Annotated in this window: 180 protein-coding genes, 1 pseudogene and 1 riboswitch (2 of these 182 only partly in view); of the genes and pseudogenes, 89 read left to right on the top strand and 92 right to left on the bottom strand. The window is 71.6% G+C overall.

Annotated features, from left to right (window positions below; translation table 11 throughout):
* Positions 1-610, bottom strand: the 5' portion of a protein-coding gene (gene hemG, locus CP982_RS31745; RefSeq protein ID WP_150513589.1) for a protoporphyrinogen oxidase. It extends 881 nt beyond the left edge of the window; the window shows 610 of its 1,491 coding nt (coding positions 1-610); it begins with the start codon at positions 608-610; its stop codon lies beyond the left edge, outside the window.
* 163 nt (positions 611-773) lie between these two features.
* Between hemG and CP982_RS31740 the strand changes: the two genes are divergently transcribed.
* From CP982_RS31740 to CP982_RS31700, 9 genes are all read left to right on the top strand, one after another.
* Positions 774-1,778 carry a DUF4349 domain-containing protein gene (locus tag CP982_RS31740; protein WP_150513588.1) on the top strand — a complete coding sequence of 335 codons (1,005 nt, stop codon included), beginning with the start codon at positions 774-776 and terminating at the stop codon, positions 1,776-1,778.
* Positions 1,779-1,924: 146 nt separating this feature from the next.
* A complete protein-coding gene (locus CP982_RS31735; protein WP_150513587.1) occupies positions 1,925-3,310 on the top strand; it encodes an FAD-dependent oxidoreductase in 1,386 nt (461 codons plus the stop codon).
* 648 nt (positions 3,311-3,958) lie between these two features.
* Positions 3,959-6,118, top strand: a complete 2,160-nt coding sequence (locus CP982_RS31730; RefSeq protein WP_150513586.1) for a hypothetical protein — start codon at positions 3,959-3,961, stop codon at positions 6,116-6,118.
* Between the two features lie 183 nt (positions 6,119-6,301).
* Entirely contained in the window at positions 6,302-7,867 is a 1,566-nt protein-coding gene (pelF, locus tag CP982_RS31725; RefSeq protein WP_150513585.1) for a GT4 family glycosyltransferase PelF, read from the top strand.
* A complete protein-coding gene (locus tag CP982_RS31720) occupies positions 7,864-9,378 on the top strand; it encodes a hypothetical protein (RefSeq protein WP_229878662.1) in 1,515 nt (504 codons plus the stop codon). Before pelF ends, CP982_RS31720 begins: the two co-directional genes overlap by 4 nt.
* Positions 9,379-9,428: 50 nt before the next feature.
* Positions 9,429-10,430, top strand: coding sequence for an SDR family NAD(P)-dependent oxidoreductase (locus CP982_RS31715; protein WP_150513584.1), 1,002 nt, complete (start codon positions 9,429-9,431; stop codon positions 10,428-10,430).
* Positions 10,431-10,467: 37 nt separating this feature from the next.
* Positions 10,468-11,181 (top strand): nucleotidyltransferase family protein, encoded by a 714-nt coding sequence (locus CP982_RS31710; RefSeq protein WP_150513583.1) that lies wholly within the window; start codon positions 10,468-10,470, stop codon positions 11,179-11,181.
* Positions 11,182-11,184: 3 nt separating this feature from the next.
* Positions 11,185-12,114: an NAD-dependent epimerase/dehydratase family protein gene (locus CP982_RS31705; protein ID WP_150513582.1), complete on the top strand. Its 930-nt coding sequence runs from the start codon at positions 11,185-11,187 to the stop codon at positions 12,112-12,114.
* A complete protein-coding gene (locus CP982_RS31700) occupies positions 12,111-12,821 on the top strand; it encodes a spherulation-specific family 4 protein (protein ID WP_150513581.1) in 711 nt (236 codons plus the stop codon). The genes CP982_RS31705 and CP982_RS31700 overlap by 4 nt, the downstream gene beginning before the upstream one ends.
* 3 nt (positions 12,822-12,824) lie before the next feature.
* On the opposite strand, the gene hemE is transcribed toward CP982_RS31700, so the two are convergent.
* Entirely contained in the window at positions 12,825-13,892 is a 1,068-nt protein-coding gene (gene hemE / locus CP982_RS31695) for a uroporphyrinogen decarboxylase (protein ID WP_150513580.1), read from the bottom strand.
* A 155-nt stretch (positions 13,893-14,047) separates the two neighbouring features.
* On the opposite strand from hemE, the gene CP982_RS31690 reads away from it, so the two are divergent.
* The 5 genes from CP982_RS31690 (at position 14,048) to CP982_RS31670 (ending at position 20,565) form a co-directional block, all read left to right on the top strand.
* The gene (locus CP982_RS31690) at positions 14,048-14,707 is read left to right on the top strand and encodes a DUF3000 domain-containing protein (protein ID WP_150513579.1); all 660 of its coding nucleotides are present in this window, start codon (positions 14,048-14,050) and stop codon (positions 14,705-14,707) included.
* A gap of 287 nt (positions 14,708-14,994) precedes the next feature.
* Positions 14,995-15,657: a response regulator transcription factor gene (locus tag CP982_RS31685; protein ID WP_030687574.1), complete on the top strand. Its 663-nt coding sequence runs from the start codon at positions 14,995-14,997 to the stop codon at positions 15,655-15,657.
* Positions 15,658-15,735: 78 nt separating this feature from the next.
* On the top strand, positions 15,736-17,019 hold the full coding sequence (locus CP982_RS31680) for a ribonuclease D (protein ID WP_150513578.1): 1,284 nt from the start codon (positions 15,736-15,738) through the stop codon (positions 17,017-17,019).
* Between the two features lie 190 nt (positions 17,020-17,209).
* Complete coding sequence (locus tag CP982_RS31675) at positions 17,210-18,436, top strand: thiolase family protein (protein WP_150513577.1); 1,227 nt, start codon at positions 17,210-17,212, stop codon at positions 18,434-18,436.
* The gene (locus CP982_RS31670) at positions 18,433-20,565 is read left to right on the top strand and encodes a 3-hydroxyacyl-CoA dehydrogenase NAD-binding domain-containing protein (protein ID WP_150513576.1); all 2,133 of its coding nucleotides are present in this window, start codon (positions 18,433-18,435) and stop codon (positions 20,563-20,565) included. The genes CP982_RS31675 and CP982_RS31670 overlap by 4 nt, the downstream gene beginning before the upstream one ends.
* 75 nt (positions 20,566-20,640) lie before the next feature.
* On the opposite strand, the gene CP982_RS31665 is transcribed toward CP982_RS31670, so the two are convergent.
* Positions 20,641-21,675 (bottom strand): PLL family lectin, encoded by a 1,035-nt coding sequence (locus CP982_RS31665; protein ID WP_150515805.1) that lies wholly within the window; start codon positions 21,673-21,675, stop codon positions 20,641-20,643.
* Positions 21,676-21,798: 123 nt separating this feature from the next.
* Here CP982_RS31665 and CP982_RS31660 point away from each other — a divergent pair, with 123 nt between their 5' ends.
* A complete protein-coding gene (locus CP982_RS31660; RefSeq protein WP_150513575.1) occupies positions 21,799-22,170 on the top strand; it encodes a PIN domain-containing protein in 372 nt (123 codons plus the stop codon).
* Between the two features lie 364 nt (positions 22,171-22,534).
* On the opposite strand, the gene CP982_RS31655 is transcribed toward CP982_RS31660, so the two are convergent.
* From CP982_RS31655 to CP982_RS31635, 5 genes are all read right to left on the bottom strand, one after another.
* On the bottom strand, positions 22,535-23,608 hold the full coding sequence (locus CP982_RS31655) for a C40 family peptidase (RefSeq protein WP_150513574.1): 1,074 nt from the start codon (positions 23,606-23,608) through the stop codon (positions 22,535-22,537).
* Positions 23,609-23,634: 26 nt separating this feature from the next.
* Positions 23,635-24,117, bottom strand: a complete 483-nt coding sequence (locus CP982_RS31650; RefSeq protein WP_030682587.1) for a poly-gamma-glutamate biosynthesis protein PgsC/CapC — start codon at positions 24,115-24,117, stop codon at positions 23,635-23,637.
* Positions 24,114-25,892 (bottom strand): poly-gamma-glutamate synthase PgsB, encoded by a 1,779-nt coding sequence (gene pgsB / locus CP982_RS31645; protein WP_150513573.1) that lies wholly within the window; start codon positions 25,890-25,892, stop codon positions 24,114-24,116. Before pgsB ends, CP982_RS31650 begins: the two co-directional genes overlap by 4 nt.
* Positions 25,893-25,898: 6 nt before the next feature.
* Positions 25,899-28,136 (bottom strand): HAMP domain-containing protein, encoded by a 2,238-nt coding sequence (locus CP982_RS31640; protein ID WP_150515804.1) that lies wholly within the window; start codon positions 28,134-28,136, stop codon positions 25,899-25,901.
* Between the two features lie 288 nt (positions 28,137-28,424).
* Positions 28,425-29,624, bottom strand: a complete 1,200-nt coding sequence (locus CP982_RS31635) for a CapA family protein (protein ID WP_150513572.1) — start codon at positions 29,622-29,624, stop codon at positions 28,425-28,427.
* Positions 29,625-29,743: 119 nt separating this feature from the next.
* Between CP982_RS31635 and CP982_RS31630 the strand changes: the two genes are divergently transcribed.
* The gene (locus tag CP982_RS31630) at positions 29,744-30,715 is read left to right on the top strand and encodes a hypothetical protein (protein WP_184925294.1); all 972 of its coding nucleotides are present in this window, start codon (positions 29,744-29,746) and stop codon (positions 30,713-30,715) included.
* A 71-nt stretch (positions 30,716-30,786) separates the two neighbouring features.
* Here CP982_RS31630 and CP982_RS31625 read toward each other — a convergent pair whose 3' ends face one another.
* From CP982_RS31625 to CP982_RS31575, 11 genes are all read right to left on the bottom strand, one after another.
* A complete protein-coding gene (locus tag CP982_RS31625; protein WP_150513571.1) occupies positions 30,787-32,310 on the bottom strand; it encodes an amino acid permease in 1,524 nt (507 codons plus the stop codon).
* 157 nt (positions 32,311-32,467) lie between these two features.
* Positions 32,468-34,396 carry a 1-deoxy-D-xylulose-5-phosphate synthase gene (gene dxs / locus CP982_RS31620; protein WP_150515803.1) on the bottom strand — a complete coding sequence of 643 codons (1,929 nt, stop codon included), beginning with the start codon at positions 34,394-34,396 and terminating at the stop codon, positions 32,468-32,470.
* A gap of 236 nt (positions 34,397-34,632) precedes the next feature.
* The gene (locus CP982_RS31615) at positions 34,633-35,934 is read right to left on the bottom strand and encodes a sugar ABC transporter permease (protein WP_150513570.1); all 1,302 of its coding nucleotides are present in this window, start codon (positions 35,932-35,934) and stop codon (positions 34,633-34,635) included.
* Positions 35,931-36,725 carry an ATP-binding cassette domain-containing protein gene (locus tag CP982_RS31610; protein ID WP_150513569.1) on the bottom strand — a complete coding sequence of 265 codons (795 nt, stop codon included), beginning with the start codon at positions 36,723-36,725 and terminating at the stop codon, positions 35,931-35,933. The genes CP982_RS31615 and CP982_RS31610 overlap by 4 nt, the downstream gene beginning before the upstream one ends.
* 99 nt (positions 36,726-36,824) lie before the next feature.
* Positions 36,825-37,925 (bottom strand): substrate-binding domain-containing protein, encoded by a 1,101-nt coding sequence (locus CP982_RS31605; RefSeq protein WP_225987337.1) that lies wholly within the window; start codon positions 37,923-37,925, stop codon positions 36,825-36,827.
* Positions 37,926-38,047: 122 nt separating this feature from the next.
* A complete protein-coding gene (locus CP982_RS31600; protein ID WP_150513568.1) occupies positions 38,048-39,247 on the bottom strand; it encodes an ROK family transcriptional regulator in 1,200 nt (399 codons plus the stop codon).
* Between the two features lie 248 nt (positions 39,248-39,495).
* On the bottom strand, positions 39,496-40,428 hold the full coding sequence (locus CP982_RS31595; RefSeq protein ID WP_150513567.1) for a carbohydrate ABC transporter permease: 933 nt from the start codon (positions 40,426-40,428) through the stop codon (positions 39,496-39,498).
* Positions 40,429-40,443: 15 nt separating this feature from the next.
* Positions 40,444-41,373, bottom strand: coding sequence for a carbohydrate ABC transporter permease (locus CP982_RS31590; RefSeq protein ID WP_150513566.1), 930 nt, complete (start codon positions 41,371-41,373; stop codon positions 40,444-40,446).
* Positions 41,374-41,407: 34 nt separating this feature from the next.
* Positions 41,408-42,850, bottom strand: coding sequence for an N-acetylglucosamine/diacetylchitobiose ABC transporter substrate-binding protein (ngcE, locus tag CP982_RS31585; RefSeq protein WP_150513565.1), 1,443 nt, complete (start codon positions 42,848-42,850; stop codon positions 41,408-41,410).
* 361 nt (positions 42,851-43,211) lie between these two features.
* The gene (locus CP982_RS31580) at positions 43,212-43,937 is read right to left on the bottom strand and encodes a response regulator (RefSeq protein WP_150513564.1); all 726 of its coding nucleotides are present in this window, start codon (positions 43,935-43,937) and stop codon (positions 43,212-43,214) included.
* A complete protein-coding gene (locus CP982_RS31575; protein WP_150513563.1) occupies positions 43,934-45,166 on the bottom strand; it encodes a sensor histidine kinase in 1,233 nt (410 codons plus the stop codon). Before CP982_RS31575 ends, CP982_RS31580 begins: the two co-directional genes overlap by 4 nt.
* A 138-nt stretch (positions 45,167-45,304) precedes the next feature.
* On the opposite strand from CP982_RS31575, the gene CP982_RS31570 reads away from it, so the two are divergent.
* From CP982_RS31570 to CP982_RS31560, 3 genes are read left to right on the top strand one after another with little or no spacing between them, the layout of a single operon-like run.
* Positions 45,305-45,730: a DUF4190 domain-containing protein gene (locus tag CP982_RS31570; protein ID WP_150513562.1), complete on the top strand. Its 426-nt coding sequence runs from the start codon at positions 45,305-45,307 to the stop codon at positions 45,728-45,730.
* An 18-nt stretch (positions 45,731-45,748) separates the two neighbouring features.
* Entirely contained in the window at positions 45,749-47,299 is a 1,551-nt protein-coding gene (locus CP982_RS31565; RefSeq protein ID WP_150513561.1) for an alpha/beta hydrolase, read from the top strand.
* 56 nt (positions 47,300-47,355) lie between these two features.
* Complete coding sequence (locus CP982_RS31560) at positions 47,356-48,540, top strand: serine hydrolase domain-containing protein (protein WP_150513560.1); 1,185 nt, start codon at positions 47,356-47,358, stop codon at positions 48,538-48,540.
* 53 nt (positions 48,541-48,593) lie between these two features.
* On the opposite strand, the gene CP982_RS31555 is transcribed toward CP982_RS31560, so the two are convergent.
* Positions 48,594-49,583: an RNA polymerase sigma-70 factor gene (locus tag CP982_RS31555; protein WP_150513559.1), complete on the bottom strand. Its 990-nt coding sequence runs from the start codon at positions 49,581-49,583 to the stop codon at positions 48,594-48,596.
* 214 nt (positions 49,584-49,797) lie between these two features.
* Here CP982_RS31555 and CP982_RS31550 point away from each other — a divergent pair, with 214 nt between their 5' ends.
* The 3 genes from CP982_RS31550 (at position 49,798) to CP982_RS31540 (ending at position 55,040) form a co-directional block, all read left to right on the top strand.
* Complete coding sequence (locus CP982_RS31550; RefSeq protein WP_150513558.1) at positions 49,798-50,568, top strand: SDR family oxidoreductase; 771 nt, start codon at positions 49,798-49,800, stop codon at positions 50,566-50,568.
* A gap of 30 nt (positions 50,569-50,598) precedes the next feature.
* The gene (locus CP982_RS31545) at positions 50,599-51,087 is read left to right on the top strand and encodes a hypothetical protein (RefSeq protein ID WP_150513557.1); all 489 of its coding nucleotides are present in this window, start codon (positions 50,599-50,601) and stop codon (positions 51,085-51,087) included.
* A gap of 83 nt (positions 51,088-51,170) precedes the next feature.
* Positions 51,171-55,040, top strand: a complete 3,870-nt coding sequence (locus CP982_RS31540; protein WP_184925291.1) for a GH92 family glycosyl hydrolase — start codon at positions 51,171-51,173, stop codon at positions 55,038-55,040.
* On the opposite strand, the gene CP982_RS31535 is transcribed toward CP982_RS31540, so the two are convergent.
* On the bottom strand, positions 54,994-55,440 hold the full coding sequence (locus CP982_RS31535; RefSeq protein ID WP_150513556.1) for an ATP-binding protein: 447 nt from the start codon (positions 55,438-55,440) through the stop codon (positions 54,994-54,996). The genes CP982_RS31540 and CP982_RS31535 overlap by 47 nt on opposite strands.
* A 154-nt stretch (positions 55,441-55,594) precedes the next feature.
* Between CP982_RS31535 and CP982_RS31530 the strand changes: the two genes are divergently transcribed.
* From CP982_RS31530 to CP982_RS31515, 4 genes are read left to right on the top strand one after another with little or no spacing between them, the layout of a single operon-like run.
* Entirely contained in the window at positions 55,595-56,380 is a 786-nt protein-coding gene (locus tag CP982_RS31530; RefSeq protein WP_372503444.1) for a helix-turn-helix domain-containing protein, read from the top strand.
* Complete coding sequence (locus tag CP982_RS31525) at positions 56,377-56,628, top strand: DUF397 domain-containing protein (protein ID WP_150513555.1); 252 nt, start codon at positions 56,377-56,379, stop codon at positions 56,626-56,628. The genes CP982_RS31530 and CP982_RS31525 overlap by 4 nt, the downstream gene beginning before the upstream one ends.
* A 10-nt stretch (positions 56,629-56,638) precedes the next feature.
* Positions 56,639-57,316, top strand: a complete 678-nt coding sequence (locus CP982_RS31520) for a DUF7019 family protein (RefSeq protein WP_150513554.1) — start codon at positions 56,639-56,641, stop codon at positions 57,314-57,316.
* Entirely contained in the window at positions 57,317-59,251 is a 1,935-nt protein-coding gene (locus tag CP982_RS31515) for a HEAT repeat domain-containing protein (protein ID WP_150513553.1), read from the top strand.
* Here CP982_RS31515 and CP982_RS31510 read toward each other — a convergent pair.
* Positions 59,248-60,192 (bottom strand): GlxA family transcriptional regulator, encoded by a 945-nt coding sequence (locus tag CP982_RS31510; protein ID WP_150513552.1) that lies wholly within the window; start codon positions 60,190-60,192, stop codon positions 59,248-59,250. The two genes, CP982_RS31515 and CP982_RS31510, sit on opposite strands and share 4 nt — an antisense overlap.
* A gap of 70 nt (positions 60,193-60,262) precedes the next feature.
* Here CP982_RS31510 and CP982_RS31505 point away from each other — a divergent pair, with 70 nt between their 5' ends.
* The 3 genes from CP982_RS31505 (at position 60,263) to CP982_RS31495 (ending at position 62,789) form a co-directional block, all read left to right on the top strand.
* Positions 60,263-60,610 (top strand): cupin domain-containing protein, encoded by a 348-nt coding sequence (locus tag CP982_RS31505; RefSeq protein WP_150513551.1) that lies wholly within the window; start codon positions 60,263-60,265, stop codon positions 60,608-60,610.
* 136 nt (positions 60,611-60,746) lie between these two features.
* The gene (locus CP982_RS31500) at positions 60,747-61,139 is read left to right on the top strand and encodes a VOC family protein (protein ID WP_150513550.1); all 393 of its coding nucleotides are present in this window, start codon (positions 60,747-60,749) and stop codon (positions 61,137-61,139) included.
* Positions 61,140-62,030: 891 nt separating this feature from the next.
* The gene (locus tag CP982_RS31495) at positions 62,031-62,789 is read left to right on the top strand and encodes a hypothetical protein (protein WP_150513549.1); all 759 of its coding nucleotides are present in this window, start codon (positions 62,031-62,033) and stop codon (positions 62,787-62,789) included.
* On the opposite strand, the gene CP982_RS31490 is transcribed toward CP982_RS31495, so the two are convergent.
* Positions 62,782-63,408, bottom strand: a complete 627-nt coding sequence (locus CP982_RS31490; RefSeq protein ID WP_150513548.1) for a MerR family transcriptional regulator — start codon at positions 63,406-63,408, stop codon at positions 62,782-62,784. The two genes, CP982_RS31495 and CP982_RS31490, sit on opposite strands and share 8 nt — an antisense overlap.
* An 85-nt stretch (positions 63,409-63,493) precedes the next feature.
* Between CP982_RS31490 and CP982_RS31485 the strand changes: the two genes are divergently transcribed.
* The gene (locus CP982_RS31485; protein WP_229878670.1) at positions 63,494-64,804 is read left to right on the top strand and encodes a flavin-containing monooxygenase; all 1,311 of its coding nucleotides are present in this window, start codon (positions 63,494-63,496) and stop codon (positions 64,802-64,804) included.
* A gap of 67 nt (positions 64,805-64,871) precedes the next feature.
* Here CP982_RS31485 and acnA read toward each other — a convergent pair whose 3' ends face one another.
* Positions 64,872-67,586 carry an aconitate hydratase AcnA gene (gene acnA, locus CP982_RS31480; RefSeq protein WP_150513547.1) on the bottom strand — a complete coding sequence of 905 codons (2,715 nt, stop codon included), beginning with the start codon at positions 67,584-67,586 and terminating at the stop codon, positions 64,872-64,874.
* A 492-nt stretch (positions 67,587-68,078) separates the two neighbouring features.
* On the opposite strand from acnA, the gene CP982_RS31475 reads away from it, so the two are divergent.
* Positions 68,079-69,608 carry a helix-turn-helix domain-containing protein gene (locus tag CP982_RS31475; RefSeq protein WP_150513546.1) on the top strand — a complete coding sequence of 510 codons (1,530 nt, stop codon included), beginning with the start codon at positions 68,079-68,081 and terminating at the stop codon, positions 69,606-69,608.
* Between the two features lie 279 nt (positions 69,609-69,887).
* Here the strand turns inward: CP982_RS31475 and CP982_RS31470 are convergent, their stop codons facing one another.
* Both CP982_RS31470 and CP982_RS31465 read right to left on the bottom strand, forming a co-directional pair.
* Positions 69,888-71,132 (bottom strand): McrC family protein, encoded by a 1,245-nt coding sequence (locus CP982_RS31470; protein ID WP_229878677.1) that lies wholly within the window; start codon positions 71,130-71,132, stop codon positions 69,888-69,890.
* Positions 71,129-72,991: a DUF4357 domain-containing protein gene (locus CP982_RS31465; RefSeq protein WP_150513545.1), complete on the bottom strand. Its 1,863-nt coding sequence runs from the start codon at positions 72,989-72,991 to the stop codon at positions 71,129-71,131. Before CP982_RS31465 ends, CP982_RS31470 begins: the two co-directional genes overlap by 4 nt.
* Positions 72,992-73,192: 201 nt before the next feature.
* Between CP982_RS31465 and CP982_RS31460 the strand changes: the two genes are divergently transcribed.
* The 4 genes from CP982_RS31460 (at position 73,193) to CP982_RS31445 (ending at position 83,436) form a co-directional block, all read left to right on the top strand.
* The gene (locus CP982_RS31460) at positions 73,193-73,963 is read left to right on the top strand and encodes a hypothetical protein (protein WP_150513544.1); all 771 of its coding nucleotides are present in this window, start codon (positions 73,193-73,195) and stop codon (positions 73,961-73,963) included.
* A gap of 11 nt (positions 73,964-73,974) precedes the next feature.
* Complete coding sequence (locus tag CP982_RS31455) at positions 73,975-75,207, top strand: serine/threonine-protein kinase (protein WP_150513543.1); 1,233 nt, start codon at positions 73,975-73,977, stop codon at positions 75,205-75,207.
* Positions 75,208-75,290: 83 nt separating this feature from the next.
* Positions 75,291-78,248 carry a DEAD/DEAH box helicase gene (locus CP982_RS31450; protein WP_150513542.1) on the top strand — a complete coding sequence of 986 codons (2,958 nt, stop codon included), beginning with the start codon at positions 75,291-75,293 and terminating at the stop codon, positions 78,246-78,248.
* Between the two features lie 13 nt (positions 78,249-78,261).
* The gene (locus CP982_RS31445) at positions 78,262-83,436 is read left to right on the top strand and encodes a class I SAM-dependent DNA methyltransferase (protein ID WP_150513541.1); all 5,175 of its coding nucleotides are present in this window, start codon (positions 78,262-78,264) and stop codon (positions 83,434-83,436) included.
* 50 nt (positions 83,437-83,486) lie between these two features.
* Here CP982_RS31445 and CP982_RS31440 read toward each other — a convergent pair whose 3' ends face one another.
* Together CP982_RS31440 and CP982_RS31435 are read right to left on the bottom strand one after the other, a co-directional pair.
* Entirely contained in the window at positions 83,487-83,684 is a 198-nt protein-coding gene (locus CP982_RS31440) for a DUF397 domain-containing protein (protein WP_150513540.1), read from the bottom strand.
* Positions 83,685-83,686: 2 nt separating this feature from the next.
* Positions 83,687-84,538 (bottom strand): helix-turn-helix domain-containing protein, encoded by an 852-nt coding sequence (locus tag CP982_RS31435; protein ID WP_150513539.1) that lies wholly within the window; start codon positions 84,536-84,538, stop codon positions 83,687-83,689.
* A gap of 149 nt (positions 84,539-84,687) precedes the next feature.
* Between CP982_RS31435 and CP982_RS31430 the strand changes: the two genes are divergently transcribed.
* From CP982_RS31430 to CP982_RS31420, 3 genes are all read left to right on the top strand, one after another.
* Positions 84,688-85,128 carry an ATP-binding protein gene (locus CP982_RS31430; RefSeq protein ID WP_150513538.1) on the top strand — a complete coding sequence of 147 codons (441 nt, stop codon included), beginning with the start codon at positions 84,688-84,690 and terminating at the stop codon, positions 85,126-85,128.
* A 104-nt stretch (positions 85,129-85,232) separates the two neighbouring features.
* Positions 85,233-85,655, top strand: a complete 423-nt coding sequence (locus CP982_RS31425) for an effector-associated constant component EACC1 (RefSeq protein WP_150513537.1) — start codon at positions 85,233-85,235, stop codon at positions 85,653-85,655.
* On the top strand, positions 85,652-89,521 hold the full coding sequence (locus CP982_RS31420) for a caspase, EACC1-associated type (RefSeq protein ID WP_150513536.1): 3,870 nt from the start codon (positions 85,652-85,654) through the stop codon (positions 89,519-89,521). The genes CP982_RS31425 and CP982_RS31420 overlap by 4 nt, the downstream gene beginning before the upstream one ends.
* Before the next feature lie 18 nt (positions 89,522-89,539).
* On the opposite strand, the gene CP982_RS31415 is transcribed toward CP982_RS31420, so the two are convergent.
* Positions 89,540-90,340 carry a beta family protein gene (locus tag CP982_RS31415; RefSeq protein ID WP_260422959.1) on the bottom strand — a complete coding sequence of 267 codons (801 nt, stop codon included), beginning with the start codon at positions 90,338-90,340 and terminating at the stop codon, positions 89,540-89,542.
* 475 nt (positions 90,341-90,815) lie between these two features.
* Between CP982_RS31415 and CP982_RS31410 the strand changes: the two genes are divergently transcribed.
* The 5 genes from CP982_RS31410 to CP982_RS31390 all read left to right on the top strand — a co-directional run bounded on the left by CP982_RS31410 (position 90,816) and on the right by CP982_RS31390 (position 103,601).
* Entirely contained in the window at positions 90,816-92,090 is a 1,275-nt protein-coding gene (locus tag CP982_RS31410) for an AAA family ATPase (RefSeq protein ID WP_221515270.1), read from the top strand.
* A gap of 44 nt (positions 92,091-92,134) precedes the next feature.
* Positions 92,135-92,737, top strand: coding sequence for a hypothetical protein (locus CP982_RS31405; RefSeq protein ID WP_229878679.1), 603 nt, complete (start codon positions 92,135-92,137; stop codon positions 92,735-92,737).
* Positions 92,738-92,816: 79 nt separating this feature from the next.
* Positions 92,817-99,743: a DEAD/DEAH box helicase gene (locus tag CP982_RS31400; RefSeq protein WP_150513535.1), complete on the top strand. Its 6,927-nt coding sequence runs from the start codon at positions 92,817-92,819 to the stop codon at positions 99,741-99,743.
* Complete coding sequence (locus CP982_RS31395) at positions 99,740-101,977, top strand: UvrD-helicase domain-containing protein (RefSeq protein ID WP_150513534.1); 2,238 nt, start codon at positions 99,740-99,742, stop codon at positions 101,975-101,977. Before CP982_RS31400 ends, CP982_RS31395 begins: the two co-directional genes overlap by 4 nt.
* A 166-nt stretch (positions 101,978-102,143) precedes the next feature.
* Positions 102,144-103,601: a hypothetical protein gene (locus tag CP982_RS31390; RefSeq protein ID WP_150513533.1), complete on the top strand. Its 1,458-nt coding sequence runs from the start codon at positions 102,144-102,146 to the stop codon at positions 103,599-103,601.
* Between the two features lie 75 nt (positions 103,602-103,676).
* Here CP982_RS31390 and CP982_RS31385 read toward each other — a convergent pair whose 3' ends face one another.
* Together CP982_RS31385 and CP982_RS31380 are read right to left on the bottom strand one after the other, a co-directional pair.
* Positions 103,677-104,075 (bottom strand): RidA family protein, encoded by a 399-nt coding sequence (locus tag CP982_RS31385; RefSeq protein WP_150513532.1) that lies wholly within the window; start codon positions 104,073-104,075, stop codon positions 103,677-103,679.
* Positions 104,072-105,226: an acyl-CoA dehydrogenase family protein gene (locus tag CP982_RS31380; protein ID WP_229878687.1), complete on the bottom strand. Its 1,155-nt coding sequence runs from the start codon at positions 105,224-105,226 to the stop codon at positions 104,072-104,074. The genes CP982_RS31385 and CP982_RS31380 overlap by 4 nt, the downstream gene beginning before the upstream one ends.
* Positions 105,227-105,380: 154 nt before the next feature.
* Here CP982_RS31380 and CP982_RS31375 point away from each other — a divergent pair, with 154 nt between their 5' ends.
* Complete coding sequence (locus CP982_RS31375) at positions 105,381-107,090, top strand: AMP-binding protein (RefSeq protein WP_150513530.1); 1,710 nt, start codon at positions 105,381-105,383, stop codon at positions 107,088-107,090.
* Between the two features lie 9 nt (positions 107,091-107,099).
* On the top strand, positions 107,100-107,909 hold the full coding sequence (locus CP982_RS31370; protein ID WP_150513529.1) for a PaaX family transcriptional regulator: 810 nt from the start codon (positions 107,100-107,102) through the stop codon (positions 107,907-107,909).
* Here CP982_RS31370 and CP982_RS31365 read toward each other — a convergent pair.
* Together CP982_RS31365 and CP982_RS31360 are read right to left on the bottom strand one after the other, a co-directional pair.
* Positions 107,899-110,193, bottom strand: a complete 2,295-nt coding sequence (locus CP982_RS31365) for a bifunctional salicylyl-CoA 5-hydroxylase/oxidoreductase (protein ID WP_229878689.1) — start codon at positions 110,191-110,193, stop codon at positions 107,899-107,901. The two genes, CP982_RS31370 and CP982_RS31365, sit on opposite strands and share 11 nt — an antisense overlap.
* A 2-nt stretch (positions 110,194-110,195) precedes the next feature.
* Positions 110,196-111,023, bottom strand: a complete 828-nt coding sequence (locus CP982_RS31360) for an enoyl-CoA hydratase family protein (protein WP_030682496.1) — start codon at positions 111,021-111,023, stop codon at positions 110,196-110,198.
* Between the two features lie 242 nt (positions 111,024-111,265).
* Here CP982_RS31360 and CP982_RS31355 point away from each other — a divergent pair, with 242 nt between their 5' ends.
* Positions 111,266-111,685: an ATP-binding protein gene (locus CP982_RS31355; RefSeq protein ID WP_170316519.1), complete on the top strand. Its 420-nt coding sequence runs from the start codon at positions 111,266-111,268 to the stop codon at positions 111,683-111,685.
* A 177-nt stretch (positions 111,686-111,862) separates the two neighbouring features.
* On the opposite strand, the gene argF is transcribed toward CP982_RS31355, so the two are convergent.
* The 6 genes from argF to CP982_RS31325 all read right to left on the bottom strand — a co-directional run bounded on the left by argF (position 111,863) and on the right by CP982_RS31325 (position 120,570).
* Complete coding sequence (argF, locus tag CP982_RS31350) at positions 111,863-112,900, bottom strand: ornithine carbamoyltransferase (protein ID WP_150513528.1); 1,038 nt, start codon at positions 112,898-112,900, stop codon at positions 111,863-111,865.
* A 138-nt stretch (positions 112,901-113,038) separates the two neighbouring features.
* Entirely contained in the window at positions 113,039-114,268 is a 1,230-nt protein-coding gene (locus CP982_RS31345; RefSeq protein WP_150513527.1) for an arginine deiminase, read from the bottom strand.
* A gap of 143 nt (positions 114,269-114,411) precedes the next feature.
* The gene (locus CP982_RS31340) at positions 114,412-116,937 is read right to left on the bottom strand and encodes a polynucleotide kinase-phosphatase (RefSeq protein ID WP_150513526.1); all 2,526 of its coding nucleotides are present in this window, start codon (positions 116,935-116,937) and stop codon (positions 114,412-114,414) included.
* A complete protein-coding gene (locus CP982_RS31335) occupies positions 116,934-118,463 on the bottom strand; it encodes a 3' terminal RNA ribose 2'-O-methyltransferase Hen1 (protein ID WP_150513525.1) in 1,530 nt (509 codons plus the stop codon). Before CP982_RS31335 ends, CP982_RS31340 begins: the two co-directional genes overlap by 4 nt.
* A gap of 333 nt (positions 118,464-118,796) precedes the next feature.
* Entirely contained in the window at positions 118,797-119,882 is a 1,086-nt protein-coding gene (locus CP982_RS31330; protein WP_150513524.1) for a sensor histidine kinase, read from the bottom strand.
* A complete protein-coding gene (locus tag CP982_RS31325) occupies positions 119,875-120,570 on the bottom strand; it encodes a response regulator transcription factor (RefSeq protein ID WP_150513523.1) in 696 nt (231 codons plus the stop codon). The genes CP982_RS31330 and CP982_RS31325 overlap by 8 nt, the downstream gene beginning before the upstream one ends.
* 87 nt (positions 120,571-120,657) lie before the next feature.
* On the opposite strand from CP982_RS31325, the gene CP982_RS31320 reads away from it, so the two are divergent.
* Positions 120,658-121,818, top strand: coding sequence for a lipid II:glycine glycyltransferase FemX (locus tag CP982_RS31320; protein WP_150513522.1), 1,161 nt, complete (start codon positions 120,658-120,660; stop codon positions 121,816-121,818).
* 119 nt (positions 121,819-121,937) lie between these two features.
* On the opposite strand, the pseudogene CP982_RS31315 reads toward CP982_RS31320, so the two are convergent.
* Positions 121,938-122,120, bottom strand: a pseudogene (locus CP982_RS31315) (Mur ligase family protein); the annotation flags it as partial.
* Between the two features lie 129 nt (positions 122,121-122,249).
* On the opposite strand from CP982_RS31315, the gene CP982_RS31310 reads away from it, so the two are divergent.
* From CP982_RS31310 to vanX, 3 genes are read left to right on the top strand one after another with little or no spacing between them, the layout of a single operon-like run.
* Entirely contained in the window at positions 122,250-123,239 is a 990-nt protein-coding gene (locus CP982_RS31310; RefSeq protein WP_150513521.1) for a D-isomer specific 2-hydroxyacid dehydrogenase family protein, read from the top strand.
* On the top strand, positions 123,232-124,272 hold the full coding sequence (vanA-Sc, locus tag CP982_RS31305) for a D-alanine--(R)-lactate ligase VanA-Sc (RefSeq protein ID WP_150513520.1): 1,041 nt from the start codon (positions 123,232-123,234) through the stop codon (positions 124,270-124,272). Before CP982_RS31310 ends, vanA-Sc begins: the two co-directional genes overlap by 8 nt.
* A gap of 14 nt (positions 124,273-124,286) precedes the next feature.
* A complete protein-coding gene (vanX, locus tag CP982_RS31300) occupies positions 124,287-124,895 on the top strand; it encodes a D-Ala-D-Ala dipeptidase VanX (protein ID WP_150515794.1) in 609 nt (202 codons plus the stop codon).
* Here vanX and CP982_RS31295 read toward each other — a convergent pair.
* From CP982_RS31295 to CP982_RS31285, 3 genes are all read right to left on the bottom strand, one after another.
* Complete coding sequence (locus CP982_RS31295) at positions 124,871-125,845, bottom strand: RNA polymerase sigma-70 factor (RefSeq protein ID WP_150513519.1); 975 nt, start codon at positions 125,843-125,845, stop codon at positions 124,871-124,873. The two genes, vanX and CP982_RS31295, sit on opposite strands and share 25 nt — an antisense overlap.
* A gap of 42 nt (positions 125,846-125,887) precedes the next feature.
* On the bottom strand, positions 125,888-126,361 hold the full coding sequence (locus tag CP982_RS31290) for a carboxymuconolactone decarboxylase family protein (RefSeq protein ID WP_150513518.1): 474 nt from the start codon (positions 126,359-126,361) through the stop codon (positions 125,888-125,890).
* A gap of 115 nt (positions 126,362-126,476) precedes the next feature.
* Complete coding sequence (locus tag CP982_RS31285) at positions 126,477-127,400, bottom strand: LLM class F420-dependent oxidoreductase (RefSeq protein ID WP_150513517.1); 924 nt, start codon at positions 127,398-127,400, stop codon at positions 126,477-126,479.
* Positions 127,401-127,665: 265 nt separating this feature from the next.
* Between CP982_RS31285 and CP982_RS31280 the strand changes: the two genes are divergently transcribed.
* The gene (locus CP982_RS31280) at positions 127,666-127,884 is read left to right on the top strand and encodes a hypothetical protein (RefSeq protein WP_150513516.1); all 219 of its coding nucleotides are present in this window, start codon (positions 127,666-127,668) and stop codon (positions 127,882-127,884) included.
* A gap of 154 nt (positions 127,885-128,038) precedes the next feature.
* Here the strand turns inward: CP982_RS31280 and CP982_RS31275 are convergent, their stop codons facing one another.
* The 4 genes from CP982_RS31275 to CP982_RS31260 form a co-directional block, all read right to left on the bottom strand.
* Positions 128,039-128,536: a DUF6099 family protein gene (locus tag CP982_RS31275; protein WP_150513515.1), complete on the bottom strand. Its 498-nt coding sequence runs from the start codon at positions 128,534-128,536 to the stop codon at positions 128,039-128,041.
* 339 nt (positions 128,537-128,875) lie between these two features.
* Entirely contained in the window at positions 128,876-129,199 is a 324-nt protein-coding gene (locus CP982_RS31270; protein ID WP_150513514.1) for a nucleotide pyrophosphohydrolase, read from the bottom strand.
* Between the two features lie 13 nt (positions 129,200-129,212).
* A complete protein-coding gene (locus CP982_RS31265; protein WP_150513513.1) occupies positions 129,213-130,418 on the bottom strand; it encodes an AAA family ATPase in 1,206 nt (401 codons plus the stop codon).
* 145 nt (positions 130,419-130,563) lie between these two features.
* Positions 130,564-130,944, bottom strand: a complete 381-nt coding sequence (locus CP982_RS31260) for a cell division protein SepF (protein ID WP_030682464.1) — start codon at positions 130,942-130,944, stop codon at positions 130,564-130,566.
* Positions 130,945-131,131: 187 nt separating this feature from the next.
* Between CP982_RS31260 and CP982_RS31255 the strand changes: the two genes are divergently transcribed.
* The 6 genes from CP982_RS31255 to CP982_RS31230 all read left to right on the top strand — a co-directional run bounded on the left by CP982_RS31255 (position 131,132) and on the right by CP982_RS31230 (position 136,584).
* On the top strand, positions 131,132-131,380 hold the full coding sequence (locus tag CP982_RS31255) for a hypothetical protein (RefSeq protein WP_150513512.1): 249 nt from the start codon (positions 131,132-131,134) through the stop codon (positions 131,378-131,380).
* The gene (locus tag CP982_RS31250; RefSeq protein WP_150513511.1) at positions 131,380-133,659 is read left to right on the top strand and encodes a heavy metal translocating P-type ATPase; all 2,280 of its coding nucleotides are present in this window, start codon (positions 131,380-131,382) and stop codon (positions 133,657-133,659) included. Before CP982_RS31255 ends, CP982_RS31250 begins: the two co-directional genes overlap by 1 nt.
* Positions 133,656-134,150 (top strand): copper chaperone PCu(A)C, encoded by a 495-nt coding sequence (locus tag CP982_RS31245; RefSeq protein WP_150513510.1) that lies wholly within the window; start codon positions 133,656-133,658, stop codon positions 134,148-134,150. The genes CP982_RS31250 and CP982_RS31245 overlap by 4 nt, the downstream gene beginning before the upstream one ends.
* Positions 134,151-134,267: 117 nt before the next feature.
* Complete coding sequence (locus CP982_RS31240) at positions 134,268-134,933, top strand: ABC transporter ATP-binding protein (RefSeq protein WP_150513509.1); 666 nt, start codon at positions 134,268-134,270, stop codon at positions 134,931-134,933.
* On the top strand, positions 134,930-135,826 hold the full coding sequence (locus tag CP982_RS31235; protein ID WP_150513508.1) for a metal ABC transporter permease: 897 nt from the start codon (positions 134,930-134,932) through the stop codon (positions 135,824-135,826). Before CP982_RS31240 ends, CP982_RS31235 begins: the two co-directional genes overlap by 4 nt.
* A complete protein-coding gene (locus CP982_RS31230; protein WP_150513507.1) occupies positions 135,754-136,584 on the top strand; it encodes a metal ABC transporter solute-binding protein, Zn/Mn family in 831 nt (276 codons plus the stop codon). The genes CP982_RS31235 and CP982_RS31230 overlap by 73 nt, the downstream gene beginning before the upstream one ends.
* 59 nt (positions 136,585-136,643) lie before the next feature.
* Here CP982_RS31230 and CP982_RS31225 read toward each other — a convergent pair whose 3' ends face one another.
* Positions 136,644-138,299 (bottom strand): class I adenylate-forming enzyme family protein, encoded by a 1,656-nt coding sequence (locus tag CP982_RS31225; RefSeq protein WP_150513506.1) that lies wholly within the window; start codon positions 138,297-138,299, stop codon positions 136,644-136,646.
* A gap of 135 nt (positions 138,300-138,434) precedes the next feature.
* On the bottom strand, positions 138,435-140,258 hold the full coding sequence (locus CP982_RS31220) for a CoA transferase (protein WP_150513505.1): 1,824 nt from the start codon (positions 140,256-140,258) through the stop codon (positions 138,435-138,437).
* A 166-nt stretch (positions 140,259-140,424) separates the two neighbouring features.
* Here CP982_RS31220 and CP982_RS31215 point away from each other — a divergent pair, with 166 nt between their 5' ends.
* The gene (locus CP982_RS31215) at positions 140,425-141,603 is read left to right on the top strand and encodes an acyl-CoA dehydrogenase family protein (RefSeq protein ID WP_260422955.1); all 1,179 of its coding nucleotides are present in this window, start codon (positions 140,425-140,427) and stop codon (positions 141,601-141,603) included.
* A 14-nt stretch (positions 141,604-141,617) separates the two neighbouring features.
* Here the strand turns inward: CP982_RS31215 and CP982_RS31210 are convergent, their stop codons facing one another.
* Entirely contained in the window at positions 141,618-142,712 is a 1,095-nt protein-coding gene (locus tag CP982_RS31210) for a sugar ABC transporter permease (protein WP_150513503.1), read from the bottom strand.
* Positions 142,705-143,844, bottom strand: a complete 1,140-nt coding sequence (locus CP982_RS31205; RefSeq protein ID WP_150515793.1) for an MFS transporter — start codon at positions 143,842-143,844, stop codon at positions 142,705-142,707. Before CP982_RS31205 ends, CP982_RS31210 begins: the two co-directional genes overlap by 8 nt.
* Positions 143,845-144,113: 269 nt before the next feature.
* Here CP982_RS31205 and CP982_RS31200 point away from each other — a divergent pair, with 269 nt between their 5' ends.
* From CP982_RS31200 to CP982_RS31175, 6 genes are all read left to right on the top strand, one after another.
* On the top strand, positions 144,114-144,974 hold the full coding sequence (locus CP982_RS31200) for a hypothetical protein (protein WP_150513502.1): 861 nt from the start codon (positions 144,114-144,116) through the stop codon (positions 144,972-144,974).
* A 230-nt stretch (positions 144,975-145,204) separates the two neighbouring features.
* Positions 145,205-145,825: a sigma-70 family RNA polymerase sigma factor gene (locus tag CP982_RS31195; RefSeq protein ID WP_184925279.1), complete on the top strand. Its 621-nt coding sequence runs from the start codon at positions 145,205-145,207 to the stop codon at positions 145,823-145,825.
* Between the two features lie 140 nt (positions 145,826-145,965).
* Entirely contained in the window at positions 145,966-147,252 is a 1,287-nt protein-coding gene (locus tag CP982_RS31190; RefSeq protein ID WP_150513501.1) for a glycosyltransferase 87 family protein, read from the top strand.
* A gap of 355 nt (positions 147,253-147,607) precedes the next feature.
* Complete coding sequence (locus tag CP982_RS31185) at positions 147,608-148,870, top strand: sensor histidine kinase (protein WP_150515791.1); 1,263 nt, start codon at positions 147,608-147,610, stop codon at positions 148,868-148,870.
* The gene (locus CP982_RS31180; RefSeq protein WP_150513500.1) at positions 148,858-149,529 is read left to right on the top strand and encodes a response regulator transcription factor; all 672 of its coding nucleotides are present in this window, start codon (positions 148,858-148,860) and stop codon (positions 149,527-149,529) included. The genes CP982_RS31185 and CP982_RS31180 overlap by 13 nt, the downstream gene beginning before the upstream one ends.
* A 584-nt stretch (positions 149,530-150,113) precedes the next feature.
* A complete protein-coding gene (locus tag CP982_RS31175; RefSeq protein ID WP_372503442.1) occupies positions 150,114-151,469 on the top strand; it encodes a hypothetical protein in 1,356 nt (451 codons plus the stop codon).
* On the opposite strand, the gene CP982_RS31170 is transcribed toward CP982_RS31175, so the two are convergent.
* The 6 genes from CP982_RS31170 to CP982_RS31145 all read right to left on the bottom strand — a co-directional run bounded on the left by CP982_RS31170 (position 151,466) and on the right by CP982_RS31145 (position 164,319).
* Positions 151,466-153,601: an ATP-binding protein gene (locus tag CP982_RS31170; RefSeq protein WP_150513499.1), complete on the bottom strand. Its 2,136-nt coding sequence runs from the start codon at positions 153,599-153,601 to the stop codon at positions 151,466-151,468. The two genes, CP982_RS31175 and CP982_RS31170, sit on opposite strands and share 4 nt — an antisense overlap.
* A gap of 397 nt (positions 153,602-153,998) precedes the next feature.
* Positions 153,999-154,562: a DUF6907 domain-containing protein gene (locus tag CP982_RS43260; protein WP_372503441.1), complete on the bottom strand. Its 564-nt coding sequence runs from the start codon at positions 154,560-154,562 to the stop codon at positions 153,999-154,001.
* 1,068 nt (positions 154,563-155,630) lie between these two features.
* On the bottom strand, positions 155,631-158,372 hold the full coding sequence (locus tag CP982_RS31160; RefSeq protein ID WP_212669199.1) for a pPIWI_RE module domain-containing protein: 2,742 nt from the start codon (positions 158,370-158,372) through the stop codon (positions 155,631-155,633).
* A 31-nt stretch (positions 158,373-158,403) separates the two neighbouring features.
* On the bottom strand, positions 158,404-161,913 hold the full coding sequence (locus CP982_RS31155) for a pPIWI_RE_Z domain-containing protein (protein ID WP_150513497.1): 3,510 nt from the start codon (positions 161,911-161,913) through the stop codon (positions 158,404-158,406).
* Positions 161,906-162,991 (bottom strand): pPIWI_RE_Y domain-containing protein, encoded by a 1,086-nt coding sequence (locus CP982_RS31150; protein ID WP_150513496.1) that lies wholly within the window; start codon positions 162,989-162,991, stop codon positions 161,906-161,908. The genes CP982_RS31155 and CP982_RS31150 overlap by 8 nt, the downstream gene beginning before the upstream one ends.
* A gap of 56 nt (positions 162,992-163,047) precedes the next feature.
* Positions 163,048-164,319 carry a PD-(D/E)XK nuclease family protein gene (locus tag CP982_RS31145; RefSeq protein ID WP_229878693.1) on the bottom strand — a complete coding sequence of 424 codons (1,272 nt, stop codon included), beginning with the start codon at positions 164,317-164,319 and terminating at the stop codon, positions 163,048-163,050.
* 330 nt (positions 164,320-164,649) lie between these two features.
* Between CP982_RS31145 and CP982_RS31140 the strand changes: the two genes are divergently transcribed.
* Entirely contained in the window at positions 164,650-165,552 is a 903-nt protein-coding gene (locus CP982_RS31140; RefSeq protein WP_170316517.1) for a serine/threonine protein kinase, read from the top strand.
* A gap of 30 nt (positions 165,553-165,582) precedes the next feature.
* On the opposite strand, the gene CP982_RS31135 is transcribed toward CP982_RS31140, so the two are convergent.
* On the bottom strand, positions 165,583-168,342 hold the full coding sequence (locus CP982_RS31135) for an AfsR/SARP family transcriptional regulator (RefSeq protein WP_150513493.1): 2,760 nt from the start codon (positions 168,340-168,342) through the stop codon (positions 165,583-165,585).
* Between the two features lie 244 nt (positions 168,343-168,586).
* Here CP982_RS31135 and CP982_RS41895 point away from each other — a divergent pair, with 244 nt between their 5' ends.
* From CP982_RS41895 to CP982_RS41890, 4 genes are all read left to right on the top strand, one after another.
* On the top strand, positions 168,587-168,745 hold the full coding sequence (locus CP982_RS41895; RefSeq protein ID WP_170316516.1) for a hypothetical protein: 159 nt from the start codon (positions 168,587-168,589) through the stop codon (positions 168,743-168,745).
* A 335-nt stretch (positions 168,746-169,080) separates the two neighbouring features.
* Complete coding sequence (locus tag CP982_RS31130; protein ID WP_150513492.1) at positions 169,081-169,815, top strand: hypothetical protein; 735 nt, start codon at positions 169,081-169,083, stop codon at positions 169,813-169,815.
* Between the two features lie 35 nt (positions 169,816-169,850).
* Positions 169,851-170,087, top strand: coding sequence for a helix-turn-helix domain-containing protein (locus tag CP982_RS31125; protein WP_150515788.1), 237 nt, complete (start codon positions 169,851-169,853; stop codon positions 170,085-170,087).
* A gap of 488 nt (positions 170,088-170,575) precedes the next feature.
* Positions 170,576-170,869 (top strand): hypothetical protein, encoded by a 294-nt coding sequence (locus CP982_RS41890; RefSeq protein ID WP_170316515.1) that lies wholly within the window; start codon positions 170,576-170,578, stop codon positions 170,867-170,869.
* A gap of 553 nt (positions 170,870-171,422) precedes the next feature.
* Here the strand turns inward: CP982_RS41890 and CP982_RS31110 are convergent.
* The 5 genes from CP982_RS31110 to CP982_RS31090 form a co-directional block, all read right to left on the bottom strand.
* Positions 171,423-171,815, bottom strand: a complete 393-nt coding sequence (locus CP982_RS31110) for a type II toxin-antitoxin system death-on-curing family toxin (RefSeq protein WP_030566794.1) — start codon at positions 171,813-171,815, stop codon at positions 171,423-171,425.
* Positions 171,812-172,006, bottom strand: a complete 195-nt coding sequence (locus CP982_RS31105) for a beta-ketoacyl-[acyl-carrier-protein] synthase family protein (protein WP_150513490.1) — start codon at positions 172,004-172,006, stop codon at positions 171,812-171,814. The genes CP982_RS31110 and CP982_RS31105 overlap by 4 nt, the downstream gene beginning before the upstream one ends.
* A gap of 424 nt (positions 172,007-172,430) precedes the next feature.
* Entirely contained in the window at positions 172,431-173,762 is a 1,332-nt protein-coding gene (locus CP982_RS31100; protein ID WP_150513489.1) for a class I SAM-dependent RNA methyltransferase, read from the bottom strand.
* A gap of 121 nt (positions 173,763-173,883) precedes the next feature.
* The gene (locus tag CP982_RS31095) at positions 173,884-175,932 is read right to left on the bottom strand and encodes an APC family permease (RefSeq protein WP_150513488.1); all 2,049 of its coding nucleotides are present in this window, start codon (positions 175,930-175,932) and stop codon (positions 173,884-173,886) included.
* Positions 175,933-176,108: 176 nt separating this feature from the next.
* Positions 176,109-178,385: an MMPL family transporter gene (locus CP982_RS31090; RefSeq protein WP_150513487.1), complete on the bottom strand. Its 2,277-nt coding sequence runs from the start codon at positions 178,383-178,385 to the stop codon at positions 176,109-176,111.
* A 201-nt stretch (positions 178,386-178,586) separates the two neighbouring features.
* Between CP982_RS31090 and CP982_RS31085 the strand changes: the two genes are divergently transcribed.
* The 4 genes from CP982_RS31085 to CP982_RS31070 all read left to right on the top strand — a co-directional run bounded on the left by CP982_RS31085 (position 178,587) and on the right by CP982_RS31070 (position 180,715).
* Positions 178,587-178,922, top strand: a complete 336-nt coding sequence (locus CP982_RS31085) for an ArsR/SmtB family transcription factor (protein WP_150513486.1) — start codon at positions 178,587-178,589, stop codon at positions 178,920-178,922.
* The gene (locus CP982_RS31080) at positions 178,919-179,158 is read left to right on the top strand and encodes a hypothetical protein (protein ID WP_150513485.1); all 240 of its coding nucleotides are present in this window, start codon (positions 178,919-178,921) and stop codon (positions 179,156-179,158) included. Before CP982_RS31085 ends, CP982_RS31080 begins: the two co-directional genes overlap by 4 nt.
* A gap of 226 nt (positions 179,159-179,384) precedes the next feature.
* On the top strand, positions 179,385-180,053 hold the full coding sequence (locus tag CP982_RS31075; RefSeq protein WP_030682402.1) for a potassium channel family protein: 669 nt from the start codon (positions 179,385-179,387) through the stop codon (positions 180,051-180,053).
* Positions 180,053-180,715 (top strand): potassium channel family protein, encoded by a 663-nt coding sequence (locus tag CP982_RS31070; protein WP_030682399.1) that lies wholly within the window; start codon positions 180,053-180,055, stop codon positions 180,713-180,715. The genes CP982_RS31075 and CP982_RS31070 overlap by 1 nt, the downstream gene beginning before the upstream one ends.
* 109 nt (positions 180,716-180,824) lie before the next feature.
* Here the strand turns inward: CP982_RS31070 and CP982_RS31065 are convergent, their stop codons facing one another.
* The 11 genes from CP982_RS31065 to CP982_RS31015 form a co-directional block, all read right to left on the bottom strand.
* Complete coding sequence (locus CP982_RS31065; RefSeq protein ID WP_150513484.1) at positions 180,825-181,571, bottom strand: DUF3159 domain-containing protein; 747 nt, start codon at positions 181,569-181,571, stop codon at positions 180,825-180,827.
* Between the two features lie 3 nt (positions 181,572-181,574).
* Positions 181,575-181,973, bottom strand: coding sequence for an OB-fold nucleic acid binding domain-containing protein (locus tag CP982_RS31060; RefSeq protein ID WP_078869048.1), 399 nt, complete (start codon positions 181,971-181,973; stop codon positions 181,575-181,577).
* A gap of 80 nt (positions 181,974-182,053) precedes the next feature.
* The gene (locus CP982_RS31055) at positions 182,054-182,737 is read right to left on the bottom strand and encodes a response regulator (RefSeq protein ID WP_030682386.1); all 684 of its coding nucleotides are present in this window, start codon (positions 182,735-182,737) and stop codon (positions 182,054-182,056) included.
* A gap of 74 nt (positions 182,738-182,811) precedes the next feature.
* The gene (locus CP982_RS31050; RefSeq protein ID WP_150513483.1) at positions 182,812-185,358 is read right to left on the bottom strand and encodes a sensor histidine kinase; all 2,547 of its coding nucleotides are present in this window, start codon (positions 185,356-185,358) and stop codon (positions 182,812-182,814) included.
* Between the two features lie 201 nt (positions 185,359-185,559).
* Positions 185,560-186,282, bottom strand: coding sequence for a potassium-transporting ATPase subunit C (locus CP982_RS31045; RefSeq protein WP_150513482.1), 723 nt, complete (start codon positions 186,280-186,282; stop codon positions 185,560-185,562).
* 6 nt (positions 186,283-186,288) lie between these two features.
* On the bottom strand, positions 186,289-188,433 hold the full coding sequence (gene kdpB / locus CP982_RS31040) for a potassium-transporting ATPase subunit KdpB (RefSeq protein WP_150513481.1): 2,145 nt from the start codon (positions 188,431-188,433) through the stop codon (positions 186,289-186,291).
* Positions 188,430-190,094: a potassium-transporting ATPase subunit KdpA gene (gene kdpA, locus CP982_RS31035; RefSeq protein WP_150513480.1), complete on the bottom strand. Its 1,665-nt coding sequence runs from the start codon at positions 190,092-190,094 to the stop codon at positions 188,430-188,432. Before kdpA ends, kdpB begins: the two co-directional genes overlap by 4 nt.
* Positions 190,095-190,102: 8 nt before the next feature.
* Positions 190,103-190,192 (bottom strand): K(+)-transporting ATPase subunit F, encoded by a 90-nt coding sequence (kdpF, locus tag CP982_RS31030; RefSeq protein WP_033264828.1) that lies wholly within the window; start codon positions 190,190-190,192, stop codon positions 190,103-190,105.
* Between the two features lie 310 nt (positions 190,193-190,502).
* Positions 190,503-191,267, bottom strand: coding sequence for a DUF3710 domain-containing protein (locus CP982_RS31025; RefSeq protein ID WP_150513479.1), 765 nt, complete (start codon positions 191,265-191,267; stop codon positions 190,503-190,505).
* Between the two features lies 1 nt (position 191,268).
* Complete coding sequence (dut, locus tag CP982_RS31020) at positions 191,269-191,799, bottom strand: dUTP diphosphatase (protein WP_030680277.1); 531 nt, start codon at positions 191,797-191,799, stop codon at positions 191,269-191,271.
* Positions 191,796-192,380 (bottom strand): PaaI family thioesterase, encoded by a 585-nt coding sequence (locus CP982_RS31015; protein WP_150513478.1) that lies wholly within the window; start codon positions 192,378-192,380, stop codon positions 191,796-191,798. The genes dut and CP982_RS31015 overlap by 4 nt, the downstream gene beginning before the upstream one ends.
* Before the next feature lie 58 nt (positions 192,381-192,438).
* Here CP982_RS31015 and CP982_RS31010 point away from each other — a divergent pair, with 58 nt between their 5' ends.
* Positions 192,439-192,885 carry a DUF3093 domain-containing protein gene (locus CP982_RS31010; protein ID WP_150513477.1) on the top strand — a complete coding sequence of 149 codons (447 nt, stop codon included), beginning with the start codon at positions 192,439-192,441 and terminating at the stop codon, positions 192,883-192,885.
* 29 nt (positions 192,886-192,914) lie between these two features.
* Here the strand turns inward: CP982_RS31010 and CP982_RS31005 are convergent, their stop codons facing one another.
* From CP982_RS31005 to CP982_RS30990, 4 genes are all read right to left on the bottom strand, one after another.
* Positions 192,915-193,913 (bottom strand): hypothetical protein, encoded by a 999-nt coding sequence (locus CP982_RS31005; protein ID WP_150513476.1) that lies wholly within the window; start codon positions 193,911-193,913, stop codon positions 192,915-192,917.
* Between the two features lie 13 nt (positions 193,914-193,926).
* Positions 193,927-194,223 (bottom strand): DUF4193 domain-containing protein, encoded by a 297-nt coding sequence (locus tag CP982_RS31000; RefSeq protein ID WP_030680288.1) that lies wholly within the window; start codon positions 194,221-194,223, stop codon positions 193,927-193,929.
* 393 nt (positions 194,224-194,616) lie between these two features.
* Positions 194,617-195,849 carry a sensor histidine kinase gene (locus CP982_RS30995; protein ID WP_150513475.1) on the bottom strand — a complete coding sequence of 411 codons (1,233 nt, stop codon included), beginning with the start codon at positions 195,847-195,849 and terminating at the stop codon, positions 194,617-194,619.
* Positions 195,850-195,855: 6 nt separating this feature from the next.
* A complete protein-coding gene (locus CP982_RS30990; RefSeq protein WP_138962241.1) occupies positions 195,856-196,509 on the bottom strand; it encodes a response regulator transcription factor in 654 nt (217 codons plus the stop codon).
* Positions 196,510-196,839: 330 nt separating this feature from the next.
* On the opposite strand from CP982_RS30990, the gene CP982_RS41885 reads away from it, so the two are divergent.
* On the top strand, positions 196,840-197,013 hold the full coding sequence (locus CP982_RS41885; RefSeq protein WP_170316514.1) for a hypothetical protein: 174 nt from the start codon (positions 196,840-196,842) through the stop codon (positions 197,011-197,013).
* A gap of 88 nt (positions 197,014-197,101) precedes the next feature.
* Here CP982_RS41885 and CP982_RS30985 read toward each other — a convergent pair whose 3' ends face one another.
* Both CP982_RS30985 and CP982_RS30980 read right to left on the bottom strand, forming a co-directional pair.
* Positions 197,102-197,920 (bottom strand): inositol monophosphatase family protein, encoded by an 819-nt coding sequence (locus CP982_RS30985; protein WP_150513474.1) that lies wholly within the window; start codon positions 197,918-197,920, stop codon positions 197,102-197,104.
* 9 nt (positions 197,921-197,929) lie between these two features.
* Positions 197,930-199,069, bottom strand: a complete 1,140-nt coding sequence (locus tag CP982_RS30980; protein ID WP_150513473.1) for a ferrochelatase — start codon at positions 199,067-199,069, stop codon at positions 197,930-197,932.
* Between the two features lie 204 nt (positions 199,070-199,273).
* Between CP982_RS30980 and CP982_RS30975 the strand changes: the two genes are divergently transcribed.
* Both CP982_RS30975 and CP982_RS30970 read left to right on the top strand, forming a co-directional pair.
* Positions 199,274-200,542, top strand: coding sequence for an MFS transporter (locus CP982_RS30975; protein WP_150513472.1), 1,269 nt, complete (start codon positions 199,274-199,276; stop codon positions 200,540-200,542).
* Positions 200,472-201,821, top strand: coding sequence for a D-arabinono-1,4-lactone oxidase (locus tag CP982_RS30970; protein WP_150513471.1), 1,350 nt, complete (start codon positions 200,472-200,474; stop codon positions 201,819-201,821). The genes CP982_RS30975 and CP982_RS30970 overlap by 71 nt, the downstream gene beginning before the upstream one ends.
* Positions 201,822-201,849: 28 nt before the next feature.
* Here CP982_RS30970 and CP982_RS30965 read toward each other — a convergent pair whose 3' ends face one another.
* Positions 201,850-203,088, bottom strand: coding sequence for a hypothetical protein (locus tag CP982_RS30965; RefSeq protein ID WP_150513470.1), 1,239 nt, complete (start codon positions 203,086-203,088; stop codon positions 201,850-201,852).
* A gap of 498 nt (positions 203,089-203,586) precedes the next feature.
* Between CP982_RS30965 and sepH the strand changes: the two genes are divergently transcribed.
* On the top strand, positions 203,587-204,648 hold the full coding sequence (gene sepH, locus CP982_RS30960) for a septation protein SepH (protein WP_150513469.1): 1,062 nt from the start codon (positions 203,587-203,589) through the stop codon (positions 204,646-204,648).
* A gap of 199 nt (positions 204,649-204,847) precedes the next feature.
* Here the strand turns inward: sepH and CP982_RS30955 are convergent, their stop codons facing one another.
* A complete protein-coding gene (locus CP982_RS30955) occupies positions 204,848-205,678 on the bottom strand; it encodes a sulfurtransferase (protein ID WP_150513468.1) in 831 nt (276 codons plus the stop codon).
* Between the two features lie 455 nt (positions 205,679-206,133).
* Here CP982_RS30955 and CP982_RS30950 point away from each other — a divergent pair, with 455 nt between their 5' ends.
* A complete protein-coding gene (locus tag CP982_RS30950) occupies positions 206,134-206,961 on the top strand; it encodes a VOC family protein (RefSeq protein ID WP_150513467.1) in 828 nt (275 codons plus the stop codon).
* A gap of 36 nt (positions 206,962-206,997) precedes the next feature.
* Here the strand turns inward: CP982_RS30950 and CP982_RS30945 are convergent, their stop codons facing one another.
* The 4 genes from CP982_RS30945 to CP982_RS30930 form a co-directional block, all read right to left on the bottom strand.
* Positions 206,998-207,675, bottom strand: coding sequence for a thymidine kinase (locus CP982_RS30945; protein ID WP_150513466.1), 678 nt, complete (start codon positions 207,673-207,675; stop codon positions 206,998-207,000).
* Between the two features lie 63 nt (positions 207,676-207,738).
* Positions 207,739-208,938, bottom strand: a complete 1,200-nt coding sequence (locus CP982_RS30940) for an alkaline phosphatase family protein (RefSeq protein ID WP_150513465.1) — start codon at positions 208,936-208,938, stop codon at positions 207,739-207,741.
* Positions 208,938-209,543: a DUF5998 family protein gene (locus CP982_RS30935; protein ID WP_150513464.1), complete on the bottom strand. Its 606-nt coding sequence runs from the start codon at positions 209,541-209,543 to the stop codon at positions 208,938-208,940. Before CP982_RS30935 ends, CP982_RS30940 begins: the two co-directional genes overlap by 1 nt.
* Before the next feature lie 74 nt (positions 209,544-209,617).
* The gene (locus CP982_RS30930) at positions 209,618-212,476 is read right to left on the bottom strand and encodes a bifunctional acetate--CoA ligase family protein/GNAT family N-acetyltransferase (RefSeq protein WP_150513463.1); all 2,859 of its coding nucleotides are present in this window, start codon (positions 212,474-212,476) and stop codon (positions 209,618-209,620) included.
* Positions 212,477-212,655: 179 nt separating this feature from the next.
* Between CP982_RS30930 and CP982_RS30920 the strand changes: the two genes are divergently transcribed.
* Entirely contained in the window at positions 212,656-212,937 is a 282-nt protein-coding gene (locus tag CP982_RS30920) for an HPr family phosphocarrier protein (RefSeq protein WP_003981826.1), read from the top strand.
* A 320-nt stretch (positions 212,938-213,257) separates the two neighbouring features.
* Here the strand turns inward: CP982_RS30920 and CP982_RS30915 are convergent, their stop codons facing one another.
* The 4 genes from CP982_RS30915 to CP982_RS30900 form a co-directional block, all read right to left on the bottom strand.
* Positions 213,258-213,932, bottom strand: coding sequence for a GntR family transcriptional regulator (locus CP982_RS30915; RefSeq protein WP_150513462.1), 675 nt, complete (start codon positions 213,930-213,932; stop codon positions 213,258-213,260).
* Positions 213,933-214,216: 284 nt separating this feature from the next.
* The gene (locus CP982_RS30910; RefSeq protein WP_150513461.1) at positions 214,217-215,062 is read right to left on the bottom strand and encodes a M23 family metallopeptidase; all 846 of its coding nucleotides are present in this window, start codon (positions 215,060-215,062) and stop codon (positions 214,217-214,219) included.
* Between the two features lie 12 nt (positions 215,063-215,074).
* Positions 215,075-215,236, bottom strand: a riboswitch (cyclic di-AMP (ydaO/yuaA leader).
* A 240-nt stretch (positions 215,237-215,476) separates the two neighbouring features.
* Complete coding sequence (locus CP982_RS30905; protein ID WP_150515787.1) at positions 215,477-216,859, bottom strand: M16 family metallopeptidase; 1,383 nt, start codon at positions 216,857-216,859, stop codon at positions 215,477-215,479.
* Positions 216,860-216,882: 23 nt separating this feature from the next.
* Positions 216,883-218,253: a M16 family metallopeptidase gene (locus CP982_RS30900; RefSeq protein ID WP_150513460.1), complete on the bottom strand. Its 1,371-nt coding sequence runs from the start codon at positions 218,251-218,253 to the stop codon at positions 216,883-216,885.
* A gap of 467 nt (positions 218,254-218,720) precedes the next feature.
* Here CP982_RS30900 and CP982_RS30895 point away from each other — a divergent pair, with 467 nt between their 5' ends.
* Positions 218,721-221,174 carry a DNA gyrase/topoisomerase IV subunit A gene (locus CP982_RS30895; RefSeq protein ID WP_150513459.1) on the top strand — a complete coding sequence of 818 codons (2,454 nt, stop codon included), beginning with the start codon at positions 218,721-218,723 and terminating at the stop codon, positions 221,172-221,174.
* A gap of 3 nt (positions 221,175-221,177) precedes the next feature.
* Here CP982_RS30895 and CP982_RS30890 read toward each other — a convergent pair whose 3' ends face one another.
* Positions 221,178-222,647, bottom strand: coding sequence for a CobW family GTP-binding protein (locus tag CP982_RS30890; RefSeq protein ID WP_229878702.1), 1,470 nt, complete (start codon positions 222,645-222,647; stop codon positions 221,178-221,180).
* Positions 222,648-222,999: 352 nt separating this feature from the next.
* Between CP982_RS30890 and CP982_RS30885 the strand changes: the two genes are divergently transcribed.
* From CP982_RS30885 to CP982_RS30870, 4 genes are all read left to right on the top strand, one after another.
* Positions 223,000-223,500 (top strand): DUF6082 family protein, encoded by a 501-nt coding sequence (locus CP982_RS30885; protein WP_150513458.1) that lies wholly within the window; start codon positions 223,000-223,002, stop codon positions 223,498-223,500.
* A 123-nt stretch (positions 223,501-223,623) separates the two neighbouring features.
* Positions 223,624-223,860, top strand: a complete 237-nt coding sequence (locus CP982_RS30880; RefSeq protein WP_150513457.1) for a hypothetical protein — start codon at positions 223,624-223,626, stop codon at positions 223,858-223,860.
* A gap of 145 nt (positions 223,861-224,005) precedes the next feature.
* Positions 224,006-224,245 carry a hypothetical protein gene (locus CP982_RS30875; protein WP_150513456.1) on the top strand — a complete coding sequence of 80 codons (240 nt, stop codon included), beginning with the start codon at positions 224,006-224,008 and terminating at the stop codon, positions 224,243-224,245.
* A 92-nt stretch (positions 224,246-224,337) separates the two neighbouring features.
* Positions 224,338-225,036, top strand: a complete 699-nt coding sequence (locus CP982_RS30870) for a DUF6082 family protein (protein ID WP_229878703.1) — start codon at positions 224,338-224,340, stop codon at positions 225,034-225,036.
* Positions 225,037-225,114: 78 nt separating this feature from the next.
* On the opposite strand, the gene CP982_RS30865 is transcribed toward CP982_RS30870, so the two are convergent.
* Complete coding sequence (locus CP982_RS30865; RefSeq protein ID WP_150513455.1) at positions 225,115-226,290, bottom strand: citrate synthase/methylcitrate synthase; 1,176 nt, start codon at positions 226,288-226,290, stop codon at positions 225,115-225,117.
* A 120-nt stretch (positions 226,291-226,410) separates the two neighbouring features.
* On the opposite strand from CP982_RS30865, the gene CP982_RS30860 reads away from it, so the two are divergent.
* From CP982_RS30860 to CP982_RS30845, 4 genes are all read left to right on the top strand, one after another.
* On the top strand, positions 226,411-227,679 hold the full coding sequence (locus CP982_RS30860) for a citrate synthase family protein (protein ID WP_150513454.1): 1,269 nt from the start codon (positions 226,411-226,413) through the stop codon (positions 227,677-227,679).
* Between the two features lie 33 nt (positions 227,680-227,712).
* Complete coding sequence (locus CP982_RS30855) at positions 227,713-228,642, top strand: ferredoxin family protein (protein ID WP_150513453.1); 930 nt, start codon at positions 227,713-227,715, stop codon at positions 228,640-228,642.
* Positions 228,643-228,843: 201 nt separating this feature from the next.
* The gene (locus CP982_RS30850; protein ID WP_150513452.1) at positions 228,844-230,592 is read left to right on the top strand and encodes a sensor histidine kinase; all 1,749 of its coding nucleotides are present in this window, start codon (positions 228,844-228,846) and stop codon (positions 230,590-230,592) included.
* Positions 230,589-230,686: the 5' end (the start) of a response regulator gene (locus CP982_RS30845; RefSeq protein WP_150513451.1), read on the top strand. 580 nt of this gene lie beyond the right edge of the window; 98 of the gene's 678 nt are visible here — the first part of the coding sequence; its start codon is at positions 230,589-230,591; the stop codon falls past the right edge of the window. Before CP982_RS30850 ends, CP982_RS30845 begins: the two co-directional genes overlap by 4 nt.

The raw sequence follows: 230,686 nt of genomic DNA, 5'->3' as shown, positions 1-230,686 counted from the left end.
CCTCGTACAGCTGCGGCACGGCCATGCGCATCGACAGGCGGTACGCGTCTCCGGCGTACACCCCGCCGAGCAGCGGCTCCACGAGGCGGTCCACGACCTCGCGGCCGACCCGGGCCGCCACGTACGCGCCGACCGCGACGTCCTCGTCGACCTCGGTGGGCGGCAGCTCCGCGTCCCGCGCGACCCGGCGCAGGCCGTCGTCGGAGAGCACCCCGGCGAGCGCCGACGGGTCGCCGGGCACGCCCATCACATGGCCCTTGGGCATGGGGACGAGGGTGCCGCGCGTCCACAGCGAGGCGGTGGCGCTGGCGGGCGCCTGGAGCGCGTCGGCGAGACCCACCTCGCGGGCCAGCGCGACGGCCTCGGGGCGGCGCGCAAGCATCGACTCGGCGCCGAGGTCGACCCGCGCGCCCTCGATCTCGCCCGGGAGCAGCTTGCCGCCGACGCGGCCGGAGGCCTCAACGACGGTCACGCGGGAGCCGGTCGCGAGCGCCCGGTGCGCGGCGGCGAGTCCAGCGATGCCGCCGCCCACCACCACGACGTGCCCCGCACGTCCCTGACCTGCGTGTCCCGCACGTTCCTGAGCTGTAGGTGTGTCCGCTGCGCGCATGCCCCCACTGTCTCAGACGGGCTCTTGGCGCCCGCGCGGCGTCTCCTTGGGGGCGAGTCCCGTTCGTGACCGCGCCGGGACCGCTTCGGGACCGTACGGGCCGAACCCCCGGGGCGCCAGGACCGTCGTAGGGGCACAGTCACGACGAGCTCGGGGGTACGGCATGCGGAGGAGCAGGACGGGCAACGGCGCGCGGGCGCTGGCCGTGGCGCTGCTCGCGGGGGCGCTCGCGCTCACGGGGTGCGGCGCGGGCGGCGACGACGGCGACGAGAAGGCCTCGGGCGACAGCGCGGCCCGGTCCGGGCGGAGCCACGGGGACGCGGCGCTCGCCGAGGGGGGCGCGGGCGGCGACCAGGACGGCGGGGACGGCAAGGCCGCGGCGCCCGGCGGCAAGGGCGGCAAGGAGGCGGGGCAGGCGAAGAAGCCCGGCGAGCGCCTGCGGATCGACGGGCCGCACATCATCCGCACCGCGTCCCTGACCGTGCGCGTACGGGACGTCCCGAAGGCGCTCGACCGGGCGCGCGCGGCCGCCTCGGCGGCGAACGGCCTGGTCGGCGACGAGACCACGGACCGCGACGGGCACGGCAGGGAGCGCTCGCGCGTCGTGCTCCGGGTGCCGCAGGAGCGGTACACGCAGGTCCTGTCCGATCTGGAGGGCACCGGAAAGCTCGTCTCGCGCACCGCCAAGGCCGAGGACGTCACCGGGGAGGTCGTCGACGTCGAGAGCCGTATCAGGACGCAGCGGGCCAGCGTGGCGCGGGTGCGCGAGCTGATGGACAAGGCCACGAAGATCAGCGACATCGTGTCCCTGGAGGGCGAGTTGAGCACCCGTCAGGCGGATCTGGAGGCGCTGCTCGCGCGGCAGGCCTCGCTCAAGGACCGTACGACGCTCGCCACCATCACGCTGACGCTCACCGAGTCCCCGGCGGGGCGCGAGGACGACGGCGGGGACGACCCGACCGTCGTGGACGCCCTCGCGGGCGGCTGGGGCGCGTTCCTGACGATGCTGCGCTGGGTGGCGGTGGCCCTGGGCGCGGCGCTGCCGTTCGTGGCGGGCGCGGCGCTCCTGGGCGCGGCGTGGCTGCGCTGGGGACGCGGGCGCACGACGGGCGCGCCGCGCACGAGCGGGGCGCCGGAGGCCACGCCCGGGACGCCGGACGGCTCCTGAGGCGGGCCGCCGGGCCCTTCGAGGAGGGCGCGCCGTCCGACGCCACGGGGGTGGGCGTCGGACGGCGCGCCCGCGCGGGCGGGCGGCGGGGCGGCACCAACGCGGGCGTTCGACGGGCGCGTTGACCGGCGACGTAGCGTGGACGCATGAGCGAAAGACTGGTGGTCATCGGCGGCGACGCGGCGGGCATGTCCGCGGCGTCACAGGCACGCAGGCTCAAGGCGCCCGGGGAGCTGGAGATCGTCGCGTTCGAGCGCGGCTCCTTCACCTCCTTCTCCGCCTGCGGCATCCCGTACTGGGTCGGCGGCGAGGTCTCCGAGCGCGCGGAGCTGATCGCGCGCACGCCCGAGGAGCACCGGGCCCGCGGGATCGATCTGCGGACGCGGACGGAGGTCCTGGAGATCGACCCGGCCCGGCGGCGGGTGCGCTCGCGCGACCTCGCGTCGGGCGCCGAGGACTGGACGGCGTACGACAAGCTCGTGATCGCCACCGGTGCGCGGCCGCTGCGGCCGCCGCTGCCCGGCATCGACGCGCCGGGCGTGCACGGGGTGCAGACCCTGGGCGACGGCCAGGCGCTCCTCGACCGCCTCGCCGCCACCGAGGGGCGCAGGGCGGTGGTGATCGGCGCGGGCTACATCGGCGTGGAGATGGCCGAGGCGCTCCTGCGCCGGGGCTACGAGGTGACGGTCGTCAACCGCGGCGAGCAGCCGATGTCCACCCTCGACCCCGACATGGGGCGCCTGGTGCACGACGCGATGTCCGGCATGGGCATCACGATGGTGAACGACGCGGAGGTCACGAAGATCCTCACCGGTGCGGACGGCGCGGTGCGGGCCGTGGCCACCCAGGACGCCGAGTATCCGGCGGACGTGGTGGTGCTCGGCCTCGGCGTCCGGCCCGAGACGGAGCTGGCGCGGGCGGCGGGGCTGCCGCTCGGCGAGCACGGCGGGCTCCTCACGGACCTCTCCATGCGGGTGCGCGGGCCCGTCGCGGACGGGGCGATCTGGGCGGGCGGCGACTGCGTGGAGGTCCTCGACCTGATCTCCGGGCAGCAGCGGCACATCGCGCTCGGCACGCACGCGAACAAGCACGGCCAGGTCATCGGCTCGAACGTGGGCGACGGCTACGCGACCTTCCCCGGCGTCGTCGGCACGGCCGTGAGCAAGGTCTGCGACCTGGAGATCGCCCGCACGGGACTGCGCGAGAAGGACGCGCGGGCGGTGGGCCTGCGCTACGAGACGGTGACCATCGAGTCGACGAGCCGGGCCGGGTACTACCCCGGGGCGGCCCCGATGACGGTGAAGATGCTGGCGGAGCGCCGGACGGGGCGGCTGCTCGGGACGCAGATCGTGGGGCGCGAGGGAGCGGCCAAGCGGGTCGACGTCGCGGCGGTGGCCCTGACGGCCCGGATGACAGTCGAGCAGATGACGGCACTTGACCTCGGGTACGCGCCGCCCTTCTCCCCCGTCTGGGACCCCGTCCTGGTGGCGGCCCGCAAGGCGGTGGCGGCGGTCCGCAGGACCGGCGGCTGACGCGGCTCGCCCCCGTCCTCCCGCCCGTGGTCGCGGGCGGGAGGACGGGCGGGGGCGGGCGGAACCGTCGAAGCGAGGGGGGCTGCGGTCCGTACCAATTCCCGCCGCCCGCCCGGTACGGAGAGCGCGCGCCGCGCCCGCGCAATGGGGCGCCCCCGCAGGACCGGCCCCCGGGGCCGAAGTCCCGTGCCCCGCTTCCGCAGCGCCGCGCAGGTCAGAACGCGCTTTCCGGCATTCCGCACGGTCTCCCGCAACCCCTCGGACGTGGCCGATTCCCGAGCGTGCCGCAGGAGTGCGTCCCTAGCTGAACGCGCCCCGCGCACGCCCCTCGCCTGCACACACCAACCACTTCGGCGGCGAGGCAGAGCCGACCCCGTTGAGCGGCCACGGCTCCCCGGCGACCGTGCAGAAGTCAACGATTCGTCAAACCCCACCCTCCTCATGCGCCCTCTCTCACACCACGCGATGGTTGCCAGCTCTTTTCCGCCAGATCTCACAGAATCGGCACAACACCCCCAACCGAGTCGCACTATGTGACGCGTCAGAGTGGCACGGACACGCACCGCGATCTGTGCGCGTGCCGTTGGGGGGCGGGTCCCGCGGTGTCCACACCGCGGCGGTCCGACCGCGGAGGGGACCACGACCAGAATGAATCGCACCGCGCGGGCGGCGGCACTCGGGGCCGGCGCTCTGCTCATCGCGCTCTCGCTGCCCGCCCCGCCAGGGGCGGCCGCGGAGCAGCCCCGCATCGACCTACGCGTCCTGGTGGTGACCGACGGCGGCCCCGCGACCGCCGCCATCGCCGCCGAACTCGACGCCCAGGGCACCCCGTTCACCACCGTCGACCTGCGCGAGAGCGGCCGGCCGGTGATCGACGCCGCCTTCCTCGCGGACACCGTGGACGGCAGACCGCGCGCCAGGTTCCAGGCCGTCGTGCTGCCGAACGACAACCCGTTCGCCGCGGGGTCGGCCGAGCCTGCCGCGCTCGCCGCGTACGAGCGGACGTACGGCATCCCGCAGGTGGACGCCTACACCTACGCCCGCCCCCAGGCGGGCCTGCGGACACCGGAGTACAGCGGTTCGCTCGACGGCGCCCGCGCCGAGGTCACCGCGGCGGGCAAGGGGGGCCCGTTCGGCTATCTCACCGGCGCCGTGCCGTTCGAGGACAACTCGCCGACGGTCGGCGAGAGTTACGGGCACCTCGCGCAACCGGCGCCGGGCGCCGACTTCACCCCGTACGTGGACACGGCGATCCCGGGCGGCTCAGGGCGCGGCTCGCTCGTCGGGGAGTACCGGCACGACGGACGGCGCGAGCTGGTGGTGACGTTCGTCTACAACCAGCACCAGCAGCAGTTCAAGCTGCTCGCCCGGGGCGTCGTCGACTGGATGACCCAGGGCGTGCGCGTCGGCGCGTCCCGGAACCACTTCGCGGTGCACGTGGACGACGTCTTCGGCTCCGACGACCGCTGGGACACGGAGCTGAACTGCACGCCGGGCGACATCGACTGCCCGCCGGGACAGGGGGAGCAGGACGGCATCCGGATGACGCCCGAGGACGCCGCCCACGCGGCCGAGTGGTCCGAGCGGCGGGGCCTGCCGCTGGACATGGCCTACAACGGCGGCGGCAGCGAGCTGTACCGCGAGGAGAACGACGGCGAGGACCCGCTCGCCGACCACCTCGTCACCGACCGCACCTCCTTCCGCTGGGTCAACCACACCTACGACCACCCGTTCCTCGGCTGCGTGCAGGACGTCTCCGCGGTGCCCTGGACCTGCGCGAAGAACGCGGACGGCAGTACGAAGTACGTGCCACGCACCGAGATCGACGATCAGATCTCCCGCAACCGCCACTGGGGACAGCGCCATCAACTGCCGCTCGACGACGGCGAGTTGGTCACCGGAGAGCACTCGGGCCTGCGCGTCCTGCCGCAGCAGCCCGAGGACAACCCGAACCTGGACCCCGCGCTGCGCGACAACGGCGTGCGCTGGCTCGGCTCCGACAACTCCCGCGAGCCCGGCCAGCGCCGGCTCGGCCCGTCCCTGACGGTGCCGCGCTATCCGATGAACGTCTTCTACAACGCGGGCCGCGTCGAGGAGCAGGTCGACGAGTACAACTGGATCTACACCCGCAAGTCCGACGGCGGCAGCGGCCTGTGCGAGAACTCGCCGGTCACGACCTGTCTGGACGAACCGCTCGACACCACCACCGGGTACGAGGACCACATCGTGCCCGTGGAGTCCGCCATCGCCCTCGGCCACGCCCTCTCGGGCAACCCGCGGCCGCACTTCATCCACCAGTCCAACCTCGCCGAGGACCGCATCGCCTACCCCGTCCTGGACCGGGTGCTCGACGCCTACGACGCGCTGTACACGAAGGCCGCGCCGCTGGTGAACCTGCGCATGGCCGACATCGGGGCGGAGCTGCGCTCGCGCGCGGCCTGGGACGCGGCCCTCGACGCCGGGCGCGTCACGGCGTACCGCGTCGGTGACACGGTGACCGTGCGGGCGCCTGCGGGTGTCGCCGCGACCGCCACCATGCCCACCGGCACGAAGCAGCAACTCGTCGTCGGCACCGAGACGTTCGGCTCCGCGTACGCCGGCAGATCCTCCGGCTGGGTCTCCCCCGGGCTGCTCCAGGACCGGGTGACCCTGACGCTGCCGTCGGCGCCGCAGACGGGCCGGACGGGCGGCCCCGCGCCGAAGGCGGTGCCCCCCGCCGGGCGCGCGCACGTGCCGCCGGGCGCGGCGAAGCACGTGCCGCCGGGGACCGCGGGCAAGACCCCCGAGGCCCTCCCGACAAGCCGCTGACCAGCCGCGGGCCCGGCCGCGGACAGGACCGGGGCCGGGCCCGCACCACCAGCTCCGGCAGTACGCCGGGGCCCGGCGGGCCCTGCCCCGGCCCCTCACGCACCACGGCGACACGGCGAGTCCCCGCCTGCTCCGGCGCCTCGCCGCCCGCCCGCCCGCAACGTCCTTTGGGGAGCCCCACCCATGCCCACACCGTCCGCGACGGTGCCGTTGTCCGCACCCCCGCCCGGACCGTCCGGGCGCACCCGCGTCACGCTCCTGACCGAGGGCACGTACCCGCACAGCCACGGCGGCGTCAGCGTCTGGTGCGACCAGCTGGTGCGCGGGATGCCCGACGTCGACTTCGGCGTGCTCGCGGTGACCGGCACCGGGCGCGAGCCCCTCGCCTGGGAGCTGCCGCCGCACGTGGCCGAGCCGGTCTGCCTGCCCATGTGGGGCCCCGACCCGGCCGGGCGCGCCCCGCGCGGCCGGGCCCGCCGGGCGCTGCTCACCCACTACGAGGCGTTCCTCACCGCCCTGCTCGACCCCACCGCCGAGAGCGCCTTCGCCCCGGCCCTGTACGCCCTGGCGGGGTACGCCAGGGACGGCTTCCTCTCCCCGGCGCTGCGCGGCGACGGCGCGGTCGGCGTGCTCGCCTCGGTGTGGCGCACCCCGGGGCTCGCGGTGGCCGCGTCACGGCCCACGCTGCACGACGCGGTCACCGCCACCCATCTGCTCGAACACGCCCTGCGGCCGCTGGCCGCCCGCCCGCCGGAGCACGGCGTGGCGCACGCGGTGAGCGGCGGCATCGCGGCCCTGCCGGGCCTGATCGCCCGTCATCTCCACGGTGTGCCGCTGCTGTTGACCGAGCACGGCGTGTATCTGCGCGAGCGCTACCTCGGCTACCGCACGGGCCCCTACCGCCGGCCGGTCAAGGCGCTCCTGCTCGGCTTCTTCCGGCTGCTCGCCGAGGAGTCGTACCGCGGCGCGGCCCTGATCACCCCCGGCAACCGCTACAACCGGCTGTGGGAGGAGCGCGGCGGCGCCGACCCGGCGCTGATCCGGACCGTCTACAACGGCGTGGACCCCGAGGCGTTCCCGCCCGCGGGCCCCGAGCCCGGCGCGCCCACCCTGAGCTGGGCCGGGCGGGTGGACCCGATCAAGGACCTGGAGACGCTGATCCGCGCCTTCGCCCTGGTCAAGGAGCGGGTGCCGAACGCCCGCCTGCGCCTGTTCGGTGGCACCCCGCGCGGCGGCGAGGCCTACCGGGAGCGCTGCGAGGTTCTGGCCGCCGCGCTCGGCCACGCGGACTCGGTGGTCTTCGAAGGCCGCGTGGAGCACATCAAGGACGCCTACGCGGCGGGCAGCGTGGTGATGCTCTCCAGCGTCAGCGAGGGCTTCCCCTTCACTCTCATCGAGGCCATGTCGTGCGGCCGCGCCACGGTCTCCACGGACGTCGGCGGCGTCCGGGAGGCCGTGGGCCCGACCGGCCTCGTGGTGCCGCCGCGGGCCCCGGAGGCCATGGCGGACGCCGCCGTGGAGCTGCTGGAGGACCCGGAGCGCCGCGCCGCGATGGGCGCGGCGGCCCGGCTCCGCGTCATCGAGCAGTTCACGCTGCGGCAGACGGTGGACGCGTTCCGGGAGATCTACCGCGAGCTGGCCACCGGCCTGCGCACCGCCCGCGAGGGCCCGCGCGAACCCGCGCGCTCGACCGGGGCCGGGGCGGGCGCGGCGGCGTACGACTTCGCCGGAAGCGAGGCGGCCGGATGAGCGGACCGATGGCGCTGCCGCCCCGGAAGGACGGCGACGGACTCACCGGGCGCCGCCGCCCGTCCTGGGCGCTGCCCGACCGCGCCCCGGAGCCGGGCGCCGCGCCGCGCCGTCGGCGCCCGTCCTGGGCCGGGGCGGAGCCCGAGTCCGCCCCCGCTCCCCGGCGCCCGCGCCCGACGACCTGCCCGCGCACCCCTGGCGGCGGCACCCGGCCCGCGGGCCGCCGCCCCGACCTGCGCCCCGCGCGCCCCCGCGACCCCGTCGACGCGCTCGCGGCCGACCTCGCCGAGGACATCGGGGCGGCCGTGCACGCCTACGAGGTCGCCGCGGTCCTGGAGTCGCAGGGCATGACCGGCGAGCGGATCCAGCGGGAGTACGGGCACCGCGACCTGTTCTCGCTCGCCGCCGCCCTCTACCAGCGGGTGCCGCGCGACCACCCCGAGCCGCCGCTGCCACCCGACCCGTGGCGGCCCGACCACGCCGGGTGCGCGCTGCGCGGGCTGCTGTTCGCGCTGCCCGGCACGGCCTACCTCCTCGCCGCGGGCGCCTGGGGCGATCAGGGCCCGCACGCTCTGATCGCCGCGGCCCTGGTGTCCTGGGCCTGGTCGCAGGCGCTCAGCCACCGGGCGTACGTGCGCCTGGTGACCGGGCGCCACGAGGCGGCGCGCACCCTGCTGCGCGGCTCGACGGCAGGCGTCGGGTGCGCGTCCCTCACCGGGCTCGCGGTGGCGGGCCCCGGGCCCGCCGCCGTGTTCGCCGCCGGGCAGTCCTGCTATCTGGCGGCGGCGGGCGTGCTCCTCGTGCTCGGCCGCGAACGGCAGCTCGCCGGCGCGCTGCTGCCCGTCGCGGCGGGCGCGGCCGCGCTGCCCTGGTGGGACCCTCCGACGGCGCTCGGCCTCGGCCTGCCGGTGCTCACCGTGCTGCTCGCGGCGGGCGCGGCGGGGCTCGCGCTGCGGGCCGCCCTGGCCACCGCCCCGGCGGCCGGGGCCCCGCCGCGGCTCGTCCGCTCGGTGCCCTACGGCCTGTTCGGGCTCGCGGCCGGCACCCTCGTGACCGCCGCGGGCGCACGGGACCCGTACGCCGTCATCGTGCTCACCCTCAGCATGGGCCCCGCCGAGTGGCTGCTCTACCGCTTCCGGGGGCTCGCGGTGGCCGCGCTGCGGGCCTCCACCACACCGCTCGGCTTCCGGCTCCGCGCCGTCCGCGCGCTCGGCCTGTGCGTCGCCGCCTATCTCGCCTCGCTCGCCCCGGGCATCCCGCTGACCGACGCCTCCCCGGCGCCGCTGCTCGCCCTGGGCGCGGCCCTGTGGACGGCGCTGCTGCTCCAGGCCTTCGGCGTGGCCTGGCTGTCCGCGGCCCTGTGCCTGGGCGCGGCGGCCGCGGCCACGGCACTCCCCCGCCTTACGGACCTGCCCGCGAGCACGGCTCAGCTCGTGGGCTGTACGGCGGCGGCGCTCGCCCTGTTCGCCGCCGCCGTACGCCACTTGGGCAGCCCCACCGCCCACTGCTGAACAGCACCTCCCGCACCGCACGAACCGCCACGACCCGCCAGGAGACCCGCATGCCGTCCGCACCGCTCGCCGTCGTCACCGGAGCCGAGGGCTTCATCGGCTCGCACCTCACCGAAGCGCTCGTCGCATCGGGCTACCGCGTGCGCGCGCTCGTCCAGTACAACTCCTTCTCGTCGTACGGCTGGCTGGAGACCCTGCCGGCCGACGTGCTCGCCGGGGTCGAGATCGTCCTGGGCGACGTGCGCGACCCGGGCTCGGTCCGCGCCCTGGTCACCGACGCCGAGATCGTCTACCACCTGGCCGCCCTCATCGCGATCCCGTACTCGTACCAGGCGCCGCACTCCTACGTGGACACGAACGTCACCGGCACCCTCAACGTCCTGGAGGCCGTCCGGCACGCCGAGGTCCCGCGCCTGGTGCACACCTCGACCAGCGAGACGTACGGCACGGCACGGACCGTGCCGATCACCGAGGACCACCCCGTCAACGCCCAGTCGCCGTACGCCGCTTCGAAGGCGGGCGCCGACCTGCTCGCCGACAGCTACTGCGCGAGCTTCGCCACGCCCGTGGTGACGCTCCGGCCGTTCAACACCTACGGCCCGCGCCAGTCCATGCGCGCGGTCATCCCGACGGTGATCGGCCAGGTGGCGGCCGGGGAGCGCGCCATCACGCTCGGCGATCTGCGCCCCACCCGGGACTTCACGTTCGTCGAGGACACCGCCCGCGCCTTCCTCGCCGTCGGCACCGCTCCCGCCGACGCCGTGCTCGGCCGCACCTTCAACGCCGGTACCGGCGGCGAGATCTCCATCGGGGACCTGGTGCGGCTCATCGGCAAGGTGATGGACACGGCCCTGGACGTGACGGCGGACGAAGAGCGCGTGCGGCCCGCCGCCTCGGAGGTGATGCGCCTGGTCGCGGACGCCACCCGGCTGCGCGAGGCCACCGGCTGGAGCCCGGAGCACGGCCTGGAGGACGGCCTCGCCCGCACCGTCGAGTTCTTCCTCGACCCCGCCAATCTGGCCCGCTACAAGACGGACGTCTACAACATCTGACGCTCCATCACCACACGACGCACAGACAGGGGCACCCATGCACGCAGTCATCCTCGCCGGAGGCAAGGGCGTCAGGCTCCGCCCGTACACCACCGCGCTGCCCAAGCCGCTGGTCCCGATCGGCGACCAGCACGCGATCCTGGAGATCGTCCTGCGCCAGCTCTCGGCGGCCGGTTTCACCAGCTGCACCATCGCAATCGGTCACCTCGGCCACATCATCCGCGCCTACGTCGGCAGCGGCTCGCGCTGGCGCCTGCGCATCGGCTACTCCACGGAGGAGAGCCCGCTCGGCACCATGGGCCCGCTGCTGACGATGAGGGACCGCCTGCCCGAGCACTTCCTGGTCATGAACGGCGACATCCTCACCGACCTCGACTTCGCGGACGTCCTGCGCGCACATCAGGAGTCGCGGGCCCCGCTGACCATCGCGACCTATCCGCGCGAGGTGCACATCGACTTCGGCGTCCTGACCACCGAGGAGCGGCGCGTGGTCGCCTTCACCGAGAAGCCGAGCGTGGACTACCGCGTCTCCATGGGCGTCTACGGCGTCTCCCGGGAGACGCTCACCCCGTACACGCCGGGCCTGCCGCTCGGCTTCGACGAGCTGGTCCTGGACCTGCTGAAGGCCGGGAACCCGCCGCACGCCTACGAGTTCGACGGCTACTGGCTGGACATCGGCCGGCCCGACGACTACGACCGCGCCAACGCCGAGTTCACCACCCACCGCTCCCTGCTCCTCAAGGGGGCGTGAGCCGTGCGCATCCTCGTCCTGGGCGCGACCGGCTATCTGGGCGCGCACATCACCGAGCGGCTGCGCGCGCTGCCCGGCGCGCTGCTGCGCACCTGCGGCCGCGCCCCGACCGCGCACCTGCGCTGCGACCTGGCCACGGCCACGCCCGGGGACCTCGTGGAGCTGCTCGTGCGGGCCGCGCCGGACGCGGTCGTGAACTGCGCGGGCGCGGTCGGCGGCACCGCCCTGACCCTCGCGGAGGTCAACTCCCGGGGCCCCGCGGCGCTGTGCGAGGCGGTGCGCGCGGCGGCGCCCGGCGCCCGCCTCGTCCACCTCGGCTCCGCCGCCGAGTACGGCCCCCATCCGCGCGGCGCGCGTACCGCAGAGGAGGATCCGGCGCACCCGGTGGCGCCCTATGGCGCCACCAAGCTGGCGGGCACCCTCGCGGTGACGTCGTCGGGGCTCGACGCGGTGGTCCTGCGCGTGACGAACCCGGTCGGTCCTGGCGCGCCCGCTGCGGGCCTGCCGGGGCGGCTCACCGCCGAACTGCGGCGCGCGGTCGGCGAGTCGCCGCACGGCACGGTCCGCGTCGGCGACCTGTCGGCGTTCCGGGACTTCGTCGACGTCCGTGACGTGGCGCGGGCCGTGGAGCTCGCGGTGGCCGCGCCGGGCCCGGTGCCGCGGCTGCTCAACGTGGGCAGCGGCCGGGCGGTGCCGGTGCGCGACCTGGTGCACGGCCTGGTGCGGGCGGCGGGCTTCCGGGGCCGCGTCGAGGAGTCGCTGCCCGCGGTGGGCCGCTCCGCGGCGGTGCCCTGGCAGTGCGCGGAGGTCGGCGCCGCGGGCCGGGAGCTCGGCTGGGGCCCGCGGTACTCCCTGGCCGACGCGCTCGGCGCGCTGTGGGCCGCGGACGGCGCCGTGGGCGCCGGGGCGCCCGTCCCCGCGGACCGCCGATGAGCTCGCTGCTCGTCCCGCTGTACGTCCATCCGGCCGTGGACCCCGCGGCCTGGCGGGCGCTCGTGGCGGTCGCGCCCCGTCTGTACGGCGTCGTGCTCAACGCCGCCGACGGGCCGGGCGCGGCCCCCGACCCGGCGTTCGCCGCCGTCGCGCACGCGCTGCGCTCGGCGGGGGTGCGGGTGCTCGGGTACGTCGACGCGGCGTACGGGGAGCGCCCGGTGCGCGAGGTCGCCGCCGATCTGGACCGGCACCTGGACTTCTACCGGGTCGACGGCTGCTTCCTCGACCGGATCGCGCCGGGCCGCCGGGAGCTGCGCCACTGCCGGCGCCTGGTGCGCCGCGCGCGCGAGCGGGGCGTCGCGCCGGTGGTCCTGAACCCGGGGACGCATCCGGCGTCGCCGGGCTATGCGCGCGCCGCGGACCTGCTCGTCACCTTCGAGGGGCACTGGACGACGTATCTGCGCTCGTTCGGCGCCCCGCCGTGGACGGCGCGGCACTCCCCCGACCGGTTCTGCCACCTGGTGTACGGGGTGCCGCCCGCCCTGTCCGGCCTCGCGGCGCGCACGGCGGGGCGGCGCGGGGCGGGGGTGCACTGCGCGGTGCCGGGCGCGGGGCCCAACCCATGGACGATGCCGCCGGTGCCGCCGATGCCGCCGGTTCCGCCCATCCCGCCCGGCCCGCCCCGGACCCCGGACTGCTGGGTGTGAGGGTCAGGCGGCGGTGCGGGTGTGCACGTACTCGACGAGCCGGGTCAGCGCGTCCGGGTCCGTGGTCGGCAGCACGCCGTGGCCCAGGTTGAAGACGTGTCCTTCGAGTCCGGCCGCCGCCGCGAGCACCTCGTCGGTCTTGGCCTCGACGGCCTCGCGGGGGGCGAAGAGCACGGCGGGGTCGAGGTTGCCCTGGAGCGCCTTGCCGGGGCCGACGCGGCGGACGGCCTCGTCGAGCGGCACGCGCCAGTCGACGCCGACCACGTCGGCCCCTGCCTCGCCGAGCAGGCCGAGGAGTTCGCCGGTGCCGACGCCGAAGTGGATGCGCGGCACGCCGTACGACGCCACGGCGTCGAAGACCTTCCGCGACGCGGGCATGACCGAGCGGCGGTAGTCGGCGGGCGCGAGGGCGCCCACCCAGGAGTCGAAGAGCTGCACGGCGGAGGCGCCGGCCTCGATCTGCACCTTCAGGAAGGCGCTGGTGATCTCCGCGAGCCGGTCGAGCAGGTCGGCCCAGAGCTGCGGGTCGCCGTACATGAGCGCCTTGGTGTGCTCGTGGTTACGGCTCGGACCGCCCTCGACGAGGTAGCTCGCGAGGGTGAACGGCGCTCCGGCGAACCCGATGAGCGGGGTGCCGCCCAGCTCGCCGGTGAGCAGGCCGATGGCCTCGGTCACGTACGAGACGTCGTCCGGGGTGAGGTCGCGCAGCTGCGCGAGGTCGGCGCGGGAGCGGATGGGCCGCTCCACGACGGGGCCGACGCCCGGCTTGATGTCGAGGTCGACGCCGATGGCCTTGAGCGGCACGACGATGTCGCTGAAGTAGATGGCGGCGTCGACGCCGTGGCGGCGCACCGGCTGGAGGGTGATCTCGGTGACGAGGTCGGGCCGCATGCAGGACTCCAGCATGGCCGTGCCCTCACGGACCTTGCGGTACTCGGGCAGGGAGCGCCCCGCCTGCCGCATGAACCACACGGGCGTGTGCGGCACCGCCTCGCGTCGGCACGCCTTCAGGAAGGCGGAGTCGTACGTCGCTGCGGGCTGCTGGCCGGTGGCCTCGTCGTTGACCGTCACCGGGAAAGTCTCGCACGGCCCCGCCCGGGGCGGGAAAGCCCGTCGGTGTTCGAGGCCCGGCGCGGGCCCCGCGGGCGGCCCGCGGGGGCGGAACACCTCGCCGCGCACCGGCGGGGTGACTGCGCGAAGCCGCTGTTCCCCTTAATGTTCCCCGCATGGCTGCGGCTCAGGGACAACGGTCGGACGGCGCTGGCGAGATGGACGGAGCGCAGGGGACGGTGGCGGACACGGCGCCGCCGCCGTTTCGCGCGGCGGTCGACGCGCTGCGGGAGACACGGCTGCGGCCGCAGGTCGAGATCGACCCGACGCGGCCGCCGCAGCGGCTCGCGCCGTTCGCGTACGCCTTGGAGGCGGCGGTCGTCGACGAGGACGAGGACCTGGCGGACGGGCGTCTGGTGCTGCTGCACGACCCGGCGGGGCACGAGGCCTGGAAGGGCACGTTCCGTCTGGTGACCCTGGTGCGCGCGGAGCTGGAGCCGGAGATGGCGGCGGATCCGCTGCTTCCCGAGGTGTGCTGGTCGTGGCTGACCGGGGCGCTCCAGGCGCGGGGGCTCTCCTGCGGGGAGCCGAGCGGGACGGTCACGCGGGCGGGCTCGCACTACTTCGGCGGGCTCGCGGAGCGGCCGCCCGCCTCGCAGATCGAGATCCGCGCCTCGTGGACGCCGCGGGAGGGCGCGGGGGGCGTACCGGACGCGGGGGCGCATCTCGCGGCGTGGTGCGATCTGCTGTGCCAGGTCGCGGGCCTGCCGCCCGCGGGGCCCGTGGACGGCTCGGTGGTCACGCTGCCGCAGCGCCGGGGTCCGCGCCTCAGCTGAGCCCGCGCGGGCAGTGCCGGGGCGTCACTCGGAGCGGCGGTCGGTCCGTCGCACGGGTTGGGGGCGCGTGCGCCCGCTTGACGCGCCGGGTGCGCCATACGCCCAGGTGAATCGTCGGATGATCGATCGCATGTCCGAATCGCCCCGAATTGTTACTCACCAAATCGTGATCATCCCCTAAAGGCCGAGACAGGAGGTGCCGAAGAGGTCTGTGACCTTGAAACATACGGTTCGCCCCGGCTTCATCCCCGAGCCGCCCCGTCCCGCCGCCATCCCCAGGAGGCCTGGTGTCCGTTCTCCTCGAGCAGCCCGCAAGCCTGGTCGCCTACCGCCCGAACAAGCCGACCGCCATGGTCGTCGTGGCCGACCCCCGAGTCCGCTCCACCGTGACCCGCCATCTGTGGGCCCTCGGAGTACGGGACGTCATCGAGGCCTCGTCCATCGCGGAGGCTCGTCCCCGCATCGGCAACCCCCGCGACATCTGCGTCGCGGACGTCCACCTTCCCGACGGCTCCGGCCTGACCCTCCTGTCCGAGACCCGCGCCGCGGGCTGGCCCAACGGCCTCGCCCTGTCCGCCGCCGATGACATCGGCGCCGTACGCAACGCCCTCGCGGGCGGCGTGAAGGGGTACGTCGTCACCGGCACCCGCACCAACGTCGGGCTCCCCACCCGTCCCGGTGCCGCCCCCATCGGCTCCGCCGCCGCCCGCATGCACCGCCGCCCCCCGGGCGCCCCGAGCCACCCCGGTGGCTACCGCGAGCTGTCGGGCCGTGAGGTCGAGGTCCTGCGGCTCGTCGCCGAGGGCCAGTCCAACAAGGCGATCGGCGTCTCGATGGGCCTGTCCGCACTGACCGTGAAGAGCCACCTCGCCAGGATCGCCCGCAAGCTCGGCACCGGAGACCGAGCCGGAATGGTAGCGGTGGCCCTCCGCACCGGAATCATCCACTGACTGATTTACACCCCCTGCGCGCCCGTCGACGTAACGTTCCGTCGACGGGCGCCGTCCGTTCACAGATACCCTTGACAGGTGACCGACGCCCAAGAGACCGCAGCAGACAGCTCACTGCGAACCACCGGAGGCGCTCCTCCGGACGAAGGCGTCAAAGGCGTCTCCGTCGACGGGACACCCACCCCCCTGCTCGAACCGCGCGACGGCATCCCGCCCGTCGTGGCCGACCAGGACGCGCTCGCGCAGGTCATCGCGGCATTTGCCGCCGGTACGGGACCGGTGGCCGTGGACGCCGAGCGCGCCTCCGGCTACCGCTACGGCCAGCGCGCCTATCTCGTCCAGATGCGCCGCGAAGGCGCCGGGACGGCGCTGATCGACCCCGTCGCCTGCCCCGATCTGTCCGGCCTCGGCGACGCCCTCGCCGACACCGAATGGGTGCTGCACGCAGCCACCCAGGACCTCCCGTGCCTGCGGGAAATAGGCATGATTCCGTCGCTCATCTTCGACACCGAGCTGGCGGGGCGCCTCGCCGGATTCCCGCGCGTCGGACTCGGCGCGATGGTGGAGGGCGTCCTCGGCTACGTCCTGGAGAAGGGCCACTCCGCCGTGGACTGGTCGACCCGTCCGCTGCCCGAGCCCTGGCTGCGGTACGCCGCCCTCGACGTGGAGCTCCTCGTCGACCTGCGCGACGCCCTGGAGAAGGAGCTCGACCGGCAGGGCAAGCTCGACTGGGCCCGCCAGGAGTTCGACGCCATCGCCAGTGCCCCGCCCGCGCCGCCCCGCAAGGATCCGTGGCGGCGCACCTCCGGCATGCACAAGGTGCGGCGCCGCCGTCAGATGGCCGTCGTACGGGAGCTGTGGACGGCCCGCGACCGGATCGCGCAGCGCCGTGACGTCTCGCCCGGCAAGGTGCTCAGCGACGGCGCGATCGTCGAGGCCGCCCTCTCCCTGCCGTCGACCGTGCACGCCCTGACCGCGCTGCCCGGCTTCGGGCACCGCATGGGGCGCCGCCAGCTCGACCAGTGGCAGGCCGCGGTGGAGCGGGCCAAGGCACTGCCCGAGGCGGAGCTGCCGCAGCCCGGTCAGGCCGTGACCGGACCGCCGCCGCCCCGCTCCTGGGCGGACCGGGACCCCGCGGCCGCGGCGCGGCTCTCCGCGGCACGGGCCGCCGTCTCGGAGCTCGCGGAGCGGCTGAACATGCCGCAGGAGAACCTGATCACTCCGGACACGGTGCGGCGCGTGTGCTGGGAGCCGCCCGCGCCGGTCTCGGTGGAGACCGTCTCCGCGGCCCTCGCCGCCCACGGCGCCCGCGCCTGGCAGATCGAACAGGTCGCCCCGGCCCTGGCAGCGGCCCTCGCCTGACCTGCCCTCGCCCGACCCCTTCCGCCCCCTGGCCCGCCGCGACCGCGGCGGGCCTTCTGCCGTCCACCCGTCGGCGGCCCACATGTGACATGGACCTCCCCGGGGCCACCCTTGGCCTACTAGTTACCGGTAAGTAGCATGACCCCAGGAAGCGCGCCGCAGGCGCACCGCACCCTGGAGGAGAGCCATCGTGCCTCGTACCGTCAGGGACGTCGTCTTCGTCGACGGCGTCCGCACCCCGTTCGGCAAGGCGGGCCCGAAGGGCATCTACCACGAGACCCGCGCCGACGACCTGATCGTGAAGTCCATCCGGGAGCTGCTGCGCCGCAACCCGGGCCTGGACCCCGCCAAGATCGACGAGGTCGCCGTCGCCGCCACCACGCAGATCGGTGACCAGGGACTCACCCTCGGCCGCACGGCCGGGATCCTCGCGGGCCTTCCGCAGTCCGTGCCGGGCTACTCCATCGACCGGATGTGCGCGGGCGCGCTCACCGCCGTGACGGCGACCGCCGGGTCGATCGCCTTCGGCGCGTACGACGCCGTGATCGCCGGTGGCGTGGAGCACATGGGCCGCCACCCGATGGGCGAGGGCGTCGACCCGAACCCGCGGTTCGTGAGCGAGAAGCTGGTCGACGAGTCCGCCCTGTTCATGGGCATGACCGCCGAGAACCTGCACGACCGCTACCCCTCCATCACCAAGCTGCGCGCCGACGAATACGCCGTGCGCTCGCAGGAGAAGGCCGCCAAGGCGTACGCCAACGGCAAGATCCAGCAGGACCTGGTGCCGATCTCCATCCGGAACACCAACTCCGAGGTGGGCGAGACCGGTTGGGGCCTGGCCACCCAGGACGAGCCGATGCGTCCGGGCACCACCCTGGAGAACCTCGCGGGCCTGAAGACGCCGTTCCGTACGCACGGCCGCGTCACCGCGGGCAACGCCGCCGGTCTCAACGACGGCGCCACCGCCTCGATCATCGCCTCCGAGGATTTCGCCCGCGAGAACGGCCTGCCGGTCAAGATGCGGCTCGTGTCGTACGCGTTCGCCGGCGTGGAGCCCGAGGTCATGGGCTACGGCCCGATTCCGGCCACGGAGAAGGCCCTCGCCAAGGCCGGGCTCGGCATCGGCGACATCGGCCTGTTCGAGATCAACGAGGCCTTCGCGGTCCAGGTGCTCGCCTTCCTTGAGCACTACGGCATCGCCGACGACGACGCGCGCGTCAACCAGTACGGCGGCGCCATCGCCTTCGGCCACCCGCTCGCCTCCTCCGGCGTCCGTCTGATGACGCAGCTGGCCCGGCAGTTCGAGGAGCAGCCGGAGGTCCGCTACGGCCTCACCACCATGTGCGTCGGCTTCGGCATGGGCGCGACGGTCATCTGGGAGAACCCGCACCACAAGGACGCCGGAGGCGACAAGTGAGCACCACCACCGCTGAGCTCCTGAAGGGCGCCGCCGAGCTGTTCCCGGACGAGGTCGTCACGCAGGCGCACGTACGCCACCTCGACCTGCCGTTCGGTGCCGGGCGCTTCGCCCTGATCACGCTCGACAACGGCTTCGACCACACCAAGCCGACCACCTTCGGCCCGCAGTCGCTCGCGCACCTGAACGCCGCGATCGACCAGGTCGAGCAGGAGGCGGCCGAGGGCACGATCGTCGGCGCCGGCGTCACGGGCAAGCCGTTCATCTTCGCCGTCGGCGCCGACCTCAAGGGCGTCGAGCTGCTGAAGCGGCACGAGGACGCGCTGGCCATCGGCAAGGGCGGCCACGACGTCTTCAAGCGCCTGTCCGCGCTCGCCGTACCGACGTTCGCGTACTACAACGGCGCCGCCATGGGCGGTGGCGTCGAGGTCGGGCTGCACTGCACCTACCGCACGGTGTCGAAGGCGCTGCCCGCCTTCTCGCTGCCCGAGGTCTTCCTCGGCCTGGTGCCGGGCTGGGGCGGCTGCACGCTGCTTCCGAACCTGATCGGCGCCGACCGCGCGGTTTCGGTCATCATCGAGAACTCGCTGAACCAGAACCGGCAGCTCAAGGGCAAGCAGGTCTTCGAGCTCGGCATCGCCGACGCGCTGTTCGAGGGCGCCGACTTCCTGGAGCAGTCGCTGCTGTGGACGGCCTCCGTCCTCAAGGGCGACGTCGAGGTGGCCCGCGCCGACGTCGACCGCGGCGAGGCCTGGGACGCGGCGGTCGCCCGCGGCCGCGCCATCGCCGACTCCAAGGTGCACGGCGCGGCCCCGGCCGCCTACCGCGCCCTGGACATCATCGCCGCCGCGAAGGACGGCGACGCGGCGAAGGGCTTCGACGCCGAGGACACGGCGCTCGCCGACCTCATCATGGGCGGCGAACTGCGCTCCGGCATCTACGCGTTCAACCTGGTGCAGAAGCGCGGCAAGCGCCCCGCGGGCGCGCCGGACAAGAGCCTGGCCCGGCCGGTCACCAAGGTCGGCGTGGTCGGCGCCGGTCTGATGGCCTCGCAGCTCGCCCTGCTCTTCCTGCGCCGCCTGGAGGTGCCGGTCGTCCTGACCGACATCGACCAGGAGCGCGTCGACAAGGGCGTCGGCTACGTCCACGCCGAGATCGACAAGCTCCTCGGCAAGGGCCGGATCAACCAGGACAAGGCCAACCGCCTCAAGGCCCTGGTGACCGGCGTCCTGGACAAGGCCGAGGGATTCGCGGACGCCGACTTCGTCATCGAGGCCGTCTTCGAGGAGATCGGCGTCAAGCAGCAGGTGTTCGCGGAGGTGGAGGCCGTGGCCCCCGCGCACGCGATCCTGGCGACGAACACCTCGTCCCTCTCGGTGTCGGAGATGGCCTCGAAGCTGAAGCACCCCGAGCGGGTCGTCGGCTTCCACTTCTTCAACCCGGTCGCGATCCTCCCGCTCCTGGAGATCGTGCGCGGCGAGCAGACCGACGACGCATCCCTCGCCACGGCCTTCGGCGTCGCCAAGAAGCTGAAGAAGACCGCCGTTCTGGTGAAGGACGCCCCGGCGTTCGTCGTGAACCGCATCCTCACCCGCTTCATGGGCGAGATCCAGAACGTCATCGACGAGGGCACCTCCGTCGAGGTCGCGGAGAAGGCGGTCGAGCCGCTCGGCCTGCCGATGTCCCCGCTGGTGCTCCTGGAGCTGGTCGGCCCGGCCATCGGCCTGCACGTCTCGGAGACGCTGAACCGCGCCTTCCCGGACCGCTTCACGGTCTCGCCGAACCTGAAGGCCGTCGTCGAGGCGGGCAAGCGCGGCTTCTACGTCTACGACAGCGGCAAGCCGGAGCTGGACCCGGAGGTCGCGGCGCTCCTGAAGCAGGGCGAGAAGGTCCTCACCGAGGAGCAGGTCCGTGACCGCGTCCTGGACGCGGTCGCCCAGGAGATCGGCCTCATGCTGGACGAGGGCGTCGTCGCCGAGGCGCAGGACATCGACCTGTGCCTGATCACCGGCGCGGGCTGGCCCTTCCACCTGGGCGGCGTCACGCCGTACCTGGACCGCGAGGGCGTCAGCGAGCGCGTGAACGGCAAGCGGTTCCTGGAGCAGGGAGTCGCCAGCGTCCCCGCGTGACGCGGAGACCTGACAGGGGCCCGGACCGCCGACCGGCGGTCCGGGCCCCTGTGCGTGTGCGGGCGGGCGCGGCCGTCAGCGGCCGGTCAGCGGCCGCTCCCACGCCTTCAGGGCGAGGCCCGGCTCGTCCTTGCGGTAGGTCAGGCGCAGGTCGTCGGTGCCCGGGACGAAGGTGGCGGCGACGATGCGGCCCGCGGCGTCCTCGCCGAGCGCGAGCCGCGCGTCCACCGGCAGGGCCGGGCCCGACTCGGTCCACCAGGCGCCCGCCGACTCCAGCTCGGTCGGGTACGCGGCGAAAGCGACGCGGCCGCTGTCCGCGCGCTGGGCCAGCAACGTGCAGTCGTACCCGTCGAGTTCGCAGCGCAGGGCGGCGACGGGCCCGGGGCCCGCGGCGCGCAGCAGCCGCGCGGGCTCCTCGTCCCCGCGCCAGGCGCACACGTCGCCCTCCTCGTCCGTGAAGAAGAGGGTGGTGTGCTCGGCGGAGGTGGCGAGCGCCCGCAAGGTGCCGGGGCGGGCGCGGACTTCGAGCGGCTCGTCCATGACGGGGACCTTGCCCGGGCCGCTCTGGCGCCAGCGCAGGATCGTGTCCGGCGTGCTCGCGTACGCCACGACGCGGCCCGACTCGGCGGTCACCACGGCGAGTTCGCCCCGGACGTCCTGGCCCTTGAGGTCGCGCCAGGGCCCCCAGCCGCCCGCCTGCTTCTGCCCGCGCATGCTCACTCCGCCGCCCCTGTTGGGTACGAACACATGGGCGCGGCCCTCGGCGTCGACGGTGACGGCGGGGGTGCCGGTGCGGTCGCCCTTCTTGTTCGGGTGGCCCAGCGGGTTCCAGTCCAGGGCGGCGAGGTGCGGCTGGAAGTGCGTGGAGTGGACCAGGCCCGACTCGCCCGGGACGGTGGGGCGCCAGGCGACCAGGTGGGCGTAGGCGTCGGCGCCCTGGGAGACGGCGAGCACCGGGTGCACGCGCTGGTCGCCGCCGACGACGCGCGGGGCGGTCCAGGCGCCGCCCGGGGTGCGCTCGGTGCGGCACTCGACGGCGGTGCCGTCCGGGCCGAAGGCGTACACGCAGAGCCGGCCGTCGCGTCCGCGTGTGAGCCAGTCGCCGTTCACGGCCGATGAGGTGGGGGCGGGGGCTGGGGGCATGCGGCTTCCGGGGCGAGGGGCGGGTGCGGTGAAACCCACTCTAATGGGCGGGGGCCCAGGGGCCGCACCCGGGCGTGCGACCCTTTCCGCATGGAGAGAGTGACCCTGGTGGTCGATGCCGCGAACGTGGTCGGGTCCGTGCCGGACGGGTGGTGGCGGGACCGGAAGGGGGCGGCCGAGCGGTTGCGGGACCGGCTCGTTCCGTATGCCGAGGGCGGTGTGGACGGGGTGCCCGGGCCTCTCGACGTGGTGCTCGTGGTGGAGGGGCAGGCCCGGGGGGTCTCCTCCGTGCCCGGGGTGCGGGTCGAGTCCGCGCCCGGCAGCGGGGACGACCACATCGTGGAACTGGTCGCCGGGGCGGCGGGCCCCTGTGTCGTCGTCACCGCGGACCGGGCCCTGCGCGCCCGGGTCATCCCCCACGGCGCCACCTGCGTGGGCCCCCGCACGGTACGCCCGGCCTGACCGGCCCCTGCCCCACGGCCGAGCGGCACGTGCCGCGCCGCGGGGCGTCCCCCTGCCGACAGCCCCGGCGAACAGCCCCGCGCTGCGCGCGTCCGGCGCAGTCCCACCCACCCGCCCCCACCGGGGCCGCACGGGTGGGCGGGTGGGAAAGAGCCGCCGCGGTAGCGGTGGCACCACCCACCCGCCCGCAGCGCTCCGCGTCGGGGCCAAGCCCGGCAAGGCCGGGGCCGCAGGGCGGGCGGGTGGGAGAGGACCGCCGCGGTAGCGGCGGGGGCGCGCACTGCGCGGTAGCGCCCCGCGCCGGGGCCAGGCCTCGCGGGGCCGGGGTGGCCCCCACCCCGGCCCCGCCGCTCCAGCGCCGCCGCTACAGGCGCTTCGCGCTGCGGAGGGTGGAGGCGTAGTACCCGTTGCCGTCGAGCCGCGACGTCCCGCCCTTGTCGCCGATCGTCGGGCCGTTGACCTCTTCCCGGCTGGAGATGAAGATCTTGTGGCCGTCCGCGTCGTGGCCGAGGAAGATCCCGACGTGGTCGAGCCGCTGCTTCGTACGGGCGTCGAGCTTGAAGAAGACCAGGTCGCCGGGCTGGATGACGTCGATGGTCTTGGGGCGGTCGGCCGCGCCGACGCCCTTCAGCTTGATGACCTCCGTGCCGGCCTTGCCGCGGGCCATGCCGTTGGCCGTGCGGGGCAGGCCGTCACCGGCGGTGTCGGAGGACATCAGGGGGTAGCGCGCGCGGTAGCCGAAGACGGTGCGGATGAAGCCGGAGCAGTCCATGGCGCGGGCCCGCTTGGCCTCGGGCTGGATGGTGGTGCCGTCGCGGAAGGTGTACGGGATGCCGAGGTAGTCGTAGAAGTCGGACTGCTCCTCGCGCAGGTCGTTGCCCGCGCTGCCGTTGGGGTTGAGCGGCCCGAAGTTGGCGTCTCCGCGGTAGGCGATGCCCTCGTCGTCCTTCTTGACGGGCGCGCCCTCGACGTACTGGAAGGCCATGGCGAAGATGTCGTCCTCCTCGCTGCCCGCGAACTGCTTGTACCAGTCCTTGAACCACTTCTCCTTCTCCGCGCCCTTGCGCCAGACCTCCGGCATCAGCCGCACCCAGTCCTCGGTGACGACCCGGGACTTGGTGTTGGCGGGCTCGGTGAAGGTGCGGCTCGGCCCGGTGAGGGTGGCGGCGCGGGCCCCGTCGGTGAAGGTGGCGAGCACCTTGCCGCCCTCGGTGCGCAGCACGGAGCGGTCGGGGTTGCGCAGCCGCTCCCAGGTCTGCTTGCCGCCCTGCGCCGAGGCGCCGTTGCTGAGGCGGCCGGGGCTGTCGGTGACGGCCTGTACCTCGGGCGCCTTGTCCTGTTCGTCCTTGCGCAGTTCGACGGTCAGGAAGGCACTGCCCGCGAGCAGGGCGAGCACGGTCGCGGCGTGGAGGGCGGGACGCTTCTTCTTGGGCGGCATGTGAGGCTCCGGAAGTCAGGCCGAGGTCAGGCGGACGGCATGAAGCCGAGGAGAATCCCGGCGGTGAGGACGACGTAGGCCATGAGCGTCACCGAGCCCGTGGCGAGCAGGGTGGGGCCCTTGGGCTGGCGCACGAGCTGGTAGGCGATCAGGCCCGGCACGATGAAGCCGAGGGTCTGGTTGCTGTACATCAGCGGGAACTCGATGGAGAGCACGATCATCACGGTGGCCTGGAGCACCACGCCGGTCAGGACGACCGCGGCGAACAGGCGCTTGCCGTACAGGATGATGAAGCGCTGCATGAGGAGCGTGCAGACGTACGTCAGGACGGTGACGCCGACGACCATGGCGGCGCGCTGGAGGTCCTCGACGAGGGTCAGGGCGAGCCAGCCCGGCGTGATCATGCCGCCGGGCGAGAGGTTGGTCGTCAGATAGCAGACCAGGGAGAAGAGCAGCCCGAGCGCGATCCCGATCGCGGCGATCTCGGGGGTGAGGACGGAGGGGATCAACGGGGCTCTCCTGGACTGTGCCACTGCTGTGTGTCGTCGGCGGCGGGGGTGACGGGCGGGACGCGCGGCTCGAACAGGCCGCGGGGCTCGGAGGGCTGAGGGGGCTCGGGTGCGTGCGGCACCTGCTGGTGCGGGTACGCCTCGTACGGGGCGGGCTCGTACGCGGCCTCCTGGCCGTAGGGCGCCTGCGGCGCGTAGGCGTCCTGCTGCGCGTGGCCCTGGTGGCCCTGCGCCGCGTACGCGTCGTACTGCTGGTGCTGGTGCTGGTCGTAGCCCTGCTGCCCGTACTGCGCCTGCTGTCCGTGCTGGGCGTACTGCTGCTGGTCGTAGCCCTGGTGCTGCTCGTACTGCTGCTCGTACTGCTGCTGGTACGCCCCGTACGGCTGCTGCTCCGCGGTGCGCTGGGCGGGCACGTGCACGGGCGCGGCCGGGGTGAGCTGGTGGTGGGCGTAGCGGTTCTCGTACGCCTCGGGGTAGTGCTGGTACGGGTCGATGTGCGGCTCGTACATCGGCGTGGGCTGGGTCCGCTCCACGACGCCCTCGGCGGCAGCGGCGGCGGGCGCGGCCGCCGGGGCCTGCGCGGGGTCCTCGCTCTCGTCGGCGGGGAGTTCGGCGAGGTGCTCCAGGAGCACCTCGCCCTGGCCGTGGATGTTGCCGATGGCGACGAGCGAGGAGTCCTGGCCGAGCTGGCCGAGCAGCTGCCCCATGAACTCCTCGGGGTCGCGCCGGTCGCCGCCGAGGTCGACGGCGCGCGAGCGCCACTCGGCGGGGATGGCGTCGATGGCGCTCTTGGCGGGGTGGCCGATGACGAAGACCTTCTCCGGCTGGAGGTCGGGGATGATCTCGCCCATCTGGCCGTTGCGCTCGACGCGGTCGGGGCGGCAGTTGATGACGACGTTGAGCGGCCGGTGGATGGCGCCGAGGTCGAGCAGCTGGTTGATGTTCATCAGCGTCGACTCGGGGTCGTTGGCCGCGAAGACGTTGGCGAAGCGGAGCTTCTTGTTGTCCTCGGTGACGTACCGCTCCACGGAGAGCACACCGGGGTCCGGCGGCGCGTCGTACATGCCCTGGAGGGCGACCTCGCGGCCGACGCCGAGGAGTTCGGCGACCTTGAGCGCGATCGCCACGTTCTCCTTGAAGGTGAACCAGCTGAAGCCGCGCAGCTCGTCGTCGGTGACCGTCTCGGGGTCGGCGTAGATCAGCTCGCAGTTCCGGGCCTCGGCCTCCTCCTTGAGGATGTCGAAGCGGTCCTTCTCCGCGGTGACGCAGATCCCGTTCTCCGGCATGGAGCGGGAGAGGGAGCGCGCCACGTCGTCCAGGGTCGGACCCATCTCGGCGAGGTGGTCCTCGCGGACGTTGCAGAGCACGCCGATGGTGGAGCGGATCAGCTTGGACTGGTTGATCTCCTGGAGCGCGGGCATGACCGCCATGCACTCGATGACCAGGGCGTCCGGGTTGTACGCCGCCGCGCGGCGCACGATGCCGATCTGCTCGACGACGTTGGCGATGCCGAACTTGCGGTAGACCGGCTCCTCGGTGGCGTCCGGGTGGATGAACCGGGCGGCCGTGCCGGTGGTCTTGGCGACGGTGGTCAGGTCGCCGCCGCGCAGCGCGCCCGCGCACAGGCGGGTGATGGAGCTCTTGCCGCGGATGCCGTTGACCAGCACCCGCGTCGGTATGTGCTCCAGGTTCGTGAAGTGCCGCCGCTGCTCGATCACTCCGGCGACGAGCAGGACGGCGCAGCACACCACGAGGACGGTGAAGAGGAAGTACACGGCGGTTCAGTTCCTTCCGGCGAGCGGCGCCGACACGCCGTCCCGCTTGCGCTGCGCGCCCGTGGGCAGCTGCTGCCTGATGAGCTCCAGGCTGCGGGTGACGGCGCCGACCTCGTCGTGGTGGACCGGGTACAGGACGGTCTTGCGGTCGCCGTCGGCCAGTGCCTCCGCCTGGTCCGCGAGCTTGCGCAGCGGCCGTACGACGACGATGTGCAGCCAGCCGAGACAGGCCGCGGCCGCGGTGACGCCGAGCATGCCCGCGAGGACGGTGCGGTTCTGCAGCGTGTACGCGGGGATCGGGAGCTGGGAGGCGGGCTGCCAGCTGACCACGGTCCAGCCGAGCGCCTTGGCGGCGCCGCCGCCGACGAACGGGGCCGCGGCCGCGATCTGGATGTCGCCGCCGTCGCGGTAGAGCACACCGCTCGGCCGGGGGCTGAGGCCGACCTTCTGGCTGGTGCCCTCGACGAGCGCGTTGAGGCGCCCGCCGGGCAGGCCCTCGAACTCGAAGTAGCCGGTGTTGCCGCCGATGACCTTGCGGTCCTTGTCGACGACGCGGACCGCGCCGAGGCCGGGGCGCTTGAGCAGCGAGTTGAGGAAGTCGATGCGGAACTCGCCCACGACGGCGGCGCCGCCGCGGCCCGGCACCTCGGCGGTGCCGATGATCACCGGCTCCTTGCCGCCGTCGTCGAGCACCCGGATGGCCTCGTCGGACGGCTCCTTGCCGGAGGGGCTGCGCGGGTCCTGGCCCGCCTTCGACAGGACCTTGCCGTCCTTGTCGAGGACGTACAGGGACCGGTAGCGGCTGTGCTGGTTCAGGGTGCTTTCGAGGACCTTGCCCATCTGGTCGGGCTCGGTGCGGGCGCCGATGAGGGAGGCCACCGAGGTGAGGTCGGCGTGGCCCTCGTTGAGGGCGCGGCGGACCCGGTCGGTGAGGGTGTCGGTGCGCTCGCGCTGGTCGTTGACGAGCTGCTGCGGCACCTGGACGTCGTCCCCGGCGCGGTTGATCAGGAGCAGCAGCGGTGCCGACCAGAGGAGCAGGAGCACGCCGCAGACCGCGACGAGGGTGCGGCTGCCGAACCTGCGGCGGCGCGCGGGGGTCTCGCCCGCCGCGGCCGGTTCGCCGAGGAGCTGGCGCCGCAGCCGTTCGAGGGCGGCGCCGATGCGGGCGGCCTCGCCGGACTTGGGCACGGTCACCGGGCGGTTCAGGTCGCCGCGGGTCAGGCGGCGGCTCTCCAGGAAGAGCCGGATCAGCGGGCGCTGCACGGTGCGCAGGAGCAGGAAGACCGTGACGCCGCCGATGAGCAGCAGGGCGCCCGCGGCGATCAGGCCGAACGCGGAGCTCTCGGCCCGGTCCTCGTCCTCGGCGACGGGCTGCATGGCGACGACGCTGAGGCCGAGCCGGGTCGCCACGGTCTGCTCGCCCGGCTCGGGGGCGGCCAGGGTGGCGTAGCCGGCGACGGACCGCTCGGAGAGGAAGCTGTCGCCGATGAGGTAGCCGCTGACGCCCTTGTAGCCGCCGGAGCCGGGCTCCTTGGACATCAGCGGGTGCTGGCGCGACTTCTTCGCCGCGGCCTTGGCGAACGCCTTGAGCTGCTTGTTGGACTGCTTGACCTCCTTGCGCTGGAGGTCGGTGAGCACCTGCTCGGGCTCCGGGATGCCGTCGGTGCTCAGGAGGTTGCCGTCCTGGCCGACGACGGCGATGGCGCGGAAGTTGCCGAGGCTGATGCCGGGGAAGCGCAGGCTGGTGGAGGCGACGAGCAGCTGCTGCGGCTGGCCCTTCCAGCTGAGCACGGCGAAGGCGAGCAGACGGGTCTCGCCGTTCTCCAGGCGGACCATGCGCGGCTGGAGGCCGTCGTCGTCCTTGAGCTTGGAGCGGTCGATGGCGGCGAGCGGCACGTTCTCGCCGCGCGCGGCGAGCAGCTTGCCGGACCGGATCTCGACGACGGCGGTGCCCATCCACTTCTGGTAGACGCTGCCGATCTTGTCGAGCACGGCGTCGGCGGGCACCGGGTCGCCGGCGCTGAACAGGCCCGCGGTGCGGGTCAGGTCGGTGACGGACTCGTCGATGGAGGCGCGGAGCGCGATGGCGCCGTCCTCGGCGAAGTGCTGCTGGGACTGCTTGACGGCCTTCGGTACCGCGTCCTGACCGACGCGGCCGAGGGTGAGGGCGGTGATACCCGCCAGGGCGAGGAGCAGGACCGACAGCACGGCGATCGGCGGGCGGATGCCGCCGATGAGTGACATGTCGGTCCTTCGGCGGACCTTGTGCCGCCGCTTCGTGGGCGAAGCGGCCAAGGGGGAGCTCCTCTCCTGGAGTGACACGGTCGTGACACTGAGTACGGAATCGACAGGGCGGGCGCACGGCGGCGCCCGGGCGCACGCGAGTGCGATCGGAAGGTCTTGACCCGCGGGAGGCGGGAATGGATGTACGAGGTTGGCAAGATGTGACCTACGTCAAAGATCACTCTCTTGCCACCTCGTGGGCAGCCGCTCCTCCATGACCTGGCGTTAAACCAGGCTTCACGGAATGTTTCAGTCCGGCAGGTCTTCCAGGGCCTTGAGGCCGTCCTGGCCGGCGCCGCGGTTGAGGAGCGTGCCCTGGGTGCGCTCGAAGGCGAGGCGGTAGCGCGAACGCCGCTCCTCGCTCAAGTCCTTGCCGTCACGCAGCGTGGCCGCGACATCGAGCAGCCGGTGGTCCTTGACGGCGCCCTTGGGCAGTTCCCCGGTCTCGTCCGGGTCCGGCGGGATCTCCGTGAAGGTGGGCACGTACTTGGCGTCGATGTCCCACTTGCCGCCGCGCTTGGAGAAGGTGAACCAGCCGATGGCGCCCTCCTCGGTCAGTCCGCTGGGCACGTCGTGCCGGGCGACCTGGTTGCCGAGTCCGTACGCGATCCAGGTGTCGCCGATCTTCTCCATCGGCTGGACCACGTGCGCGTGGTGGCCGATGACCAGGTTGATCCCGGTCTCCTCCGCGATGCGGCGGGCGAGCTTGATCTGCGGGGTGCTGGCGTTGGGCTGGTTCTCGCGGCCCCAGTGGATGCTGAGGATCACCACGTCGGCACCGGCGGCGCGGGTGGCCTTCTCGGCCGCCGCGATCTTGTCGAAGTCGTTCTGGTTGACGATCCAGGGCTTGTCCTTGGGCACCTCGCGGCCGTTGAAGCCGAAGGCGAAGGCGATCTGCCCGACCTTGACGCCCTTGACGGTGGTGATCAGCGGCTTCTTCGCCTCGGCCGCGCTGCGCGCCGAACCGGTGTGCTTCAGACCCGCCTTGTCCAGGGCGTTCAGGGTGCGCGTGACGCCCTTGGGGCCGTGGTCGAGCGTGTGGTTGGACACACTGGAGCACTGGTCGTAGCCGACGCCCTTGACCGCCGTGGTGATCTGCGGCGGCACCAGGAAGTCCGGGTAGCTCTGGAAGGGCCCCTCCGGCTTGCTCACGACCGGCTCGAAGTGACAGATCCCGAGGTCGGCCTTGCTGATGACGGGCTTGATGCCGGCCAGCATCGGGCCGAAGTCGATGCCCTTCTCACCCTTGCCGGTCACCTTGGCGTCCTTGCGGGCCTGCTCGGTGAGTTGGGGGTGGATGAGGATGTCGCCCGCGGCGGCGACGGTGAACGAGGGGCCGCCGTCGGAGGCCTTGTCGTCATCGCCGCCGAAGGGGCCGCACGCGGTGCCCGCCAGAAGGGCGAGCGAGGCTGCGCAGGTCGTTATTAGCCTGCGGGAGGGACGTGTCATCACGAGGATATCTTTATACAACCATGACTCACCCTCCAATTCGGTCGATAACAAACGCAAAGCGGCGCCGAGTTCGTCCCCTCGGCCGGCTCACCGGGGCCGCCCTCGCGCTCGTCGCCGTGGCGAGCCTCACGCAGTGCGGCTCGCCGTCCGACGAGGAGCGGCGCCCCGCCGCGTCGGACGGGACCCGGTCCCCGGAACACGAGCGCTCCTCCCCCGCGCCCTCGACGCCGGGCGGCCGCCCCACCGACGCGGACGGCAGCGACGAGGAGGACCTGGAGCGCCTGGTCACCGACTACACGTCGGACTTCGCCGCGGACACCGGCTACCGGCGCCCCACGGCCGTCGAGCGCCGCAAGGTCGCCGAGGGCGTCGCCCTGCTCGTCGGCCGGAAGCGGGAGCGGGCCGAGCGCCGTCTCTCCGACGTGGACTTCACGGTGCGGACGATCACCGACGCGGCCACCGGACGCCGGTACGCCGAGGTCACCGACCGCTCCGACCACGCCCCCGCGCCGCGCGGCTGGGGCCGGGTCTACGTGGACCTCGACTCCCCCGTGCGCTGGTCCGCGCAGGTGCCGCACCCCGTGGCCGACAAGAACACCGAGCGGCTCGGCGTCCAGCTCATGCGGCGTTCACCGGGCGGCGTGCTGATCATCGCTGGCGCACATCGCAAAGCGGGCCGCGGCAACGAGGCGGATGTGGCGCACCGGCGGAGGAGCGTGTTCCACGCCATCTGCGACGAGCTGGCGCGGCGCGGTCTGCCCGGCATCCAGATCCACGGCATGGCGGACGACTCGGCGCCGGACCACGACGTGGTCGCCTCCACCGGCAAGGGCCGCGTGGCCGTCGCCGCGGGCCGCGACCTCGCGGACGCGCTGCGCCGCCGGGGCTACGAGGTCTGCCGCGCCTGGGCCCGCTCCTGCCCCCTGGAAGGCCGCACCAATATGCAGGGCCGTGACGCCGCCGAGCAGGAGACCGAGTTCCTGCACGTGGAGTTCGCCCCGAAGCTGCGCGGGGAGCGGAAGCACCGGCGGGCCGCCGTGGCGGCCATGGCCGAGGTGACGCGGGGCTGGCGGCGGGCGGGATCGTAGCCGCACGCACTCCGGCCCCGTAGGTCCCGTTCCGACGGGACCTACGGGGCCGGAGTGCTACGCGGTCCCGGTCACTCGGTGTCGCGGCCCGGCGGGCGCAGGACCTCGCCCACGCTGGTCTCCTCGTGCTGCCCGAGGCGGCTGTGCGAGCGCCCGTAGAGGAAGTAGACGACGACGCCGAGGAGCATCCAGCCGGCGAAGCGGACCCAGGTCTCGGCGGGCAGGTTGAGCATCAGCCACAGCGAGGCGGCGACAGAGGCGATCGGCAGGACCGGCACCCACGGCGTGCGGAAGGAGCGGTGCAGATCGGGGCGGGTGCGCCGGAGGATGATCACGCTGACCGCGACGATCACGAAGGCGAAGAGCGTGCCGATGTTCACCAGCTCGGCGAGTTCGCTCAGGGGGGTGAACCCGGCCACGACGGCGATGATCACACCGAGGAGGATGGTCGGCCGGTGCGGGGTCTTGAAGCGCGGGTGGACGCGGGAGAAGAACCGCGGGAGCAGCCCGTCGCGGCTCATCGCGAAGAACACCCGGGTCTGGCCGAGAAGCAGGATCATGCAGACCGTGGTCAGGCCGACGGCGGCGCCGAAGCTGATGAAGCCCGCGTACCAGGGGTGCCCGGTGGCCTTGAAGGCGTCGGCGAGCGGGGCGTCCACGGACAGCTGGCTGTAGTGCTGCATGCCGGTGACGACGATCGACACGGCCACGTAGAGCGTCGTGCAGATGAGCAGCGAGCCCAGGATGCCGCGCGGCATGTCCCGCTGCGGGTTCTTGGTCTCCTCCGCGGCGGTGGCGACGATGTCGAAGCCGATGAAGGCGAAGAAGACGACCGAGGCGGCGGTGAAGATGCCCAGCACGCCGAAGTTGGACGGCGCCCAGCCGAACATCAGCTGGATCAGCGGGGAGTGCAGGCCGCTGCCCGCCTCCACGGCCTGGGACTCGGGGATGAACGGGTCGTAGTTGTCGCCCTTGATGAAGAAGGCACCCGCGACGATCACCACGAGGACGACGATCACCTTGATGGCGACGACGATCGAGGTGATCCGCGCGGAGAGCTTCATGCCGAGCACGAGGATGCCGGTGAGCACCAGGACCAGGGCCGCGGCGAGGATGTCGAAGCCGAAGCCGTCGGCGCCGTCCCTGCCGCTGAGGGCCTCCGGCAGCTGCCAGCCCGCGTTGTCGAGCAGCGAGGCGATGTACCCGGACCAGCCGACGGCGACCACCGCCGTGCCGAGCGCGAACTCCAGGACCAGGTCCCAGCCGATGATCCAGGCGGGCAGTTCGCCGAGCGAGGCGTACGAGAACGTGTACGCGGACCCGGCCACGGGGAGCGTGGACGCGAACTCGGCGTAGCAGAGCGCGGCGAGGGCGCAGACGACGCCGGCCACGACGAAGGCCAGGGCCACGGAGGGGCCCGCGTTGTTCTTGGCGACGGTGCCGGTGAGCACGAAGATGCCGGTGCCGATGATGACGCCGACGCCGAAGACGGTCAGATCGAGCGCGGACAGGGATTTCTTGAGCGCGTGCTCTGGCTCCTCGGTGTCGAGGATGGACTGCTCGACCTTCTTCGTCCGGAAGAGGGTGCTGCTCACTGGCGTACCTCCCACGCGAGTCGTGTTCGACATCTTCGAGAGGGGAGGTACTCCGAGTGCCCCGGCGCGGGCCGATTCACGCGAAGGGACCCGAAACCTGCGGCTGTCCGGGTGGTTCACCGGGCGGGTGGGGTGATGGCCCACCCGCCCGGGCGGGTCAGTCGCGGACGGGCTCGACGGAGTCCACGGCCGCGCGGCCGCGCTCGACGCGCCCGTCGAGCTTGGCGACGAGGCCGGTGACCTGACGGGCGATGTCCGGCGCGGTCAGCCCGATCTCGGCCATGACCTCCTTGCGCGACGCGTGGTCGAGGAAGCGCGGCGGGATGCCGAAGTCGCGCAGCGGCACGTCCACGCCCGCGTCCCGCAGCGCCTGCGAGATCGCCGAACCGACGCCCCCGGCACGGGAGTTGTCCTCGACGGTGACGACGACCCGGTGCTGCTCCGCCAGCGGCGCCATCGCCTCGTCGACCGGCTTGACCCAGCGCGGGTCGACCACGGTCGTGGAGATGCCCTGCTTGTCGAGCAGGTCGGCGATCTCCAGACACATCGGGGCGAGGGCCCCGACGGAGACCAGGAGCACGTCGGGCCTGGGCGCGTCCGGGCGGCGCAGCACGTCCATGCCGCCGACGCGGGCGACGGCCTTGACGGCCGGGCCGACGGCGCCCTTGGAGTAGCGCACGACGGTCGGGGCGTCGTCGACCTCGACGGCCTCGCGCAGCTGGAGGCGGACCTGGTCGGCGTCGCGCGGCGCGGCGATGCGCAGCGTGGGCACGCACTGGAGGATCGACATGTCCCACATGCCGTTGTGCGAGGCACCGTCCGTGCCGGTGACGCCCGCGCGGTCCAGGACGAAGGTGACGCCGCACTTGTGCAGGGCCACGTCCATCAGGAGCTGGTCGAAGGCGCGGTTGAGGAAGGTGGCGTAGACGGCGAAGACCGGGTGGAGCCCGCCGGTGGCGAGCCCCGCGGCGGACACGGCCGCGTGCTGCTCGGCGATGCCGACGTCGTAGACGCGGTCGGGGAACTCCTCGGCGAAGCCCTTCAGGCCCACGGGCTGGAGCATGGCGGCGGTGATCGCCACGATGTCCTCGCGCTCGCGGCCGAGCTTGACCATCTCCTCGCCGAAGACGGACGTCCAGTCCATGCCGCCGGCCGCGATGGGCAGACCGGTGTCGGGGTGGATGGGGCCGATGCCGTGGAAGTGGTCGGCCTCGTCCTGCTCGGCGGGCTTGTAGCCGCGGCCCTTCTCGGTGATGCAGTGCACGATGACCGGGCCGTTGAAGCGCTTGGCGCGGGCGAGCGCGGACTCCAGGGCCTCCATGTCGTGGCCGTCGATGGGGCCGACGTACTTCAGGCCGAGGTCCTCGAACATGCCCTGCGGGGCGATGAAGTCCTTCAGGCCCTTCTTCGCGCCGTGCAGCGTCTCGTACAGCGGCTTGCCTACGACGGGGGTGCGCTCCAGGAGGTCCTTGCCGCGGGCCAGGAAGCGCTCGTAGCCGTCGGTGGTGCGCAGGGTGGCCAGGTGGTTGGCGAGACCGCCGATGGTGGGGGCGTAGGAACGCTCGTTGTCGTTGACGACGATGACCAGCGGGCGGTCCTTGGCGGCGGCGATGTTGTTCAGCGCCTCCCAGGCCATGCCGCCGGTGAGGGCGCCGTCACCGATGACGGCGACGACGTGGTCGTCCTTCTTGAGGACCTCGTTGGCCTTCGCGATGCCGTCGGCCCAGCCGAGGACGGTGGAGGCGTGGCTGTTCTCGATCACGTCGTGGTCGGACTCGGCGCGCGAGGGGTAGCCGGACAGGCCGCCCTTGCCGCGCAGTCCTTCGAAGTCCTGGCGGCCGGTGAGCAGCTTGTGGACATAGGCCTGGTGGCCGGTGTCCCACAGGACCTTGTCCCGCGGCGAGTCGAAGACGCGGTGCAGGGCGATGGTCAGCTCGACGACGCCGAGGTTGGGGCCGAGGTGGCCGCCGGTCTTGGAGACTGCGTCGACGAGGAAGCCGCGGATCTCGGTGGCCAGCTGGTTCAGCTGCTCCGGGCTGAGCCGGTCCAGATCGCGCGGTCCCGTGATGCGGGTCAGCAGCGGCACCCGTGCCTCCTTGCAGTAGAGCGTGTAGCGCTGTTCGAGCATTGCCGGGCCTGTCGAGTCTAATGTTCCGCCGTTGACGACGGAGTCCGGGCCAGGAGTCCTACGTCACGCGATCGGCCGTAAATCGCCGGGAACACCTGGTCCGGACTGAAACGAACGTTCTATTCAGCGAACAGATGACGGACAGCCCCGTGCCCGGTACCGGAGGGGCCGGTACCGGGCACGGGGCTGTCTGATCAGGCGCGGCCCGCGGACTTCTGGGTGCGCCGGGAGACCGAGTCGATCACGACGGCGGCGAGCAGCACCGCACCGGTGATCATGTACTGGATCTCACTCGCCATGCCTTCCAGGTTCAGACCCTGCTGGATCGACTGGATCACGAGCATGCCGAGCAGCGCGGACCAGATCTTGCCGCGGCCGCCGAAGAGGCTGGTGCCGCCGATGACGGCCGCCGCGATGACGATCATCAGGGTGTTGCCGCTGCCGAGGCTCTTGGTGGCACCGCCGGACAGGCTCGCGATGAAGAGGCCGCCGAAGGCGGCGAGCATGCCGGAGATCGCGAAGACGGTGATCCGTACGCGGTCGACGTTGATGCCCGCGCGGCGCGCGGCCTCCGCGTTGCCGCCGACCGCGAAGACCTGGCGGCCGAAGGTGGTGCGGCGGACCACGAAGTCCGCGATGACGAGCACGGCCAGGAAGAGCACCAGGGCCAGCGGCAGGCCGCGGGCGCCCGACGGCTCGTTCAGGAAGTACGCGACGACGAAGCACAGGACCGCGAGCACGCCGGTGCGCAGCAGGACCTCGCTGAGCGGCCGCGAGGGCAGGCCCGCGGCCTTGCGGCGCTTGGAGTCGAGCAGCTGCGCGGCCCCGTACAGCAACACGGCGACGAGCGCGAGCCCGTAGGCGGCGGCCTTGTCGGCGAAGAAGTGCGCGGTCAGGTCCTCGACGACGGAGCCGGTGGGCGTGTTGATGCTGCCCTCCTTGCCCATCAGCCAGATCTGCAGACCGCTCCAGCCGAGGAATCCGGCGAGGGTGACGACGAAGGCGGGGACGCCGACCTTGGCGAAGAAGACGCCGTGCAGGGCGCCGATGACCGCGCCGCAGGCGACGGCGGTGACCACCGACAGCCAGTCGCCCCAGCCGTGGTTCACGCTGAGCACCGCCCAGACGGCGGCGGCGACGCCCGCGACGGAGCCGACGGACAGGTCGATCTCGCCGAGCAGCAGCACGAAGACGATGCCGACGGACATGATGCCGACGCCGGAGGCGAAGACGGCGATGTTGGCGAGGCTGGAGGCGGACAGGAACTTGTCGTTCTGCAGCTGGAAGACCAGGGCGATGACGATCAGGCCCACGACGACGGGCAGCGAGCCGAGCTCACCGCCGCGCACCTTGCGCAGGAACTCCGTCCAGTACCCGGCGAAGCCCTGCTCGCGCACGAGGAGGCGGGGGTCGACGGCCGCGGCGGGGGCCGCGGACGGCTCGGCGTCCACGGGCGCCGCGGGCTTGTCGGTGGGGGTCTTGGCGAGGTCGCTCACTTCGCGTCCTCCTTCGTGGCGGTACGCGCCCGGCGGCGGGTCACGGCGTTGTCCGTGGCGCCGGTGATGGCGGCGATGATCTCTTCGGGGGAGGTGTCGGCGACGTCGAAGACGCCGTTGTTGCGGCCGAGCCTGAGCACCGCGACGCGGTCGGCGACGGCGCGCACGTCGGCCATGTTGTGGCTGATGAGGATGACGCCGTGGCCGCGCTCGCGCAGCCGCTCCACCAGGTCGAGGACCTGCGCGGTCTGCTCGACGCCGAGGGCGGCGGTGGGCTCGTCGAGGATGACCACCTTGGGGTCGCCGACGAGGGCGCGGGCGATGGCGACGACCTGCCGCTGGCCGCCGGAGAGGGCGGCAATGGGGATGCGGACGCTCGGGATGCGGATGGAGAGGGTCTCCAGGAGCTCCCGGGCGCGCTTCTCCATCCTGATCTCGTCGAGGACGCTCGCGCTCTTCAGCTCGCTGCCGAGGAACAGATTGGCGACGACGTCGAGGTTGTCGCAGAGGGCGAGGTCCTGGTAGACGGTGGCGACGCCGAGGTTCTGGGCGTCGTGGGGACGGCCGACGCGGACCTCGCGGCCCTCCCACTCGATGGCGCCCTCGTCGATGGGGTGCACGCCTGAGATGGTCTTGACGAGCGTGGACTTTCCGGCGCCGTTGTCGCCGACGAGGGCGACCACCTCACCGGTGTGGATCTCGAGGTCTACGTCCGTGAGCGCCTGGACGGCGCCGAACCGCTTGGAGACCCCGCGCAACGCCAGCACGGGCGTAGCGGACACGTGAATCATCTCCTTCGCCGCCTGACCGGCGGGGATGGTGAATCGCTGAAGGACAAGGGGGGTGCCGGTGCCCGCGCTCCGGGCACCGGCGCCGGGGAACGGCCGGGGTTACTTGATCCCGGCCTCGTCGCAGGCGGCCTTGAACTGCTTGGTGCAGATCTCGCTCGCCTTGTAGACCTTGTCCTTGACGATCGTGCCGGCCACGTCGTTCTTGGTGATCGCCTGGGCGTCGTAGAGCTTGGCGGGGATGCCCTTGTAGTCGCCGCTCAGGGAGTCGACCTTGCGGTCGATGAGGTCGTCGATCTTCTTGCCCTTGAGCAGGCGCACCGCGATCTCGGCGGTGGTCTCGGCCTCCGGCTTGATCTGCTTGTAGATCGTGAAGTCCTGCTCGCCGCTCAGCAGCCGCTGGATGCCCGCGAGTTCGGCGTCCTGGCCGCCGACGGGGACGTTGATGCCGCGCTGCTTGAGGGCGGTGATGATGCCGCCGGCCATGCCGTCGTTGGCGGAGTAGACGCCGTCGAAGCCGTCCTTGCCGAGCTTGTCGATGGCGGTGGCCATCTTCTTGTTGGCCTCGTCGGGCGACCAGTCGGGGATGTCCTGCTCGTAGACGACCTTCTTCACGTTCTTGTCGAGCACCGAGTGGGCGCCCTTCTTGAAGAACGGGGCGTTCGGGTCGGTCGGCGAGCCGTTGATCATGACGACGTTGGAGTCCTTGGCCTTGGACCCGAGGGCCTTGACCAGGGCACCGCCCTGGAGGCGGCCGATCTTCTCGTTGTCGTAGCTGACGTACGCGGACAGCGGGCCCTCGGCCAGTCGGTCGTACGCGACGACCTTGACGCCCTCCTTGTCGGCGCGCTCGATCCAGCTCTTCGTGGACTTGTAGTCCACGGAATCCAGAATGATGACCTTGACGCCCTGCGTAATGAGCGCGTCGAATTGCTTCTTCTGGTTCTCGATGTCCTGCGCGGCGTTGTTGTACTTGATCTCGCAGTCGCCGCACAGCGACTTGATCTTCGCCTCCATGATCGGACGGTCGAAGGTCTCATAACGCGTGGTCTTGTTCTCGGGAAGGAGCAGACCAATGGTCTTTCCGTCGCCGCCGCTTCCCTTGTCGTCATCGCCGCCTCCGGCCTCGCCGCAGGCGGCGAGGGTGACGGCCATGGAAAGGGTCGCGGTGCCTATGACGACGCGGCGCGTCCATGCATTCATTTGGGGGTGCCTCCCTGACGTGGCCGCGTCGTTGCGGCCGAGGTGGCTCGAAGTCAACTCGGCCACCCGACACGCGTCAAGGAGTAAATCCTTAACGAGATGACAACGGTGCCATGCGTTATCTAAGTGAAGGCAGGTGTCGCCGTCGGGAGCGACCCGTCCAAAAGCGTCGAATCCCCCATCTCGCTGAGTGCGAGGGCGAGGGCGCCGAGCACCTCGGCGCGCGAGCCAAGTGCCCCGGGAAGCACGGACAGTTGACGGGCCGCGCTCGGGATGGCGTACCGCCCGACCGACTCTCGGATGGGCCCGAGCACCAGCTCCCCGGCCTCCGCGAGGGCGCCGCCGAGGACGACCCGGCTGGGGTTCAGGAGGTTGCAGAGGTTCGCGACACCGCTGCCGATGTGCCGCCCGACGTCGGCGATCACCCGGCGGCAGCCCGGGTCGCCGTCGCGGGCGAGGGCGACCACGCCCTCCATGGTCAGATCGGTGCCGTGGCTGGACTGGAGCAGCGGGAGCACATAGCGCGCGGCGGCGAAGGTCTCCAGGCAGCCGCGGTTGCCGCAGCGGCAGACGGGCCCCGACTCGTCCAGGGTGATGTGCCCGATCTCGCCCGCCGTGCCGCCGGGGCCGCGGTAGATCCGGCCGCTGATCACAAGGCCGGCGCCGACACCGCTCGCGACCTTGATGTACGCGAGGTCCCTGACGCCCTTGCCGCTGCCCCAGACCAGCTCGCCGAGGGCGCCCAGGTTGGCGTCGTTGTCCACGTGCACGGGCACGCCGAGGCGCTCCTTGAGCTCCTCGGCGGGCCTGGTGCCCGCCCAGCCCGGCAGGATCGAGGTGGAGCCGAGGGTGCCGGACTCCACGTCGATGGGCCCGGGCACGCCGAGCCCGACGCCCGCGACCTTGCTCCGGTCCACGCCCGCCCGCTCGATCAGCTGGCCGACCAGGCGCTCGGCCCGGTCGAAGCCCTGCGCGGCGGAGGCGTCCACGTCCAGCGGCTCGGCCTGCTCGGCGAGCACCTTGTGGGCCAGGTTGCCGAGCGCCACGCGCAGGTGGGTGTGGCCGAAGTCGACGCCGATGACCATGCCCGCGTCGCCGCTGAGCGAGACGCTGCGGGCCCGGCGGCCGCCCGCCGACGTGGGCGTGACCTCGACGGTGCCGCCGTCCTTCAGCTCCCGGACGATGTTCGACACGGTCGCGGCGGACAGGCCCGTCGTCCTGGCGATCTCCGCCTGCGTGAGTGATCCCGCGAGCCGTACCGCGCGCACGACCCGCTCGAGGTTTGCTCGGTGCAGTGACGACTGCGACCCCGGAGTCTCCATCGACTCATCCACTCCCGCCTATGGCGGACGGCTCCCTCGCCGCCCGTACAAGTTGTGAACTCCAAGCTCTGCTGAAGGTGTTACCTCAGTCAAGTCCTTGACGGAAATCCAGGGCTGCTCAGGGCGCCTGTCGAGGGTACGCGAGCGGGCCGTGACCGGACGCCGAGGTCACACCCCTCCGTCCGGCCCCGGCCCGCGCACGGGGCACCGTCTTCACTTGATGGGTTGACGCCGCCGGGCGCCGGGGCTCATTTGAGGGTGGCCACCGTGAGGCCCGACTGCACCTGCCGCTGGAAGGACACGTAGACGACGAACACCGGGATCATGGAGATCGTCATGCCCGCGTACAGGGCGGGCAGGTCGGTCTCGTAGTTCCCCTGGTTCATCAGGCTCACCAGGCCCTGGGCGAGCATCGAGCGGTCCGCGTCGCCGCCGCTCTGCTTCTGCATGAGGGTCAGCGGCAGGATGTACTGGTTCCACTGGCCGAGCACGTTGAAGATCCCGACGCTGATCAGGCCGGGCTTGGCCATCGGCACCATGATCTGGAAGAACACCCGGGTGTGCGAGGCGCCGTCGATCACCGCCGCCTCGTGCACGGCCGTGGGCAGCGTCCGGAAGAACGAGTACAGATAGAACACGGTGAAGGGCAGCGAGTACGCCACGTACACGAGGATCAGCCCTTGGTACGTGTTCAGCATGCCCAGGCGGTCGACCATGAAGTACAGCGGGACGAGCGCGAGGAACACCGGGAACATCGACCCGGCGACGAAGAAGTAGTACAGGAACCGGTTGCCGACGAACTCGTAGCGGGCCAGGACATAGGCCGCCATGGCGCCGAGCAGCATCGTGAGCGGGACCGAGAAGATCATCACGATGAGGGTGTTGAGCAGGTAGTCGCCCACGCCCTTCTCCCAGCCGCGCTGGAAGGCGTCGAAGGTCCACTCCGTCGGCCAGGTCCAGGCGCTGGACTTGATCTGCGAGTCGGTCTTGAAGTTGCCGAGCAGGATCCAGAAGAGCGGCAGGACGATCATGATCGCCCACAGGACCAGGAAGCCGTGCGAGAAGGCGTTGAGGGTCTTGCCCTCCATCCCGTCGCGGCGGCCGGGGCCGCCGCGTCCGCCGCCGCGCTGCCCGGGCAGGGCGGCCTTGGTGACGGGGGGTTGCGTCGCGGGAGCCGTCATGTCGCTCGCGCCTCCCTAGTACTCGATGCGCTCGCGGCGGCTGAGCCGCAGCGTGACGATGGACACGATCAGGGTGAGCAGCAGCATCACGACGCCCATGGCGCAGGCGTAGCCGCTCTTGCTGTACGTCTGGAAGTTGCGCATCAGGTACGTCGAGATGACCTCGCTGCTGTGGTCGGGGCCGCCGCCGAAGTCCTGCGAGGTGAGCGTGGAGATCAGCAGGAACGCGTCCATGGAGAGGATCGCGAGGAACACCCAGGCCGTCTGGATGGTCTCCCAGAGCAGCGGGAGCGTGACCCGGAAGAAGGTCTGGACCCGCCCGGCGCCGTCGAGGAGCGCGGCCTCGTAGATGTCCTTCGGGATGGACTGCATGGCGGCGGAGAAGAGGACCATGTAGAAGCCGGCCCCGGCCCAGATCATCACGAAGACGATGCACCACAGGACCAGGTCGGGGTCGTTCAGCCACTCCGTCGGGTTGTTCTTGTCGCCGAGCCCGACGGCCTGGAGGCTGCCGTTGATCAGGCCCGAGTCGTCGCCCCGGTACACCGCCTTGAAGAGGATGGCGAGGATCGCGACGGACAGGACCTGCGGGAAGAAGAAGACGATCCGGTAGAAACCGGAGCCCTTCACGCCGGAGACGCCGCCCGCGCCGCCCCGCCCGCCGACGTTCACCATGAAGGCGAAGAACAGCGAGAGCAGGATGGTCAGGGTCGGTACGAGGACCAGGAGCAGGGCGTTGTGCCGGAGCGCCTTCAGGAAGACGTCGTCGTCGGCCAGGTCCTTGTAGTTGTCGAACCCGACGAAACCGAAGTTCTGGGAGGCGCCGCTCCAGTCGGTGAACGAGTAGCTGATGGTCTGGATGTAGGGCCAGATCACCAGCAGGAGGTAGAGCCCGACGGGAAGGACGAGGAATCCCACGATGAACGGGTACTTTTTCCGATGCATGACACCCTGCTCCTGGCTCGCCTGAACCCCGTCGCTACTTCCTCTTGTTCTTGTCGGTGCCCTTGGCGCGTTCCTTGTCGACGGCCTTCTGGCAGCGCTCCAGCCACTTCTTGGGGGTGAGGCGCTTGGCCATCAGCTCACCGGTGGCGTTCTGGATCTCGACGTCCAGTTCGCCGTACCACTCCGAGTAGCGGAAGTTGAAGCGCTCCGGGACCGGGCAGTCGTCGACGGCGGCGAGCGCGGTCTTGATGCCGGGGCGCAGTTCGACGCTCTTGTCGACGTACTCCGGGCCGAGCACGGAGAGCGAACTGGCCTTCTTGGCGAAGTCGGTGGCGCCTTCCTTCGACAGCATCCGGCGCAGGAATTCGAGGCCGCCGGGGACGTTCTTGGCCTTGGACGGCACGATGAAGGGCTCGTCGGCGCCGACGCGCACGGCGTGCAGCTTCATCTTGGAGTCGGGAAGCAGCGGCAGCGGCAGGAACGTCATCTCGAAGTCCTCGGGCGTCTGCTTGGCCTGCTCGTTCTCCAGCCAGGAGCCGGACGGGATGAAGACCGCCTTGTACTCGTTCCACTTGGTCTGGGCCTCGGTGTGCTCCAGGGAGTTGGTGCCCGGCATCAGCAGGCCCTTCTCCACGATCTCGTAGACCGCCTCGATGGAGCGCTCGGCGGCGTCGTTGCCGACGAACGCCTTGGGGTCGAGGTTGTCGATCGCCTTCACGGCGTCCATGCCGCCGGTCTTGGCGATCAGGTCCATGATCACGATGTTCATGTAGTACGGGTACTTGCCCTGGTGGGCGAGGCCGCCGATGCCCTTGGACTTGGCGTCCTTCATGATGTCCAGGAGCTGGTCCCAGGTCTTGGGGACGTCCCAACCGTGCTTCTTGAAGAGCTTGTTGGAATACCACAGGCCCCAGGCCGCGTAGACGTAGAACAGCGCGTGGAACTTGCCGCCGAACGTGCCCTGTTCGATGGTGCCGGGCAGCATGATGTCGCGGATCTTCTTGCTCGGGTCGTCGATGGACGGCGCGTCGAGCAGCTGGGTCAGGTCGGTCAGGTGGCCTTCCTTGAACAGCGTGTCCAGCTTCATCTTCTTCGACCCGGAGTCGTCGACGACGTCCGGCGGATTGCCCTTGTTGAAGCGGGGCTGGAGCTTGCCGGTCACGTCCTGTTCGCCGCTGTGGGCGACGTCGCCGCCGTACTTCTTCTCGAAGGACGCCTCCCACGCCTTGGCGTACTCGTCGCCGTAGCCGCCCTTGAAGATGAAGACGTCCAGGTCGTTGTCCTTGGCGACGCCGAAGGGGTTGTCCTTGGTCTTCTTGACCGTCTTGGCCTTGTCGTCGTCATCGCCGCCGCCGGAGGCGCACGCGGACAGGAAGCTCATCGTGGGTACGGAGATGATGCCGAGGGCCGCGCTGCGCTTGATCAGATCGCGGCGGCCGACGCCGGACGTGCCGGGCGTTCCAGAGGTGGATCCCATGCTCAAGTCCTCGCTCTCTTCCAGGACTCAGGCGGTGAACCGGATCCTCCCCGGCACCGCGGAGTAGTGAAGCTGGGGTTGTGCGATGGTGCGGGATGTGTCCGGCGGGGGTCGAAGGGGGGAACCCACGGCTTGCCGACCGGGCCGTGCGGACGCGCACAGGTATAGTCCACTCGCCACCGGGCAAGCAAGATCGAATGCAGCTTTGGGCAGGCACCTTTTCCGAGTTGAGACCTCTTTATGGCGCGGGCGCCGCGGAATAGTACGGACCAATTCGGAAAGTCCAATTCCCGCCTGCCGCCTGTGCCTTGACCCCGGGCGGTTCGGGGTGGGCGCGACGGCCCGGGACCGCGGCCCGCGGTCAGCCGGTGAAGCCCGGCACCACCAGGCCGGATTCGTACGCGATGACCACGGCGTGGGTCCTGTTCTGCGCGCCGAGCTTGGTGAGCACGTTCCCCACGTGCGTCTTCACCGTCTCCAGGCTCACCGTGAGCGCCTCGGCGATCTCCGGGTTGGACAGACCGGTGGCCATGAGGCGCAGCACCTCCTCCTCGCGCCCCGTCAGGGCCGCGGCCGGCAGCGCGTCGGCGGAGCCGAGGGGACGGGCGGCGACCATCCTGCGCAGCGCCGAGGGGAAGAGGATCGCGTCGCCCGCCGCCACCACGCGCACGGCCTCCGCGATCTGCGGGACCGGCAGCCGCTTGAGCACGAACCCGCTGGCCCCCGCGCTGAGCGCGGCGGTGACGTAGTCGTCGTTCTCGAAGGTGGTGATCACCACAACCTTCGGCGGCGCGGCCTGCTCGGCCTGCTCGGCCTGCTCGGCCTGCTCGGCCAGGAGGTGCCGGGTGGCCTCGATCCCGTTGCGGCGCGGCATCCGTACGTCCATGAGGACCACGTCGGGGCGCAGCAGCCGCGCCCGCTCGACCGCCTCGACGCCGTCGGCGGCCTCACCGACCACCGTGATCCCCGGCTGCGCCGCGAGCAGCAGGCACAGACCGCTGCGCGTCACCGCGTCGTCGTCGGCGATCAGGAGGGTGACGGAGGCGTCCGCGGGTGCCGCGCCCGTATCGGGGGCGGAGTCGATCATGCCGACCACCGTACGGGCAGCCGGACCGCGAGACGCCAGTGGTCCGGCCCGTCCGCGCCGGACTCCAGCTCGCCGTTCAGCAGCCGCACGCGCTCGGCGAGGCCGGTCAGGCCGTGCCCGGACGTCGGGAAGGTGCCGCGCGCCGGGCCCGTCCCCGCTCCGGTCCGGTTGACCACGCCGAGCCGCAGGCCGTCCGGGGCGGCCGCCACGCTGACCTGGATCGGGCCGCCCGCCCCGTGCCGCAGCGCGTTCGTCAGGCCCTCCTGGAGGATCCGGTACGCCGCCCGGGAGAGCGTGCCCTGCACCCGCTCCAGGTCGCCCGAGAGGTCCGGCCGCACCTCCGCGCCCGCGTGCCGCAGCCGGTCGAGGAGTTCGGGCAGGTCGGCCAGGGTGCGGGCCGGGGCCGTCTCCGACTCCTGCGCGCGCAGCGCGCCGAGCACGTAGTCCAGGTCTTCGAGGGCGGCCCTGGCCGACTCCTCGATGCTGCGCAGGGCGGCCCGCGCGGCCACCGGGTCGGCGGCGAGCACCTCGCCCGCCACCGCCGCCTGGATCGTGGTGGCCGTGAGCGTGTGCCCGATCGAGTCGTGCAGCTCGTGGGCGAGGCGGTTGCGTTCGGCGAGGGCCCGCTCCCGCTCGGCGGCGAGCGCGAGCCGCTCGGCCGCCGAAGGGCCGAGGAGCCGGGGCGCGAGCCACCGCAGCGCGCGCGTCACCGCCGCGCACAGGGCCGCCGCGAGCAGCAGACAGACGAGTGCCACCACCCAGCTCGCCCAGCCGTCGCCCGGCCGCGCGGAGCCGCCGAACAGGCTCAGCTCCAGCTCGGCGTCGAGCCAGCCCCCGGGCAGGGTCAGGCCCATGAGCAGCAGCAGACCGCCCGCCAGCGCCCCCGTCCAGCCGACGGCCACGTGCAGCAGCAGCCAGAGAGGGGTCCGCAGACGGTCGGCGGCGGGCGCCGACGCGGCCGCGGGATCCGGCAGCGCCACCCCCAGGAGCCGGCGGGCGGCCGCGACAAGGCCCCGCCGCGTGCCGCGCGCCAGACCGACCGCGCCGATCAGTGCCGCCCAGACGACCAGGGTCAGGGCGACCTGCACCCCATAGGGAGCGGATCGCCACACCAGCGCGGGCAGCATGGCGAAAGGCAGCAGTGGAAGGCTCGCGAAGGCGCCGAGAACGGCGAACAGCATGCCCGCGTATGTGGAGCCGCGCAGCAGCGGCCGGATTCCCCTCAACATGATCGGTCCAGTATCGCCCGAAGGCGCACCGGCGGCCTCCCCCGATCGAGGGAGCACCATTTCCCGCTTTTCCGCGATGCCTTTCCGCGTCCCCGAAAGCCAGGATCTTTCCCGGAGCAAGGAACCGGAGGACGACCGATGAACACGCAAGGGGTGGAGATGTCACCGCACCACACGGCATCGCCTGGAATCACGGGGGCACACGTTCACGCCCCCGGTCCGCGGGGCTACGGCAGGCGGACTCAGAACGGCGGGAACGGCGCGGCACGGGCCGCCCTGGTCCTCGGCGTCATCGGCCTGGGCACCTCGGTCGTCATCGTCGGCGGCCTGCTCGGGGTCCTCGGCCTGGTCCTGGGCGTCGTCGCCCTGCGGAAGGCCGGGCGGACTGGCGTCGGCCGGGGCGGCGCCGTCGCCGGTGTGGTGACGTCGGCCCTCGCGATCGCGGTGTCCATCACGGCCGCCTTCTTCCTGGTCTGGTACGCGAACGAGACGCAGGAGTGCTACCAGCCCGACACCTTCCAGCAGTACAAGCAGTGCGTCCACGACCAGTTCGACGGAAACTGACGGGCGGGGACGGGCAACATGGTGCGCACCGCACGAACAGCGTCTTTTCTGGCCGCCGGTATCGCGGCGGCCTTCCTTTCGACCCTGACACCCGCGACGGGATTTCCCGCGTCCGAAGCCGCCGCGGCCCGGGACCCTCTTCGTCCGTACACCCAGCAGAAGCCCCACTGGCAGCGCTGCGACGCCGAGAGTCCCGCCGCCTTTCAATGCGCGACCCTCGAAGTGCCGCTGGATTACGGCGACCCGGGCGGCAAGAGGACACACATCGCGATATCCCGGCTGAAGGCGACGAGCGGCTCGGAGCGCCGGGGCGTACTGCTCCTCAATCCCGGCGGCCCCGGCGGGCCGGGCCTGAATCTGCCCGTCGACCCGGCGGTGCGGATCTCCGGGGAGGTGCGGAAACGGTACGACCTCATCGGGTTCGACCCGCGGGGCATCGGCCGCAGCTCTCCCGTCGGCTGCGGTCTGACGCGCGGCGAACAGGAGATGGAGCACCCGTACCGGGCCCGGACCTTCGCGAAGGACGTGCGGTGGGCCCGTACGGTGGCCGCCAAGTGCCGAGCCGCGAACGGGACGACGCTGCGGCACATCACCACCCGCAACACCGCGCGTGACATGGACGTCGTCCGTGCCGTACTCGGCGAGCGGAAGATCTCCTACCTGGGGTTCTCCTACGGCACCTACCTCGGCGCCGTCTACACGCAGATGTTCCCGCGGCGAGTCGACCGCTTCGTCCTGGACAGCGCGGCCGACCCCACGCGGTACGGGCGCGGCATGTTCCAGACGATGGCGGAGGGCACCGAGCCCGCCTTCGCGCGATGGAGCCGGTGGACGGCCCGGCGGCACGCGGCGTACGGGCTCGGCACGACGGCGGCCGAGGTCCGCGCGGCCTTCTGGCGCCTGGTCGCCCGGGCCGACCGCGAACCGATCGTCCTCGACGGACGCCGCCTCACCGGCGACGACATCCGCGCTCAGCGGGCCACGTTCTTCCACGCGCGCAAGGCCGCCGCGTGGGTCGCCGGGCTGAAGCAGGCGGCCGGGGACGCGAAGCGCGGCGGAGGCGAGCGGCGGGCCCCGAGCCCCGCCCCGGCGCCGTCCGCCCGTGACGTCCCCCCGGACAACGAGACCGCGGGCGCCTGGGCCGTCCTCTGTGCCGACACCCGTACGTCGTGGCCGCGCGACCCCGAGCGGTACCGCCGCGACGCGATCAACGACAAGCGCCGGTATCCGCTGTACGGCGACTTCGCGTCCGGCATCAAGCCGTGTGCCTTCTGGAAGCCGGGCAGCGAGCCCGCGACCACGGTGAACAACGACGTCCGGGCGCTGATCGTGCAGAACGCGTGGGACCCCCAAACGCCCCTGTCCGGCGCGCAGGCCATGCACCGGGCGCTGCGCGGCTCCCGGATGGTCACCGTCGCGGGAGGGGAGGGCCACATCGTCAACGGCACCAACTCCTGCGCGGACGACAGCGCCACGGCCTACCTGACCACGGGCAGGCTCCCGGCCGATGACCTCACCTGCCGGGCGTCGGCCTCTCCCCGTCGGCACGGCTCACCGGCTCCTCGCTGACTCCGGCCGCCCCGGCGCTTTCCCTCATTTCCCCACCCTTCATAAGGAGTTGACCCATGCCCGAGCAGATGTCGAAGAAGGTCCGTTCGTCCGGATGGCGGCGGCACGGTCGGCGCACGGTCGTGTCCGCCGTGGCCGTGGCGGCCGCCGGGGCGGTCGCGGCGGGGGCCCTCGCGCCCTCGGCGACGGCCTCCTCCGCCGCGCCCGACCCCGTCCAGCAGGGACTGAACGCCCTGGTGAGCCCCGACAGCGTGCCCGGCGCCCTGGCGAGCGTGACGGACCGCGACGGCCGCACCCGTACGTACACCGCGGGCGTCGGCGACATCGCCACCGGCGCGAAGGTGCCCCGGGACGGGCAGGTGCGGATCGGCAGCAACACCAAGGCGTTCATGGCGACGGTCGTGCTCCAGCTGGTCGGCGAGCAGAAGATCCGTCTGGACGCCAAGGTCGACGCTTACCTCCCCGGAGTCCTGCGCGGCGACGGCATCGACGGGCGGAAGATCACCATCCGCCACCTCCTCCAGCACCGCAGCGGTCTGCCCAGCTACGTCGACTACCTCGACGAGGACATCCACCCCTACGAGCCCCGCGAGCTGCTGGCCCGCGCCCTGAAGCACAAGGCCCACTTCAAGCCCGGCGATAAGGGGAAGTGGGAGTACAACAACACCAACTACCTGGTCCTCGGCCTCATCGTGGAGAAGCTCACCCACCGCTCGATCGCCCAGGAGATCGACCGGCGGATCGTCAAGCGCATCGGCCTGCGCCACACCTACTTCCCCGCCCACGGCGACGCGACCATCAAGGAGCGCCACCCCCGGGGCTACTACCAGTCGGCGGCGGGCGCGCCGCTGGTCGACGCCACGGAGTGGGACCCCTCCTGGGCCTGGGCGGCGGGGCAGATGGTCTCCACGAACACCGACCTCAACCGGTTCTACACCGCGCTCCTGGGCGGGCGCCTGCTGGAGGAGCCCGAGCTGGAGCAGATGCGCAAGACCGTGGACGCCACGTACCCCTTCCCCAAGGGGGCCGGCTACGGCCTGGGGCTCGTCAAGACTCCCCTGGCGTGCGGCGGCGTCTACTGGGGCCACGGCGGCAGCATGACGGGCTACGAGACCCGCGGCGGCGTCGTCCTGAAGCACGGCAAGCCGGTCCGCGCGGTCAACGTCGCTGTGACCACGCAGCCGGGCAAGACGGTCAAGGACGACATGGACAAGATCGTGAACAAGGCCCTCTGCCGCTGACGGACGGGCCCGGGAGGCGCCCCTCCCCCCGGGGGGTGCCTCACGGGCCGCGCTCACTCCCCCTGATCCGTGACGCTCGCCGAGCGACCGGGGAATCGGCGGCTGACGGCGGTCTCCCGCGCCATCCGCGCCAGCTTCTCGGGGTTGCGCACGTGGTAGGCCCCGGTGACGAAGCCGTTCTCGACCCGCACGGCCACGACGCCGTCGACCTCCCCGTCGACTCGGACGACGAGACCCGGAGCGCCGTTGATCTGGACCGGCTCGACCGATCTTTCGGCGTCACGCCGCCACCAGCCGCCCGCCAGCAGGCGGGCCACCTTGTCCGCGCCGACGATCGGCCGCAGCAGGGCGTGTCGGACTCCGCCGCCGTCGCTCAGGGCGACGACCTGAGGCGCGAGGATGTCGAGCAGGCTCTGCAACTCGCCCGTCTCGACGGCTCGCTGGAAGGCCTGGAGCGCGGCTCGGGTCCGGGCCGGGGAGACGGTGCCCCGCGGCCGGCGCGCGGCGACGTGCGCCCGCGCCCGATAGGCGAGCTGGCGGACCGCGGCCGGGCTCCTGCCGACGGCCTCGGCGATCTCGTCGTAGTCGAGGCCGAACACCTCACGCAGCACGAACACCGCCCGTTCGACCGGCGCGAGCGTCTCCATCACCAGCAGCATCGCCATCGAGATGCTGTCGGCCAGCTCGACGTCATCGGCCACGTCCGGCGCGGTCAGCAGCGGCTCGGGCAGCCACGGTCCGACGTAGGTCTCCTTGCGCCGGCCGAGCGCGCGCATCCGGTCCAGGGCCTGCCGGGTGACGATCCGCACCAGGTAGGCCCGTTGCTCCCGCACGGCCGCCCGATCGACGGCCGCCCAGCGCAGCCAGGTCTCCTGGAGGACGTCTTCGGCGTCGGCGGCCGAACCGAGCATTTCGTAGGCGACGGTGAACAACAGGTTGCGGTGGGCGACGAACACGTCGGTCGCGGAGTCCACCGACTCCACCCGAGCGGCACGGTCGAGCGGCTCGGCCGTGTCCGTGGTTCGTTCGCTGCGCTCGCTCATCCCCGACTCCCGCCTGTTCCTTCCCGGTCCTGCCCCACGCACCACCGGTCCTGCGTCACGCACTGGACGCCGCTCCCCGCCGTTCCGTAACACCCCTCGGCCGGTGGCCTGTGTCACACGATCGCGGCCGTTACGGGGAGCGGGGCACCGGCGTCTCGTGGTCGTACGCCGACGTACCTGTCGGACACCTCTGGCGCCAAGAAGGGCATGGACCATGAGCACAGGCAAGTTCGCAGTGGCAGGAGCGACCGGGCGGCTGGGGCGCCACGTCGTGGACGTCCTCGCGGAACGGGGTCACCAGGTCGTGCCGATGTCCCGGGCCACCGGCGTGGACATCATCACCGGCGCGGGCCTGGCCGAGGCGCTCACCGGGGCCGATGTCATCGTGGACGTCGCGTCGTGGCACGCCTCCGAGCAGGAGGCCGCCACGGAGTTCTTCCGCACGGCCACCCGCAATCTGCACGAGGCCGGGCAGCGGGCCGGCGTCGGCCGGATCGTCGCCGTGTCCATCATCGGCGCGGACAAGGCCACCGCCGGTTTCGTCGCCGCCCAGCAGGTGCACGAGGCGGCCCATCTGTCCGGCCCCCTGCCCGCGCGCATTCTGCGGGCCGCGCAGTTCCACGAGTTCGTCGGGCAGCTCCTGGACTGGCAGCCGGGCGGCGTCGCCCGCGTCCCCGACCTGCCCACCCAGCTCGTGGCCTGCCGCACCGTGGCGGAGACGCTGGCCGACCTGGCCACCGAGCCCGACACACCGGGCGGGGCGAACCCCGGAGCACCGATTCCCGAGGTCGCCGGGCCCCGCACGGAGAGCATGGCGGCGGCCGCCAAGCTCCTCGGCGCCCGCCGGGGCATCGAGGTCGTCGCAGTCGACGGCTCGGGCATGCCCGATGCCGAGACCGCGGCGGCGGGCGGGTTCCTGCCCGGCCCGCACGCCAAGCTCGCCGGTCCCACCTTCGAGGAATGGCTCGACACCCGGTCCTGGTGAGTCGAGCAGCCGAGAGAAATGGGGACTTCGATGCACGACACTTCTGCCGAGGGCGCGCCCTCCCCCGCCGGGGCGGCCACGGCCGTCGCGTCGGCCCGGACGGTCCACGGTCGCGGCGGGGTCGCGCTGCTGCGGACCGTGGCCACCCTCGCCTGCCTTGAGACCCTGGTGCAGGGCCTGCTCGCCGGGATGCTACTGAACGGCGACGTCGATTCGATCGATCCGCACGGCTTCAACGCCTACGTCTTCGAGCTTCTTGTGTTCCTCCAGGTCGTGGCCGCCGTCCTGCTGTGGCGCCACAACCGCCGGCTGACGTGGCCGCTCAAGGCCACCATCGGCATCCTGCTGGCCACCTTCACCCAGACCGCGCTGGGTCTGGAGGGCTCGCTCACCGCGCACGTCGCCCTCGGCGTGGCCCTGTGCGCGATGGAGACGGCGCTCGTCCTGCGGGCCTTCACGCTCCGCACGGAGAACGCGGCCGCGCCCACCGCCCCCACCGTCCCCCGGCAACACCCTTGACACCACTCACCACTTGCCGCCCTACTGGACCCTGCGCAGCCACGTGACAACGTTGTCCGAAGGGGCAGGGAGGGAGTCAGGGGATGGGGTACGGACGTCGGGACAGACGTCGGGGACGCAGACCGGGTGGGGGGTTGCTCATCGGGGTGACCGCCCTGACCGTGGTCGCGGCCTCGCAGGGCGCGGCCGTGGCGGGTCCCGAGCGGACGCCGCGCGCGGAGCGGGAGTTCAGCTCCTCGTTCGAGGCGGGCCAGGCCGCGCCGGACTGGGTGAACACCGTGGAGAAGGGGCCGGACGGCAAGAAGCGCGCCGCCGGGGTGAACGGCGGCTTCACCTCCGGGATACCCGGCGGCGTCAACGACCGCGTCGTGGGCGTGAGGGCCAGCGGCGAGCACAGCGGCTCCGGCGAGGTGAAGGAGAACCTCGTCGACGGTGAGAAGACCACGAAGTGGCTCACGTTCGCCAAGTCGGGCTGGGTGGAGTTCGCCCTCGACTCCCCCACCAAGGTGGTGCGGTACGCGCTGACGTCGGCCAACGACCACGCGCAGCGCGACCCCAAGAGCTGGACGCTCCAGGGCTCGACGGACGGCAGCGACTGGAAGGACCTGGACAAGCGCGAGGGCGAGACCTTCGGCGAGCGGTTCCAGACCAAGACGTACGACTTCGCGAACGACACGGCGTACAAGCACTTCCGGCTCGACATCTCCGCGAACAACGGCGGCGGGGAGATCCAGCTCGCCGACCTCCAGCTGTCCGTGGGCGGTTCGGACACTCCGGTGCCGCCCGAGGACATGCAGAGCGCGGTCGACCGGGGCCCGGCCGGGTCGCCGACGGCGAAGGGCTGGGCGGGCTTCACCGGCAAGCAGGCGCTGCGGTACGCGGGCACGCACACCGCCGAGGGGCGCGGCCACTCGTACAACAAGGTCTTCGACGTGGACGTGAAGGTGGCCCGGGACACCGAGCTGGGCTACCGCGTCTTCCCGTCGATGGACGACGAGGAGTACAAGAAGGCGCCGTACGACGCCACGAACGTGGCCGTGGACCTCGCCTTCACCGACGGTACGTATCTGAGCGATCTGAAGGCCACCGACCAGCACGGCTTCCCGCTGACGCCGCGCGGGCAGGGCGACGCGAAGGTGCTCTACGTCAACCAGTGGAACGACGTGGCGTCGCGGATCGGCGAGGTGGCCGCGGGGAAGACCGTCGACCGGATCCTCGTCGCGTACGACTCCCCGAAGGGCCCGGTGAAGTTCCGGGGCTGGGTGGACGACATATCCCTGAAGGAGAAGGCGCCGCCGAAGCCGAAGGCGCACCCCTCCGACTACGCCTCCACCACGCGCGGCACCAACTCCAGCGGCGGCTTCTCGCGCGGCAACACCTTCCCCGCGACGGCCGTGCCGCACGGTTTCAACTTCTGGACGCCGGTGACCAACGCGGGCAGCATCGACTGGCTGTACGACTACGCGCGGCGCAACAACGACGACAACCTGCCCACGCTCCAGGCGTTCGGCGCGAGCCACGAGCCGAGCCCGTGGATGGGCGACCGGCAGACGTTCCAGATCATGCCGTCGGCCGCGAAGGACACTCCGGACGCCTCGCGCTCGGGGCGCGCGCTGCCGTTCAAGCACGAGAACGAGACGGCGCGCCCGCACTACTACGGCGTGACCTTCGAGAACGGCCTGAAGGCCGAGATGACGCCGACCGACCACGCGGCGATGTTCAAGTTCACCTACCCCGGTGACGACGCGAGCGTGATCTTCGACAACATCGAGAAGACGGGCGACACCAAGCACAACGTCGGCCTGACGCTCGACAAGGAGAAGGGGATCGTCACCGGCTACTCCGACGTGAAGTCGGGCCTGTCGGCGGGCGCGACCCGGATGTTCGTGTACGGCACCTTCGACCGCCCGGTCACCGGCGGCGGCAAGCTGGAGGGCGGCGGCACCACGGACGCCACCGGCTACTTCCGCTTCTCGCCGGGCAAGGACCGCGAGGTCTCGCTGCGCCTGGCCACCTCGCTGATCAGCGTCGACCAGGCGAAGGCGAACCTGGACGCGGAGATCCCCGGCGGCACGTCCTTCGCCGAGGTCAAGGACAGGGCCCAGAAGAAGTGGGACGACATCCTCGGCCGGGTGACGGTGGAGGGCGCGAGCGAGGGCCAGCGCACCTCGCTGTACTCCAGCCTCTACCGGCTCTACCTCTACCCCAACTCCGGCTTCGAGAAGGTCGGCAAGACGTACAAGTACGCCTCGCCGTTCACCAAGCAGCCGAACCCGGACACGCCCACCCACACCGGCGCGAAGATCGTCGAGGGCAAGCCGTACGTCAACAACGGCTTCTGGGACACCTATCGCACGACGTGGCCCGCGTACTCGCTGCTCACCCCGAAGAAGGCCGGTGAGCTGGTCGACGGCTTCGTGCAGCACTACAAGGACGGCGGCTGGACCTCGCGCTGGTCCTCGCCCGGCTACGCGGACCTCATGACCGGCACGTCGTCGGACGTGGCGTTCGCCGACGCCTACGTGAAGGGCGTGAAGGGCTTCGACGCGAAGGCGGCGTACGACGCGGCGGTGAAGAACGCGACGGTCGCGCCCGACAAGCCGGGCTACGGCCGCAAGGGCATGACGCACGCGCCGTTCCTCGGCTACACCCCCTCCGAGACGCACGAGGGCCTGTCGTGGGCCCTTGAGGGCTACGTCAACGACTACGGCATCGCGAAGATGGGCGCGGCGCTCTACAAGCAGACCGGCGACAAGCGCTACAAGGAGGAGTCGTCGTACTTCCTCAACCGCGCCCGTGACTACGTGAAGCTCTTCGACTCCAAGGCCGGGTTCTTCCAGGGCAAGGACAAGAAGGGCACCTGGCGCGTCCCGTCGGAGAAGTTCGACCCGCGCGTGTGGGGCCACGACTACACCGAGACCAACGCCTGGGGCTACGCCTTCACCGCGCCGCAGGACTCGCGCGGCCTCGCCAACCTGTACGGCGGCCGCAAGGGCCTCGCGAAGAAGCTCGACACGTACTTCGTGACGCCCGAGACCGCCTCGCCCGAGTTCGTCGGCTCCTACCCGGGCGTCATCCACGAGATGACGGAGGCCCGTGACGTCCGCATGGGCATGTACGGGCACTCCAACCAGGTCGCGCACCACGCCGCGTACATGTACGACGCGGCCGGGCAGCCCTGGAAGACCCAGGAGAAGGTCCGCGAGGTCCTGTCCCGGCTGTACACCGGCAGCGAGATCGGCCAGGGCTACCACGGCGACGAGGACAACGGCGAGCAGTCCGCCTGGTACCTGTTCTCCTCGCTCGGCTTCTACCCCCTGGTCATGGGCAGCGGCGAATACGCCATCGGCTCCCCGCAGTTCAAGAAGGCCACGGTGCGCCTCGACAACGGCGGCACGCTGGTCGTGAAGGCTCCCAAGAACAGCGCGCAGAACGTGTACGTGCAGGGGCTTCGCGTCAACGGCAAGAAGTGGACCTCGACCGCCCTGCCGCACAAGGAGATCGCGCGCGGCGGCGTCCTCGAATTCGACATGGGCCCCGAGCCGTCCGCCTGGGGCTCCGGCAAGGGCTCCCAGCCGGTGTCCGTCACGGACGACGACAAGGTGCCCTCGCCCCGCGAGGACGCGACCAAGGTCGAGGGCGAGCTGTTCGACAACTCCTCCACGACGTACGCCGAGGCGTCCTCCGTGGTGGTGCCGGTCGCGTCCCGCACCAAGGCGGTGCAGTACACCCTCACCTCGGCGGACCACGCGAAGGCTCCGCGCGGGTGGGTCCTCCAGGGCTCGCCCGACGGCGAGAAGTGGACCACCGTCGACAAGCGGTCCGGCCAGACCTTCGCCTGGGACAAGCAGACCCGCCCCTTCACCGTGAGTAAACCGGGGGCCTACGTGAAGTACCGCCTGGTCTTCACCGGGGGCCGGGCCGCGCTCTCGGAGGTGGAGCTGCTGCGCTGACGCCTTCGGTGAACTCGGCCCAGACGACCTTGCCGGGGTTGCGCTCCGCGACGCCCCACTTGTCGGCCAGGGCCGCCACCAGAAGCAGGCCGCGCCCCGACTCGTCGGCAACCCCTTCGCCGACGAGCCGGGGCCGGCCGTCTCCACTGTCGTGGACCTCGATCCGTACGGTGCCGCTGTCGCGGAGGAGCCGCAGCTTGAACCCGCGGCCCGGCGGGGCGCCGTGCACCAAGGCGTTGGTGGTCAACTCGCTTACGCAGAGGGTGATGTCGTCTGCGCGGATCTGCACCGCCCAGGCGGCCAGTGCCGCACGCGTGAAGGCACGAGCAGCAGGGATCGACTGGCGCTCGCGCCGATAGAAGCGTTCATGGAGTGGTGTGGGTGAAGTTCCGCCGTTCATGCGACGAGAGTCACGCCACGTGGTCACCATGAGGCAGTCAGTGAGGTCGTACAACTCGGCTGTACGACCTCGCACCGGTAAAGGCCCATGGTCTGGTGGGAGTTGTACCCGCATGAGCGGCTCACGACGACGGTCACGCAGGAACGCATCAGCAATGAAGATGGTGGGCGCGCTGCTCGCCGTCCACCGGGAGGCGGCCGGGCACACCCAGAGATCGCTCGCGGATCACTTCTGTATCAGCGAGGATCACATCGCCTCCATCGAGCAGGGACGACGTCCCCTGAAGATGGACCTGGCGGTCCAGCTCGACGAACTCCTGGGCACCAACCGCACGTTGGAGACGGCGGTCGACAACATGCCGGAGGTGGATCTGGTGCCGCGATTCGCGGAGGAGTATCTGGACCGGGAGCGGGAGGCCATCGCGATCTCGATCTTCGCCACCCTGGCGATTCCGGGACAGCTCCAGACCGAGGCCTACGCGCGGGCGGTCTTCCACAGCCGTGTACCCGCGTACAACGAGGACGAGATCGAGCAGTTGGTCGCGAAACGGATCGAGCGCCAGGAGATCCTGCACCGCAAGGTCCCGCCGACGATCAGCTTCGTCGTCTGGGAGGCGGCACTGCGAGACCGCCTCGGCGGCAGCGAGGTGTACGCCGAACAGCTTCGCTCTCTGCGTGAGCACGCCGACCTCCCGGGCATTTCCTTGCAGGTCCTGCCCCTCGGACGCACCACACACGCTGGCCTCAGCGGCCCATTCGTCCTGCTGGAAACACCCGACTTTCAGAGGTTGGCCTACACGGAAACCCAGCGCGGAAGCCACCTGATCGCCGATCCCTACGAGGTGGCGATCCTGACCCAGAAATATGCGATGCTGCGGGCTCAGGCCCTCAACCCCGAGGACACCAGGGCCCTGTTGGACCGGTTGCTAGGAGAGCAATGAGCAACAGCATCGCGCTTGAGTGGTTCAAGTCGAGCTACAGCGGCGACGAGGGCGGCGAATGCCTCGAAGTCGCGTACGCCTGGCGGAAGTCCAGCTACAGCGACGAGGACGGTCAGGCCTGTCTCGAAGTCGCCACCGGACCCACCGCCATCCACATCCGCGACTCCAAAGACCCCAACAGAGGGCACCTGAGGGTCACCCCCGCCACCTGGACCGCCTTCCTCGCCCTCCCCCAGCGCCGCCCCTGAAAGGGCCCGCGTGCGGTACTACCTCTACGTGTCCGGAGCCAAGCTGGACATGCTCTACGGGCAGATCCCGCCCAAGCTGCTCCGGCGGCTCGCCGTCGAGGCCAAGGTCGACCTCAAGCTCGTGAGCGTAAGCGTGCAGTCGCCGCGCACCGACACGAGTACGTACGACCGTCTGGACATCGTCGAGGCCTACCTGGAGCGGGAGTTCGACGTCAGCTGGATGTCGGAGCCCTCGGCCTGGTTCCGGGGTGACCTGGGGCTGCGGGTCGCGGGGTACGGCGAGCCGAACAGCCCGACGCTGATGACGGGCCGCGACGGGGACACGGTGGTCGCGCTGATCGGGTCCTCACACCACCTGATCGGCTACCAGGCGGCCGCCGACATGCACCGGGTCGGCTTCTCGGGGCTGCCGTCGATCTTCCGGCTGCTCCAGGAGATCCCACCGGAGTGGGAGCGGCAGTTCGAGGTGCGCTGGCGGGGCCGCGTGCCGAGCCGGGAGAGCGTGACGCACGACGTACTGCGCTGCGCCGAGGCGCTGACGGTGCCGCCGATGTACTGCGAGTTCCTGGCGCGGCGGCTGCTGACCGGCACCGCGACGGGAGCGGACGGGCGGGAGCGGACGGTCGTCGTCGGGACACCGCTGTACGTGGCGATGTCGGACCGGACGCCCGAGGACGGGGAGGTCTGAGTGGAGCGGGCGCCGACGATCCCCGAGCTGGCGCGCATGCGCATGGCGGGCGACGTCGCGGGGCTGTGCCGGGCTTCGCGGTCGGAGGACCACGACGTCGCCGTGCACGCCATGCAGCTGCTGGGCGGTTGCGAGGGCAGGCGGGAGGCCGTCGAGGCGCTGCTCGACTGTCTGCGGCGGCGGGACCAGCGCAACGGGATGCGGTGGCAGGCCGCCAGTTCGCTGGGGAGGCTGCGGGAGCGCCGTGCGGTGCCCGAGCTGTTGCGGCTGCTGACCGATGCCGAGGAACGCGAGGGGCGCGGGCAGTTGTACATGCCCGCGTGTGACGCCCTGATCGCCATCGGCGGGCCGGAGGCCGTCCGTGGACTCGTGGGCCTGTGCGGCGAGTTGGCGGCCGGTCGTGGGCACTGGACGGTACGGGTGCTCGACGCGCTTGCACGGCTGCGCCCGCCCGAGGCGGTGGCGCCGCTCCTGGTCGCGCTCTGGGAGTATCTGCCCGAGCGCGCGGAACGCGTGGTGCGGACGCTGGGCGCGATCGGCGACCCGCGCGCCGCGTCCGCCCTCCTCGTGCTCGCGCACACCCCGGCGTCGGACGTCCCGCTGCGCCGGGCCGCCGTCGCGGCGCTCCACGCGCTGCCCGAGGCGGACTGGCCCCCCGGGCACCAGTGGCCGTCCGCCGCGCAGCTCCTCCAGGTCCCCCAGCGGGACCCGGATCCCGAGACGGCACGCCTCGCGACGGCCCTGCTCGCCCGGACCGAGGACGGCCGGGACCACCTGTGGAACACGCTGCGTGCGGCGTCAGACGCCCCGCCCCACGCCGTGGCCGCCGTCTGCGCGCACGTGGCGGAAGAACCCGGCCGCTACGCCGTACCGGACCCCGGCGAACGCCGTGCCCTGCTCCGGCACCATCTGCGCGAGTCGCCCGTGCCGAGCGTGCGCCGGGCCGCCGCGCGGGCCCTCTTCGCGTACGCGGGCGCCGCAGCGGGTGAAGCGCTCCTTGAGGCGCTGGGCGACGCGCCCCTCAGCGACACCGTGGCGGACCTCGTGGCCCAGTTGCCGGAGCCGCCGCTCCACCGGCTCCTGGACCTCCTCACCGGCACGTCCTATGCCGTGGCCCAACGGCAGGGGGCCGCACGGGCGTTGGGCGCCGTCGGTCAGACTCCCGCCGTCCCGGCGCTCCTTGCCGTCCTCGCGGACGAGGAGGCCCCGGCGGCACTGCGTACGGACGCCGTGGACGCGCTCGGTGCCCTGCGGCACCCGGAGGCCGCCGCGCCCCTCGCGGCCCTGGCCCAGGACGAGGAGCGGCCCGGCACGCCCCGCGCCCGCGCCGTGCGCGCCCTCGGCCTGATCGGCGCCCCGGAGACCCTGCCGGTGGTGCTCGCCTGCGTGGACTCGCCGCATGAGGCGGTGCGGGCGCGGGCGGTGGCGGCCCTCGGCGGGTTCCCGGTCGCGCGGGCGGCCCAGGCGCTCAGGGGTCTCGTCACACCGGACGCCGACCCCGACCTGGCCCGCGCGGCCCTGCGGGCCCTCGGCCGGATCGGCGCCCCGGCCCTGCCCGCCCTCGTCGAACTCGCCGACGCCGTACGGGAGGACGTGGCCGCCGAACTCGTCGCGGCGCTCGCCGCCCGCCCCGAGGCCGAGGCGCTCGCCGCGCTCGGACGGCTCGCCGCTTCGCCCTCGGCACAGAGAGCCGCCGCCGACGCGCTCAGCGCGCGGTCCACGCCCGACTGCGCCGTTCCTCTGGCGTCGTTCCTCCACTCCGACGTCCATCCCTTCACCCGCGAGGCCGCCGTGCGCGGCCTGCTGAGGATCGGCACCGACGAGGCGCACGAGCACGTCCTCGCGCACTGCCTCGCGTCGACACACCTCTACGGCTGGCAGGTCGAGGCCCTGGACGTGATCGCCGAGGCCCGCGGCGTGCGGCTCGGCCCCTAGGGCGCCCGGAACGCCCTCCGGTACGCACCCGGTGTCGTACCGAGTGCCCGTACGAAGCGCCTGTGGAGGTTGGTGGCCGAGGAGAGGCCGACCCGGTGAGCGATCGCCTCCAGAGGGAGGTCGGAGGACTCAAGGAGTTCGCGGGCCGCGGTGATGCGCCGGGAGAGGAGCCACTGCCCCGGGGTCGAGCCCAGCTGCTCGGTGAAGCGGCGGGCGAGCGTGCGCCCGGAGACGCCGATGTGTGCCGCCAGGTCCTCCACGGAGAGGGGCTCGGCGAGGCGTCCCGTCACCCACTCAAGGAGCGGAGCGAGCGAGCCGTCGATCTGCGCGGCGTGCGGCGGCGCCGTGAACTGGAGCTGCCCGCCCTCGCGGTGGGGCGGCATGACCATGCTCCGGGCCACGCGGGCGGCGTAGTCGGCGCCCTGGTCCGTACGCACCAGGTGCAGGCACAGGTCGATGCCCGCGCCGGAGCCCGCGCTGGTGGCCACGTCGCCGTGGTCCACGTACAGCACGTCCGGATCGACCTGGACCGCCGGGAACCCAGCGGCCAGTTCCGCCGCCCGCGCCCAGTGCGTGGTGGCGCGCCGCCCGTCAAGCAGCCCCGCGCGCGCCAGGGGGAAGGCGCCGGTACAGATGCTGGCCACCCGGGCCCCCCGGTCGTGCGCGCGGCGCAGGGCCGACACGACCGCGGCGGACGGCGGCTCCTCGGTGGGCAGCCACCCGGGCACCACCACGGTGTCCGCCCGGTCGACCTCCTCAAGCCCCGCGGCGACAGACATGTCGTAACCGGCCAGCGTCGGGACCCGCCCGGGATGCTCGGTGCACACGCTGAACGTGTAACGACGGGGGATTCCGGGGCGCTCGATGCCGAACACGTCCGCCGCGCAGCCGAGTTCGAAGGTCGACTGGGGCGGGTGGACCAGGGCAACCACATGATGCATGGCAGGAAAGTACACCAGATTGTCATTTCTGACACTGGGCCGGGAAGCGGTGGCCGGACAGGCTGGCTCCATGACGACGAACTCCCCGCTGACCGGGCAGAACACCCCCGGCTACGCCTGGTCCCACGTGCGCGACGCACCCGTCCGCGTGCTCTTCCCCGGCATCCGGCTTCGCCCGCTGTGGCAGGGGGAGAACGGCGCGAGCGCCCAGGTGGTGGAGCTGGACCCGGGCGCGTGCTGGCAGGGCGTGGACGTGCACGACCCGGGCCCGGAGGAGGTGTTCGTCGTGTCCGGCGTCTTCAACGACGGCGAGCGCGACTACCCGGCGGGCTCCTTCCTCCACGCCCCCGCGGGCTCGTCACACGTTCCGCAGACGGCGACAGGGTGCACCCTGTTCGTCTTCTACCCGGAGGGATAACGCGTCCGGCGACGCCGCGCACTCCGTCCGGCTCGACACGTCTCCGGCGGCCTGCTTAAGATCCACCCCAGCATCGCGTGCCGGTCACCGTCCGGGTGAGGCATGGAGGTGCGGGAGATGCCCTCGGAGGCATTCCTTGCCGGTTCAGCTCAATCACACGATCGTCCACGCCCGGGACAACCGGGAGTCCGCCGCCTTCTTCGCGGATCTGCTGGGACTCGACATCACTTCCGAATGGGGCCCGTTCATCGCGGTCGCCCTGGACAACGGCGTCACACTCGACTTCGCCACCGTCCCCGCGGAACACATCACGCCGCAGCACTACGCGTTCCTGGTCTCGGACGCCGAGTTCGACGCGGCGTACGAGAAGATCACCACCCGGTCCCTCCCCCACTGGGCGGACCCCCACCAGAAACACCCCGGCGAGATCAACCACAACGACGGCGGCAAGGGCGTCTACCTCCTGGACCCGACGGGCCACGCCATGGAACTGATCACCGTGCCGTACGGCGGCTGGCCGCAGCGGTAGAACGGACCAATTCCTGAGGATCACGGCTCGCCGCCCGTATGCCGACCGTCAGCGTCTGCTTTGTGAAGACCACCGGCGCATCATCAAGAGAATCAACACCGCACCACTACCGAGCGCCAGAATCCCAGCCCCGAGCAGTGCGTAATTTCCGCCACTGATCCCCAGGATCGTGCACAGAACCCCAAACGCCATCCCGACAGTCACCACTATGGTGAACGTTGTTTCAGACCTAGTGGGCATCGGCCCTCCTCGCAAAGCCTTCTGGGCAGTGTCGAGATACACACTGCCCAGAAGGTCACGGTGCCCGGCCGCTCCGGGCTCGGCGAAGACTGCCTCAGCGCCGAGGAGGCAGACCCCTACGCTCTATCGCCCCTTCCCCTTCCGCGAGATCCCGTACATATAGATCCCGAGCACGGCCACGATCACAAGCACGACGACCAACAACCAGGTCGGCAACGAGCCCCCACCACCCTTGGCGAGCACCCCGGCGACATACAGCCTCATCCGCGAACTCCTCTCTCCTTCTCAGCGGGTCTGGCGACGTCCGCTGAGGTTCGGCCGGGCCCCGAAGGGGCGCGGGGCCGTGCTCATATGCGGCTCCGCCGCGCGGGCGTGACCAGACACGACGAACCCGCAGGCGCCCGACGGCACGGTGCGGCACAGCCAGCGGAACGCTCAGCGGTGTTCAGGGTGCCCCCGGGCTCCCGGTTGAATCCCGCGTCCGGGCCGCCCGTGCTCTTCGCCGCGGCGCCCGGGGAGCCGCCGACGGGTGCCGTCGGATTCACCGGTTCGAGGGATACCGGCGTGCACGCTGACTCTGGAATCGTCGCAGGAGCGGCGTGGGGCGTTTCCGGTTCGGATTCGGAACCCTCACAGGACGGATGACACACAATGACGCGATGGACGGTCAGCCGCGCCCGGCGGCTGATGCTCACCGTGACGGTCGGCGCGTGCGCCCTCGCGGCCACGGCCGCGCCGGCGGCGGCACAGGACCGCGAGACCGGGGCGGCAGCCTCCGGCTATCTGAACCTGCACCAGTGCGCGTACTACGCGAGCAGCCTCGACGATCACTTCAGCACCTTCGTGACACCCAGCGGCGACAACCGGTACGCGACCGGCACCAAGCGCTCCGCCACCGCCGACACCACGGCGAGCTGCGGCTCCGGCAACGGCAACCACAACCCCGTCCCGCTCCTGCACGGCGTCAAGGCGCTGAACCTCGGCGCGGGGCGCTACCTCAACCTCCAGCAGTGCGACTACTACCGCAGCGCCAGCACCGACCGCTTCACCACCCTGGTGACACCGAGCGGCGACGGACGCTACTCCACCGGCACCAAGGTCTCACCCACCCCCGAGACCACCCCGACCTGCGGCCCGGGCAACGGCAGCCACCTGCCCAACCCCGGTCTCTCCGGCGCCCTGGCCCTGGACCTGACCGCGGGCCGGTACCTCAACCTGCACCAGTGCGTGTACTACTCCGAGCGGCACGCCAGCCACCTCACGAGCGTGGTCACGGCCCCCGACACCCGGTACCGGACGGGCACGAAGGTCTCCGACACCGCCGACACCCGCCCCGACTGCGGGCCCGGCAACGGCGACTACGTCCTCATCCCCATCCTGTCGGCCGTCAAGGCCCTGCCGCTCACCTAGGCGCGGGCGCCGCGCGGCGCGCGCGGTAGGCGCGCTGGCGGCAGGCCGCTGAGCAGTGGACGCGGGGGCGACCGCGCGCGGGCCGTGGCACGGAGGCGTGACAACCGGGGCAGAGCCTTTCGTCACGCGCGGCGCCGGCGGTCGCCCTTTCGTCACGCGCGGGCCCACGGACCGCGCGGGCGGCGGCGACGATGTCCCCGGCGGGGGCGCGCCCGCGCGGGGTGTGCGCGGCCAGCTCCGCGTCCAGCTGGGGGCAGCTGCCCGCGATGTCGTCGTCCGTGCAGCCCAGGCAGTGACGCAGATAGGCACGGGCGGCCTCCAACTGGCGCAGCTGCCGCTCCACTTGGGCGAGCTGCACATCGATGGCGTCCTGCCAGGCATCGCGCGTGGCCTTCCCCGAGGTGACGACGGCCGCCTGCTCCAGCGGCATCCGCCCGACCACACAGCACAGATACGCCAGGCCCAGGCGGCGCAGCTCCGTACCGCCGTAGACCCGCTTGCCGCCCTCGCGGGCAGGCGGGTCGAGCAGGCCCTGGCTCTCCCACCACCGCACCGTGGACGGCGCCAGCCCGTACAGAGCCGCCGCCGAACCGATGGAGACCACATCTCGCCGCGTCATGAGCCCAGTTGACATCAAGGCGACTTCACACGACAAGGTCGGAACCACGCAGAACTTAGGCAAGCCTTAGTGAAGGGGTTCGGTCGTGTCAGCAGGTGAACGCGTGGAGTACGTGGAGACCGTCGTCATCGGCGCCGGGCAGCAGGGATGCGGAGTGGCCGGGGCCCTCCAGGAGCGCGGGCGCGCCGCGCTCGTCCTGGAGCGGGGAGAGATCGGCCAGGCCTGGGCCCACGAACGCTGGGACAGCCTGCTGATCGGGAGCGGGAACCGATCGCTGCGCCTCCCCGGCTGGGAGTACGAGGGCGACGACCCTTATGGCTGCCCCTCGGGCCCCGAACTGGCCCGCCTCCTGCGCCGTTACGTGACGGAGCACGGGCTCCAGGTGCGGCAGCACACGCCCGTGACGAAGGTCGAGTGCCCGCCGGACGCCTCCGCCCGTGACGACGTACGGTTCAGGACCCACCTGGCCACCGGCGGCGTCGTCGAATCCCGCAACCTCGTCGCGGCGGTCGGCGGCTACGCGGCCCCCCGCACCCCCGCCCCGGCCGCCGACGTCGACCCGGCCGTCCACCAGCTCCACTCCCACGCCTACCGCAACCCCGGCTCCCTGCCGGACGGGGCCGTCCTGGTCGTCGGCGCGGGCATCAGCGGCCAGCAGATCGCGGACGAGCTGGCCGACGCCGGGCGGCGCACGTTCCTCGCGGTCGGCAGGCACCGCGCGTGGCCGCGCCGCTACCGGGGCCGCGGCATCCAGGAGTGGCTCGGCGCGCTCCCCTCCCTGTACGAGGAGTTCGGGGCCGTGGGCGGCGACGGCGGGCCCGTCCTGCCCGGCCTGCCGGTGACCTCCGTGAACGACAAGAGCGGCGACCTCAACGTCGGCACGCTGGCCGCCAAGGGCGTCACCCTGGTCGGCTCCATACGCGCGGCGGACGGCCACGAGCTGTACCTGAAGGACAACGTCGTCGCCGTCGCCGAGGAGTCCGCCCGGTCCTTCCGGCGGGCCCTCGACATCATCGACGCCCGCGTCCGCGAGCGGGGTTTCGCGGTGCCCGACGAGCGGCCCGCGCCCGAGGTCTCCCTGGAGCACGTGGCCGACTTCGGCGAGCGCCTCGACCTGGCGCGCCACGGCATCACGACGATCGTCTGGTGCACCGGCTTCGGCCCCGACTACCGCGTCCTGCCGGACCACGTCCTCGACGGGCACGGCGCGCCGATCCAGGAGAAGGGCCTGCTCGGGGCGGTCCCCGGCCTGTACTACGCCGGGCTCCCCGCCGGGAGCTCGATCGCCCCCGTGGGCATCGAGGCGAACGTCGAGAACGGCCGGTTCATCGCCCGCCTGATCCACACCGACCACGTCCTGCGCACCGGCGCGCCGGCGTCCCCGATCACCGCGTGAGACGCGACGAGGGCCGCACCCCCGGGAGCTTCCGGGAGTGCGGCCCTCGGCCGCGTGCCTGTGCCGCTTACTTGCGGATCAGGCTGCGCAGCACGTACTGCATGATGCCGCCGTTGCGGTAGTAGTCCGCCTCACCGGGGGTGTCGATGCGGACGACCGCGTCGAACTCGACACCGGTGTCGGTGGTGACCTTCACCGTGCTCGGCGTGGTGCCCTCGTTCAGCTCGGTGACGCCCTCGATGGAGAAGGTCTCCTCGCCGGTCAGGCCGAGCGAGTCGGCCGACTGGCCGGCCGGGAACTGGAGCGGCAGGACGCCCATGCCGATGAGGTTCGAGCGGTGGATGCGCTCGTACGACTCGGTGATGACGGCCTTGACGCCGAGGAGCGCGGTGCCCTTGGCGGCCCAGTCGCGGGACGATCCTGAGCCGTACTCCTTGCCGCCCAGGATGACAAGCGGGGTGCCGGCGGCCTGGTAGTTCTGCGAGGCGTCATAGATGAAGGAGACGGGGGCGCCGTCCTTCGTGAAGTCGCGGGTGTAGCCGCCCTCGGTGCCCGGCGCGATCTGGTTGCGCAGGCGGATGTTGGCGAACGTGCCGCGGATCATGACCTCGTGGTTGCCGCGGCGCGAGCCGTAGCTGTTGAAGTCGCGGCGGGCCACGCCGTGCTCCGTGAGGTACTGGCCGGCCGGGGTGTCGGCCTTGATGGCACCGGCCGGGGAGATGTGGTCGGTGGTGACCGAGTCGCCCAGCTTGGCCAGGACGCGGGCGCCCGCGATGTCGGAGACCGGGGTGGTCTCCATCGTCATGCCCTCGAAGTACGGGGGCTTGCGGACGTAGGTGGACTCGGCGTCCCACTCGAAGGTGTTGCCGGTCGGGATCGGCAGGGCCTGCCACTGCGCGTCGCCCGCGAAGACGTCCTGGTAGGACTTGTTGAACATGTCCTCGCCGATGGCGTTCGCCACGACGTCGTTGACCTCGGCCTCGGTCGGCCAGATGTCCTTCAGGAAGACCGGCTTGCCCTCGGTGTCGGTGCCGAGCGCCTCCGTGGTGATGTCCACCTTCATGGAACCCGCGAGGGCGTACGCGACGACCAGCGGCGGGGACGCCAGGTAGTTCATCTTGACGTCGGGGTTGATGCGGCCCTCGAAGTTCCGGTTGCCGGAGAGGACGGACGTCACGGCCAGGTCGTGGTCGTTGACGGCCTTCGAGACCTCCTCGGGCAGCGGGCCCGAGTTGCCGATGCAGGTGGTGCAGCCGTAGCCGACCAGGTTGAAGCCGACCTTGTCCAGGTACGGGGTGAGGCCCGCCTTGTCGAAGTAGTCGGTGACGACCTTCGAGCCCGGGGCGAGCGTGGTCTTGACCCACGGCTTGCGGGTCAGGCCCTTCTCGACGGCCTTCTTCGCGACGAGCGCGGCGGCGACCATCACGTACGGGTTCGACGTGTTGGTGCAGGAGGTGATCGCGGCGACGGTGACGGCGCCGTGGTCGATCTCGTACGTCGAACCGTCGGGGGCGGTCACGGTGACCGGGTTCGACGGGACGCCGTTGGAGGTGGCCGGGGCGTCGGAGGCCGGGAAGGACTCCTTGCCCGCCTCGTCGGCGGTGTCGACGTAGTTGCGCACGTCGAGGGCGAACTGCTGCGCGGCGTTCGCGAGGACGATGCGGTCCTGCGGGCGCTTCGGACCGGCGATCGACGGGACGACCGTGGAGAGGTCCAGCTCCAGCTTCTCGGAGAAGTCCGGCTCGGCGGCCGGGTCCAGCCACAGGCCCTGCTCCTTGGCGTACGCCTCGACGAGCGCGAGCTGCTGGGCGTCACGGCCGGTCAGCTTCAGGTACTTGATGGTCTCGTCGTCGATCGGGAAGACCGCGGCGGTGGAGCCGAACTCCGGCGACATGTTGCCGATGGTGGCACGGTTGGCGAGGCTCGTGGCCGCGACGCCCTCGCCGTAGAACTCGACGAACTTGCCGACGACGCCGTGCTTGCGCAGCATCTCGGTGATCGTGAGCACCAGGTCGGTGGCGGTCGTGCCCGGCTTCAGCTCGCCGGTCAGCTTGAAGCCGACGACGCGCGGGATCAGCATGGAGACCGGCTGGCCGAGCATCGCGGCCTCGGCCTCGATGCCGCCGACGCCCCAGCCGAGGACGCCCAGGCCGTTGACCATGGTGGTGTGCGAGTCGGTGCCGACCAGGGTGTCGGGGTAGGCCTGGCCGTTACGGACCATGACCGTGCGCGCCAGGTGCTCGATGTTCACCTGGTGGACGATGCCGGTGCCCGGCGGGACGACCTTGAAGTCGTCGAACGCGGTCTGGCCCCAGCGCAGGAACTGGTAGCGCTCCTTGTTGCGGCCGTACTCCAGCTCGACGTTCTGCGCGAACGCGTCGTTCGTGCCGAACTTGTCGGCGATGACGGAGTGGTCGATGACCAGCTCGGCCGGGGAGAGCGGGTTGACCTTCGCCGGGTCGCCGCCCAGCTCCTTCACGGCCTCACGCATCGTGGCGAGGTCCACGACGCAGGGAACACCGGTGAAGTCCTGCATGATCACGCGGGCCGGCGTGAACTGGATCTCCTGGCTGGGCTGGGCCTGCGAGTCCCAGCCGCCGAGGGCACGGATGTGGTCGGCGGTGATGTTGGCGCCGTCCTCCGTGCGGAGCAGGTTCTCCAGCAGGACCTTGAGGCTGTACGGCAGGCGGGCCGAGCCCTCCACCTTGTCCAGCCGGAAGATCTCGTACGACTCGTCGCCCACCTGCAGCGTGCTGCGGGCGTCGAAGCTGTTCGCCGACACGACAGTCTCCTTCATATATGTGCGCGTTCCACCGCATCCTGCCGTCACGCCTTCTGGCCAATCCGCTAAGGTAAGGCTAAGTTAGGTAAGCCTTACCGCCGAACCGGCGATGCGTACGGCTGCGTGCGCCTCGGCAGATATCTCGATGTCGAGATAACTCTAATACATCAACCGCGCGTGCGCTGGCCCCGGGGCCCTGGGCGGCGTATCGCGCTGCGCGCTCATCCTCGAACGCCGGACGGGCCCGATCGCCCTCGCACGCCCTGGCGTGTGCGCCCCCGGGCTCAGCGACGGCCGACGCTGCGCCAAGTGGCCGAGTTCCCGTCCGTCGGCGTGCAACACCCAGGAGGCCCGGGCACAGTGATGAACGGCGCCCACCTGCGGGTCCAACGTCCGCACGACGGCGAGCGCCTGACGGGACAGAACCAGTCACTCCTCTAATGGCCTACCCCAGCGCGTACCTCATCTCATATCTGAGATAGCCTCTGGCGCATGGCAGACGACTACCTCGTACGCATCGGCAAGCTCATTCGTGACGCCCGGCAGCACCGTGGCTGGACACAGTCGCAGCTGGCCGAGGCGCTCAACACCAGTCAGAGCGCCGTGAACCGCATCGAGCGCGGCAACCAGAACATCAGCCTTGAGATGATCGCCCGCATCGGCGAGGCACTGGACAGTGAAATCGTCTCGCTCGGGTACTCGGGTCCGATGCACCTACGGGTCGTCGGCGGCCGTCGTCTCTCCGGCTCCATCGACGTCAAGACCAGCAAGAACGCCTGCGTGGCCCTGCTGTGCGGCTCCCTGCTCAACAAGGGCCGCACGGTCCTGCGCCGCGTCGCCCGCATCGAGGAGGTCTACCGCCTCCTGGAGGTCCTCAACTCCATCGGCGTCCGCACCCGTTGGATCAACGACGGCGTCGACCTGGAGATCGTGCCGCCCGCCAAGCTCGACATGGACGCCATCGACGCGGACGCCGCCCGCCGCACCCGCTCGATCATCATGTTCCTCGGCCCGCTGCTGCACCGCATGGACCGCTTCCGCCTTCCGTACGCGGGCGGCTGCGACCTCGGCACCCGCACGATCGAGCCACACATGATCGCGCTGCGCCGCTTCGGCCTGGACATCGCCGCGACCGAGGGCCTGTACCACGCGGAGGTCGCCCGGGACGTCACGCCCGACCGCCCGATCGTCCTGACCGAGCGCGGCGACACGGTGACGGAGAACGCGCTGCTCGCCGCCGCCCGCTCCGCCGGGACCACGGTCATCCGCAACGCCTCCTCCAACTACATGGTCCAGGACCTGTGCTTCTTCCTGGAGGCGCTCGGCGTCAAGGTCGAGGGCATCGGCACCACGACCCTGACCGTGCACGGCGTGCCGGACATCGACGTGGACGTCGACTACTCCCCCTCCGAGGACCCGGTCGAGGCCATGAGCCTGCTCGCCGCCGCCGTGGTCACCGAGTCCGAGCTGACCATCCGCCGGGTGCCGATCGAGTTCATGGAGATCGAGCTCGCCGTCCTGGAGGAGATGGGCCTCGACCACGACCGCTCGGCGGAGTACGCGGCGGACAACGGCCGCACCCGCCTGGTGGACGTGACGGTGCGCCCCTCCAAGCTGGAGGCGCCGATCGACAAGATCCACCCCATGCCGTTCCCCGGCCTGAACATCGACAACGTCCCGTTCTTCGCCGTCATCGCGGCCGCGGCGCAGGGCAAGACCCTCATCCACGACTGGGTCTACGACAACCGGGCGATCTACCTCACGGACCTGAACCGGCTCGGCGGCCGCCTCCAGCTGCTCGACCCGCACCGGGTGCTCGTCGAGGGCCCCACGCGCTGGCGCGCCGCCGAGATGATGTGCCCGCCCGCACTGCGTCCCGCCGTCGTCGTGCTGCTCGCGATGATGGCGGCCGAGGGCACGTCGGTCCTGCGCAACGTGTACGTGATCAACCGCGGCTACGAGGACCTGGCGGAGCGGCTGAACTCCGTCGGGGCGCAGATCGAGACGTTCCGGGACATCTGACGACCTCCAGGGCCAATGCCGCCATCCCCTTCCTGACCTGCATGTATGCGGGCCAGGAAAGGGATGGCCAGCACCTGTGGGACTTGTCTGGGGCTTTGCGCCAGGGCCGAAAGATTATCGGCCAGCCCCCCCCAGACACTAGGGCAGCTCGGACGACGCTCCGCGTGATGCATGATCGGAATCACGCGGAGTAGCTGCTCCGTCAGAGAAGAGCTGGTTCAGCGGGCCATCAGCGAACCAGGGTGCGCGGACGTACGCCACAGGCACCGGCGCCAGCCTTCAAGCAGCGCCCAGAGGGTGCCCACCCTGACTCGACATGGCTACGCCGTGAACCATGTGCCGAGCCAGCACCTCGATCTCGGCCAGCAACCCCGCAGGCTGCTGGTCCAAGTCGATCGCGTGCTGGTGAAGGACAGTTCCGGCGTGTCGCACGCGGTGACTGGTGTGTGAGACGTTGCCCTTCGCGTAAACCAGATGTCCCTCAGGCAGTCCGAGGGCGGTGCAGTAGGCCAGCATCTGGTACAGGTCCTCGTTCGGGAAGCCGCGGCTCTCCCGGGCCTTGTACTTGGCGTCGGCGACGATCGTCGGCTTGTCTGAGTCTCCGTACCAGACGAAGTCGGGTCGCAGACGAATGGAATTGCCTTCGTCCATGTGGATGTTCCGCACCTGCAGGACGCTTCTCCCTCCGTGGGGCCGCATGGCCTCCCCCAGTGCCTTGCAGACGAAATCCTCGTAGACGCCGTTCATGTCGAAGAGGAATCCATCCATGCGCAGCCCACCGGGCAGGTGCTCCGTCGACGATCCCCGCAGCACCGCCTCGGCAAGCCTGAGCGCCGCGTGGTAGCGGACGTTGAGTCGTGTCGGCTGCCAGCTGAGAGGGATCTGCCCTGGCACGAGCGGCATGATGTCCACGAGCCGGGACCGCTGGCGCATCAGGCGTGCACGTACGGCTCCGGGGACACCGGGGAGGCGGAGGAGACGGTCGACGGCCGAGCGCAGGAGACGGTTCTCGGCAATATCGGTGGTGAATTCGTCGAAGGTCACCTCTGCCGGGAGGAACATCCCGAACCGGCGCCGAATCTGTTGGGCCTCAAGAAGCCGACCGCGTACGACGTGGGATGACTCATCGGTTGTCCGGTAGCCCTGAAGCAGGCCCTGCCGCAGTGCACGGTCGATCTGCCGCTCGACGGCATGAGCGAGCGCCGGAAGCAGCTCGTCGTGTTCGGCCAGATCAACGCCGCCGTCCCGCCAGCCCCGCGGGTCGTTGCTGTAGCCGATCAGGAAGAGCAGACGCGCGACCGGCACCTTGGGCGTGATGCGCACCGTGACGCTTTCGCCGCCCGGCAGGGTCAGCGCGACCACCCCGACCTTGCTGCCCGCACGCAACCGCCAGGCGCCCTGAGCGTAGGCGTCCGGCCCGGCCTCTTCGAGAATCTTCATGGCGGTCAGGGCGCGGCCGACGGCATCCGGTAGGGCGAACGACCGCGCAGGCGCGTGCTCGACGAGCGCGACGACGGGCGTCACTCCGGTCCGGTCCCTTCACCCGGTTGCGGAGACAGGGTTGCGGGCCGCGATGCCAGCATTTTGCGCAGCTCCGGCAACCCGTAGCGGCTCTCGATGTTCAGGCCTTCGCCGTAATGGTGTTCCTCCAGCAGCGGGAGGATCTTGGTTCGCCAGGTCCGTTCCAGTCCCCCGTCCCGGAAGACTCCGGGCTTCATCAGGTACGACGGCCCGACCTGGAAGTCCGGGTCGTCGATGCGGGCGTTGAGGGCATCTAGCAGGTCGGCGGGCTCGGAGTCCTTCTCCTCGGTCTCCAACCAGGTACGGAGCAGCCCACGCGTCGGCTCTATGCGAGGGGACAGTTCGATAAAGGCGAAACGCCGCCGCATCGCCGCGTCCACGAGCGCGATCGAGCGATCGGCGGTGTTCATCGTGCCGATGATGAAGAGGTTGCGCGGCAGGAAGAAGTCCTCGTCCGAGTAGGTCAGCCGGACCGACCGGTCCCGGTACTCGAGGAGGAAGTAGAGCTCGCCGAAGACCTTGGCGAGGTTGGCCCGGTTGATCTCATCGATGACCAGGAAGTGGGGGATGTGCCTGTTGCCCTCGCGACGCGCAAGTTCAGCGAACTCCCGCAGGGGGCCGGCCGTGAGTCGGAAGGCGACCTCATGCGTCCCGGGGTCCTCGCGAGGGCGAAAGCCCTCGAAGAAATCCTCGTAGGAGTACGAAGGATGGAACTGGACCAGCTCGACCTGTTCGCGGCCACCACCGAAGAACTCGGCAAGCTCCTGCGCGAGGTAGGTCTTGCCAGTCCCTGGAGGGCCGTAGAAGATCAACTGTCTCTCGTCGTCGAGAAGTTGCCTGACGTCCTGCAACCACTCTCTGGTGTGCACGTGGAGCTTCTTCCGCAGCTCCTCGGTCGGCTCGGGCAGCTCCACCTCACGGCGGGCGACGACGGCCAGAGGCTCGACACCGGCCCCGGCGCCCCCGGCCCGGGCTTCCTCCACGAGCTCCTTGTCACTGACCCCGAGGCCGTCGATGAAGGCCTTGACTGTGGTGAGGTCGACCAGGTCGTGACGCGCCGACACTTTCTGCCGAAGTTCCCCAGGCAGCTTCTCCAGAGGGATGCCTTCGTCGCCACCCCACTCCACGGGGCGCCACAGGGTGCGGCTGCCGTCCTCGGTGACGCTCTGCTCGACGTTGCCCGTGATCTCGCCGACCCACAGCCGTCCGTCAGAGACCGCGCAGACCGTGTCGCCCGGTCGCATCCTGGAGAAGAAGGCGTGCAGCTCCTCCACGATCTGCACCTTCTCGTTGTACGAAGCGGTCGACTCGTAGTCCTCGTCGACGAACGCGCGCAGTTGCTCCTTGCTGACGCCCTGAGTGACGTCCGGACGCAGGCGGACAGCGGCGAGGGACACCTTTCCCTCAGGAAGCCACGTACGCCAGAACAGGTCGGGCCCCACGGAGTGGGGTCCCCTCACCAGCCAGGCACGACTTGGACCTGCCCAGACCTGGTCGAGGAACTCGGCGAGCGGCCGACCGTCAGCGGTCTTCCACTCGACCCAACCGTTGCAGCTGCGGCCCGTGAGGATGTCGCCCGCCGCGGATGGCGAATTGCACTCCACGTCCTGGATCACTTCGAGCCATCCCGGCCAGGTGGCGGTCTCACGTATCGTCCCGTCCGCGATCAGCTTTTCGCGCAGCCTGTACGAGGAGGGCATGCGCACCGGGAACGACGGCACGACCTCCGGCCGCGCCGGAGAGCCGGCGAGCACCACCATCTTCTGGCTGCCGTTGGTCCCCTTCTCGGAGAGAAGCCGCCCTCGCGCGGAGGGCCCGCCATACGGTAGGCGTAGCTGGAACTCCGGGTACGGATCGAGCATCGAACTCCTCAGGTCGGGGTGGTGTGGCGGGGTGGGCATGGGGGCATTGTGGGGCTTGCGTGATCCACTTCGGTGCCGCTTCGCGCGTTTCCGGCCAACTCCGGCATCTCAGCCGTCAGACATCCCGCCCCACGTTGCCCCGCCTGGTGCCGGGTGTTCATGATCTAGGGCAAGGGCACCGTCACAGCGAGGGGGGAAGCGGTGGACGCCAGGACATCGAACGGGCCAGCCAGGCAGCACAAGGCGGAGGAGCTGCTCACAGCGGTCGCAATGACCTCCTCACAGCTCGCCCAGGTGGTCGGGCGCTTCGACGGTGACACCCCGGCCATGGTGACAGCCGCCATACATACGGCCGGGCGCGCCTTCGCCGAGCTCGACGCCTGCGACGACGTCATCGACGACGCGTCGGAGACGGGCCGGGCCATCGCGGGCCGGTTGCACGCACTGCTCCCGGCAGGAGCCTCCAGCGACGTCGCCCATGAGCTGGACGCCCTGGAAGCCGTCTCTGCTCGTGTCCGCGGCACGGACCAAACCCGCCTGTTGCTCCATCGGGTTCTCGGTCGGGAAGCACCGGCCAAGCGCGCGCTGCCCGCTGTGCGGCATCTCGCGGCCTCGGACCTGCCTGACCTTCCTTCCTCCTACGCGGACGAAGCGGGTTTCGAGGACCTGATGGCCATGGCCGCCCGCGAGGAGGAGCTGGCGCCACAGTTGCGGAAGGCCCACGCCGAGCGTCTCGACGAGGTCGCCGCCCATCTGGTCCGCGTGGTGGAACAGGCCGCGGCCGTGGGTTTCGCCGACGAGGATTTCGCCCGCGAGTCCGTCCGCGAGGCGCGTCATGCCTACCGGCTGTGGCTGCAGTGTCTGGCGGAGCGCAGGCGGGACTTCGGCAGCCGGGGTCGTCCGGTGGATACCGTGTGCGGTACGGCCGGACACGTCGACTCTGTCCCCACTCATCCGAACACGTCCGAGTAGGAAGGCCCCTCGTGCACATCGCGCCCCTGAGCCCACATGACCCCGTCGAGCTGGGTGGCTACGAGCTGCTCGGGCGTATCGGGCACGGTGGAATGGGGCAGGTGTACCTGGGAGAGTCGCCCGGTGGGGAGCCGGCCGCCGTCAAGGTGATCAAACCCTCGGTCGTGGACTCCGAGACCCGGCAGCGCTTCGCCCAGGAAGTGGAGATCCTCAAGACAATCTGGGGCGCCCGGATCGCGGCCCTCCTGGACGCCGATGCGGAGGCCGACCCGCCGTGGCTCGCGACCGAGTACATCGAAGGCCTCGACCTGAGCCGGCACGTGGCACGCCACGGCCCGCTGCCCTCCTTGCTCGTCGCTTCACTCGGGGCGACCCTCGCCGAGGCACTCGCGATCGTGCACAAGCAGGACCTGGTGCACCGTGACCTCAAGCCGGCGAACGTGCTGCTCGGCCCCAATGGACCGAAGATCATCGACTTCGGGCTCGCGGTCTTCGCCGAGTCGAGTGTGTCTTTGACCGCACCCAACACCGTGGTCGGCACCCCGTCGTGCATGCCGCCGGAGCAGGCGAGAGGCGATCGGCCTCTCACGCCCGCGGTCGACGTGTACGCGCTCGGTGCCGTGGTGCTGTTCGCTGCCTCCGGCCACCTCCCGTACCAAGCGGCCAACATCCATGTCCTCTTCCACCAGGTCACCGATCCGGATACGGCGCCCGACCTCTCGGGGGCGCCTGACGAGCTGGTGCCTCTGCTGACGGCGATGCTGGCACACGAGGCCGAGGACCGGCCCGCTCTGAGTGAGGTCGTGCAGCAGTGCCGCGCGGTGATCGAGGCGCAGGGCTTCAAGGTCGCCCAGGCGCGGCGTCGGCTCACGACACACACGGCGGCGCCCTCGCACACGCTGGACAGTCTGTTGCCCACGGTCGTCGCCCCGCCGCTTCCCACCACCCCGGTCGACCTGCCGGACGCCGAGACGGCGACGACCGCCGTGCTTCCCGCCACCGCCCCCGAGCCGGTCCCGCCCCTCGTCGACCCGCCCGCCCCGCCCTCTGTCTCCCCCGTGGTGAGGCCCCCGGCCGATCCGGCCTCTCCTGAGCCCGTCATGGCCGCGGACGGTTCCCAGGCCTCCCGGCCGACCCCCTCCAGGCCGGCCCGCGGTGGCTCCGTGCAGCGGCGGCACTCCACTCAGGCCCGGATCACCGCACAGCGGCTTCGCGAGGTCTACGCGGCGCACTCGGCGTTCTGACACCGACGGACCCGCGATGCCGACGGACCCGCGATACTGGAGGACCTGCCACGTCCGTCACGAAACACCACAGGAGGCCACGGGTGACCGCCGTCCAGACCAGCCCCGAGCAGAACGGCGACGCATCGGATGCGGCTGGGCAGGAGCAGTTCCCGGCAGGCGCGCAGGTCCTCGTACGCGACGAGGTGTGGCTGGTCAGGAACACGGTTCCCACCAGGGCAGACGGTGCCCGGGTGGAAGTGGTCGGGGTGTCCGACTTCGTCCGGGACCAAGAGGCCGTGTTCTTTACACACCTGGACACCATCGAGCTGATCGACCCGCGGGACACCCGGCTGATCACGGACGACTCCCCGAACTACCGGCGCTCCCGGCTGTTCCTGGAGGCCGTACTACGTCGCACGGCCCTGCCGCAGTCCGAGCGACGACTCGCGCTCGCCGACTCCTTCCTCCTGGATTCGCTCCCCTACCAGCGCCGCCCCGCCGAACTCGCGCTCTCCGGCGCCAATCTGCGCCCGCGACTGCTCATCGCGGACGTGGTGGGCCTGGGCAAGACGCTGGAGATCGGTCTGACGCTCGCCGAGCTGATCCGCCGCGGCCGGGGGGAGCGCATCCTCGTCGTCACGCCCCAGCACGTACTGGAACAGTTCCAGCACGAGCTGTGGACGCGGTTCGCCATTCCGCTGGTGCGGCTGGACTCGGTGGGCATCGAGCGGATCCAGCGCGAGATCCCCGCGGGCCGGAACCCGTTCACGTTCTTCAAGCGCGTGATCGTCTCCATCGACACGCTCAAGAACACCGACCAGTACCGTCACCACCTGGAGCAGATCCGCTGGGACGCGGTCGTCATCGACGAGTCGCACAACCTGATCAACCGTGGCTCCCTGCGCAATCAACTCGCCCAGACCCTGGCGCCGCGCACCGACGCCCTGATCCTCGCCTCCGCCACCCCGCACAACGGCGACGCGAAGTCGTTCGCCGAGCTGATCGGTCTGCTGGACCCGGCGGCGATCCGTGACCCGGAGAACTACCGCGCCGAGGACATCGAGCACCTCTTCATCCGTCGTACGAAGATCAGCGCCGAGGTCCGCGAACAGATGAAGGGCCAGTGGGCGGACCGCGGCCCATCTCAGGCGGTGCACTGCCCGGCCACCCCCGCCGAGGAGAAGATCTTCGAGGAGCTGGCCGCCGTCTGGCTGCCCCATGACGGCCGCCCGTCCGTGAGCTCGGTCCCGCTCTTCCCGTACACCCTCCTCAAGTCCTTCCTCTCCTCCCACGCGGCGCTCAAGGCCACCGTGTCCGCCCGCGTGAAGACCCTGGAGAAGAAGGACGACCCGCAGGTCACGGGTGCGGAACTCGCCGCCCTGCGCCGTCTGACGGAGTTGACCGCAGACCTGGCCGAGGCGGACTCGGCGAAGTTCGGCGCGCTCGTGGAGCAGCTGAAGAGCATCGAGGTCGGCCCGTCCTCCGACACCCGCGTCGTCGTCTTCTCCGAGCGCGTCCAGACCCTGGAGTGGCTCGCCACCGTCCTGCCCGCCGCTCTCGGCTTCCGGGGCCGCGCGGCAAAGGAATCCCTTCGTGTCATGCATGGCGGTCTCTCCGACGAACAGCAGATGCAGGTCGTGGAGGAGTTCGGACTCGCCGGCGCCCCGGTACGGATCCTGCTGACGGGCGACGTCGCCTCCGAGGGCGTCAACCTGCACCGACAGTGCCACCAGCTGGTCCACTACGACGTGCCGTGGTCGCTGATCCGGATCGAGCAGCGCAACGGCCGTATCGACCGTTACGGGCAGGCCCACCCGCCCCAGTTCCGCGCGCTGATCCTGACCAGCGAAACCGAGGGCGCGAAGGACGACACCCTGGTCTCCGAGCGGCTCCTGGAACGGGAGGACCAGGCGCACCGTTCGCTCGGCACCGCCGAGGCCGTCACCGGCCTGTACCGCGCGGAGGCCGAGGAGAAGTCCCTGATCCAGGATCTTCTGCGCGGCAGGACCGTGGACGAGTCCCTCGACGGGCGCCGGTCCGGTGAGGAGACCGGCGCGGCGGCGATGGACGGCTTCCTGGCGGACTTCTTCGGTTCGGTCGGCGAGGAGCCGGAGGCGGAGAGCGGTGGTGACACCGGCGGGTCCTCCCCCGGGGCACTCGGAAGCGACCTGAGTACGAGCACGGGTACGGGCTCCGTACTCCCCCGCCTCTTCGACTCGACCGCCCACTTCCTGGACGAGGCGCTGCGCGAGGTGTACCCGGACGCCCGCGACCGGCTGGACCTCGACCGCGACGAGCAGTCGGGCCTGCTGTCCTTCCGCCCGCCGACCGACCTCCTCCACCGCCTCAAGGCCCTTCCCGTGGACTACCTGCGGGAACAGCGGCTGCGCGAGCGGCTCCTCGTCACCTTCAACCGACGCCTCGCCCAGCATTCGCTCCAGCGGGCCCGCGAGGCGGGTTCCACCTCCAGCTGGCCGGAGATCTCTCTCCTTACCGACCTCCACCCGGTCGTCGAATGGCTGACGGACAAGGTCCTCGTCCGGCTCGGGCGCCAGGAGGCACCGATGATCACGGCGGGCGTTGCCGAGCCCACGTATCTCGTCCAGGGCGTGTACTCGAACACGCTGGGCAGGCCGACGGTCGTCAAGTGGATGGGCGTGACGAGGAGCGGAGCCGTGGACGACGACATGGTGTCCCTGCTGCGCCGCTCCGGGGTCGGCCCGACGATGGCGAACAAGCTCCGCTACCGGGACCCCGACCCACTGGTCGAGGCCATCCCGAAGGTTCTGGAGGCCGCGGAGGCCTTCATGGAGCGGCACCGCGACGCCTGGGACCGGCCGCTGCGCGAGTCGATCGAGCGCCACAAGCTGCGGCTCGGCGATTGGGAGCAGCCCACTCTCGCGGGCGAGCGCACCAAGAAGCGGCTCACCGACCTCGCCGACGACCTGCTGACCACCGGGCAGAGCCCGATGCTGCGGGTCCTCGCGGTCCTGCTGCCCGACCCCGACGCACCGCCCGCCGCGTCCGCATCTGTGTCCGCCGCGCCCGCCGCCCTCTGAGAGAGCCACTGTCATGACGTACGACTCCCTGGTCAACCGCGGCGACTACTTCTCGGCCCACTACCTCGCCGAGGTGTTGCCCAAGGATCTGAAGACGGGCCTGCTCCAGACGTGGAAGGAGCGGGAAGAGGCCGCCAGGCCGCCGGCCGGCACGGGCGAGGCGGGCGAGACCGCCTCCGCCGATGACACCGCGCACCAGGACGCCGGTACGGCCCTGCCCGTCACCCCGCGGGCCGGGCTTCGGGCACTGCGCCGCGACTACTTCCGGGCCCGGTCGTTCTTCGCCCTCCCCGAGGACGCCGAGGGCACCGCCTCCACGCCCGACACCGAGGACGACTCGGTGACGTACGACGCCCCCGTGTGGCGTGAGCGGATGCAGGCTCTCAACGCCGACGTCCTGCGCGCGCTGGGCTACGACGCGAAGGCGGGCACGCTCACAGTGGAGCGGGCCGGCCAGGGCTACGAGGTCACGGTCGCCCACGCCGAGAAGGGCCTCGTCGCGGTCGACTGCGGCTGGGCCGCCGAGCCGGACGCGGCCCTGGACCCCGACGGCCCCGGCCGTCTCCTCGTCCCCGTCGCCCTCGACGGTTCGAACAGCCTTACCACTGGCTCCAAGCTGGCCTCCTTCCTGTTCGCCTGCGACGACGCCCCGCGCTATGTCCTGCTGCTCGTCGGTGGCGTCGTCGTCCTGGCCGATCGCATGGCCTGGGGCGAGGGCCGTTACCTGGCGGTCTCCCTCGACACCGCGCTCCAGCGCAACGACACGAGGGCGGGCGGCGAACTCGACACCGTCGCCGCCCTGTTCGGCACCGACTCCCTCCGCACCCCCGAAGAAGGCGGCGAGAACCCCCTCGCCGAACTCGTCGGCAAGTCCACCAAGCACGCGGTGGGCGTCTCCGGCGAGCTGCGCGACGGGCTGCGGCTGAGCGTCGAGCTGATCGCGAACGAGGTCCTGGATCGCCTGCGCGAGCAGGGTATCCGGCCCGAGGACATCGGCGAACTCCCCGACTTGGGGCGCCAGTTGACCCGCGAGTCGCTGCGCTACCTGTACCGCATCCTGTTCCTGTTGTACGCCGAGGCCCGCCCCGAGCTGGGCATCCTGCCGTCCGACTATCCCGAGTACCAGCTGGGCTACGGCCTCGGGCGGCTCGGCGAGCTCGTGGCGGAGCGGGACCTAATCGACGAGAAGTCCCGCCGCGGCTTCTACCTGTACGAGTCCCTGGACCTGCTGTTCCGCAAGGTCCAGGACGGCTACCGGCCGCGCCGTACGCACGGGAAGGCGAACGAGCCAGAGGAGACGGAGACCACCGACGTCGTCGGGCCGAAGGCCAGCGAAGACCTCGGCCTGCGCTTCGAGCCCCTGCACTCCACGCTCTTCGAGCGGGACTCGATCCGGCTGATCGGCGCGGACACCGTCACCGACCCGCGCCACGACGCCGACGAGGCCCTCGCTCGTGGCGATTCGGTCCGCTACCTCGACACCCGGCTCCGTAACGCCACCCTGTACGAGGTCCTGCACAAGCTCATGCTCACGAAGGGCAAGAAGGGCGAGCGCGGCGGCTTCATCTCGTACGCGCAGCTGGGCATCAACCAGCTCGGCGCCGTGTACGAGGGCCTGATGTCGTACTCCGGCTTCATCGCGGGCGAGGAACTGTACGAGGTCGCCAAGGGCGGCGACCCAAAGGACGGCTCCTGGCTGGTGCCCAAGTCGAAAGCCGACGAGTACGCGGACACGGTCTTCGTCCGACGCCCTGACCGGGACACGGGCGAGGAACTGCGGGTCCGCTACGCCCCCGGCTCGTTCGTCTACCGGCTCTCCGGCCGCGACCGCCAGACCTCGGCCTCGTACTACACACCGGAGTCGCTGACCAAGGTCACGGTGCAGCTGGCCCTCCAGCACCGCCTGGACCAGGACGACACCGTGACCGAGGCTCGCGAGCTGCTCGACTGGAAAATCTGCGAACCGGCCCTCGGCTCGGGCGCGTTCCTCAACGAGGCGATCAACCAGGTCGCCGCCGAGTACCTGCGCCGCCGGCAGAAGGAACTCGGCCGCTCCATCGACACGGAGCAGTACGCCGTCGAGCTCCAGAAGGCCAAGGCGTACATCGCCCTGCACAACTCGTACGGCGTGGACCTCAACGAGACAGCCGTGGAGCTGGCCGAGGTGTCGTTGTGGCTCAACACCATGCACCCCGGCATGGAGGCCCCTTGGTTCGGCCTCCACCTGCGGCGCGGCAACTCGCTGATCGGCGGCCGACGCGAGGTGTACGGCCCCGAGCGCCTGAAGAAGGGCGGCTGGCTGGGGACGACGCCGGAGCGGTACCCGCTGGCGGACGCGCAGGCGGGTGCGCCGCTGCCAGAGGGTTCAGTGCACCACTTCCTCCTCCCCGCGAAGGAGTGGGGCGCGGTCGCCGCCGAAAAGGAGGCGAAGGCGCTCGCGCCGGAGGCCGCGAAGGCGCTGGGTGCTTGGCGCAAGGCGGTCACGAAGTCCCCATCGGCGAAGCAGACGGCCCGGTTGCAGGGCCTGGCTCGGCGCGCCGAGTATCTGTGGGACCTGGTGGTGCAGCGGCTGACGATCTCCGAGCGGGAGATCTCGCGGCGGGTGGATGTGTGGGAGGCGGAGGCTGACTGGCTGCGCTCGCCGAGAGAAGCAGTGCCTCGGGAGAAGGTGCTGGCTGACCTGACGGCAGTGGACACCCCGTACTGGCGACTGAAGAAGCTCATGGACGCGTGGTGTGCGCTGTGGTTCTGGCCGGTGCAGGAGGTGGGGCTGCTGGATGGTTCTGACGGGCGGTACGAGCGGGCGGAGGCCGTGCCCGCTCAGGGCGGAGCTGGTGCAGGGGCGGCGGCGTCCGACGTCATCCGTACGTACGAGGAGGTCGACCTCCTCGGCAACGTCACCGTGAAGGAGGTCAAGCGCGGCGACATCGACAAGCGGCGGAAGGGCAAGCGGCAGGGCGAGCAGGCATTCGCGGGCCAGCGCCGCGAGGTCATCCCGCTGGCGGAGCTGGACGACTGGCTGGACTTCGCCGAGGCACTGCTGGGCACGCACGACGTGCCGGCGGAGTCGCTGGTGTCTTCCTTTGACTCCCTGGGTGCGCTGGAGCAGTACGAGGACGAGCTGCCGGACTGGATGGGCATGGACCGGTCCTACTGGCTGGAGAGCCGGTTCCCGTGGGTCGGCGTTGCTAGTGATGTGGCGGGGCAGCAGGGGTTCTTCCATTGGGAGTTGGAGTTCGCCCAGGTGTTTGGGGGGCGGGGCGGGTTTGATCTGCAGGTGGGGAATCCGCCGTGGGTTCGGCCGCAATGGCGAGAGGACCTGGTTCTGGCGGAGTTGGAGCCTTGGTTTGTTCTTACGGACAAACCGAGCGCTGCCGAGTGGAGACTTCGCAAGGAGGCTGTATTGCAGCCGAGCGCGGGCGATCGGAGTTTCGTCCTCGACGAGTTGGCCGCACTTTCGGGACTGGTCAATGTGTTGCGTAGCTCCGCCGCGTACCCACTCCTTGCGGGTACCCAAGGCGACCTCTACCGGGCCTTCATGGCTCAGGTGTGGCATCACACCGCGTCGCACGGCAACGCAGGTCTAATCCATCCGGACACACACTTCGGCGGCGTACGCGAGGGAGCGATCCGAGCTGCCACATATAGGCATCTCCGGGTACACGCGCACTTTGTGAACTCGGCAAACTGGGCATTCGAAGACCTCGATCGCGCCCAGCAATTCGGGTTGCACGTTTACGGCACGCCGCAGGAACCCAGCTTCCTACATCTCAGCGAGCTCCGCGACGCCGATGTACTTCCGGATTCACTAACGCACGAGGGACAAGGAGCACCTCCCGGAATCAAGCACAACGGCTCGTGGGATGTCCGACCTCACCGCGAACGCGTGGTGCATGTCAGCACACCGTTGCTGGCCAGTTGGCAGTCCCTGACGGGCTCGACGGGCCCAGTGAATCAGACCCCCTTGCTTTACCCCGTCCTCGTGAGCGAGCAAGGGGCAATCAAGGCTCTGGCCGACTACCCGAGCAGCCTGGACGATTACAGCCCGTCAATTACCACAGGATATGACGAAGCGGCCGCCAAGAAGAAGGGCCTGACCCGTTGGGGAAACCAGGCTGCCACGAAGCTCACGGATGTCATCCTGCAAGGACCGCACTTCGCATCCGCGCTTCCATTCTCAAAGGAGCCAAGGATCCCCTGCCGGAGTAACAGGGACTGGGACTCACTGGTACCGACCCAGCTTGCCGAAGAATACGTCCCTGTGACCAACTACGTGCGGGCCACCGACGAAGCAACGTACATGGCGGCTCAGGACTCTTGGTTCGGAAGGCCGTACACCACGCACTTCCGGCTGGCCTGGCGCGCCATGATCCCTGCCAACAACGCCCGCAGTCTGCAGGCCGCCCTCATTCCCCCCGGCCCCGCGCACGTACACACGGTGCAGTCCCTGGCCCTGGAGGAAGGGCTCCTCACCGTTCTCAACGCGGGCTTCTGGGCTTCGCTACCCCTCGACTATCTTCTGCGCATCACTGGACGCTCCCACCACCAAAACAGCGAAGCCCGTAGAATGCCCGCCCCCAACCCCAAGCACCCCCTGGCACCCGCCCTGCTACTTCGCGCCCTCCGCCTCAATGCACTGACCAGGCACTACTCACCGCTCTGGGAAGAGTTGTTCGACCCTCGGTGGGCAGGCTACGAAGACTGGGCTAACCCCAACTGGCCGGGTTTGAAGCCCCTAGCTGCAGGTCTTCGACCCACCTGGGAATACGACACACCGCTCCGCACTGAGCACGAACGGCGCGCGGCCGTTGTCGAGTTGGACGCCCTCGTCTCCGTATGGCTCGGCATCACTGCCGACCAGCTCGTCGCGATCTTCAAGTCGCGCTACCCGCAGCTCCACGACTACGAGGCGAAGACCTGGTTCGACGCCAACGGTCGCAAGATCGCGGAGAACTTCAACACGTACGGGCACGGACAGACCAAGCAGGACTGGCTCGACTTCGAGGCCCACCTCGCCGACCCGACCAACACCCCGCCCCCTGCCGGCTACGTCGGTCCCTTCTACAAGGCTGACCGTGAAGCCGAGATGCGGGCAGCGCACGCACGCTTCCAGGCGCGGCTGGATACGGAGGTCGCCCTCGGACGGTGGACGCCCCCGGTGCGCAAGGCGGCTGAGAACACGGCGTGACACGTGGCTGCCCCAGACCATTCAAGGCCTGGGGCAGCCACGTTGCGGTTCTACCGCCTTGCGAAGCCCACGAAGGCAGTCCACGCAGATCCGTCGACCACGAGCCCAGGACGGTTCGTATCCTTCGAGTCGCGCACGTGGACGCTGCCCAGGCTTTCAGCCACCTCGACGCACTCGCCGCCGTCTCCAGCGCTGTAGCTGCTCTTGAACCAGGCAAGCGAGTCGTTCTCGTACCTCGGCTTCTGCACGTTTATCGTTCTCCCAGCAACTTCTCGATCAGAGCCTGCGAATCCCACGGTGTGAGGGCCTGAGCACGCAGGCTGCCATACGTAGCCTCCAGCTCACGGACCTTGGCCCGCTCGGTATGCAGACGGCTGTCGCTCTGCACCTCCGCGTATGCAATCCAGCGTCCGTCCTTCAACTCCATCAAGGTGAAGGGCCCTGCGAGGCCTGCATGTTCCTCACGATCGAGCGGCATCACTTGGATCTCGACGTTGCGTGACTGGCTGATCAGCAGGACGTGCTCCAGCTGTCCTCGCCAGACTTGGTTGCCTCCAAGGCGCTTGTGAAGAGCCGCCTCTTCAATCACGAAGGTCAAGTGCGGGTGCGGGCGCCTGGTGAAGATCTCCTGCCTTGCCAACCGGGCTGCGATCCGCTGCTCGATGATCTCCTCCTTCAGCAGCGGTCTCCACATCCCGAACACCGCCCTGGCGCATTCCACGGTTTGCAGCAGGCCCGGTGTCACCTGGGTCGCATACACATGAAGCTCGACCGCCTCCGCCTCCAGCTTGGCCGCATCGCGGAAGAACGCCGGGTACTGCGCCCGCGCAACCTCCTCCTTCATCTCCTTCAGGACCTCGCCCGCGTCCAGCAGGTCGTCCGCCTGGTCGATGAAGCGAGGCGGCGGCACCCTCCGCCCCTGCTCGTACGCCGCGATCGTCGAGGTGGAGTACCCCAGCCTCGCTCCGAACTCCGACCGCTCCAACCCCGCCCGTACCCGGAACCGCTTCAACTGCCGCCCGAAGACGCGCAGCATGCCCGAGCCCGGGTCCGGCGCAGGGGCACCCGGGTCGTCGTCCGGTCGCTCGGTGGGTTCGTTCATGCCCGGCATTACCTCCACCGGCCAACGCCGCTCCGCGTCGGCCGTCACGCTCCGCGCCGCCTACACGTAACCGCACGTCGCCTACCGCTACTACGCGTACGCGCCCCGTGTCTTACTCAGCGTAAGCAGCCCGCGAAAGCCTGTGTCCCATGAACAGCGAAACTTCCCCCGCACCAGCGGCGCTTGAGTTCTCAACGCGCTTCACCTCCTCGCCGCGCGGCGCCCGCCTCGCCCGCCGACTCGTCGCCCACCGCCTCGACACCTGGGGCCACCCCTACACGTCCTCCGACAACGAGACACTGGCGCTGATCGCCGCCGAGCTCACCGGCAACGCCGTGCGCCACGGTCACGTATCCGGCCGGGACTTCCACCTCCGGCTCACCGGGACCACCGACACGTTGCATATCGAGGTCACCGACACCCGTACCGAACGCGTGCCGCTGCTCTCCTCCCACGAGCCGCCCGGGGACGCCGAGTCGGGGCGCGGACTGTTCGTCGTGGCGCGGCTGGCGAGCCGGTGGGCTGTCGCGCCGCGCGTCGGTGCTCCCGGCAAGACTGTCTGGGCGGAGCTGTGCGTTTCACGCCAATGACCAGCAGGCTTTCGGAAACCAGCCGCCGGTCTGTCAGTGCCTGCCGCTAGCATCGTCCGTCCGCGTGTGCACCGCACGGGGAACCCAAGGGGGAGACAGCGAACGTGAGCACCACCCACACCGCCCCGGCCGCCGACTATCGCATCTCCATCGTCGACGAGGATCCGCTGCGCGCCCGACGCGAAGCGCGCGAGCTGCTCACCGCCCTTACCGACGCCGACCCGCTGGCCGCGCTCGACGTCCCGGGCCAGCAGCAGGACGCCGCCAGCGAAAGCCTCAAGGGCGGGCCCGTCTCCGACCTCATCGGGCTCGTGTTCAGCGGCGGCTCCTTCGTCGCCGCCGGGATTCAGATCTGGCTCGCTCGCGTGCCGCAGCGGACCATCGTCGTCACGCGGCCCGACGGCGCGTCGCTCACCATCTCCGGCAAGCAGGCCCGCGCCGACGACGCGCAGATCGAGCGGTTCCTCAACGGGAACACCGGCACGGCGGACGACGACGGCGACCAGCACGGGCCGGGCGCGGCGTGAGCGACAACGACCGGTACGCCATGCTCATCGGCGTATCCACGTACGACAGCGATCGCTACCACGATCTGCCGCCGGTCCGGGCGGACCTGCACTACATGCAGGCGGTGTTGGAGAACACCGAGATCGGCATGTACAACGAGTGCGCGATGGTCGCCGAGCCGACGCGCGCCGAGATGCTGCACGCGATCGAGGAGTTCCTGGAGGAGCGGCAGGCCAGCGAGACGGCGCTGCTCTACTTCAGCGGACATGGGGAGTTCTGCGAGGCGGACGGGCAGCTGTACTTCCTCACTCGGGATGCCGACCCGGACGACCTGCCGGGCACCGCCGTGCCCGCCGAGTTCCTGGAGCGGATGCTCCAGTCCTGCCGGGCCTCGTCGAAGGTCGTGCTGCTCGACTGCTGCTCCAGCGGCTCCGTCGTACAGGGCTGGACTGCCAAGGGGGCATCCGACGGGAGTGAATGGCCTGCGCCCAGTACCCTCCTCCGGCCGACCGGCGTGTACTTCATCACCGCCTCGGACGCCCTCCAGGCCGCCTCGGCCATGGCACCGGCCGGGTCCTCGCTCGGCACCTCCCGGTTCACCGGTGAGATCGTCGAGGGGCTGCGCAGCGGGCGGATCAAGGACAGCGGCTGGATCACGCCGGACGACCTCTTCGAGTACCTGACCTCGCAGATGGTCCGTAATGGCGTACCCGAGGAACAGCGGCCCACCAAGTCCACCATCCGCGCGACGCGCTCCCTCCCCCTGGCCCGCTCGGTGGCACGGTCCGTCCAACTCCCCGAACCGTCACGGGATGCCGCCGAAGGTCTCCCGCCCTCCTCAGCGCTGCTGAAAGCACGCCGGCTCGCCGGGCAGGACGCCCAGGATGGTGTCGACTGGCAGCGGCTCCTGCGCTACTACGCGCACTGCCTCGGCGCGCAGGCCGCGTCGGGGATGCTTCCCGACCGGGACAGCAGCCGGGGCTCCGCTTACTTCCTCCTGAACCAGGGGCCGGAGACGATCCAGTCCGGACTGGGCTCCGGTCTTCCCGCCCCTCCCCAGCTGCCCAAGCCGAAGAGCACCGGCGCGAAGGTCGACGAGGCCGCACTGCAGGAGTACTGGTACGGGTACCCGGCCATCACCCTGCCCGAGCGCGGTGGGGACGGCCGGCGGAGGGCCGCGGTGCGGATCGCGCCGCTACTGATACAACCGATGGAGCTCGCGCCCGACGAAGACGGCCGTGACCGGCTGAGCCCGAGCGGGGTGCCCTCGCTGCACACCGGTGTGATCACGGAACTGCTGGCGGACGATGACGCCGCCGAGTTGCTGGCCCGCTGGCAGCCGACCTGGCAGGAGGGCAACGGCGCCCAGATGGTCAAGGCGGTGCGGGAACTCCTGACGCAGCTCGGGCTGCCGGAATTGGAGCCGCTCGACCTGTCCGCGCTCAGCGAGCGGTCCGTCATGGACTCGCTGCGGCCCGGCGCCCACAACGCCGCGGTACTGCTCGCGCCCTCGGGTGTCGAGCGGGTCGCCACCGAGGCCCTCGTGGACAACCTGCTCCAGATATCCACGCGCACCCCGCAGATTTCCGGTACCGCGCTGGACGCGCTCCTGACGGGCGGCGGTAACGGCGGGGAGAGCGGGCGCGGTGCGCCGGTGGTGGTGTCTCCCGGACCGTGCAACGAGAGCCAGGAGCGGGCGATCACGTCGGCCATGACCCGGCCTCTCACCGTCTCCACCGGACCTCCCGGCACCGGGAAAAGCGAGGTGGTGACAGCGGTGGTGGCCACGGCGGTCACCGTCGGGCAGTCCGTGCTCGTCGCCTCCACGAACAACGAGGCCGTCAACGTGGTGGCCGAGCGCTGCGACGCGATTTCGCCAGGGCTGCTGATGCGTACGGGGAATGCCGAGGCCTTGGAGCGCGAGGCCGCGAAGCTGGAGCGGCTGCTCGCCCAGCCGATCGAAGGCCCGGCGCGGGGTTCGGCGACGGTGGCGGGCGACCTCAGGAACCGGCACGCCCGAGCCGCCGCGCACGAGGCCGAGGCGGCGCGGCTGATCGGTGAGGAGGCGCGGCTGCTGGAGCTGTTGCGGGAGCGTGCGCGCCGCGCTGACGAACTCGAACTGCCGGTGGAGCTGCTGGAGGGTGCCTGGCCCGAGAGCGGAGTCGCCGCGCTCGGGCACTGGGAAGAGCGGGCGCGAAAGGCCACTGCCGCCCGGTGGTTCTCCTTCGGCCGATGGCGCAGAGGTCGGGCCCTGTCCGCGTTCGTCGCCTCGGCCGGGGAGACCCCCGTGAGCCCTTGGCCGTCCTGGGCCACGGACCGGCCCGTACCGTCCGAACTCCTGCTCGCCCTGGCGGAGGTCGCGGCTGTGGAAGGGACGCTCAGGGACCTCGTATCGCAGCACCTCGGTCAGGACGAGGGGGCCCTGAAGCAGGCACGCCTGGAGAGCAGCGCCGGTCTGTCGGACACGTCGGGCGAGCTGGCCCGGGCGGTGGCTGCCGAGGCCATGGTTCGTGGGCGTTCGCTGATGAGCCAACGGCTCCAGGCGCTGCGCCGACGCTCCGGCTTCCAAAAGAGCCAGCGCAATCTGATGACACACCTGAAGGGGTGGGCCATCAGTACGCATTCGGTTCGCCAACTCGAACTCACCCCGGAGCTCTTCGACCTCGTCGTGATCGACGAGGCGAGCCAGTGCTCGATCCCGGCGGTGCTGCCGCTGCTCTTCCGGGCGAAGCGGGCGCTGATCATCGGCGATCCCATGCAGCTCGGGCACATCCCCGGTATCACGGCGCAGCAGGAACGACAGGCCCGCGTGCGGGCGGGGCTGAGCGCGGCCCAGCTGGAGGACCACCGGCTCACGTACCACGTGTACGCGTCGTACCACGCGGCGGCGCAACACGGCGAGGCGGCGCTGCTGCTCGACGAGCACTACCGGTGCCATCCGGCGATCGCGGACGTGGTCAACGGCTATTGCTACGCAGGGCAGTTGCAGGTCCTGACGGACGTCCGGAGGCAGGTCCCGGCGCTCGATCCGATCGGGCTGGTCGATCCGGCGCCGGTGCTGGGCTGGGTCGACGTACCGCACGGTGAGTCCGCGCGGGGCGGGGGTGGTCAGTCCTGGCGCAACCCGGCGGAGGCCGAGCGGGTACGGGAGACGGTGGACGAGCTGCTGGCGCGGCTTCCCGAGGATGCGACGGTCGGCGTCGTGACACCGTTCCGCGCGCAGAAGGAGGCTCTGGCACGGGTGTGGGCGGAGGACGACCGGGTGAGGGTCGGTACCGTGCACGCCTTCCAGGGCGGGCAGCGGGACGTCATGGTCCTGAGTCCGGTGGCAACCGGCAACACCCCTCCGCGCACGACGCACTGGGTGGCGAGTCAGGTCAACCTGTGGAACGTCGCCGTCACGCGGGCGAAGTCGCAGCTGATCACGGTAGGCAGTCATGGCTTCTGGCAGGGGCAGGCAGGGCTGCCGGCGCTCCTCGCCGACCGGTCGGAGGTGCTGGGTGCGGGGTCCTCGGCGGATCGGGGGACGGCTCTCGGGGCCGAGCCGCGGTCCGGGTTCCGTGAGGAGCTCGCGGACCGGCTCCAGGCATACCTCGGCCGCCGCGGCATCATCGATCTGGAGCGCGAGGCGGTCGTCGGCGGGCACGCAGTGGACCTGGTCTTCACAGCGGACGGCGCGAACACCGCGGTGCTCATCGACACCGGACCGGAGCACGACCAGGACCCAGCTCGTCATCTGCGGTTGACGCACGCGCACGGCGACCTGCTGCCAGGGCTGCCGTCCGGCGGCTTCGGGGCGAAGTCCGGACCGGTGACGCGGACGGTTCGGGTGCCGGCATGGCGAATCCTGGCGGGCGAGTCGATGCTGGAGCCGCTCTTCGCCTGAGGCCGGACCCCGCCCTGGTCAAGGCTGCAGGCTCCGGGCCACGTAGGTCATGTGCTGGACGTTGCCCGCCCGCAGCCAGATCGCTGCGTTTCCGGTGCCTCGCGGACCCTCGCCTCGCGCACAGTCGCGTAGCCAAGCCTCGCCCACGCCAGCCGTCGCGCCACGGAAGTCCGGCAACGCGAGGATCTCCCAGGCGACGGCGCGGATGGCAGCAGCCCGGTCATCGCCTCGCGTCAGCACATTCATGAGCACGAACGACTCGTCGGTGGTGTACCGCAGCACGCCCCAAGGCGGACCACCCTTGCCGGAGGAGGGTCCCCGTGCGATGCCGCGGGTGGAGTCGATGCCGTAGTCACCGTACTCGAGTCGGCGAACGAACTCGCGGGTGCTGCTGGTCAACTCGCGCCAGGCGAGCCAGTCCCAGCGGGGTTCCACGGCCGTGCCGTGTTCCAGGAGGCGGGCCGTCACGTCGGGGAAGCCGCCGCCAAGGACTGCGGCCGTCCGCCATGGCATCAATGGCATCAGGGCGTCGAGCGCGCGCAGCGACTCCTTGGCCGCGTCGGGCCGGTCGGCGCGCACGGCGCCCAGGTCGAGCAGGAGGTCCGCCTCGACTGCGGGATCGACTCGGGCGACCAGATCACGGACCCCGTGAGCGACGGCATCGTCCCCCTCACCGGGCATCATGACCCGTATGGCGAGCCCGCTCGCCGTGGACCGGGCGTGCTCCAACACCGCGGCTTGATGCCCCTCAGGACGCTCGGGACCCGTCACCGGGCGCAGCGGGCTCACTTCGACGTCCGCAGACAACACATGGGCCAGGACCGACAGTTGTGCCTCGTCGGCGAACGGGGCATCGACTCAGGCCGGATGGTGACGCTGGACTCGGCTCACCTCGCGTATGTCCTGCCGTACGTCCGTGGCGAGTACATCAGGGTGCAGGCCTGTACGGGGTGGAAGGTTCCACAGCGACACGATGGCCGCTTGCGCCGCCGGACTCAGTTGCCGGTACGCCTGACGAGCGTGCGGCTTCGCCGGCAGGACGGGAACGTACAGCGGTCCGGACATGACGGCTCCCCCTAGGCTCGGCCCGCGCCCTCTTACCTCGCTCTTCCCCCTCGTTTTCCCTTACTCGTTCTTCCTTGCTCGCTGCTTCAGGATCAGCCGCATCACCGCTGCGTGTAATGATGCCTTTTCAGCCTTCATGGCTGGAACGTTCAAGAACCTGGTAGCGCTGTGACCAGCGAGGTACTGTTCGTGAAGCTCGGCAGCCGAACCCCACGACGTCTGCACGTATATGACCGTGCGTCTGCCGTGGCACCGCTTGTCGACCTCGGCCGTGCTGCGCCCGGCTGCTCCACGATTGGGCACGCGTGTGAACCACCAGATTCTCGGACTGACGGTCCGGAACTTCCGCACCCTGACGGACGTGAAGCTGCCGCTGGGCCCGCTGACGGTCATGGTCGGCCCGAACGCTGCGGGCAAGTCGAACGTCCTGCACGCCCTGAGTTTCCTGGGCGACGTGTCCCGTGAAGGGATCGAACCGGCGCTGAGCGCCCAGGGCGGGTTCGACGTGCTGGCCTTCCGCGGCGGCCCGAAGCCGGTGTCACGGATATCGGTCGGCATCGAAGGCATCTGGTCGGACTTCGCCTCGGAGGACGAGCCCGACCGGTACCAGCTGAGCATCTCCCGCCCCCGGCTACCAGAAGGCTCCCGGCAGAGCCACACCATGTACCGGCGTGAGCGGTTGACCCAGCACCCGGAAGCCGGGGCACCCACATCGGTCGAGTTCGCGGGCGACCGCCTGACTCTCACAGGCCCTGCAGACGTCGAGGGCGTAGAGGTCGGACGCATGGCGTCCGGCCTGCATCAGTCGTGGGGGGCTCCCGGTTTCCCGTCCTCCAAGGCGGCCCTCGGCGAGCTGACGCGCCACCTCCGGCAGATCCGGGTCTTCGACCCCGACGTCCGGGCCGCCCGGAAGCCCTGGGGAATCACTGAATCCGGCCGCCGCCTGGAGAACGACGCCTCCAACCTCGCCGACTTCCTCAAGACGCTCAGGGATGACGGTGAAGCCTGGGACATGCTCCTGGAGGATGTCCGCACGGTGGTTCCACAGATCAGCGACATCCACCTCGTGGACGTGCCGGGCGAGGCGGGCCGTCTCGCGGTGGAGCTGGAAGAAGTCGGCCTTCGCGGGCGCACACGCTTGACCGAGGCGTCATGGGGAACCGTCCGTATCCTTTGCCTGCTGGCGATCTTCCACGATCCGGAGCCGCCACTGCTGACCTGTGTCGAGGAGATCGACCACGGCATCCACCCCCACGCTCTGAGCCTGCTCGTCGGCCGGCTCCGTGAGGCGAGTACTCGCAGCCAGTTCCTGGTGACCACGCATTCGCTCGTCGTCCTGAACGACCTGGAGCCGGAGGAACTCGTCATCTGCGAGCGCCGCAAGAACGGTGCCTCGGAAATCCCCGCACGCCGCCCCAAGGACATCCAGCGGATCATCGAGAAGTCCGAGTACGAGCCGATGGGCGACCTCTGGTACTCCGGAGCCCTGGGCGGTGGCCTGTGAGCCGCGGATCCGCGCCGTCCCGGCGGCGCCGCTCGATCATCGTCGTGGCCGGAGAGGGAGACTACGACCGCAAGGTCCTCCAGCACCTGCTCCCCGCCCTGCACCCGGGCGAATGCCCCGAGGTGCGCATGCTGAAGAAGCCCATTCGCCTGGCTCGGGCGCAGTCCAAACTCCATCCCCGGCTCCAGGACATCAAGAAGTACGCCAACGCTCTGGCGGACACGGCCGAGCTCGCTGGCATCGTCATACACGCCGACCTCGACGGCGTCGCCGACGAGTCCTACGACAAACTGCGACGCCGCCTCTGCGAGGAAATGAACGGCGTCTTCAAGGGCACTCCCACAGCTCTGGCTCTGGCCGCCTACGAGATCGAGGCCTGGCTCATGCTGTTCCCCGACGCCTTCACCGCGCTCCATCCCGGCTGGAAGCTCAAGGAGGCGGACTGTCGGCGCGACCTCGCCAAGCTGCAGAAGGCGAAGGAGCATCTCATGAAGAACCTCGGGAAGCCCGACTACCGTGAGTCACACGCGCCCCAGCTCATGGAGAAGGCCGTCAAGGGTGGCCACGTGTCTCCCAAGCCCACCGGCAACAACCGCTCCTTCATGGACTTCGCCAAGGACATCACAGCCTGGCCCAAGGCGGCATAGCCCCACGTCACCAGGGAGGTAAGAACCTCTATACGGTGGTATCGACCATCAGGGCATCGGCAAGGCAAAGGGGACCGTCGTGAAGCCCACCATGGCCGCCGCCCAGTTGCGCGGCAGTCTGACGCAGTACCTCACGACGACATACGCCCTCGCCGACGAGGACACCCGGCGCGCACTGGAGCGCTTCCTCGGGCACCCTGAGACGGGGATCTTCCGAGGGCCGTACCTCCGGATCAGGACCCCGTTCCACGTGGCCGACGACGGCTGGCAGCGGGAGCTGGAGTGGACGGCCGGGTTCCCCGGCTTCGCCCCCTACCGGCATCAGGCCACGGCCTGGGCGCGCCTGTCCACTCTGCGCGGCCCGGCCCAGCCGACGCTGGTGACCACGGGAACAGGCTCCGGCAAGACGGAGTCTTTCCTCATCCCGCTGCTCGACCACTGCCGCCGGCAGCGGGCCCAGAGGCACCGGGGCGTCAAGGCCGTCCTGCTGTACCCGATGAACGCGCTCGCCACCGATCAGGCCGGCCGCATCGGCGACTACCTGGCTCGACCGGAGCTGGCGCAGGTCACGGCCGGTCTGTACATCGGCGACCGGCCCGACACCGACTTCCGCCGGGTGATGACGCGGCGCGAGGAGATGCGCGTGTCGCCTCCGGACGTGCTGATCACGAACTACAAGATGCTCGACCTGCTGCTCCAGCGGGGCGAGGACCGCGCGCTGTGGGAAGGCGCCGACCTCGCGTATGTCGTGCTGGACGAGTTCCACACATACGACGGGGCGCAGGGCACCGACGTGGCCATGCTGCTGCGGCGGCTGGCCGCCGCGACGGGTGCGTCACGACCGGGCAGACCGCTCGGGTCGATCTGTCCGGTGGCGACGTCGGCGACCCTGGGTGAGGGTGCGCCGGGCAAGGAGGCCGGGGGCATCCTCGACGTGGCGTCGCGGGTGTTCGGGATGCCGTTCCCCGCCGACGCCGTGGTCGGCGAGGAACGGATGTCGGCCGAGGAGTTCACGGGCGCCGTCGACTACGAGCTCCCCGAGCCGCCGACACCGCAGGAGATCATCGAGTTCTCCGGTGGTCCCGGCGTGGAGGCACAACCCGACCTGCTTGACCTGAACCGGCTGGCCGAGAAGCTGCTGGGCCGCGCCGGCCTCGATGCCTTCCGCATCGGGCGGCTGCTGAAGCGCCACGACTTCACCCACGGCGTGCTGTCACTCCTCGGCGGGGAGCCGCTGGACGAGTGGGGGCTGCGGGACCGGCTGGCCCGCTTCGGGTACGCGTGGGGGCGCACCGCCCGGGAGAACCCGCAGCTCGTCCTTCAGGCGCTGTCCCGATTCGTCGCCCTGCTGTCGGCGGCGCGGGACCCGGAGTCCGACGAACGCAGGCCACGGCCTCTGCTGCACATCGAGGCGCATCTGTGGATCCGGCCGGTCACCCGCGTCCTGCGCGGCGTTGGATCGTCCCCGGAGTTCCGCTGGTACGAGGACGACCGCACCGCGGCCCGCCGGGCCGCTCTCCAGGCCACTCCGGTCGCCGACGAGGACTCCGAGGGCTCGTCCGGTGGCTGGCCGTCGGCCTCGGCCCGGCCGCGGCCACTGCCCGGAGCCGACACCGCGGTCCGGCCCGCCGAGGTGCATCTGCCCGCGGTGTACTGCCGCAACTGTGGCCGGTCCGGCTGGGCGACCCTGTCCCCCGAGGCGGATCCCCAGCGGCTGGTCATGGCACAGGACCGGATCTGGCGGGCCGCCGTGGGCCGGGACAAGCGACGCATCCGCTACTTCATCGCCGCCACGCAGAGCGAGCGACAGCAGACACTGGACGCCCTGACCAGCACGCGGCCGTCGGACGGCGGCGGAGTCGACCCCTTGTCCGTGGTGGTCCTCGACGGCGGGCAGGGCACGTACCGGCTGCCGACAGCGTCGGACGGGGCCGAACTGATCGACGCCTGGTTCGCGCTGGCCGTGCTCGACAAGAAGTCAGCCGACCGCGCCGCCAAAGACGACCGCTGCCCGGCCTGCCACACCGACAACAGCATCCGCTTCCTCGGTACCGCGCAGGCCGCGCTCGCCTCGGCGACCGTCACCCAGCTGTTCACGGGCGGCGACATTGCACTCGTGCCGGAAGAGCGAAAGACGCTGCTCTTCAACGACTCCACCCAGGACGCGGCGCACCGTGCCGGCTACGTCGCGAACGCCTCCTACAAGTTCTCGCTGCGCTCACTGCTCGCGCACAACCTGGACGAGGCGGGTGCACCGACCGCCCTCAACGACCTGATCGGACACGTGCTGGAGTCCGTGGACGATCCGGAGGCACTGGCCGCCGTCGTACCGCCCGACCTCCACGACGAGCCCGGGGTCGACCGCCTGCTCTCGGGGCGCGGTACCGGCGACGCGCGGACGTGGAAGCTGATCGGCGAGCGGCTCGCGTTCGCCACCGTGATGGAGTTCGGACTGCGCAGTCGCATGGGGCGCACTCTGGAGCTGACGCGGACGGCCGCTGCCGAGGTGGTGGTCGCGGAGCCCGACCGGGTGATGTCCCTCGCGCGCGACATCCATCTGTCCCTGCCGGGCCAGCTCCTTGTCACGGGTGGGCTGCCCACACCCGAACGCTACCTCGCCTATGTGCGCGGCCTTCTGGAGCGCCTGCGGTTGCGCGGTGGGGTCCACCACCGCTGGCTCGACACGTGGATGAAGGAAGCCGGCACGAACCGGTTCCTCATCTCCGGTCGCAGGCCGGAGGGCATGCCCGCGTTCCCCGAAGGCATCGCCCCTCCCCGCTTCCTCCTGGACGGGCAGAAGGACAAGTCCGAGTTCGACGCGATCACCGGACGCCTGGGCTGGTACCAGGATTGGACCCGCCGCTGCCTGGACCTGGACGCCGCCGGTGCCACGGAATACCTGCGCCGACTACTGCCCGTCCTCGCCGACGAGCGGGTACTCGCGGTACGCACCACTCGTGACCGGCAGACGCGCCTCTACGGCCTGCAGCCGGGGCACATCGAGGCTCGGCTGCTCGACGACTCCGTCGTCAACAAGGCTTTCGTCAGCTGCGAGGACTGCGGCTGGCAGCAGGTGGTGGCGCCCGAGCGCCGAACCCGCTGGTACGGCCACCCTTGCCCGCGCTACCGATGCAAGGGATTGCTGACCGCACCTCAGCCGGGCATGCCTAGGACCGGCTCCAGCGCCTCCGGGTTCGGCTCGGCGGTCCGCGAGCGGGACTACACCGGCGACTACTACCGTCGGCTCTATCTGACCGGCGGGACGTTCCGGGTGGTCACCGCTGAGCACACAGGCATGCTCAGCAGGCCGGAACGCGAGCGCGTCGAACGCAGTTTCAAGGCAGGGACTCACTACACCGATCCCAATGTGCTGTCGTGTACGCCCACCCTCGAACTCGGCATCGACATCGGAGAGCTGTCCGCCGTCCTGCTGGGCTCCTTGCCCGCCGGTCCCGCCAATTACGTGCAGCGGGCAGGCCGTGCCGGCCGTCGTACGGGCAACGCGCTCGTGCTCGCCTTCGGCGGCCGCAAGGCCCGGGACCTGTACTACCTGGACGACCCGCGCGAGATGATCGCCGGGACGATCCTGCCTCCCGGCTGCTACCTGTCAGCCGTGGAGATCCTGCGCCGTCAGTACACGGCACGGTTGCTGGACCTCGCGGCGAACGGCGAGCTCCGGACGTCCGACGGTGAACCGCTCGCGCCCGTCCCCCGGCTGTCCTCGGCTCTGTTCGGCACCACGGGCTGGTGCCAGGACCTGGCGGACGCAGCCCAGACCCACGGTGCCGCACTGGTAGGCGACTTCCTCGACCTGTTCCCGGCGGGCAGCGACGCGGACGGCTCCGAGAGCGGGGGCGTCTCGGCCTACGCGGTGGAGGAGCTGAAGGCGTACGCCACGGGCGGCATCGTCAGAGCCCTGCAGGAGGCGGAAGAGGACTGGACCGGGCGGCGCGAGGAGCTCCGCCGCAGGATCGCGGCGATCGACGAGGCCGCCGAGCACCTGGTCCGTACGGATGCCGTACAGGACCGCGAACGCCGCGAACTGCTCGCCGAACGGCGCAGCACCGGGGATCTGCTGCGGGAACTCAGCCAGTCGAGTGCCCACGGCACCCTCGTGGAACTGGGCCTGCTACCGAACTACAGCCTCACCGACACCACCACGCAGCTGGAAGCGACGCTGTACTGGACGGAGACCCCGGACGACGAAGAGGTCGCCCCGTCGGAGGGCGCGGCCGCGGACCAGGCCAAGCGGGTCTACCGGAGCGAGACCAGGGACTACGAGCGCTCCCGCAAGCTGGCCCTGACCGAACTGGCTCCCGGCAACAGCTTCTACGTCAACGGCTACCGTCACGTGGTGCGCGCGCTCGACGTCGGCACCCCGGACCGCCGTGCCTGGGCGGAGTGGCGGCTCTGCCCAGCATGTGGGTACGTCCGTACGCACCGTGAGGCCAAGAACGACACCAGTCCGTGCCCCCGCTGTGGCGGGCGGGAGATCGCCGACGCGGGCTGCGTACAGCACGTGCTCCAGCCGAGGCGCGTCGTCTCGCGCGACAAGAGAGACGACGCGAGGGTGCGGGACGACCGTGACGAGCGGGACCGCCGACACTACGCGGTGCTGACGACGGTGGACATCGATCCGGAGCGGATCACCCCTGGGTCGTGGCGGCACGAAACGGCCGTGTTCGGCGTGGACTTCACCCGGCAGGCGACGATCCGTACGTTCAACCTGGGGTTGGACCGCGAAGAGGGCAGCAGCACGGTACCGCTCGCCGGCGAGGACGTACGGCTCAATCCCTTCTACGTGTGCACGAGTTGCGGTGGCGCCACGGCGGAGGGCCGGCCCGTCGTGGACGTGCCGCAGCACGCGCTGACGGAGTCAGGGGCGGCGAGCACCTCGGCCGCCACTCACCACCTGCTGTGGTGTCCCCGCCGCCGGGTCAAGGGAGCCTCCGCGGACGAGCGGCAGGGCAATGGTCAGGACGTGCCGCTGCTGCTGGCGCACGAGCTGAGCACGGAGGCGGTGCGCGTCCTGCTGCCCGCCTCCGTGGCCCGCGCAAAGGAACGGCTGGCATCGTTCACGGCCGCGCTGTTCGCGGGTATCGCGGCACAGTACGGCGGCGATCCCGACCACATCGACATCGCCGAGGCCACGATGCCCGATCACTCGGGCGTCAACGGCTCCGACTGGCCGCGGCGGTTCCTCGTGGTCTACGACCGCCTGCCGGGAGGCACCGGCTACCTGCACCGGCTCGCGTCCGCCGACGGCTTCCGGGAGGTGCTGCTCAAGGCACGGGACGTCATCGAGAACTGCGGCTGCCGCGAGAAGGGGCTCGACGGCTGCCACCAGTGCCTGCTGCGCCGCGTGCCGGCGGCCGACTACGACAAGGTCAGCCGTAATGAGGTACGGCAGATGCTGGAGGACCTCCTCGGTGAGGACGGTTCCCGCTGGCGGACCTCACCCGTGGCGACGACTCGGCACATCCCGCTGGAGCGGCAGGCCGAGAGCGACCTCGAGATCATGTTCATCGACACGCTCCAGGAGTGGGCGAGGCTGACCGAGTCCGGGGCGGCGGCAGACGCTTACACCACGTCGGCCGGCACGTACGCCCTCGATCTGCGACTGACGGGGGACGACGGGACGACCGTCAGCTGGCGTGTGTCGCAGCAGCGCGCGCTGGAGGGCACACGGCCCGACATACTCCTCGAACGTCTCGACGCTCCGAGCCCCCGTGTCGCCGTCTACCTCGACGGTTACGCCTATCACGCGACCCCCTCGCACAACCGGCTGGCCGGCGACGCCACGAAGCGGACCGGACTGCGCAGCGAGGGACTACGGGTGTTCCAGCTGACGTACGACGACGTCAAGGAGTGGCGTGAGCGCGTACGGGACACCGGATACGCGGGTGTGGGCCCGGCCGCCCCGGTCTGGGAGCCCTACCCGACGGAGGCGCAAAACCGGGCACGCGACTACTACAGCCGCATCGGCGGAGGGCTGCCCGGCGAGCTGTCCGACGCCATCTGGGTCAACCCCTCCCGACTCCTGCTCGCGTACCTCCGGTCCCCCGACGCCTCACGCTGGCAACGGCGTGCCGAGGCGGCGGCCGCCGGACTCAGCGGTGCCACGGGCGCCCGAGGCGCCGCTCTTGGAGCCGGAGGTCTCGGGTCGGCGCTTCGCTCGGCACTGCGGGGTGAGACGCCCACGGGCGCGACGGGGCCGATCCGACTGATGTACGGCCCCGACGCCTCCGGCTGCCGGCTCGTGTTGGCCGCGGACGGCAGGCGCACCCCACCCGTGTGGACCGGTCTTACGGTCCTGGACGACAGCGCCGAGGCCATGGCTGACGCAGGAACCCACCGGCGACGCTGGCGGGCCTGGCTGTACTGGAGCAACGTGCTGCAGTTCCTGGACCACGGAGGCGGCGACAGCGCCCAACTCACCACCAGTCTGCTCGACGGCTTCGCCACCGAGGTGCTGACCGTGACCGGCGGCGAGGGATGGCTGCCGTCCACCCGGACCGAGCTCGCCCGGGCGGAGCCCGCACCGGCCGGAGTCACTGCGTCCGCGGTGGAGGTCGGCGCAGTCCGGGACAGCGCTCCGACAGCTGCTGTCGCCGAGGCGGCCGTGGTCCCGACAACGGGCCGAGCCCCGGGGTGGGACCCTGTGCTGGAATACCTCGATCCCGACGAGGCAGGTCTCTCCGAGCTGGCAAGGGCCCTGGCCGACGCAGGGGTATCGGCGCCCGAGGACGGTTACGAGCTGGACGAGCGAGGCTGGCAGGCCGAACTGGCCTGGCCCGCGGCGCGCATCGGCGTGGTCCTCGCCGCCCGTGAGAACGGCCCGGAGCCCGATCACGAGGCCGCGGACAGGGACAAGGCGTTCACGGCCGCCGGCTGGGACATCCGTACGGCCATCGCCTGGGACACCGCGGAGCTGATCGCCCGTCTGACCGGACGGGGCCAGGGCACGAACCACGACAGCACCGACGACGGGGAGCACACACGATGACCGCCTCGGGCGTGACACTGCGCCTGCTCGACAAGGCCGACAAGGAGATCCTCAAGCTCCCTCGCACGGTCAAGGGCGCCTTCTTCGACTTCCAGCACAAGTTCAAGACCAATCCGCACACCACCGGTCTCAAACTCCAGCAGCTCAAGGGAGACAGCAGGCTGTGGTCGGCGCGAGTCAGCGACGACTACCGGGCGCTGCTGATCCGGCTCGCCGACGACGACTGGCTGATCGTCTCCGTCAAGCACCGCAAGGACGTCTACGACCGGCTGTCGGCAGGGGTCAACCACGTCACCGGTGGAATCGAGTACGTCGACCTGGAGGTCGTGGAGGAGAGCATCCTCCGCCGCCTTCCCCCTCCGTCTGTCACCCCGGCGGCCGCGCCTGAACCGGCCAAGCCGCAGGAGCTCTTCGCGGCCTGGTCAGACACCCAGCTGTCGGAGCTCGGAGTCGCCGAACCACTGCTCCCGGTCATCCGGACGCTCACCACCGAAGACCAGTTGCTCGGCCTGGTCGAGTACGCGCCCCAGCTCACCGGCGAAGTGCTACTCGCGCTCTTCGACGGCAAGGCGTACGACGACGTCCTCGACCAGGTGACCGCGCCCGTCGCCGCCGCCGAGCCGGTCGACCCCGACGACTTCCAGGCCGCGGCACAGCGCCCGGCCACAGTGGTCACCACCTCCGACGAGGCGCTCCGAGAGGCCCTGGAGGGCGGCGACTTCAGCCGGTGGAAGGTCTTCCTCCACCCCACGCAGGCCAAGCTCGTGGAACGACGCTACTCGGGGCCGGCCCGGGTCGGCGGGGGCCCGGGCACGGGCAAGACCATCGTCGCCCTGCACCGGGTGCGTCATCTGGTGCGGCAGTTGCGGCCCGGTCGCGACAAGCCGGTTCTGCTGACCACGTACAACAAGAACCTCGCTGCGGATCTGCGGTCCCGACTCCTTGAACTGGGCGGCGAAGAGCTGCTGTCCCGCATCGAGGTCAGCCACGTCGACCAGCTGGCGCTCCGCATCGTGCGCGAGGCCGAACCGGGCAGCGGCAAGCAGGTGATGGACGACAGTCAGGCCGTACGGGAATGGCGGGCACTGCTGGACGAACTGGGGGAAGAGCGCTGGGACCCCGAGTTCCTGCACGACGAATGGACCCAGGTGATCCTCGGGCAGGCCGTCGCCACGCGCACCGACTACTTCCGCGCCCGGCGAGCCGGACGCGGCCGCAATATCACCCGCAGTGAGCGCGCCGAGATCTGGCAGCTTGCCGAACGCTTCACCCAGCGCCTGGACCGCCTTGGACGTCAGACCTGGGACCAGGTCGCCGAACGCGCCGCACGCCTGGAGCTCGGACGCGAGCAGCGAATCCTCTCCATCGCGCGCCAACGGGATGAGGCCGGCGGTCTCGACAACATCCACCTCCAGGACGGCTCAGGCGGCTGGCTGCGCTATCGGTACCGGCACATCGTGGTGGACGAGGCACAGGATCTGCGCCCCGCTCACTGGAAGATGCTGCGTGCGATGGCCCCTCGGGAAGCGGACGACCTGTTTCTCGTCGGCGACACCCATCAGCGCATCTACAAGAACCAGGTGACGCTCGGTAGCCTGGGCATCAACATCCGGGGCCGATCGTCCAAGCTGAGCCTGAGTTACCGCACGACGCGACAGATCCTTCGCTCCGCGCTCGACGTGCTGGGTGAGACGGACTACGACGACCTCGACGGCAGCCAGGAGACGCTGGCCGGCTACCGGTCCGTACTCAGCGGAAGGCAGCCGTCCGGACACTCGTTCCCCGACTGGGCCGCCGAGCGGGAAGGCATCGCAGCCCTGATCCAGGAATGGGACGCCGACCCTGACTTGAGGATTCCGCACGAGCAGATCGCGATCTGCGTGCCGACGAACCAGATGGCCTCCGAAATCGGCTACACGCTCGGGTTGCACGGAATCCGTCCGGTGGAGATCCGTGCGGATGGGCCACATGGAGACGGTGGAGTACATATCGGCACGATGTTCCGGTTCAAGGGGCTTGAGTACCAGCGGATGATCATCGCAGGGATCGCGGACGGCCTGGTTCCGCGCGATGCGGTGAGCCGGTTGCGCACGAGTGACCCAGCGCGGTATCGCCATGAGATGCAGCGTGCTCGGTCCCTGTTGTTCGTCGCAGCCACTAGGGCTCGGGACAGCGTGGATGTCTTCTGGCACGGCACGCCCAGCCCGTTCCTCGGCCCGGCGCTGACGCAATAGGCGTAGAACTCGGCGGGTGCACTCCACGACCACCCCCGAATAGAGCACTCTGGGACTTTGGGCCGTAGAGCCACTGAGCTCTTTCCGGGACATCTGCAGATATCCCATCCAACCGCTCGCACATCTGTGTGGAACTGGCGCGGGCCGCGGTGTGAGGGTGTCCCCCATGACTCCTCGTACCGCGGCCCGCGCCGTCTCCGTACTCGCCGCCCTCGCCCTGGTCGCGGGGTGCGGCGGGTCCGGTGACTCCGGGTCCGACGGCTCCCGCGACGGCGACGGCCGCGAGCGGTCCGGGTCCTCCCGGACGCCCGACGTCGTACCGACCGAGAGCCGCGCGCCCGACCCCGGCCGGGGCTCGGGCGACCCGGACGACATCAACGGCGACGGCCACCCCGACCTGCTGATGCAGGTGCCGGTGGCCTGGCCCGCGAGCCACGGCGGGGTGCCTCGGATCGCCGTCGTCTTCGGCTCGCCGCGCGGGCTCGACCCGACGACGCGGACCCTGTACACCCCCGAGGATCTCGGCGTGCCCGACCCCAGCGCCGTCGGGAACACCCCGCCGTACCCGGGGCTGACCGCCGACCTGGACGACGACGGCTTCGCGGACTTCCTCACGCGCACCGGAGAGGAGACGCCCGCGGGGAACCGCGTGGTCGAGTACGTCAACTGGGGCGGGCCGACCGGGCCCCGGCGCGGCGCGGCGCCGACCCGGGTCCGCCTTCCCGCGCCGGACGCGGCGGCCGGCTTCGACGACGTCGTCCGGGGCGACTTCGACGGCGACGGGCGCCACGACCTGGCGGGCCTGCAGTCCCCCGACTCGGGACTGCGGTCCGACGAGGAGGCCGTGGTGCTGCTGTTCGGCCCGTTCACGCGCACGGGCGCGGCCGCGCGCACCGAGCGGCGGATCCTGCCGCAGCCGCCGTACGCCACGTACAGCGGCATCCGGGCCGACGGCATCGCGCCGTCGGGCAAGCCCCGTACCACCGGCCTGTATCTGCACTACGGCAACGACGGCGAGCAGTCGGCGGGCCGGTACTTCGCCGCCCGGCCCGGCGGCGGCCTCGCCCCCACCAGCCGCCCGGTGCGCGAGGGGAACGGCTCCGCGTTCGGCGACTTCGACGGGGACGGCACCCGCGACCTCGCCGTCGGCGACGACGGGGGCCGCAACGACGAGCCGGACTCCGAGGCCGAGCCGGCCGACGTCTCCGGGAGCTACGCCGTCTACCCCGGCGACGGCGGGCCGGTCCGCACCTACCGGCCCCGCGGGGGCGCGGGCGGCGCGTACACGGCCGTCGACCCCGACGGCGACGGCCGGGACGCCCTGCTGTTCGACGGCCGCGAGGGCCCGGTCCTCTACGAGGGCGACCGGCGGGTCGCCCGCCTTGTCCGCAGGCCGCCCGCGCGGGTCGACGGCAAGCGCATTCCCGCGGGGAGCGGGTGGCGGCGGGTGCACTTCGCCGCCGACTTCGACGGGGACGGCGGGGACGAGGTGGTCCTGTCCTGGCGGTCGCCGAAGCTGTCCCCCGTCTACGGCGAGGTGCCCACCCACTGGTGGATCACGCGCGGCGTGGGCCCGAAGGACGCCACGGCCTTCTCCACCCGAAAGTTCGCCCCGCCTCGCTAGGCCCGGGCCGCAAGTTCCAGCCCCTCCGGCGTTTGAGGAGCGGGGGTCTGGGGGCGGAGCCCCCAGGTTCGGGAATCAGGCCAGCACCGCGAAGCCGTCCAGTTCCAGCAGGCACTCCTCGTCCCAGAGGCGGACCACGCCGATCACCGCCATGGCGGGATAGTCGCGGCCCGCCAAGCGCTTCCAGATCGCCCCCAGTTCGGGCGCGTGCGCGCGGTAGGCGGCGACGTCGGTGGCGTAGACGGTGACGCGGGCGAGGTCCGCGGGGGTGCCGCCCGCCGCGCGCAGGGCGGCGAGCAGATTGCCGAGGGCCCGCTCGAACTGCTCGGGCAGCGTGGCCCCGGTGACCTTGCCGTCGGTGTCCAGGGCCGTCTGCCCGGCGAGGAAGACGACGCGGCCGCCACTCGCCACGACGGCGTGGCTGAAGCCGGTGGCCGGGGACAGCTCCGCGGGGTTCAGCCGGTCGAGGCTCATGCGGTCTCCTTCGGGGAGGGGGCGGTGGCGTACAACTGCTTGGCGATGACGGCCCGTTGGACCTCGCTAGCGCCTTCGTAGATGCGCGGGGCCCGCACCTCGCGGTAGAGGTGTTCGAGCAGGTGCCCGTGCTGGAGGGCGCGGGCGCCGTGCAGCTGGACGGCGGTGTCGACGACATACTGCGCCGTCTCCGTGGCGAAGAGCTTCGCCATCGCCGCGCGGCCCGCGATGCCCTGCTCCTCGCGGTCGTGGGCGGCGGCGGCCGCGTACACCAGGAGCCGGGCCGCCTCCGTGCGCGTGGCCATCTCCGCGACCTGGTGGGACACCGCCTGGAGGTCCTTGAGCTTGCCGCCGAACGCGTCCCGCTCCGCGGTGTGCGCGAGCGTCGCGTCGAGCGCGGCCTGGGCCATGCCGACCGCGAAGGCGCCGACGCTCGGGCGGAAGCGGTTGAGGGTCGCCATGGCGACGCCGAAGCCGCGGTCGACCTCGCCGAGCAGGTCGTCCGTACTCACGCGGACGCCGTCGAAGGCGAGGGTGCCGATGGGGTGCGGGGAGAGCATCGCGAGCGGGGTGCCGGTCAGGCCCGGGCGGTCGGCGGGGACCAGGAAGGCGGTCACGCCGCGGGCGCCCGCGTCCGGCGTGGTGCGGGCGAAGACGGTGTAGAAGTCGGCCTCGGGCGCGTTCGAGATCCAGGACTTCTCGCCCGTCAGGCGCCAGGTGCCCGCCTGCCCCGGCTCGGGCTCGGCGCGCAGCGCGAGGGCCGCGGCGTCGGAGCCCGCGCCCGGCTCGGACAGGGCGAAGGCGGCGACGGCGCGGCCCTCGCGCGCGGCCGGAAGCCAGCGCTCGCGCAGCGCCGCCGGGCCGTGGGCGTGCACGGGGTAGGCGCCCAGGCCCTGGAGGGCGTACGCGGTCTCGGCCTCCGTGCAGCCGCGAGCAAGCGACTCCCTCGTCAGACACAGATCGAGGGCTCCGGCGGTGAAAAGGCCGTCCAGCAGGCCGAGTTCGCCGAGCGCCTCGACGAGCGGGCGGTTCACGCGCCCCGGCTCGCCCTTCTCGGCGAGGGGGCGCAGGCGGGTCTCGGCAAGGTCCCGCAGCCGGTCACGCCGAGCGGCCTGCTCCGGGTCGAGCGAAAATTGCGGAAACGCTGACAAGGACGGTCCATCCGTCATCTCGGGCCTCTCCCCTGGCGCGGGGCGCGCTGCCGCACCCCGAGTCTTATCGCGCAGTGTTGACTGCCGTCACCAACACGATACGCTCGTTGGGCGAGCCCATCACTACGCCCGACGGCAAAGGTGGCGAGGCGCCATGGAGACCACAGGGGCAACGTACGGCGCCGGCGGCGCCGCGCCCACCGGCCACGTCGACACCTTCGCGCGCGAGCACCTCCCGCCGCGCGAGCAGTGGCCCGCGCTGGTGCGCGACCGGCCCGAGCTGCACTACCCCGACCGGCTCAACTGCGGCGCCGAGCTGCTCGACGCCTCCGCCCTGCGGTACGGCGGCGACCGGCCCGCCTTCCTCGCCGCCGACGGCACGACGTGGACGTACGGCGAGCTGAAGAGCCGCGTGGACCGGATCGCGCACGTCCTGACCGCCGAGCTCGGCGTGGTGCCGGGCAACCGCGTGCTCCTTCGCGGCGCCACCTCGCCCTGGCTCGCCGCCTGCTGGCTCGCCGTGATGAAGGCGGGCGCGGTCGCGGTGACCGTCCTCGCCCAGCAGCGCGCGCAGGAGCTGGCCACGATGTGCGAGATCGCGCAGGTCTCGCACGCGCTGTGCGACGCCCGCGCGGTCGACGACCTGATCAAGGCCGGGGTGCCGGGCCTGCGCGTGACGACGTACGGCGGCGAGGGCCCCGACGACCTCGCGGCCCGGGTGGCGGCCCGCGCGGCGGAGCCGTACGAGGCGGTGGACACCGCGGCCGACGACGTGGCGCTCATCGCCTTCACGTCCGGCACGACGGGGCGGCCCAAGGGCTGCATGCACTTCCACCGGGACGTGCTCGCGATCGCCGACACCTTCGCGCGCCACGTCCTGAAGGCCCGCTCCGACGACGTGTTCGCGGGCAGCCCGCCGCTCGGCTTCACCTTCGGCCTGGGCGGCCTCGTCGTCTTCCCGCTGCGCGTCGGCGCGTCCTCCCTGCTGCTCGAACAGGCGGGCCCCAAGCAGCTGTTGCCCGCGATCGCCGCGCACCGGGTGAGCGTGCTGTTCACCGCGCCGACGGCGTACCGCGCGATGCTGGACGCGCTCGACGCGCCCGCCGATGGCGTCGCCCACGACGTGTCGTCGCTGCGCCGCTGCGTCTCGGCGGGCGAGAACCTGCCCGCGGCGACCTGGCAGGCCTGGCACGAGCGCACCGGCCTGCGCGTCATCAACGGCATCGGCGCGACGGAGCTCCTGCACATCTTCATCTCGGCCGCCGACGAGGCGATCCGCCCCGGCACCACGGGGCTTCCCGTGCCGGGGTGGCACGCGCGCGTGGTCGACGACTCCGGCGCGCCCGTGCCGGACGGCGAGCCGGGCCTGCTCGCGGTGCGCGGCCCGATCGGCTGCCGCTACCTCGCCGACCCCCGCCAGCGCGACTACGTCCGGCACGGCTGGAACGTCACCGGCGACACGTACGTCCGCGACGCCGACGGCTACTTCCGCTATGTGGCGCGCGCGGACGACATGATCATCTCGGCCGGGTACAACATCGCGGGCCCCGAGGTCGAGGAGGCCCTGCTGCGCCACCCGGACGTGGTGGAGACCGCCGTCGTGGGCCGCTCCGACGAGCGACGCGGGCAGATCGCCGTCGCGTACGTGGTGCTGCGCGCGGGCGCGACGCCGGACGCCGAGCGGCTGCGCGCGTTCGTCAAGGCGGAGCTGGTGCCGTACAAGTGCCCACGCGAAGTGGAGTTCCTCGACGCCCTCCCGCGGACCGCCACGGGCAAGCTGCAACGCTTCCGCCTGCGGGAACCGGGGGCGGCGCCCGGCGCGGAAGATCCACTCGCGGATCCGGGGCCCGCGTCCGGGGCCTAGAGTGATCACGTGTCCGAGCAACACGCCCCCAGGTCCCTGATCGTCACGTTCTACGGCGCGTACGGCCGGGCCGCGCCCGGCCCCGTCGCGGTCGCCGAACTCGTGCGTCTCCTCGCGCCGGTGGGCGTCGACGCGCCGTCGGTCCGCTCGTCGGTCTCCCGCCTCAAGCGGCGCGGGCTCCTCGTGCCCGCGCGCACGTCCGGCGGGGCCGCGGGGTACGACCTCTCGGCGGAGGCGCGGCAGCTCCTCGACGACGGCGACCGGCGCATCTACCCGGCCGCGGGCGGGCGCCGCGACGGCGGCTGGGTCCTCGCGGTGTTCTCCGTCCCGGAGGCGGAGCGCAACAAGCGCCACGTGCTCCGCTCGCGCCTCGCGGGTCTCGGCTTCGGCACGGCCGCGCCCGGGGTCTGGATCGCCCCGGCCCGTCTCCACGACGAGACCCGGCACACCCTGGAGCGCCTCGGCCTCACGGCGTACGTCGACCTCTTCCGGGGCGAGCACCTGGGCTTCACGCCCACCGCCGAGGCGGTGTCGCGCTGGTGGGACCTGTCCGCCATCGCCAAGGAGCACGAGGCCTTCCTGGACCGCCACGCCCCGGTCCTGCGCGCCTGGCACGCCCGCCCCGACACGCCCCCGGACCAGGCGTACCGCGACTACCTCCTGGCCCTCGACACCTGGCGCCACCTCCCGTACGTCGACCCGGGCCTGCCCCCGGCCCTCCTCCCGCCCGACTGGCCGGGCACCCGCTCGGCAGCGGTCTTCCAGGGCCTGCACGACCGGCTCCACCGGGCGGGAGCGGAGTTCGTGCTCAGAGGCTGAGCCTCGGCTTCGGGGCGTCCGTGCGGCCCGTCTGGGGGCGGCGGCTTCCGGCGCGGTAGGGGTGGGGCCAGGGGGCCGCGGGGCCCTGGTAGTTCTGCTCGGCCGCCGCGTGGAGGGTCCAGTGGGGGTCGTAGAGGTGGGGGCGGGCCAGGGCGCAGAGGTCGGTGCGGCCCGCCAGGAGCAGGGAGTTGACGTCGTCCCAGGACGAGATGGCGCCGACCGCGATCACAGGTATGCCGGTCTCGTTGCGGATACGGTCCGCGTACGGGGTCTGGTACGAGCGGCCGTACGCGGGGGCGTCGTCGGAGACCACCTGGCCCGTGGAGACGTCGATCGCGTCGGCGCCGTGGGCCGCGAAGGCCCGGGCGATCGCCACGGCGTCGTCGGCCGTCGTACCGCCCTCGGCCCAGTCCGTGGCGGAGACGCGGACCGTCATCGGCCGGCCCGACGGCCACGCCTCGCGCACCGCGTCGAAGACCTCCAGGGGGAAGCGGAGCCGGGCCTCGAGCGAGCCGCCGTACGCGTCCGTGCGGCGGTTGGTGAGCGGGGACAGGAAGCCGGAGAGCAAGTAGCCGTGCGCGCAGTGGAGTTCCAGGAGGTCGAAGCCGCTGCGCGCGGCACGCCGGGCGGCGGCGACGAACTCCTCGCGCAGGGACGGGAGTTCATCGGCCCGCAGGGCGTGCGGGACCTGGCTGCGCGAGGTGTACGGCAGCGCGGAGGGGGCCACCAGGGGCCAGTTGCCCTCGTCCAGGGGCTCGTCGATGCCCTCCCACATGAGCTTGGTGGAGCCCTTGCGGCCCGCGTGCCCCAGCTGGACGCCGAAGGCCGTGCCGGGCGACTGCTCGTGCACGAAGTCCGCGACGCGCGCCCAGGCCTCGGCCTGCTCGTCGGTGTAGAGCCCGGCGCAGCCGGGGGTGATGCGGCCCCGCTCGCTCACGCACACCATCTCGGTCATGACCAGGCCCGCCCCGCCCAGCGCCCGCGCGCCCAGGTGGACCAGGTGGAAGTCACCGGGGACGCCGTCCCGGGCGGAGTACATGTCCATCGGGGACACGACGACGCGGTTGCGCAGGGTGAGGCCGCCGAGCGTGAAGGGGGTGAACATGGGCGGCGTGCCCTCGGGGCAGCCGAAGTCCCGCTCGACCGCCGTCGTGAACCGCTCGTCGCGCAGGCGCAGATTGTCGTGGGTGACGCGGCGGCTGCGGGTGAGCAGGTTGAACGCGAACTGCCGCGGCGGCTGGCCCAGATAGAGGGGAAGCTCCTCGAACCACTGGAGGCTCGCCTGCGCGGCGCGCTGCGTGGACGCCACGACCGGGCGGCGCTCGGCCTCGTACGCGGCGAGGGCGCGCGGGACGTCCGGCTGCTCCTGGAGGCAGGCCGCGAGGGCGAGCGCGTCCTCGACGGCCAGCTTCGTACCGGAGCCGATGGAGAAGTGCGCGGTGTGCGCGGCGTCGCCGAGCAGCACCGTGTTGCCGTGCGACCAGCGGTCGTTGACGACCGTGCGGAAGGTCAGCCAGGACGAGTTGTTGGAGCGCAGGCCGCGGCCGTGCAGGGCCTCCGCGAAGACCTTGGCGCAACGGTCGATCGTCTCGCCCGGCTCGGCGTCCGCGAAGCCCGCCGCCCGCCAGACCTCCTCCCGCATCTCGATGATCACGGTGGACTCGTCCGCCGAGAACGGATAGCCGTGCAGCTGCATCACGCCGTGCTCGGTCTCGGCGATCTCGAAGCGGAACGCGTCGAAGGCGAAGTCGGCGGCGAGCCAGATGTAGCGGCAGCGGTGGCTTGTGACGGCGGGCCGGAAGACGTCCGCGTGCGCCTCGCGGGTCGCGCTGTGCACCCCGTCCGCGGCGACCACCAGGTCGTACGCCGTCGCCAGGTCGGCGGCCGGCGGGGCCTCGGTGCGAAAGCGCAGGTCCACGCCCAGGTCGCGGCAGCGCTCGTGCAGCACGGCGAGCAGCGCCCGGCGGCCGAGCGCGGCGAAGCCGTGGCCGCCGGAGGTGTGCCGGGTGTCGCGGTGCACGATGTCGATGTCGTCCCAGCGCACGAAGCGCTCCCGCAGCGCCGCGTACACCACCGGGTCGGCGTGCTCGATGCCGCCGAGCGTCTCGTCGGAGAGGACCACGCCGAAGCCGAAGGTGTCGTCCGGGGCGTTCTTCTCCCAGACCGTGATCTCGCGCGCCGGGTCGAGGCGCTTGAGCAGGGCGGCGGCGTACAGGCCGCCGGGGCCGCCGCCGATGACGGCGACGCGGTGCACGGCGGGGGCCGCGGCGGGCGCGTCGCTCACGGTCACCGCCCCCGCCACTTCGGGGCGCGCTTCGCGGTGAAGGCCGCGTGGAACTCGGCGTAGTCCTCGCCGTTCATGAGCAGCGCCTGGGTCGCCGCGTCCAGCTCCACGGAGGCCGCGAGCGGCATGTCCAGCTCCGCGGTGAGCAAGGCCTTGGTCTGCGCGTACGCCAGGGCCGGGCCCTCGGCCAGACGGCGGGCGAGGGCGGCGGCGGCCTCGTCGGCCCTGCCCTCGTCGGTCAGCTCGCTGAGCAGCCCGATCCGCTCGGCCTCGGGGGCGCGCACCGGCTCGCCGAGCATCAGCAGACGTGTGGCGTGCCCGAGCCCGACCACGCGCGGCAGCAGATACGCGGCGCCCATGTCACCACCGGACAGGCCGACCCGGGTGAACAGGAACGCGAACCGCGCCGACGGGTCCGCCACCCGGAAGTCCGCGGCGAGCGCGAGCACCGCGCCCGCGCCCGCGGCCACCCCGTGCACGGCGGCGACCACCGGGAAGGGGCACTCGCGCAGGGCCCGCACGACCTGGCCCGTCATGCGGTTGAAGTCGAGCAGCTGGGCGGTGTCCATGGCGAGCGTGGCGCCGATGATCTCGTCGACGTCGCCGCCCGAGCAGAAGCCGCGGCCCTCGCCCGCGAGCACGAGGGCCCGCACGGACCGCGTGCGGGACAGCTCGGCGAGCAGGTCGCGCAGGTCGGCGTAGGCGCCGAAGGTGAGCGCGTTGAGCTTGTCGGGGCGGGCGAGCGTGACGGTGGCGACGCCCTCGTCGACGGTCAGGCGCAGATGCTCCCACTCGGGGGTGCGGGCTGCGGAGCCGGTGAAAGGACTCATGGCGTGCGGCCTCCTCGGCGGAGTGCGACGGGGCGTTCCCTCTTCGAACCCTCTTCGAAGTTATCACCGTTCCATGACTGTCGTCACGAGTACGCGATATCAGCCATGCGGGGCGGGCCCCGGACGGCGTGACGGTGGTCCCTGAGCGGCCCGACCAAGGGCCCTGTCGCCACTCGGCTTAGGATTCGTACGGTTGAAAGCAGGACCGCACCGGACCACCTGCTCGCCGAACGGACCCGCACTTGCCCGAACCGCACTCGCCCGCAAGCTGGCGCATCGCGCTGCCGCACACGGTGGCCGCCGTGCCGATCGCGCGCGCCCTGGTCCGTACGGCGCTCATCGACATCGGCTCCACGGCGGACACGGACACGGCCGAACTGCTCACGGCGGAGCTGGTGGCCAACGCGGTGGAGCACGCGCCCGGGCACGCGCCGATAGAGCTGCTCATCGAGCTGCTGCCGACGCAGTGCCAGGTGGAGGTGCGGGACTCCAACCCCACGCCGCCCGGCGACCTCACCACCCCCGGCCCCGGCTGCGAGCCGGACCCCTGGCAGGAGCACGGCCGCGGCCTCCTCCTGATCCGCACCCTCAGCTCGGCCTGCGGCCACCGGCCGACCGCCTCGGGCAAGGCGGTCTGGTTCACCTTGACGGCAGGGCCTTAGCGGGACCCTTGTCGGCGCTCCGCGCCTCGTCCTCAAACGCCGGACGGGCTGAAATCCTCCGGTGCGGGCCGGAGGTCCCCTGCGGACCGCGGACCCGCGGCGAGTCGCAGACGGGAGCCGGTCCGCACCGGCAACCATTCAGCCCGTCCGGCGCTTGAGGACGAGGCCGAAGGCCGATTACGCCGTCAGCGCCGGGCCCCCGTCCGCCAGGGTCGCGACCAGGACGGCCTTGATCGTGTGGAGGCGGTTCTCCGCCTCGTCGAAGACGATCGAGTGGGGGGACTCGAAGACCTCGTCACTGACCTCCAGCCAGCGCAGGCCGTGGCGCTCGCAGAGGGCGCGGCCCAGGGTCGTGTCCAGATCGTGGAAGGCCGGCAGGCAGTGCAGAAAGCGCACGTCCGGGTTGCCGGTGGCGCGCAGGACGTCCATGGTCACGGCGTACGGCGCCAGGGACCGGATGCGCTCGTCCCAGACCTCGGCGGGCTCCCCCATGGACAGCCAGACGTCCGTGCCGACGAAGTCCGCGTCCGCGACACCCTCGGCCACTTCCTCGGTGAGCGTGATCCGGGCACCGCTGACCTCGGCGAGCCGCCGCGCCCGGGCGACCACGTGCGCGGCGGGCCAGTACGCCTCGGGCGCCACGATCCGTACGTCCATGCCGAGCAGGGCGCCGGTGACCAGGTAGGAGTTGCCCATGTTGAAGCGGGCGTCGCCGAGGTAGGCGAAGGCGATCCGCTCCAGGGGCTCGGCGCAGTGCTCGGTCATCGTGAGGACGTCGGCGAGCATCTGCGTGGGGTGCCAGTCGTCGGTCAGGCCGTTGTAGACGGGCACGCCCGCGTGGGCCGCGAGCGTCTCCGCCGTCTCCTGGGCGTCCCCCCGGTACTGGATCGCGTCGAACATCCGGCCGAGGACCCGGGCGGTGTCCTTCGCGGACTCCTTCTGGCCGATGTGCGAGGCGGAGGGGTCCATGTACGTGGTGGCCGCGCCCTGGTCCGCGGCGGCCACCTCGAAGGCGCAGCGGGTGCGCGTGGAGGCCTTCTCGAAGACCAGGGCGATGTTCTTGCCGCTCAGCCGCCGCTCCTCGCGCCCCTCCCGCTTGGCGGCCTTCAGCTCCGCGGCCAGGGCGAGCAGACCTCGGAACTCCTCGGCGGTGAAGTCCACCTCCTTGAGGAAGTGGCGGCCGGTGAGGTCAAGGCTGGTCGGGCCGTTCGCCATGGGGGCGCTCCTGGGGTGCGAATGCGTGATACTGGAAGTATATACGATCACTCACAAATGTATGCACCACCCTGGGGGTCACCCCGTCGGCGCCCGGACCGACCCCGCACGGCTCGGCCCCGCTCGGCCCCGCTCGGCTCAGCCCCCGACCGGGTCCCGCTCCACCGGGCAGCTCATGCAGCGCGGCCCGCCCCGGCCCCGGCCCAGCTCGCTGCCGGGGATCTCGATCACCTCGATGCCCTGCTTGCGCAGATAGGTGTTGGTCGTCGCGTTCCGCTCGTACGCGACGACGACGCCCGGCTCGACCGCCAGGACGTTGCAGCCGTCGTCCCACTGCTCGCGCTCGGCCGCGTGCACGTCCTGCGTGGCGGTCAGGACCCGGACGCGGTCCAGGCCGAGGGCCGCCGCGATCGCCCGGTGCATGTGCTCCGGCGGGTGGTCGGTGACCTTCAGCTCGCGCTCGTCGACCCCCGGCTCGATGGTGTACGAGCGCAGCATGCCGAGGCCCGCGTACTGCGTGAACGTATCTCCGTCGACCATCGTCATGACCGTGTCCAGATGCATGAAGGCCCGGCGCTTGGGCATGTCGAGCGCCACGATCGTGCGCGCGGACCCGGCGGCGAACAGCTTGTGCGCGAGCATCTCGACGGCCTGCGGCTTGGTGCGCTCGCTCATGCCGATGAGCACGGCGCCGTTGCCGATCACCAGGACGTCGCCGCCCTCGATGGTGGAGGGGTAGTCGGCCTGGCCCTGCGACCAGACGTTGCCCACCTGGCCCTGGAAGAGCGGGTGGTGCTGGTAGATCGCCTCGAAGTGGACGGTCTCGCGCTGCCGCGCGGGCCAGCGCATCGCGTTGATCGACACGCCGTCGTAGATCCACGCGGAGGTGTCGCGCGTGAACAGGTGGTTGGGCAGCGGGCCGAGCAGGAAGTCGTCCAGGTCCATGCAGTGGAAGCGCACGGACGTGGGCTCCGGGTGCCGCGCCAGGTACTCGCGCTTCGTCATGCCGCCGACCAGGGCCTCCGCGAGCTCGCCCGACGGCAGGGCCTCGAACGCGGCGCGCAGGTGGTCGGTGGCGAGCGGGCCGTACTCCTTCTCGTCGAAGACGCGGTCCAGGACGAGCTGCCGGGCCGCCGGCACGTTCAGGACCTCGGTGAGCAGGTCGCCGAAGAGATGGACCGTCACCCCCCGGTCCCGCAGCACGTCGGCGAAGCCGTCGTGCTCCTGTCTCGCCCGCCGCACCCACAGGACGTCGTCGAAGAGCAGCGCGTCCTTGTTGGTGGGGGTGAGGCGTTTCAGCTCCAGGTCCGGGCGGTGCAGGATGACGCGGCGAAGGCGCCCGGCCTCGGAGTCGACGTGGAATCCCATGCCCCCATCCTCACCTCTCCACGCCCGGGACACGCGTCGAAGGCGCCCAGAACACGTCACAACGCGCCGTGTTGCCGGTGTCCCGCCGGGCAGGACGCCCGGCGGGACACCGGCGGGGCACCGATGCCGGGGCCCCGCGCCGGTCACAGACGCGGATCCACCGGTTCCGATTCCAGCGCGAGCACCGCGAACACCGCCTCGTGGACCCGCCACAGCGGCTCCCCCTCCGCGAGCCGGTCGAGCGCCTCCACCCCGAGCGCGTACTCGCGGATCGCGAGCGAGCGCTTGTGGCCGAGGAAGCGCCCGCGCAGCTTGGCGAGGTTCTCCGGGCGCGTGTACTCCGGGCCGTAGATGATGCGCAGGTACTCCCGGCCCCGGCACTTGACGCCCGGCTGGACCAGGCGCCCCTTGCCGTCGCGGACAAGGGCGCCGACCGGCTTGACGACCATGCCCTCGCCGCCGCGCCCGGTCATCTCCAGCCACCAGTCGACGCCCGCGCGCACCGATTCCTCGTCGCCCGTGTCCACGTACAGGCGGCGCGTGGTGCGCAGCAGGCCCGAGCCGTCGTGCTCCACCATGCGGTCGATCAGGGCCAGTTGCTCGTCGTGCGGCAGCGCGGCGAGGCTCCTGCCCTGGACGGCGAGGATCTGGAACGGCGCCAGGTGCACGCCGTCGAGCCCGTTCGTCGGCCAGCAGTAGCGGCGGTAGGCGTCGGTGAACGCGGCGGCGTCCGCCGCCCGTTCGCGCTGCGCGTCGAGCAGGTCGCCGACGTCGACGCCGCGCCCGGCGGCCGCCTCCAGGGCGTTCAGGGCGTCCGGGAAGGCCGCGCCGGACGCGGCGCCCACGGCGGCGTACTGGGTGCGCAGCAGGCCGGTGGCCTTCAGCGACCAGGGCAGCAGCTCGGCGTCGAGCAGCAGCCAGTCGGTGCCGAGCTCCGTCCACAGACCGCCCGCGCCGACGGCGGCCCGTATCCGGTCGAGGATCTCCTCGGTCAGCGCCGGGTCGTCGAGGAACGGACGGCCGGTGCGCGTGTACAGCGAGCCCGTCGGCCCGTCCACGCCGAACCGCTCGCGCGCCGCGTCCGCGTCCTTGCAGACCAGGACCACGGCGCGGGAGCCCATGTGCTTCTCCTCGCACACCACGCGCGCCACGCCGTCCGCCGCGTACTGCGCGAACGCCTCCGCCGGGTGCTCCAGGTAGCCCTCGCGCTGCGACGTCGCCGTCGGCGCCATCGTCGGCGGCAGATACGGCACCAGGCGCGGATCGGCCGCGAAGCGGCTCATGACCTCGAGGGCCGCCGCGGCGTTCTCCTCGCGCACGGTCACACGTCCGGCGTTGCGGGTCTCCACGACCCTGCGGCCGTGCACGTCGCCGAGGTCGAGCGGGCGCCCGTCGTGTCCGCCGGGCGCGTCCGTGCGCAGCGGCCTCGCCGGTTCGTACCAGACCTTCTCGGCCGGTACGTCGACGAGTTCGCGCTCGGGCCAGCGCAGCGCGGTGAGCTTGCCGCCGAAGACCGCGCCGGTGTCCAGGCAGATGGTGTTGTTCAGCCAGGTCGCCGTGGGCACGGGCGTGTGGCCGTACACGACGGCCGCCTTGCCGCGGTACTCCTCGGCCCACGGGTAGCGCACGGGCAGGCCGAACTCGTCGGTCTCCCCCGTCGTGTCGCCGTACAGGGCGTGCGAGCGGACCCGGCCCGAGGTGCGGCCGTGGTACTTCTCGGGCAGCCCGGCGTGGCAGACGACGAGCCTGCCGCCGTCGAGGACGTAGTGGCTGACGAGCCCGTCCACGAACTCCCGCACCCGGGCGCGGAACTCCTCGCTCTCGCCCTGAAGCTGCTCGACGGTCTCCGCGAGGCCGTGCGAGTGCTGGACCTTGCGGCCCCTCAGGTGGCGGCCGAGCTTGTTCTCGTGGTTGCCGGGCACGCACAGGGCGGTCCCCGCGGCGACCATGCTCATGACGCGGCGCAGGACGCCCGGCGTGTCGGGGCCGCGGTCGACGAGGTCGCCGACGAAGACGGCCGTGCGGCCCTCGGGGTGCACGCCGTCGACGTACCCGAGGACGGCGAGCAGGGACTCCAGCTCGCTCGCGCAGCCGTGGACGTCGCCGACGATGTCGAACGGGCCGGTGAGGTGGGTGAGGTCGTTGAAGCGCCTCTCGGTGACGACCGTGGCCGCCTCGACCTCCGCCACGCCCTTGAGCACGTGCACCTTGCGGAAGCCCTCGCGCTCCAAGTGCCTGAGCGAGCGCCTGAGTTCGCGGGTGTGGCGCTGGATGACGCGGCGCGGCATGTCGGCCCGGTCGGTACGGGACGCGTTGCGCTCGGCGCACACCTCCTCGGGCACGTCGAGCACGATGGCGATGGGCAGCACGTCGTGGCGTCTGGCCAGCTCGACCAGTTGCTTGCGGCTCTCGCTCTGCACGTTCGTGGCGTCCACGACCGTGCGGCGGCCTGCGGCGAGGCGCTTGCCCGCGATGTAGTGCAGCACGTCGAAGGCGTCGCGGCTCGCGCTCTGGTCGTTCTCGTCGTCGGCGACGAGCCCGCGGCAGAAGTCCGACGAGATCACCTCGGTCGGCTTGAAGTGCCGCCGCGCGAACGTCGACTTGCCGGAGCCCGACGCGCCGACGAGCACCACGAGGGAGAGGTCGGTGACGGGAAGGGTCCTGCTCATGCCGCCGTCACCTCCTTGGTGCGGTTCTGGTCGTTGCGGTCGTTGCGGTCGTTGTTCCGGTCGTTCCTCGTGGGCCGCTCGTCCCGGGTGAACACCGCCATCTGCGTGGGCGGGCCCACCTCCGGGTCGTCGGGCCCGACGGGCGCGAACGCGACCTCGTAGCCGTGCTGGACGGCGACGGCCCCGGCCCACTGCCGGAACTGGGCGCGGGTCCACTCGAAGCGGTGGTCGCCGTGGCGGGCGTGGCCCGCCGGGAGGGACTCCCAGCGCACGTTGTACTCCACGTTCGGCGTCGTCACGAGGACGGTGCGCGGGCGCGCGGAGCCGAACACCGCGTGCTCCAGGGCGGGCAGCCGCTCCAGGTCGACGTGCTCGACGACCTCGCTGAGCACGGCCGCGTCGTACCCCTTCAGGCGCTTGTCCGTGTACGCGAGGGAGCCCTGGAACAGCTCCACGCGCTCCGCCTGGCGCTCGCCCATGCGGTCCAGCTTCAGCCGCCGCGCCGCCACGGTGAGCGCGCGCATCGACACGTCGACGCCCACGACCTTGGTGTACCGCGTGTCCTTGAGCAGCGCCTGCACCAGCTGGCCCTGTCCGCAGCCGAGGTCGAGCACCCGGGCCGCCCCGGCGGCCTCCAGGGCCGCGAGGACCGCCTCGCGCCGCCGCACGGCGAGCGGCACCGGCTGCTCCTCGGTGTCGACGTCCTCGTTCACGGCGTTGTCGATCTCCGTGACGTCCGAGTCGTCCGCGTCGGCGAGGCGCACCAGCTCCAGGCGCTCCATGGCCTCGCGCGTCAGCGACCAGCGGCGGGACAGATAGCGGCTGGTGATCAGCTTCTGCTCGGGGTGGTCCGCGAGCCAGCCCTCGCCTGCGCGCAGGAGCTTGTCGACCTCGTCGGCCGAGACCCAGTAGTGCTTGGCGTCGTCGAGCACCGGAAGCAGCACGTACAGATGGCGGAGCGCCTCGCTCAGGGTGAGCGTGCCGTCCGGCGCGTCCAGGACGAGGCGGACGTACCGCGAGTCGCCCCAGTCCGGGAAGCGCTCGTCGAGGGGCACCGGCTCGACGCGCGCCGTCCAGCCCAGCGGCTCGAACAGGGCGCGCACCAGGTCGGGCCCGCCGCGCGCGGGCAGCGCGGGCACCTCGACGCGCAGCGGCAGCGGCCGTCCGGCCCGCTCCGGCAGGGCCTTGCACGTGCCGCGCAGCGCGCTGGAGAACACCGCGCTGAGCGCGACGGCGAGCAGCGACGAGGCGGCGTACGGACGGTCGTTCACGTACTGCGCGAGGGCCGCGTCCGGGGCGCCGCCGCGGCCCTTGCCGCCCTTGCCCCGCCGCACGAGCGCCAGCGGGTCCACCTCGAGCAGCAGCGCCGCCGTGCAGCGCTCGTCGGTCGCCTCCGGGTAGAAGACGTGCGCGCGGCCGTAGGAGGTGGAGAACGCCTGCGCCTTGCCGGGATGCTTGTGCAGCAGGAACCCGAGGTCGGTCGCGGGGCGTTCGGGGGTGCCGGTCGTGCTGATCGTCAGGAACACGGTGGGTCTGCCTTGGTATGCCTTTTGAGCTGCGGATACTGTCGGGCCGTAGCGCACCGGTGCACATCGCGTGCACACGAGCCGCCTGACGACGGCTCCTGGCGGGACGGACCGCAGCAACGGACGGGCGCGCTGGAGGGATCACGGCTCCAGGCCTCTTCTCACCCCTCGGCTCCATGAGCGGGCGCCGCCTGCGATCGACTCGCCGGTACGACGCCATCCCCCGGCGTGCCTGCACAAACGTACCTCTCATGCCGTGAACGCACTCAGTCATTTTGGTTCGTCTCCGCAAGGTGCGCGTGCCGCATGCGGGCCCGGTCGGTGGCTCGGGGCTCACCCTCCTGGTGCCGCGGGCAGTTCCACGGTGATGCGGAGCCCGCCGGCAGGGCGTGGGGTCAGCGTGAGGGTTCCGTCGTGTGCCTCGGTGATGGTCTTGACGATGGCCAGGCCCAGGCCGACGCCCGCCTGGTCGGTGTGGACGCGCTCGGTGCCGCGCTGGAAGGGTTCGGTGAGGGTCGCGACCAGCTGGGGGGTGAGCCGCTCACCGGTGTTCTCCACGGTGAGCACCACGGTCTCGGGCCGGACGGCGGTGTGGGCCCGGACGGTGCCCTGCCGCGGCACGTTGTGGACGATCGCGTTGTGGACGAGGTTCGTGGTGAGCTGCAGCAGGAGCGCGGGCGAACCGCTCGTGGGGGCGATGTCGCCACTGGTCTCCAGGGTGACACCGTGCTTCTCCGCGAGCGGGTGGAGCGTTTCGGCTGCTTCCTCCGCGACGAGTGACAGATCGACGTGCTCTCGGGTGAAGGACCGCTGGTTGGCGCGGCTGAGCAGGAGCAGTGCCTCGGTGAGGTCGATGGCCCGGGTGTTGATGGTGTGGAGGCGGTCGACGAGTTCGCCGGTGTCGTGGTTCGGATCGGCGCGGGCGACGTCGATGAGTGCCTTCGAGATCGCCAGCGGGGTACGCAGCTCGTGCGAGGCGTTGGCGGCGAACCTCTGCTGTTCCGCGACCTGCGCTTCGAGCTGGGCGAGCATCACGTCGAAGGCGTCGGCGAGTTCGCGGAACTCGTCCTTGCGGCCCGGCAGACGGATCCGGTGGGACAGTGATCCGGACGCGGCCGTGCGGGTGGCGTGGGTGATTCGGTCCAGCGGGGCGAGCATGCGTCCGGCGAGGACCCATCCTCCCAGGAGGCCGAACACCAGGAGGAACACCATGGCTGCGGCTGCCGTCGGAGCGAAGGCGCGCAGGAAGAGGGTGGCCGGATTCTCTCGCACCGCCCCCGATTCGTTGGTTTTCAACCACCCCGATCGCAGGAGGAACACTCCCACGGCGACGAGCAGCAAGACCCCCGCGAGCATGAGGAATCCGGCGTAGCTGAGGGTGAGTTTGAGGCGGACGCTCAGGCCGGGCCGCCTATCCACGATCACCGCCCCCGTGCCCGGTGGCGGGTGCGGTGTCGATGCGGTAGCCGACGCCCGGCACGGTGGCGATGATCCAGGGCTCGCCGAGGCGTTTGCGCAGGGCGGAGACCGTGATGCGTACGGCGTTGGTGAACGGGTCGGCGTTCTCGTCCCAGGCGCGCTCCAGGAGCTCTTCGGCGCTGACGACACCGCCTTCGGCGCCGACGAGGACTTCAAGGACCGCGAACTGTTTGCGGGTGAGCGCGATGTAGCGGTCGTCGCGGTAGACCTCGCGGCGGAACGGATCGAGGCGCAGGCCCGCGATCTCCCGCACCGGCGGCCGGTTGTGGGCGCGCCTGCGATCGAGGGCCCTCAGCCTGAGCACGAGCTCCAGGAGTTCGAAGGGTTTCGTGAGGTAGTCGTCGGCGCCGAGTTCGAACCCGGATGCCTTGTCGTCGAGCCGGTCGGCGGCGGTGAGCATGAGGACGGGCATGCCGCTGCCGGAGGCGACGATGCGTTTGGCGACCTCGTCGCCGGAGGGGCCGGGAACGTCACGGTCGAGGACCGCGATGTCGTAGGTGTTGATGTTCAGTAGTTCCAGAGCGGTGTCGCCGTCACCGGCGATGTCGGCCGCGATCGCTTCCAGGCGCAGGCCGTCGCGGATGGCTTCTGCCATATAGGGCTCGTCCTCAACGATCAAGACACGCATGTTCGCAAGGCTATGAGTCGGTACGTATCGTCGGCGTATCGAGATGTGCATACGCTCGGGCAACACTCCGCCGCCTGGACTGGTGGCATGTCCTCCAGCGAACCAGTACGCGCAGCAGCCGGGAATCCGGTCGTCAGGCCGATCAGCGCCGCCGAGCATGTGGCGTTCGTGCGGGCCCAGCGGTCGGTGAGCTTTCTGCAGACCCCGGCGTGGGGCCGCGTCAAGACCGAGTGGCGCAGCGAGTCCCTCGGCTGGTTCGACGGCCGGCGCCTGGTCGGTGCGGGACTCGTCCTGCACCGCCGGGTGCCGCGGCTCGACCGCTTCACGCTGGCCTATCTGCCCGAGGGGCCGGTGATCGACTGGACTGGCGAGATCGATGCGTGGCTCGATCCGCTGGCGGCGTATCTCAAGGGACATGGCGCTTTCGCGATCCGGCTCGGCCCGGCGGTGCGTACGGACACCTGGAGTGCCGCCCAGGTCAAGGACGGCATCGCGGACGCGGGCGTCAAGCGGCTCACCGAGGTGTCCGGCCGGTGGACCGACCCGGTCGGCGCCCGGGTGGCCGACCGGCTCAGCGGCGCCGGCTGGCTTCCGCAGAGTCCCGAGGACGGCTTCGGGGTCGGGCATCCGCAGTTCAAGTACGAGATTCCGCTGACGGGCAGGACCGAGGACGACGTGCTCGGGGGCATGAACCAGCAGTGGCGCCGCAACATCAAGAAGGCGGCCAAGGCGGGGGTCGAGGTCACGGTCGGCGAGGTGACGCTCGGCGAGGACCTGAAGGCGTTCCACGACCTCTACGTCCACACCGCCGAGCGCGACCGCTTCACACCCCGGCCGCTGCGCTACTTCGAGACCGTGTTCGCGGAGATGCGGGCCGAGGATCCTGAGCGGATCAGGCTCTACTCGGCGCGCCACCAGGGCGATCTGGTCGCCGCCACGGTCCTGGTCCGTGTCGGAGCGCACGCGGTGTACGCCTATGGCGCCTCCGCCACCGCGAAGCGCGAGGTGCGGGGCTCCAACGCCTGCCAGTGGGCGATGATCCGCGACGCGCTCGCGGCCGGCTGCGCCGTCTACGACCTGCGTGGCATCACCCCCACCCTCGATGCGGACGACCCGCATGTCGGCCTTGTCCAGTTCAAGGTCGGCACCGGCGGTCAGGCGGTGCGGTACGTCGGCGAGTGGGACCTGCCGCTGCGGCCGATGATCTACCGGGCCTTCGACCTCTACATGAGGCGGCGCGCGCGCTGAGCCCAAGGGTCCGACCGGCACACCGCGCCGACGCCTCATCCGTCAACGAGCCGCTGGACTGACTGGGCCGTCCACAAGACGGCCGGGCAGCGGCGGCGACCCTCGCCGAGGCGCGCCCTGCGGGAGGCCTTGACGAGTACCAGGAATCGGGTGGCGGCGTCGGCGCGCAGCATGGTGAGTGGCACGCCGAGCTCGTTGTTGAGCGAGCCGATGGTGGCGGTCGTCGGCGCGGTGTGCGAAAACACCGCCGCCAGCAGGTCCTTGGTGCCGGTCTTGCCCTGAGAGCCGGCCTCTCCGCCGACGATTTCGCCCCCTGGACTTTGTATCCGGTGCTTTGTAAGTCATGCCTCCAGTCAAGGTATTGGGACGTATCGCGGGCATATCGAAAACCATATACGTTCCGGCAACAGCACGCCGCCTTGACTGGAGGTATGACTCACAGCGAATCGACCCGCATCACCATGTACGGGTGCGGCCCGGACGAAGCTGTTCTGTTCCGCGAGCTGGCGCCCGGCCTCGGCGTGCAGCCGACCATCACCGACGCGCCAGTGTCCGAAGACAATACTGAACTGGCCGTCGGCAGCCGGTGCATCAGCGTCGGCCACAAGACGCCCATCACCCACGCCACTCTGGGCGCGCTCGGCCGAGCCGGCGTGGGCTATATCTCCACACGGAGCATCGGCTACGACCACATCGATGTGGAGTACGCGGCCAGCATCGGCATCGTTGTCGAAAACGTCTCCTACTCACCGGACAGCGTGGCCGACTACACGCTGATGCTCATGCTGATGGCGGTACGGGATGCGAAATCCATCGTCCGGCGCACCGACATGCACGATTACCGGCCGAGCGATGCGCGCGGGAAGGAATTGCGCGATCTGACTGTCGGAGTGATCGGGACGGGCCGTATCGGTGCGGCGGTCATGGACCGGCTGCGGGGTTTCGGCTGCCGCGTCCTGGCCCATGACAGCAGTCCCGTGGACCGCCCCGGGAATCCTGTCGAGCGCGTTCCGCTCGATGAGCTGCTGCGGCGGAGCGACCTGGTCACGCTGCATGTGCCGCTCACCGCGCAGACGCACCATCTGCTGAATCGGCAGCGCCTGGCACAGCTGAAGAACGGCGCGCTGATCGTCAACACCGCACGTGGCGCGCTCATCGACACCGAGGCGCTGGTGCGGCAACTGGAAAGCGGCAGGCTCAGTGGCGCGGCACTGGATGTCATCGAAGGCGAGGAAGGCATCTTCTACGCCGACTGCCGTGACAGACCCATAGAAAGCAAAGGGCTGTTGCGACTGCAGGAGCTGCCGAACGCGGTCATCAGCCCGCACACCGCCTACTACACGGACCGCGCCCTGCGCGACACCGTGGAGAACTCCCTCGCCAACTGTCTGACATTCGAAAGCAGGAATCACCATGGCTAAGCTGAAGGTCGGCATCATCTTTGGTGGCCGTTCCGAGGAGCACGCCGTCTCCGTCAAGTCGGCGCGTGAGGTGGCCCGGAACCTCGATCTCGAGAAGTACGAACCCTTCTACATCGGGATCTCGAAGAGCGGTGCCTGGAAGCTCTGCGCCGGGCCCGACGCGGAGTGGGAGAACGGCGACCACCCTGCCGTCGTCCTGTCGCCGGACAGCAACGTGCACGGACTGCTCACCCTGGGGCAGGGGGGCTACGGAATGATCCGTCTGGACGTCGTACTGCCGGTGCTGCACGGCACCCTCGGCGAGGACGGCGCGATGCAGGGCCTGCTGGAACTCTCCGGCATCCCCTACATCGGCTGCGACATCCAGAGTTCCGCTCTGTGCATGGACAAATCCCTTGCCTACGTCGTCGCCCGAAGCGCGGGAATCGCCACGCCGAATTTCTGGACCGTCACGGCGGACGACACCATCGATCCCGCGCGGCTCACCTATCCGGTCTTCGTGAAGCCGGCCCGATCCGGATCGTCCTTCGGCGTCACCAAGGTGTCCCGGGCAGAGGAACTTCCGAGTGCGGTGGAAACGGCACGGCAGTACGACGCGAAGGTGCTGATCGAAGAGGCGGTCGTCGGCAGCGAGATCGGCTGCGCCATCCTCGGGAACGAGTCGGATCTGATCGCGGGCGAGGTGGACCGGATCGCGCTCTCGCACGGATTCTTCAGGATCCACCAGGAAGACGCCCCCGAAACCGGATCCGACAACTCCGTGGCGATCGTCCCCGCCGACATTCCGGAAGAGTCACGGCTACGCGTGCGGGAGACGGCCAAGGCCGTGTACCGCGCCTTGGGATGCAGCGGGCTTTCACGAGTGGACATGTTCCTCAAGGAGGACGGAAAAGTAGTCCTCAACGAGGTCAACACCTTCCCCGGCATGACCTCGTACAGCCGTTATCCGAGGATGATGGCCGCGGCAGGGCTGCCGCTTCCCGCGGTGATCGACCGGGCGGTGTCCCTCGCCCTGGCCGGAAGGATCCGATGAAGCCGGTGGAGTCGGTGAAGGGCGACTTTGTCTTCGTGGACGAGTTGGCGTCCGGAATACGCTGGGATGCCAAGTACGCCACGTGGGACAACTTCACCGGAAAGCCGGTGGACGGATATCTGGCCAATCGAGTCGTCGGCACGAGGGCTCTGTGCGCGGCCCTGGCACGGGCCAGAGAGAAGGCCGAAGCATGGGGATTCGGCCTGTTGCTCTGGGACGGCTATCGCCCGCAGCACGCCGTCGACTGCTTTCTGCGCTGGTCCCGGCAGCCGGAGGACGGCCGGACCAAGTCGCGGCACTATCCCCACATCGGCAGGGCCGAGATGTTCGAGAAGGGGTACGTGGCCGCCAGGTCAGGCCACAGCCGCGGCAGCACCGTCGACCTCACCCTCTATGACCTGGCCTCCGGTGAGCTCGTTCCCATGGGCGGCGACCATGACCTGATGGATGCCGTCTCGCATCATGGCGCACAAGGGATCACACCTGCCGAAGCACGGAACCGGCAGCACCTGCGTTCCCTCATGGAAACGTGCGGTTTCAGTGCGTACGAGCGCGAGTGGTGGCATTACACGCTCGACGGCGAGCCTTATCCGGACACCTATTTCGATTTCCCCATCACGTAGGACGCCGGGCTTGCGGTCGTGGAGCCGTGCGAGGTCTGTCTGCGGGCCCGCCGCACCTCGCGGTCGACGGCCCAGGCGTCGGCGACCGGCCCGACGTGCGCCAGCTTGTCGGGGTTGATCACCGAGCGGATGGCCTGGATCCGCCCGTCGAGCACGTCGAGGACCATGACGTGGAGGACCTTGCCCTCGCGGTCCCGGAAGACCGCGCCGGGCTGGCCGTTGATCTCGCGCGCCTCCCACGTCACGTCGATCCGGATCAGCAGGGGGAAGACCGAGCCGAGCAGCCGGGCCACGTTCTGCGCGCCCACGATGGCCCTGGCCAGCTGCGGGGCCTTGCCGCCGCCGTCCCCGACCATCTGTACGTCGGCGGCGAGGAGGCTCTGCAGGCCGCCCACGTCGCCGTCCCGCAGCGCGTCGAAGAACCGGGTCGCCAGCTCCTGCCGCTCTTGCCGGTCCGCCTCGAACCGGGGCCGACCCGCCTCCATGTGCTTGCGGGCCCGGACGAGCAGCTGCCGGCACGCGGCCTCGGAGCGCCCCACCGCGGACGCGACCTCGTCGAACCCGAAGCCGAACACCTCCCGCAGCAGGAAGACCGCGCGCTCCAGCGGGCTGAGCCGCTCCAGGAGCAGCAGCGCCGCCATCGACACCGAGTCGGCCAGCTCCACCGACCGCGCGGGATCCTGATACGGATCGCTCAGCAGCGGCTCGGGGAACCACGGGCCCGTGTACGCCTCGCGCCGCACCCGCGCGGAGCGCAGCACGTCTATGGCGATCCGGGTGACCGTGGCCGACAGGAACGCCTTCGTCGATTCGGGCCTGGTCGGCGAGGCGTCGAAGCGCAGCCAGGCCTCCTGCACCGCGTCCTCCGCCTCGCTCACGCTGCCCAGGATCCGGTAGGCGATCGAGAACAGCAGCGACCGCAGCTCCTCGAACTCCTCGACCTTGCTCATTCCGGTTTCCTCTCGGTGGTGCTCAGTGGAACTGCGTGCCGCTCAGTGGAACTGTCCGGGCTCGTAGGCGCCCGCGGGCTGCCGGGCGATGATGTTCAGCCGGTTGGCCATGTTCATGAAGGAGATATGCAGCGCGAGGGCGGTGAGCTGCTCCTCGTCGTAGTGCTCGGCGGCCCGCGCCCACACCGCGTCGCCGACCCCGCCCGCCCCGTCCGCGACCCGGGTCGCCTCCTCGGCGAACTCCAGGGCGGCGCGCTCGGCCGCGGTGAAGACCGCGGCCTCCCGCCACACCGCGACCAGGTGCAGCCGCACCGCGGTCTCACCGGCCGCGGCCGCCTCCTTGGTGTGCATGTCGACGCAGGCCGCGCAGCCGTTGATCTGGCTGACGCGCAGCGCCACCAGCTCCTGCGTCGCGGCGGGCAGCGACGACTCCTTGAGCGTCCTGCCCGCCGACATCACGTGCTTGATCGCCTTTCCGGCGGTGGGGCTGCCGAAGTAGTTCAGTCGCGCGTCCATGGGGTGCTCCTTGGTGGTGGTCCGTGGCTACACCCCCGAGACGAGATGGCCCGGTCCCCTGTGACACGACCGGGTGTGACCTGCGTCTCCCCACCGTCGGACGCGGCGGCGCTTCCTACGCGAGCTGCGACTGGACCTGCGAGGAGATCAGCTCCAGGTGGTCGAGGTCGTCCAGGTCCAGGCACTGGAGGTAGATCCGGCTCGCGCCGATCTCCGCGTACCTGCCGATCTTGTCGACGACCTCGGCCGGGGAGCCCGCGAGGCCGTTGGTCTTGAGCTCGTCGACCTCGCGGCCGATGACCGCGGCGCGCCGCGCGACCTCCGCGTCGTCCTTGCCGACGCAGGCCACGAGGGCGCTGGAGTACACCAGGTCACCGCCCTTGCGCCCGGCCTGCTCCGCCGCCTCGCGCACGCGCGTGAACTGGCGCTCGCTGTCCTGCACGGAGGCGAAGGGGATGTTGAACTCGTCGGCGTGGCGCGCGGCCAGGCGCGGGGTGCGGACGGCGCCGTGACCGCCGATGAGGACCGGCACCCTGGCCTGCGCGGGCTTGGGCAGCGCGGGCGAGTCCGTGAGCTGGTAGTGCGTGCCGTCGTACGAGAACGTCTGGCCGACGGGCGTCTCCCACAGGCCCGTCACGATGGCCAGCTGCTCCTCCAGACGGGCGAACTTCTCCTTGGGGAACGGGATGCCGTACGCCTTGTGCTCCTCCTCGAACCACCCGGCGCCCAGGCCCAGTTCGACCCGGCCGCCCGACATCTGGTCGACCTGCGCGACCTGGACGGCGAGCACGCCGGGCAGCCGGAAGGTGCCCGCGGTCATCAGGGTGCCGAGCCGGATGCGCCGGGTCTCGCGGGCGAGCCCGGCGAGCGTGATCCAGGCGTCCGTGGGGCCCGGCAGACCGTCGCCCGAGCCCATCTTCAGATAGTGGTCGGAGCGGAAGAAGGCGTCGAAGCCGAGGTCCTCGGTGGCCTTGGCGACGGTGAGGAGGGTGTCGTAGGTGGCCCCCTGCTGGGGCTCCGTGAAGATGCGCAGATCCATGTCTCCATCCTGCACGCTCGAACGCCCGTCAACCTCGTCTGTCCCGCCGGTCCCCACCGGCACCGGTCGGGTGAAAATCCGTCAACCCGGCAGCCGGGGCGGGGCCGTGCCAGTGACTGCGCCGAGCCGGTGATCGTTGGCTCGGGCGGAGCCGGGCCGCCCGGCACCCGCGCCGGCGGCCGCCGTCGGCGCGTCCGCCGCATGAACTGCCTCGTCGGGCCGGGACGCTTCCGCCCCGTGCGGGGCGCGGGCCGAGGAGGCCGTGATGTCCCAGGAAGCCGTGCCAGAGCAGGCGCGCGACCACGTCGTGCCAGAGCAGCAACGCGCCCTGCCCCCGGCCGGGCCGCAGGGCGCGCCCAAGGGTCTGCTGCAACAGATGGAGGAGTTGATGGCAGCGCTCAACGCGGATCTGACGCAACTGGACGCCGACCTTCAGCAGTCCACGCGGCCGCCCACGGCGGAGGGGGACAAGGGCCGCGCCTGACCTCGCGGACACAGACCCGCGCCCCCTGCGGGGCGCTCCCCCCGAAGACCGGCGGTCCGTACATCCAGCGCTCTGTGTGCGGGCCGTCCGGCCGGGCCTCGCGGACGCCCGGCCGGTCCCGGGAGCGCCGGGCCCGCGAGGCGGGCCCCCGGTGTCAGCCCTCCAGCACCGTCCCTCCGCACTTCTCGCAGTCGCTCTCCCCCAGGGCCCGCTCGCGGGCCGCCAGCTTCCTGAGCATCTCCACCACGCGGTCCCGGGACTCGTCGGCCGCGTCGATCGACTCCATGCACTGCCAGTACAGCCCCTCGTCCTCGGCGCCCATCGCCACCGAGACGAGGGCGATCCCGGCCTCGGCGAGCAGGGCGCCGAGACCGAGCAGGGTGTGGTGGGCGTCTCCTATCCCCGTCAGGCCCGCCGCCCGTATCTCCTCCGCCTCCGAGCGGGGCGGGTCCAGGAGGCCGCAGCCCCGGCCGCTCAGCTCGCTGAGCCCCAGCGCCTCGCCCCGTAACTCCGGCGGACCGGCGACCGCGAGGCGATGCCCTATCGCCTGGGCCAGAGCCTGGGACTGCCACACCTCCGCCACGATGGCCGCGGGCTCCTGACTCCGCGCCAAGGCGCATCTCGTCGCCTCGATGAGCCGCATCGCATCCATGCGCCGTCCCCATTCATCCCGCGCCCACTCGCGGCACGTGCACCAGAACTCCCTTGTCCACTACCCACAGTGAGCGCCTTCGGTTCGAAAAGCCAGAGGAAGCCTGAAATCTGTGGACAAAAATCTGAGTGTGGACAATGCATCCACTCCGGAGAGTGACGAAGAGGCGTCTTTGGCATGCTTTCCGGCTGTCCAACGGGTGGTGACAGCGGCGGACTTACGGGGTTGCTGGGCCCTGCGGACCCCCTGGCGCCGGGCGCCCGCGCCCTTCGGGGCGTACGCGGGGCGCCCCGCGAGAGGTGCGCCGCACAGGGCACGCGTCGTGCGCCGGGCGCCGCCTCACGGCGCCGGGAACCGCTCCTCGTTCCGCTCGATCTTCGCCGCGAGGGCCTTCAGCGGGTCGACGCCGAGCACCTCGCAGAACTGGAGGAGGTACGCGAGCACGTCCGCCACCTCGTCCGTGACGCGGTGGGCGGAGTCGGCGTCCTCCATCACGCGGGCCGACTCCTCCGGCGTCAGCCACTGGAAGATCTCCACCAGTTCGGAGGCCTCCACGCTGAGCGCGGCGGCCAGGTTCTTGGGCGTGTGGTAGGGCTCCCAGCGCCGCGCGGCGGCGAACTCGGCCAGCCTGCGCTGCAGTCCCGCGATGTCTTGATCGGTCACGGGCCCCAGTCAACTACATCCCGTTACATCCCGTCCGCCCGAGGTCCACCACGGTGACGCCGTCGGCCGCCGCCGCCCAGGTGGCGTCGGCGACGGCGCCGATCAGGCGGATGTGCCCGCGGCCGCACGCGCGGGCCGCCAGGTCCGCGAGGGCACGCTTCTGCCGCTGGTCCAGACAGCGGTCGAAGCCGTCGGCGAGGACGGTCAGGCTCTGGTACGCCTCCGGGACCTCCGCGACCGGGTCGACCTCCAGGACCCGGGGGCCCGTGAGCAGCACCAGCGCGAGGGCCAGATAGCGCAGTTCGCCGTCGCCGAGCCGCCCCACGCAGGTCCGCACCCCGTCGCCCCGGTCGAGCACGGCCCGCAGCGCGCCGTCCCCTGCCTGCTCGGCGAGGACGTCGGCGACCGGGCCCGCGCACCCGGCGCGCAGCGCGGCGACCAGCTGGGCGTGGCGGTTGCCGCACTCCAGACGGGTGCGCCGGAGGACCTCGGCGAGGTTGTCGCAGCCCCCGAGCAGCCGGCCCGCGTTCGCGGACCCCCCCGGCCCCGACCCCACGGTCACCGGCTCGCGCATCCGGGCGGGGCGCGGGTCGCAGGCGAACACCGACCGCAGCGCGACGACGACCTGCTCGGCGGCGGCGAGCACGAGCCGCTGCCCGTCGGTCTTGCCCGCGACGCGCAGCGGGAGCAGGGCCGTGCCGAGCCGGTCGTCGGGCAGCGGCGCGCGGGTCACGGGCGCGGCACCGGCCGTGTGCCAGGAGGCCTGCACGGCGCGGCGGCCGGGGTCGCGCAGGGCGGTCTCCAGGAGGGTGAGCCCGTCCCGGGTCAGCCGCTCGCCCGCGATCCGCAGCTCCGGCTCGGCCTGGACGGCGACGTCGAGGCGGACCGGGCCCGCGGGCCCGTCCACGGTGCAGCCGATGCGGAAGCCGCGGCGCGCCTGGCCGTCGGCGCGGGCCCGTTCGGGCACGCAGCGGGCGGGCTGCGGGAACACGTCGACGAGTTCGGCGCCCGCGCCGAGCAGCGCGAGCGCCTCGTACGCGCGCAGCGCACTGGACTTGCCGCTGCCGCTCGGCCCCGCGAAGAGTGTCAGCGGGCCGAGCGGGAAGACGGCGGCCCGGTGCCCGGCGAAGGCGGAGAGCCGCAGTTCGGTGACGCGCGGCTTGTCCCGGGCCAGAGCCGCTGGAGCCTGCGCGAACGTCCGGCGGGAGTGCACAGTCATGCACGGAAGCTAGGCCGAAGTGGATCAGGCGAACCGTTTTGCCCGGCCGACCTTCGCCCGATCGGGCGATCACCGACCAACGGGCGGTGTGAGCTGGGCGGTTGGGCTACGGAGCGTCCCCACCGGGCCCGGCCGGCGGGCCCGGTCAGACGGTGGCGGCCTCCACCAGGCCCTGCACCTCGGTGTCGGGCGGCGAGAGCAGGAAGACGTTCTTCTCCACCCGGTGCATGCCGCAGCCGAGGCCGAAGACGACGCCGCTGCTGAAGTCGAGGACCCGCTTGGCCGTCTCGGTCTCGGCGCCGCTGAGGTCGAGCAGGACGGGGATCTGCGCCATCAGGTTCTCGGCGACCTCGCGGGCGTCGGAGAAGACGTTGACGCGCGTGACGACGAAGCGCCGCCGGGTCTCGGTCTCGGCGTCGGGCAGCGAGCGGTGCCCCGGCCACGACGGCCACTCGTTGCGGCCCCGCAGCGGCACGACCTGCGCGAGCCCCTCCCACTGTTCGTCGGTGGCTTCGTTGCTGGTCACAGAGCAACCCCGTCCTGGCTCGTCCTCAACGTCTGTACCAGGCAATTCTTACGCCACTTCACCCGGTTGGCCCAATTGCGACACGAGGAGTCCACCACGGCGGGAACTTCTCCGCCCCCGCGCCCGACCACCTGCCCGGCGCCGGGTGTCCCCTACCCGCGCCACCGCCTCAGCCACGGGAGCGCCGATGCCCAGTCCGACCAGACCGCCCGGGTCGCCCGAACCGCCCGGCGGGCGTGCCGAGTCCGCGCCGCGCGGGTGGCGGCCGCCGCCCGCCCTGCTCGCCTTCCTCGCGCTGCTCGCCGTCGTCTTCGTCGTCTCGTACCAAGTCGGCGACTCCGTGGGTCCGGTGGCGCCGGGCATGCGGTCCTCGACGTCCGACGGGGACGGCGGCTCCGGTGGCGGGCACGGCGGCGGGCACGGAGGGCACGGCTGATGGACACCGCCGCCGGTACGGCCCCGGCGCCCGATGTGACCACCACCGACCTGGTCGTCGGCGGCATGACCTGCGCCGCGTGCGTGAACCGCGTGGAGAAGCGGCTCGGCAAACTGGCGGGGGTCAGCGCGACCGTCAACCTCGCCACCGGCCGGGCCCATGTGACGCACCCGGTGGACACCACCGCGGACGAGCTGGTCGCGGTCGTCGTACGGGCGGGCTACACGGCCGAGGTGCCCGCGCCGCCCGCGCCCGAGCGGGCGGCGGCCGGGGCGGCCGACGACGGCGCGCGGGCCGAGCGGAACCGGCTCCTGGTCACCGCCCTGCTCGCGCTTCCGGTGCTCGTCCTGTCGATGGTGCCCGCCTGGCAGTTCCGCAACTGGCAGTGGCTGTGCTTCGTGCTCGCGGCGCCGGTGGCGGTGTGGGGCGCGTGGCCCTTCCACCGGCGCGCGCTGCGCGGCCTGCGGCACGGCGCCGCCACCATGGACACGCTGGTCTCGCTCGGCGTGGCCGCGTCCTTCTCCTGGTCGGCGTACGCGCTGTTCCTCGGCGGTGCGGGCGAGCCGGGGATGCGGATGCCCTTCGAGTTCCTGCCGTCCGCCGGGGGCGGGGCGGCGCACCTGTATCTGGAGGCGGCGGTCGGGGTGCCGCTGTCGGTGCTCGCCGGGCGGTTCCTGGAGGCGCGGGCCCGCCACGGCACGGGCGCCGCGGTGCGCTCCCTCGCCGAACTCGCCGCCAAGGACGTGGCGGTGCGCGGCCCGGACGGCACCGAGCGGCGCGTGCCCGTCGGGCTGCTGCGGGTGGGCCAGGAGTTCACCGTGCGGCCCGGTGAGCGCGTCGCCACCGACGGCGTGGTGGTGTCGGGCGCGTCCGCGCTCGACGTGTCCCTCGTCACCGGTGAGAGCGAACCGGTGGAGGCCGCCGCCGGGCAGGCCGTCGTCGGCGGCGCGGTCAACGCGGGCGGGCTGCTGGTCGTGCGGGCCACGGCGGTCGGCGCGGACACCCAACTGGCGCGCATCACGAAGATGGTGACGGAGGCCCAGGCCGGCAAGGCGCGCGCCCAGCGGCTCGCGGACACCGCGGCGGGCGTCTTCGTGCCCGTGGTCCTGACGCTCGCGGTCACCGTGCTCGGCTTCTGGCTGGGCGCGGGGGCCGACCCGCAGGCCGCCGTCACCGCGGCCGTGGCGGCGCTCGTCGTCGCCTGCCCCTGCGCGCTCGGCCTGGCCACGCCCACCGCGCTGCTCGCCGCCACCGGGCGCGGCGCCCAGCTGGGCGTGCTCGTCAGCGGGCCGCGCGCCCTGGAGACGCTGCGGCACGTCGACACCGTCGTCCTGGACAAGACCGGCACGCTCACCACCGGGCACATGACCGTCACCCAGGTCACCGCCGTCTCCGGCGGCCTCGGCGAGGAGGCCCTGGTGCGGCTCGCCGGGGCCGTGGAGCAGGGCTCCGAGCACCCGCTGGGCCGCGCCCTGGTGGCGTACGCCCGACAGCGGTCTGCGGACGTGCCCCTGCCGCCGGTGGACGGCTTCCTCGCGACGCCCGGCACGGGGGTCGAAGGTGTGGTGGAGGGCCACCGCGTGGAGGTGCGCGTGCCCGGTGACGGGCTGGTGGCGGAGCTCGCCGCCGCGCTCGCCGCGGCGGAGGAGGCGGCCCGCACCGCCGTCCTCGTCCGCGTGGACGGCGCCGACGCGGCGGTCGTCGCCGTCGGCGACGTGCTGCGGCCCGGCAGCTACCGCGCCGTGGACCGGCTGCGGCGCCTCGGCGTGGAGCCGGTGCTCGCCACCGGGGACCGGGCGGCGACCGCGCACGCCGTGGCCGCCGAACTCGGCATCACCGAGGTGCACGCGCGCTGCACGCCCCAGGAGAAGGCCGAACTCGTCGGACGGCTGCGCGCGCGGGGCCGCCGTGTCGCGGTGCTCGGCGACGGCGTGAACGACGCGGCCGCCCTTGCCCGCGCCGATCTGGGCATCGCCATGGGCTGCGGCACCGACGCGGCGATCGGCGCGGCCGACGTGACGCTCGCGGGCGGCGACATCGGCGCGGCCGCCGTGGCCGTCCGCCTCGCCCGGCGCACCCTGGCGACGATCCGCGCCAACCTCGTCTGGGCGTTCGGCTACAACGCGCTCGCCGTGCCGCTCGCCGCGGTGGGCCGACTCGGCCCGATGACGGCGGCCGTCGCCATGTCCGCGAGCTCCCTGCTCGTGGTCGCGAACAGCCTGCGCCTGCGGACGTGGGAGCCGGAGCCGCGCGCGGCCCGGGGAAAGGACCGCCGATGAGGACCTTGTACGCACGGCTGCGCGGCGGCCTCCTGGCCGCGCTCGCGCCGGTCGTCGCCGCCGCGCTGACCCTGGGCGGGCTCTCGGCCTGGGTCGCGGCGGGCGCGGCGGGCGGGCCCGCGCGGATCTCGGTGACGGACGGGCGGGTGTTCCTGCCCTACGGCAGCGTCGCGGAGACGGCCGCGTTCTTCCGGATCACCAACTCCGGCGACTCCGACGACGTCCTGGAGTCCGTCCGCTCGCCGCGGGCCGTCGACGTCATGCTCAGCAGGACCGTGGAGCGCGAGGGCGCGAACGTCGAGTCGATGCGGATGGTGGAGTCGGCGACGGTGCCCGCGGGCAGGCGGATCACCATGGAGCCCGACGGCCTCGATGTGATGCTCCGGCCGAAGCGGGCCCTGCGGCTCGGCGCCGAGGTGCCGTTCGTCCTGCGGTTCCGGCACAGCGGCGAGGTGCGGGTGACCGCCGTGGTGGTGCGCCCCGGGAGCTGAGCCCGCCGCCCGCGGCGCGACTCCGTCGGTTCGTACGGGAACTGGGCGCGGCGCGCGTCCGACTACTGCCGCACACGGCGTGAGCCGAGGCGACGGAAGGAAGGCGCGTGAGAGCCGATGGGCGGGCTTGAGGTACAGCTGCGCGACGTGACCTGCGGGCACGGGCGCGTCGTCGCCGTGGACGGCGTCGACCTGGAGGTCGCGGCGGGCGAACGCGTGGCGCTGACCGGGACGAACGGCTCCGGCAAGTCCACGCTGCTGCGCGCCGTGCTCGGCCTGCACCGGCAGCTGCGCGGCACGGTCCTGGTCGGCGGGCGCTCCACCCGCTCGGCGGCGGACCGCGCCTGGCGGCGGCGCGCCTGCGCGTGGGTGCCGCAGAAGCCCGCGGTGGGCCGCTTCCCGCTGCTCGCGGGCGAGTTGCTGGACTCCAGCGGCGCCCCGGGCCCGGCGGCGGACGCGGCGGACGGCCTCGGCGTGGGCGGCCTGCGCCGCAGACCGCTGCACACCCTGTCCGGCGGACAGCTCCAGCGGACCTATCTGGCGCGCGCGGTGGGCTGCGTCGCCGCCGGTGCCGGGGTGCTGCTCGCCGACGAGCCCACCGCCGCCCTCGACTTCGCGGGCCAGGAGGAGGCCGCCGAGGTGCTCACCTCGCTGCCGGTCACGCTCCTCGTCGTCACCCACGACCGGACGCTCGCCGCGCGCTGCGACCGCGTCCTGGACATGGCGGCGGGCAGGCTGCGCGAGGTGCCGCCGGCCGATTCCGGCAGGGGGGCGGCCGGATGACCCTCGCCACCGCCGACCTCGGCCTGATGCTCCAGCTCGTACCGGTGCAGCGCGCCGCCTTCGCGCTGCTGCTCGCCGCCGTGGGCCTGCCGATCGTCGGCGTCGTGATCGTCGGGCTCGACATCATGCCAGTGCGGTTCGCGATGATGCACGTCGCGCTGCTGGGCATCGCGGTCGGGCTGCTCACGGGGCTCGACCCGATGCTGTGCGCCCTGGTGGCCTGCGCCCTCGCGGGGGCGGGCGTGGCGCCCCTGGCCCGTACGCCGGACGGCCTGTCGGGCGCGATGGGCCTGCTGATGAGCATGGCCATCGCGGCCGCGCTGCTCGTCCTGTCGGTGGCCGGGGTCAACGCCTCCGGCGCGTTCGCGCTGCTGTGGGGGTCGATCCTGTCGGTCACCACCGCCGACATCGTCGTCGTCGCGGTCCTCGCCGTCGTCGTACCTGCGCTGTTCCTGTGGCGGCGGCGCGATCTCGCGCTGCTGCTGTACGACCGTGAGCTGGCGCAGTGCTCCGGGGTCCGCGTCGGCGGGCTCACGGTGGTGCTGCTCGTCCTGGTCGCCGTCGCGGTGGCCGGGGCGATCAAGCTGACCGGCGCGCTGCTCGTCGACGCGCTCACCCTGCTTCCCGCACTCGCCGCGCGCCGCCTCGGCAACCGGCTCACCACGATCGCGCTGTGGGCCGTGGCCATCGGCGTCGTCGTGAACACCACGGGCTTCCTGCTCGCCCTGTGGCTGGACTGGCCCCCCGGGCCCGTCCTCGTCCTGCTGGCGGGGGCCGTCGTCCTCGCCGTCCACCTCATCCCCGAACGGAGCATCACCTCATGGCGCGCACCGGCGTCCGTGTCCCCCACCTCCCCCAGCACCTCTCCCGCACCGCCGGGGCCGTCGCGCTGAGCGCCGTGCTCGCCCTCACGGCCACCGCCTGCGCCGACGAGAACGAGCCCAAGAAGACCGACGCGGGCGAGGGCGGCGGGCCCGTGGTCGTCGCCACCACCACCTGGGAGGGCGCGTTCGCCAAGGCGGCGGGGGCGAAGGACGTCACCGTCCTGGTGCCGCCGTCCACGCACCACGCGCCGGACTACGACCCCAAGCCCTCCGACCTCGCGGCCGTCGCCAAGGCCGACTTCGTGCTGTACGCGCCGTTCGAGCCGTACGCCGACAAGATCAAGGAGGCGGCGGGCTCGAAGGCCGAGCTGGTCCGGGTGAACCTCGACAACGACGCGGCCAAGGCCGCGGGCGAGGTGACCCGGCTCGGCGGCCTCTTCGGCACCGAGGTGTCCGCGAAGAAGTGGAACGCGTCCTTCGAGCGGGAGTACGCGAAGCTGTCGAAGGACCTCAAGTCCGCCTGGCCGGGCGGCAAGGCGCCCACCGCGGTCAGCCAGGTGTTCACCACCTGGTCGGCGCGGATGGCCGGTGCCCGCACCGTCGGCACGTACGGCCCCGAGCCGGTGAAGGCCTCCCAGGTCGCCGAGCTCGGGAAGAAGAAGCCCGCGCTCGTGCTCGACAACGCGCACATGTCGACCGGCACGGTCCTGCCCGGCTCCGGCGCCGAGCAGTTGAAGATCGTCAACTACCCCGGGGACGACCTGGATCTGCTGCCGGTGTACCGGAACGCGGCGGCGCAGCTGAAGAAGGCCCTGCGGGCGCGCTAGCACGCGCCGAGCGAAGGGGGCTGCTCCGGATCCGGCCCGGAGCAGCCCCCCCCCTTACGTCAGCAACCTGCGACAGCCCGCTCCCGCAGCGCCGTCCGATCCGGCTTGCCCGCCGGTGTCAGCGGCAACTCCGGTACGAGCAGCAGCCGTTCGGGATGCTTGGCGCGGTCGAGGCCGCGGCCGGTGAGGTGCTCGCCGAGGGCGTCGAGGGTCAGGGCGCCCTCCTGCGGGCCACGGGACACGGGCACCACGCAGGCCGCGAGCCGCTCCCCCATCACCGGGTCGGGAACGCCCACGCACACCACGTCCCGGATCAGCGGATGGGCGCTCAGGGCGCGCTCCACCTCGGCCGGGCTGATGTTGGCGCCGCCGCGGATCACCACGTCCTTGAGGCGGCCGACGACGTGCAGCACGCCGTCGCCGTCGATGAGACCCAGGTCGCCGGTGCGGACCCAGCCGTCGGGGGTGCGGTAGCGGGCGTCGAGGTCGGGGGCGCCGACGTAGCACAGCGGGGTCATCGGGCCGCGCGCGACGATCTCGCCGATGGTGCCGTCCGGCACGGGCTCGTGGGTGGCGGGGTCGGCGACGCGGATGTCGGCGACGCGGGGGTCGGGCCGCCCCGCCACGACGCCGTGCTCCGGGGCGAGGCCTTCGCCCAACCCCTCAAGTCCCGTATGGCAGTTGACGCCGTCGGCGGAGCCGTAGAGGTTCACGACCGGGCAGCCGAAGGCCTCGCGGGCGGCGGCCGCCGTGGTGACGTCGAGCGGGGAGCCGCCGAGCACGAGCGCGGTGGGCGGCGGCAGCTTCCCGCCGTCGGCGGCCAGCCGGTCCAGGATCATCCGGGCCATGGTCGGCACGCCGAGGACGTGCGTGGGCTCGTGCTCGCGGATCGCGGCGATCGCGGCCTCGGGCGTGAAGTGGTCGAGCAGCACGAGCGTGCCGCCGTGCCGGGCGAGGGCGACGGCCGTGCCGTTGGAGCCGAAGGCCGAGGCGAGCGGCACCAGGAAGAGGCAGCGCGGCGGGACGGTCCGGTCGGGCATGAGGGAGGCGAAGAAGTTGCCCCGGCCGCCCGCCAGGGCGTTGTGCGAGTACGCGACCATCTTCGGCTCGGCCTCGGAGCCCGAGGAGACCAGGATCCGGGCGGGCCCGTCCGGGTCGGGCCGCGCGGCCACGAACTCCGTCGGATCCGCGCGGAGCAACTCCCGCATGGCCAGGGCCCCTTCGGGATGCGGCCCCCGGCCCGCCGCGACGACGTGGCGCAGCGCGGGCAGGGCGGCCCGCGCCTCGGTGAGCGCCCGCGCCGGGTGCGCGCCCCGGTGCTCCGCCGCCGCGACCACCGCGACGGCCTCCGCGCGCCGCAGCAGGCTCGTGGCCTCCGCGGCGCCCCGGCCCACGGGGAAGGGCAGCGCGACCGCGCCGACGGCGGCGAGGGCGAGGTCCGTGACGACCGCGTCCCGCCCGTTGGGCAGCTGTACGCCGACGACGTCGCCCGGTCCTATGCCGAGCCCTCTGAGCCCGACGGCCAGACATCGGACCTTGCGGTCCAGGGCGGTGTAACAGAGCTTCCCCTTGGCGTCGACGACGGCCGCGCGATGCGGGTCCCCGACCTGCCGCGCCCGGAACAGGCTGTACAGGTCGAGGTCGGGACAGGTCCCGTCCACCGCCCAGCTCCTGCGGAGGGCTGCGGGGAGGAGGTCCTTGAGGGGGAGGGGCATGGGGGCTCCTTGGGGTGAGGCCTCAAACGCCGGACGGGCTGGAAGATCCAGCCCCTCCGGCGTTTGAGGAGCGGGGGTCTGGGGGCGGAGCCCCCAGGAAGCGGGAAGGGGCGGGCCTGGGGCGTCCCACGCGGGTCAGCCGAAGCTCCACGGGTCGGGCACCACCGGCGCCCCGTGCCCGTCGCGGCCCAGGGCCCCCGGGAAGAGCGCCCCCAGGTCAGCGGCGACCGGGACGGCCCGCAGCCCGTGCGAGGCCAGCAGCCGCACCGCGTCAGCCGTGGCGAGCCCGCGGACGTCGTACGCGCCGACGGCCGCGGCACACCCGTCCCCAGGAGCCACCCACCCGTCAGCCGTGGCCGTCGGCCGCCGGAACCCGGCCGGACGCCGCGCCCCGCGCGCGAGCGCGGGCCCGACGAGCACGTCCGCGGCGCCGAGCAGCGAGGAGTCGACCCGCACTCCCCGCCCGCCCGAGCGCTCGCGCAGCAGCAGCCCCGCGAGCACGGCCTCCGCGCCGAGCAGCCCGCCGAGGACGTCGAGGAGCGTCATCAGGGAGGGCGCGGGCGGCTCGTCGGCCGGCCGCACCGCCTCGCCGACGGCGGTACGCGCCTGGACCATGAAGTCCGTACCCATGGGGGCGCCGTCGATCCGGCCCGCCCAGCCGCTCGTGTACGCGTACACGAGGCCGGGGTTGACCCGCGCCAGGTCCTCCGCGTCCAGGGCCAGCTGAGCGGCCTTGCCCGGCGCCCAGTTGTGCAGGAACACATCCGCGTCGGCGACGAGGTCCCGCAGTCGGCGGCGCCCGGAGGGGGACTTGATGTCGGCCTCCACGGCGTCCTTGCCGCGGTTGAGGGCGAGCCAGCGCGCGGAGACGCCGCCGCACGCGGGCGGCATGCCGCGCAGCGGGTCGCCGCCCGGCGGCTCGACGCGTATGACGTCGGCTCCGAGGAGGCGCAGCAGGTGCGCGGCCAGCGGGGCCTGGATGCGGCGCCCCGCCTCCAGGACGGTGATTCCGGCCAAGGGCCGCTCGGGCGTCGGCAGCTGACGGTGCGGCACGAGTCCGCCGGGGCCGTACGGCGTGAGCGTCCACGGCGGCGCGTGGTCGTGCTCGGCGGCGCGCTCGGCGAGCGTGCGCAGCGCGCACACCTCGGCGCCGGACGCCGCGGCGGCCGCCTGGATCCGGCCCCAGTCGGCGCCGCGCACGGTGGTGTGCAGGGCCTCGGGGAAGGGCGCGCAGGCGGTGGCGTACCGGAACTGGAAGGGGCGCCAGCCCGCGCGCAGCGCGTCGGCGGGCGCGCCGAGTGCCCGCCAGAACGCCGCCCAGGCGCCCGGGTCGAGGGTCTCCAGCTCGAAGACGACGCCGTCGGCGGAGGTGAACGGCGGCCCGCCCGGCGCGAGCGGCGCCGCCTCGCCCTCGTCGGCCCCCTCCGCCGCGACGTACTGCGAGACGGCGAGGAGGCCCGCGCGCACCGCGCTCGTCGTCACCCGGCCCGCCGTCCCGCCGCGGGCCTCGGCCACGAGCCCGGCGAGCAGGCCCTGGACGGCGAGGACGCCCGCGGCGGTCGCGGTGTAGTCGACGCCGAGGCCGCGCGGGGCGCCGTCGCGGCGGCCGTGCACCGCCATCACCCCGGTGGCGGCCTGGGCGGTGGCCTCGTCGTGGACGGAACCGGGGCCGGGCCCGGGGCCGCCGGGGGTGGCGCCCGCGGCCACGGCGTCGCGCGCCGGGCCCATCGGGTCCGCCCACAGGACCTCCGCCTCCAGCGGCCCGAAGCCACCGCCGCCGAGCACCGCGCGGCCGCTCCCGCCCGTGCCGTCCTGCCGGGTCGTGTGCGCGCCGAGCAGCCGCAGATGCGCCTCGACGACGCCGGTCAGCTCGGGCGGCCCGCCGATGTCGCAGCGCAACGCGTCGAGGGGCCGTGCCCCGGCTCTTGCGGTGAGGTCCTGTGACGCTGCCTGGGTCATGTCCGTCGTGTCTCCTCTCCCGGTGCGGCGGACACCGCTCCGGGTTCGTGGCGAAGGCGGGAACCCGGGGCCGTCCGCGCCCGACCAGTTCCATGGAGAGTCAGTCGGGCGCCCGGGCCCGCGGGTTCCCGGCGAACGGAAGGAAGCGGTGGCGCAGGTGGCGGAGTTGACGGAGTCCAGGGAGCTGACGGAGCCGGGGAAGCCAGAGGAGCCGGGGCTCGGCGAGCGCGTCGACGCGTTCGTACGGGAGCACGTCATGCCCCGTGAGGACGTTCTGGACGCGGGCGGGCCCGCGGCCGACGAGGCGCTGCGCGCGCTGCGGGACCGGGCCCGGGAGGCGGGCCTCTGGGCCCTGCCCCTGCCCGCCGAACTGGGCGGCCAGGGGCTCGACCTGGCCGCGTACGCGCGGTACGCCGAGATGGAGGGCGCCAGCGACCACGGGCCCGCCGCGCTCGGCTCCGCGCCGCTGCTCGACGTACGGATGCTGCTGCGGCACGGCAGCGCGGGCGTCCGCGCGGCGTACCTCCCGCGGCTCGTCGCGGGCGAACTGCGCGCCTGCTACGCCATGACCGAACCGGAGAGCCCCGGCACCGACCCGTTCCTGACGGCGACCACGGCGGTGCGGGGGGCCGACGGGGACTGGGTGGTCAGCGGCCGCAAGTGGTTCACGTCCGGCGCGGCGGGCGCGGACCTGGTGACCGTGCTCGCCCGCACCGACGGCGCGCCCTCGGACCGGCACGGCCTGTCCCTGTTCGTCGTGCCGACGCGCTCGCCCGGCTTCCGCGTCGTGCGCGAACTGCCCGTGCTCGGCGCGAGCGGCCAGTGGGAGATCGCCTTCGACGAGGTCCGCGTGCCCGGCGACCACCTGGTCGGCGAGCGCGGCGCGGGCCTGTCCGTCGCCGCCGAACGGCTCCAACTCGGCCGTACGCTGCGGAGCCTGCGCTGGCTCGGACAGGCGCAGCGGGCCTTCGGCCTGCTGGCCCGGCGCGCCGCCACGCGCGGCGGCGCGCGCGGCCCGCTGCACTCCCACCAACTCGTACAGCAGCACGTCTTCGAGTCGCTGCTCGCGCTGCGGACGACGCGTCCGCTGGTGCACGAGGCGGTCGCGCGGCTCGCCGCGGGCGAGGACGCGCACGTCGAGGTGGGCCTGGCGAAGGTCGCCGCGGCCCGCACCCTGCAGCAGGTCGTGGACGCCGCGATCCAGGTGCACGGCGCGGCCGGGCTCGGCCCCGACACACCGCTGCCCGCGCTCCTTCGCACGGGGCGCGCCGCGCGGATCCTCGACGGCCCGGACGAGCTGCACGTCACGTCGGTGGCACGCCGGGTCCTCACTGCCTATGCGTAGCTACATCTATACGTCTATACGTCGCCGGGGTGGACGAGGCCGGTGAGGGCGGCGAGGCCGAGGGCCAGGAAGTAGTCGCCCCAGACGAGTTCGTGCCGCTCGGCGGTGCCGGTGGCGGCGTCGTAGCAGCCGTCGAGCAGCCTCCCGTCCGTCAGGTGCGCGGTCACCAGGCGGTGCAGGACGGCGGTCGCGCGCCCGGTGAGCCGCTCGGCGTCCGCGCCGGGCAGCGCGGCGAGTTTGAGCAGCGCGACGGCGGTGATCGCGGCGGCCGACGTGTCCAGAGGGCCCGCGGGCCCGGCGGTGTCGGCGGGCGGTACGAGGGCGTCCCCCGGCGCGGGGAACGCGCCGAGCCACGCCGCCGCCCGGCGCAGCCGGTCCGGGCGCCAGGTCTCGCTGTCCGCGCGCGCCAGCGCGTCCGCGACCGCGAGCAGCAGCCAGGCGCGGCCCCGGCTCCAGCCGGGTGCCGGTTCGGCGAGCGGGCGCCAGCCGGTGCCCGGCGCGTACCGCCAGGCCATGGCTCCGGCACGGCACAGGTCCAGGTGCCGGTGGAGATGCGCGGCGGCCGCCTCCGCCCCGCGCGGCCCCGCCGCGGCGAGCAGCGGCACGAGCCCGGGCACGGCATCGGCCCGCGCCACGAGCCGCGGCCCCCCGAAGGCCGCGCCCCAGGGCACGAGCCCGAGCCCGGGATCGACCGCCTCGAGACAGACCAGCCCCGCCCGCGCCCTCAGCGCCTCGGCGGTGAGCCCGGGGTCGGCGCCCGGCGCGGCGTCGGTCTCCGTCGGCCCGACGGGCCCCGTCGACGCCGTGCCGTACCAGAGGATCAGGCCGCGCGTCGCCGTGTCCGCGTGGACCCAGTCGGCGAGCCGTGCCGTGCACCGCGCGGCGGCCTCGCGGTCCTCCGCCGCGCCCGTGTGCCGCGCGCGCAGCCACAGCAGGCCCGCCCAGAAGCCGCCGGTCCAGGCACCGCGCCGGGTCGTCGTCCACGTACCGGTCGCGGGGTCGGCGAACAGCGGGAAGCGGGCGCCGACCTCGGCCCGGGTCAGGGCGGCCCGGTCGAGCACGGCGTGCAGCGCGGGCCCGGCCCAGGCCGGCCCGGGCACGTCAGGCATCGCCCGCGCGGCGCCCCGCGCCCCGCTCCCGTACCGCCCAGGTCAGACCCACCGCGCACGCTCCCGCGAACTCCGCGGCGACCAGCGCCCAGCCCCAGCCGTAGCGGTCCGCGTCCGCGAGGACGCCGAAGACGGGCGGGCCCAGGGCGAAGCCCGCGAAGAAGCCCGCGGAGACGAGGGCCGAGTCCTGGCCCGCGCGGCCGGGTGCGGCGCGCTGCATGACGAGGACCATGGAGACCGCGTTGGCCGACACGGCGAACACCCCGACGGCGACCGCCGCGAGCCACACCAGCGGCCCCGCCGCCGCTGCGGCGGCCAGCAGCAGGGCCGCGCCGACCGCGCCCGCCGCGAGCCACCCCGGCAGCCACGGCGCCCGGCCCGGGGTCGCCGCCCGCGACCAGGCGACGCGCCCCGCGACCCCGGCCACGCCGAGCACCGCCACCAGCGCACCGGCGGCGCCCGGCGACAGATCGAGGCGGTGGGCCCCGTACAGCGCGAGGTAGGTGTTGACGGACGCGATGCCGCAGCCGAGCAGCAGCGAGAAGGCCGCGAGCCAGGCGACGGCACCGCGCGGCAGCAGCGAGAAGGCCCCGGCGGGCCGCCCCGGGGCGGCGGCCCCGGTCGCCCCGGGAAGCGTGCGCAGCGCCCACACCGCGGTCACCACCGCCGCGAACGCCGCCGTCCACACCGCCGCGCGCCAGCCGAGCCACCCGGCGAGCGCCGCGAGGGGCAGCCCCGCCGCGAAGGCCCCGAGCTGGACGCCCGACTGCTTCATGCCGGTCACCGCGCCCCGCCGCGCGGGCTCCACGGACGCCAGGATCGCCTTGTTCGTGGCGGGGTTGGCCAGCGCCTGCGGCAGACCGCCGAGCGCGACCGCCGCGAGCAGGAAGCCGGCGCCGGGCGCCGCGCCGATCAGCGCGAGCGCCACCGCCGAGAGCAGGAGCAGCGCGGCGAGGGCGCGCCGCGGCCCCACCCGGTCGACGATCCGGCCGCCGACGGGCGACAGGACGGCGGCGGTGCCGAAGCCGATCGTCGTGGTCAGACCGAGCGTCGTGGGCGAGACGTCGAGCTCGTCCACCAGCCGCGGCCCGAGCGCGCCGAGCAGGAACAGCTGGAGCATCGAGAACGCCATGGCGCAGGTGAGCAGTGCGGTCGGCACGCCTCGCGCCCGCGGGCTCGACGCCGTACCGACCCCGGCAGCCGGGCCCGCCGCGCCCGGATCCCCGTGCTCTCTCGCCACGCGCCCGCTCCCCCTGCTCGACAGTCGGCCGATCAGGAGTCGGCCGCGCGCCCGCGCCGGTTCCCGGCGGCCCGAGTGACCCGCGCCACACAGGGGCTCCGCGCGGAACATTCCGGACCCGCCCGCTGGCCGCGTCGGGCGGATGCAAAGATGAGGCCGCCATGTCTGGGGGCCGAAGCTGTCGCGCGATACGGGCCGCGGTGTTCGCGGCCGCCTGTGTGCTGCTCGCGGCCACCGGCCACGCCCTCATGTCGGCGTCCCCGCTGCCGTGGTGGGCGCTGCCGGGCGCGGGCGCCGCGACGTTCGCGGGCGCCTGGCTCCTCGCCGGGCGTGAGCGCGGCGTCCTGATGGTCACCACGGCGTCCGTCGTGGCGCAGGCCGCTCTGCACACGTGGTTCTCGCTGGCGCAGGCCGCGGCCCAGACCTCGGCGTCCGGCGGTGCCTCGCTCGCCCAGCAGTGGGCCCGCCATCTGCTCTGCGGAGCGGACGGCATGGGGACCATGTCGGAGGCGGAGGCGATCCGCGCCGTGACCGACGCGGGACTCGCCGACCGGATGCACGAGGCCGCCGGGCACACCCGGCACTCGATGGGCATGCAGGAGACGGCCGCCCCCGGGCCCGGCGCGCACGACATGGCCCGGATGACCTCCGCGGGAGGCCACGGCGGCGCGTCCGACACGGCCTCGGGTGCGATGGACTCGGCGTCGGGCGCGATGTCCGGCATGCACTCCGGGCACGACATGGGCGGCATGTCACCGCTCGGCATGCTCGCCGCGCACCTGCTCGCCGCGCTGCTGTGCGGCCTGTGGCTCGCGTACGGCGAGCGCGCCGCGTTCCGCATCGGCCGGGCCGTCGCGGGCTGGCTGGTCGCGCCGCTGCGGCTCGCCTTCCGGCTGCCGCCGCCCCCGCACCGGCCGCGCCTGCGCCCGCGCCGCGCCCACCGCGCGCGGCGGCTGCGACGGCTGCTCCTGGTCCACGCCATCACCTCACGGGGCCCGCCCCTCGGGATCGCTGTCAGCTGACAGCCGGTACCCCGGCCCGCCATGACGACCCCGGCCCGCGCGCGACCCGCGCCGCGCCGCTCCTCGTCGTACGCGCACCGGGCGTCGGCCCGCACCGCCCCACGGGGCGGAGCCGGGCCGTGCGAACCCCACACCGGCCGCACACCGTCGCGGCCGGATCCCGAACTCCGCACTCCGTACTCCGGATCCTGCAACTCCGGTTTCCGGACACCCGTAAGGACCTTCAGGCGATGACTGCTGCCCTGGCGACTCCACCTGCCCGAAAAATCCCGAAAGGCAAGCCCTGTCGACCGACGGGCCGCCGCACCGACGCCGCCGACGAACCCGTCACGCGGCTCGCGCTCGCCGCGCGCGACGGCGACCCGGAGGCCGTCGACCGTTTCGTACGGGCCCTGCACCGCGACGTACTGCGCTACGTGGCGCACCTGAGCGCCGACCCGCAGGCCGCCGACGACCTGGCACAGGACACGTTCCTGCGGGCGCTCGGCAGCCTGCACCGGTTCGAGGGGCGCTCGTCGGCGCGCACCTGGCTGCTCTCCATCGCGCGGCGCACCGTCGTGGACAGCCTGCGGCACGCGGCCGCCCGGCCCCGGCTCTCCGACCGGGACGACTGGCAGACCGCCGCCGAGCAGGCCCAGCCGCGCGGCCTGCCCGGCTTCGACGACGGCATCGCGCTCGCCGAACTCCTCGCGGCCATACCCGCCGAGCGGCGCGAGGCGTTCGTCCTCACCCAGCTCCTCCAGCAGCCGTACGCCGAGGCCGCCGCGGCCATCGGCTGCCCCGTCGGCACGGTCCGCTCCCGCGTGGCCCGGGCCCGCGCCAACCTGATCGAGGCCCTGGACGCGGCCTGATCCGGCGCTGATCCTGCACGACAGGAGGATCCTGCACGCCAGGAAGGGGGGTGACGCCCGGCGGCGTCACCCCCCTCTGCACACCCGCGGCCGGGCCCCTGCTCCGGAAAACCCGACCACGAAGTGTCGATCTACCTGTCATGACCGCACCCGTACCGCGCGGCTGCAATGGACGGGTGCTGACCGACCGGGCAACGACCTCCCCACCCCTGCGTACGCGTACGAGCGCCCCACCCCGCCGAGCCGTCTGGGTCGCGGGCTGGCTGGCCGCCGCCGTGTGGGCCCTGGGCTTCCCCCTCGTCTCCACCCTGGAGACGCACCGCGTGTGGGGGACCTCCGCGACGGCCGGGTACGCCGGTGCCGCGCTCGCCGCGTGGTGGCTGCCCCGGCCGCGGGCCCGCGCCCTCGCGCTGGGGTCCGCGTGCGCGGGCGCCGTCGCCGTACCGCTGGTGACGCTCCTGCTGACCGGCCGTGGACAGAGCGAGGTCGGGGTGATCGAGCGCTCGGGCGTCCTGCTCGTCCGCCAGGCCAGCCCCTATCTGACCGACCCCCAGAACGTGGGCGAGTACACGCCGTACCTGCCCGGGATGGCGCTGTTCGGACTGCCCCGGGCCCTGTTCGGCGACGACGCGCTGCCGCTGCGGGTCCTCGGGGACGCGCGGCTGTGGTGCGCGGGGGTGTTCCTGGTGTGTCTGAGGGCGGGCGTGGTGTGCCTGCGGACGGCCGCGCCGCGCATTGCCGCGAAGGGCGCCCCGCAGGCCTCGTACCGCACCGGTCTCGCCGTCCTGCTCGCCTCGCCCGTCGTCGCCCTGCCGCTGTGCGTGAGCGGCGTCGACCTGCCGCTCGCGGGCCTGTGCTGTCTGGGGCTCGCGCTGGCCGGGCGCGGCAGACCGGTGGCCGCGGGCCTCGCCCTGGCCGCCGCGTGCGCCCTCAAATGGACGGCGTGGCCCGCGGTGGCGGTCGCCGCGGCGCTGCTCGGCACCGTGACGGGGGCGCGGGCCGCGCTGCGCTGCGCGGGCGCGGCGGTCGCCGGGGCGGTGGCGGCCGCCCTGCCCAGCGCGCTGCTCGCGCCCGGCCCCATGGCCCTCCAGGTCCTCGCCTTCCCCGCCGGACGCGGCGACGTACCGACGCCCGCCGCGAGCCCCCTGCCCGGCCGTCTGCTCGCCGACCTCGGACCGCTCGGCTGGTACGCGGCGGTGGCGCTGCTCCTGTGCGGCGGAACCGCGGTCGCGGCGACGCTCGTCCTGCGCCCTCCCGCGACCGTGACGGCGGCCGCCGACCGCCTCGCGGCGGGCCTGTGCGCGGCGTTCCTGCTGGCACCGGCGGGACGGTTCGGCTACCTAGCCCTACCGGTGCTCCTGGTGGTGTGGCCACGGCTCGCGCACGGGCACGCGGCCGGACGCGAAGGTGACACGAAGGCGAGGTAGGGAAAACCCACCCCTGAGAACACCGGAAGGCCCGCTCCCGGAGCCGCCTCGTGCCGGACTACGCTTTTCCCGAGCGCGATCACGAACCACACACACGGTCGTGGAGCACGACACGCGGCGGGAGGCCGGACCGATGCCGGGGCACCCGCAGGACGGCCGGACCGACGAGACGGACGGCCTGACCGGCGAGGCGGACGGCCTGACCGACGAGACGGACGGCCTGACCGACGAGGCGGACGGCCTGACCGACGAGACGGACGGCCTGACCGTCGAGGCGGACGGCCGGTCCAACGAGGCGGACGCGCCCGCCCACGGCCCCGTCCCCGCCACCGGCCCCGTCACCGTATGGACGGCGATGCGACACCAACGACCGCACCGCTTCCTGCTCTCCTCGTGGCCCCTGCGCTGCTGGGCGTACGTGTGCGGCGGCCTGCCGCTCGGCCTCGCGGTCCTGCTCGCCATGCTGGTGCTCGTGGCGAGCGGGCTGCTGCTGTCCGCCCTCGGCATCGGCCTGGCCTTGCTGACGGCGGCGGCGCTCTTCGGACTCCCCGTCGGGCGCCTGGAGCGCCGCCGCCTCCGCCTCGTGGAACCGACGGCGCCGCCCCTGGCGAACCCGCACCGCCCCCTCAAGAACCCCGGACTCCGCGCGCGGCTGCGCACCCGGTGCGGGGAGCGGGCGACGTGGCGGGAGCTCGGCTACACGTGGCTGCTGGCCCTGCTGTTCTCCACCGCGGGCCTGGGCATGACCCTGCTCCTGCTCTTCGCGCTCATCCTCATCACCTCACCGCTCACCGTCTGGGCGCTGGCCCCGGAAGCGGTGATGATCATCCCGGGCCAGGCCGTGCCGCACCCCCTGGCAGCCCTGCCGTTCACCGCGGCGGGACTCCTTGCCCTGGCCCTGCTCGCCTACCTGGCGGGACTGCTGGCGGGCGCGCAGGTCCGCACGGCGCACTTCCTGCTGGCCCCCCGCGAGGACCCGCTCACGCGCCACGTCGTCGAACTCACCCGCTCCCGGGCCCGCCTGGCGGACGCCTTCGAGGCGGAGCGGCGCCGCATCGAACGCGACCTGCACGACGGCGCGCAGCAGCAGCTGGTGGCCCTGACGATGACGCTCGGCCTGGCCGAGATGGAGCTGGGCGACGGCAATCCGGCGGCGGCCGAACTGCTCGCGCGCGGCAGGGGCGAGGCGCGCCGCGCCCTGGACCAGCTGCGCGACCTGGTGCGCGGCATCCACCCGCAGGTCCTCACCGACCACGGCCTGGCGGCGGCGGTCACGGAGGTCGCGCTGCGCCACCCGGTGCCCGTGACGGTCGACATCGACCTGCCGCACCGCCTCCCCGAAGCGGTGGAGACGACGGCGTACTTCACCATCACGGAAGCACTCACGAACGCGGCGAAGCACAGCGAGGCCACCGAAGTCAGCGTCACGGGCGGCCTGACGTCAGAACGCCTTACGCTGAAGATCACCGACGACGGCCGCGGCGGCGCGGACCCCGCGCGCGGCACGGGCCTGACCGGCCTCGCCGACCGCCTGGCGATCCTGCGCGGCCGCCTGACGGTGTCCAGCCCCGCCGGAGGCCCGACAGAACTGACAGTGGAGGTGCCGTGCTCCGCGTAGTACTCGCCGAGGACGCCGTACTGCTGCGCGCCGGTCTCGTGGAACTGCTCACGCGCGGCGGCCACGAGGTGGTCGCGGCGGTGGGCGACGCCCCGTCCCTGATCCGCGCGGTCGAGGCCGAGCGCCCGGACGCCGTCATCACCGACGTCCGCATGCCCCCCGACTTCCGCGACGAGGGCCTGAAGGCGGCCCTCGAACTCCGGGCCCGCCACGGAAGCCTCCCGGTCCTCGTCCTCTCCCAGTACGTCGCCACGGCCTACGCGACCCAGCTCCTGACCGGCGACGGCGCGGGCCTGTCGGGCCTCGGCTACCTCCTCAAGGACCGGGTGGGCGAGGTGGCGGACTTCCTCACCACCCTGCGCCGGGTCGCCGCGGGCGAAACGGTCATCGACCCCGAGGTCGTCCGCGTCCTCCTGACCCGCCGCACCGAACCCCTCACCCGCCTCACCCCCCGCGAACGAGAAGTCCTCGCCCTCATGGCCCAAGGCCTCAACAACCACACCATCGCCCACCGCCTCACAGTCACCGAAGCCTCGGTCGTCAAACACGCCAGCAACATCTTCACGAAACTGGCCCTGGACCCGACGGAGGGCAACCGGCGGGTGCTTGCGGTGTTGGCCCACCTCCGGGGCGCACCGGAGGCAGGACCGGGGTCCTGAGGGCACATCAGCGAGACCGCAAGGACGGCTCGGCCATGAGCGCCACGGCCGAGGCCACGAGACAGCCTCGCACCGAGCCGCAAACCTGAATCGAGCCGTGGCGGCACCCGAGTCGGTGCAGCGGGTGAACTCCTCTGAACGGCCCCTGGCTGATCACGCCTTCGCTCCTGCCCTCGCATGACAGGACACGGTTAAAGTGATCGCGCGATAGCACCACACACGCTCAGGAGGGGCACAAGTGCGGGCTGACCCCCTGCCGATACGCGTGCCGGTCGGGATCGGATCGGAACGTTGGACCAGCCGTACAGCTCGCCGTCGGGTACTGCTGGTGATTCACAACGCCACTTCCGCGGGCCGCCTCATGGACGTGTTGCCGCTATTCCACGACGACTTCCGCGTGCAGCTCCTCATCACGTCTACCGGGTCTTCTGCCTTTCAGGGCGGAATCGAGGAACTCTCCGCCGGCTTGGGCCTTCCCGTGCTGCCTTGGGACCAAGCGCTTTCGACACCCGTAGACCTGGCGGTATCCGCGAGCTTCGGCGGAGAGATCTCCTCTATTCAAGGCAAACTATCCATTATTTCACATGGGGTTGGATACACTAAGAAGCTATCCAGGCCGGGAGCCGGGAGCCGGGAGCCGGGAGCCGACGTTCGGTCTGTCGCCCGAGTGGCTGTTGGCGGACGGCAAGCCGTTCATGGACGGCCTCGTACTGTCGCACCCAGAGCAACTGGACCGGTTGCGTCGCGCATGCCCAGAAGCCGCAGACGTCTCCGTACTCGGCGGCGACCCCTGCTTCGACCGGATGCTCGCGGCGCGCCCGTACCGCGACCGCTTCCGGCGGGCCCTGGGCGTGCGACGGGGCCAGCGGCTCGTCGTACTGAACTCCACGTGGAATCCCGAGGGTTTCTTCGGCAGCGGCGGTGACCACGACGTCTTTCCCGGCCTTCTCCCCCGGCTCACCGCGGAGTTGCCGGCCGACGACTACCGGCTGGCCGCGGTGCTGCATCCGAACATCTGGTACGGACACGGCCCCGGCCAAGTCCGCGCCTGGCTGGACCGGGCCCTGCGCGGCGGGCTGACCCTGATCGACCCCGCGCACGCCTGGCGGCAGGCCCTCCTCGCGGCCGACGCGGTCGTCGGCGACTTCGGCGCCGTCTCCTACTACGCGTCCGCCCTCGGCCTCCCGGTGCTGATGGCGGCCGGAGGAAAGGACCGGCTGGATCCCGAAGCGCCGCTCGCCTCCTTCGTCCGGGACGCACCGCGGCTCGATCCGTACGGCCCACTGCGTCCTCAAGTGGAGCGGCTGATGGCCGAGCACCGGTCGGCCGCCGACCCCGGAGAGTTCGTCACCTCGGCGCCAGGCGCCTCGGCGGCGCTCCTGCGGCAGCACTTCTACGCCTTGATGGACCTTCCCGAGCCCGCTGCCCCGGCTCTGCTGGAACCACTGCCCCTGCCTCCCTACGACCCGCCACGGCGGACCGCTCCACTCCGCGTACTCACGCGCGTCGTCGGCACCGACGTCGTGGTCGAGCGAGCCACCGAGCACCCCTACGACGCCGACGGTGACGTGCATCTCGCGGTGCACGAGGAGACCCGGGATCCGGGCAGCCTGGAACTCGCCGACGTCATCGTGCGGAATGGGACGGCGGACGACCCGCGCCTGGGCGGCCCCGCGGTGTGGACGGCCGAGACCCTGGCGCGGCATGCGCACTGCGCGCTCGCCGCGTACGTGAGCGGTCCGGACACCTGCACCGTACGCAGCCGGGAACACGGTCTGCTCCACCTGTCCGCGCTCCCCGGCGCGGACGCCGATCCGGCTGCGTATGCCTCGGCGCTGTGCGCGTGGCTGGCCGACGGCGGCGTGCCGCGCGAAGGCGCCACCACGCTCCAGGTACATGTTGCCCAGGGCACGCACCCGGTGGCCGTGACGGCCTGCTAGCGGCCGCCCTCGCCACGCGACCGGAGCCCGGCGAGGTACCGCAGGTGCGGAGCGGCCGCGGGGGTGAGCAGGCTCTCCGCCTCCGTGATCCTCGTCAGCGCTTCGGCGTTCTCGCCCGCGTCGAGGAGCGTCTCCGCCAGATCGGTGAGAGCGCGTGCCCGGTTGTAGCTCTCTCCCTGCTCCGCGAAGGAGTCCGTCGCCGACTCCAACAGGCGTCGCGACTCCGCCAACCGCCCCATCCCCCGCAGCGCACGCCCCTGGTGGCGCTCGACCAGGGCGAGCGCACGCGGCACGTCCCGCGCCCCCTCCTGCCCCGCGGTAATCCGCCGGTAGACGCGCTCGGCCTCGTCGAACCGCTCGGCGGCGGCCTCGTAGCGCCATTGGTAGAGGGACAAGAGGCCGAGCAACTCGACGGACGAAGCCTCGCCGCGTACGTGCCCTTCCGCGCGCTCACACCTGAGGGCCGCGCGCGCCTCGCTCTCGGCCTCCTCCCACTGCTGGAGCTCTCCCAGGCAGTGGCCGAGTTGGAAGTGGAGCCCGGCCGCGGTGCGGGAGCACGGCCGATGTTCGTCGGCGCACCTCGCCGCAACGCGCAGCGCGGGCAGCACCTCGTCCCAGTAGCCGGCCTTCAGTTGAAGCGGCCACAGGGCCCGAGCCAGCCGCAGCGCGGTCGTAAAGTGCTGGTACTCCACTGCCACGGAGACCGCTCGGACCACATTGCCCGCCTCCGCCGCGAGGGCCGCCACGCCCTCTGCCTCGTCGCGGTGGACGCCCCCGCCCTCAGGCGCGGGTTCGGTGCGCCAGCTTTGCGGCAGTGCGGCATGGGCCGCGTGCAGGGCGCGGTCGAGCAGGGAGTCGAGCACGCGCTCCACGGCGGCGGAGCACTCGGGGATGCCGTGCTCGAGGCCCGCGGTGTCCGTCAGGTAGCGCCGCACCTCGGGACGGAAGCGGTAGCGCTCGTCCCCCACCGGGTCGAGGAGTTGGGCCTCCGCTGCCTCGATGAGCATCCGCGCCGCGTCTTCGGACGCGGTGTCCGCGGCTGCGGCAGCGAGGCGGGCATCGATGGCGGGCCAACCGCCCAGTGCCGTCAGCCGGATGAGCCGCGCCGTCTCCGGCCGGAGACGGTCGCAGATGGTCTGGACGGAATCACGCACCGGATCACGCCCCGGCTCTCTGGTCCTCGACTCCGGAGCGCCCCGGCCCGTCTGCTCGGTCTGCTCGGTCTGGAGTCGCAGCGCCTCGGCCTTCAGCGCGAAGGCGTTTCCCTCACACCGCGCGAGCAGGTGCGGCATCCGAGCCTTGGCACGCGCGACGCTCTCCGGCCCGGCCACCTTCCGAATCAACTGCACCGCGTACCGGTCGCTCAGGGGAGGAACAGCGACGCGTTCGGCCTCCAGCGCGAAGGGCCGGCCGGAGACGATCACCAACAGGAAGACATCAGGCGTGGCCGGGACCAGACTGCGGACCTGGGCCGCCGAGGAGGCGTGATCGACGACCACCAGGGCTCTGCGGCCCGCGGTGAGCTGCCGATAGAGCTGTTCGCGGCCAGAGGCGGTGGGTGGCATCCGTTCCGCCGTGACGCCCATCTGCCGCAGCAGACGCAGCAGGACCGTGGCGGGCTCCGGGCCGGGCCCGTCCGAGGTGTCCCGCAGATCGACGTAGAACTGCCCGTCGGGGAATCGGGCATGAAGCGCGGCACCCAGGTGCAGCGCCACCGCGGTGGTGCCGATACCCGGCGGTCCGTGGAGCAAGGCCACGCGCGGTCTCCCGGCGGCCCGGCGCGTCGCCTCCCGCTTCAACTGCTTCAGGGCCTGCTGGCGATTGGTGAAGTCCCTTGACGCAGGCGGGAGTCCGGTCGTCGGCGTCAGAGTCATCGCCTGGCCGGGAAAGCTTCGTACGAGGAGCGCCCACTCACCTGCCTGCCGGGGGTCATGGCCCAGGCGCGCATGTACCTGGCCCGCCAGCGTCTGCCACTCCTCCAGGCCGGTCGGCAGTGGCGTCTCCCGCCCCAAGGTCCTCCTCGCCAACGCCCCGGCCGACAGGAGGGTCTGCTTACCTATCTCCCCCGCGGCGCCGTTCCACGCGGCCGTGAGAAAAGCGGTCAGCGCACTCAGCGCCACCGTCTCCAGCACCTCAGCCCCTCCCTCGTCACTGCCGGACTGTATCGCCACGGCTACAGCCCTGAAAAACCTTTGATCCCCCGTCAACTCCACATGGCGGAAAGGCCCCGTCACACGACGCGGGGTAAACCATCGCTCCCAGCCGATGACACAGGGCCCGGCACAGAAGAGAGCAGTTCCAAGAGAGTTCGCATTGCGCCAGCGGCACGAATCACGCTCCGCGTAACCAGCACTGGGCGCAGGGAGGTTCGCGACGGCCACGCGTTCCGCAACCGCTCCGCTCCTGCACGATCCTGTCGGGCGCGACGCTCACCCCTGGAGCACGTTCCTCAGTAGCAGAAAGCTCGTCGGCACCACTCGTACCCTCAAAAACGGCTGCCAGCAGGCCCCTACCACCTCCTCACGGAGTTCAGGCGTGAGACCAGCAGGTACACAGATCCACGCGCCTCCCTCCGTACCGGCGTCCCCCAACGCGTAGCCGCTCGACTGCAGGTCGAGGTGTGGTTCCTCCGCTACCTTCGCCCTCATGTCCGCCTGGACCGCGTCCAGCGCGCCTGGCTTCAGGAAGGGACATTCGCCCGTACGTCCCGCTGCGGCCTTCGTTGACAAGGCTCACCCCCGGGGTGCGCATGAAGGGCGCCTGCTCGAGCATCACCTGGAGCTCGCTGGGCTCAACGTCGCCATGGTCACGGCTCAGCTCGACAATGCGCTCCTCACCGAAGTGGCAGCGGTCGGCCAGCACCTCAGCGCCGTGACCGTCAGCACGGGATGCGCACCAGGGCGGGCACAGAGCAGTGATCTCCACGGGGCGACGGGTGGCGCGCCCCTCCCAGCGGTGGCTCGCCAAGGTCACGCCGGCGAGCGCGGCGGCGTAGCGGTACCTGAGCGCGCGCAGAGCTACGACGTACTCGTCGAGCTCTTCTACGACTTCATCCAATTGCGGCAAATCCAGTTCGCACCAGTCACCTGACATGCCGAACCAGATCTCCGGCTTCCGTCCCTCCTCCTCGGCCTCGGCAAGGAGAGCAATGGACGCGCACAGCGCGCTGGCCGAACGGAACTGGCTACGAGCCTCAGGACCTGCCCACTCGGTCAGTGCCCCTTCATGCAGGGCATGGTTTCCTTCGGACGTCTCACAACGCTGTGCACCACGGCGTTCGTCACGGGCGACGGGTCATTGTCCGGCGTGACTCCTCTTATGGGGTCTGGTTGTAGCCGTTTGCCCAGCAACGCTGGACGCGGAAGAGGCCCGGTTCAAGGAGCGCCACGGTAAGTGCCGAGCTGGGCCCTGGACCGTGAATGGCTCGCGCACCCTGCATCGCATCCGCTGCTGTCCCTTCCCTCGAATGAGCGAGGAGCAACCGAAGACGATCACAGAGACCACACCACCGCCGGGCTAAGCGTCTAGGACGGTGCACCCGGGACTGGTCCAGGGTGCACCCCTTCGAAAGAGGCAAGGGTCTTGCACGACCCAGGTGACGGCGAAACCGAAGACGACGAAGACGCCCATTAGCAGCCGCCCAAGAGCGTGCCAACTGAGCTCACGCTCACCGGACCGCTGCACCGCTCAGCGTCACGAACCCTCAACGCTCCACCGTACTCACGTAGTCAGCAGAGCGCCTGACCAGCAACACAGAGCACCCGACGACCCACCAGAACAAGCGTCAAGGTCTCGCCACACCAGGCGAAAGCGCAAGTCAGCGGCCCTTCTTAGCGGGCTCAAGGATCGCGACGCATTCAACATGATGCGTCATCGGAAGCATGTCACCCGGGTGGGCTCAGAGAAAACCGCAGGTCAGGTGCAGTCTCTCGTCTCCGCCTTGGAGCCACCAGGCGCGAAGAGCGTCAAACGAGCGTCACGGCGGAGAAAACAATGACGCCCAGCGACCCCAGCAAGGAGTGCACTAGGCGTCGTCCACCGTGGTCAGGTGCATGCTTCGGCACCCACACGAGGGACGCATCGATCCTTAGCAGCGTCGATCGTTTGGGACGCCCCATTCAGGCGGCACCTCGCTCAGGAAGCGGATGACGTACTCCCCGCTTACTTCGTTCCGGCCACCGGAAGCACGTACTCACCGGCGAGACGCGCCCAGTGCAGCGGGAGAGGCCGGGCGAGCGGCGGGTAGTCGTCGTGGTAACGCAGCTGGTGCGCGAGCGTCGCCCACTCCGCCGGCCGGTCGGGCGGGTCACCCGCACGCCCCGAGTCCGTCAGCGCCTTCTCCGACAGACAGCCGAGCACGGTGATCTCCAGTTGCCCGGGGTTCCACGCAGTCTTCCCGGGCGCTGTCCGGCCCTGTGCCGTGGGCACCAGCTTCATGAGCCCCTTCGGCAGTTTCGCCACCGTGTGCGGCTTCGAGGCCGTACTCGCGAAGACACGGCCCTCCGTATCCGCCGTCCCCCACACACCCTCGGCGAAGCCCACCCCGTCCTCGGTGTCGTGGGCGTACCACTCCGCCACTTCACCCCGGGCGTTGGCGTCCCGTACGAGCAGCACCCGCAGGTCGTGGCCGTAGAGCGTGTGCCGCTGGGCGGCTTCGGCCCCGAAGCCGAGCAAGTCGCGGTCCAGCGCACCGTTGCGCAGGCCAGGCCAACACTGGCGCAGATTGCCGGCGTCCGCCAGCAGCAGCGTCGGGCGGTCGCGGAGCTGGAAGAGCAGTGCCCGGATCTGCCGCTCGGTCTCCCGCTGCCTGTCCTGCTCCACGCCCGGGCGGGCAGTGGGCCGGGATCCTCCCGGGGCTGTCGAGTCATCGACGAGCTTCCCCGTGCCGGTCTCCTTCCCGCCGCTCGCCGCCGGTTCCCGTGCCTGGGAGAGCAGCAGCAACAGCTTCGGATACGGCACCCATTCGGCTCGTTCTGCGTCCCACCCCTCGATGACGCCCGGTCCGTCCCCGGGGCGCACCCGCACCGCCACCAGCCGGTGGACGGGGCATCGCGTGGGCCCCTTCCTGGTGTGGCGTACGAGCCAGAGCGCCGCGTACTGAAGGTCGCCCGGAATGCCGGCTCCCACCCGATGGGCGGGCGGGCTGATCGCGCCCAGCTGCCGGAAGGCGTCCAGCCAGGTCCACCTGGCCCGGTGTTCCAGAGCGCTGTCGGTGTCGTCGGGCGAGTTCACGAACTGGGTCAGCCGTCCCTGCCGTGCCCAGGCGATGCGCAGCGCGTGCTTGGGGTCGGAGTCCGGGACGGCGGCGAAGCGCTCCTTGCCGGCGATCTCCGTGATCACGACTCCGGCCCCGCCGAGGAGCGGGTCCGCCCGGTCCGCCACGAGCCCGCAGCGCCCTTCGATGGCCTCGGCCAGCCGGACGGCCCTGAGGCGCCCGCGGGCTCGGATGGTCGGCAGGGCGTCGGCCAAAGGTCCCGCGGGCCGGGCCCGGACGCGGATGTCGACCCCCTCGCACTGCCACTGCCAGGTCTCCCCGTCGGCCGACGGCACTTGCTGCCCGGCCGGAAGACCAATGAGCTTGGGCAGCTCGGCGAGCAGCGCCTCACGGGTTTCCGGGGACTGCCAGAAGACGTCGATCTCCAGGGGGCGGCCGTTCAGTGCGCGTGTCAGCGCCGCCCGCCGTTGCAGAGCCAGCTGGGCGTCACGGACGCTCGGGACGCGTCCGGCGCCGGAACGGGGCAGCAGGGAGGGTGTGTTGCTCCGGGTGACGCGCGTGAGGTCGGGGACCCGGGTCAGCAGGGGGCGCAGCCCTTCCTCGACCCAGGCGTCCAGATCCGCCCGCTCCCGTGGCATGAGCCCGGGTCCGACCTCGTGCGGGCCGATCGACGGGTGGTAGACGATGCCGGCGGCCACGTCCCCGGAGCCGTTGATCCAGCGTTCGGGGTCGGAGAAGAGCGCTTCGGGCCGGGGATAGTTGCGCACGATGTCCAGCTCGGGCACGAGCGGTGCGGGGCTGTGTCGGCGCCAGGCCAGTTCCTTCGACCGCCGGTCGTAGCCCAGCGTGTTCACCATCAGCCGGTGGCCCCGGTCCGGCCCTTCCGGCCACGGCAGTGGAGCGTCGAGCAGGACAGTCGTACCGCCGAGCTGGTGGGGGCGTACATCCAGTCGGGTGGCCCACCGGCGTACCTGGGTGGACACATGGACGCGGAACCGCGGGGCGAACGGCACGGTGTGGACGGTGATGGTGAGGCAGGCCGAGTAGTACCAGGTCTGCCGTCGGCGCTCGTATCGCTGAGGCGGCCAGGAGACAAGTCGCGCGCCGTCACCCGAGCTCTCGACGCGGAAGTGGAGTGTGGTGCCGCCCGTGCGGAACGTCCGGGCGGCCAGCCGGAAGGAGATCCACTCGGGCAGCAGGCTGTAGAGCCGCGCGGCGGGTTCGGCGGTTCCGCCCGCCGAGAGCACGCTCTCGGCGAGATCGATCAGTTCCGTCTCCCAGTGGGGCAGACGTACCGTCTCGGCCGGGTCACCGGAGCGGAGCCTCTCCTCGAGATCGGCGCCCTCCGAGTCGTCGTCCTCCCGGTGCATGCCCGCCGCCCAAGCTCCTACCACCGGGGCCAGCAAGTCCGGTGGGACGGCTTCCCGCGCGTAGAGCCACGGCAGACGGCCATCCGTCCCGGCGTTGCGGCCGGTCGCGATGACGCCTGGCGCCATCGCCTGGAGCAGGGAGTTGAGCCTGCGCACGGGGAGCCGGCGGGGGTGGACGGAGTTCTTGTCCGCCTCGGCGTGCATCCCGGCGAGCTCGGCGTGCAGGTCCTCGCCAAGCCGCAGCACTTTCATCTCCTCCCGCCAGGGTCCGTGGAGCGGGTCGGGTTCGTAGGCCGCGACGCGAATGTGGTGGTACACGGAATTACCTCCTGGGACAGGGGCTCGGCGCTTACGGGTGGGCGGGTACGGCGGCGAGCAGGCGGGTGAGCATGCTGCGCAGTGGCGCGTACAGGGCGCGGACGATGAACTGCTCATCCGCGGGCGTCATGCCGCCGTCGAAATACGGGTCCAGGACAGCGAGGACGCTGTGCAGCAGACTGGATTCGGGGGTGTCGGGCCGCGCCGGTACGGCGCAGCGGTTGGGGGCGAAGGCGGCGTCGACGAAGACCACCCGGGCCGGTACGCCACCGCGTACCAGTCGCCCGATCACCTGCCACAACAGGACCAGCATGTCCCAGGTGACCTGTTTTCGTACATCGTCGTCGAGACGGCTCCACGCCATCGAACGGGCAAGTACCTGGTACCAGTACGAACGGGCGAGGCGGCGGAACTCCTCCGCTCCTTCCTCGACGGTGAGTCTTTCCTGTACCAGGGTGGCGAAGTCACCGCCGGTGACGGCGCGGACGACCCAGTCGTTGACGGCATTGACGGCCAGGTGGAGGTCCTCTGGGTGCGGATGGGGCCGTGCCAGGAAGTAGACCGTGCCGATGGCCGCCTCGTCCTCGTCGTTGAGGATGTTGTGGCCGCGTTCCAGCGCGAGCAGGGGCGCCACCAGGATGTCCGCCTCGAGGTCCTTCAGGTGCTCGACGTCGCCCCGGCGCAGTGATCGGGCGTGGTAGGCGGACGGCGCCTCGTCCTCCGCGGTGATCTTCTCGTCGTCCGACACCAGGCACAGCACCTTGTTGCGCCAGCGGACGTTGAGGTTGTGCAGTGTGTCGGCCACCACACGTGCCTCGGCATAGCTGCCGACCAGTAGAAGGACCTGGTCGCGCCCTGGAGGAAGAGAGAGCAACTCCTGCTGGAGCGGACCACCTTCAGTGACCTCGTACTCGTCTCCGCCCTCACCTAGATGGCACGCGATGCGGCGCAACTTCTCCGGGCGGTCGTCCGGATCGGTTCCCGACATGCGCAGTTTCTCGTCGCCGTCGTCGATGAACTCGAAGCGCATGGAGCTCTCGTTGGCGATGCGTTCGGTCACCTCGGTCGGCGGTTCGATGACCACACCGACCGGGACGCAGACGTGGTAGCGGCTGGACGCGCCCGCCCAGCTGCTGCCCGACATGAGCAGCAAGTGGGCACCGGGCCTGCCGTCGACGGAGGTGAGATCGGGGATGGCGCGCAGCAGCTCACGTCCGACGCCGCTGCACCGGAAGAAGGTCAGTTCGCCACTGCGGACTCCGCCCTTGTCCTCACCCGGGACCCGGAACTGGAAGCCGAGCACATTGCCCATCGGGGCCTCAGGCACCATCGGGCCGTAGTCGAGCGGTCGGCGGTACATCGTGTTGAAGCCCAAGCTGAGGGCGGCCTCGACGCGGGGCCACATGGCGTTGATCATGGCGAGCCGTGGTTCCAGGGCGCTGAGCAACAGTGTGAACTCGAAGCGCTCCGCGAGTTGCTTCCGCCATTCCTCGGGAGTCTGGGGCGGAGGCTTGGGCTTCCTGCGGCGTCTGCGCTTCTTCCTCTGTTCCTCCTCCTCACGCCGCCACTCGTCGTACGCCTCTTGGTACTTCCGCTGCCGGGCAGCCATGTACTTCGGGTCGATGGCGAAGACCTCGTCCATGACCTCGGTGAGGCGGCGCCGGGTGTTCTCCGGGTTGCCGGTGTGGAGCAGTTCGTTGAGGAGGGCGGTCAGCCGGCTGAAGTCCTCCTCCGTCCTGCGGTGACGGTCACCGAAGGGGTTGTCCCGGAACGCGTCGAGCACTTTCCCGAGAGCCTCGCGGGGGGCCTGATGAGGGTGGTCCGGACCGCTGTCGTCGGGGAGTTCGTAGCGTTCGTCGAGTAGCCCCAGCTGGAGCGTCCAGGCGCTGAAGTAGCCTGTCCGCACCCACTTGCGCAGCTCGTACCCGGCGACGAGCATCGCGTACAGCCGGTCGGTGGCCGCGCCTGCGGTGTTGAGGGCGGCGGCGAAGGTCTCGACGTCCCGTTCGGAGAGCTGGGTGCGTCCGCCGGCCGCGAGTTCCCGGATCTTGTGCCGGCTCAGCTGGTCGATGAGGCCCTTGTCCTCGTCGCTGGCGAGGACCACGGCGGGTGCGAAAGTCCGGTCGAGCTGCATCTGGACACGGTCGGCCTCGTCGATGATCACGAGGTCACTACGGCGGCAGGCGAGTTCGAGGAAGCGGATGCGCTCGCCGTTCTGGGGGCGGGGCGGCTCGGCATCGATCAGTCCGGCCGGCGTGGCCACCCAGATCAGGGCGCCGACCAGGGTGCGAGCTCCGTGATGACGGGGACAGGCGGACCAGTACGGGCAGCTCGTCGCCCTCTTATGCCACTCGGAGTGCCGTCCGTCGCTCGGGTCACGCCGCAGAGCCGAAGGGGGTCGGAGCCGGGAGCAGGGTGCCTCACCGTAGGCGAGTGGTTCGGTCGTCGACGTGGCGCCCTGCCGTCTGACGTTGAGCAGGCAGGACGTGCCGAGGTAGGCGAAGGCGGGGTCGTCGTGGGCGAGCAGTCGGTGCTCGCCCCGGCCCGCCAGCCGACGGTGCAACCGCTGGGCGTGCCGCTCACGGCCCGAGGAGCCGAGCACGGGTGCGGCGGCGCCGTCGGTGTAGAGGTCGTAGAGCCGGACGAGCTTCAGCACCTCCGCGACATCGGTGACGACGATGGTGGTGCGCTTGCCCAGCTTGGCGAGATGGACGGCAATGATGTCGCGCAGTGTGCTCTTGCCTGCGCCGACGATGCCGAGCAGGTGCTGGACGCCATCGACCGTGAAGGCGAAGTCCTCGCCCTTCCTCGCCTTGTGGAAGGTCCCGTTCTCCTTGATGGACAGGTCGAACGACCGTAGCCGCTCCAGCCACCGTGGTGCCCGGCCCTTGCCGGAGCGAGCGTGTTGGGCGTCCATCTCCGCCGCCGTGCGCTCCAGGTCCTCCCTGGTGAAGATCAAGGGCTCGCCGCCGCCGGCCGGTTCCAGGTCCATGTCGTGGGCGACGAGGGGGATGCGGGGGACCGGTGGCAGGTCGACGACGGCCATGGTGCGACTGACGGGGAAGGCGTGCGGGCCCTGACCCGCGACCGGCAAGCGCCTGCCCGCCAGCGGCGGTGCGGCACGCAGCAGTTGCTCGTAGACGGAGAAGCGGTCGCCGGCGACGGAGAGATCGCGGCGGGCAGCGGGTGTCTCGGCGTCCGGCACGTCGTAGGCGCGCACCCTGGGGTCGAACCTCTGGTAGGTGTCCAGCGCCTCAAGCCAGGTACGACTCCGGCGCAGCGTCCACAGCGAGTACCTGGCGATACGCAGGGTCTTCGCCGCATCGGATGGCAGCGGTGCCCGGTGCGCCTCGGCGAACCCGTACCCGCTGAACAGCACCCAGGCGCTGCCCGCGGGGCTGCCCGGCATCATCTTCTGCTGGAGGTACAGGCCGAGTTCGACCTGGCAGAGGGCTTCCAGCGCGGGCTGGGGCACGGAGGACCCCAGAAATGCTTTGAGCGCGTTGAACACGTCGGTCAAGGGCGGGGTGATACTACGCATCGTCCTTCTCCTCTCGCCGGGCCTGTCCCAGGTCGGGCACGAGGTCCATGGGGGTGGTGAGCACCAGCCGGTCCCGCAGGAGCGCGGGAAGCGCATCGGTGAAGGCCTGCCGGTAGCCATCCCGTCCGGCGAGCGCGTCGGGGACAACGACGAGGGTGCGGTCCGCGAGGGGTGTGTTGTCGGTGAGATGGGCTGCGAGGAGCGCCGGCTGCAGGCGGTCGTACACCTGGATGTCCACGATGCGGGGCCCGGTGTCCCTGAGCCGGTAGGCGGGCAGAAGACCAGGCAGGGGCTCGTACGCGACTTCGACGCGCTCCAATGCCTCCCGGGCGGCTTCGTCGGTGCGATGCGGCAGTACGAGGTACCACCGCAGCGAGCGCTGCAGGATCCACGCCTGGTCCGGCTCACGGATGAGCCGCGGAGGGGCATCGCACGGGCAGTCCTCCCCCTCGCACCAGACTTCCGCGCCGGTGCCGGACGGTCCGGGTACGGGCACGGCCCTGTTCCGGGGCAGCGAGGGGAGCCTGCATGAGGGGCAGTACAGGAAGTCTCCGTCGACGAGCAGGAACTCGGGCAACGGAGCGTAGAGGTTCTTGACCCGGCTCCAGACCGCCCTGTTCCAACCCGGCGCGAAGCGGTCCTGCTGGTGGACGACCGGGTGATGCGCCAGGAACGCCCTGCACTGCCGGTAGCGCTCCTCCGTTCCACTCCGCGCGTGCAGGTCTCCGAGGAGCGCGCGGGCGTGGCCCGCCACGCCTCCGTCCGGTCCGTACGAGGCCACCTCGAGACACGACCGGGTCGGCATCCGGCCGACCCGGTGCACCAGCGTGGTGCCCGGCGAGACCAGGGAGGAGGGGACCGCGAAGAGTGGGTCGTCGGACGGCCTGGTCCGGCACCACTCCCACAGCTCCGGAAGACTCCTCGGCGGCGCCTCCCCCGCATCGAGGCAGCGCATCACCGTGTGATCCAGCGCTCGCTGGGCGAGGCCGGGGTAGGGCAGGGTGAAGGAGCGGAGCCCTTGGACCTCGGAGAGAGCCGCCACCATGCGGGCGAGTTCGCCGAAGAGGTCGCTGCCCACACCCTCGGGCGCCTCGCCGGCATCCGGCCGATCGGCCCGGCCGGCCGACCCCGCCCTCACGCCGCGGCCTCGCTGACGGACGACGCCGTGCACCAGCGGGCCATTTCGCACCGCTCGCAGGAGCGTCCGGGCCGGGCCGCGTACTGGTCGTCCCCGTGCCAGTCGGCCACCATCGCCCGCAGTACCTTCTCGGCTGTGACCCGATTGGCCGGGGCGAAGGGATCGATGATCTCCAGGTCGGCGCCGCCGGGGCGCAGCACCTCCAGCTCGACCCGCGCGCGGGACGGATCACCGCCCAGGTCACCGCGGGCGATCAGCACGACGGCCAGGGCCAACTGCGGATAACGCTCCAGCAGGGGGCGGTCGGACCGCCGATCGATGACGGAGGTCTTGGTCTCGCGCCACACCCATGACCCGGCATCCCGGTAAAGCAGGTCGGGCGCGGCCAGGACCACCACGTCGGCGGCTGTGTCGTGCCGCACCACCCGGGGCTCGGTCCGCACATCCCTACCGTCCCCGACGTACCGCAGCGGACAGACCGCGGCGTGCCGCCGCAACAGCAGCGCGCCGAGTGCGCGTTCGTGTGCGGGCAGGTCGAATCCCTCCGGTACCCACTCCTCGGGGACCTCGACCGTGCAGGGCCGAGGCGATCCGTGGGCGTGCCGCTCGGCGAGGTAGGCGTGCAGCGCCCGGCCGCGCTCGGCCGTCACCTCGCGTTCGACGGAATCCGCCGTGGGCAGGTGCAGTCGGCGCATATGGTCACGCGCCGGGCAGACTCCGTAGGCCCGCCCGTTGGTGACCGACCAGGTGCGGCGGGGCCGGTCGTGCGCCTCGATGCCCAGCAGTCCGGGCGCTGTGCGCAGGGCCGGGCACACCGACAGGTAGGGGCATCCGCCACAGGCGGACCCCGGGCGGTATTCCCGTCCGTCCAGTGCGCCGGCCAGGGCAGCGGGGCCGTGTTCGCGGTACCGGGCGCGCGCCTCTTCCCGGCTTCCCGCGAAGAGTTCCCGCGTACGGCCGTCGAAGAGCGCGAACTCCACGATCCGTACGTGCTCCGGCGGTGGCCCGGGGACGCCCTCGGCCAGCACCAGGGCGACGGCCGCGGTGAACCCGTCGGGCGGCAGGTCCCGCAGGCGGTGCACGGGCAGACGAAGCTCGCGGTAGGCACCGTCGGGGGAGGTCAGGCAACGGCCCCACACGGTAAGGCGGTACTCCTGGGCGTCGCGCGGGTCGGGACCGGACAGCCGGTAGCGGTACGTCCACGGCTCGGGCGCCTCGTGCAGGGAGCGTTCCGGGTCGAGGGGGAAGGCCGCCTCGTACAACGTCACGCCGTGCTCCGACCAGGTCCGCAGACCGTCGTGCAAGGGCCCGGTACGTGTCCGGGGCGGGTGGCCGGCAGGCCCCGAACGGATGTCGCAGGCAGCCATGAAGGGGCCCAGAGCGAAGTGCTCCAACCGCTCACGGCGCCGCGGTACGGGGTCAGTGGTGTGGTAACCGCGGGCTTTGAGAGCGTCAGCGGCGGGGCATCGGAACTCTCCCCCCTTGAACATTCCGGCGGATACCGTGATGACGTCGGTCGTGCGGGTCACCCCGTCGGGGGGAAGCCATGGCTGTGACATTTCATGCTCCATTTCCGTGCGGAGGAAAGGTGGATGGCCGTGAGGGAGATCGAGGAGGTCGGCGATGTGGAGAGGCGCTACGAAGTGCTGGACATGGTCGGCGACGGCGGCCAAGGCGACCTTTTCCTCGGGCGTGACCGCAACAGCGGCCAGAAGGTGGCGTTGAAGCTTCAGAAGGCCCGGGACCTCGGACCCGAGAGCGATTTCCACTGGGCCGGCGACGAACTCCTCAAAGAGGGATCACGCATGATGATGCTGACGGGGATCCAGGCGATTCCCGAAGTCATCGCCACGGGGACACACCGGCGACGTCGGTGCCTGGTCATGGAATTTGTCGAAGGGCACCAACTGCAGAAGGTCCTGTCGGCGGCCCTGCCCGTTAAGGATCCTGGGACCGTTGCGGCCGTCATTGGCCAACTGTGCGAAATTCTGGCAGAAGTCCACGACCGGAATCTGGTGCACTGCGATCTCAAGCCCGAGAACGTCATCGTGCAGCCGGACGGCCGCCTCCGGCTCATTGACATGGGTCACGCGGTCGTGGCGGATCAGGAGACGGAATACGCACGCGGCACGCGCGGCTGGGCCTCCCCCGAGCAGTCCGACGCGTGCCCGTCAGGTCTGACGCGGCAAGCGGACATCTTCGCACTCGGCTGCATCCTGCTGGAGATGACCGTGATGCGCCTTCCCTACGGCGGACAGGACGAGCGGGCGGAAGAAGGCACCCCGGTGCTGCCGGCCGACCGGCTCGCCAAACTACCCCCGGAGTACGCCTCCCTGGCGCTGTGGATGGTCCGGTGGAAGGCGGCGGAGCGCCCCGCGGATGTCCGTGAAGTGTTCGATCGGCTCCGCTGCTACCTACCCCCGCTCGGCTCGCAACGGCCATCGAAGCCCCTGCGCCCGGACCCGACCGAGTACTACCGCACGCATCCGCCCCGGCTTTGACGGTGAGCCGACGGCCGCCGCCCGGGCGGGTCACCTCAGCCCTTCCAGCCGCTCCCGGACCTCCCGCACCCCCTCACCGTCCATCAGCTCACGCAGCACGATGACTCTCTCCAACTCCCGCACCGCCCCGTCGGTGTCGCCGGCGGACACCAGGACATCAGCGAAGAGCATTCGTACCTTCTCCTCGTTGGGCCAGTTCTCCTGTTCGCGGTAGATGTCAGAGGCCTGCCGGCACAGGGTGATGGCCTCGTCCCGTTCGGAACGGGCTAGGTGCACCTTGGCCAGGGTGAACAGCACATCGGCCAGGCCGCTGCGTTCCGTCGTGCGCTCCACCACGCCCAGGGCGTCGGCGCACCGACGGAGCGCCTGCTCGTGCTCGCCCCGGTCGAGGTGGATCGCGCCAAGGACGTTTAGAACAGCCGCTTCCCCGACCCGGTCGGACACCTCCCGGCACAACTCCAGTGCACGGCGGAGCACTTCGTCCGCTCCCGTCAGGTCGTCCTGCTTGCGCAGGGTGAGCCCGAGCCGGTGCAGCGTACGGGCCAGACTCAGCCGGCCTTCCGTGCTGCGGTCCTCCTCGCTGAGCCAGACGGCCCTGCGCAGGTTGCCCACAGCCAAGTCGTACTCACCGAGCCGCCAGTGGGTCCCTGCCAGCGACCGGTAGACCATGGCGCAATCGACCGGGCCGGCGACGGTTTCCGCCGCCTCGGCGGCGTACCGGAGGTTCTGCCGCGCATGATGGAGCAGGCGACGGCGCCACTGGTAGATGACCAGGGCCATCGGAAGCAGCCACACGTACCGGTCGATACGCCGATTGATCGCCAAGTGAATGCCTCGCTGGACGGTGGCGTACTCCTCGTCCAGGAACGCCATCGCCTCCGCGAGGTCCGCGGGGTCGGTGACCCTGACCACTCCGGGCTCGTCGGCGGGCAGGGTGCGTTCGCGGTCGAGCACCCGGTCGCAGGCGAGGACGTTGTGCAGCTGGTGTTCCAGCACCTGTCGTACGGTCGCCCGCTCGATCTCCGCGTTCTCTCCGTCCGGCACCGGCCGCACGTGCCGAAGGGCGAAGGCCCGCACGAGGTCGTGCAGCCCGTAGCGGTCGCCGTGATGTTCCACCAGGTTCGCCGCCACGAGGTCCACCAGGGCCCGGTCGGTACGCGTCCCTTCGTCCACTGCCCGTCCCAGATCCATCACCGCCTCCCAGGAAGCGCTGGGCCCGGGGTGGACGGCGAGCTGCCACAGCAGCAGCCGGGCTTCCTCATTCAGCACGCGCACGGAGCAGTTGAGCGCGGCGCGGACCGACAGTTCGTGCTCGGGCAGGTCCAGGGTGTCCAGCTTCGCCCGCTCCAGCTCCTTCTCCATCTCTCGCACCAGGGCAGGGAGGGTGTGCAGCGGACGCGCACCGACCTCCAGGAGCCGGGCCACCACCACGAGGGCCAACGGCAGCCGACCGCAGAGGTGGACCAGCTTGCTGAAGGGCACGGCGTGCTTGGCCCGGTCCTCGGCTGACACTTTCTCCTGGAGCACCTCCAGCGCGTCCGCCTCGTGCAGCGGCTCCATCTTGCGGAACAGCACCCTTCTCTCGGACTGCAGCCGCAAGAGGTCGTTACGACTGGTGACGATCACGGCGCAGGTACCGTCTCCGGGAAGCAGCGGCAGCACCTGCTGGGCGCTGAGCGCGTCGTCGAGGACGATGAGCACCGACCGATGGGCCAGCGCCGACCGCAGCGCGTTGCTCTTGCTCTCCGTTCCGGTCACCGTGGTGTAGGGCGGCAGCGCGGCCAGAAAGCCGTCCAGGACCTCGTCCGGTTCGGCGGGCCGCACGTCTCCGTCGGCGAATCCGTTCAGTTCGCCGCGCAGCACCCCGTCGGGAAACCGCTCCCGCAGCCGACCGGCGAGGTTCTCGGCCACCGTGGTCTTCCCGACACCCGCCATGCCGCTGATCAGGACCAGCGCCAGATTGCCGGCATCCTGTCTCTCGCACACGGCGTCGAAGAGGTCGCCGATCAGCTCGTCCTGCCCGATCGGCTTGCGCCTGCCGCCGGGCAACTGGTCGGGAACGGGGGGCAGGAGCACCCCGCCCGGCCGGCGGCTCTCTCCCCGGACCTGGTCGATGGCGCACTGTACATCGACATCCGCTTTTCCGTTGCGCTTCTCCCACTTCTCGATGAGCCGCTCACGTTGGGACTCCGGCAGGTCTGCGTGAGCGAGCAGGTAGAACCGGAAGATCTGGGGCAGTTCCGGCGCGCGCTCGAACCACTTCTCCGTCTCCTCGCGCAGCCATTTGACCTCCATGGACCTGTGGGCCGCGTCCAGCCGGGCGTACACGGCGGCCATCAACTCGGCCCGTAGCGCCTCCCGACGCACGTGGAAGCCGGTCTCGGACAGTCCGTGCAGCGGTTCGTCCTCGCCGTTCCACTCCTCCAAGGCCGCGCCAAGCAGCTCGAACTGCGCTTTGCAGGTCAGTCCCTCGGCCTGCTTCACCTTTTCGCGAAAACGGAGCAGGTCGACGTCTCCCACGGGGACTCGGAGCGTGCAGTAACCCGACTTACCGCTATGGGGCACGCACTCCTGGCCCAGCCGCTTCCGCAGGTCGGCGACGACACGGTCAACCCGGACGCCGACATCCTCGTCGCCCTCCCAGAGGACATCGGCTATCTCCTTCCTGGTACACCGGCAGCCTGGTGAGGTCACTAGGAGGGCGAACAGGGCCGCCACCTTCGACCCTTCGACCGCCCTCCTGCCGCCGTCCCCTTCCGCTCGCACCGGGCCCAGCACGTACCCCTCCATCGCCCTCCCCCTCACCGCGCCGCAGTCAGTGATCCGGCCCCTCGCTGGCGCTCCTTCATCTGTGTGCCGCGCTGTGCCGCTTCACACGCGCTTGCTTCTTCACGCCCCTCGAGGACTCAGTTATCCCTCAGTTTCGGCTCTGCGGCCCCGCTTCACCCCCGGGCACGATGGCACCAGCCGCTCGCAGAAGCACGAAACGGCGGCTTAGTCATCCATCGACTCATCAGAGAGGACCGCGAACCCGATGAACAGCCGTCAGCGCAACCGCCGGGCAGCCCGTCTGCGCCAGTCCCCCGACTGGCCGCCGAGCCGCCGCCGGCGGGCGGCCGTCCGGACCGAGGGCACCACCCCGGCGACCCCGCCCACCGAGGCGCCGGGCACCTCGTCCTCCGAGACCGCCTGAGCGCAACAGTTCGTGGGTGCCCGTTCTGTACGGGCACCCACCAGCCTCGCGAACTTCGTCACCGGCGAGCTCGCGGCCTGGCTGCCGCGCTTGTTACACGCTCGTGGTCAAAGGCGGCGTTACCTGGCCGAGAAGACCACTACCGCATGCTCACGCATCAAAGTGAGGCTGGTGGGACTCGTCTCCGCTTGACGCGGATATGAGGCGGTACGTCCACCACAGGACCCACCTCGTCCAGCATCTCGGTATCTCCAGCACCTCCGGACTCAGGTTCTCGCAGTCCGAAGAGAGGACATTTCCTGATGTATCCACCGCACAGTAGTGCGTTCGCCTCAGTGAGGCGGCACTTCGACGATCCCCGGACCAGTGACGCGGTCTTCGTGCTCGTCCCCACGGACGCCGACGAGGCTGATCCGGTCCGGCTGACCGCCGCCGAGACGCACGAGGCCCTGTACGGCCCCGGCTCCGACCCGCAGTTCGCCACCGTGGTCTGGAAGGAGGTCATCCGCACGGCGCAGAGCGACCTGACTCCAGACAGCACGGGGAAACTCCTGGCGATCTGGCTGGCCCTGCCCCGGTTGACCAGGACGGTCCACCGGGTCTGCACGCGCCTGCGGGCCGACCGGTCGGACGTGGAGGCCGAGATGGTCCTAGCTCTCCTGGAGAAGCTGGCGGATCGGGACGGCGCGAGCTGTCTCGCCGAATCCTCCCTGCTGCACGCGGCGCGCGCCAGGGCGTGGCATCTCGCCCGGGAAGGGCTACGGGAGCTTCCCTCCACCCAGATCGAACGCATCACCGAGGAGCACGCTCTCACTGCGTCCGGCGAGGAGGCGGACGCTCCGGCGGCGGAGAGCCTGGACGTACGGGTCGACCGTCCGGACGGCCCGGACGGGCTGTGCGCACCGCTGCGTTTCCGGGTGCGCCCGGAGCATCTGCGCCGACAGGGAATCTTCATCGACACCGACGACGGGTCGCAGGACCGCTCGGCGGGTCATAGCCCCGGGAAGAGGCGACGGCCCGGGCGCCGCGCGGACACCCGGCCGGTCCGCCCTGCGGGGAGGCGAGGGTGAAGGACCCGGCAGAGGGCCGCCTCAGTTTCACGGAGATGTTCGACCTGCCCGTCGCAGTGGACCTGCGCACGGCGGCCCGAGCACTCGGAATCGGCTCGACGACCGCGTACCGGCTGATCCGCGAGCACGAGTTCCCCTGCCCCGTCCTCCGCATCGGACGTAAGTACAGGATTCCGACCAACGAGCTGATGCGCGCCCTGGGGATCGAGGACCGCCCGCTGTACAGCGTGGACCCAGAAGAGGACACGGACGATCCGAGCGTCGGCTTCTGACGGTAACCACCGTGCGGCTCCGTGGCATCGGCCACGGAGCCGCACGGCACTGCCTCCTACGACGGGCCGTTCGCCGCCGACATGCGCCGCACGGTTCTCCACGGCTGCTCGGCAATCGGAGGGCGAAAGGATGCCCTCCTTCTTCGCTGAGCGGTTCGGCGGCCGACAGCCCGCGTGCGTCGGCCAGTTCGCAAACCCGCCGGCGATCACCGACCCGAGCTACGGCGAGCACGCCCGTCAACCCTGAACCTGCCGGTGAGCCGTCGACGCACGCTTCGGCGCCCGCGTCATGATCGCCGCCCGGCCGGGGCGCGGATCTGAACGGCCCGGCGGCCCCAGCCTTACACACCGCTCGCCACGACTTCGAGGGGATGACCCCGAAGGTCCTCGTCGTCGTGGGCACGAAGGACTGGCACCCACCCGGTTTTCTCCGACCGGCAGGACTCGGGAAGTGACGCCTACGCGGCGTCTCCCGCGCCGAAGACCAGGTGGACAACTTCGACGACGCGGAGCACGGGCTGGGCGGCATCACAGCCTTCGACACTACCGAGGCCACCGACGAGACCCCCGACCGCGCCACCGCCGCACGAGCCCTCGTCCAGGCGCACCTGCGCGCCCGAGTTGTGCCCGCAGGAACCGGACTTGTACCGGGCCACCGCGGTCCGCGCATCAGCGCCCACTGCTCCCGGTCCCGGTTCGTGAAGCCGTCGGGCGTGACGTCGTGCCCTGGCGCCTTCAGTTCCAGGAAGCCGGTGATGCGCCCCGGTGTCTCCACCGCGTAGTCCGGACGCACTCGGGCCTCGGGCAAGGGATGCTCAGGATGAAGGCGAGGACTCAGCTTCCAGCGCGCCCCGAATGTTTCCACCAGCTTCGCCACCGGCAGGCTGATGGACGCCTCCGTGTCGCTGACCCGCAGACGCTCCCTGCCCTCGGATCCAAAGTCCGCCACGAGAGCCCGTATCCATTCGTCCGGCACCTTGCCCCCCTCCAAGCTGTGGACGTGGACGGCGGATACCGCAGACACAGCTTGTTGGAGGCGAGAGGACCGGCTCAGTGCGCGCGAGGGGCACGGGCAGCGCGTTCCGTGACCGCTGGGAAAGCCGGGGCGGGTGTTGGTTGGGAAGAGACCGCCATAGCCAATGTGGACCTTTCCTGCCGCCCAAACGGGAAGGCGCGTGGGACGCCATCCTCGCGCCGGACCGACCCGCTGCCCCGTCTCGCGAAAGCATACCAATCCACCCGCTGAACGAACGGGTCAGTCCCCCGGCGGACTGCCAGGAACCAGCACCGCTCCCAGAACCTCATCCCGTCCCGTCGTACCCACGACATCGAACGTCAGGAAACGGGGAACCAGGCCGACAGGCGCTTGGCAATAGCCGGTACATCGATGTTGTCCTGCGCGACTTCCTCGACGAACGGGCCAGCCACGGAGACGGGTGGCGGGGCGGTACTGGCGCTGACGCCGTTGAACCGCAGGAAGACACGCATGGCAAGCCAGGCGGTGCGCTTGTTGCCATCGATCAGCGCGTGATTGCGAGCGACGGAGTGCAGCAGTGCCGCCGCCTTCTCGTGAAGCGTGGGATACAGCTCGGCCCCGAACACGTTCGTCCGGGGCCGTTCGATCGCTGACACCAAAAGTCCCATGTCACGCACGCTGTGCTCGGTATCGTTGACCGTGCGAGCGATGGCCAGGATCTCGTCGATATGGATGTAGCGCACTTGGGTCACTTCAGGTAGTCCAGGATCTCCGCATCGCTGTCCATCAGCTCGGCCAGGACGTCATCGACCTTCAGCTCGGCCCGGTGCTGGGCGTCACGGATGGCCTCGATGGCAAGTTCCTGCTTGCTGCGACCCTCCCGACGAGCCCGCTCAGTGAGCTTCGCGTCAATGTCTTCGGGGAGTCGGAGTGTCATCGCCATACAGGAATGATACCGGACTGGTATCTGGGTGGCGAGGTGATACCAGCCACTCAAGACCTCGGACCACGACGCCGTCCTTCGTGGCCCGGTCGGGCCGCGGTCTCGGTTCCGAGGTGCGTGCGACGAGGTAGCAGCACGCGCCGCCGCTGGCGAGGTGCAGTCGGCCCCCCGAACCGGAGTCCTTGCCCCGCGCCGACGGCCCCGGTCTGCGGCCCAGGGCCGGAGAGGTCCGAGGTTGAGGCTTCCGATATGCGAGCGTCATCCGAGCGTCAAAAATTCTGCATTGCGCATCGCCACGTCGCCGCGAGACCCACGTCGGCCCTTGAACCTGCAGCTCAGAGCGTTCTGCACAAGCGAACCACAATCGACGCATTCCGCGAGCAAAAACAGGTCGAGCTAACCACCTGAAATGCAAAGCGGCAGGTCAAAGGCCCTTCTCAGCAGGCTCCAAAATCGCCACACACTCCACATGATGCGTCATAGGGAACAGATCGAACGCCCGAAGCATCCGCACCCGATACCCCCCCTCCCGGAAGTACCCCAAGTCCCGGGCCAGCGCGGCCGGATCGCAGGCGACGTAGGCGATGCGTCGCGCGCCCAGGCCCGCCAGGTGGCTGACCGTGGACTTGCCCGCGCCCGCGCGGGGCGGGTCCAGGACGATGAGGTCGACCTCCGTGATGCCCGTGCGCGGGAGGACGGACTCGACCTTGCCCTGTTCGATGCGGACGCGGTCGAAGGCGGTGAGGTTGTGGCGGGCGTCCTCGACGGCGCGCTTGGAGGACTCGATGCCGAGGACGGCGCCCTCGTCGCCGACGCGGTCGGCGATGGCGCCCGCGAAGAGGCCGACGCCGCAGTACAGGTCGAGGGCCGTCTCGCCCTTGCGCGGGAGGAGGCCCTGCATGACCGCCGTCACCAGGGTGTCCGCCGCCTTGGGGTGGACCTGCCAGAAGCCGCCGCTGCCCACGCGGTACGTACGGCCGTCCGCGCGCTCGCGGACGAAGGGGCGGCCGTGGACGCGGTGGACCCCGCCGTCCTTCTCGCCGACCCGCATGACGGAGACCGGCTTGTCGAGTTCGACGATGGGCAGGCGCTCCCCGGGGCGCGGGGTCAGGATCACCTGGCGGTCCTGCGAGCCCGTCGCCGCGATCGCCTCGACCGACTCCATGCCCGACCACCCGCGCTGCTCGATGCCCAGCTCGCTGACGCCCGGCGCCGCGATCATGCAGTGGTCGACCGGCTCGATCTCGTGGGAGCGGTGGCGGCGCAGGCCCGCGCGGCCGGACTCGGCGTCCACCGCGTACTGGACGCGGGTGCGCCACTGCGGGACCTCGCCCGCCGGGAGCTTGTCGCCCTCCGCGGGCATCACCGTGCCGTCCCAGCCCGCCTCCTCGGGCGTCAGGCCCGCGAGCCGCTGCAGCTGCTCGGCGATGACCTCGCCCTTGAGGCGGCGCTGCGCGCCCGGCTTGGCGTGCTGCCAGTCGCAGCCGCCGCAGCGGCCGGGGCCGGCGTAGGGGCAGGGGGCGGTCACGCGGTCCTTGGCCGGTTCGAGGACCGTCACCGCGTCGGCACGCAGGAAGCGGGAGGACTCGTCGCCCTCCGTGACGCGCGCGACGATCTTCTCGCCGGGCAGGGTGTGGCGTACGAAGAGGACGCGGCCCTCGGCCGTACGGGCGATGCAGTGGCCGCCGTGGGCGACGGGGCCGACCTCGACCTCGTACTCCTCCCCCACCAGTGAATTCTTCGGTTCTGCCTGCATGGCGGGGTGACTCCACAACGTCAAGAGATGAGCGGCCGGACAACAGCCCACCAGTCTACGTGGATGTTGTCCGGCCGCTCACTCAGCCTCGCGGAAGCCGCCCGGAGGGGCGGCGTGCCGCTCAGCCCTTGCCGCTCTTCTCCTTGGCCCGCTTCTCCACGGGGCCCCTCCGCACCGACCCCGGCGCGTTCCACTCCTGCCGCCTGCGGGCCCGCTTCTTCGCGGCCTCGGAGGACTCCAGCTGGTAGGGGACGGACGTGACCATCACGCCGGGGGTGAAGAGCAGCCTGCCCTTGAGGCGCAGGGCGCTCTGGTTGTGGAGGAGGTGCTCGTACCAGTGGCCGACCACGTACTCGGGGATGATCACGCTCACGGCGTCGCGCGGGCTCTCGCGGCGCAGCGACTTCACGTACTCGATGATCGGGCGGGTGATCTCCCGGTACGGCGAGTCGAGGACCTTCAGGGGCACGGAGATGCCGCGTCGCTCCCACTCGGCGCGCAGGGCCTTGGTCTCCGCCGGGTCGACGTTGACGCTCAGCGCCTCCAGGGTGTCCGTGCGCATCAGCTTGGCGTACGCGAGGGCGCGCAGCGTCGGCTTGTGGATCTTGGAGACGAGGACGATGGAGTGCACCCGGGAGGGGCGGACGCTGTCGTCGGTCGGGCCCTCGGGGGCCGCGATCTCCTCGGAGACGCGGTCGTAGTGGCGGCGGATCGCGGTCATCGTCGCGTAGAAGATGACCATGCCGAGCAGCGCGACCCAGGCGCCGTGCGTGAACTTGGTGACGAGGACGACGATCAGGACCAGGCCCGTGAAGAAGGCGCCGAAGGTGTTGATCGCGCGGGAGCGGACCATGTGGCGGCGCTTGCCCGGGTCCTGCTCCGTGGACAGATGGCGGTTCCAGTGCCGGACCATGCCGATCTGGCTGAGCGTGAAGGAGACGAAGACGCCGACGATGTAGAGCTGGATCAGCCGGGTCGAGTCCGCGCCGTAGACCCAGACGAGCAGCGCCGCGGCGCCCGCGAGGAGCACGATGCCGTTGGAGAACGCGAGGCGGTCACCGCGGGTGTGCAGCTGGCGCGGCAGATAGCGGTCCTGCGCGAGGATCGAGCCGAGCAGCGGGAAGCCGTTGTACGCCGTGTTGGCGGCGAGGAAGAGGACGAGGGCGGTGGCCGCGGCGAGCACGATGAACAGGAAGCTGCCGTTGCCGAAGACCGCCTCGGCGACCTGCGAGATCACCGGGTTCTGGACGTAGTCGCCGCCGACGGGGACGCCGTTCTCCAGGAGGTCCTTGGCGGGCTTCTCGGCCATGTGGACGTTGGTCGCCATGGCCAGGCCGATGATGCCGCAGAACATGGTGACGGCGAGGGCGCCCATGAGCGCGAGCGTCGTCGCGGCGTTCTTGGACTTGGGCTTGCGGAAGGCGGGCACGCCGTTGCTGATCGCCTCGACGCCGGTGAGCGCGGCGCAGCCGGAGGAGAAGGCGCGGAGCAGCAGGAAGACGAGGGCGAAGCCCGCGATGCCCTGGTGCTCGGCCTTGATCTCGAAGTCGGCGGTCGGGGCCTTCATGGTGTCGTCGAGGACGAAGCCGCGGAAGGCGCCCCAGGCGATCATCAGGAAGACGCCGACGACGAAGACGTACGTCGGGATCGCGAAGAGCTTCCCGGACTCCTTCACACCGCGCAGGTTCATCAGCGTGAGCAGCACGATGACGGCGACCGCGCAGAGCACCTTGTGCTCGACCACGAAGGGGACCGCGGAGCCGAGGTTCTCGATGCCGGAGGAGATGGACACGGCGACGGTCAGGACGTAGTCGACGAGCAGGGCGCTCGCGACGGTCAGACCCGCCTTGGGGCCGAGGTTGGTGTTGGCGACCTCGTAGTCGCCGCCGCCGCTCGGGTACGCGTGCACGTTCTGCCGGTACGACGCCACGACGGTGAACATCAGCACGACGACCGCGACGGCGATCCAGGGGCTGTAGTGGTACGCCGACGCGCCCGCGATCGACAGGACGAGCAGCACCTCGCCGGGCGCGTACGCGACGGAGGACAGCGGGTCGGACGCGAACACAGGGAGGGCGATGCGCTTCGGCAGGAGCGTTTCTCCCAGCCGGTCGCTGCGCAGTGCGCGCCCGATGAGGATCCGTTTGGGCACGTCGGTCAGTTTGGACACGCAGAGGATCGTAAGCGCTCCGTCAGCGTGTCGCCCACCCAGTACCCCCGACTTGTCAAGAGCTCCTGGCGAAAAGGTTAAAGAGATGTTCAAGCGACGGGTGAGCGGCCCGGCCGGTGCGGGGGCACCGGCCGGGCCGCTCACGTCGTTCGCGGGGGCGCCGCACCCGCGGCCGCTCACCGCCGCGGCGTCGCCCCGGCCCCCGTGACCAGCGGCTCCGTGTCCGCGCTCGGCGGCGCGGCGTATCCGCGGGTCAGTCGCTCCTCGGCGCGGCGCACCGCCTTCGAGGGCCACCACGTGGCGCGGCCGAGCAGCAGGAGCGCCGCGGGCAGGATCATGACGCGGATCACGAAGGCGTCGACCAGGACGGCCACCGCGAGCACGAAGCCCATCTGCTTCATCTCCAGGATGTGCAGCATCACGAAGCTGGCGAAGACGGTGACCATGACGATCGCCGCGCTGGTGACGACCTTCGCCGAGGACGCGATGCCGTCGATGACGGCCTTGCGGGTCGGCACGCCGTTCAGCGCCGCCTCGCGGATCCGGCTGACCACGAACACCTGGTAGTCCATCGAGAGCCCGAAGAGGATCACGAAGAGGAACAGCGGCACGCGCGAGGAGATGCCGTGCAGTGACACGAACGACAGCAGGCCCTCCGCCCACTCGCCCTGGAAGACGAGGACGAGCAGGCCGAGCGCGGACGCGGCGGACAGCAGGTTGAGCACGATGCCGAGCAGGCCGAGCACGACGGACCGGAAGGCGTAGACGGTCATCGCGAACGTCAGCAGGAGCAGCGCGCCGAGGACCAGCGGCAGCTTCTCGTTCTGGTGGGCCACGTAGTCGATGCCGCGGGGCACGTCACCGCTGACGGCCGTCTCGACGCCGTTCAGCTTGCCGACGGTGGCGGGCAGGTAGTCGTCGCGGAGGCGGTCCAGGGTGCGCGCGGCCGCGTCGGAGTACGTGGCGTGCCGGGCGCCGAGGTCCAGGGTGCTGATGCGGCCGTCCTTCGACGTCCTGATCCGCGGCGTGTCGTGGGCGGCGAAGAGCGGGTCGGCCGCGGCGTCGCGGTCCAGGGCGCGCAGGGCGCGGACGACGTCATCGGAGCGCTCGGGCGCGGAGCGGGCCACGACCTGGAAGCGCAGGCGCTCGTCGGGGAAGGAGGCGAGCAGCCGGTCGTACCCCTGCATGGCCGGGATCTCGCGCGAGAAGCTGTCCCGTGCCGGGTCCTTCAGCTTCAGGTCGAGGGCGGGCAGCGACAGGCCGACCAGGGCCAGGACGGCGAGGCCCAGGGTGAGCGCGGGGCGCTTGCGGGCGGGCGTGAGCAGGGCGTTCCAGAACCGGCCCGGCTTCTTGTCCTCGTGGAGCTTCACGGCCTTGCCCTTGGCCCGGCGCCGGTCCGCCCGGCGCTCGGCCCGCTGCCCCAGCTTGACCAGCATCGCGGGCAGGACGCTGACCGAACTGGCCACGGCGACCGCCACGACCAGGATGGTGCCGAGGGCGAGGGAGTCGAAGATGACGTCGTCGGCCAGGAACAGGGCGGCCGTGGAGACGATGACGGCGAGCCCGGAGACCACGATCGCGCGCCCTGCCGTCGCGGCGGCGGCCTCGACGAGCGCCTCGGACGAGAGCCTGCCGCCCGCGCGGGCCCGCTCCTCGCGCTCGCGCTTGAGGTAGAAGAGCGTGTAGTCGACGCCGACGGCCATGCCGATGAGCAGGATCATGCTGAGTCCGACGCCGGTGTCGGGCAGCAGGTGCGAGGCCAGCATCGCCAGGCCCATGGTCGCCGCGATCGAGGTCACGGCGAGCAGCAGCGGTACGCCGACCATCAGCAGCGAGCCGAACACCAGGGCCAGCGTGATCAGCGTGATGGGCAGCGTGATCGCCTCGGAGAACGCCAGGTCCTCGTCCCGCTGGTCGTCGACGCCCTTGCTCACGGACGCGGCGCCGGTCTCCTCGACCACCACGCCCGGGTGGGCCTTCTTGAGCTTCTCGGTCAGCTCCTGGAGCGGGACGACGATCTCCCTGGCCTCCTGCTCGGGGCCGTTGAGTGTCACGGGTACGCGGATGACCTCGCCGTTCTCGGAGCGGGCGGGCGGGCCCACCTCGTCGACCTCGGGCAGCGCCCTCATCCGCCGGGTGACGTCCCGCACGGCGGCGTCGGCCGCGGGCTCGTCCAGCTTTCCGTTCCGGCCGCTGATCAGGATCTGTTCGAGCGACTTGATCTGGAGGTCGCCCTCGGAGGCCATGGCCTCGGCGCGCCCGGCCTCGCCGACGCGGAAGTCCGCCGAGGTCGCGCTGTTCATCCCGGCCGCGCTGCCCGCGACGAGGCAGAGCGCCACGAAGGCGAACCAGCCGACGATCGCCCGCCAGGGGTGCAGCGCGCTCCAGCGGGCCACCCGCACGGTCAGCGACCGCCTGTCCGTGCCCGGCCCGCCGGACCCTCGTATCCCCATCTCCGACCCCCATCAGTTGCCGTTGCTTCATGTGTAAGAACTGACTGACACGTGGTGTGTAAGCGCAGACTGACAGGTGAAGGATGAATACGTCAACTGTCAGATGCGAGCGAAAAAGCCGGGCGGACGGAGGGTTTGACAGTGCTTCACGGCATGCGTAAGCCTTGGCTGACAGGTATCGGGACGGCACAGAGGCGGGCCATGAACAGCGAGGAGCTGCTTGCCTTCCTCTCGGCGGTGGGCCACGCGCAGCGCATCCGGATCATCAAGGAGCTCGCCGGGGGCCCCATGTACGTCAGCGAGCTGGCACGGCGCCTCGGCGTCTCCCGGCCCCTGCTCTACATGCACCTGGAGCGCCTGGAGAAGGCGGACCTCGTGCTCGGCAGGCTGGAGCTCTCCGACGACGGCAAGGCGCTCAAGTACTTCGAACTGGCGCCGTTTGACGTGCGGTTGAACGTGGATACGATTCTGGCTGCTGCCCAGCGGGACGGGGCGAGCGAGGCCGGACAGCATTCGACCGAGGGGACGCCCCAATGAGTGACGCGATCATCCCGATCGCCTTCTTCCTGATACTCGCCGGCGCGATCGTCGCCGTGGCCTACTTCCAGACCCAGCGCAGCCGCGAGCGCGACCGCGAGTACGCGGCGGCGATGGAGTCCTACCGCCAGGCCGTCGACACCGCCCGGTCCGAGTCGGATGCCGTACGCATCCAGCTCACCGAGCTGAACGTGCGGGTCAAGTCCATGGAGAGCATGCTGCGCTCCGTCGACTAGCGGCCGGGGGCGAGGGCGCGCGCACTCGGGCTTAGACCCGCGTACGAAAGCCGTTACCGTGGACTCTGCAAACGCACCCGGACACACCGGGCGGGCTATGAGCGCCCCGCACCGCGAACCGCTGGGCGGGATGCGCCGCCGCGCCGTGTGGGCGCGCGCCGAAAGAGAGTCATGAGTAGGGCATTTACGCAGGTCAAGTGGGCCGTGAGGAGCGCGGGGTAGCGACGTGCACATCGTCATCATGGGCTGCGGGAGAGTCGGTTCCGCTCTCGCGCAGACCCTGGAACAGCAGGGGCACACGGTCGCCGTGGTCGACCAGGACCCCACCGCATTCCGCCGTCTGGGCTCCGGCTTCGGCGGCCGTCGCGTGACCGGGGTCGGCTTCGACCAGGACACCCTGCGCGAAGCCGGGATCGAGGACGCGGGCGCCTTCGCCGCCGTCTCCAGCGGCGACAACTCGAACATCATCGCGGCCCGGGTGGCCCGCGAGATGTTCGGCATCGAGAACGTGGCGGCGCGCATCTACGACCCCCGCCGCGCGGAGGTCTACCAGCGTCTGGGCATCCCCACGGTCGCCACGGTCCGCTGGACCGCCGACCAGATGCTGCGGCGCCTGCTGCCCTCGGGCGCGGAGCCGCTGTGGCGCGATCCCACCGGCGGCGTCCAGCTCGCCGAGGTGCACGCCTCCGCGAGCTGGATCGGCCACAAGATCAGCCGTCTGCAGGAGGAGACCGGCGTCCGCGTCGCCTTCCTCACCCGGCTCGGCGAGGCGGTCCTGCCGACCTCGCAGACGGTCCTGCAGGAGGGCGACCTGGTGCACGTGATGATGCGCACCGACGAGGTCGAGAAGGTCGAGGCGGCGTTCGCCGAAGGCCCCGAGGAAGGCGGTCACTGATGAGGGTCGCCATTGCCGGAGCCGGTGCGGTGGGCCGTTCCATCGCCGGTGAGCTCCTGGAGAACGGGCACGAGGTGCTGCTCGTCGACAAGGCGCCGACGGCCATCTCCGTCGAGCGCGTCCCGCAGGCCGAGTGGCTGCTCGCCGACGCCTGCGAGATCACCTCCCTGGACGAGGCGGCGCTCCAGCGCTGCAACGTGGTCATCGCCGCGACCGGCGACGACAAGGTGAACCTGGTCGTCTCGCTCTTGGCCAAGACCGAGTACGGCGTCCCGCGCGTCGTCGCCCGCGTCAACAACCCGAAGAACGAGTGGCTCTTCAACGAGTCCTGGGGCGTCGACGTCGCGGTCTCCACGCCGCGCCTGATGTCCGCGCTCGTCGAGGAGGCGGTGAGCGTCGGCGACCTGGTGCGCCTGCTGCGCTTCAGCCACGGCGACGCGAACCTGGTCGAGCTGACGCTGCCGCCGGAGTCCGCCCTCGCGGGCACCCGGGTCGGCGACGTCCAGTGGCCCGAGGACACCTCGCTCGTCACCATCATCCGGGGCACGCGCGTCCTCACGCCGACCCCGGACGACTCGCTGGAAGCGGGCGACGAACTGCTCTTCGTGGCCGCGCAGGCGCGCGAGGAGCAGCTGGAGGACCTGCTCTCGGCGCGCAACTAGAGCCGTAGGGCTTTGTACGCAGGTGGGGGCGCCCAGGACATCCTGGGCGCCCCCACCTGCGTTGCCGTCTGTCGGCCCTTCGGGCCTCGTCCTCAGACGCCGGACGGGCTCAGGTCCCCTCGGCGGCCGCCTTGCGGCGCTCTTCCTCGGCGCGCTCCTCCGCCTCCATCTCCGCGAAGACGTCGATCGGCGGCGGCGCCTTGGCCAGGAAGACCCAGGTGAAGTACACCGCGAGGACCATCGGCGGCAGCTTCAGGGCGATCAGGACCCAGCCGAGCTGCTCGGTGTCCCCCCACCAGTACAGCGGGAAGAGGATCGCGTACTTCGCGAGGAAGATCAGGCCCCAGGCGAAGCTGGCCTTGGTGTAGGCCTTCTTGCGGCCCGGGTTGCGGGTGCGCCAGGAGAGGTTCTCCCGGAAGACCGGTCCGAGCAGCAGGCCGAGCAGCGGATAGCCCACCAGGGCCGACAGGAAGAAGGCGGCGCCGAGACCGGTGCCGTAGATCATCCCGGGCAGGTAGAAGTCCTTGGCGTTGCCCGTGAACATGGCGAAGGCCACACCGAACGCGACGCCGAAGACACCGCTGAAGGCGTGCTTGACCGTGTCTCGGCGGACCAGACGGACCACGACCAGGAGCAGCGCGACGCCGAGCGCGGCGATCGCCGAGCTGTGCAGGTCCTTGGTGATCGTGTAGATCAGCACGAACAGCAGGCCCGGCACCATCGTCTCGACCGTGCCCCGGATGCCGCCGAAGGCTTCGAAGAGCGCGGCCTGCGTGAGTGCCTTGGTGTCGGTGCCGTCAGGGGCGTCGGGGTGCTCCCCCACGGTCTGGTCGGTCGGCTTGTCGACTGACGTCACCGGCTACTCCCGTCCGAGCGGTCTGAGTTCGTACTTGGGGTTGAAGAGGACTCTGCGGCCGCGGTCTATGGATATCCGCCCCGAGGCGATCAGGCGGCGGCCCGGCTCGATGCCCACGATGGAACGCCTGCCGAGCCAGACCACGTCCACCGCGGCGGAGCCGTCGAACAGCTCCGCCTCCAGGGCGGGCACACCGGCCCGTGGCCGCAGGGTGACCGTGCGCAACGTACCAGTAACCGTCACTATCTGGCGGTCGTGGCAGTCGCCGATGCGGGTGCAGCCGGCTGTCTCGGCGTCCTCGCGCAGTTCCTGGGAGTCCAAGTCCTGCTGGGAGGACGACAGCCGGTCGAGCATGCGCCGGAAGCGGCCGGCGGGCTTGTCGGGTCCAGGAACAGCACTCATACCCCGAGCCTACCGGTGTGCCCCGACACCGCCGCAACGCCGGTGCGCGGCCCGTGCGGGCCGCGCGGCACCCGCGGAGGTCACCGCTCGAAGCGGTAGCCCATCCCCGGCTCGGTGATGAAGTGCTGGGGGTGCGCGGGATCCGCCTCCAGCTTGCGCCGCAGCTGGGCCATGTAGACCCGCAGGTAGTTCGTCTCCGTGCCGTAGGAGGGCCCCCACACCTCCTGGAGCAGCTGTTTCTGGCTGACCAGACGACCCGCGTTGCGCACGAGGACCTCCAGGAGGTGCCACTCGGTGGGCGTGAGGCGCACGTCGCGCCCGCCCCGGTTGACCTTCTTCGCGGCCAGGTCGACCGTGAAGTCCTCGGTCTCGATCGTGACGTCGTCCTCACCGGCCCCGGTGGGCTCGGCCCGCCGCACGGCGGCGCGGAGGCGGGCGAGGAGTTCGTCCATGCCGAAGGGCTTGGTCACGTAGTCGTCGGCGCCCGCGTCGAGGGCCTCGACCTTCTCGTCCGAGCTGTGCCGGGCGGAGAGCACCAGGATCGGCACCCGCGTCCAGCCGCGCAGCCCCTTGATCACCTCCACCCCGTCCATGTCGGGCAGACCGAGGTCGAGCACGATCACGTCGGGGTGGCGGGCGGCGGCGAGCTGAAGGGCGGTCGCGCCGTCCGGTGCCGCGTCCACGTCGTACTTGCGCGCCTTCAGGTTGATCACGAGGGCGCGTACGATCTGCGGCTCGTCGTCGACCACGAGCACCCGGGTCATTCCTACCTGCCTTTCGGGCTTGTCTGCGCCGCTCGCGCGGCTGGTTGTGCCACGTGCGCGGCTTGCGCCGGCGGTCACGAGGTCATCTGGGCGGAGAGGTCGGGCACGACGGGCGGGCGGCCGCCCGTCACCTTGAGCGTCAGCACCATGGTGAGACCGCCACCGGGGGTGTCCTCGGCGTTGAGGGTGCCCCCCATGGATTCCACGAAGCCGCGGGCGACGGCGAGGCCGAGGCCCACGCCGCTGCCGCGTGGAGCGTCACCGTAGCGCTGGAACGGCTCGAAGATGCGGTCCTTGGCGTCATCGGGGACGCCGGGGCCGCGGTCCACGACGCGCAGCTGCACCTGGTCCCCCAGGGCGCTCGCCGACACCAGGACCGGCGCGTCCTCGGGCGCGTACTTGACGGCGTTCTCCACGACATTGGCGACGGCGCGCTCCAGGAGTCCCTTGTCCACGGCGACCATCGGCAGGACCTCGGGCACGTCCAGGTCCACGCTGCCGTCGGGTACGCCGCCGAGCGCCATCGGCACCACCTCGTCGAGGTCGATCTCGCGGATCAGCGGGGCGACGGTGCCGGTCTGGAGGCGGGACATGTCCAGGAGGTTGCCGACGAGGTGGTCGAGCCGGTCGGCGCCCGCCTCGATGCCTTCGAGGAGCTCGGCCCGGTCCTCCTCGGACCACTCCACGTCCTCCGAGCGCAGCGAGGTGACCGCGGCCTTGATCCCGGCGAGCGGGGTGCGCAGGTCGTGGCTGACGGCGGCGAGCAGCGCGGTGCGGATGCGGTTGCCCTCGGCGAGGGTGCGGGCCTGGTCCGCCTCGGACTGCAGGCGCTGGCGGTCCAGGACGACGGCGGCCTGCGCGGCGAACGCGGCGAGCACGCGGCGGTCCTCGGCGGGCAGCACGCGGCCCGACAGGGCGAGCGCCATGTGGTCGCCGACGGGGACGTCCACGTCGGCGTCCTCGGGCCGGCCCGCCCGGGCTCCGGTGCCGACGCTGCCCGCGCAGGTCCACGGCGCCGTGTCGCCCGCGCGCTCCAGCAGGGCCACAGCCTCCATGCCGAAGGTCTCCCGCATGGTCTCCAGGAGCGATTCCAGGCTGTTCTCGCCGCGCAGCACGCTGCCCGCGAGGTGGGAGAGGATCTCCGACTCGGCGCGCAGGCGTGCGGCCTGGTGGGTGCGCCGGGCGGCCAGGTCGACCACGGACGCCACGGACACCGCGACGGACACGAAGACGCAGATGGCGACGATGTTCTTGGCGTCGGAGATCGTCCACTGGTGCAGCGGTGGCGCGAAGAAGTAGTTGAGCAGCAGGGAGCCGAACGCCGCGGAGGCGAGGGCCGGGAGCATGCCGCCGAGCAGGGCCGCCGCGACCGTGAGGGTCAGGAACAGCAGCATGTCGTTGGCGAGGCCGAGGTCGGCGTCGACGTGCGTGAGCAGCAGGGTGAGCAGCGCGGGCCCCACGACGCCGGCGAGCCAGCCCCAGATGATGCGGGAGCGGCCGAGCCGGGCGCCGCGCGCCACGGGAAGGCCGCGCCCCTTGGCGACCTCGCTGTGCGTGACGATGTGGACGTCCAGGTCGGGCCCGGAGTCCCGGGCCACGGTGGCGCCGACGCCCGGTCCGAACACGTACTGCCAGGCCTTGCGGCGCGAGGAGCCGAGGACGATCTGGGTGGCGTTGACGCCGCGGGCGAAGTCGAGCAGCGCGGCGGGGATGTCGTCGCCGATGACGTGGTGGAACGTTCCTCCCAGGTCTTCGACCAGGGTGCGCTGGACGGCCAGCTCCTTGGGCGAGGCCGCGGTCAGGCCGTCGCTGCGGGCGATGTAGACGGCGAGGATCTCGCTGCCGGAGCCCTTGGCGGCCATGCGGGAGGCGCGCCGGATGAGCGTGCGGCCCTCGGGTCCGCCGGTGAGGCCGACGACGATGCGCTCGCGAGCCTGCCAGGTCGAGCGGATGTTGTGCTCGCCCCGGTACTGCTGCAGGTACTCATCGACCCGGTCGGCCACCCACAGCAGCGCCAGCTCCCGCAGCGCCGTCAGATTGCCCGGCCGGAAGTAGTTCGACAGGGCCGCGTCGACCTTGTCGGCCTTGTAGATGTTGCCGTGCGCCATCCGGCGCCGCAGCGCCTGCGGCGACATGTCGACCAGCTCGATCTGGTCCGCGCGCCGCACCACCTCGTCCGGCACCGTCTCCCGCTGCCGCACCCCGGTGATCGACTCCACCACGTCACCCAGCGACTCCAGATGCTGGATGTTGACCGTGGATATGACGTCGATGCCGCCTTCGAGGAGCTCCTCGACGTCCTGCCAGCGCTTGGCATTGCGCGAACCCGGCACGTTCGTGTGGGCCAGCTCGTCCACGAGCGCCACGGCGGGGGCCCGGCGCAGCACGGCGTCCACGTCCATCTCGGTGAACGTCGCGCCCCGGTACTCCAGCTCCTTGCGCTCGATCTGCTCCAGACCGTGCAGCATCACTTCCGTGCGCGGACGGCTGTGGTGCTCGACGAAGCCCACGACGCAGTCGGTCCCGCGTTCGACGCGGCGGTGTGCCTCGGACAGCATCGCGTACGTCTTGCCGACACCCGGTGCCGCACCGAGGTAGATCCGAAGCTTGCCGCGTGCCATGGCCCCATTGTCTTCCTGAAACTGCTGTGTACGCAGCGTCGACCTTACGGCCAACAATCGCGGTAAAACGGACGAGGCGGGCGTTCCCGGGGGTCCTTGACACAACCCTGATGGCCCCGGCCCGTGAGCCCACGGAAACGGGCCCGTGGGCCCCGGGTGTTCCGGGGCCCACGGGCCGTACGGTCGCCGCCGGCGGGCCGGTCAGCCCTTCTGGGCGACCAGGTGCTTCAGGGCGATGTTGAGCTTCAGGACGTTCACCCGCGGCTCCCCCATGAAGCCGAGGACACGGCCGTCCGTGTGGTCGTCGACCAGCTCCTCGACGTCCTTGACGTCCAGGTGGTTCTTCTCGGCGATCCGGTGCGCCTGGAGGTCGGCGTAATCCGGCGAGATGTGCGGGTCGAGGCCGGAGGCGGAGGACGTGACGGCGTCCACCGGGACGTCCGCGGGGCTGACCTTGAAGTCGGCCGTCGAGTTGTCCTTGACGACGGCGTCCTGCGCGGCCTTCACCTGGGCGCACAGGCCGTCCGTGGCCTTGGGGTCGCAGACCTCCTTGCCGTCCTCGCCCGTCACGGCCCCTGAGTCGCCCGAGAGGTTGGTCGCACCGGACAGGAGCAGCTTGTACTGGGTGTTCACGCTGTTGCTGCCGAGGCCGTTGGACGGCCGGGGCTGGAACCACTTCAGGTCCGGCTCGGGCGTCTCCTGGCCCTTCTTCAGGGGCAGGTCGTAGCGCTGGCCGATCAGCTCGGAGCCGACGACCTTGCCGCCGTCCTTGATCTCGGAGCCGTTGGCCTTGCCGGGGAGGACGGCCTGGGCGACGCCCGTGACGACGAGGGGATAGATCACGCCGCAGACCACGGTGAGGACGAGCACGGCCCGCAGGCCGGCGCCCAGCAGCCGCGCGGTGTTTCCGACGGAGTTGTTCATGTCGAGTCACCCAATGCCGGGGATGAGGGAGAGGATCAGGTCGATGATCTTGATGCCGATGAACGGCGCGATCAGACCGCCGATGCCGTAGATGCCGAGGTTGCGCCGCAGCATCCGGTCGGCGCTCATCGGCCGGTACTGGACGCCCTTCAGGGCCAGCGGGACCAGGGCCACGATGATCAGCGCGTTGAAGATGACGGCCGACAGGATCGCGGACTTGGGGCTGGACAGGTCCATGATGTTGAGCTTGTCCAGGCCCGGGTAGACCACCGCGAACATCGCCGGGATGATCGCGAAGTACTTCGCCACGTCGTTGGCGATCGAGAAGGTCGTCAGGGCGCCGCGTGTGATGAGCAGCTGCTTGCCGATCTCGACGATCTCGATGAGCTTGGTCGGGTTGGAGTCCAGGTCCACCATGTTCCCGGCCTCCTTGGCGGCCGAGGTGCCGGTGTTCATGGCCACGCCGACGTCGGCCTGCGCGAGCGCGGGCGCGTCGTTCGTGCCGTCACCCGTCATCGCCACGAGCTTGCCGCCGGCCTGCTCGCGCTTGATGAGCGCCATCTTGTCCTCGGGGGTGGCCTCCGCGAGGAAGTCGTCCACGCCCGCCTCGTCGGCGATGGCCTTGGCCGTCAGCGGGTTGTCACCCGTGATCATGACGGTCTTGATGCCCATGCGGCGCAGTTCGTCGAACCGCTCCCGCATGCCCTCCTTGACGACGTCCTTGAGGTGGATGACGCCGAGCACCCGGGCGCCCTCGGTGTCCTCGATCGCCACGAGCAGCGGGGTGCCGCCCGCCTGCGAGATCGTGTCGGTGAGCTCCTGGGCCTCGGGCGTGACGGTGCCGCCGCGCTCCTGGACCCAGGCGACGACGGAACCGGTCGCGCCCTTGCGGACCTTGCGCCCGTCCACGTCCACACCCGACATCCGGGTCTGGGCGGTGAAGGCGATCCACTCCGCGCCGGTCAGCTCGCCCTGGTGGCGCTCGCGCAGACCGTACTTCTCCTTGGCGAGGACGACGATGGAGCGGCCCTCGGGCGTCTCGTCGGCCAGCGAGGAGAGCTGGGCGGCGTCGGCCACCTCGGCCTCGGTGGTGCCCCGCACCGGTACGAACTCGGCGGCCTGGCGGTTGCCGAGCGTGATGGTGCCGGTCTTGTCGAGCAGCAGCGTGGAGACGTCACCGGCGGCCTCGACGGCGCGCCCGGACATCGCGAGGACGTTGCGCTGGACCAGGCGGTCCATGCCCGCGATGCCGATCGCGGAGAGCAGGGCGCCGATGGTCGTCGGGATGAGGCAGACCAGGAGCGCGCAGAGCACGATCATGGACTGCTCGGCACCGGCGTACACGGCGAACGGCTGGAGCGTGACGACCGCGAGCAGGAAGACGATGGTCAGCGAGGCGAGCAGGATGTTCAGCGCGATCTCGTTGGGCGTCTTCTGCCGGGCCGCGCCCTCGACCAGGTTGATCATCCGGTCGATGAAGGTCTCGCCGGGCTTCGTCGTGATCTTGATGACGACGCGGTCGGAGAGGACCTTCGTGCCGCCGGTGACCGCGGACCGGTCGCCGCCGGACTCACGGATGACCGGCGCCGACTCACCGGTGATCGCCGACTCGTCGACGCTCGCCACGCCCTCGACGACGTCACCGTCGCCGGGGATGATGTCGCCCGCCTCGCAGACGACCAGGTCACCGATCCTGAGGTCGGTGCCGGGCACCTGCTCCTCGGACGTGCCGTCGGCCGCGAGGCGGCGCGCGACCGTGTCGGTCTTGGCCTTGCGCAGCGTGTCGGCCTGGGCCTTGCCGCGGCCCTCGGCGACCGCCTCCGCGAGATTGGCGAAGACCGTGGTCAGCCACAGCCACGCGGTGATCGTCCAGCCGAACCAGTCGCCCGGGTCCTTGAAGGCGAGCACGGTGGTGAGCACCGAGCCGATCAGGACCACGAACATCACGGGCGACTTGACCATCACCCGCGGGTCGAGCTTCCTGAGGGCGTCCGGGAAGGACTTCAGGAGCTGGGCCGGGTCGAAGAGACCGCCGCCGACCTTGTTGTCGTCCGGCTTGTGGCCGGTCGGCACGTCCTGGTGCGGCGCGCGCGTGGGAGTAGCGGTCGTCATGGAGCTGCGCTCCTCTTGCTTGCTGGTTTCGATGGTCATGACGCGAGACCCTCGGCGAGCGGTCCGAGCGCGAGCGCCGGGAAGTACGTCAGACCGGTGATGATCATGATGGTGCCGACGAGGAGGCCCGTGAACAGCGGCTTCTCCGTGCGCAGGGTGCCGGCCGTCTTCGGGATCGGCCGCTGCTCGGCCAGGGATCCGGCGAGCGCGAGCACGAACACCATCGGCAGGAACCGGCCGAGGAGCATCGCGAGACCGATCGTGGTGTTGAACCACTGCGTGTCGGCGTTCAGGCCCGCGAAGGCCGATCCGTTGTTGTTGGCGCCGGAGGTGAAGGCGTACAGGATCTCCGAGAAGCCGTGGGCGCCGCTGTTGGTCATCGAGTTCTTCGGCGTGTCCATCGCCATCGAGGCGCCGGTGAAGCCGAGGACGAGCGCGGGCGTGACGAGGATGTAGCAGGCCGCGAGCTTGATCTCGCGGGTGCCGATCTTCTTGCCCAGGTACTCGGGGGTGCGGCCGACCATCAGACCCGCGATGAAGACCGCGATGATCGCCATGATGAGCATGCCGTAGAGGCCGGACCCGACGCCGCCGGGTGCGATCTCGCCGAGCTGCATGCCCAGCATCGTGATCCCGCCGCCGAAACCGGTGTACGAGGAGTGGAAGGAGTTCACCGCGCCGGTCGAGGTGAGCGTGGTGGCCACCGCGAAGATCGACGAGCCGCCGACGCCGAAGCGCGTCTCCTTGCCCTCCATCGCCCCGCCCGCGAGGTCGAACGCCGGGCCGCCGTGGTGGAATTCGGTCCACATCATCAGCGCGGTGAAGCCGAGCCAGATCGTCGCCATCGTGGCGAGGATCGCGTAGCCCTGCCTGATCGAACCGACCATCCGGCCGAAGGTCCGGGTCAGGGCGAACGGAATCACCAGGATCAGGAAGATCTCGAAGAGGTTCGAGATCGGATTCGGATTCTCGAAGGGGTGCGAGGAGTTGGCGTTGAAGTAGCCGCCGCCGTTGGTGCCCAGTTCCTTGATGACTTCCTGGGAGGCGACCGCACCGCCGTTCCACTGCTGCTCGCCGCCGAGGAACTGGCCGACCCCGTGAATTCCGGAGAAGTTCTGGATGGCGCCGCAGGCGACCAGGACGAGGGCGCCGACCACGGAGATCGGGATCAGGATGCGGACGACACCGCGGACCAGATCGGTCCAGAAGTTGCCCAGCTCACCGGTGCGCGAGCGGGAGAAGCCGCGCACGAGCGCCACGGCGACGGCGATGCCGACGGCCGCGGAGACGAAGTTCTGCACCGCGAGACCGGCCGTCTGCACGACGTGGCCCATGGCCTGCTCGCCGTAGTACGACTGCCAGTTGGTGTTGGCGACGAAGGAGGCGGCGGTGTTGAACGCCTGGTCAGGGTCTATCGACTGGAAGCCGAGCGACCCCGGCAGGGAGCCCTGGATCCGCTGCAGCAGATACAGGAAGAGCAGGCTCGCCAGGGAGAAGGAGAGCACGCCGCGCAGATAGGCGGGCCAGCGCATCTGGGTGCCGGGGTTGGCGCCGATGCCCTTGTAGATCCACTTCTCGACGCGCAGATGCCTGTCGGAGGAGTAGACGCCGGCCATGTAGTCGCCGAGCGGACGGTACGCGAGGGCCAGCGCGGCCACGAGCGCGAGCAGCTGGAGCACGCCAGCGAGGACGGGACTCATGTGGGGACTCAGAACCTCTCCGGGAACACAAGGGCGAGGACGAGATAGCCGAGGAGGGCGACGGCCACGACGAGGCCGACGATGTTTTCGGCGGTCACAGCTTCGCCACCCCCTTGGCGACGAGAGCCACCAGCGCGAATACCGCGAGCGTGGTGACGACGAAGGCCACGTCGGCCATCGTGTGCTCCTAGATGAGATTCGGAATTGCTGACGTCATGAGGAAACCGCCTCAATGGCGGGTTTCGATCGCTGTTGACGTCTCCCTAGCGGCCATTGGCGCGGCGTTGACGAATCTCTTACGGCGATACGTTCAACCAGTTCACGCGCGTAAAACGCCGAGGGGCCGCACTCCCGAATCGGGAGTGCGGCCCCTCGGCTCGCGCCTCTTCGCGTCAGCGGCTCTCGCCGTCAGCGGACCTCGGTGATCTCCGGTCCCCGGGCCAGCTGGCCCATGCCGCCGGAGAACCGGGACGCCTCCTGGTCCTCCTGCTGAACGCCCTCGGCGACCATCTGCGCGTCGTCGGGCAGCTTGAGGACGATCGGGTCCCGCGGGGCCATCGGGCCCTCGCCGCGGACCACGACCGTGTCCCGGAAGATCTGCTCCAGCAGACCCGCGGCCCCCGGCTGCACCGCGCCCTGCCCGGAGATCACCCCGCGCAGGAACCAGCGCGGGCCGTCCACGCCCACGAACCTGACGACCTGGAAGCCGCTCGTGCCGTCCGGCAGCTGCACCGGCACCTGCGCGCGCAGCTCCCAGCCGAGCGGCCCCTCGACCTCGTCGATGACCCCGCCCTGCTGGGTGATGCCGGAGGCGATCTCCTCGCGCACCTCGCCCCAGATGCCCTCCCGCTTGGGGGCGGCGAAGCCCTGCAGCTGGATGGCGCTGTCCTGGAGCACGACGGTGGCCGCGACGATCGCGTCACCCGCGACCTCCACGCGCAGCTCCATGCCCTCGACCCCCGGCACGAACAGACCGCCGAGGTCCACCCGGCCCTCGCCGGGCTCGCGGACCTCGGAGTCGTCCCAGGGCCCGTCCGGGCGCGGCTCCGGCTCCAGGCGCACGCGCTGCGACGCCGCGCCCTCGGTCTCCGCGTCCTCCGTGCCGTCGACGACCTGCTCGGCCTCGCCCGCCGCGTCCTCGGCGGCACCGCTCTTCTTGCGACGTCCGAACACGTCACTGTCCTTCCCGGTCGGATACGACCGACGCGTATCGATTCCCACCCGTTTGTTCGCCCGAGCTGACGCCCACAGCGGCGTGACCGCCGGTGGACCCGAAGCCCCCCTCGGCCCGCGCCGAACCGGGAAGCTCCGCCACCTCCTGGAAGCGCACCTTCTCGACCTGCTGGACGACCAGTTGGGCGATCCGGTCGAAGCGCTCGAACCGCACGCTGTCGCGCGGGTCGAGATTCACCACGATCACCTTGATCTCCCCACGGTACCCGGCATCAATCGTCCCTGGGGCATTCACCATGGCGACACCGCAGCGGGCGGCGAGGCCGGACCGGGGGTGCACGAAGGCCGCGTACCCCTCGGGCAGGGCGATGGAAACCCCGGTCGGCAGCACCGCCCGCTCACCGGGCGCGAGTTCGCAGGCCTCGGTGGTGCGCAGATCGGCACCGGCGTCGCCGGGCATCGCGTACGCGGGCAGCGGTACGTCGGGGTCGACGCGCCTGATCAGCACGTCCAGAGGGGCACGGTCGGTCACGGGTTCACCTCGAAGGCGCGGGCGCGCCGGATCTGGTCCGGGTCGTTCATGGCCGCCCTGATCTCCTGGGGTCGGCCGTTGTCGATGAAGTGGTCCACCTTCACCTCGATGAAGAGGGCGTCGGCACGGACGGCGAGCGGCCCCTCGGGGCCGCCTATGCGCCCCGTGGCCCGCGAGTAGATCTTCCGTCCGGCGACGGCGGTGACCTCGGCCTCCAGGTGCAGCACGGTGCCCACCGGCACCGGCCGCACGAAGTCGGTCTCCAGGCGTCCGGTCACGGCGATCACCCGCAGCAGCCAGTTCAGGGAGCCGAGGGTCTCGTCGAGCGCGGTGGCGAGCACGCCGCCGTGGGCGAGCCCCGGCGCACCCTGGTGCGCCTCGCGCACGGTGAACTCGGCGGTGACGGTGACGCCTTCGCCGGCCCGGGCCGCGAGGTGCAGTCCGTGGGCCTGGCCGTCCCCACAGCCGAAGCAGTGCGCGTAGTGCGCGCCGATGAGCTCCCCGGGCGCGGGCGCGTCGGGGTGCCGTACGGGGGGTATGGCGTCGGCCGGGGGCCGCAGGGCCGCAGTAGTACCACTCACAGGCGCAGACCTTACCTCCGCGTCAGCGGCGGTCGCGCACCATGCCAAGCTTGGCTTCATGCAGCCTTACGAAGAACGCCTGACCGCGCCGCGTTCGTGGTGGTTCGTCTCGGTGCTCGTCGGCATCGCGGCGGGCCTGATCGCGCTCCCGTTCGGCACCCTGGCGCTGCTCGGCGGCCTGGTCGCGGGCACGGCGCTCGCAGCGGTGCTCACCAGCGCGTACGGCTCGGTGCGCATCCGGGTCGTGGCGGGCTTCCTGGTCGCCGGGGACGCCAAGATCCCGCTGACGGCGCTGGGCCCCGCCGAGCCCCTGGACGCGGCCGGGGCGCGCGCCTGGCGGACCCACAAGGCCGACCCGCGCGCGTTCATGGTGCTGCGCAGCTACATCCCGACGGCGCTGCGCGTCGAGGTCACGGATCCCGAGGACCCGACCCCGTACGTGTACGTGTCCACCAGGAACCCTCAGGCGCTGGCGAAGGCGCTGGGGACGGTCACGGCGGCGTAGCCCCGCCGGGGGGGCGGCACGCCGACGGCTCAGGACTCCAGCTCCTTGGGGCCGGTGAGCGGCGGCAGCTCCCCCAGGGCGTCCCAGGGCACCTGCGTGCGGCGCAGATCGGCGCGGACGCGCTCGGCGAGCTTCTTCGTGTCGCGGCGGTTCATGAACGCCCCGACCGCGGCTCCAACCATGAACGGCATCAGGTTCGGCAGGTTCCGCACCATCCGCTTCATGATCTGCTGGCGCAGCTCCCGCTTCATCTGGCCGCCGAGCGCGGCGTTTATCGACGCGGGCTTGGCCACGTCGATGCCGCGCTCCTCGGTCCACGACCGCAGATACGCGCTGCTGCGCTGCTTGAGGGGGCCGGGCGGTCGCCGTCCGTAGACCTCGTGCAGCTCGGCGATGAGCTTCAGCTCGATCGCGGCGACGCCGGTGATCTCGGCGGCGAGCTCGGCGGGCATGGCCGGCGGGACCGGCAGCATGGCGGCGGCGCCCACTCCGGCGCCCACCGTGGAGGTCGCGTTCGCCGCGCCCGCGATGAGTTTGTCCGCGAGCTGCTCCGGGCCGAGGCCCGGGAACTGCTTGCGGAGGGTGGCCAGGTCCCGGACGGGGACCCGGGGGGCGTTCTCGATGATCCGGTCGGCCAGATAGCCGATGCCGGCCCTGGCTCCGCGGCCACCGCGCAGCGCCCCGTTCTTCAAGCCGTTCGCGACGGCGGAGAAACGCTTGCCCTTGGTCGTGGGGCCCTCGTCTTCCGCCGTCGTCGCGGTTCGCACGGCCTCGACGGCCGTGTGCGGCGACGTCGCCGCCGCGTGGTGCACGAGCGCGGGGACCGCCTCGTACGCCGTCTCAGCGCCGCTCTGCGCCCTGGCGAGGCCCTGGTGGCCGACGGGGTCGGCCGGTCCCGCTCCCGACGCGTCGGCGGGCCTGAGCGAGGCCCCAGGGCCCCGCTCGGCATCCGTCGCGCCGGATGGCACGGCTGCGTCCGCTTCGTGGTCGCCGAAGCGGTTCTTCCCAGGCGGGGTCGAACCTGTCACGGCCGACCTCGCCTCAGTCGCAGTCGCGGCAGATCGGCTGACCGTTCTTCTCCCGGGCCAGCTGGCTGCGGTGGTGCACCAGGAAGCAGCTCATGCAGGTGAACTCGTCCTGCTGCTTGGGGAGCACGCGCACGGCGAGCTCCTCGTTGGACAGGTCCGCTCCGGGCAGCTCGAGGCCTTCGGCGGCCTCGAACTCGTCGACGTCGACGGCCGAGGAGGACTTGTCGTTCCTCCGGGCCTTCAGCTCTTCAAGGCTGTCCGAGTCGACGTCGTCGTCGGTCTTGCGTGGGGTGTCGTAGTCCGTTGCCATGTCGCTCTCCCCCTCTGGGTGTCTGCGGTGTCTCAGCGCACGTAACGCGTGAGAGGCCGGACTTGTGCCCGACCTGAGGCGGAGATTTTGCCTCACATCAAGGTCTGTTACTCAATCGACACCCAACCGCACCCCTGAAGAGGTGATCGGTTTGGATGGCGATCGGGACCGTACACGGTCCGAATGTCGCACTTCACGGGCGCCACCCCGTGTACTTCCCGTGATCAAGACCCTCGAAAACCCGGATTTTCCCGGCTTTCCGACGACTTTCGCGGTCACGGAGAGTAGATGGCCAAAAATTCGCCTCTGTGATCGATCACACACGAAATTGACAGGATCAGATCCTGAAAATTCCGCTCAAAGCGAACATCCGGCGCGTCACGCGGCAGCATCTCAGATCGGCAGGGTGACGCGCATCACGAGCCCACCCCCCTCACGAGGCTCCGCGATGATACGGCCCCCGTGGGCGCGCGCCACCGACCGGGCGATGGACAGGCCGAGACCCACCCCCTTGTCGCTGCCGGTGCGCTCCGTACGGAGCCGGCGGAACGGCTCGAAGAGGTTGTCGATCTCGTACGCGGGGACCACGGGTCCGGTGTTCGCCACCACGAGCACGGCCTGGCCGTGCTGTGCCTCCGTGGTCACCTCGACCCAGCCCGCTTCCTTCACGTTGTACCGGACGGCGTTCTGGACGAGGTTCAGCGCGATGCGCTCCAGCAGGACGCCGTTGCCCTGCACGATCGCGAGGCCGCGCTCGCCGCGGATCTCCACGCCCTTCTCCTCGGCCTCGGCGCGCGCCTGGTCGACGGCGCGGTTGGCGACCTCGGCGAGGTCCACGGGCTTGCGCTCGACGATCTGGTTGTCGCTGCGGGCGAGCAGCAGCAGGCCCTCCACGAGCTGCTCGCTGCGCTCGTTGGTCGCGAGCAGCGTCTTGCCGAGCTGCTGGAGCTCCGGCGGCGCGTGCGGATCGGAGAGCTGCACTTCGAGGAGCGTGCGGTTGATCGCGAGCGGGGTGCGCAGCTCGTGCGAGGCGTTCGCGACGAACCGCTGCTGGGCCGTGAAGGCGCGCTCCAGGCGGTCCAGCATCTCGTCGAAGGTGTCGGACAGCTCCTTCAACTCGTCGTCCGGGCCGTCCAGTTCGATACGGCGCTTGAGGTCCGTGCCCGCCACGCGGCGTGCGGTACGGGTGATGCGGCCGAGCGGCGAGAGGACGCGGCCCGCCATCGCGTACCCGAAGGCGAAGGCGATCACGGCGAGGCCGAGCAGGGCGAGCAGCGAACGGCTCAGGAGGTTGTCCAGGGCGTGCTGGCGCTGTTCGTTCACGCACGCGTTCATCGCCGCGTTGAACTCGTCGGGCGAGGCGCGGCTGGGCAGGTCGCAGACCTTGCTCTCCACCCGGCCCGAGACGATCTTGAAGGGCAGCTCACTGCCCACGTTCAGCGCCTGCGCGGCGAGCAGGTAGATGATCGAGAGCAGCAGGATGCCCGCGATCAGGAACATGCCGCCGTACAGGAGCGTGAGCCTTATGCGGATGGTGGGGCGCAGCCACGGGAAGGGCGGTTCGACCTTCCGGGGGTCCCATGTCGGCTTGGGGGGCGCCGCGGGCGGCGCGGGTGTCGCGGCCACCGGAGATCAGATCCGGTAGCCCGAGCCGGGCACCGTGACGATGACGGCGGGCTCGCCGAGCTTGCGGCGCAGGGTCATGACCGTGACCCGGACGACGTTCGTGAACGGGTCCGTGTTCTCGTCCCAGGCCTTCTCCAGGAGCTGCTCGGCGGAGACCACGGCGCCCTCGCTGCGCATCAGGACCTCCAGGACCGCGAACTCCTTCGGCGCGAGCTGGATCTCGCGGCCCTCGCGGAACACCTCGCGGCGGTTCGGGTCGAGCTTGATGCCGGCGCGCTCCAGGACCGGCGGCAGCGGCACGCTGGTGCGCCGGCCCAGGGCACGCACGCGTGCCGTCAGCTCGCTGAACGCGAAGGGCTTGGGCAGATAGTCGTCGGCGCCGATCTCCAGGCCCTCGACGCGGTCGCTGACGTCGCCGGACGCGGTGAGCATCAGGACGCGCGTCGGCATGCCCAGCTCGACGATCTTGCGGCAGACGTCGTCGCCGTGCACGACCGGGAGGTCGCGGTCCAGGACGACCACGTCGTAGTCGTTCACGCCGATGCGCTCCAGGGCGGCCGCGCCGTCGTACACGACGTCGACTGCCATGGCCTCCCGGCGCAGTCCGGTGGCCACCGCATCGGCGAGCAGCTGCTCGTCCTCGACGACGAGTACGCGCACGTCGCTGTCCTTCCTCTGTGCCCGGCCCCGGTTCTCCCGTGGGCAGGGCAGGTCTGATCTGGGGGTGAGGCCTCCATCCTGCCCCTTTCGGCCATAAACCGGCTGTAAGACGGCCGGTGCCCCTGGGAACAGGGGAATTTCTCGGACTTCCGCCCGTGTTTGAGGTTTCCCTGAGGGAGGCCGGGGGGAGGACGGCCTGTACACCCCGCGATCACGCTTCGTATGTGATGCGCCACGACGCGCTCCACGCAGCGTCATCGGACGTGATCGCCGCTTCTCGGGCACACCCCGTGCCGCCGACCCACACGACCCAGCCGAGGGGGCGCAACCATGGACGCATTCACCGCAGGTCTCCTGCAGCGCATAAAGGCCACGGAATCCGACCTCGCGCAGGCCCGCGAGACGGGCGACGACTTCCTGGCCGAGGTCGAGCTGGCCGAGCTGGAGGACCTGCACCGCCTGGCCGCCGAGCACGGTGTGGAGGTCGCCGTCCCGTCCTCCTGACCGGCCGACACGTGACACGTAAGGGCCCCGGCACCCCGCGGACGCGGGTGCCGGGGCCCTGGCGTGCGCCCTCGGGCGGTGCGGGCGCTCAGTCGTGCCAGGCGCCCCGCTCGTCCAGGAACGTCTGGAGCTGCTCGAAGAGGCCGGGCGGGCCCGCCACCGTCAGCTCGGTGGACAGGGTCTCGCCGGGGCGGCCGCCGGTGCGGGCGCCCGCCTCGCGCGCGACGAGGTCTCCGGCGGCGAAGTCCCAGGGGTTCAGGCCGCGTTCGTAGTACGCGTCCAGACGGCCCGCGGCCACGTCGCACAGGTCGATGGCCGCCGAGCCGCCGCGGCGGATGTCCCGCACGCGCGGCAGCAGCTCCCGGGCGACCTCGGCCTGGTGGGCGCGGCGCTGTGCGACGTACCCGAAGCCGGTGCCGATCAGGGCCTGGTCGAACGGGGGCGCGGCACGGACGCGCGCCGGCCTGTCGTTGACGTACGCGCCCCGGCCGAGCACCGCGCGGAACGTCTCGCCGCGCACGGGCGCGTGCACGACGCCGACGAGGGTCTCGCCGCCCGCGCGCGCGGCGATGGACACCGCCCAGTCCGGGCGGCCGTACAGGTAGTTCACGGTGCCGTCGATCGGGTCGACCACCCACTGGATGCCGCTGCTGCCCTCGAAGCTCGCGCCCTCCTCGCCGAGCACGCCGTCATCGGGCCTGCGGTCGGCGAAGAAGTCCGTGATGAGCTTCTCGGACGCGATGTCCATCTCGGTGACGACGTCGACGGCGCTGCTCTTCGTGGCGGCCACGCCCAGGTCGTCCGGGCGGCCGTCGCGCAGCAGCTCACCGGCGCGGTGCGCGGCCTCCAGGGCGACGGCGAGGAGTTCGGCCTTCAGGCCGTCCTGAGCGGCGGGGCGGTCGGTCACGGGGGCTCCTCAGACGAACGGGCTGTCGGCGCCCGCGGCGGCGGGCTTGGGGGTGCGTGCCGGGCAGCAGCCCACCGGGCACAGGTCGTGGCCGGCGCCGAGCGCGCCCAGGGCACAGGGCGTCACCGCGCGCCCGCTCTCGGTCGCGGCGCGCTCCAGGACCAGCTCGCGCACCGCCGCGGCGAACCGCGGGTCGGCGCCCACGGTGGCCGAGCGCCGCACCGGCAGACCCAGCTCGGCCGCCTTCGCCGTGGCCTCGGTGTCGAGGTCGTACAGCACCTCCATGTGGTCCGACACGAAGCCGATCGGGACCATCACCACGGCGGGCGCCCCGGCCTCGTGCCGCTCCTGGAGGTGGTCGCAGATGTCGGGCTCCAGCCACGGGATGTGCGGGGCTCCGGAGCGCGACTGGTAGACCAGCTCCCAGGGGTGGTCGACGCCGGTCTCCGCGCGCACGGCGTCCACGATCACACGGGCGACGTCCAGGTGCTGGCGCACATACGCCCCGCCGTCGCCGTGGTCGGCCACCGGGCCCGAGGTGTCGGCCGCGGCCGTCGGGATGGAGTGCGTGGTGAAGGCCAGGTGCGCGCCGTCCCGCACCTCCTCGGGGAGGTCCGCGAGGGACTCCAGGACGCCGTCGACCATGGGGCGCACGAAGCCCGGGTGGTTGAAGTAGTGCCGCAGCTTGTCCACGCGCGGAGGCTCCACGCCCTCCTCCTGGAGGGTGCGGAGCGCGTCCGCGAGGTTCTCGCGGTACTGCCGGCAGCCCGAGTACGAGGCGTACGCGCTGGTGGCGAGGGTGAGCACGCGGCGGTGGCCGGCCCGCGTCAGGTCCCGCAGGGTGTCCGTCAGATACGGCGCCCAGTTGCGGTTGCCCCAGTACACCGGCAGGTCGAGGCCGTGGTCCGCGAAGTCCTTGCGCAGGGCGTCCAGCAGGGCGCGGTTCTGGTCGTTGATGGGGCTGACGCCGCCGAAGAGGAAGTAGTGCTGCCCCACCTCCTTCAGGCGCTCCTTGGGGATGCCGCGGCCCCGCGTCACGTTCTCCAGGAACGGAACGACGTCGTCCGGGCCCTCGGGCCCGCCGAACGAGAGCAGCAGCAGAGCGTCGTACGGAGTGGGATCCAGTGGGGAATCCAGCGCATCGGACATGTCTTTGATCCTGCCACTCGGCACTGACAGCCGGAAAACCGCAGTACCCCCCGCCGGTACTCCCCCGGCACGTCCGCGCGGGTCGGGAATTACCGGTGCGCCGAAGGCCCTCGCGGCCGTAAGCTGTATCAGCCATCTTCACGCCTTACCGGAGCCGCGCGACCTCTCACGGGTCGGCCGCCCCTGCGCCCCCGCGGAGTCCACGTGCCGAGCCCCTACCGCGCCATCTTCGCCGCCCCCGGCAGCAAGGGCTTCTCCGTCGCCGGGTTCATCGGGCGGATGCCGCTGTCGATGATGGGCATCGGCATCGTGACGATGGTCTCCCAGATCACCGGGCGGTACGGCCTCGCGGGCGCCCTGTCCGCCACCGTCGCGCTGTCCGCCGCCGCCATCGGCCCCCAGATATCCCGGCTCGTGGACCGGCACGGCCAGCGCCGGGTGCTGCGGCCCGCGACCCTGGTGACGCTCGTCGCCGTCGCGGGCCTGCTGCTCGCCGCGCGCTTCGAGCTGCCGGACTGGACGCTGTTCGTCTTCGCCGCGGTCGCGGGCGCCGTGCCGAGCCTCGGCTCGATGGTCCGGGCGCGCTGGGCGGCCCTGTACCGCGACACCCCGCAGCTGCACACGGCGTACTCCTTCGAGTCCGTCGTGGACGAGATCTGCTTCATCTTCGGGCCGATCATCTCGATCGGCCTGTCCACGGTGTGGTTCCCCGAGTCGGGGCCGCTGCTCGCCGCCGTCTTCCTGGCCGTGGGCGTCTTCTGGCTGACCGCGCAGCGCGCCACCGAGCCGGTGCCGCACCCGCGCGAACACCACACGGGGGGCTCGGCGTTGCGCTCCCCCGGCCTGCAGGTCCTGGTCGCCGCGTTCGTCGCCACGGGCACGATCTTCGGCGCCGTGGACGTGGTCACGGTGGCCTTCGCCGAGGAGGAGGGGCGCAAGAGCGCCGCGAGCCTGGTCCTCGCCGCGTACGCGCTCGGCTCGTGCCTCGCGGGCGTCGGCTTCGGGCTCATGCACTTCAAGGGGTCGCCCGCGCGCAGGTGGCTGGTGGGTCTCTGCGCGATGGCCGTGAGTATGATCCCGCTGCAACTGGTCGGGAGCCTGCCGTTCCTGGCCGCTGCGCTCTTCCTCGCGGGCCTGTCCATCGCGCCGACGATGATCACGACCATGGCCCTCGTCGAACAGCACGTACCACGCGCGAAGCTGACCGAGGGCATGACCTGGGTCAGCACCGGGCTCGCCGTCGGGATCGCGCTCGGCTCCTCCGTGGCCGGCTGGGTGATCGACGCCGCGGGACCGAGCGCCGGGTACGGCGTGCCGGGCGTGGCCGGAGCGCTCGCGGCGGCGGTCGGATTCCTGGGGTATCGCCGGCTGAAGCGGCCGGATCCGCGACGGGGAGGGACCCATGAGCAGGGCAGCGAGCAGGGGCACGGGCGCGGCAGCGACCAGCGGGAGGAGTCGAGCGGCGTGGCGTAACTGGGCGGGCACCGTCAGCGCGCGCCCCGCGCGCGAGGCCACGCCCGCCTCGGTCGACGAGCTCGTCGCGGCGGTCCGCGGAGCCAGGGCCGATGGCCTGACCGTGAAGCCCGTGGGCAGCGGCCACTCCTTCACGGCCGCCGCCGCGACCGACGGCCTGCTGATACGCCCCGACCTGCTCACCGGCATCCGTGCGATCGATCACGCCGCGGGCACCGTCACCGTCGAGGCGGGCACCCCGCTCAAGCGCCTGAACGCCGCGCTCGCCCGCGAGGGCCTGTCGCTGACGAACATGGGCGACATCATGGAGCAGACGGTCTCCGGAGCCGTCAGCACCGGGACGCACGGCACGGGCCGCGACTCCGCGTCGATCGCCGCCCAGATCACGGCGCTCGAACTGGTCACCGCGGACGGCGAGATCCTCACCTGCTCACCGGACGAGCACCCCGACGTCTTCGCCGCCGCGCGCGTGGGTCTCGGAGCGCTCGGCGTCATCAGCGCGATCACGTTCTCCGTAGAGCCCCTCTTCCTGCTGAGGGCCCGCGAGGAGCCGATGACCTTCGACGAGGTCACCAGGTCGATCGACGAACTCGTCACCGAGAACGAGCACTTCGAGTTCTACTGGTTCCCGCACACCGACAACTGCAACACCAAGCGCAACAACCGCAGCCTGGGCCCCGCCGACCCGCCCGGCACGATCAGCGCCTTCGTAGAGGACGAACTGCTCTCCAACGGCCTCTTCCAGGTCGTCAACTCGCTCGGCCGCGCCGTGCCCGCGACCATCCCGTCCATCGCCAAGATCTCCAGCAAGGCCCTGTCGGCCCGCACCTACACGGACATCCCGTACAAGGTCTTCACCAGCCCCCGGCGGGTGCGCTTCGTGGAGATGGAGTACGCCGTCCCGCGCGAGGCGCTCGTGGACACGCTGCGGGAGTTGAGGACGATGATCGAGCGCTCCCCACTGCGCGTGAGCTTCCCCGTGGAGGTCCGCACGGCGCCCGCCGACGACATCACGCTCTCCACGGCGTCCGGCCGCGACAGCGCGTACATCGCCGTGCACCTCTACAAGGGCACGCCCTTCCGTACGTACTTCAGCGCCGCGGAGCAGATCTTCGTCGCCCACGAGGGACGGCCCCACTGGGGCAAGCTCCACACCCGCGACGCCGCGTACTTCGCCGAGGCCTACCCGCGCTTCGCCGAGTTCACGGCGCTGCGCGACCGCCTCGACCCGGACCGGCTCTTCGCCAACGCCTATCTGCGGCGGGTACTCGGCGACTGAGCCGCGGGGCCCGAGGCGGTCGCCCGGCTCACTGGTCGGGCGCCTGCTGCTCCTCCTGGAGGCCGTTCCCGCCGCCCTTCGACGGCGTGGGCGTCGGGGTCGGGGTCGGGGTGGGGGTGGGCGTCGGAGTGGGCGTGGGCGTCGGGTCGCCCTTGCCGCCGTCGTCCTTGCCGCCGTCGTCGGGCTTGCCGCCCTGGTCCTTGCCGGTGTCGGTCCCTGTGTCCGAGCCCGTGTCGTCGCCCGGCGAGGGCTTGCCGGTCGGATCCTTGGTCGTGTCGTCGCCCTGCTGGGAGCCGTCGCCCGGGTCGGGAGTGCCCTCGTCGGAGGGTTGGCCGGAGTCGTCGCCCGGCTGCGGATCGTCCGACTTCGAGGAGGAGTTCTTGCCCTTCACGAAGTCGGCGATGGACGTGCTCTTGTCGTCACCGCTGAAGCTCTGGCCGCTCACCAGCTCGTACGTGGTGATGCCGGTGAGCGCCACACCGAAGACGACGGCGGCGGCGACCAGCGGCCGCTTCCAGCTCGTCACCCGCGCGCGGTGCGTGGTGCCCTCGGTGAACTCGTCCGGCGGGAGCGGTGGTTGCGGCGGTCCGGGAACCGACGGGCCGGTGGCGCGCAGCACTTGCGTGCGCTGGTCGCGCGGCAGCAGCTGGGTGGCGTCCACGGAACCGAGCAGCTGCGTCCGCTCGGCGTCGGCGGACGCGGCGGGCAGGGCGGTGGTGGGATCGCCCGCCCCGACGGCGGGCAGCGCGACCGTCGGATCGGCGGCACCGGCCATCGGCAGCGCGGCGGTCGGGTCGGCCGCGCCGGTCGTCGGCAGGGCCGCGGTCGGGTCCGCGTCCGGGCCGTAGGGGCCCGTCGGCTGCCTGCCCCAGGTGGTGGCCACCGGCCCCGTGCCGGTCGCGTAGCCGGGCGGGGGCGCGGAAGGCGTGGCTCTGAAGACCTCGGGCACCGGCGTGGCCGCCGTCACCGGCACCTGCTGCGCCTTCGGCTTGGCCTGCACCGCGACGTCGCGGATCTGCTCGCCGGTGCGCTTGAAGAAGTGCTGGAAGACCGTGCCGCCGCAGGTGGCGATGCCACTCACCACACCGGCGCCGAGGATCGTTCCGTACACGCCGAAGCTGGACGCGAGCTTCGCGGCCAGGACGGCGGCCACGGCACTGCCCGCCACCTGCGGCACGCTCACGTCGAGCCGCTTCTTCGGCGCGTCCTCCGACGTGCCTTCCGACGTGTCCTGCGACGTCCTGCCGATATCCGGCTTCCCACGCATCTCCGACTCTTGCCGCCTTTCTCGCCTTGCCGACTTCACTGTCGATTCGCGCATGAGTCACGCGAGTCACATGAGAAAGGGACGTACGTCCGAAGAAAATAGTTCCACTTCTGGCGTTTACGTGAAGAGCGCCACCCGTGCGCGGGGCGTTCGCGCCCTTTGCCGCCATCAACTCCCTTCACCCGGGAGAAGTTCGGCGGCGTGCCGGTCCACCCGGGTGGCCCGAATGGAGTAGTGTTGCCAGCCCTGGGCCCGGTCTCCATCCAGGGTGCCCGGGGCCAGCCAGGACCGCCGGGAGGGGGCTCGCTGCACAGGGTGACGAACATAGTCACTTAGCGTTGCGAATAGGTAACCGTGCCATAACGGCGATCCAGGGCCCATGCCCGACACGCCGGGCAACTCGGCAAGGTTGTGGCAGGCTGCACCCGGGCAGGCCACACTCGACTAGCGGAAGCAGCGACGCACGTGACGTCGGCAGGCACCACCCGGGAGGTCCCCATGCCCGAACTGCGTGTCGTGGCCGTCAGCAACGACGGCACACGGCTGGTGCTGAAGGCTGCGGACAGCACGGAGTACACGCTTCCCATCGACGAACGACTCCGCGCCGCCGTACGCGGTGACCGCCCGAGACTCGGCCAGATCGAGATCGAGGTGGAGAGCCACCTCCGGCCCCGAGACATCCAGGCCCGTATACGCGCTGGAGCCAGCGCGGAAGAAGTCGCCTCGCTCGCCGGCATCCCGGTCGACCGCGTCCGCCGCTTCGAGGGCCCCGTGCTCGCCGAGCGCGCCTTCATGGCCGAGCGCGCCCGGAAGACCCCCGTGCGCCGCCCCGGCGAGAACACCGGACCCCAGCTCGGCGAGGCCGTCCAGGAGCGGCTGCTGCTGCGCGGCGCCGACAAGGAATCCGTCCAGTGGGACTCCTGGCGCCGCGACGACGGCACCTGGGAGGTGCTGCTCGTCTACCGCGTCGCCACCGAGCCGCACTCCGCGAGCTGGACGTACGACCCGCCGCGCCGTCTCGTCCAGGCCGTCGACGACGAGGCCCGCGCCCTCATCGGCGAGACCGACGACATCGCCGCGCCCGAGCCCAGCTTTCCGTTCGTGCCGCGCATCGCCCGGCTGCCCCGGGACCGGCCGCTGGAGCGCGCGCTCGACCGCCCCGGCGCCCCGGCGCCCGAGCCCGCCGAGGAGCCGGGCCCGAGCGGGGCGATCGCCGAGCAGGAGCGCGACTCCCTGACCAGCCTCTTGGAGGCGGTACCGAGCTTCCGGGGCGACATGGTCGTCCCGGAGCGCCCCACCACCGCACCCTCCGAACTGCCGTCCGCACAGGACGAGCCGGAGCAGGAGCCCGAGGCCGAGGAGCCCCCGGCGAGCGCCGCGTCGGCCGGTTCGGCGTACGCGGACGTGCTGATGCCGCGCGCCGTGGCCAGCCACCGCGAGCGCCTGGTCGGCTCCACGGACCGCCAGGCCGAGGCGGACGGCGTCCGGCCCGGCCGCCGCGCCGCCGTGCCGAGCTGGGACGAGATCGTCTTCGGCACCCGCCGCAAGAAGCAGGAGTAGCCGCGCGGAGGTGGAGGAACCATCCTCCGCGCGCCGCACGGACACACCGAAGGGCCCGTACGCAAGATCCGTACGGGCCCTTCACATGACGCACACCGTCACGGAGCGTGACGGTCCGCCGTGTACGGAGCGTGAGGATCACGCCGTGGGACTCGGCTCCGCGAGGACCGGCAGCTCTCCTCCACTTTCCGCTTCCCCTCTACTGCGGATCCGGCCCCTTCGCCACCGGACGGGACGCGTCCGACGACCACTCCGACCACGAACCGACGTACAGCGCCGCCGGAATGCCCGCCACCGCGAGGGCCAGGACCTCATGGGCGCCCGAGACGCCCGAGCCGCAGTACACCCCGACCTCCGGGGCGTCGGACGCGCCCAGGGCCGTGAAGCGCGCCGCCAGCTCCCCGGCCGTACGGAACCGGCCATCGTCGCGGACGTTCTCCGTCGTGGGGGCCGAGACCGCGCCCGGGATGTGACCACCCACGCGGTCGATCGGCTCGACGTCGCCCCGGTAGCGCTCCGCGGCCCGCGCGTCCAGGAGCAGGCCCGAGCGGGCCAGGGCGGCCGCGCCGTCCGCGTCGAGCCGGGGCACGGAGTCGGGGACCGGCTCGAACGTGCCCTCCTCGGGCGGCCGTACGTCGCCGGACTCCAGCGCGCCGCCCCACGCCGCGAGGCCGCCGTCGAGGACCCGCACCGAGGGATGCCCCGCCCAGCGCAGCAGCCACCAGGCGCGCGCCGCGGCCCAGCCCTGCCCGCCGTCGTACACGACCACGCCCCGGTCCCCCGAGACGCCCGCCGCCCGCATCGCCGCGCCGAAGCGCTCGGGGTCCGGCAGTGGATGCCGCCCGGCCGCGCCGGCCGGACCGGCGAGCTCGGCGTCCAGGTCGACGAAGACCGCCGACGGGATGTGGGCCTCTTCGTAAGCAGGGCGCTGGTGCGGACCGCCGAGCTGCCAGCGGACGTCGAGGACCACTGGCGGATTCCCGCCCTCCAGGTCGCTCGCGAGTTCGGATGCGGAGATGATGGCATTCATGGGCCCAACCTTGCCCATGGGGTGGCCGCCGCGTCCAGGTCCGGCTAACCTGCTCGGCCGGACCCGCCCGAACACGTGGCGTACGGAACCGGGCACGCCCTGTACCGAAGACGGACACGGCTCGGCAATCGCACGTTTACGGCTGGGAAACGGCAGACCGGGCATCCTCCGCCAGGAAACGGGAAAGGGCGGCGCGGCCGGGGGGCGCCGGACGGCGGGTGGTGCAAGCATCTGCAACGGACGGGCATGCGCGCGGCCAGGGTACGCGCGTTCGAAAGGCGAATCGAAGCGGAGTGGCGGCGGCTGACCGACGGCGGGTGACGGGTGGCGCACGGCAGCGGACGGACGAGAGACGTCAGGCAGCAGCTGACGGATCGCGGGTCCTGTCCCTGACGTCGTCCGTCCGTGACGGCCGTGGGCTGTCGGCGCCACGAGGGCCCGAGGAGAGAGTGACGATGACCGAGGCACGGTGGCCGGACAGCCGACGCGTACCGACCGCGCGGCCCGCACCCGGCACGCCCTGCTGGGTGAGCCTGATGGCACACGACCTGGCCGCGACCCAGGAGTTCTACGCGCAGCTCTTCGGCTGGACGTACCGGCCCGGGCCGCAGCAGCTGGGGCCCTACGTGCGCGCCTTCCTGGACGACCGCGAGGTGGCCGGGATCGGCGAGCTGCCGGCCGACCGGCGCCTGCCCATCGCCTGGACGCCGTATCTGGCGTCGGACGACGCGGGCGAGACGGCGGAGATGGCACGGCACTGCGGCGGCACGGTCGGCGTCGGCCCGCTGGACGCGGCCGAGGCCGGGCGCATGGCGATCGCGTCGGACCCCGCGGGCGCGGTGTTCGGCATCTGGCAGCCCGCGGAGCACCTGGGCACCGCGGTCGCCGGGGTGCCGGGCACGCCCGCCTGGAACGAGCTGGTGACCCGGGAGACGGCGGAGGTCGGCAAGTTCTACCGGACGCTGTTCGGCTACACCGAGGAGGCGTCCGGCGACCCCGACGCGGACGTCCTGACGCTGTTCCTGGAAGGCCGGGCGGTGGCCTCGGTGCACGGCGTCGGGAACGAGCTGCCGCGCGACCGGGGCGCGTACTGGATGACGTACTTCGAGGCCGCGGACGTGGACGCGGCGGTGGCGCGGGTGGTCGAGCTCGGCGGCCGTGTCGTGCGTCCCGCGCGCGAGGGCGCGTACGGCCGGATCGCGACGGTCGCCGACCCCGAGGGCGCGGTGTTCACGCTCGTGCACACCGAGCGGTCCTGCCAGGAGCCTGTGCGGACGGCCTGACCGGCGTCGGCGCCGCACCGACCCGCCGGGCAGGCCCTAGGAGCGCTCCAGGGTGCCCACGGCGCTGTCGCTGTCGAGCGGCAGGACGTCCGGCGACAGGGCGCCCGCGCGGGCGGAAGCGGCGGTCATGCGGCGGCGGTGGTGACGGCGGCACAGGACCTCGTAGCCCACCTCGTCGGCCGCCTGGTTGACGTCTCCGACGACGACCTGGGCGCCTTCGACGACCATGTGGCCGCCGACGGTGCGGGCGTTGTGGGTGGCGCGGGCGCCGCACCAGCACAGGGCCTCGACCTGGAGGACCTCTATGCGGTCGGCGAGCTCCACGAGCCGCTGGGAGCCGGGGAAGAGCCGGGTGCGGAAGTCGGTGGTGATGCCGAAGGCGAAGACGTCCAGGCCCAGGTCGTCGACCACGCGTGCGAGCTGGTCGACCTGCTCCGGGGTGAGGAACTGCGCCTCGTCGACGATGACGTAGTCCGCGCGGCCGCCCTGGGAGAGGCGGTCGACGAGGTGGGCGTAGAAGTCGAGGCCGTCGGCGACTTCGAAGGCCCGGGTGACGAGGCCGAGACGGGAGGAGAGCTTGCCCGCCCCCGCCCGGTCGTTGCGCGCGAAGATCAGCCCCTCCAGGCCGCGTGCCGAGCGGTTGTGCTCGATCTGCAGCGCGAGGGTGCTCTTCCCGCAGTCCATCGTTCCGGAGAAGAACACCAGCTCAGGCATGGGGAGTTGAGGGCCTTTCATCGTGTGGGGGCGTGCGGGGGCGCCCGTGGGGGCGCCGAGCGGCTAGGAGCGTACTTCGAGCAGCGGTACGAGCTGTTCGGCGGGGGTCATGGAGCCGTGGTTGCCGACCATCGCGGACTCATGGGGCTCGGTGCGGGACGCGATGATCAGGGCGTCGTCGTGCGCGGCGGCCACGACGTCACCGATGCGGCCGTGGACGCGCTCGTCGACGCGCGGGCCGAACCACCCCGCGGCGATGGCCTCGTCGCGCCCGGCCACCCAGAAGCGCTCCCCCAGGACCTCACGCCAGACGGCGAGGACGTCGGCCTCGGCGCCGGGGACGGCGTAGACGTGCCGGGCGCGGCCCTCGCCGCCGAGCAGGGCGACGCCCGCGCGCAGCTCCCAGTCCTCGTCGAAGTCGATCCGGGAGTCCTCGTCGAAGGGGATGTCGACCATGCCGTGGTCGGCGGTGACGTACAGGGCGCTGCGCGGCGGCAGCTGCTCGGCGAGGCGCTGCACGAGGCGGTCGACGTACATGAGCTGGCCGCGCCAGGCGTCGGAGTCGAGGCCGAAGCGGTGGCCCTTGCCGTCGACCTCCGCGTAGTACGTGTAGACCAGGGAGCGGTCACCTGCGGCGAGCTGCTCGGCGGCGAGGTCCATGCGGTCCTCGCCGGACAGACGGCCGCGGAACGTGCCGCCACTCAGGGCGATCTTGGTGAGCGGCGTGTGCTCGAAGGTCGGCGAGGAGACCTGGGCGGTGTGGATGCCGGCCTCGTGGGCCCGCTGGAAGACCGTGGGGTACGGCTGCCAGGCGTGCGGGTCGGTCCACGGCTTCCAGCGGAGCTGGTTCATCAGCTCGCCGGTGTCGGGGTTGCGGGCGGTGTACCCGGGCAGGCCGTGGGCGCCCGGGGGGAGCCCGGTGCCGACGGAGGCGAGGGAGGTGGCCGTGGTGGCCGGGAAGCCCGCGGTGATGGGGCGTCCGGTGCCGCCGCGCGAGGAGCCCAGGAGCGAGGTCAGGAAGGGTGCTTCGGCGGGGTGGGCGCGGAGTTGCTCCCAGCCCAGCCCGTCGATGAGGAAGACGCAGTTCCGGTCGGCGGGGGCCAGCTCGGGGATCGCGGGCGCGAAACCGTCGACCTCCTGGTGGGCGACGAGGGTGGGCAGCAGGTCGGCGAGCGACCCGGTGCCGTACTCGGGCAGCGGGGCGGTGGCGGGGTCCAGGGGCTGTACGTCGTCCCAGCCGCCGGTGAAGTCGGTTGTGACCATCAGCGGGCGGTGCCCGTGTCGCCGGCGGTGGCCGCCGTGGCCTCGGAGAGGGCCTGGGCGAAGGCGAGGGTCTGGCGGACCGTGTCCGGGCCGTCGCCGGCCTCGCTGACGCGCAGGCTGAGGTCGTCGGCGGTGGAGCTGCCCGTGTAGCCGTGGTCGGCCTCGCAGTTGGGGTCGCCGCAGGCGGCCGGTTCGAGGTCGATGCGGGAGACGGCGCCCCAGCCGATCGTGAGGACGACCTCACGGGGCAGGGAGCCGGGGACGTACTTCTCGGGGTTGGCGACGACGCGGCTGACGACGACCGACGAGATCCGGCCGATCTTCACGGACTCGGTGGAGGTCGTGGCGTACGGGGTCGGCGAGGTGCTGTCGGCCGCCTGCTCGTCGGTGTGGCTGACGATGAAGCGGGTGTCGGTGAGGACGAGCACCGTCACGTGACGGCGCACTTCGTTGGCGTCGAAGGTGGTCTCCTGGTGGACCAGGTACGACCCGATGGTCTCGCCGCCGACCGCGGCCTCCACCGCCTCGGCCACGAGGGCCGGGTAGTAGCCGCTGCGCTCGATCGCCGCGCGCAGCCCCTGGGTCGTGGTACCGGTCTTTGCCATGCCGCCCATCCTACGACCCGGCGCCTGCCCCGAGGCGCGCGGTGGCCGCCTCGGCGGGCGGCGCGGGGCTCTCGTCAGTAGGCGGGCAGGGTGCGCGGTCCCAGGTCGTCGCGGGCCGGGGGCGGCGCCAGGCGGACGGTGCCGCCGAGGACGGACAGGCCGTCCTGGGCGACGACCACCGGTTCCAGTGAGACGGTCACCACTTCGGGGTGGTCGTCGACGAGGCGCGAGACCCGCTGGAGCAGCTCTTCGAGGGCGGGGGTGTCCACGGGGGCCGAACCGCGCCAGCCGAACAGGAGGGGCGCGGTCCGGATCGACCGCACCAGGGTGCCCGCGTCCCGGTCGGTGACGGGAATCAGCCGGTGCGCGGTGTCCCCGAGGAGTTCGGACGCGGCGCCCGCGAGGCCGAAGGACAGCACCGCCCCGGCGGCGGGGTCGTGGCCCGCGCGCACGACGGTGTCGACGCCGCGCGGGGCCATGGCCTGCACGACGGGCCGCAGCTCGGCGGGGCGGCCGAGGGCGTGGGTGAGCTCGCGGTAGGCGCGGCGCAACTGCTCCTCGTCGGCGAGGTCGAGGCGTACGCCGCCGAGGTCGGGGCGGTGGCGCAGGTGCGGGGCCGTGGTCTTGAGGGCCACGGGGTAGCCGAGCCTGCGGGCGGCGTCGGCGGCCGCGTCGGCGTCGGGCGCGGGCAGGACGGGGCGCACGGGGATGCCGTAGCGGCCGAGCAGGTCGCACGCGTCGTCGGGGCCGAGGGTCAGGCCGTGGGGGTCGTCGCCCTTGGCGAGGAGGCCCGCGATCAGGTCGGCGGCGCCCCGTTCGTCGATGTCGTCGTACTCGGGCACCTTGCCGGGCTCCGCGATGTCGTGCCGCCACTGGGCGTACGTCACGGCTTCGGCGAGGGCGCGCACGGCCCGCTCGGCCGCGGGGTAGGCGGGGATGCGGGCGTGCGGCGGCGGGGCGTCGGCCGCGGGCGGGGCGGCGGGCGGCCGGTCGTCCGGGCGGGCGGCGGCCGCCCGGGGCTTGGTGCTCGCGGCGGCGGAGAGGGCCTCGGCGAGCTCGCCGAGCTCCACGTGGACGACGGCGACGGGCTTGGTGGGGCACCCGGCCGCGGCCGCCCGCAGGGCGGTGGCGAGCGTCTCGCCCTGGCCCTTCCGGCTCGACTCGCCGAGCGAGGGGATGACGGTGACGACGGCCGCGTCGCAGGTGTCGGCGGCGAGCGCGGCGCCGAGCGCGGTCCGGAAGTCCTCGGGCGTCGCGCCCGTGGTCAGGTCGCGCGGGGGCAGCGGACGCAGGCCTTCGGCGACGCACGCGTCGTACGTGAGCAGGCCGAGGGACTCGGAGTTGCCGAGGATGGCGACGCGGGGCCCGGCGGGCAGCGGCTGGCCCGCGAGCAGGAGCCCGGCGTCGACGAGTTCGGTGACGGTGTCGACCCGTATGACCCCGGCCTGGCGGAGCAGCGCCGAGACGGTGGCGTGCGGGAGCCGGGTCGCGGCTCCGGCGTGCCCGGTGGGGGCGATGCCGCTGTGCCGGGCGCCCTGGACGACGACGAGGGGCTTCGCGGCGGCGGCGCGGCGGGCGAGGCGGGTGAACTTGCGGGGGTTGCCGATGGATTCCAGGTACATGAGCGCGACGTCGGTGTCCGGGTCGTCGTACCAGTACTGGAGGACGTCGTTGCCGGAGACGTCGGCGCGGTTGCCCGCGCTGACGAAGGACGACAGGCCCGCGCCGCGCCGGTGCAGCCGGGACAGCAGGGCGATGCCGATGGCGCCGGACTGGGTGAACAGGCCGACGCGCCCGGCGGCGGCGAGTTCGGGGGCCAGCGAGGCGTTCAGGCGTACGCCGTCCGCGGTGTTGATGACGCCGAAGGCGTTGGGGCCGATGAGGCGCATGCCGTAGGAGCGGGCCTGGCGGACGAGTTCGCGCTGGCGCTCGAGCCCTTCGGGGCCGCTCTCGGCGTATCCGGCGGACAGGACGACGAGCCCCTGGACGCCGTGCTCCCCGCACTCGGCGACCGCTTCCGGTACGCGCTCGGCGGGGACGGTGACGACGGCGAGGTCGACGGGCCCGTCGATGTCGCGTACGGAGCGGTGGGCGGGGACCCCCTCGACGCCCTCGGCGGTGGCGTCGTCCGTGAAGGCGCGGTTGACCGCGTGGACGCGCCCGGTGAAGCCCGCGCGCAGCAGGTTGCGCAGGACGCCGCGGCCGACGCTGTCCTCGGCGCGGCCGACGCCGATGACCGCGACGGAGCCGGGTGCGAGCAGCCGCTGGACGGAGCGGGCCTCGGCGCGCTGTTCGCGGGCGCGCTGGACGGCGACGGAGCGGTCGGTGGGCTCCAGGTCGAGTTCGAGGCGGACGACGCCGTCCTCGAAGCTGCGCTGCTGCTGGTATCCGGCGTCCGTGAAGACCTTCACCATCTTGGTGTTCGAGGGCAGGACCTCGGCGGCGAAGCGGCGGATGCCGCGTTCGCGGGCGACGGCCGCGATGTGCTCGAGCAGCGCGGAGGCGACGCCGCGGCCCTGGTGGGCGTCCTGGACGAGGAAGGCGACCTCGGCCTCGTCGGCGGGCCCGGAGGCGGGGCGGCCCTGGGCGTCGATGCGGTCGTAGCGGACGGTGGCGATGAACTCGCCGCCGATGGTGGCGGCGAGCCCGACGCGGTCCACGTGGTCGTGGTGCGTGAAGCGGTGCACGTCCTTGGCGGAAAGGCGGGGGTAGGGCGCGAAGAAGCGGTAGTACTTCGACTCGTCCGAGACCTGCTCGAAGAAACTGACCAGGCGGTCCGCGTCGGCGGCCGTGATGGGCCGGATGCGGGCGGTGCCGCCGTCGCGCAGCACCACGTCGGCCTCCCAGTGGGAGGGGTAGGGATGCTCGTCCGCGGGGGCGGGCGCGGCGCTGTCCGACGAGGTGTGCGCTGGGCCGTCCGCCGGGGTCTGCATGGGGCCAGGGTACGGGTCGCGCGGCCGCCTGGGCCGGGGCAATGTAGGAGGGGTCGAAAGGCGGTCGGGTGGCGGGACGCGGGTCGTGGGGCAGCGCGGCACCGGTCCTGCGGGAGCACCCGGATCGACGTGAGACACTGGTCTAGACAAATGTGAGACACCTGGAAGGGCAGCAACACATGGCTGAGCGCCGCGTCAACGTCGGCTGGGCCGAGGGCCTCCACGCCCGGCCCGCATCCATCTTCGTCCGTGCGGCCACGGCCTCGGGCGTGCCCGTGACGATCGCCAAGGCCGACGGCAACCCCGTCAACGCCGCGTCGATGCTCGCGGTGCTCGGCCTGGGCGCGCAGGGCGGCGAGGAGATCGTGCTCGCTTCGGACGCCGAGGGCGCGGACGCCGCCCTGGACCGCCTTGCGAAGCTCGTCGCCGAGGGCCTCGAGGAGCTCCCGGAGACCGTCTGACACTGTCGGACACAGCGTGCCGGAGCCGCGCGGACCACTGGGTGGCCGCGCGGCTCCGTCGTGTCGGGCCCCTCGGGCGGGGCGCTGCGTGAATTCATGAGCCGGTGGCGCACCGCCCGCGGAAGCCCGTCGAAGCGAGGAAGCCCGTGGAAGCCCGTGGAAGCGCGTGGAACAAAAGCGCGGCGCGCCGGACCGGAAATCCGGTGGTGAATTACCCCGACCCGCCTCCGCTATGTCTCCGGTACGCGGCGGCTTTCGCACGAGCGCGCTTTCCGGGTGCGCGCCCGCCTCGTATACGAGTCCTGTGTACGGGGCCGCTGTTAATTCCGTACGCCCACTTTGTTGACGGCGTGTTGCGAACCCCTCACGCGCCCGGCGCGCGGCCGGTACGAGGACGCCGTGCGCTCGGCGTGCAGGAGCGTGAGCGCGCGGGCCCGTTCCGCGTCCTGGCGGGCGACCGCGTCGACGACCGCGGCGTGCCCGGTCCACAGCTCCGCGGCCACGACCGGCGCGTCCGCCACGTACATCCAGGCGACCTTGTGGCGCAGCTGGGTGAGCAGGGCGATGAGGCCGGGGCTGCCGGAGGCCTGGGTGAGCGTCTCGTGGAACCAGCCTTCCAGCGAGCGCAGGTCCTCGCCGCCGCCGCGCCGGACCCGCTCCTGGCCGAGCCGCACGAGGCCGCGCAGGACCTTCAGATGGGCTTCGGTGCGGCGCTGCGCGGCGCGGGCGGCCGCCAGCGGCTCCAGGAGCGTACGGACCTCCAGGAGGTCGGCGGCGTCCTGCTCGGTCGGCTCGGCGACGCAGGCGCCCGCGTGCCTGCGGGTGACGACGAAGCCCTCGGCCTCCAGGGTGCGCAGGGCCTCGCGCACGGGGACGCGGGAGACGCCGTAGCGGCGGGCCAGGAGTTCTTCGGTGAGCCGCGTGCCGCGTTCGTAGACACCGGAGACGATGTCGTCCCGGATGGCCGTGCAGACCGAGTGCGCGGGAATGCGCATGACGGACCTCCGCTTTACTGCCCGCGAAACGCGTCGCGCGGCGCGCTGAAGACGCTGGTGCGGCGACTCTATGGACGCTGACTCCACGGACTCTATTGCAGATGGCCGCATTTTCCGATGGGGCGCCGGAATCCATGGATATCTTTTGGCCAAAGGTTGTGCGGTCAGCAGGCGGTGCCGACGCCGAAAGCCCCGGCTCGGTGAGCCGGGGCTTTCGGGAAGTGCGCGGGCGCGTGCCCGTCGCCCACGTCATGGGAGCGCCGGACGCTCTCAGCGCGGAAGCGTCAGACGCTCACGCCGTGGGAGCGCAGGTACGCGAGCGGGTCGATGTCCGAGCCGTACTCGGCGCCGGTACGGGCCTCGAAGTGCAGGTGCGGCCCGGAGGAGTTGCCGGTGGACCCGGAGAGGCCGATCTGCTGGCCGGGCGTGACGGCCTGGCCGACGGTGACGCTGATGGACGACAGGTGGCCGTACTGGGTGTACGTGCCGTCGTTCATCTTGATCACGATGTTGTTGCCGTAGGCGCCGCCCCAGCCCGCCTCGACGACGGTGCCCGCGCCGACCGCCTGCACCGAGGTGCCGGACGCGGCGTGGAAGTCGATGCCGGTGTGGCTGCCGGAGGACCACATACCGCCGCCGGCCTTGTAGGAGGTGGAGACGTACGAACCGGCGACCGGGGCGACGTAGGCGTTCAGGCGCTTGCGCTCGGCGTCGCGGGCGGCGCGCTCACGGGCCCGCTCCTTGGCCTCCTTCGCCGCCTTGGCCTCGGCCTCCTTCTTGGCCTTCGCCTCGGCCTTCTCCTTGGCGGCGGCCTCGGCCTTGCGCTTCTGCTCGGCGGCCTTCTGCCGCGCCGCCTCTTCCGCCTTCTTCTGGGCGGCGGCGTCGTTGGCGGCCTGCTTCTGGGCGGCGGCCTGGGCGTCGATCTCGTCGGCCAGCGTGTCGTTGATGGCGATGGCCTGCGTGAGGCCGGTGCTCGCGTGGTCCGCGGAGGCGTCGGCGGCGAGCGCCGGAGCGGCCAGGCCCGAGATGACACCGGTGGTGGTGAGGGCGGCGACGCCCGCGGCGCTTGCGGTGGTGCGCGAGATGCGGCTCGGGCGGCGGTGCTTGCCGGTCGGGCGGATGAGCGCCATGAAGCGGCTGGTCCTTTCCTTCCTTCTCGCCTACCGGGTTAGCTGACGGGTTCGGAGCAGGAAGGTCTCCTACGGACTCCTCGCCTCGCGGCAAGGGGACCGATTCACCCCAGGGACGTGTGGGTCCCCGGCTCCCCTGGCTCACGCCGTACGGGGACTCGGCGATGACTGTCCGGTGCCGCGGACGCGGCTTACTGCCTGACGGACAGCCGCACTGACGCTAAACGCCTCATCTTTCAATCGACAAACGGATCCTGCCTTTTGTAGCGCACGCCACACGGCAGACACCCAACCTCCATGTCAATTCGGACATATGGCAGCATGCAGGGACCCCGGAGGCTTCCTGAGCCTCCGGGGTCCCTTGAGTTACGCGGTGTTCCTACCGATTTGCCCGCCGGGGCGAGCGCGGGGCAATCAGCCGGTGACAACCGTCACTTCGCCGATGCCGAGGGCCCGCACGGGCTCCTCGATCTGCGCGGCGTCACCGACGAGCACCGTCACCAGCCGGTCGCTCGGGAACGCGCTCACGACAGCCGCGGTGGCCTCCACCGTGCCCGTCCCGGCCAACTGCCGGTACAGGCTCGCCTGGAAGTCGTCCGGCAGCTCCTGCTCCACCTGGTCGGCGAGCGTGGCGGCGACGGCGGCGGCCGTCTCGTACTTCAGCGGGGCCACGCCCACCAGGTTCTGCACGGCGACGTCGCGCTCGGCGTCCGTGAGGCCCTCGGCGGCGAGGGTGCGAAGGACCTTCCACAGGTCGTCGAGAGCCGGGCCCGTGTTCGGCGTGTCCACGGAGCCGCTGATGGCCAGCATGGCGACGCCCGGGGCGCCTTCCGGGGACCTCGGCGCCGCGGAGCGCAGCACCTGGCTGAAGGCGCGCACGCCGTACGTGTACCCCTTCTCCTCACGCAGGACGCGGTCCAGGCGCGAGGTGAGGGTGCCGCCCAGGCAGTACGTGCCGAGGACCTGCGCCGGCCAGACGATGTCGTGCCGGTCCGCGCCCACGCGGCCGATGAGGAGCTGCGTCTGGACGGCGCCGGGGCGGTCCACGATGACGACGCGGCCGGTGTCGTCGGCGGTCACCTGGGGCATCGTGTGCGGCTCGGCCGAACCGCCCGTCCAGGCACCGACGGTGTCGGCGAGGACGGCGTCCACGTCCGTGCCGGTCAGGTCGCCGACCACGACGGCGGTGGCCGTGGCGGGGCGCACGTGCTTCTCGTAGAAGGCGCGTACGGCCCCGGAGTCGATGGCGGTGACCGTCTCCTCGGTGCCCTGGCGCGGGCGCGACATGCGCGAGGTGGCCGGGAAGAGCTGCTTGGCCAGCTCCTTGGCTGCGCGGCGCGCGGGGTTGGCGGTCTCGTGCGGGATCTCGTCCAGGCGGTTGCGGACGAGGCGCTCGATCTCGCCGTCCTCGAAGGCGGGCGCGCGCAGCGCGTCGGCCAGCAGGCCCAGGGCCTTCGGCAGGCGCGAGACGGGCACTTCGAGGGAGAGGCGGACGCCGGGGTGGTCGGCGTGCGCGTCAAGGGTGGCGCCGCAGCGGTCCAGCTCGGCGGCGAACTCCTCGGCGGAGTGCTTGTCGGTGCCTTCGGAGAACGCCCGCGCCATGATCGTGGCCACGCCGTCCAGGCCCTGCGGCTCGGCGTCCAGGGGCGCGTCGAGGTGGACCTCGACGGCGACGAGCTGCTGGCCGGGGCGGTGGCAGCGCAGCACCGTCAGGCCGTTGCCCAGGGTGCCGCGCTCGGGGGCCGGGAAGGCCCAGGGCTTGGCCGTGCCCGCCTGGGGCTGCGGGTGGAATTCCATCGTCACAGACGTCTCAGCCTCGCTCACTTCGCCGCCTCCTCTTCCTGCTGGGTCTCGGCGGCTTCCTGGATGGCGTCGGCGTCCTCCGCCGCGGTCACCGGCTCGTACACCAGGACCGCGCGGTTGTCGGGGCGCAGGCGGGCCTTGGCGACCTCCTGGACCTCGGCCGCGGTGACGTCGAGGACGCGCTGGACGGCGGTGAGGGCGAGCTGCGGGTCACCGAACAGGACGGCGAACCGGCACAGTTCGTCCGCGCGGCCCGCGACCGTGCCGAGGCGGTCGAGCCACTCGCGCTCCAACTGTGCCTGGGCCCGCTCCATTTCCTCCGGGGTCGGACCCTCCTCGGCGAACCGGGCCAGCTCCTCGTCGACGGCGGCCTCGATGACGGGGACCTCGACGTCGCCGGAGGTCTTCACGTCCAGCCAGCCGAGCGACGGCGCGCCGGCGAGCCGCAGCAGGCCGAACCCGGCGGTCACCGCCGTGCGGTCGCGGCGCACCAGGCGGTTGTAGAGCCGCGAGGACTCGCCGCTGCCGAGCACCGTCAGGGCCAGGTCGGCCGCGTCGCACGCGCGCGTGCCGTCCTCGGGCAGGCGGTAGGCGGCCATCAGGGCGCGGGCCGGGACGTCCTCCTCGACGACCTCGCGCAGCTCCTTGCCGATGCGCTCGGGCAGCGAGCCGTCGCGCGGCGGCTGCTTGCCGTCGTGCCCGGGGATGGAGCCGAAGTACTTCTCGACCCAGGCGAGCGTCTGCTCCGGGTCGATGTCACCGACCACGGAGAGGACCGCGTTGTTCGGCGCGTAGTACGTGCGGAAGAAGGCGCGGGCGTCGTCGAGGGTGGCCGCGTCCAGGTCGGCCATGGAGCCGATCGGGGTGTGGTGGTAGGGGTGGCCCTCCGGGTACGACAGGGCGGTGAGCTTCTCGAAGGCCGTGCCGTAGGGGACGTTGTCGTAGCGCTGGCGGCGTTCGTTCTTCACCACGTCGCGCTGGTTCTCCATGGACTCGTCGTCGAGTGCCGACAGGAGGGAGCCCATGCGGTCCGCCTCCAGCCACAGGGCGAGCTCCAGCTGGTGCGCGGGCATGGTCTCGAAGTAGTTCGTGCGCTCGAAGCTGGTGGTGCCGTTCAGGGAGCCGCCCGCGCCCTGCACCAGTTCGAAGTGACCGTTGCCGTGCACCTGCTGCGAGCCCTGGAACATCAGGTGCTCGAAGAGGTGAGCCAGACCGGTACGCCCCTTGACTTCGTGGCGCGAGCCCACGTCGTACCAGAGGCACACCGCGGCGACCGGGGTCAGGTGGTCCTCGGAGAGCACCACGCGCAGGCCGTTGGCCAGCCGGTGCTCGGTCGCCGTCAGACCGCCGGAGCCTGCCGCGGCTGTGGCCGTGTGACCCATGGGCATGTACGTCCCTTCGATCGCTGAATTCTCAATAGCTGTTGCCGGTCCTGCCACTGTATGCAAGCCCGCGGACCCCTGGCGAAGTTCCCGCTCCGCGCTCCGAGTAGTCGGTGTTCGCCGTGGGCGTGATCGTGGCGCGGGGGTGTGCGGGGGGCGGGCGGGGCGTGGGAGGGGTGCGGGCGGCGGGCGGGGGGCCGGTGCGGGCTCCGGCTGCGCCTCGGTTCGCGTGGCTGTGGGGGGGTGGGGCGTGGCTGTCAGGCGCGGCTGGGGCGTGGTCGCCTGAGGGCCGTGGCGCCGCCGTCCGAGGGCCGTGGCGCGGTCGTCGAAGGGCCGTGGCGCGCCCGCGCCACGCCGCCGACCGCCTGGTCGCCGCGCGGCCCGGCCCGGGTCGTGGTCGGGGTTGTCAGTGGGACGGTCCACAATGGTCGGCATCAGATCCCGCACTTGTTGGTGAAGGAGCCGCAGCAGCGATGGCCCGCCGCAGCACGAAGACCCCACCGCCCGACGACTCGTTCGAGGAGAAGATCCTCGACATCGACGTCGTCGACGAGATGCAGGGCTCCTTCCTCGAGTACGCCTACTCGGTCATCTACTCCCGCGCCCTGCCCGACGCCCGCGACGGCATGAAGCCGGTGCAGCGCCGCATCGTCTATCAGATGAACGAGATGGGCCTGCGCCCGGAGCGCGGCTATGTGAAGTGTGCCCGCGTCGTCGGCGAGGTCATGGGCAAGCTGCACCCGCACGGCGACGCGTCCATCTACGACGCGCTGGTCCGCATGGCGCAGCCGTTCTCCATGCGCCTGCCCATGGTCGACGGCCACGGGAACTTCGGCTCGCTCGGGAACGACGACCCGCCCGCCGCGATGCGGTACACCGAATGCCGCATGGCGGACGCCACGTCCCTCATGACGGAGTCGATCGAAGAGGACACGGTCGACTTCACGCCGAACTACGACGGCCAGGAGAAGGAGCCGGTAGCCCTCCCGGCCGCCTATCCGAACCTCCTGGTGAACGGCTCGTCCGGCATCGCCGTAGGCATGGCGACGAACATGCCGCCGCACAACCTCGGCGAAGTCATCGCGGCCGCCCGGCACCTGATCAGGCACCCGGGCGCCGACCTCGAGACGCTCATGAAGCACATCCCGGGCCCCGACCTGCCCACGGGCGGCCGGATCGTCGGCCTGTCCGGCATCAGGGACGCGTACGAATCGGGGCGCGGCACCTTCAAGATCCGCGCGACGGTGTCCGTGGAGGCGGTGACCGCGCGCCGCAAGGGCCTGGTCGTCACGGAGCTGCCGTTCAGCGTCGGCCCGGAGAAGGTCATCTCCAAGATCAAGGACCTGGTGGGGTCCAAGAAGCTCCAGGGCATCGCCGACGTCAAGGACCTCACCGACCGCGAGCACGGCCTGCGCCTGGTCATCGAGATCAAGAACGGCTTCGTCCCGGAGGCCGTCCTGGAGCAGCTCTACAAGCTGACGCCGATGGAGGAGTCCTTCGGCATCAACAACGTGGCGCTGGTCGACGGCCAGCCCCTCACGCTCGGCCTCAAGGAGCTCCTCGAGGTCTATCTCGACCACCGCTTCGACGTGGTGCGCCGCCGCAGCGAGTTCCGCCGCGGCAAGAAGCGCGACCGGCTGCACCTGGTGGAGGGCCTGCTCATCGCCCTCCTGGACATCGACGAGGTCATCCGCCTCATCCGCTCCAGCGACAACAGCGCGCAGGCCAAGGAGCGCCTGATGGAGCGCTTCTCCCTGACCGAGGTGCAGACGCAGTACATCCTGGACACCCCGCTGCGCCGCCTCACCAAGTACGACCGCATCGAGCTGGAGTCCGAGCGCGACAAGCTGAACGCGGAGATCGACGAGCTGACCCGCATCCTGGAGTCGGACGCGGAGCTGCGCAAGCTGGTCTCCTCGGAACTGGCCGCCGTGTCCAAGAAGTTCGCCACGGAGCGGCGCACGGTGCTCCTGGAGTCCTCCGGCGCCCCGGCCCCCACGGTGTCCCTCCAGGTCGCGGACGACCCGTGCCGGGTCCTGCTGTCGTCGACGGGCCTGCTGGCCCGTACGGCCAACGGCGAGCCCTTCGCGGAGGGCGACGGCAAGCGTGTCAAGCACGACGTGATCGTCTCGGCGGTCCCGGCGACCGCGCGCGGCGAGGTGGGCGCGGTGACCTCCGAGGGGCGCCTCCTCAGGCTCTCCGTGGTCGACCTGCCGCAGCTCCCGGACACGGCCTCCGCGCCCAACCTCTCGGGCGGCGCCCCGGTCACCGAGCTCCTCTCCCTGGAGTCGGACGAGAAGCTGATCTGCCTGATGACGCTCGACGAGTCCTCCCCGGGCCTGGCGCTCGGCACGGAACAGGGCGTGGTCAAACGCGTGGTGCCCGACTATCCGGCGAACAAGGAAGAGCTGGAGGTCATCACTCTCAAGGACGGCGACCGCATCGTCGGCGCGATGGAGCTGCGCACGGGCGAGGAGGACCTGGTCTTCATCACGGACGACGCCCAGTTGCTGCGCTATCCGGCCGGGCAGGTGCGGCCGCAGGGCCGTCCGGCGGGCGGCATGGCGGGCATCAAGCTCGCGCAGGGCGCGAAGGTCATCTCCTTCGCGGCGGTCGATCCGGCGGCGGACGCCGTGGTGTTCACGGTCGCGGGCTCGCGCGGCACGCTCGACGACTCGGTGCAGACGACGGCGAAGCTCACGCCGTTCGACCAGTACCCGCGCAAGGGGCGCGCGACGGGTGGCGTGCGCTGCCAGCGTTTGCTGAAGGGCGAGGACTGCCTGAGCTTCGCCTGGGCGGGCCCGAAGCCGCCGCGCGCGGCGCAGCGCACGGGCACACCGACGGAACTGCCGGAGCCCGACCCGCGCCGGGACGGCTCCGGTGTCTCCCTGGCGAAGCCGGTGGCCGCGGTGGCGGGCCCGGTGTAGCGGTCAGCCGCGGTCGGCCCCGGTGGAGAAATCGGGGTCGGCCTCCGGGTCGGCTTCGGGGTCGGCCTCGGACCCAAAGTCGAGATCGGCGTCGGGGTCGGCGTACGGGTTGAGGCTGGTGTCGGAATCGGCGTAGTCGCGATAGCCGGGATCGGCGTACGGGTCGAGGTGGACGTCCGGCTCGACGTCGACGGCCGGGCCGGGGCCCGAGTCAGGGTCCAGCGCGGCCCCGGCCGCCCCGGCTCCGGAGTCGGCCGCGGATTCGGTCCCACTCTCGCCCTCGGGCCCCGGCGCCTCCTCCGCCTCCGGCTCCTGTACGTACCGCAGGACGCCCCACATGCCGAACTCATCCGCGTGCGGGGCGTCCTCGTCGTTCTCCCTGCACAGCGTCAGCCGAGTGTGCAGCTCCGGTACGTCGATGCCGGAGCCGATGAGGACGAGCTGCGTGAGCCGCTTCTCGCCGGGCCCCCACGGCTCGGGGTAGAACCGCAGGAAGCGCCCCACGGAATGCACCGCGTACCGGTTGCGGGCGTCCGCGGCACCGAAGTCGACGTACCCCTTGATGCGGTAGAGCCCTTCGGGCCTGCTGTCGAGGAACTCCATGAGGCGGCGGGGGTTCATGGGCGCGTCGGAGGTGAAGGAGAGGCTCTCGTAGCCGCTGTGCAGATGGTCGTGGCCACAGCCTCCGTGCGGGACGGCGTGGTCGTGGTCGCCAAGGGCGCACGCCTCGCCCTCCGCCGGACCGTCACCGGCCTCAAGGTGACCGCTGTCCGTGTCCTCGGCGTGCTCGGCGTCCTCGGCGTACCCGGCGTACTCGGCGTCGCCGTGGTCGTGCAGGTCGTCGAACGAGAGCTGGCCGACGCGCTCCCCCACCGGCTTGCGGTCCAGGAGGAGCCCCACGTCCACGCGCCCGTACGTGGCGGCGACGACAGCGGCCCGGTCGGTGTGACGGCGCACCTCGTCGAGGACGCGATCCCGCTCCCCCGCCGGTACCCGGTCGGCCTTGTTGACCACGACGAGGTCGGCGATCTTCAGATGCCGGTCGACCTCGGGGTGCCGCTGCCTGGTGGAGTCGAACTCGGCGGCGTCCACGACCTGCACCAGACCGCCGTACACGATGTGCGGATTCTCGCTGGCGAGCACCATGCGCACGAGTTCCTGCGGCTCGGCGAGACCGCTCGCCTCGATGACGATGACGTCGATACGGGCAGCTGGCCGGGCAAGGCGTTCCAGATACACGTCGAGCTCACTGGCGTCCACGGCGCAGCACAGACACCCGTTGCCGAGGGACACGGTGGAGTCGCCGAGCTGCCCGGCGACGGCCATGGCGTCGATCTCGATGGAGCCGAAGTCATTGACGATCGCGCCGATGCGGCTGCCTCCGCTGCGATGCAGCAGATGATTCAGCAGTGTCGTCTTGCCGGACCCCAGGAATCCCGTGAGGACGACGACTGGAATCTGCTGCTCACGCACGTGTGGCCCCTCGCATCAACACACATCAAGGTGGATCAAGTCGCTCAAGACGCGTACACCTCGCAGGCGACGAGCGCGTACGGCATTTGAACACCACTCCAGGATATGTGCGCGTAGACGTGCCGGTAGGCGAACGATTCCGTGCGGGGTCGACGGGGCACACATTGGGCACGGCGCAGGAATGTCAGAGCCCGGATTCATGCCGTGCTTCCGTGCGCCTCCTCTCCGCCTCCCGGCCGATCAGAGCCGCTCGGCACCCTGGGAGACGGCAAGCGCCGCCCATCGCTCGCCGGTCCGCCCTGCCGCCCCGCGCCCGAAGACCGGCGGACGGTCGCCTGATTCGGGGGTTGACATGGTCACACAGAAGCACTGGATACGGGGGACCTGCCCAGCCGCGTTGGCGGGACTGGCGATCACGACGGGAGCACTGACCCTCGCGGCCGTGCGGCTGCGCAGGAACATGGCCCTCACCGAGCAGCACCGCCTGCACTTCGCCCTGCTCTGCAAAGCCATGGAGGACGAGGCACTGGCCGCGGTCCTGGACACCTACGACAGCGAGGTGCCGCCGGACCGGCACCGCCAGTTCTTGTTCGCCAACGCCCTGTACACCAATGCTCTGCACGCGTACCGGACCGGGGCCATGAGTCTGGGAGAGCTCTACGGACACCTTCGGGTGATGTGCCAGAACCCGATCTTCCGCGAGTACTGGGAGGCCACCCGCCACCACCGTGCCAGCCTGCGCCGTTCGTCGGAGGAGGCGGAGGTGGGGCGAGTCCTGGACGGTCTGGCTCGGGACCTCCGGGACGCGGACACGGATGAATGGTGGGTTGTCGGACATCCGCCCACCGACTAGCCGCAGCGGGCCTAACCTCCGTTGAGACGAATCCAGTTAGAGCACTCCCCAACTCCCGGACATAGACATTTGGGGCTAATCTGTCATCGCCCTTCTGTCTATCACCCAAGGACCAGGATCCCCTTGAACATCCTGCGCCGCATCGGTGCCTCTCCCCGCGAGCGGGGCAGCGCCACGGGCCAGACGTGCCCCGACATCTTTGAACTCAGCAACGGCGACTTCGCTGTGATCGGAACCGAGATGACCGCGGACCTCACGGGCGTACTGCCCGCCGACGCGGGACGCGCCGACTACGAAGGCATCGTCGTGATCAGCCGAGAGACCCTCATCCGGGCCAAGGCAGACATCCCCGACGCCTGATCGGCACCCGGAGCAGGACGCGACGCCCGACTCCGGCGCGGCGCCCCCGAGCCACCCTCACGTGAGTGATCCCTCGCCACAGGTGCCTCCCCTCCTTCCGTTCACCCTGCGCTCTCCTCACCTCTTGCACCCATGGAGCTCTGCCGTGCCCGAAATCCTCCGTCGAATAGGTGCTGCCCCGCGTGAACGGGGCAGCCTGGGCGGTGCCAACTGTCCGGACATCTTCGAGCTGACCAATGGCGACTTCGTCGTGATCGGCACCGAGATGACCGCGGACCTCGACGCCGAATTGCCCGCCGACGCGGGACGCGCCGACTACGAACGCATCGTCGTGATCAGCCGAGAGACCCTCATCCGGGCCAAGGCAGACATCCCCGACGCATAGCCTGTCGCCGGATCCAGCACCCCGCGGCGCCCGCCACCCCTGGGCGCCGTTTACTGCACCCACCCCTGGGAAGACTCGCCCAGGGGTGACTGATGCCAGGTCGACAAGCATGGCGTTCGGCACGCGCCATCTTCCTGTGGAGCACCGTCGTCACCGTCGGCATCGCGCTCGTGGGCCTGGCGTCCATCATGGTGAGCGGCCTGTTGATACGGGGCGTGGAGAGCACCAACGGCGGCAGCCGGGCGGCGGAGAAGCGAAGTCAGATCGGGGACTACTTCGGCGGCGTGAGCGCGGTCTTCTCAGGCGTCGCCCTCCTCCTGCTCATCGCCACACTGCTCCTGCAACAGCGCGAACTGCGCATGCAGCGCCAGGAGCTAGCCCACCAGCGCGAGGAACTGTCGGCGTCACGAGCGGAGTTGCACCGCAGCGCCGAAGCGGACCTGCGCTCCCTCCATGTGCAACTGACCGAGATGGTCATGAACAACCCCGACCTGGCCGAGGTCTGGGACGACCTCCCCCGCGATTCGACCACGGAACTGCGTCAGAACCTGTTCTCGAATCTGACGTTCAACCACTACGTCCTGGCGCTGAGCTGGGGAAACTTCTCCGAGGAAGACCTCGTCGTCTACGCGTCGAGCCTGCTGTCCAGCCCTGCCTTCCTGCGCTACTGGAACGCCACACGTGCGCACAAGAGCCAGCTGCCGGCCGACAGCGCGGAGGGCCGCATGTTCCGGGTCTTCGAGCGCGCCCTGGCCGCCCAGCGCCGCGGAGCGCCCCCGTCCACCGCGTGAACGAGCGCGCTCCGTCGGCCCGACTTCGGGGTCGCTCAGTCGGCTCCCCGCCCGCCGCCATGGGCCGGGCGCCGCGCCTCAGGCGACCGGCGGCACCGCCACCGGCGGCTCCTGCCCCACGTACCGGGCCGCGGGCCGGATGATTTTCGAGTCCTCCGCCTGCTCCAGGATGTTGGCGCTCCAGCCCACCACGCGCGCGGACGCGAACGTCGGCGTGAACATCTCGCGCGGCAGCCCGCACAGCTCCATGACCACGCCCGCGTAGAACTCCACGTTCGTGTGGAGTTCGCGCCCCGGCTTGAGCTCCGCGAGGATGGCCTCGACCTGCCGCTCGACCTCCACCGCGAACTCCACGAGTTCCCCGCCGAACTGCTGCGCGATGCCACGGAGCATGCGGGAGCGCGGGTCCTCGGTGCGGTAGACGGGGTGCCCGAAGCCCATGATGCGCTCGCCCGCGTGTACGCGCTCCCGGATCCAGGAGTCGATGCGGTCGGGCGTGCCGATCGCGTCGAGCGTGTCCAGGGCCCGGCTGGGGGCACCGCCGTGCAAGGGGCCGGACAGCGCGCCGACGGCACCGACGAGACAGGCCGCGACGTCCGCACCCGTCGACGTGATGACACGAGCCGTGAATGTTGACGCGTTGAAGCCGTGGTCAATGGTGGAGATCAAGTATTGCTCGACCGCCCGGGCCCGGGCGGCGTCCGGTTCGGAACCGGTCAGCATGTAGAGGTAGTTGGCGGCGTACGACAGGTCGTCGCGCGGCTCGACAGGGTCGAGCCCTTGACCGAGGCGGTACAGCGCGGTGAGCAGGGTCGGCACGACGGCGGCCGCGGCGAGCGCGTCGGCGCGGCGCCGGTCTCCGTCGATGTCGTACACCGGCCGGAAGCCCTTCGAGGCGCCGAAGAGCGAGAGCGCTGTGCGCAGTCCGGAGAGCGGTCCGGAGAGCGCGCTGGCGCGGGCGATGGCGGGCAGCGCCGCACGCACCTCGTCCGGCAGGTGGCGCAGGGCCGCGGTCTGCTCGGCGAAGGCTTCCCGCCGCGCGGCGTCGGGCAACGTGCCGTGGAACATCAGGTGCCAGACGTCCTCGAAGCCGCGGGTCTGCGCGAGCTCCACGGCGGAGTACTGGCGGTAGTGGTAGAAGCCCTCGTATCCCCTGACGTCACCGAGCTGGGTCTCGGTGACGACGACGCCCGCGAGGCCGCGGGGGACCTCGATGGGCGCGGTGGGGGTGGCGGCGGAGCCATTGATCGGCATGGTGTTCCTCGACTTCCTCCGTGGACTTGATTCGACTGTCCATGCTTGACTCAATCTCTGTCAATATTGATTGACTCAATATGCAAGTACAGCTATCCGGACGCAGATACGGTGACGCCCATGACGGATCAAGAAGCGGGTGCGGTCGCACACGAAGGTCAGCGGATCAGCACCAAAGAGGCCGCGGAACTGCTCGGCGTGAAGCCCGAGACCGTGTACGCGTACGTGAGCCGGGGCCAGCTCAGCAGCCGTCGCGGCCCCGGAGGGCGCGGCAGCACGTTCGACCCCAAGGAGGTGCGGGCCCTCGCGCGCAGAAACCGCCGCGAGCCCGCCGTCGCGACCTCCGCCAACGAGCTCTCCGTGCGCACCCGCATCACACTGATCGACAAGGACCGCTACTACTTCCGCGGCGTCGACGCGGTCGAACTGGCCCTGCGCCACTCCTACGAAGAGGTCGCGGAATGGCTGTGGACCGGCGTCCTGCGCCCGGGAATCCACTTCACGGCACCGCCCGAGCCCGCGGGCGCCGCGCGGCTGGCCGTGCGCGCCCTGCCCGAGCATTGCGCCCCCACGGACCGGCTGCGCGTGGCGGCCATCTCGGCGGCCGCCGCCGACCCGCTCCGCTTCGACCTCGCCGAGGAGGCGGTCGTCGGCACGGCCCGCACCCTGATCCCCACGCTGGTCGCGGCGCTCCCGCCCGTCCTGCCCACACACCGCGACGGCGGCCCGCTCGCCGGGCGGCTCTGGGGACGGCTGAGCGGCCGCAAGCCCGACGAGGGCTCGCTCCACGCCCTGGACACCGCCCTCGCGCTGCTCGTCGACCACGACCTGGCGGCGTCCACGCTGGCGGTCCGCGTCGCCGCGTCCGCGCGCGCCCACCCCTACGCGGCGGTGTCGGCGGGCCTCGGCGTCCTGGAGGGCCCCCTGCACGGCGCCGCGAGCGGCCTCGCCCACCGCATGCTCCTGGAGGTCCTCGACCGGGGCAGCGCGACACCGGTCGTCGCGAACGAGCTGCGCGCCGGCCGCCGCGTTCCCGGCCTGGGCCATCGCCTGTACGCGGGCGAGGACCCGCGCGCCCGGGCGCTGTTCGGCCTGCTCGAAGTGATGCCGAAGGCCGGGCCCGCGCTCGCGGCGGCGCGCGACGTGGTCGCCACCACGGCCCGCCACACCGACCTGCACGCCAACATCGACCTCGCGCTCGCCGTCCTCACCGTGTCGTCCGGCATGCCCGCGGAGGCGGGCGAGACGGTCTTCGCGGTGGCGCGCACGGCCGGCTGGATCGCACACGCCCTGGAGGAGTACGAGGAGCGGCCGATGCGCATGCGTCCTGTCGGCCAGTACGTCGGACAGCGCCCGCCGCAGCCGTTGCCCACCAAGCAGGACGCGTGAATCCGGCCGGGGCCTCAGGTTAGGCTCACCTCCGTGAGTACCTGCGCGACCGCATCGCGGGACCTGAGCGAACCCCTCGCGGGCACCGCGGCCACCGCCAAGACGTGGCTGCTCCTGGAGCAGCCGGGCCCCTGGGGCGCCAAAGCGCTCACTTCAAGCCACTTGGACCCGGAGGTCGGTCGCGCGCTGGAGCGTGCCGCGGAGTCGACGGGTGTACGGGTCGCGCTCATCCGGCGCCCCGGACGGCACGCCGACTGTCACGTTCCCGCGCGGCACCGGGTGTTCATCGCCCACACCTCGCCGGGAGCCACCTGGCTGCGCGCCCATGTGGTCGACGACCCTAGGCAGTTGGTCGACCTGGACTTCGCGGCGCTCGGCGCGGGCGATCACGGCGGCTTCGGGCACCCGCACACCGGCGACCCGCTCGCGCTCGTGTGCACGAACGGCAAGCGGGACCGCTGCTGCGCCCTGCTCGGCCGTCCGCTCGCCGCCGAACTCGCCGCGTCCGGCGAGGAAGGCGTCTGGGAAATCACTCATCTGGGTGGTCATCGCTTCTCCCCCACCCTGTTGGTGCTCCCGTACGGATACGCGTACGGCCGGACGGCGGCGCACGCGGTGAAGGGTGTCCTGCAAGCGGTGCGCGAAGGGCGCGTCGTCACCGAGGGCTGCCGGGGCAACTCCGCCTGGGAGCGCCCCGGGCAGGCCGCCGAGCTGGCGGTGCGCGCCACCGCCCGCGAGGACCGCGCGGGCGTCCTGAGCGTCGTACGGACGACGGGTGACGCCCCGCGCTGGGAGGTCACCGTGGCGCACGCCGACGGGCGGCACTGGCGGGTCACCGTCGCCCAGGGCGCCTCGCTGCCGCCGCGTCCGGAGAGCTGTGGCGCGGCTCTGGGCTCACCGGCGCGGATGGATGTGGTGTCGGTCCATGAGATCGCGGGAGCCGTGTCACCGGCCGAGGCCTAGGGCAGAGCTGAGACCGGGACCGGGGGCGCATCCGCGCGCGGGGCGCTTGCCTAGGCGCACAAGGGCGCGCAGGGGCGCACGAGCAGCCCGATGGGCTCCAGGACCGATGCCCGCAGCCTCCGAGCGAGGCATCGGGAGGCCTACGAGATCCACGCCACACTTCCTTAAGAGAAGACCGCCCGCCGCCGTACCGTTCGTCACATGAGCCCGACTCCTCCTGCCCGACGACTGCGCCTCGGCCTGCCGCGGCGCGTCTTCTCGCAGGTGCTGCTGATGCAGCTGGCGATCGCCGCCGGGGTCACGGTGCTCGCCACCGGTCTGTTCCTCGCGCCGCTCAGCAAGCAGCTCGACGACCAGGCGATGCGCCGCGCGCTCGCCATCGCGCAGACGACGGCGGCACAGCCGCAGATCGTCCGGGACCTCACCTCCACGCGCCCGGCGGCCGACGGGCCCGTCCAGGCGGCGGCCGAGCGCATCCGTGAGGCCAGCGGCGCCGAGTACGTAGTGATCATGAACAAGCTGGGCGTGCGCTGGTCGCACACCGACCCCGGGGAGATCGGCAAGGTCGTCTCGACCGACCCCAGCGACGCGCTCGCCGGCCGTGACGTCATGCAGATCGACAACGGCACGCTCGGGCGCTCCGCGCGCGGGAAGGTGCCCCTGCGGGTGGCGGGCGGCGAGATCGTCGGCGCCGTCTCCGTAGGCATCGAGTACGACAGCGTCCGCGACCGTCTCATCCATACGATCCCGAGCCTCTTCGCCTACGCGGGCGGGGCCCTCGCCGCCGGCGCGCTCGCGGCCTACCTGATCTCCCGGCGCGTGCAGCGCCAGACGAGGGACCTCGCCTTCTCCGACATCTCGGGGCTGCTCGCGGAGCGCGAGGCGATGCTGCACGGCATCCGCGAGGGCGTCGTCGCCCTGGACCGCGCCGGACGCGTCCGGCTGCTCAACGACGAGGCCCAGCGGCTCCTCGGGCTCGGCACGGAAGTGATCGGCCGCCCCCTGGACGAGGCGCTCGGACCGGGCCGTACGACGGACGTGCTCGCCGGGCGGGTCACGGGTACCGACCTGCTGACCGTACGGGGCCAGCGGGTCCTGGTCGCCAACCGCATGCCCACGGACGACGGGGGTGCGGTCGCGACCCTGCGCGACCGCACCGAGTTGGAACAGCTCGGGCGCGAACTCGACTCCACGCGCGGCCTCATCGACGCCCTGCGCGCCCAGGACCACGAGCACGCCAACCGCATGCACACGCTGCTCGGTCTCCTGGAGCTGGAGATGTACGAGGAGGCCGCGGAGTTCGTCGGCGAGGTGGCGGGCGCCCACCGGGTGACGGCCGAGCAGATCACCGAGAAGGTCCACGATCCGCTTCTCTCCGCCCTGCTCGTCGGCAAGGCGACCGTGGCCGCGGAGCGCGGCGTGGCACTGGCCGTCTCCGGAGACACCGCGTTGCCCGACCGGCTCGTCGACCCGGGCGGCCTCGTGACGATCGTCGGGAACCTCGTGGACAACGCGTTGGACGCGGCGACCGGCACACGGCACGCACGCGTAGAGGTCGTTCTGCGTACTGAGGGTCTACAGGGACGCACGGTTGTCCTCCAGGTACGCGATACCGGCCCTGGTGTTCCGCCGGATCAGCGCGAGGCGGTGTTCACGGAGGGCTGGTCCACGAAGGAGCCGCCCGCGCACGGGCAGCGGGGTATCGGTCTGGCGCTGGTACGCAGGCTCGCCGAGCGCCAGGGCGGCAGCGCACGGGTCGGCGCGGGCCCGGACGGGGGCGCCGAGTTCACCGTGGTCCTCCCCGAAGGCCTCGCGGAACCGCAGCTGGTGGAGAGCGATCCGCGCCCCGCCGCCGCCCCACAGTCGATCACCACACCGCACACCACATCGGACACCGCATCGGACACGACACCGGCCACCACATCGGTCACTACGGAGGAGGCACGATGATCGAGGTACTGGTCGTGGACGACGACGTCCGGGTAGCCGACGTCAACGCCGCCTACGTGGAGAAGGTCCCGGGCTTCCGCGTCGCCGGCCGGGC

Source organism: Streptomyces spectabilis (assembly GCF_008704795.1).
Lineage (GTDB): Bacteria > Actinomycetota > Actinomycetes > Streptomycetales > Streptomycetaceae > Streptomyces > Streptomyces spectabilis.
Note: the sequence above shows the minus strand (reverse complement) of the source record. Positions and strands in the feature narration are given on the sequence as shown.

Coding starts and splice junctions, on each gene's coding strand:
- CP982_RS31205 (WP_150515793.1), bottom strand. CDS start 143,844: ATGGCGTTCTCGATGCTCCAGCTGTTCCTGCTCGGCGCGCTCGGGCCG.
- CP982_RS31240 (WP_150513509.1), top strand. CDS start 134,268: ATGGGCGGGCTTGAGGTACAGCTGCGCGACGTGACCTGCGGGCACGGG.
- CP982_RS31345 (WP_150513527.1), bottom strand. CDS start 114,268: ATGGGATTCCACGTCGACTCCGAGGCCGGGCGCCTTCGCCGCGTCATC.
- CP982_RS31185 (WP_150515791.1), top strand. CDS start 147,608: ATGCGACACCAACGACCGCACCGCTTCCTGCTCTCCTCGTGGCCCCTG.
- CP982_RS43260 (WP_372503441.1), bottom strand. CDS start 154,562: ATGTCAGGTGACTGGTGCGAACTGGATTTGCCGCAATTGGATGAAGTC.
- CP982_RS41895 (WP_170316516.1), top strand. CDS start 168,587: ATGAACAGCCGTCAGCGCAACCGCCGGGCAGCCCGTCTGCGCCAGTCC.
- CP982_RS30915 (WP_150513462.1), bottom strand. CDS start 213,932: ATGCGCATTCCCGCGCACTCGGTCTGCACGGCCATCCGGGACGACATC.
- CP982_RS31730 (WP_150513586.1), top strand. CDS start 3,959: ATGAATCGCACCGCGCGGGCGGCGGCACTCGGGGCCGGCGCTCTGCTC.
- CP982_RS31045 (WP_150513482.1), bottom strand. CDS start 186,282: ATGAACAACTCCGTCGGAAACACCGCGCGGCTGCTGGGCGCCGGCCTG.
- CP982_RS31410 (WP_221515270.1), top strand. CDS start 90,816: ATGACCGTGCGTCTGCCGTGGCACCGCTTGTCGACCTCGGCCGTGCTG.
- CP982_RS31220 (WP_150513505.1), bottom strand. CDS start 140,258: ATGACCCAGGCAGCGTCACAGGACCTCACCGCAAGAGCCGGGGCACGG.
- CP982_RS31210 (WP_150513503.1), bottom strand. CDS start 142,712: ATGCCTGACGTGCCCGGGCCGGCCTGGGCCGGGCCCGCGCTGCACGCC.
- CP982_RS31430 (WP_150513538.1), top strand. CDS start 84,688: ATGAACAGCGAAACTTCCCCCGCACCAGCGGCGCTTGAGTTCTCAACG.
- CP982_RS31310 (WP_150513521.1), top strand. CDS start 122,250: ATGACTCACAGCGAATCGACCCGCATCACCATGTACGGGTGCGGCCCG.
- CP982_RS31565 (WP_150513561.1), top strand. CDS start 45,749: ATGGTGCGCACCGCACGAACAGCGTCTTTTCTGGCCGCCGGTATCGCG.
- CP982_RS31720 (WP_229878662.1), top strand. CDS start 7,864: ATGAGCGGACCGATGGCGCTGCCGCCCCGGAAGGACGGCGACGGACTC.
- CP982_RS41885 (WP_170316514.1), top strand. CDS start 196,840: ATGGACGCATTCACCGCAGGTCTCCTGCAGCGCATAAAGGCCACGGAA.
- CP982_RS30860 (WP_150513454.1), top strand. CDS start 226,411: ATGACGGATCAAGAAGCGGGTGCGGTCGCACACGAAGGTCAGCGGATC.
- CP982_RS31200 (WP_150513502.1), top strand. CDS start 144,114: ATGTCTGGGGGCCGAAGCTGTCGCGCGATACGGGCCGCGGTGTTCGCG.
- CP982_RS31635 (WP_150513572.1), bottom strand. CDS start 29,624: ATGACACGTCCCTCCCGCAGGCTAATAACGACCTGCGCAGCCTCGCTC.
- CP982_RS31100 (WP_150513489.1), bottom strand. CDS start 173,762: ATGCAGGCAGAACCGAAGAATTCACTGGTGGGGGAGGAGTACGAGGTC.
- CP982_RS31225 (WP_150513506.1), bottom strand. CDS start 138,299: ATGCCCCTCCCCCTCAAGGACCTCCTCCCCGCAGCCCTCCGCAGGAGC.
- CP982_RS31575 (WP_150513563.1), bottom strand. CDS start 45,166: ATGTTGAGGGGAATCCGGCCGCTGCTGCGCGGCTCCACATACGCGGGC.
- argF (WP_150513528.1), bottom strand. CDS start 112,900: ATGGCGAACGGCCCGACCAGCCTTGACCTCACCGGCCGCCACTTCCTC.
- CP982_RS31070 (WP_030682399.1), top strand. CDS start 180,053: ATGAGGGTCGCCATTGCCGGAGCCGGTGCGGTGGGCCGTTCCATCGCC.
- ngcE (WP_150513565.1), bottom strand. CDS start 42,850: ATGGGATCCACCTCTGGAACGCCCGGCACGTCCGGCGTCGGCCGCCGC.
- CP982_RS31340 (WP_150513526.1), bottom strand. CDS start 116,937: ATGAGCAGGACCCTTCCCGTCACCGACCTCTCCCTCGTGGTGCTCGTC.
- CP982_RS31580 (WP_150513564.1), bottom strand. CDS start 43,937: ATGATCGACTCCGCCCCCGATACGGGCGCGGCACCCGCGGACGCCTCC.
- CP982_RS31590 (WP_150513566.1), bottom strand. CDS start 41,373: ATGCATCGGAAAAAGTACCCGTTCATCGTGGGATTCCTCGTCCTTCCC.
- CP982_RS31510 (WP_150513552.1), bottom strand. CDS start 60,192: ATGCATCATGTGGTTGCCCTGGTCCACCCGCCCCAGTCGACCTTCGAA.
- CP982_RS31055 (WP_030682386.1), bottom strand. CDS start 182,737: ATGACCCGGGTGCTCGTGGTCGACGACGAGCCGCAGATCGTACGCGCC.
- CP982_RS31060 (WP_078869048.1), bottom strand. CDS start 181,973: ATGAGTGCTGTTCCTGGACCCGACAAGCCCGCCGGCCGCTTCCGGCGC.
- CP982_RS31610 (WP_150513569.1), bottom strand. CDS start 36,725: ATGATTCACGTGTCCGCTACGCCCGTGCTGGCGTTGCGCGGGGTCTCC.
- CP982_RS31490 (WP_150513548.1), bottom strand. CDS start 63,408: ATGACGCGGCGAGATGTGGTCTCCATCGGTTCGGCGGCGGCTCTGTAC.
- sepH (WP_150513469.1), top strand. CDS start 203,587: ATGCCCGAACTGCGTGTCGTGGCCGTCAGCAACGACGGCACACGGCTG.
- CP982_RS31155 (WP_150513497.1), bottom strand. CDS start 161,913: ATGCGTAGTATCACCCCGCCCTTGACCGACGTGTTCAACGCGCTCAAA.
- kdpB (WP_150513481.1), bottom strand. CDS start 188,433: ATGACCATCGAAACCAGCAAGCAAGAGGAGCGCAGCTCCATGACGACC.
- CP982_RS31640 (WP_150515804.1), bottom strand. CDS start 28,136: ATGTCACTCATCGGCGGCATCCGCCCGCCGATCGCCGTGCTGTCGGTC.
- CP982_RS31245 (WP_150513510.1), top strand. CDS start 133,656: ATGAGGACCTTGTACGCACGGCTGCGCGGCGGCCTCCTGGCCGCGCTC.
- CP982_RS30885 (WP_150513458.1), top strand. CDS start 223,000: ATGGTCACACAGAAGCACTGGATACGGGGGACCTGCCCAGCCGCGTTG.
- CP982_RS31190 (WP_150513501.1), top strand. CDS start 145,966: ATGACCGCACCCGTACCGCGCGGCTGCAATGGACGGGTGCTGACCGAC.
- CP982_RS30980 (WP_150513473.1), bottom strand. CDS start 199,069: ATGTCCGATGCGCTGGATTCCCCACTGGATCCCACTCCGTACGACGCT.
- CP982_RS30945 (WP_150513466.1), bottom strand. CDS start 207,675: ATGCCTGAGCTGGTGTTCTTCTCCGGAACGATGGACTGCGGGAAGAGC.
- CP982_RS31360 (WP_030682496.1), bottom strand. CDS start 111,023: ATGAGTCCTTTCACCGGCTCCGCAGCCCGCACCCCCGAGTGGGAGCAT.
- CP982_RS31320 (WP_150513522.1), top strand. CDS start 120,658: ATGTCCTCCAGCGAACCAGTACGCGCAGCAGCCGGGAATCCGGTCGTC.
- pelF (WP_150513585.1), top strand. CDS start 6,302: ATGCCCACACCGTCCGCGACGGTGCCGTTGTCCGCACCCCCGCCCGGA.
- CP982_RS30895 (WP_150513459.1), top strand. CDS start 218,721: ATGGCCCGCCGCAGCACGAAGACCCCACCGCCCGACGACTCGTTCGAG.
- CP982_RS30940 (WP_150513465.1), bottom strand. CDS start 208,938: ATGGTCACAACCGACTTCACCGGCGGCTGGGACGACGTACAGCCCCTG.
- CP982_RS31275 (WP_150513515.1), bottom strand. CDS start 128,536: ATGGATGCGATGCGGCTCATCGAGGCGACGAGATGCGCCTTGGCGCGG.
- CP982_RS31290 (WP_150513518.1), bottom strand. CDS start 126,361: ATGGACGCGCGACTGAACTACTTCGGCAGCCCCACCGCCGGAAAGGCG.
- CP982_RS31535 (WP_150513556.1), bottom strand. CDS start 55,440: ATGAACGGCGGAACTTCACCCACACCACTCCATGAACGCTTCTATCGG.
- CP982_RS30910 (WP_150513461.1), bottom strand. CDS start 215,062: ATGGCGCTCATCCGCCCGACCGGCAAGCACCGCCGCCCGAGCCGCATC.
- CP982_RS31475 (WP_150513546.1), top strand. CDS start 68,079: ATGGCAGACGACTACCTCGTACGCATCGGCAAGCTCATTCGTGACGCC.
- CP982_RS31555 (WP_150513559.1), bottom strand. CDS start 49,583: ATGAGCGAGCGCAGCGAACGAACCACGGACACGGCCGAGCCGCTCGAC.
- CP982_RS31550 (WP_150513558.1), top strand. CDS start 49,798: ATGAGCACAGGCAAGTTCGCAGTGGCAGGAGCGACCGGGCGGCTGGGG.
- CP982_RS31050 (WP_150513483.1), bottom strand. CDS start 185,358: ATGGCACGCGGCAAGCTTCGGATCTACCTCGGTGCGGCACCGGGTGTC.
- CP982_RS31495 (WP_150513549.1), top strand. CDS start 62,031: ATGACGCGATGGACGGTCAGCCGCGCCCGGCGGCTGATGCTCACCGTG.
- CP982_RS31605 (WP_225987337.1), bottom strand. CDS start 37,925: ATGAATGCATGGACGCGCCGCGTCGTCATAGGCACCGCGACCCTTTCC.
- CP982_RS30950 (WP_150513467.1), top strand. CDS start 206,134: ATGACCGAGGCACGGTGGCCGGACAGCCGACGCGTACCGACCGCGCGG.
- CP982_RS31235 (WP_150513508.1), top strand. CDS start 134,930: ATGACCCTCGCCACCGCCGACCTCGGCCTGATGCTCCAGCTCGTACCG.
- CP982_RS31250 (WP_150513511.1), top strand. CDS start 131,380: ATGGACACCGCCGCCGGTACGGCCCCGGCGCCCGATGTGACCACCACC.
- CP982_RS31525 (WP_150513555.1), top strand. CDS start 56,377: ATGAGCAACAGCATCGCGCTTGAGTGGTTCAAGTCGAGCTACAGCGGC.
- kdpA (WP_150513480.1), bottom strand. CDS start 190,094: ATGAGTCCCGTCCTCGCTGGCGTGCTCCAGCTGCTCGCGCTCGTGGCC.
- CP982_RS31195 (WP_184925279.1), top strand. CDS start 145,205: ATGACTGCTGCCCTGGCGACTCCACCTGCCCGAAAAATCCCGAAAGGC.
- vanA-Sc (WP_150513520.1), top strand. CDS start 123,232: ATGGCTAAGCTGAAGGTCGGCATCATCTTTGGTGGCCGTTCCGAGGAG.
- CP982_RS30920 (WP_003981826.1), top strand. CDS start 212,656: ATGGCTGAGCGCCGCGTCAACGTCGGCTGGGCCGAGGGCCTCCACGCC.
- CP982_RS31105 (WP_150513490.1), bottom strand. CDS start 172,006: ATGGCGATGACACTCCGACTCCCCGAAGACATTGACGCGAAGCTCACT.
- CP982_RS31690 (WP_150513579.1), top strand. CDS start 14,048: ATGGCTGCGGCTCAGGGACAACGGTCGGACGGCGCTGGCGAGATGGAC.
- CP982_RS30955 (WP_150513468.1), bottom strand. CDS start 205,678: ATGAATGCCATCATCTCCGCATCCGAACTCGCGAGCGACCTGGAGGGC.
- CP982_RS31710 (WP_150513583.1), top strand. CDS start 10,468: ATGCACGCAGTCATCCTCGCCGGAGGCAAGGGCGTCAGGCTCCGCCCG.
- CP982_RS31660 (WP_150513575.1), top strand. CDS start 21,799: ATGGAGAGAGTGACCCTGGTGGTCGATGCCGCGAACGTGGTCGGGTCC.
- CP982_RS31175 (WP_372503442.1), top strand. CDS start 150,114: ATGGGGTTGGATACACTAAGAAGCTATCCAGGCCGGGAGCCGGGAGCC.
- CP982_RS31395 (WP_150513534.1), top strand. CDS start 99,740: ATGACCGCCTCGGGCGTGACACTGCGCCTGCTCGACAAGGCCGACAAG.
- CP982_RS31375 (WP_150513530.1), top strand. CDS start 105,381: ATGGAGACCACAGGGGCAACGTACGGCGCCGGCGGCGCCGCGCCCACC.
- CP982_RS31435 (WP_150513539.1), bottom strand. CDS start 84,538: ATGAACGAACCCACCGAGCGACCGGACGACGACCCGGGTGCCCCTGCG.
- CP982_RS31715 (WP_150513584.1), top strand. CDS start 9,429: ATGCCGTCCGCACCGCTCGCCGTCGTCACCGGAGCCGAGGGCTTCATC.
- CP982_RS31445 (WP_150513541.1), top strand. CDS start 78,262: ATGACGTACGACTCCCTGGTCAACCGCGGCGACTACTTCTCGGCCCAC.
- CP982_RS31255 (WP_150513512.1), top strand. CDS start 131,132: ATGCCCAGTCCGACCAGACCGCCCGGGTCGCCCGAACCGCCCGGCGGG.
- CP982_RS31090 (WP_150513487.1), bottom strand. CDS start 178,385: ATGGGGATACGAGGGTCCGGCGGGCCGGGCACGGACAGGCGGTCGCTG.
- CP982_RS31280 (WP_150513516.1), top strand. CDS start 127,666: ATGTCCCAGGAAGCCGTGCCAGAGCAGGCGCGCGACCACGTCGTGCCA.
- CP982_RS31600 (WP_150513568.1), bottom strand. CDS start 39,247: ATGGAGACTCCGGGGTCGCAGTCGTCACTGCACCGAGCAAACCTCGAG.
- CP982_RS30870 (WP_229878703.1), top strand. CDS start 224,338: ATGCCAGGTCGACAAGCATGGCGTTCGGCACGCGCCATCTTCCTGTGG.
- CP982_RS30935 (WP_150513464.1), bottom strand. CDS start 209,543: ATGGCAAAGACCGGTACCACGACCCAGGGGCTGCGCGCGGCGATCGAG.
- CP982_RS31595 (WP_150513567.1), bottom strand. CDS start 40,428: ATGACGGCTCCCGCGACGCAACCCCCCGTCACCAAGGCCGCCCTGCCC.
- CP982_RS30905 (WP_150515787.1), bottom strand. CDS start 216,859: ATGGAATTCCACCCGCAGCCCCAGGCGGGCACGGCCAAGCCCTGGGCC.
- CP982_RS30900 (WP_150513460.1), bottom strand. CDS start 218,253: ATGCCCATGGGTCACACGGCCACAGCCGCGGCAGGCTCCGGCGGTCTG.
- CP982_RS31655 (WP_150513574.1), bottom strand. CDS start 23,608: ATGCCGCCCAAGAAGAAGCGTCCCGCCCTCCACGCCGCGACCGTGCTC.
- CP982_RS31740 (WP_150513588.1), top strand. CDS start 774: ATGCGGAGGAGCAGGACGGGCAACGGCGCGCGGGCGCTGGCCGTGGCG.
- CP982_RS31700 (WP_150513581.1), top strand. CDS start 12,111: ATGAGCTCGCTGCTCGTCCCGCTGTACGTCCATCCGGCCGTGGACCCC.
- CP982_RS30965 (WP_150513470.1), bottom strand. CDS start 203,088: ATGCGTGGGAAGCCGGATATCGGCAGGACGTCGCAGGACACGTCGGAA.
- CP982_RS31325 (WP_150513523.1), bottom strand. CDS start 120,570: ATGCGTGTCTTGATCGTTGAGGACGAGCCCTATATGGCAGAAGCCATC.
- CP982_RS31010 (WP_150513477.1), top strand. CDS start 192,439: ATGCAGCCTTACGAAGAACGCCTGACCGCGCCGCGTTCGTGGTGGTTC.
- CP982_RS30930 (WP_150513463.1), bottom strand. CDS start 212,476: ATGCAGACCCCGGCGGACGGCCCAGCGCACACCTCGTCGGACAGCGCC.
- CP982_RS31285 (WP_150513517.1), bottom strand. CDS start 127,400: ATGGATCTGCGCATCTTCACGGAGCCCCAGCAGGGGGCCACCTACGAC.
- CP982_RS31385 (WP_150513532.1), bottom strand. CDS start 104,075: ATGAGCCTCGACCGGCTGAACCCCGCGGAGCTGTCCCCGGCCACCGGC.
- CP982_RS31570 (WP_150513562.1), top strand. CDS start 45,305: ATGAACACGCAAGGGGTGGAGATGTCACCGCACCACACGGCATCGCCT.
- CP982_RS30865 (WP_150513455.1), bottom strand. CDS start 226,290: ATGCCGATCAATGGCTCCGCCGCCACCCCCACCGCGCCCATCGAGGTC.
- CP982_RS31265 (WP_150513513.1), bottom strand. CDS start 130,418: ATGACTGTGCACTCCCGCCGGACGTTCGCGCAGGCTCCAGCGGCTCTG.
- CP982_RS31000 (WP_030680288.1), bottom strand. CDS start 194,223: ATGGCAACGGACTACGACACCCCACGCAAGACCGACGACGACGTCGAC.
- CP982_RS31465 (WP_150513545.1), bottom strand. CDS start 72,991: ATGCTCGATCCGTACCCGGAGTTCCAGCTACGCCTACCGTATGGCGGG.
- CP982_RS30970 (WP_150513471.1), top strand. CDS start 200,472: ATGAGCAGGGCAGCGAGCAGGGGCACGGGCGCGGCAGCGACCAGCGGG.
- CP982_RS31560 (WP_150513560.1), top strand. CDS start 47,356: ATGCCCGAGCAGATGTCGAAGAAGGTCCGTTCGTCCGGATGGCGGCGG.
- CP982_RS31125 (WP_150515788.1), top strand. CDS start 169,851: ATGTTCGACCTGCCCGTCGCAGTGGACCTGCGCACGGCGGCCCGAGCA.
- CP982_RS31230 (WP_150513507.1), top strand. CDS start 135,754: ATGGCGCGCACCGGCGTCCGTGTCCCCCACCTCCCCCAGCACCTCTCC.
- CP982_RS31085 (WP_150513486.1), top strand. CDS start 178,587: ATGAACAGCGAGGAGCTGCTTGCCTTCCTCTCGGCGGTGGGCCACGCG.
- CP982_RS31545 (WP_150513557.1), top strand. CDS start 50,599: ATGCACGACACTTCTGCCGAGGGCGCGCCCTCCCCCGCCGGGGCGGCC.
- CP982_RS30850 (WP_150513452.1), top strand. CDS start 228,844: ATGAGCCCGACTCCTCCTGCCCGACGACTGCGCCTCGGCCTGCCGCGG.
- CP982_RS31540 (WP_184925291.1), top strand. CDS start 51,171: ATGGGGTACGGACGTCGGGACAGACGTCGGGGACGCAGACCGGGTGGG.
- CP982_RS31135 (WP_150513493.1), bottom strand. CDS start 168,342: ATGGAGGGGTACGTGCTGGGCCCGGTGCGAGCGGAAGGGGACGGCGGC.
- CP982_RS31530 (WP_372503444.1), top strand. CDS start 55,595: ATGAAGATGGTGGGCGCGCTGCTCGCCGTCCACCGGGAGGCGGCCGGG.
- CP982_RS31505 (WP_150513551.1), top strand. CDS start 60,263: ATGACGACGAACTCCCCGCTGACCGGGCAGAACACCCCCGGCTACGCC.
- CP982_RS31080 (WP_150513485.1), top strand. CDS start 178,919: ATGAGTGACGCGATCATCCCGATCGCCTTCTTCCTGATACTCGCCGGC.
- CP982_RS31735 (WP_150513587.1), top strand. CDS start 1,925: ATGAGCGAAAGACTGGTGGTCATCGGCGGCGACGCGGCGGGCATGTCC.
- CP982_RS31390 (WP_150513533.1), top strand. CDS start 102,144: ATGACTCCTCGTACCGCGGCCCGCGCCGTCTCCGTACTCGCCGCCCTC.
- CP982_RS31295 (WP_150513519.1), bottom strand. CDS start 125,845: ATGAGCAAGGTCGAGGAGTTCGAGGAGCTGCGGTCGCTGCTGTTCTCG.